The organism is Microbacterium sp. R1 (assembly GCF_015159725.1).
Taxonomy (GTDB): domain Bacteria; phylum Actinomycetota; class Actinomycetes; order Actinomycetales; family Microbacteriaceae; genus Microbacterium; species Microbacterium oxydans.
The window spans coordinates 1,512,343-1,741,247 of record NZ_JADDUD010000001.1; the positions used below are offsets into that span (position 1 = coordinate 1,512,343).

The window sequence follows — 228,905 nt, forward strand, 5'->3', positions numbered from 1 at the left end:
GCCGGGGGAGTGCGCGACGATCGGCCAGATCCTGCAGCAGAACGGCTACTCGACCTTCTGGGTGGGCAAGGACCACAACGTCCCGGAAGAGGACAACGCCCCCGGCGGGGACCGATCGATGTGGCCCCTGCAGCTCGGCTTCGACCGGTTCTACGGATTCCTGGGGGGAGAGACCAACAACTGGTACCCGGACCTGGTCGAGGACAACCACTTCATCGAGGCGCCGGCCACGCCGGAACAGGGCTACCACCTGTCGAAGGACCTCGCCGACCAGGCCCTGAAGATGATCCGCAATCAGCAGGCTTCGAATCCTTCCAAGCCCTGGTATCTCTGGTTCTGTCCTGGCGCGAACCACGCGCCGCACCATGCACCAGAGGAGTACATCGCCAAGTACAAGGGCCGGTTCGACGACGGCTACGACGCCTACCGGGAGTGGGTGCTCGATCGCATGATCGAGAAGGGAGTGCTGCCGGAGGGCACGGCGATGACACCGCTCAACCCGCTTCCCGACGACGTGGCGAACCCCGCGGATCGCGTGCGCCCCTGGGACGAGCTCAACGACGACGAGAAGAGGCTGTTCGCCCGCTTCGCAGAGGTGTTCGCCGGATTCTCCGAGTACACGGATACGCAGGTGGGTCGCATCATCGACTACCTGGAGGAGACGGATCAGCTCGACAACACGCTGGTCTTCTACTGCGCCGACAACGGAGCTTCGGGGGAGGGATCTCCGGACGGCTCGGTGAATGAGAACAAGTTCTTCAACGGGTATCCCGACGACCTCGCGGAGAACCTCGCGATGATCGACCGCCTCGGATCCGCAGACACCTACAACCACTATCCGACCGGGTGGGCTGCCGCGTTCTCGACGCCGTTCCAGATGTTCAAGCGTTACTCGCAGTATGCAGGGGGAACGTGCGACCCGATGGTCATCCACTGGCCGAAGGGGATCAGCGCGAAGGGGGAGCTGCGTCATCAATACCACCACTCGGTCGATGTCGTCGCCACCGTGCTCGACGTGATCGGGATCGAGATGCCGGAGACATTCCGAGGTGTGCAGCAGCATCCGCTCGACGGAGTGTCGATGAAGTACAGCTTCGACGCCGATCCGGACGCGCCCACGCAGAAGCGGACTCAGTACTACTCCATGCTCGGAACACGCGGCATCTGGAAGGACGGCTGGAAGGCGGCCGCCGTCCACGCGCCGCTCAGCGGCAAGGGGCACTTCGACGACGACGTGTGGGAGCTGTATCACGTCGATTCGGACCGTTCCGAGTCGAAGGACCTCGCCGCCGAGCACCCCGAGAAGCTTCAGGAGCTCATCGCCGTGTGGTTCGACGAGGCGAAGGCGAACTTCGCGCTTCCCTTGGACGACCGCTCCGCTCGCGAACTGCTCAACGTCGAGCGCCCGCAGGCGGAACCGGCTCGAGAACGCTACGTGTACTACCCGGGGACCGATGCGGTGCCGGAGAGCGTCGCGGTCAACCTGCGCGGGCGGTCGTACAAGATCGTCGCCGACGTCGTGCTGGAAGAGGGAGCGGAAGGAGTGATCTTCGCGCACGGGTCGAGATTCGGCGGTCACACCCTCTTCATCAAGGACAACCGTCTCTCGTATGTCTACAACTTCCTCGGCATCCCCCCAGAGCAGACGTTCACCTCCGCGGAGCTCACGCCCGGACCGCACACGCTGGGCGTGGACTTCACCCGCGAGAGCGCCGGCGAGCACGGTGAGTCGGTGGGGACAGCCACGCTCTACGTGGACGATGAGGCGGTCGCCTCCGGGCCGATGCGCGCGCAGGTCGGCAAGTTCACCCTGTGCGGGGACGGGCTCTGCGTGGGATGGGACAGTGCGGATCCGGTGAGTCGGCAGTACCGCAATCCGTTCCCGTTCACGGGCGGCAGGTTGATGGGTGTCGGCGTCGACGTCAGCACCGAGCAGTACCGCGATCTCGAGCTCGAGGCAGCGGCCATGCTGTCTCGTGAGTGATCAGGGAGCCGCGGGGAACACCGTCGCCCAGTCGTCTTTCACACTGACCACCGTGTAGCCCTTGTCGTCGGCGCTCGCGAGGGCCTTCTCCGCGCCGGCGTCATAGGGGGTGTCACCGCGTGACGGGTCGTCGTGGTGGATCAGGATCGCGAATCCGGGGCGGGGCCCACGCCGGGCGAAGTCCATCATCGCGGTGTCGCCGTTCGAGTTGCCGCCGACGAACAGCGGGCGCCTGCCGATGCGCGTCCAGATGCGGACGGGTTTCTCCGGACCGTCGTCGAAGAAGGCGAGGGAGGAGGAATACCGCACCGTCGCGTCCGCATCGTCCCATGTCAGGCCGAAGGCCGATCCGACCACGCGCTCCGGAGGGATACCGTAGTTCGCCTGCGTCATGGGACGCATGAAGTCGCGCTCGCCGCCGGAGACGATGTAGCAGGTGAAGCCGTGGTGCTCCAGGTATCGGAGCAGCTCGACCATGGGCTGATAGACCGTCTGGGAATAGGGGCGCTTCAATGTCGGGTGCTGAGCGGTGCGATAGAACTCGGCCACCGAACGCGCGTAGTCCTCGACGCTCATCCCGTGCGTGAGCCCGACGAGCGCCTGGATGATGATCGTCAGATCCGAGTCGTCGCCACCGTAGTGCTTGTCGATCGCCGTGCCCAGCCAGCCGTAATCGCCGCTCACGGCCGCGAGGTAGGGCTGGCGCTCGGCGAGCTCGGGTGTGCGCTCGGCGGCGGCTCGCCACTGCTCGACGACATAGTGCAGTTGGGTGATCATGGGCTTCTCGGGCCACAGCGTCCCGTCGTTGTCGAACACGGCGATCCGCTCCTCGACGGGGACTGCGTCCGGCCCCACGGTCACGGCGGCGACGAAATCCTCGATGTCCGTGCGGGTCGGAGTGTCGCGCCACGAAGGTAGGGAGGGGTGTCCGGTCATGTCAGATCCTCGCTTCTCGCCGAGTGTCGGCAGCGGGTCCAGGCTGTCATCCCGCCGCGTGACCGAGACGCTTCGATCACCCCCGGCGGGCGATGCGCGCGATCGGCGAGACGAGCGCGCCCGGTTGACGGGAATACCCCTGGAGGGTATAGGGTTGGCGTGAAGGAGTACCCCACCCGGGTATGCGAGAACGAAAGAGGAACCGTCATGAGCACGAGCGAGTACCAGGTGAGCGGGATGAGCTGCGGCCACTGCGAGGTCGCTATCCGCAGCGAGGTCGGCCGGGTTCCCGGAGTCGACTCGATCGACGTCAGCGCACAGACCGGCAGGCTCGTCGTGACGAGCGCACACCCGCTCGACGATGCGGTGATCCTCGCAGCCGTCGACGAGGCCGGATACCAGGCGGTGCCGGCCTGATGAACACCGCTGGCCGTCTCGGCCTCTACTGCGCGGGACTCGTGATGGTGTTCGGCATCGCATTCGCCGCGGCGGGCGCCATCGTCCCGGACAGTGCGGTCGCGTCCTGGATGGGACGCGCGGGCGCCGGTCATGACGGGCCGTCCCCGCAAGGCGCAGAGCAGAACACTCAGAACGCGATGGACGAGGAGATCGACGTGAGTGGAGTGACCATCGCCGCATCGGGATACGCCATGGGCGTAGTCGAAGCGCCGGACGAAAGCGGAGTCGCGGGGGAGCTGTCCTTCGTGATCCGGGACGCCGCCGGCACCCCCGTCACCTCGTATGAGACCGCGCACGGCAAGCAGCTGCACCTGATCGTGGTGCGCAGTGACGGCAGCGGGTACCGCCATGTCCATCCCGAACGGGACGAACACACGGGCACGTGGTCGCTGCCGTGGACCTGGGATGCGGCGGGAACCTACCGCGTCTACGCGGACTTCACCGCGACGGGCGGGACACCGGTGACACTTTCACGGACGGTGGACATCGCGGGCGTTTTCCAACCGCGTCCCCCGACCGGAACCGAGAGGCGCGCGGCCGTCGACGGCTTCGACGTGTCGATCACCGGCGCCCTCGTCGCCGGTGCTGCGAGCGAGCTGACCGTCGAGGTCAGCCGACACGGCGTGCCCGTCACGACGCTCGAGCCCTACCTGGGCGCCTTCGGCCACCTCGTCGCGCTGCGGGAGGGAGACCTCGCCTACCTGCACGTCCACGCGCACGGCGATGAGCCGGCTCCCGGCGACGTCGCCGGCCCCGAGGTGGTCTTCACCGCCCAGACGCCCACCGCGGGACGATACCTGCTTTACCTCGACTTCCAGGTGGACGGGACGGTGCACACCGCAGCGTTCGTGCTGGACGCGGAAGCTCCGGCCGACGGGTCGTCGACGGGCACGGGCGAAGACGAGCACGACGAGCACTGAAACCGTCCACAAGAAGTGCGCTTCCCGCCGTCGTACGGGCAGCGCGAGGATCGAGGAGATCACCATGACGGACACGCAGTCCGCAGCCGCACCGACCAGCGTCGAGCTGGAGATCGGCGGCATGACCTGCGCATCGTGCGCGATGCGGATCGAGAAGAAGCTCAACCGGATCGACGGCATCACCGCGACCGTGAACTACGCGACGGAGAAGGCCAAGGTGACCGCACCGGAGGGATTCGACCCGGCGCTGCTCATCGCGGAGGTGGAGAAGACCGGCTACACCGCCGTTCTCCCCATGCCGGAAGCGAAGACGCCCGCCGGCGAGGTGACCGACGCGTCGGACGCGGAGTTGACCAGCCTCAGGCACCGGCTCGTCGCCTCGATCATCCTGACCGTGCCCGTCATCGCGATGGCGATGATCCCGGCGCTGCAGTTCACCTCCTGGCAGTGGCTCTCGCTGGCTCTGGCCGGACCCGTCATCGTGTGGGCGGCATGGCCGTTCCACAAGGCGGCGTGGACGAACCTCCGGCACGGCGCTGCCACCATGGACACGCTGATCTCGATGGGAACGATCGCCGCACTGCTGTGGTCGCTGTACGCGTTGTTCTTCGGGACCGCGGGGGCACCCGGCATGACGCACCCGTTCGAACTGACCGTGGCACCCAGCGACGGTGCGGCGAACATCTATCTCGAGGTGGGCGCCGGGGTGACGATGTTCATCCTCGCCGGGCGCTACTTCGAGAAGAGGTCCAAGCGCCAGGCCGGGGCGGCACTGCGGGCGCTGCTCGAACTCGGCGCAAAAGACGTCGCCGTGATCCGCGACGGCATCGAGACGCGGATCCCCACCGCCGAACTGAAGCCGGGAGATGAGTTCGTCGCGCGCCCAGGAGAGAAGATCGCCACCGACGGCATCATCGTGTCGGGGACCTCAGCGGTGGACGCCTCGATGCTCACCGGTGAATCGGTGCCGGTGGAGGTGGGCGAGGGGGATGCCGTGACCGGCGCGACCGTCAACGCGGGCGGTCGTCTGATCATCCGTGCCACGCGCGTCGGATCCGACACGCAGCTGGCGCAGATGGCGAAGCTGGTCGAGGACGCGCAGACCGGGAAGGCCGAGGTGCAGCGGCTCGCCGACCGTGTGTCGGGGATCTTCGTGCCCATCGTCATCGCGATCGCCATCGCCACGCTCGGAGCCTGGCTCGGAGCCGGATTCCCGGCGTCGGCCGCCTTCACCGCCGCTGTCGCCGTCCTCATCATCGCGTGCCCGTGTGCACTCGGTCTCGCGACGCCGACCGCGCTGCTGGTGGGAACGGGACGTGGCGCGCAGATGGGCATCCTGATCAAGGGTCCTGAGGTGCTCGAGTCGACCCGCAAGGTCGACACGGTGGTGCTCGACAAGACCGGGACCGTCACCAGCGGCAGGATGACACTCACCGCGGTGCACACCGCGGCGGGGGTCGACAGGCGCGAGCTGCTCCGCCTTGCGGGTGCGGTGGAGGATGCCTCGGAGCACCCGATCGCGCAGGCGGTGGCGAAGGCCGCGACCCAGGAGATCGGAGCGCTCCCCGCGGCGGAGGACTTCGTCAACCTCGAAGGCAAGGGCGTCCAGGGCGTCGTCGACGGACATGCCGTGCTGGTGGGCCGTGAATCGCTGCTGGCGGAGTGGTCGCAGCATCTGCCCGCCGACCTCGCTTCGGCGAAGGCGGAGGCGGAGAGTCGGGGCAAGACGGCCATCGCCGTGGGATGGGACGGGGAAGCCCGTGGTGTGCTCGTGGTGGCCGACACCGTGAAGCCGACCAGCGCGCAGGCCATCTCGCAGCTGAAGAGTCTGGGGCTGACGCCCATCCTTCTCACCGGCGACAACAGAGCGGTGGCCGAGCAGATCGCGGCGGAGGTCGGGATCGCCGAGGTGATCGCGGAAGTGCTGCCGAAGGACAAGGTCGACGTGGTCACCCGGCTCCAGCGCGAGGGCAAGGTCGTCGCGATGGTCGGCGACGGCGTCAACGATGCGGCCGCGCTCGCCCAGGCCGACCTGGGGCTGGCCATGGGCACAGGCACCGACGTCGCGATCGAGGCGAGCGACATCACGCTCGTCCGCGGCGATCTGCGCAGCGCCGCGGACGCGATCCGCCTCTCGAGACGGACACTCGGCACGATCAAGGGCAACCTCTTCTGGGCCTTCGCCTACAACGTCGCGGCGATCCCGCTCGCGGCCCTCGGTCTGCTCAACCCCATGCTCGCCGGTGCGGCGATGGCGTTCTCCAGCGTCTTCGTCGTCGGCAACAGCCTCCGGCTGCGCTCCTTCCGGAGCCAGGCGGCGGATCCCTCTCCGGCACGGAGCGGTGCGGCGCAGGATCGCGCGGCATCGGTCTCCACGCCCGGAACCCGTTGATACCCCAGAGGAGAATGTCATGTCCGATTCCCCCGCAGCCTCCTGCTGCAGCGTGAACAGCACCACCGCCGTGTCCGCCGATGGACGCAAGGACCTGCTGGCGCCCGCAGCCGGGGACATGGCGGAGTGTCCGGTGATGGTCGGCAGTCCCGTCGTCATCGCGGATGCCGAGGCCGCCGGCCTGTTCCGCGACTACGAAGGCACGCGCTACTACTTCTGCTGCGCGGGGTGCGGGCCGGCGTTCGACGCCGACCCGGCGAAGTACGCCGCCGCTGCCTGAACGTTTCACCCGTGCGGGGGCGCACACCCGTGGCCCCGCACGGCATCGATCTTCCGAGGAGGAGAGGGTGATGAGCACTCCGCACCACGACCACACCGCGCATGAGGCGCACGGTACCGCCCAGAGCGAGCCGGGAAGCCCCGACCGTCCGCAGGGCGCAGCTGCGCATGCGGGCCACGACTCCCATGCGGGTCACGACTCCCATGCGGGTCACGGCGATCACGCGGGTCACGGCGGGCACGGCGATCACGTGGCCCAGTTCCGGCGACTGTTCTGGATCATGCTGGCCCTCGCCGTCCCCACCGTCGTGCTCTCCGGCATGTTCGCGATGATCCTCGGTTACACCCTGCCCGACGTGCCGGGCCTGGCCTGGGTCTCACCCGTGCTGGGAACCGTGATGTACGTGTGGGGAGGCAAGCCCTTCCTCACGGGTGCCGTCAGCGAGATCCGTTCGCGCAAGCCCGGCATGATGCTGCTCATCGGGCTCGCGATCACTGTCGCATTCCTCGCGTCGTGGGGAGCGAGCCTCGGCGTCCTGCACCACGAGCTCGACTTCTGGTGGGAGCTCGCGCTCCTCATCGTGATCATGCTGCTCGGACACTGGATCGAGATGCGATCGCTCGCGCAGACGACCTCTGCTCTCGACTCGCTCGCGGCACTCCTGCCGGACGAGGCGGAGCGTGTGGAGGACGGGCAGGTCGTCGTGGTCTCACCAGTCGACCTCCGGGTCGGCGACATCGTGATCGTGCGGCCCGGCGGAAGCGTGCCGGCCGATGGGCGGATCGTCGACGGACGTGCGTCCATGGACGAATCGATGGTGACAGGCGAATCCCGCACGGTCACTCGCGGCAGTGGCGACCAGGTCACCGCCGGCACGGTCGCCACCGATTCCGGGCTGCGGGTGGAGATCACGGCGACCGGCGACGACACCACGCTGGCCGGCATCCAAAGACTCGTGACCGAGGCGCAGAGCTCGTCCTCGCGCGCTCAGCGCCTCGCGGACACGGCAGCGGGATGGCTGTTCTGGTTCGCGCTCGGATCCGCGGCGATCACCGCGATCGTCTGGACACTCGTCGGCTTCCCCGACGCCGCCGTGATCCGCACGATCACGGTGCTGGTCATCGCCTGCCCGCACGCCCTGGGCCTGGCGATCCCGCTCGTGGTGTCGATCGCGACCGAGCGGGCGGCTCGCGGTGGCGTCCTGGTCAAGGACAGGCTCGCGCTGGAGAGCATGCGCACCGTCGATACGGTCCTGTTCGACAAGACCGGGACACTCACCAAGGGCGAACCGACCGTGTCGGAGGTCTCGGTCTCCGGCGGGCATGACGCCCACCGGGTGCTGGCGCTCGCCGCCGCCGCCGAGGCCGACAGCGAGCACCCTCTGGCGAAGGCGATCGTGCGCGCCGCGGCCGAGAAGAGACTGTCCGTGCCGGCGAGTCGCGACTTCACGTCGTCGCCGGCGGTCGGCGTGACGGCGACCGTCGACGGGACGACGGTGCGCGTCGGCGGCCCGCACCTGCTGACGGAGGAGCGGTCCGACGAGCTTCCCGTCGCCGAGCAGTGGCGCGAGGACGGTGCGATCATCCTGCACGTGGTGCAGGACGGGCAGGTGATCGGGGCGCTGAAGCTTGCCGACGAGATCCGTCCGGAGTCGCGCGAAGCCGTCGATGCGCTGCATGCCCTCGGGGTGCAGGTGGTCATGATCACCGGCGATGCGGAAGCCGTCGCGCACACGGTCGCGGCAGATCTGGGCATCGACCGGTTCTTCGCGGGCGTACGCCCCGAGGACAAGGCCGCGAAGGTGCAGGAGCTGCAGCACGAAGGTCGCAAGGTCGCGATGGTCGGCGACGGCGTCAACGACGCACCCGCACTCGCGCAGGCCGACGTGGGTCTGGCCATCGGTGCCGGAACGGATGTCGCGATCGCGTCGGCGGGGGTCATCCTCGCCAGCGACGATCCGCGTTCCGTGCTCTCGGTCATCGAGCTCTCGCGCGCGGCCTACCGCAAGATGAAGCAGAACCTGTGGTGGGCCGCGGGCTACAACCTGCTGTCCGTCCCGTTGGCTGCGGGTGTGCTCGCGCCTATCGGCTTCGTGCTGCCGATGTCGGTCGGGGCGATCCTGATGTCGCTGTCGACGATCGTGGTCGCGCTCAACGCCCAGCTGCTGCGGAGGCTCGATCTGCGGCCCGAGGTGACGACCCGCGCGATCCTCGATCGCTGAGGCCGGGCGGACGCGAAGAAGGGCCCCGCTCCAGGAGCGGGGCCCTTCTTCCTCGACAGTGCTGGCTTCCTCGACAGTGCTGGTCAGCTCGCGCCGCCGAGGTCGTGGATGAGCTCCTTCTCGTCCTCCGCCGAGAGGGAGGTCTGCACGACGGTGCCGTTGAACGGCGCGAGAGCGGCGGCGAACTTGTCCTCCGTGATCTTCGTCGCGTAGACGACGACGGCGGACTTGCCATCGGAGACCGCGTTCTTCACCCGGTCCCGGAATTCGGCGTCGATACCGGTCTTGTCCAGCCCGGCGAACAGCGCGCCGAAGAGGCCGCCGAACAGCAGCCCGGCGAACGGGACGAAGAAGAGCAGACCGATCAGCATGCCGAACAGCGCGCCTCCAGCGGCACCGACGCCGATGTTCCCCGCTGCACCCGGGTACTCGACCTTGGTCTTGCCCTTCTCGTCGACCTTCACGAGCGCCAGGCCCGCGAGCTCGACGACCAGATCGTTCTGCAGCGACAGGATCTCGTCGTAGGCACCTTCCGCCTGTGGCTCGCTGTCGAACGAGATGACGATGAGTTCAGCCATGGATGCTTCCCTTCTTCGGGCTGAGTCGACCGCCCTCAGCCGATGATCTCGGGAGTCCACTCCGCGGCGGAGCCCCGCTCCGCACATGCTAGGCACGTCACTTCCGCGATCGTCCGGCTCCGCCCCTAATTCACCCGGGGGAGCTTCGATGTGGTCGAAAGTGGGGTGGCGCGGCATCGTCGCTCTTGGGATAGTGGTCGGCACACGGCCAGCGATGAGGATCGAGCGTGTCGCTGGCGGTACGTCGACAGCGATGCGAAAGGTCACGGACATGAGCACTCCCTCCAGCGCCGACCAGCCGATCTTCACGAGGCCGGGGGAGGCGACGCTCACCTCGCGCCACGTCATCCCGCCAGGGGAGTCGCTTCCCGATACGGCGAAGCAGATCGTGGAGGACGAGACGATCCTCGACGGGAACGCGCGCTTGAACCTCGCCACGTTCGTGAGCACGTGGATGGACGACGACGCGAAGCAGGTCTATGCCGCGTCTTTCGACAAGAACATGATCGACAAGGACGAGTATCCGCAGACGGCGGCGATCGAGGACAACTGCTGGCACATGCTGGCCAACCTCTGGAACGCGCCCGATGCGGAGAAGAGCATCGGTACCTCGACCATCGGGTCGTCGGAGGCGTGCATGCTGGGCGGTCTCGCCTTCAAGCGGCGCTGGCAGCAGGCTCGGCGCGCGGCGGGCAAGGATGCCTCAAGTCCGAACATCGTGATGTCCTCGGCCGTGCAGGTGTGCTGGGAGAAGTTCTGCAACTACTTCGACGTCGAGCCGCGCTACGTGCCGATCAGCGAGGAGCACAAGACTCTCGACGGTCACGACCTGGCGAAGTATGTGGACGAGAACACGATCGGCGTCGTCGCGATCATGGGGGTCACGTACACGGGCATGTACGAGCCGGTGGCCGAGATCGCCGCCGCTCTCGACGAGATCCAGAAGAACACGGGCCTCGACATCCCCATCCACGTGGACGGGGCATCGGGGGCGATGATCGCGCCGTTCCTGCAGCCGGACCTGGTGTGGGACTTCCGCCTCGAGCGGGTGCATTCGATCAGCACGTCAGGGCACAAGTACGGGCTCGTGTATCCGGGGCTCGGCTGGGTGGTGTGGCGGGAGGCGCAGTGGCTCCCGGAGGACCTGGTGTTCAAGGTGAGCTACCTGGGCGGGGAGATGCCGACGTTCGCGCTGAACTTCTCGCGGCCGGGGGCTCAGGTGGTGCTGCAGTACTACCTGTTCCTCCGTCTCGGTTTCGAGGGGTACCGCGCTGTGCAGCAGGCCTCTCAGGACGTCGCGAAGTACCTCTCCGCGGGGATCGCCGAGCTCGACGCGTTCGAGCTCTGGAACGACGGCAGCGACATCCCGGTGTTCGCGTGGCGTCTGAAGGACGGACACACGAAGAACTGGACGCTCTACCATCTGCAGGATCGGCTGCGGATGAAGGGCTGGCTCGTGCCCGCGTATCCGATGCCTGCCGACCTGGAGCGGATCACGGTGCAGCGCATCGTGGTGCGCAACGGGCTGAGCATGGACCTCGCGGAGGAGCTTCTGCAGGCGATCGCGACCGAAGTCGCCTACCTCGACGCACTCGAGTCGCCGATGCCGACCGAGAAGCCCCAATCTGCCTTCCACCACTGAGCCCGCGATGTCCGCTTCGAACACGGGTGCCACCCCAGAATCGACTCCGGCAGCGGGGCCGACGCGCCCCACAGCCGCGCGCACGTCGGCAGCCACGCAGGTGTCGCGGCCGGCCGTCGCCATCCTCGGGGTCGGCCAGCTCGCCCTGCTCACCCTGGTCGTCGTCGCCAGTCTGCGCTCGCTTCCGGCGATGGCGACGTACGGCCTCGGCAGCATCATGCTGTATCTGATCCCCGCGATCGTGTTCCTGGTGCCGACGGCCCTGGTCGCCGCAGAGCTCGCCACCGGATGGAAGGGCGGCATCTACGTCTGGGTGCGGGAGGCGCTCGGGAACAGGTGGGGATTCACCGCGGTGTGGCTGCAGTGGATCCAGAACGTGGTGTGGTTCCCCACGCAGCTCGCTTTCATCGCGGGTGCCCTCGCGTTCGTGTTCATGGATCCGTCGTTGTCGAGTTCGGGCTTCTTCACGGCGGTCGTGATCATCGTGTTCTACTGGGGTTCGACTTTCGTCACCCTCCGCGGTGGCAACCTCTTCGCCAAGCTCGGCTCCTGGGGCGGCATCCTCGGCACGCTCCTGCCGGCCGCGCTGCTCATCGTGTTCGGTGCGATCTGGGTGTTCAGCGGCGAGAAGAGCCAGGTCCCGCTCGAAGCATCGGCGATCATCCCTCCCTTCACCGGCCTGGCGTCCATCGTCCTGATCGTGTCGAATGTGCTTGCGTACGCCGGGATGGAGGTCAACGCGGTCCACGTGAACCAGATGAAGGACCCGGGCAAGGGGTATCCCCGCTCGGTGTTCCTCGCCGCCGGTCTGATCCTGCTCGTGTTCATCCTTCCGACGTTGGCGATCTCGGTCGCCGTCCCGTCGAAGGAACTGGGGCTCACGAACGGCATCATGCTCGCCTTCGGTGTGTACTTCGATCACTGGGGGATGGGATGGGCGACGGCAGCCGTCTCGGCGCTGATCGCCGCCGGCGCGCTCGCCTCCGTGATCACCTGGGTCGCTGGGCCTTCGAAGGGCGTGCTCGCCGCCGCCGAGACGGGCCTGCTTCCACCGATGCTGCAGAAGCGCAACAAGGCGGGGGTCCAGTCCGGGATCCTGATGCTCCAGGGCACGATCGTGACGATCCTCGCTGCGATCTTCATCGTGGTCCCGAACGTGAGTGCCGCGTTCGTCGCACTGATCGACATGGCGGCCGCGCTGTACCTGATCATGTACATGCTCATGTTCGCGTCGGCGATCGTGCTGCGTCGCAAGGAGCCGACGGTGCACCGCGCGTACCGCGTCGCTGCGCTGCCGCTGGTCGCCGGCATCGGCTTCGTCGCGTGTCTCGCGGCATTCCTGCTCGCCTTCATCCCGCCCGAGGGATTCACCGCCTTCCCTCCCGCGGCTTATCCGTGGGTCGTCGGCGCTGTCATCGTGGTGCTGGGCGCACCACCCCTCGTGTTCTACGCGATCCGTCGCCCGTCCTGGGACCGTCGACCGCCGGATGGAAGCCTGTTGAGCGACGCCCATCCGGAGGCCACGGTCTCACCGGAAGGTCGGTGAGGGTCACTCGACCCGATGCGCCGCTCGGGCCAGCGCATTGCGCCGCGCCAGGATGATCCCGCCGAGGAGGGCTGCGACGAACGACCCGACCAGCACGCCGATCTTCACGTGCTCGTCCGCGACCGAGCTCGACCCGTACGCGAGCTCGCCGACCAGCAGCGACACGGTGAAGCCGATTCCCGCGAGGAACGCCATGCCGGTCAGGTCGGGCCAGCGGAGCGTCTCGTCGAGACGCAGAGCGGGGACCCGGCTCAGCAGGAAGGTCGTGACGAGGATGCCGACCGGCTTGCCCGCGACCAGTCCCACGACGATGCCGATCGTGATCGGGTCGGTGAACGCCGATGCGAGTCCGTCCCATCCGCCGACCGTGACGCCGGCGGCGAAGAACGCGAACACAGGCACCGCGAACAGCGTGGCCACGATGCCCCACCGGTCGGCGAGGTGTGCGGCCATGCCGTCGTACACCGGACGGCCGTCCGCGTCGGTGCCCGTGCGCACCCGGGCGCGCTCCGTCGCGGTGACGGGCACGACGAAGCCGAGCAGCACGCCGGCGACCGTCGCGTGGACGCCGGACGCGTGGATGCACACCCACACCGCGATGGCGAGGGGCAGGAGGAGCCACCATGCGCGCACGCCCTTCGCCACCAGGGCGGCGAATCCTGCCAGGGGCAGCAGCGCGAGGATCAGCCACGGGAAGCTGATGCTCTCGGTGTAGAAGGTCGCGATGATGGTGATCGCGATGAGGTCGTCGATGATGGCGAGGGTCAGCAGGAACACACGCAGCGCGGGCGGCAGGAACTTGCCGACGACAGCGATCACGGCCACCGCGAACGCGATGTCGGTCGCGGTGGGGATCGCCCAGCCACGCAGCGCATCCGCACCGCTCGCGGCGTTGATGAGCACGAAGATCAGCGCGGGCACCACCACTCCACCCACGGCCGCGGCGATGGGGAGGGCGGCGCGGCGAGGATCGCGCAGGCGTCCCGCGACGAACTCCTCCTTCAGCTCCAACCCGACGACGAAGAAGAAGATCGCCAGGAGTCCGTCCGACGCCCACGCGCCGATGCTGAGCTCGAGATGCAGCTCGGGGACGCCGAAGGTGAAGTCGCGCACGGACTCGTACCAGGGCGCGGCGGGACTGTTGGCGAGGATCAACGCGGCGAACGTGGCCGCGAGCAGAAGCGAACCCCCGAGCACGTCGCTGCGTGCGTTGGAACGGATGCCTTGCCACAGGGCGTGCGGGGCGAGGGAGAAGCGGGCAGGGGAAGGATTCGGGGACACGGAAAGACCTCACGCGAGAGAAGGGGTGAATGGCGCAGAAGACCGCCGCCCCGTTCGAGGCGTGGTCTAGTTCCGTGGCGGCGGGCAGCCGGCGATCTCGCCGTGCGAGAGAGTGCCCCAGACGCTGGTCCACCCGTTCGTGCCCGGGTGCATGATGATCCGCATCCACGCCCTCATGGGCGTCGCCGAACGCAGACGGTGCGGGGCACGCGTCGAACCGGCGATCGAGAGGAGGGGCACGGCAACAGCCTATCCGGAAGGCCTGGGAACCTGCGGGGCCTGCGCACCTTCGGCCGCCGCGGACGTTCGGCAGCCGCTGATCTCGGGCGGTTTCGCAGCTGAGCGCGAACCGCCAGTCGAGGCGAAACGCGAGAAGGCCGCTCCGAAGAGCGGCCTTCTGCTGATGTGTGCCCCCGACAGGAGTCGAACCTGCGACCTACGGTACCGGAAACCGGCGCTCTATCCACTGAGCTACGGAGGCGTACCGATCGACAATATCACTCGTCGGGGGTGGTCTCCGACCCACCGGCCTCCGTCATGGGCGCGGCGCGCAGCTCGTCGAGGGCGGCGGCCAGCTTCTCGGCCAGGTATCGGTGTCCATCCGTGGACGGATGCTTGCGGCCGACCTCCACGTCGATCACGTCGAGATAGTTCTGCGCGGTGATCCAGGCCTGGGCGATCGGGGAGATGTACCACCAGCCGCGCGCTGCGGCGAGCTCCGCGAGGTCGGTGTCGATGCGGGCCGTGGTCGCACCGACGGGAAGCTCGTGCGGGGCCGGGCCGAGCACCACGATCGTGGCCTTCGGGTAGAGGGCGGCCATCGCGTCCCACGCGGCTTTCACGGCCTCGCGGTATCCGGCGGCACCCTGGGCACGGTCGTTGATCGAGCCCTGCATGATCACGAGGTCGGGCGACAGCGACGGGTCGAGTGCGGCGATGCGCTCTCCGAACGTCGGTCCGTCGATACCGGGCTTGAGGTACCCACTCCCGCGGACGCCGTCCACGATGGTCCGGCCGCCGAGGAGATCGGCGAGGAGATAGGCGTAGCCCTGCGTGGGGAGGGTGGCCGCCGAGCCGTACGTCCAGGAGTCGCCGAACACCAGGACAGTGGGGTTCTCCGGGAGGACGAGCGGTGCCGGCGCGATGACCGCCGATGCGTCCGATTCGCCCGCTGCGGCCGCGCTGATCGGGGCGGCGAGAGGGGCGGGAACCCACGGGCGCCAGACGCCGATAGCCACGGCTGCGACCGCCACGATCAGGCCGGCGGTGATCGCGGCGACACCCCGGCGGCGGCGGGCGGCGGCTGGCTTCATGTGATGAGAGTAGATCACGGGAGAGCGAACGCGAATTCCTCCCGGTCCGTGCCGTCGGCCGGCGTCGTCCTGCCCCGTAAACTGAGGGGGCTATGAACCCCGAAACCCTCGCCGCAGCCCTCCTCGCCGTCCTCGCACCCATCGCGGAGGAACGACGCCCCGGCGAGCCCCTGGAGCTCTCCGCATCAGACATCGTGCTCGAGCGCCCCCGCAACCGCGACCACGGCGACTGGTCGTCGAACATCGCCATGCGCCTGGCCAAGCCGCTCGGCACGAACCCGCGTGAGCTGGCTCAGCAGATCGCCGACGGTCTCGCCGGCGTCGACGGCATCGCGAGCGCCGAGGTCGCGGGCCCCGGATTCATCAACATCCGCCTCGACGCTGCAGCCGCCGGTGCGCTGGCGAAGGTCATCGTCGACGCAGGGGACGCGTACGGGTCGAACGACTCGCAGGTGGGCCAGAGCATCAACATCGAGTTCGTGAGCGCGAACCCGACCGGACCCCTCCACATCGGACACACGCGCTGGGCCGCTCTCGGCGATGCGATCGCCCGGGTGCTCGCCGCGTCGGGTGCCACCGTCGCCAGGGAGTACTACATCAACGACGCGGGTGCGCAGATGGACCGCTTCGCGAGTTCCGTCCTCGCCGCGGCGAAGGGAGAGCCGACCCCGGAGGGCGGCTACGCGGGAAGCTACATCGGCGACCTCGCGGCGCGCGTGCTCGCTGCGCGTCCCGACCTGCTCGAACTGCCGGCCGACGAACAGGTCGACGTCGCCCGCGAGCTCGCCTACGCGTACCAGCTCGAAGAGCAGAAGCAGTCGCTGTCGAAGTTCAACGTCGACTTCGACGTCTGGTTCTCCGAGCGCACCCTGCACGCCAAGAACGATCAGGGTGTGAGTCTGGTCGACCAGGCCGTCGATCGCCTGCGCGAGCAGGGGCATGTCTTCGACCAGGAGGGCGCCGTCTGGGTGCGCACCACTGACTTCGGTGACGACAAGGACCGCGTGATCCGTCGCTCGAACGGCGAGTACACGTACTTCGCCGCCGATGCGGCCTACTACCTGAACAAGGGCGACCGCGGCTTCCAGGACAAGATCTACCTGCTCGGCGCCGACCACCACGGCTACGTGCACCGCCTCAAGGCGATCGCCGGCGCGGCGGGGGAGGACCCCGAGAAGAACGTCGAGGTGCTCATCGGGCAGCTCGTCTCGATCGGCGGTGCCCGTCTCAGCAAGCGCGCGGGCAACATCATCGAGATGGACGATCTGCGCGAGTGGCTCGGCACCGACGCGCTGCGCTACTCGCTGGAGCGCTCTCCTGCGGACTCGCCGCTCGCCCTCGATCCCGAGCTTCTCCAGAAGCGCACGAACGACAACCCCGTGTTCTACGTGCAGTACGCGCATGCCCGCACGCATAACGTGGCACGCAACGCGGTCGCGTCCGGCGTCGACCGCTCCGAGTTCGCGCCCGAGACTCTCACCCACGAGACCGAGAGCGCGCTGCTCGGAGCGCTGCAGGAGTTCCCGCGGATCGTGGCATTCGCCGCCGAGGTGCGCGAGCCGCATCGGGTCGCCCGCTACCTCGAGGAACTCGCCGGTCTGTACCACCGCTGGTACGACAACTGCCGCGTCATCCCGCTGAGCGACGACCCCATCGAGAGCGTGCATCGCACCCGTCTGTGGCTCAACGACGCCACCGGTCAGGTTCTGCGCAACGGACTCGACCTGCTCGGGGTCTCGGCGCCGGAGCGCATGTAGTGCAGGCAGGCGTGCGTCGCCGTGGGGCAGGATGGCAGGCATGAGCGACGACAACCACACCCGGCCCTACCCGGACGCGGCGACGGAGCACCCGACCCTCGTGATCCCGGGTTCGGCATCCGATGAGGGTGCAGACGCCCCGCAGCAGAAGCGGCGGCGGTGGCCGTGGGTGCTTCTCGTCGCGGTCGTCGTGCTCGCGCTCCTGGTCGTCGCGGCGGAGCTCATCGCACGCGCCGTGCTGCCTGGCGTCGTACGGTCGATCGTCGTCGAGAAGCTCGACCTCCCTGCCGACCAGCAGCTCGACGTCGAGACGCAGGGACTCCTGCTGCCCCAGCTGATCGGTGGCACCCTCGACACCCTGCATCTCTCGACCGATTCCGTGACGCTGGACGGGATCACGGGCGCCGCGGATGTCACGGCGACCGGTGTTCCGCTGCGCGGGGGCGACCTCGGCGGCGCTTCCGGCACGGTCCGCGTCGACCAGGAGCAGTTCACGACGCTCCTGGCCGGCACCGATCTGCCGGTCGACTCGGTGGAGTTCACGGCGCCGAATGCCACGGTGAGCGGTTCGATCAGCGTGCTCGGAGCCGCGGTGCCGCTCTCCCTCACCCTCACACCCGGCACCATCGACGGTGACCTCGAGCTCACGCCGGTCGGCGTCAGCATCGGCGGACTCGACGTCGACCTCGACCGGGTCGGTTCCACCCTCGGCGCCCTCGGGGAGGGACTCACGCAGCCCCAACGGGTGTGCATCGCCGATCAGCTGCCCTCAGGACTCACGCTCACAGGGATCGAGATCGTCGACGAGGCGGCCGTGATCGACGTCGACGTGAACGGCGCGATCGTCACCGACAAGGCTCTTCAGAGCAAGGGCAGCTGCCCGAGCTGACGGGCAGCGGTCTCGGTTCACGGGGAGTCGCTGGCGCTGAGCATCGCTTCGATGCGGCGGGCGAGCCAGGCGGGTCGTTGCAGGGGAATGCCGTGCCCGCAGCCATCGACGGCCTCGAGGGTGCTGTGCGGCAGTGAATCGTGCAGGAGCGCTGCCGAGCGCTTCATGAGCGACTTCTCCCCGGCGCCGACCAGGATCGACGCGGCTCCGGTGTAGGTCCGCCAGCTGGCAGGAGGCGTGAAACGGAGATTCTCCTCGACGGAGCGCAGGAGCGTCTCGCGCGAGATCGCGGCGGATGTGCGCACATAGTCGGCCAGGAGCTCGTCTGGGATGAACAGCTGCCGTGCCTGCAGCCGGGCGAACCACTCCTTCGACGCGAGACCGGCGGTCGCTCCGAGAAGCGCGAGAGTGGGGCGGGTCATCCGCATCGGCATGGCCTGGGCGCTGATGACGACGACGTTCCGCACCAGTTCGGGAAAGTCTGCGGCGAGTTGCACGGTGAGCTGTGCGCCGAGGGAGAATCCGACGACGGTCGCCGGTCGGCCGACCTTCTGCAGCACGCCGGCGAGCGCGGCGACCGTGATCGCGTGGGAGTCGTAGGTCGCATCCCTGCTGTGTCCGTGGCCGGGGAGGTCGGGGACGATCGCCCGCACGCCGCTGTCGATGTGGGTGCGGACGGGCTCCCACATCCACCCTGCGACGCCACCGCCGTGCAGGAGGAGCAGCGGACGGCCGGCCGGATCGCCGAAGGTTGCGACATGCATGATCAGTTCCTCTCGAAGGACTCGGCCATGCGGCCGATCGTGTCGATGGCGCGTTCGAGCAATGTCGGTTCGAACGGGCCGAGCAACCGGGATGCGGAGAGCAGTCCGATCGATGCACTGGAGAGTGCGAGGGCGAGGGCCTCGACATCCACGTCGTCCACGATCTCGCCTCGGCTCTGCAGCCCCCGCAGCCATTCGTTGACGCGCCTCTGCCGGTCACGGTATCGGCCGTCTGTGATATCCGCCACGTGCGCACCGAGGATGCCCCGGTCGTCGAGGAAGGCCGCCGTCATCAGCGCGTCCTCGCTCAGAGCGCGCGCGGACGCGCGGTACGCGGAGCTGAGGCGCGGCCGGTCGCCCAGCTCACGACGCACGCGGTCGTTCATCCGGGTCGTGCCGCGCTGCAGCAGCGCATCGAGGATCTCCTTCTTGCCGGCGAACTCCAGGTAGACCGCGCCCTTGCCGATGCCGGCGCGTTCGGCGATCGAGGCGACGCTCATGGCGTCGAAACCGTTGGCGAGCACGAGCTCCTCGGCAGCATCGAGGATCCGCTCGCGGCGATCAGGGACGCGGGGCCTGGGCATCGCGGTGTCCCTCCAGATGGTCGAGCATCGCCGGGACGACGAGGTCGGGGCGGTCGCGTTGCACCCAGTGCCCTGCTCCGGCGGCGACCGTCAGGGATCCGACGGGCAACACTTCCGCGGCGGCTTCGGCATGGGGGAGCGGCACCCCGGTGTCGCGATCGCCGTGCACGAGAAGCGTGGGGGTCGTGATGGACGGGAGTCGAGGCGTGTACACGGTGCGCAGTCGATTCCAGAGCACCTGATCGCGCTGCCACTCCGCGAAGCTCGTCAGGCCCGTGCCGGTGGACGCTTCGTCGAGCACCGCCTTCACGAGATCGGGAGTGCGCGCCTGAGGATTCCGCACGAGCGTGGCCAGGCCTCGTTCCATCGCGGGCGCGTTGCGCGCGTAGGACCGGGTGGCGGCCGCCAGCAGTCCTGTGCGCAGCAGCAGGAACGTGCCGAAGTGCGTCATCCGCCCGGAGAGTCCGTCGGCCAGGCGCGGCATCAATCCGTAGCACCCCAGCAGGATGGCGGACTTCGCCTGGCTCGGCCGATCGAGGAGGTGGCCGAGCGTCATGCCACCGCCGAGCGACAGGCCGGCGATGGCGTAGTCGACGAGGCCGAGTTCGTCGACGAGGTCGCCCACGTATCGCACGAGGTGTTCCTGGGTGAGGGGCCAGCCGGGACGGGGACTGCGGCCGAAACCGGGATGGTCGGGGGCGATCACGCGATGTCCGGCGCTGGCGAGCGCAGGGCCGACCTCTCCCCACGAGAGCTGCGCGTTGTCGGCGCCACCGCCATGCAGAAGCAGGACGGGAAGGCCGGCTTCGGATGAGGGGCGCCATTCCAGGACCGAGACCGTGGTGCCGGGGAGGGTGATGCTCGTGCGACGTGGCTCCATGAAGCCCCTTTCGTTGTGACCAGGTTACCCGATCGGGTCACAACGAGGGTGGGGTCAACCGACGCCGATCAGGACCCCGCGTCGGAGGCCGCAGCCTTCTGGGCCGCCCGCAGCTCGGCCGTCGCGATCTGCACTTCGGCCTCGGCTCGCTGGAGCCGCCGCTGGGGGAACGTGGTCGCGGCGAACCTCGCATGAACGCGATCGGACCTCTCCTCCTCGGCGGTCACGATGTAGGCGCAGGCGAACAGCATCACCTGGGTCGAGAAGTTCAGCCAGATCAGCAGCGCCAGGAGGGACGCGAACGAGGCGAGCAGCGGGTTGCTGGTCGCGCCGCCCACGAACAGACCGGACAGCTCCTGGAGTACCAGCAGACCGAGGGCGCCGATCAGGGCGCCGGGCCACAGGGAACCGGCGGCGGGACGCACGCCCGAGAGCACGCGGAACACACCGATGATGAGCACGGCGTCGAGAGCGAACACCACGAGCAGCGAGAGCAGCCGAACGGTCCAGGCGACCGCGGCGGAGTCGGCGGGTAGGCCGAGGAGGTCGGCGATCCACTCGACTCCGAGCTGACCGACGAAGGTGATCGCGGCGGAGGCGACGAAGGCGAGTCCGATCCCGAGCGCCAGGGCGAGGTTGCGCAGGATCACCCACACCCAGAGGATGTCGTCCTGGACGGTCCCGGCGATCACCCGCACGGCGGTGCGGAGAGAGCCGATCGCTCCCAGAGCGGCTCCGACGAGGGCGACGAGCGAGACGATGCCCGCGACGGAGAGCGATGCGGGGGCCTTCAGATCCTCGGGATTGATCGCGCCGTCTTTCCCGATCAGGCCGGGGACGGCGGACTGCACTGCCTGGATGATGGCGCGCCACGCGTCGGGGTTGCCGGCGAGCCAGAGCGCGGCGATCGAGAAGCCCAGCAGCACGCCCGCGAACACACTGAACAGGGCGCGGTACGTGACGCTGTCGGCCAGCATCGGACCCCGTCGCTCGGAGTAGAGCAGTGCGGCCCTGACCGGTCGCCGGGAGAGTGCCCACGCGATGGCCGGCGTCGTGATGCGCGCGATAAGTCCGGGTTTCGGCTTCGCGGAGGACTCCGTGTCGTGGTGTGCTGTCTCGCTGTTCGTCACGCCCCCACCTTAGGAGGCACCTGCGGAGTGCTGCAGGGGCTTGACGCGGCGAGTCACCGTGATCAAGGCGACGGGGTGGGTGCCCTAGAATCGGGTCAACCTCGATGTGCGTGCCCTGCCCGAGATCCTTCCCACGATTGGTGATCAGTGCTTCTCCCTGCCGATTCGCTCGCCCCGGAATGGCTCGCCGTCCCCGAGGACGCGAACGATCTCGCCGACGGCGTCTGGCCGGCCTCAGCAGTACGAGACGACGACGGCGTGCTCGACATCGCCGGCGTCAGCGCCACGGACCTGGCCCGCACCTACGGCACTCCGCTCCTCGTGCTCGATGAAGACGAGGTTCGCGGGCGTGCGCGCAGATTCCGCCTGGCGTTCGACAGGGCGGCGGCCGAGAACGGCACCACGGCGCAGGTGTACTACGCGGGCAAGGCGTTCTTGTGCACGACCGTGGCGCGCTGGGTCGTCGACGAGGGACTGCGCGTCGACGTGTGCACCGGGGGAGAGCTGGCCGTGGCCCTCGCCGCTGGGGTCGCTCCCGCTTCTATCGGCTTCCACGGCAACAACAAGTCGGTCGCCGAGCTGGAACGCGCGGTCGAGGTCGGGGTCGGCACGATCATCGTGGACAGTGCCATCGAGATCGAACGCCTCGCAGCGATCACGGCGCGTACCGGCGCGACGCAGCGCGTGCTCGTGCGTGTGATCAGCGGCGTCCACGCCGAGACCCACGACTTCCTCGCCACCGCCCACGAGGACCAGAAGTTCGGGTTCCCCCTGCCGGACGCGGAGCGGGCCGTGGCCCGGATCCGGGAGGTCCCCGGCCTGGTGTTCGCCGGACTGCACTGCCACATCGGCTCGCAGATCTTCGGCGTCGCCGGCTTCCGCGAATCCGCGTCGCGCGTGCTCGACCTGCATGCAGACCTGCTCGAGGACGGCCCCGTGCCCCAGCTCAACCTCGGCGGCGGCTTCGGCATCGCGTACACGCGTGTGGACGACCCGACACCCATCGAAGACCTTGCCGGTGCCATCATCACCGCGGTCGCCGACGACTGCGCCGCCCGGGGCATCCCCATTCCCGCCCTGTCCTTCGAACCCGGCCGCGCCATCGTCGGCACGGCCGGTGTCACGATCTACGAGGTCGGCACCACCAAGGACGTGACGATCGACACCGGAGCCGTCCGCCGCTACATCAGCGTCGACGGCGGGATGAGCGACAACGCACGTCCGGCGCTGTACGGCGCCCAGTACTCGGCGCGGATCGCCTCACGTGTCGGAGCGGGCGAGCCGCGCCTCAGCCGCGTGGTCGGCAAGCACTGCGAGTCGGGCGACATCGTCGTCGATCACGAGTACCTTCCGGACGACCTCGTGCCCGGGGACCTGCTCGCCGTGCCGGCGACCGGCGCCTACTGCGTCTCGCTCGCCAGCAACTACAACCACGTCCCGCGTCCGCCGGTCGTCGCCGTACGCGGTGGACGTTCCGCGGTCATCGTCCGCGGCGAGACCATCGATGACGTGCTGGCCCGCGACGCGGGCATCGACGGGGCGCACGCCCCCGAGGGAGACCAATGACCCACCTCCGAAGGAGCAACCATGACTGAATACCGACGACTTCGTGTGGCGCTGCTGGGTGCCGGAGCGGTCGGCTCTCAGGTCGCGGCCCTCCTGCTGCGCCACGGCGACGAACTCGCCGACCGCGCGGGCGCCGAACTGGAACTCGCCGGGATCGCGGTGCGCAACCTCGACGCGCCACGCGACGTCGACCTGCCCAAGGAGCTCTTCACGACCGACGCCGAGTCGCTCATCCTGGGCGCCGACATCGTGATCGAGCTCATCGGCGGCATCGAGCCGGCCCGCACGAACATCCTGCAGGCCATCGGCTCCGGGGCCGACGTGGTCACCGCGAACAAGGCTCTCCTGGCCACTCATGGGCCCGAGCTCTTCGAGGCCGCTGACCGGGTCGGCGCCTCCGTCTACTACGAGGCCGCCGCGGCGGGGGCGATCCCGATCATCCGTCCCCTGCGCGATTCGCTCGCCGGCGACCGCGTGGTGCGCATCATGGGCATCGTGAACGGCACGACGAACTACATCCTCGACCGGATGGAGACCGAGGGCGCCGACTTCGCCGACGTGCTCGCCGATGCGCAGCGGCTGGGCTATGCCGAGGCCGACCCGACGGCGGACGTCGAGGGTTACGATGCGGCGCAGAAGGCGGCGATCCTCGCGAGCCTGGCGTTCCACACGGCCGTGCCGCTCGAAGCCGTCTACCGCGAGGGCATCACCTCGATCACGGCATCGATGATCGAGGAGGCCAGAGCTGCAGGCTTCGTGATCAAACTGCTGGCCGTGTGCGAGCGGATCGAGGCCAACGGTGCCGAGTCGATCTCGGTGCGCGTGTACCCGGCCCTCGTCCCGGCATCGCACCCCCTCGCCTCCGTGCACGGTGCGAACAACGCGGTCTTCGTCGAGGCGGAGGCTGCGGGCTCCCTGATGTTCTACGGTGCCGGTGCCGGTGGCGTGCAGACCGCGTCGGCCGTGCTCGGCGACGTGGTCTCCGCGGCCCGTCGTCACATCGCAGGCGGGGTCGGGGTGGGAGAGTCCACTCGCGCCAACCTGCCCGTCGTGCCGATCGGTCACGTCACCACCCGGTACCAGATCACGCTCGAGGTCGCGGACGCGCCAGGTGTGCTCGCGACGGTCGCGAGCATCCTCAGCGACGGCGATGTGTCGGTCGCCACCGTCGTGCAGACCGTGGAAGGCGAGGACGAGCCCACTGCCCGTCTGATCATCGGAACGCACCGCGCGACGGAGCAGGCCCTGAGTGCCACCGTCGACGCTCTCGCGGACAGCGAGGTCGTCGCACGCGTGGTCTCGGTGCTCCGGGTGGAAGGCGAGTGACGATGACAGCGCCCGTCGTCCCCGCGGAGGGCGGAGCCGTCGAAGGACGCACCGTCGAGGTGCGGGTGCCGGCGACGAGCGCGAACCTCGGCCCCGGCTTCGACACACTGGGCCTCGCGCTCAGCATCTACGACACGCTTCTGGTCACGGCCCTGCCGGCCGGCGAGCTCGAGATCGAGGTCTCGGGATCCGGAGCGGCCGAGATCCCTCGTGATGAGTCGAACCTGATCGTCCGCACCATCGCCTATGTGTTCGCCGACGCGGGACGCCCTGTTCCCGGTCTGCGGATCATCGCGGAGAACGCCGTGCCGCACGGCAGGGGCCTCGGCTCATCCGGTGCCGCCGTGGCTGCGGGCGTGCTCGCCGCGAAGGGATTGCTCGAGGGTGATGTGGAGATCGATGACCCGGATCTCCTCCGGCTGGCGACCGAGCTCGAAGGCCACCCGGACAACGTGGCGCCGGCGCTCTTCGGTGGCCTGACGATCGCATGGATGTCGGAGCGGGGACCGCAGCACAAGAAGCTCCTCGTGCACAGGGGAGTCTCGCCTCTGGTGCTGGTCCCCACGTACACGATGTCGACCTCGCAGGCGCGGTCGCTCCAGCCGCCGCAGGTCTCCACTGCCGACGCCGTGTTCAACGTCTCCCGCTCCGCGCTGCTGATCGCCGCGTTGATGCAGAGCCCGGAGCTGCTCCTGGATGCGACTGCCGACCGCCTCCACCAGGACTACCGTGCCGGAGCGATGCCGGAGACGCAGCGTCTGGTGCAGGCGCTGCGCGCTGCCGGTTTCGCCGCGGTGGTCTCCGGCGCAGGCCCCAGTGTGCTGGTCCTCGCGGACGGCCCCGGAAGTCGTCAGGACGCGGTCGAGCTCGCCGAACGCGTCACCGACACCCCGTGGGAGGCTCTCCTGCTCGCAGTCGACGTGCGTGGTGGTACAGTGGGGTCTCGAGCGGAGGGCTCCACGTAACTGCGTGAATCTGGCCCCATTGCAACTCTTGCAAGACCCGCACGCAAACCCCTGTGGCAGAGTTCATTCCTGAGCCGCCTGCCGAGGCTGGCTGGCGCCGAGCGTCAGCCCGTGCGATCGCGCGCAGCACCCGTTGTGCGCGTTCAACGCTCATTCCCCATGACATATAAGGGAGTACTCGTGGAGAACCTCTCCGAGACCCAGAACGAACAGTCTGCGCCCGCTTCGGAAGCACCGGCGACATCCGCGGAGCCGACGGGCGAAGCAGCACCGGCGCGCAAGCGTGCGCCTCGCCGTGCCAGCACCGCGACCGCGGCTGCGAAGGCCGAGAAGGCGGAGAAGGCCGATGCCGCGAAGGCGGAGAAGGCCGCGAAGTCGGACGCCGCTCCGGAAGCGTCCGTGCCCGCGGAAGCGTCCGCCACCGCAGCAGCGTCCGCCACTGCAGAGACCACCGAGGCTGCACCGAAGGCGAAGCGTCCGAGTCGCAGCCGTGCGAAGAAGGCCGATGCCGAGGCTCCTGCCGCGGAGACGGCGCCCGCCGAGGCCTCCGACTCCGCTGGCGCCGAGGCTCCCGCCGAGGCCGCGCCCAAGAGCACGGGACGCGGACGCCGCGGTGCGCAGAAGTCCGCAGCCGACGCCGAGGCGCCCGCTGCGGAGCCGGCAGCGGAGTCCGCCGCCGAATCGGCACCCGCTGAGGCTCCGCAGAACGCCGACTCCGACTCCGGGGACAGCGGCGAGGAGCAGGGCGGTCGTGGACGCAACCGCAGCCGCAGCCGCAACCGCGGACGCGGTCAGAACGGCGCGGCCCAGGAGCAGCAGCAGACGCAGCCCGCCGCCGACGACGAGCAGTCCGGTGGCAACAACCGCAACCGTCAGCGCAACAAGCGCCGCAACGGTGCACCGGCCGACGAGTTCGAGACCGAGATCACCGAGGACGACGTCCTGATCCCGATCGCCGGCATCCTCGACGTGCTCGACAACTACGCTTTCGTGCGCACCACCGGCTACCTCGCCGGTCCCAGCGATGTCTACGTCTCGCTCGGCCAGGTGAAGAAGTACAACCTCCGCAAGGGCGACGCGGTCGTCGGCTCCATCAAGCAGCCGCGCGAGGGCGAGCAGCAGGGGCGCCAGAAGTACAACGCCCTGGTCAAGGTCGATTCGATCAACGGCCTGTCGGTCGACGACGCGGCCACCCGCGTGGAGTTCGGCAAGCTCACCCCGCTCTACCCGCAGGAGCGTCTGCGTCTGGAGACCGCTCCGGAGAAGCTGACGCAGCGCATCATCGACCTCGTGGCGCCGATCGGCAAGGGTCAGCGCGGCCTGATCGTCGCGCCGCCGAAGGCCGGCAAGACGATCGTCCTCCAGCAGATCGCCAACGCGATCGCGCAGAACAATCCCGAGGTCCACCTCATGGTCGTGCTCGTCGACGAGCGCCCCGAAGAGGTCACCGACATGGAGCGCACCGTGAAGGGCGAGGTCATCGCCTCGACCTTCGACCGCCCCGCCGAAGACCACACCACCGTCGCCGAGCTCGCGATCGAGCGGGCCAAGCGTCTCGTCGAGCTGGGCCGCGACGTGGTCGTGCTCCTCGACTCGATCACCCGCCTCGGACGCGCGTACAACCTGGCCGCCCCGGCGTCCGGCCGCGTCCTCACCGGCGGCGTCGACGCGTCCGCGCTCTACCCGCCGAAGCGCTTCTTCGGTGCAGCCCGCAACATCGAGAACGGCGGATCCCTGACGATCCTCGCCACCGCGCTCGTCGAGACCGGCTCCAAGATGGACGAGGTCATCTTCGAGGAGTTCAAGGGCACCGGCAACAGCGAACTGCGTCTGTCGCGTCAGCTCGCCGACAAGCGGATCTTCCCCGCCGTGGACGTGAACGCGTCCAGCACCCGCCGCGAGGAGATGCTGCTCTCGGCCGACGAGGTCAAGATCACGTGGAAGCTCCGTCGCGCCCTCGCCGGACTCGACCCGCAGCAGGCGCTCGAGGTCGTGCTCGGCAAGCTCAAGGAGACCAACTCGAACGTCGAGTTCCTCGTGCAGATGCAGAAGTCGATCCCGACGCTGCCCTCGGGCGCTCACGGACACGACAACAACATCCGCTGAGCGGCCGACCCGTGTTCGAGTCCGTCCAGACTCTGATCGACGAGCATCGCCGGGTGCAGGAGGAGCTCTCCGACCCGGCGGTGCACGCCGACGCGGCACGCGCGAAGCGCGTCAACCGTCGATACGCGGAACTCTCGCGCATCGTCTCTGCCTACGAGGCCTGGGTCGCGGCGACCGACGACCTGGCGACGGCGCGGGAGTTCGCCAAGGAGGACGAGTCCATCGCGGCGGAGATCCCTGCGATGGAAGAAGAGCTGCAGGGCGCTCAGGAGCGTCTGCGGCGTCTGCTGATCCCGCGTGACCCCGACGATGCCCGCGACGTGATCATGGAGATCAAGGCAGGGGAGGGCGGCGCGGAGTCCGCGCTGTTCGCCGCCGACCTCCTGCGCATGTACATCCAGTACGCCGCATCCAAGGGCTGGAAGACCGAGCTGCTCGAGCGCAACGAGTCAGACCTCGGTGGGTACAAGGACGTGCAGGTCGCGATCAAGGGTTCCTCCTCCGATCCGGCGCAGGGCGTCTGGGCGCACCTGAAGTACGAGGGAGGGGTGCACCGTGTGCAGCGGGTGCCGGCGACGGAGTCGCAGGGCCGCATCCACACCTCGACGACCGGTGTGCTGGTCTTCCCCGAGGTCGATGAGCCGGAGGAGATCCACATCGACCAGAACGACCTCAAGATCGATGTGTTCCGCTCCTCGGGGCCCGGCGGTCAGTCCGTCAACACCACGGACTCCGCGGTGCGGATCACACACGTGCCCACCGGCATCGTCGTGTCGATGCAGAACGAGAAGTCGCAGCTGCAGAACCGCGAGGCCGCGATGCGCGTGCTGCGCGCCCGAATGCTGGCCAAGCAGCAGGAGGAGCTCGACGCAGCCGCCTCCGACGCGCGCAAGTCGCAGATCCGGGGCATGGACCGTTCGGAGCGCATCCGCACCTACAACTTCCCGGAGAACCGGATCGCGGATCACCGGACCGGATTCAAGGCGTACAACCTCGATCAGGTCATGGACGGCGCGCTCGACCCGATCATCGAGAGCGCGATCGCCGCCGACGAGGAAGCACGCCTCGCAGCCGTCGGCTCCGATTCCTGAGCCGTCCATCCGCTGACGTCAGACGCGTGCGGCGTAGCGGTGTTCGGGGCGGCCCGTCGATCCGTAGTTCAGGCGCACGTCGACGACGGCTCTCGCCGCGAGAGCTGCGAGATGCCGTTGCGCGGTCGCGCGCGAGATTCCGACGCGTTCCCCGATCTCCGCTGCCGAACGCTCTCCGTCGCCGAGTGCGGCGAGCACGAGCTGCTCCGTCGCCGACCGCGAGACGGACACCGGTTCGCCCGCACCGTGCAGGATGGCGAGGGCGCGGTCGACGTCTTCCTGGCGGAGGGTGCGATCACCGTCGAGGAGGTTGCGGTATCGCACGTAGCGATCCAGGAGTCCTGACAGAGCCCGTCGCTCGAAGGGCTTCACGAGATAGCCGACAGCTCCCGACCGCAGTGCTCTGCGTACCGTCGGAGCGTCGTCGGCGGCGGAGATCAGGATCGCGTCGATGCCGGACTCGCGGACGAGCGCGATGCCGTCCCCGTCGGGAAGGAACACGTCGGCGATGAGCAGGTCCGGTCGGGAAGCACGCATGCTGTCGCGGGCTTCGGCGAGCGATCGCACGGTCTCGGCGACGCCGACTCCTGCGTGCTCCTCGACGATGCCCTGATGAAGCTGGGCGACGCGGAAGTCGTCGTCCAGGATGAGTACGCGCAGGGGGACGGTCATGTGTTCTCCTCGGGATCGGGGGAGCTGCGGTCGACTGCTCCGTTGATGCGCGCGGCGAAGACAGCGCCGCCTTCGACACCGCGGCTGTCGACACCGCCGGGGTCGATGACCCAGAGGTCGCCCCCGTTCCGACGGGCGATCTCCGTCGACAGCGGAAGTCCGATCCCATGCCCGTGCACGGTGTCGGTGGTCTTCTGGTCCCGCGTCCGCGGGGCGAGAGGATCGAAGTCTCCGAGTCCGGGGCCGGAGTCGGAGACGGTGAACACCAGTGCATCGTCGTCGTCCAGGACCGCCACCTCGACCCAGCGCGGAGTCCGCTCTCCCGAGACCGCGGCGGTCACGGCGTTGTCCACGAGGTTGCCGAGGACTGCGGCGACGTCTTCGGGAGCGATCACCGTGCCGATCAGGTGGGTGTCGTCCGCGATGCGCAGGGCGACGCCGCGTTCTCCGGCTTCGACGGCTTTGGCGCCCAGGAACGAGTGCAGAAAGGGGTCCCGCAGGAGGTCCAGCCCCACGACCGGGAACGCCACAGGACCCCGCTCCACGAGCTCGCCGAGGAACGCCCTGGCATCTGTGACCCGGCCGGCATCGATGAGTCCGGCGGCCACGTGCATGCGGTTGGCGAACTCGTGTCTCTGCACGCGCAACGCGGCGGTCATCGTCCTGACCGTCTCCAGGCGCTCGGCCAAGGCGACCAGGTCCGTGCGGTCGCGCACGATGAGCACGGTGCCGAGCTGCTGCCCCTCGCGCACCACGCTCCGCGAGTCGAGGTACAGCATCCGGTCTCCGACGAGGGCGCTCGTGCGGGCGCCGGTACCCGTGAGGGTGTCCAGGACGGCCGGGAGGAGACCGAGGTCGTCGACGGGACGTCCGACCGGGTCGTCGAGGTCGAGCAGCCGATCGGCGGCGGCGTTGCTGACCCGGACGATGCCGCGTGTGTCTATGGCGATGACGCCGTCGTCGACCCCGTCCAGCACGGCCGTCTGGTTCTGCACGAGCGCGACCAGCTCTTCCGGCTGCACGCCGAGGGTGAGACGCTCCCATCGTCTGCGGAGCAGGAGGGATGCGAGCACAGCCAGAGAGAGGGCGCCCGCAGCCGTACCCCCGATCACGGCGAGCAGGGGCGGCAGGTCGTCGAAGACACCCGCACGCTCGAACCCCACACTGACCTCGCCCACCGGGGTGCCGGTCTCGTCCCGGACGGGAACCTTCGCGCGTGCGGACTCGCCGAGTGTCCCGGTCTGCCAGTCGACGATCTCGGCGCCGGCGAGCACCTCTTCGTATGGCGTGCTGACCTCTTCGCCGATCCGTGCGGGGGTGGGATGCGCGAGACGGATCCCGTTGTCATCGGTGAGCACCACGAACAGTGCGCCAGTGCGCGCGGTGACATCGGATGCGATGCGCTGCAGGTCGCCTTCGCGCAATTCTGCCGCGTCGGGTGTGCCCTCCTGGAGGGAGATGCGAGCGACCTCTGCGCGCACCTGCGGATCCTCTGCGAGGGTGCGGGCGATTCCCAGCGCCGTCGACTCCGCCTCGGCACGCAGCTGCTGCACGGCGAGGAGGAGATACACCCCGGTGCACAGGGCGACGACGAGGGTCACCGTCGCAAGCTGCAGGAGCAGGGCGCGCGTGGCGAACCGCGGTCTGGTCGACGTCATCCTCGGCACCGTGATTCTCTCCATGCTGCGCTCGCGCAATATGCGCAGAACCCACGCTACGCGCACAACGACAGGGAATGCGACATACCGCTCCCTCGGCGCGCGGATTGCCTATTCTCGTCGGGATCCGTCGACGCAGACGGAGACACGACGAAGGAGTCAACGCATGCCAGACGCACTCACCGGTCTGTTCGCGGCCGCCGAAGAGGCGCCGACCTACGATGTGGCGTTCGTGCCGCCGGAGTGGGTGCTCGTGCTGCTGGGGTTCACGATGGTCCTCGCGTTCATGACGCTCATCATGACCAAGCGTCTCACTCCCATGGTGGCGCTGATCCTGGTTCCGACCGCGTTCGGGCTCTTCGCCGGCGCAGGTCTCGGCCTCGGCGACATGATCCTCGATTCGATCGGCAAGATGGCGCCGACCGCGGCGCTGCTGATGTTCGCGATCATGTTCTTCGGCATCATGATCGACGTGGGGCTGTTCGATCCACTCATCCGCCTCATCACGCGGCTGCTCGGAGACGACCCGGCGAAGGTGGTGCTCGGAACCGCGATCCTCGCCGGCGCGGTCTCCCTGGACGGCGACGGTTCAACGACCTTCATCATCACGACGTCGGCGATGCTCCCCATCTACCTCCGGCTCGGGATGAGCCCCGTGGTGCTGACGTGCGTCGCCGGCCTCATGAACGGCACGCTGAACATCGTTCCCTGGGGCGGGCCGACCGTGCGCGCCGCGACAGCGCTCGGAGTGCAGCCGACAGACATCTTCGTGCCGATGCTGCCCGCGCTCGGCGCCGGTATCGTCGTGACTCTCGGGTTCGCGTGGATCCTCGGACTGCAGGAGCGTCGCCGCCTCGGGCGCCTGGACTCGGAGGGCCTGCTCGTCGGTGCCGACGGCGGATCGCTGTCGACCGTGCCGAAGATCTTCCGCGGTGCGGAGCCGAAGCCCGGAGCGCGCGCGTCGCTGCGTACCGGCAACCTCGTGGTCGTCGCCGGCGGCCATGCTCCGGTCTCCGCTGCGAGCGTCGATCCCGCGGACACCGCCATGGCGGACACGATGCTGGACCCCGCCCGCCCCACGCTCCGACCGAAGCTCATCTGGTTCAACCTCGCCCTCACACTCGCGGTGATGGTGCTGCTGGTGCTCGATATCCTGCCGCTGCCGTACGTGTTCATGGTGGGGGCCGGGCTCGCCCTCGTCATCAACTTCCGGGGCATCAAGGAGCAGGCCTCCGAGATCGTCGCGCACGCACCGAGCATCGTGGGCGTCGTCTCCATGGTGATCGCGGCCGGTGTCCTGGTGGGCGTGCTCACCGGCACCGGAATGGTCGACGCGATGGCCGCGTGGATCACGAACGTGCTTCCTCCTGCTCTCGGCCCGTTCCTCGCACCGATCACCGGACTCCTGTCGATCCCGTTCACGTTCTTCATGTCGAACGACGCGTTCTACTTCGGCATCCTCCCGGTGCTCGCCCAGAGCGCTGCCAACTTCGGCATCGATCCCGTGGAGATGGCGAGGGCGTCGATCACCGGTCAGCCCGTGCACCTGCAGAGTCCGCTCGTGCCTGCGATCCTGCTGCTCGTGTCCCTCGCGAGCGTGAACCTGGGCGATCACCACCGCAAGGTCCTGTGGCGCGCGACCATCGTCTCGCTCGTGATGCTCGGCGTCGGCATCCTGAGCGGAGCGGTCCCGTTCTTCGTGGCCCAGTGACCGGACGGCGGGGAGTGCGGACAGCGCACTCCCCGCTCTCCTGGAGCCGGGGCGCTATGCTCAGCCCGTGATCACATTCCTCTTCCGCGGCCTGCTCTACCTGGTGTCCGCCGGCCTCGGCCTGATCGCCGCCGACCTGCTGCTCGACGGCTTCGAGATCGAGTGGGACAAGTGGTGGGGATTCGTCATCTGCATCCTGATCTTCGCGATCCTGCAGAGCGTGCTCTCGCCGTGGGTCATGAAGATCGCCAATCGCTACGCACCCGTGCTCATGGGCGGCATCGGCATCGTGTCGACGCTCATCTCGCTGATCATCGTCGTGCTGCTCCCGATCGGTGGTCTGCGCATCACCGACCTCACCGGATGGTTGCTGGGTTCGGTCATCGTGTGGTTGATCACGGCCCTCGGAAGTGTGCTGCTCCCGCTGATCTTCCTCCGCAAGAAGGTCGAGTCGGTCAAGGGAGAACGCCGCTAGCGCACGCGAGTCAGATCGCGTAGTGGTCCGGGGCGGTGAGGAGCGCTCTGGTGTCCTCACCGGCCGTGCGGTGACGCGGTTTCGCCGGAATGCCGACGAGGATGCTGTCCGCCGGGGCGTCTCGGGTCACGACCGCGTTCGCGCCGACCACTGACCCCGCGCCGATCGTGACGGGTCCGAGGATCTTGGCCCCCGCTCCGACGGCGACGCCGTTCTCGAGGGTGGGATGCCGCTTGCCCGAGGTGCGTGTGCGTCCTCCGAGCGTGACACCGTGATAGAGCATCACGTCATCGCCCACGACGGCGGTCTCGCCGATCACGACACCCATCCCGTGGTCGATGAAGAACCGGCGACCGATGCGTGCACCGGGATGGATCTCGATCCCGGTGAGCCAGCGTGAGACCTGTGACCCGGCTCGCGCGAGCAGACGCAGCCGGCGCCGCCAGAGCGCGTGGGATACGCGGTGCGCCCAGATCGCGTGCAGCCCGGGGTACAGCAGTGCGACCTCGACGGCGCTGCGCGCGGCCGGGTCCCGGAGGCGAGCTGCGGCGATGTCCTCGCGCATCCGCCCGATGATTCCCATCGACGGCCTCAGTCTTCGCGCAGATCCTCGAACAGTGCGGTGGACAGGTAACGCTCACCGGTGTCCGGGATCACGACCACGATCGTCTTGCCGGCGTTCTCGGGGCGGGCGGCCACCTTCAGCGCGGCGGCGACGGCTGCGCCGGAAGACATGCCGACGAGCAGACCTTCCTTCGCGGCGAGCTCGCGGGCGACGCGGATCGACTCGTCGAACTCCGCGGTGAGGATCTCGTCCAGCACCTCGCGGTCGAGCACGTCCGGGACGAAGTTCGGGCCGATGCCCTGGATCTTGTGCGGCCCGGGGTGTCCCTCGGTCAGCACGGGGGAGTCCTTGGGCTCGACGGCGATCACCTGGACGCCCGGCTTCGCGGCTTTGAGAGCCTGTCCGGTTCCGGTGACGGTCCCTCCGGTGCCGACGCCTGCCACCAGGATGTCGACGGCGCCGTCCGTGTCGCGGAGGATCTCCTGCGCCGTGGTCTCGCGGTGGATCTGCGGGTTGGCGGCGTTCTCGAACTGGCGGATCCAGATCGCGCCAGGGGTCTCCGCGACGATGCGCTTGGTCTCCTCGATCGCGCCGCTCATGCCCTTGGTGGGGTCGGTGAGCACGATCTGTGCCCCGAACGCCTTCAGCAGCACGCGGCGCTCCTTCGACATGGAGGCCGGCATCGTGAGGATGACACGGTACCCGCGCGCCGCGCCGACCATGGCGAGGGCGATACCGGTGTTGCCGCTCGTCGATTCCACGATCGTGCCGCCAGGCTGCAGCTCACCCGACGCCTCGGCGGCATTGATCATGGCGATGCCGATGCGATCCTTCACGCTCGAGGCGGGGTTGTAGTACTCGAGCTTGGCGAGGACGGTCGCACCGAGACCCTCGGTCACCCGGTTCAGCCGGACGAGCGGGGTGTTGCCGAAAGCGGTCGTGATGTCGGAGTGGATGCCGGGCATGGTGAGCCTTCCTGTGCGGGGGTCGCTGCGGGACCAGCCTAGGGGAGGGGGTCTATGGGTGAGGCTTTGTGACGGTCGCCCGCACCCTACGCTGGAAGTCATGTCCGACAACTCTCTTGCTGCGGTCGTCCGCGCGGCGGCCCAGCGTCTGACCGACGTCGGCGTCCCCGATCCTCTGGTCGATGCCGAGCTCCTCGCCGGGCACGTCCTCGGCAGGCGGCGCGGCGAGGTGCAGGCCGCCATCGTCCGCGGCGACCGTGTCGACGATGCCGATGCGGTGGCGCTGGACTCGGTCGTCGCCCGTCGAGCCGCACGCGAGCCCCTCCAGCACATCACCGGGACCGCTCCCTTCCGTCACCTCGAACTCGCCGTCGGCCCCGGCGTCTTCGTGCCGCGTCCGGAGACCGAGACCGTCGCGCAATACGCGATCGACGCGCTGGTGAACTCCGCGGAACCCGCCCCGATCGGCATCGACCTCGGCACCGGAAGCGGGGCCATCGCCCTCGCGATGGCCACGGAGGTCCCGCACGCCCGGATCTTCGCCGCCGAGCTGTCCGAAGACGCCCACGCGTGGGCGACTCGCAACGTGGAGGGAGTGGAGAACCTGACGCTGGTCCTCTCCGATCTGCGAGACGCGTTCCCCGAGCTCGACGGCACGGCGTCCGTGGTCATCTCGAACCCGCCGTACGTCCCTGACGCGGCCGTACCTCGCGACCCGGAGGTGCGACTCTTCGACCCGGACATGGCGCTGTACGGCGGAGAGGACGGTCTCGACATCGTTCGCGTGCTCAGCGGACGCGCGCTCGGTCTGCTGCGCCCCGGCGGGCTTCTCGTCATCGAGCACGGCGAGCTGCAGGGCGAATCGATCAGGGAGATCCTCACCGTCGACGGCTGGCGTGCGGCGGCGACGCATCGCGACCTGACGCTGCGGGATCGCGCCACGACCGCGCTCCGCCCCTGATCAGCAACCTCCGAGCGTGCTCATCGGCCGCGCCGCATAGAATCGAACCGTCATGTCAACCATCTTCGACTGCAGCGACGAGTCGCAGCTTCTCGCCGGCATGCGCAATGCGCGCCAGGCGATCGGCCGAGGCGACCTCATCGTCATCCCCACAGACACGGTGTACGGTGTCGCCGCCGATGCCTTCTCCCCGGCCGCGGTGCAGAGGCTCCTCGACGCGAAGGGGCGCGGCCGCGACCAGCCGCCGCCCGTTCTCATCGGCACCAAGGAGACCCTCGCCGCCCTCGCGGAGTCGGTTCCCGAGCCCGTGGAGCGTCTGGTCGAGGCGTTCTGGCCCGGGGGACTCACGATCGTGCTGCCGGCCCAGCCGTCGCTGGTGTGGGACCTGGGGGAGACCCTCGGCACGGTCGCGGTGCGCATGCCGGAGGGCCGCGTCGCCCTCGAACTGCTCGCGGAGACGGGACCACTGGCGGTCTCCAGCGCGAACCTCACAGGGGAGTCGGCTGCCATCTCCGCGTACGACGCTGAGAAGATGCTCGGCGACAGCGTCGCGGTGTACCTCGCGGACGGACTGAGCAAGGACGGCATCGCGTCCACCATCGTCGATGCGACGTCGCTGGTGCGTCGAGGCGCCGACTCCGACCAGGGCGTGGTGCGGATCCTCCGTGACGGCGCGGTCACGCGCGAGCAGCTGCATGAGGTGCTCGGCGATCTGCTCGAGCCCGAGGACGACGGGCAGGAGCACGCCGAGCACGCGCACACCGGGCACGACCACCCGCAGGAGCAGGACGGGGATTCGTGAAGCAGTATCTCTTCACGATCATCCTCACCGCCCTGATCACGTTCGCGCTGACCTGGGCGGTGTTGAAGGTGAGCCTCCGGTTCAAGCTCTACCCCGCCATCCGCGACCGTGACGTGCACACCACGCCCAAGCCCCGGCTGGGCGGCGTCGCGATCTTCCTCGCCATCGCCGCGGCCTTCGGCTTCTCTGCGATGAACCCCTTCTTCCAGAGCATCTGGATCCCCCCGCAGACGATGTGGTCGATCCTCGGCGCCTCGCTTCTGATCGCGATCATCGGCGTGGTCGACGACCTCTGGGACATCGACTGGATGATCAAGCTGGGCGCGCAGTTCCTCGCCGCCGGCGTCATCACGGTCGGCGGCGGACTGCAGATCCTCTCGCTGCCGTTCGGCGACCTCATCGTCGTGTCCAGCTGGCTGAGCATCACCATCACGATGTTCGCGATCGTCATCGTGATGAACGCGGTGAACTTCATCGACGGCCTCGACGGCCTCGTGGCCGGTGTGTGCCTGATCTCCAACGGCGTCTTCTTCGCCTACTCGTACATCTTCACGCGCGACTCCGGGGCCTCCAGCTACTTCAACCTCTCCACGTTCCTTGCGGCGGTCCTCATCGGTGCGTGCCTCGGGTTCCTGCCCTTGAACTGGAGCCCGGCCAAGATCTTCATGGGCGACTCGGGAGCACTGGTGATCGGCCTCCTCATGGCCACGTCCGCGATCGCGATCACCGGCCAGATGGACCCGTCGGCCCTCGACCCCGAGCGTCTCGGCCGGTCGCAGCTGGTCGGTGCGTTCCTGCCGATCCTGCTCCCGTTGCTCGTGGTGCTGCTGCCGCTGCTGGACTTCGGCCTCGCGGTGCTCCGGCGGATGAGCGCGGGACGCTCGCCCTTCTCGCCCGACCGCAAGCACCTGCATCACCGCATGCTCGATCTCGGCCACCGGGACCGCGACGCCGTGCTGATCTTCTACGCCTGGACGGCTGTCGTCTCCCTGGCGGTCCTGATGATGTACGTGGGCGCACGGGAGGACTGGCCAGGCCAGTACCTGCCCGGCGTCGGCTTCGGCGTCCTGGGCATCGCCGCCTGCCTCGTCGTCACCTTGAGCCCCACCCGCCGCAGTGCTGCGGATGCCGAACCCGATCCGACACCCGTGGAGTCCTGATGAGCCCGAGCCCCGTTTCCAGCACCCCGATCCTGCGTCGGACCCTGATCTGGTCGGCGATCGCCACCGTCGTGCTCGCGATCGTCGCAGGCGGCGTCGGTTTCCTCGTCGCCCAGGGCGAGGGTCTCATCAGCGGTCTGCTCGGCGTCGTGCTGGCGGCCGTGTTCCTCGGCATCACCGGCCTCAGCATCCTCATCGCGAATCGCTGGTTCGGAGACCCGCTCTACGTGCAGCTGTTCTTCGCGATCGTGCTCGGCGGCTGGCTGCTCAAGCTGGGCGTCTTCGTCGTGGTGATGATCCTGCTCGCCGGTCAGCCCTGGCTGCAGCCGATGGTGTTCTTCCTCTCGATCGTGGCCGGTGTGCTGATGTCGCTCGTCATCGACGTCGTGGTGCTCACGCAGATGCGTCTGCCGCACGTCAGCGACACCACGCTGCCGACCGAGGTTCCCGAAGATCGCGCCCCCGGCAACGCCAATCACATCGACGGCGGCCCCGTCGAGGACGGCCGGCGGTCTTAGGGGACCCTCAGATTCTGATAGTGTTGAGACGTGCCCGCCGCTCGCCCGCGAGCGCTTGCGCTGTGAAGCACACCGACCATCGTCGCCCCGGTTCTGACCGGTGCCCCGAAGCTGGAGCCCGCGCTGTTTAATATCGCTGCGACCCTGACCCCCCGACTTGCCACCGACGGCGAGTTCCACGGCCCTTCGATCGATGAGTTCTTTCCGGAGATCCTCTTCAACGTAGGCCCCATCCCGGTGAACCGGATCCACCTGATCCAGTTGCTCTCCGTGATCGCCGTGGTCCTCATCCTCTGGCTCGGCACCCGCCGCATGAAGGTCGTCCCCGGCCGGTTCCAGAGCCTGGTGGAGATGGGCATGGGCTTCGTGCGCGGCGGCATCGCCCACGACCTGCTCGGCCGCAAGGACGGCGATCGGTTCCTCCCGATCCTGATGACGATCTTCTTCATGACGCTGTTCATGAACATCACCGGCATCATCCCGTTCCTGAACATGCCGGGAACGGCCATCATCGCGGTGCCGCTCACGCTCGCCGTGGTCAGCTATGTCACGTTCATCTACGCCGGCATCAAGAAGAGCCCGAAGAACTTCTTCAAGAACTCGCTCTTCCCCGCCGGTGTCCCGTGGCCGGTGTACTTCATCGTCACCCCGATCGAGCTCATCTCGACCTTCATCATCCGCCCGGTGACGCTCACCCTGCGACTGCTGATGAACCTCGTGGTCGGCCACATGATCCTGGTCCTCTGCTTCGCAGCGACCCAGTTCTTCTTCTTCACCGCAGGCGGCGGCTGGGCCGCGCTCGGTGTCGGAACCCTCGCCTTCGGCGGCGCCTTCACTCTCTTCGAGATTCTGGTCGCCGTCCTCCAGGCGTACGTCTTCACCGTCCTCACCGCGGTCTACATCCAGCTCGCGGTCGCAGAAGAGCACTAAGCCCACTAGACACTGAGCGGGCAGGCATCAGCCTTCCCACCCAACGAAAGGAAAAACCCCGTGGACGCAACTACGGTTCTCGCTGAAATCAACGGCAACCTCGCGGTGATCGGCTACGGCCTCGCTGCCATCGGCCCGGCCATCGGCGTGGGTATCGTCGTCGGCAAGACCATCGAGGGCGTCGCTCGTCAGCCCGAGCTGGCCGGCCGTCTCCAGGTCCTCATGTGGATCGGTATCGCCTTCACCGAGGCGCTTGCATTCGTCGGCATCGCCGTCGGATTCATCCCCTTCCCGTAATCCGAACCGACTTCTGAAGGAGACAGGATGCTGAACGCTCTTGTCACGAACCTCGCGGCTGAGGGTGAGGCGGCGAACAACCCGCTGATCCCCGCGTGGTACGACATCATCTGGTCGGGTCTGTGGTTCCTCATCATCTTGATCGTCGTGTGGAAGGTCGCCCTTCCCAAGCTGACGAAGATGCTCGATGAGCGGTCCGCCGCGATCGAGGGCAACATCGCCAAGGCCGACGAGGCGCAGAAGCAGGCGGAGGCGGCACTCGAGGAGTACACGCGTCAGCTCGCTGAGGCGCGCACCGAGGCCGGCGAGATCCGCGAGGCCGCCCGTGAGGACGGCAAGAAGATCGTCGCCGAGGCGAAGGACGCCGCGACCACCGAGGCCGCACGCATCACCGCCACCGCGCACACGCAGATCGAGGCGGAGCGTCAGACCGCTCTCGTCTCGCTCCGCAGCGAGGTCGGATCGCTCGCCCTCGACCTCGCCGGTGGCGTGGTCGGCGAGACGCTCTCCGACGACGCACGCGCGACCGCTGTCGTCGATCGCTTCCTCGCCGAGCTCGAGGCATCCGAGAAGGCGGCTCAGTAATGGGCAGCGCGACCACTCAGGCACTCGCGGCATCCATCAAGACGCTTGCCGCAGCGAAGGACATCACTCTCGACACGGCGCGGGAGCTGTTCGCCGCCGCCCGGGCCGTGAGCGACTCGTCCCAGCTGAGCGGCGCGCTTGCTGATCCTTCCGCTCCCGCCGTGGCACGACAGAATGTCGTCGCCGCGGTGTTCGGCGGGTTCTCCGCAGGCGCCAAGGACGTTCTGTCGACCGTGGTCGCAGAACGCTGGTCCAACGCGGATGAGCTCGTCGACGGTATCGAGGAGCTCGCGATCCGCGCCGCAGCGGTCGCCGAGCCGGACACGGACATCGAGGGCGAGCTCTTCGGGTTCTCCCGGGTGATCGCAGCCAACCCCGAGCTGGAACTCGCTCTGGGAAGCCGCGTCGGGGGAGAAGACGCCAAGAGCACGCTCGTCGAGCGTCTCCTGGCCGAAGGCTCCACCAGCACCGCAGCGACTCTGGTCATCACGTCGCTGGTACGCCAGCCGCGTGAGCGCCGCGTTCGTCGTCTGCTGGACAGGGCGATGAACATCGTCTCGAACCAGCACGGCCGCGTCGTCGCCACCGTACACACCGCCACCGCCCTCAGTGACGCGCAGCGTGACCGTCTGAGCGAGTCGCTCTCGCGTCGTTACGACGGTCAGGTATCGCTCAACGTCGTCATCGACCCTGCCGTGGTCGGAGGTCTGCGTGTGCAGATCGCCGATGACGTCATCGACGGCAGCATCTCCGCACGACTCGCCGACCTTCGCCAGAAGCTCGCGGGCTAACACGACTTCGCGCGGGGAACCGCGCACCCAGATACAAAGGGAAGACAATGGCAGAACTATCGATCAGCCCCGACGTCATCCGTGACGCGCTGAAGGACTTCGCCGCCGCATACGAGCCCACCGCGGCCGGTGCGACCGAGGTCGGCACCGTCGTCGACGCTGCGGACGGCATCGCTCACGTCGAGGGACTGCCCGGCGTCATGGCGAACGAGCTCGTCGTCTTCGCCGACGGCACCAAGGGTCTCGCGCAGAGCCTGAACGAGCACGAGATCGGTGTCGTCGTCCTCGGCGAGTTCACCGGCATCGAGGCCGGCCAGGAGGTAACCCGCACGGGTGAGGTCCTCTCGGTCCCCGTCGGTGACGGTTACCTCGGCCGCGTGGTCGACCCGCTCGGCAACCCGATCGACGGACTCGGCGCGATCGAGACCGAGAGCGTCCGCGCTCTCGAGCTCCAGGCGCCCGGCGTCATGCAGCGCAAGTCGGTGCACGAGCCGATGCAGACCGGAATCAAGGCGATCGACGCGATGATCCCGGTCGGCCGTGGTCAGCGTCAGCTGATCATCGGTGACCGCCAGACCGGCAAGACCGCCATCGCGATCGACACGATCATCAACCAGAAGGCCAACTGGGAGTCCGGCGACGTCAACAAGCAGGTCCGTTGCATCTACGTCGCGATCGGCCAGAAGGGCTCGACCATCGCCTCGGTGAAGGGCGCGCTCGAAGAGGCCGGCGCTCTGGAGTACACCACGATCGTGGCCGCTCCCGCGTCCGACCCTGCCGGCTTCAAGTACCTGGCTCCGTACACCGGTTCAGCCATCGGCCAGCACTGGATGTACGGCGGCAAGCACGTCCTCATCATCTTCGACGACCTGTCGAAGCAGGCTGAGGCCTACCGTGCCGTGTCGCTCCTCCTGCGTCGTCCGCCGGGCCGCGAGGCATACCCCGGTGACGTCTTCTACCTGCACTCCCGTCTGCTGGAGCGTTGCGCGAAGCTGTCCGATGAGCTGGGCGCCGGTTCCATGACGGGACTCCCGATCATCGAGACCAAGGCGAACGACGTCTCCGCGTACATCCCGACCAACGTGATCTCGATCACCGACGGCCAGATCTTCCTGCAGTCCGACCTCTTCAACGCCAACCAGCGTCCGGCGGTCGACGTGGGTATCTCGGTGTCGCGAGTCGGTGGCGACGCGCAGGTGAAGTCGATCAAGAAGGTCTCAGGAACGTTGAAGCTGGAGCTCGCGCAGTACCGCTCCCTCGAGGCGTTCGCGATGTTCGCATCCGACCTCGACGCGGCTTCGCGTCGTCAGCTGTCCCGCGGTGCGCGTCTGACCGAGCTGCTCAAGCAGCCGCAGTACTCGCCGTACCCCGTCGAGGAGCAGGTCGTCTCGATCTGGGCCGGAACGAACGGCAAGCTCGACACGGTCGAGGTCGAGGACGTGCTCCGGTTCGAGCGCGAACTGCTCGACTACCTGCGTCGCAACACCAAGGTTCTCGACACGCTGCGTGAGACCAACGTCCTCGATGACGCCACGGTCGCAGAGCTCGAGAAGCAGACGGACGCCTTCGTCCTGGAGTTCCAGGGTGGCAAGGGCCACGCGATCGGCGCCCCCGGTCACGAGGAGCACGCCGCAGCCGAGGCTGAGGACGTCAACCAGGAGAAGATCGTCAAGGGTCGTCGCGCGTAATCGCGTGAGGTACTGAGATATGGGCGCTCAACTCCGGGTCTACAAGCAGAAGATCTCTTCTGCTCAGACGACCAAGAAGATCACGAAGGCGATGGAACTCATCGCGGCTTCGCGCATCCAGAAGGCGATGGCACGCGTCAAGGCGTCCACCCCCTTCGCGCGAGCCGTGACGAGGGCCGTGTCGGCCGTCGCGACGCACTCGAACGTGGATCACCCGCTGACCCGCGAGTCCGAGAACATCACCCGCTCCGCGGTCGTGATCTTCTCCTCGGACCGCGGTCTCGCCGGAGCCTTCAACTCGCAGATCCTCCGTGAGGGTCTCGAGGTGGCAGAGCTCATGCGCGAGCAGGGCAAGGAGCCGGTGTTCTACCTCATCGGCCGCAAGGCCGTCGGATACTTCCAGTTCCGACGGATCGCTGCGGCCGCGGAGTGGACCGGCGACACGGACACCCCGTCGTTCCACACCGCCGAGGAGATCTCGGCGACACTGCTCGAAGCGTTCTCCCGTGGAGGACAGGACGGCGGCGTCGATGAGATCCACCTCGTGTACAACCGTTTCGTCAGCATGATGACGCAGTCGCCGGAGTCCGTGCGTCTGCTCCCGCTGGAGATCACGGAAGCCGATGAGTCGGAAGCCGGTAACACCGTTTACCCGCTGTACGAGTTCGAGCCGGACGCCGAGACTGTTCTCGACGCGATCCTGCCGGTGTACATCCAGAGCCGCGTCTTCAACGCTCTCCTGCAGTCGTCCGCCGCCAAGCAGGCAGCGACGCAGAAGGCGATGAAGTCGGCCAGCGACAACGCCGACAAGCTCATCACCGACTACACCCGTCTGCGCAACAATGCGCGTCAGGCGGAGATCACGCAGCAGATCGCCGAGATCGTCGGCGGGGCCGACGCTCTCGCGAGCAAATAGACCATCAGGAAAGAGACGAAAATGACCCTCACCGCTCCGGCTGACCAGCCGGCGACCGCGGTCGTCGGGCGCGTCGCACGCGTCAACGGTCCGGTTGTCGACATCGAGTTCCCGCACGACTCGATCCCCGACATCTACAACGCGCTGAAGACCACCATCGCGATGGGCGAAGAGTCCACCGAGATCACTCTCGAGGTCGCTCAGCACCTGGGCGACGACCTCGTCCGCGCCATCGCGCTGAACCCCACCGACGGCATCGTCCGCGGCCAGGAAGTCAGCGACACCGGCGAGGCCATCTCGGTCCCCGTCGGCGACGTCACCAAGGGCAAGGTGTTCAACGTCATCGGCGAGGTGCTGAACCTCGAGCCCGGTGAGACGATCGAGGTCACCGAGCGCTGGCCCATCCACCGCAAGGCGCCGAACTTCGACCAGCTCGAGTCCAAGACTCAGATGTTCGAGACCGGCATCAAGTCGATCGACCTCCTGACCCCGTACGTGCTGGGTGGAAAGATCGGTCTGTTCGGTGGTGCCGGTGTCGGCAAGACCGTCCTGATCCAGGAGATGATCCAGCGCGTCGCGCAGGACCACGGTGGTGTGTCGGTGTTCGCCGGTGTCGGTGAGCGTACCCGTGAGGGCAACGACCTGATCCACGAGATGGAAGAAGCGGGTGTCTTCGACAAGACCGCCCTCGTCTTCGGCCAGATGGACGAGCCGCCGGGGACGCGTCTGCGCGTCGCCCTGTCGGCTCTGACGATGGCGGAGTACTTCCGTGACGTGCAGAAGCAGGACGTGCTGCTCTTCATCGACAACATCTTCCGCTTCACGCAGGCCGGTTCCGAGGTCTCCACGCTGCTGGGCCGCATGCCCTCCGCCGTGGGTTACCAGCCGAACCTCGCCGACGAGATGGGTGTGCTCCAGGAGCGCATCACCTCGACGCGCGGCCACTCGATCACCTCGCTGCAGGCGATCTACGTGCCCGCCGATGACTACACCGACCCGGCTCCGGCGACCACGTTCGCCCACCTCGACGCGACGACCGAGCTCTCTCGTGAGATCGCCTCGAAGGGTCTGTACCCGGCCATCGACCCGCTGACCTCGACGTCGCGCATCATGGACCCCCGCTACTTGGGCGAGGACCACTACCGCGTCGCGACGACCGTCAAGCAGATCCTCCAGAAGAACAAGGAGCTGCAGGAGATCATCGCCATCCTCGGTGTCGACGAGCTCTCCGAGGAAGACAAGATCGTCGTGTCGCGTGCGCGCCGCATCCAGCAGTTCCTCTCGCAGAACACCTACATGGCCAAGAAGTTCACGGGCGTCGAGGGTTCGACCGTCCCGCTGAAGGAGACCATCGAGTCGTTCGACGCGATCACCCGCGGTGACTTCGACCACGTGGCCGAGCAGGCCTTCTTCAACGTCGGTGGCATCTCCGACGTGGAAGAGCAGTGGGCGAAGATCCAGAAGGAGAACGGCTGACCATGGCGCTGCATGTCAGCCTCGTCTCCGCTGATGCGGAGGTCTGGACGGGAGAGGCGAGCCTCGTGGTCGCCAAGACCGTCGAGGGTGAGATCGGCTTCATGTCCGGCCACGAGCCGGTGCTGGCCATCCTCGCCGAGGGCCAGGTTCGCATCACCCAGTCGGATGGCACCAAGGTGCTGGCCAACGCTCAGGACGGGTTCCTCTCCATGGAGGGCGACACCCTGACGATCGTCGCCGGCAACGCGGCTCTCATCGCCTAGCAGCATCTGTTCCACGCGTCCGCCTCGGCACCCTCAAGGGTCCCGAGGCGGACGCGTCTGTATCCACCGAGGTTTCATGAAGATCCTGCTCCCGCCGTCCGAGACCAAGCGTGAGGGTGGCGACGGTTCGCCACTCGATCTCGAGTCGCTCGTGCTGCCGTCTCTGTCGGCGCATCGCACTGCCGTCATCGATGCGCTGATCGAGCTCGCCTCCGATGAGGAGACTGCGCGTCGGGTGCTCAAGTTGAGTGAGCGTCAGAGCGGCGACATCGCGCACAATCGGATGCTGCGCTCAGCGCCCACGATGCCGGCGATCGATCGCTATACGGGGGTGCTGTTCGATGCTCTCGATCCCCGATCCTTGTCATCAGCCTCCCGCAGATGGCTCGGCGAGCATGTCTTGATCCACAGTGCGCCCTTCGGTCCTGTCGGTGCTCTGGATCAGGTGCCCATGTACCGGCTCGCGGCGGGGACGTCGGTTCCCGGGCTTCCTGCCCTTCGACGCCACTGGGCCACCGCGACATCCGCTGCTGTGGCGGAATCCGCACCCACGTTCATCCTCGACCTGCGGAGCGAGGCCTATGCCGCGTTGGGCCCCGTGCCCGATTCGGTCGCTTCTGCGTACGTCCGTGTCGTGACGGAACAGGGGAGAGCCCTCAATCACTTCAACAAGAAGTCCAAGGGCTTGCTCGTGCGTGCGATCGCCGAGGAGCGACCGCGCGTCACGTCCGCTCGGGGCTTCCGTGCGTGGGCGGACAGTCGGGGGCTGGTCTTCCGGGACGGTGAGGGCGACGGTGTCTGGGAGCTGGTCGTCGAGGAGTGACCGGCTCACCGTGGGCGATCGCGTTCCGCGGGAGAGATTCCCCCGAACGCGCCCGACGGCGTAAGGGACATGCGCGGAAACCCCGGGAAGCGCTAGTGTGTTCAGCGCATGATGACCCATCATGAACTTCTGGAGGGAACCATGAACGACTACTACGGCTATGACGGCCTGTCAGGCGGCGCGGTCGTCGCGTTGATCCTGGTCTACACGATCCTGCCACTCGCCATCTACGCGCTCTACTCGTGGTTCTACATGAAGATCTTCGAGAAGGCAGGCGTGCAGGGCAAGTGGCGCGCCTGGGTGCCGGTCTACAGCACCATGATCTTCTACAAGCTCGGTGATCTGAGCCCCTGGCTCGTCCTGTACCTCATGGGCGCCGGCATCGTCGGGGCGATCATCCCGTTCCTCGGCTGGTTCCTGATCCTCCCGCTCGTCGGCATCGCCGGTCGCGTCATCGACCTGATCGCCGCATGGCGCGTCGGTCTGAAGTTGCAGAAGGACGCCGTCTGGGTCGTGCTCTACTTCTTCCTGCCGCCGGTGTGGCTCGGTATCAACGCCTTCGACAAGTCGCGGTGGAACCCGGCCATCCAGCCCGCGTCCTGGGCAGCGAACGGCCTGCTCGGAGACCGGACGGTCTGGGACGGCATCCCCGCTCAGGCATCGGCTGCAGCTCCCAACGCTGGTTACGGTTCGCCCCAGGGCTACGCTCAGCCCGGCCCGCAGGGCTACGCCCCGCCGGCGCAGCCCGGTTACGCGCCGCCTGCACAGCCCGGTTACGCGCCGCCTGCTGCACCGGCAACCGGCGCACCGGTCCCTCCGGCCACCCCGCCCGCGGCACCGACCCCTCCGCCCGCGGCACCGTCGGCTCCGCCCGCGGCACCGACCACGCCGCCTGCGCCCCCGACGGCTCCGCCCGCCGCACCGCCGGCTTCGCCCACCACTCCGCCCACGGATCCCACACAGCCGCCGGCGTGATCATCTGACGAGATGGCATCGTCTGGCACAGAGCCCTCGACTCCTGTCGGGGGCTCTGTGCTGTTCCGGCTGGTTCTCCACCCGCAGCGCCCGCTAACGTGGACGATATGCTTTCGTCCCCGTACCGCGCAGGCACCCCCGGTCACATCTTGCTTCTCGGCTCAGTTCTCGCGGGCTCGCTGCCTTCGTCGGCGGCTCCGGACGCACGAGCGTGATCGCGGTGTACGTGACTTCTACTACGATGTGTTGTGAGTATCCTGCGACCGTCCGACCCGCCGCAGGCCCATCGGAGGCAGCACGTGGCTGAGACGAAGACGCAACGGATCACGGTTGCGCAGCGCACGCTGCTGCTCTCCTGGTCCGGTATCACCGATCAGGGGCGCCGTCGCGAGACGAACCAGGACGCCTTCTTGGCCGACTATCCGCTGTTCATCGTCGCAGACGGCATGGGCGGCCATGCCGGTGGCGAGATCGCGAGTCAGAGCACGGTGTCGCGCCTCCAGGCCATCGTCTCGTCGGGGAAGGTCGATCGCCCGTCGATCGAGAGCGCACTCGAGCTGGCTGTCGGCGACATCGCCGACCACCCCGAGACCACCGACGAGGGCACGGGCACCACGCTCACGGGCGTCTACCTCGATACCGAGGGCGACGAGGCCCAGTGGATCGCCTTGAACATCGGCGATTCCCGCGTCTACCTCCTTCGGGACGACAAGCTGGTGCAGATCACGACGGATCACTCGGTCGTGCAGGAACTGATCACGGCAGGCAAGCTCAGCCCGGAGGAAGCCGAAGGGCACCCCTACAGCAACGTCATCACCCGCGCGGTGGGAGCGAGCGAACTCACGGCGCCGGACTACGTCTCCATCGACGTGCGACCCGGTGACCGGTTCGTCGTCTGCTCCGACGGGCTCACCAAGGAGCTCACCGACTACGGGATCCAGCACTTCCTCCGCGAGCACGACGACCCGGGGGCGGCCGTCGATGCGATGCTCGCGGCGGCCCTGGAGAACGGCGGTCGCGACAACGTGACGCTCATCATCGTCCAGGTAACGTCTGAGGACGACTCCTCCTCCCCGATCGAGGACACCGCTCAATAGTGTCCTGAGGCTGTGGAGACTGCTCGACCACGGCCTGCGATGCGATCGACTCGAGGGCATGGATTCCCTCCCGATCGCCTTGCCGTCCGCGCAGGCACCACATCACCGCGCTCCTGTGCCGTTCCTGGCCGCTATCGTGCCGATCGCCGCCGGCGTGGTGCTGTGGTCGATCTCGGGCTCGCTCCTGGCTCTGTGCTTCGCGGCACTGGGGCCCCTGATGATCGGGGCATCGCTGGTGGACGCGGCTCGCCTCCGGCGTCGGGAGCGGCGACGCGGAGAGCAGAAGATCGAGGAGGGGTGGGCCACGGCGGAGGCCGAGCTGGTCCGCCGCCACAGCGAGGAGCGCAGGGCGCTGTGGCAGCGCCGCCCTGACACCGCGACCTGCATCGTGCGATCCCCGCTTCGAGGAACGCAACCCGTCGATGAGGAGACCTGGGTCGTCGTCGGCTCGGGCCCGACAGCGAGCGAGGTCCGTTGCACCGGGGGCGAAGATGAGCGCGGACGAGCCTTCCGCGAACGATGCCGTGTCATCGACGCCTCGCCCGTCGTCGTGCCTTTGGGGGGAGGGATCTGTCTCAGAGGAGCGGGTCCGCTGACGGCCGCCGCCGCGCGAGCTCTGATCCTGCAGCTGTGTCTACGCTTCGGGTCCGCGCAGTTCTCGCTCGTTCCGACAGGTGGCGTCGACCTCCTCGAGGTCGATCTCGTCGGCTGGGGACTCGGCGGCCTGCCCCATGCGAGACGGACTCGTCGCAGGGCGTTCCGGCTGGGGGTCGGGCCCTGCGCCGGGGAGAGACCGGACGCGGACGCGCTGATCTGCACAGCCGCTCCCGGTGAGGAGGTGCCGGAGGGTGTCACGACGGTGATCGACATCGTGGAGCCGGGTCTCGCAACGCTGCGTACGGCGAGCGGGACGACAGCCGTCGCCGTCGAGTTCCTCTCGTCGAGGCAGGCCGAAGTGCTGTCCAGCGAGATCGCGCACCGGGGTGACGAGGCAAGCGCGCCTCCCGATTCGGTGGCGCTTCACGAACTCGAACAACCGCACGAGGTCGAAGGGCTGGCGGCAGCGATCGGCCGGGGCGAGCGGGGGAGCATCGTGGTCGACATCGTCGACGACGGTCCTCACGCGCTCGTGACCGGCATGACGGGGACGGGGAAGAGTGAACTGCTCGTGAGCTGGGTCACCGCGATGGCATCGGTACACGGGCCGGACCGGGTGACCTTCGTCCTGGCGGACTTCAAGGGCGGCACCGCGTTCGAGCCGCTGCGTGCACTTCGGCATGTCGTCGCCGTCATCACGGATCTCGATGACGAGGGGGCCCGACGTGGCGTCTCCAGCCTCACGGCGGAGCTCCGCCGACGGGAGGCACTGCTCGCGGCGGCGGGGGCTCGCGATGTGCGGGAGGTCTCGATACCGAGGCTGGTGATCGTCGTCGACGAGTTCGCAGCGCTGCTCGCGGAGCACGCCGACCTGGGCGCGGTCTTCACCGATATCGCCGCCCGTGGCCGCGCGCTCGGCATGCATCTGATCCTCGGCACGCAGCGAGCTTCCGGTGTGGTCAGAGATGCCCTGGCGGCGAACTGCCCCCTTCGCATCAGCCTCCGCGTGAGCGACGCTGCCGACAGCCGGCTGATGCTCGGCAGCGAGGCTGCAGCAGCGCTCCCCGGGGACCCGGGATCACGGGGGCTCGCCCTGGTGCGGAGACCGACGGACCAGGAGGCCGTCGCTCTGCGGGTCGCCCTGACGGAGGCATCCGACCTCCGAGAGGTGGCGACGCGATGGGCGGCAGGAGGTCAGCCGTCCAGTCCCTGGCTGCCGTCGTTGCCCTCGCTGCTCCCACTCGGCGAGCTCCTCGGCGAGGCCGGCGTGGGATCCGACACCGTGGTCATCGGACGCGCTGACGACCCCGACCGGCAGGCGCAACCACCGGTTCTCCTGCAATGCGGGCGCGACCGGGGGATCGCGGTTCTGGGCGGGCCCGGTTCCGGCCGAACCACACTGCTGAGGACTGTGGCAGCCCAGTGCGATGACACCTCATGGATGTCCGGCGATGCCGAGGAGGCGTGGGATCTGCTCTCCGCATGGGCGGACGGCAGCCGGCGACCTCCGACCGTGGTTCTCTGCGACGATGTCGATGTGCTGGTGGGGAGCCTGCCGCCGGAGTACGGCCATCAGCTCGTCCAGCGCTGGGAGCAGGTGCTTCGCACGGCCCACGGCACGACCTTCGTGGTGACCGCGGCCAGGGCGAGCGGCGCCTGGGGACGTATGCTCGATCTCCTGCCGCGTCGCGCGCTGCTGCGTATGTCGACGAAGCTGGAGCATCTGGCGGCAGGAGGCGAGCCGTCCGGATTCCTTCGTGATCGTGCTCCGGGGCGCGCGAGGATCGGCGATCAGGAGGTTCAGCTGGCGTGGGCCGACGAAACGGAGTCCCATCGGCCCGCGGACCAGACGGCAGCGGTGTGGCGGCCGACGTCCGCGCTCACAGCGATCGTCACCGCCGGGGCTCAGGAGGTCATCGCCCGTCTGCGTCGCGCGCATCCGGACTGCGAGGTGAGGGAACCGGGGGCGGAGCCGGCGGAGACGGATCGGCCGTGCGTCGTGGTGGGCGATGCGGAGGCTTGGCAGCGGAACTGGACACTCTGGCAACGGGTGCGATCCCTGGGCGAGGTCCTCATCCGCTGCGAGCGTCCGGCTGATCTCCGCCAGTTGATCGGCGCCCGCGAGTTGCCCCCGTACGCCCGTCCGCATGCGGGTCGAGCGTGGTCCGTGATCGGGGCTGAGCTGCCACGAAGAGTGCACGTGGCCGAGCTGTCGCCGTGAGGAGCTCTGGGAGGTCGGAGGTGGGGCTCCCGGTCAGATGCCCGCGCCAGGGCGGATGGCACCGACGTCGGCGCCGCCGCCGAGCACAGTGAGGGGGAGAGCCTCGCCGAGGGCGGCCACATCCGCATCGGTCAGACCGCCCGCGCGCGCCAGGAGGGTGGCGGCCACGATCGTCGAGGCACGAGTCGCGCCGTCGAGCATCTTCAGAGCCACCGTCGTCCCGTTCGGGGAGACCATGACCATGACGCCCTCGGCGCCGTGCTTCGTGAACACGCCCAGCTTCTCCGTCGCGATCGTGTCAGGGCGACCCGGGCCCTCGATCGTCCACGGGTTCTCCCGTACAGCGCGAACCAGGGAACCGGCGACGCGATGCAGGGCGAACGGCGAGCGGTCGGACGCCGTTCCGATCCGATGGATCGCGCGTGCGAGACCGGTCAGGGTCGTCGCATGTACGGGCGCGCCGCACCCGTCGATCGCGGTGTGCGCGATCTTCTCACCCGTGAGGCGCTCGACGACGTCCCTGATGTGCTGCTGCAACGGGTGGGCGGGGTCGAGGTAGCCGTCGGTGGGCCAGCCGGTCGCGACACAGGCGCGGAGCATCGCGGCGTGCTTGCCCGAGCAGTTCATGCGCACGCGCGTGGGCTCACCGTGCTCGCGCACGAGCTCATCGCGCGTCGAGGAGTCGCTCGGCCACGACGCGGGGCAACCCAGGTCGTCCTCTGTCAGCCCGCCCTCTGTGAGGATGTCGCGCACCACGGACGCATGCCGATCGGTGCCGACATGGCTCGCCGTCGAGAGCGCGAGCTGTTCGCCCTCGAGGACGGCGCCCGCCGTGACGCAGGCGATCGCCTGCAGCGGCTTGAGGCTCGAACGCGGCAGGATCAGGGCGTCGGCGTTGCCGTGTCGGGCGACGATGTCTCCGTCGGGGGAGAGGACGACGGCCGCGCCGGCGTGGCGGGATTCGACGAATCCGCTCCGCTCGACGACGGCGAGTTCCACGGAATCCTGAACGGTGAGAGTCTCCAGCACCCGTCAACTCTAGCTCGGCGTGCGAGGCTGCTCGCGTCGCGTCGGACGAGCCTGACAGACTGGTCGCATGGCAGAGACCAGTCCTCGCACTCTCGGCGAACACCGCTATGCGCTCACATCGACCTGGACCGGCAACACCGGTACCGGGACAACGGGATACCGCGACTACCGACGCGATGTGACGATCGAGATCGAGGGCAAGCCCGATCTCCTCGCCTCCGCGGACAAGCCCTTCCGCGGCGACGCGTCACGCTGGAATCCGGAGGACCTGCTGCTCGCGTCGCTCTCCGAGTGTCACCTGCTGTCTTACCTCCACGCGTGTGTCACGGCCGGCGTCGTGGTGGTGTCCTATCGCGACCGGGCGACAGGAATGATGCGCGAGGACGGAGCGGGCGGAGGATCGTTCGTCGAGGTGATGCTGCATCCTGAGGTCGTCGTCGCCGAGGAGTCGATGATCGAGGCTGCGGAACGCGCCCACACCCAGGCGAACGAATGGTGTTTCATCGCGAACTCGATGAACTTCCCCGTGCGTCACGAGGCGAGGGTCAGCGCTCTCTCCTGAGCCGCGCCGCGATCGCGACGACGGGACGGTCAGCGACGCTCGTGCGGGAGAGCCTGCTTGATCTTCTCGATGGTTCCCTGCGCGGGAGCCTCGTTGTACGCACCCGCGAGCTCCTGGCCGGAGAGGCCGTGGATCGCGGCCATGATCTGGTCGGTCGCGAGGCGCCGAGCGCGCCCGCTGGTGGCCGGGCCGTGCGGCGAGAGGTCGAGCGGCTCGCCGAAGCGCACCGTGATGCGCTCCTTGAGCGTCGGCATCTTCGCTCCGACCGGCATCACCTTGTCGGTGCCGATGAGTCCGACCGGGACCACCGGAGCGCCCGTCTGCAGCGCGAGGAACGCGACTCCGGTGCGGCCCTTGTACAGACGACCGTCGGTGGAGCGGGTGCCCTCGGGGTACAGGGCGACGGCCAGGCCCTCATCGAGGAGCTGGCGCTGGAGGTCGAGGGCATCGAGCGCGGCCTGTCCCGCTCCCCGGCGCACGGGGATCGCGCCGATCGACTCGAAGAAGGTCTTGCTCATCCAGCCCTTGAAGCCGGTGCCCTCGAAGTACGCCGACTTCGCCAGGAAGTGCACGGGGCGGGGCGCGGCCACCGGGATCGCTATCGAGTCGATGAACGAGAGGTGGTTGCTCGCGAAAATCACGGGGCCTTCGAGCGGCACGTTCTCTCGCCCCTCGATCCGCGGCCGATAGACCAGACGAGCGAGCGGGGTGATGAGGCTCCGCCCCAGGGTGTAGGCGAACCCGGCGTGGCGGGGCTTCGCAGTCGTCTCGGGTGAGGATTCCTCTTCTGACGAGGCTTCGGGCTCGACGGACTGCTCAGAGGTCATCAGAGCAGATTACTCCCGGATCCATGCCGGCGTGGGAATGAAGACTTGCGCCGCGCCTCCCAGCGCGGGCAAAGGGGTATGAGGCAGGATGGAGGTTCCCGCCCGCGATCCTGAGGTCTCACTGTGCGCAAGCGTCCGCTCCTCGTCCTGTCCACTGTCGCTGCGGCGACCCTCCTGCTGGCCGGCTGTGCCGGTGGCGGTGCGCCCGAGAGCTCGGGCACCCCTTCGCCGTCCGCGTCGAGCGGGTGTCTGCTGAACGCGCAGCCCGGAGAGACGTCGGATGCGGTGACGGTCGATGGCGAAGGTCTCGACGCGAAGATCACCGTCCCCGCCGATGCCGCCTTCGCTGACGTGGAACGGACCATCGTGGCCAAGGGCGACGGCGATGAGGTTCTCGCGAACGATCTCGTCGGCGTGAAGTTCCAGATCGTGGATGCCGCGACAGGCGAGGTCGTCGACTCCTCCGCCCGGAACGAAGGCGGCGAGGCCTCCGTCCTCCTCGACCAGAACAGTGCGTCGCTCTTCATCGCCGCGCTCGAGTGCCAGCCGCTCGGCACACAGGTGGTGCTCGCGCTGCCCGGCAAGGTCTTCGGTGACGGCGGCACGAACAAGGTCGTCTATGCGGAGGCGGTCGAGAAGCTGCCGGAGGTGGCCACGGGCACCCCGGTCGACCCGACGCCCGGCATGCCGACGGTGAAGCTCGACGACAAGGGCGCTCCGACCGTCACGATCCCGGACGGCGACGCGCCGACCGAGACGAAGGTCGCCGTCCTCAAGCAGGGCGATGGTGCGACCGTGGGCACGGGCGACCTCGTGGTCGTGCAGTACCTGGGCGTGAAGTGGTCCGACGGCAAGGAGTTCGACTCCAGCTGGAGCCGCGATGCCGCTCCGACGCAGTTCCAGACCACGGGCGTCGTCGCGGGCTTCCAGAAGGCGCTCGAGGGTCAGAAGGTCGGCTCGCAGGTCGTCGTCGTCATGCCGCCCTCCGACGGGTACGGCGCGAGCGAGGGACACGAACTGCAGAACGAGAGCCTCGTGTTCGTCGTCGACATCCTCGCGACGACACCGGTTCAGGCTCAGCAGTAGCCGCTGCGGAGCCGCGGGCGTGACCTAGGCTGGCGGTATGCGTCGCGTCATCGTCCTCGGCTCCACCGGCTCCATCGGCACCCAGGCACTGGATGTGATCCGTGCCAATCCTCGTCGCTTCGAGCTGGTCGGTCTCGCCGCTGGTTCCAACGCCGAGTTGCTGGAGGAGCAGGCCGCGCAGTTCCAGGTCGAATCCACCGCTCTCGGTGCTGTCGAGGCGGAGCAGCTCGTCCGTGACGTCGAAGCCGATGTGGTGCTCAACGCCATCACGGGCTCGATCGGACTCGGGCCGACGCTCGCCGCCTTGAAGGCGGGCCGCACTCTCGCCCTCGCGAACAAGGAATCCCTCATCGTCGGTGGCGACCTGGTGCTCGCCGCCGCTGCCCCCGGACAGATCGTCCCGGTGGACTCCGAGCACTCGGCCCTCGCGCAGGCTCTGCTCGCGGGCACTCATGCCGAAGTGCGCCGTCTCGTCGTCACCGCGTCCGGCGGCCCGTTCCGAGGACGCAGCCGTGGCGAGCTGACCCAGGTGACTCCGTCGGAGGCGCTCGCGCATCCGACATGGGACATGGGACGCATGGTCACGACGAACTCCGCGACCCTGGTGAACAAGGGACTCGAGGTGATCGAGGCGCATCTGCTCTTCGACATCGCCTACGACGACATCGAGGTCGTGGTCCACCCGCAGTCGATCGTGCACTCGATGGTGGAGTTCATCGACGGGTCCACCATCGCACAGGCCTCACCGCCCGACATGCGCCTGCCCATCTCGCTCGGTCTGGACTGGCCGCACCGCGTCGGAGGCGTAGGGCGACCGCTCGACTGGTCCGCTGCGACCTCATGGACGTTCGAACCGCTCGACGGCGAGGCCTTCCCGTCCGTCGCTCTCGCGAAGTCGGTCGGACGCGCCGGCGGCACGTTCCCCGCGGTCTACAACGCGGCGAACGAACAGGCTGTCGACGCCTTCCACGAGGGCCGGCTCTCGTTCCTCGGGATCGTCGACACCATCGCCCGCGTCGTCGACGCGCATGACGCGCCCGATGTGCTCACCGTCGAGACGCTCGCCGAGGCGGAGGCCTGGGCGCGCGCGACGGCGGACCGGATGATCGCTGCGGCCTGACCGCGGGGGGCATCCTCGTCGCATCGTCCTGCACGTCGGCACCGGAGCGCGGGTGCGCCCCGGTGATCCCGATCAGTCTTCGTCGGGGTAGGGGACGGGCCAGCGGGAGTCGGGAACGGGCCACCCGGCCGCGCGGAGCGCACGACGGGCGAGCTCGCGTGCGGAGTAGGGAGTGCGGACACCGCGGATGTCGCGGTAGTCCTGATGTCCCGGTCCCGCCCAGAGTATGGCGTCGCCGTCGCCGACCAGGCCGACGGCGGTGACGATGGCGTTCTCCGGCGGTGAGGCCTCATGGATCTCAGCGTCCGGTCGCGCGCGGCGTGCACCGTCGATGAGAGTGGCCCGGATGGATGCGGGGTCCTCGAAGCGGGGGTGGTGGTCGGTGACGACGAGGATGTCGCTGCCCTCCACGGCTGTGCGCGCCATGTCGAACCGCTTGCTCGCGTCCCGGTCGCCATCGGCGCCGAACAGCATCAGCACCTTGCCGGGAGTCACGCGGCGGACGGCGGCGAGTGTCTTCTCGAACGCGTCGGGGGAGTGGCCGAAGTCGACGAAGACCGCGGGGCCCGTGTCGCCGGAGACCAGTTGCGTGCGTCCTGGCAGATAGGCGCGGATGCCGCCGTCGCGGGTCAGGGCCTCGGTGATGCGATCCCAGGCATAGCCGCCCTCGAGGAGCATCACGATCGCCAGAGCCGCATTGGCGGCCATGTGCGGACCGATCACCGGGACCGTCGTCGTGAGGGAGCCGGCCGGACCGGTCATCGTGAACGTGGTTCCGGCCGCACGCTCGTCGTCGATGACGACGACCCAGTCCGCGGCGCGGGCGGCCTCGGGGTCGGCGGCGATCGACGGAGTGCCCACCGTGACGACGGCGATCTCGGAACGTTCGACGACGATCGCTCCCGACGGCGAGTCGAGGCAGATGACGCCCCGCTTGGCGCGGTCGGGACGGAAGAGCGGCAGCTTCGCCTCGAAGTACTCCTCCATGTCCGCGTAGTCGTCGAGATGGTCGTGGCTGAGGTTGGTGAATCCGGCGACATCGAACAGGATGCCGTCGACGCGGTGACGGGAGAGAGCCTGCGCGCTGACCTCGACGGCGACGGCCTCGACCGCTCGCTCCCGCATGAGAGCGAGCAGTGCATGCATCTCGGAGGCCTCGGGGGTGGTCAGGCGCGACACGATGACCTCGCCGGCGATGTGGCGCTCCGCAGTGGAGGAGAGTCCGGTGACGACGCCGATCTGGTCGAGGATGCCCTCGAGCAGGTGGGACACGCTGGTCTTCCCGTTGGTCCCGGTCGTCGCGAACAGCAGAGGAAGCGGATCGTCCGCGCCGGTGCCGTAGACCCAGGCGCTGAGGTCGCCGAGGACCGCGCGAGGATCGTCGACCACGAGGATCGGGAGGCCGGCGGACTCCGCGATGACCGCTCCGGCCTCGTCGGTGATGACGGCGACGGCGCCCTTCTCGGCGGCGGTCGCGGCGAAGTCCGCGCCGTGCCGGTTGACGCCCTGGATCGCGACGAACGCCTCGCCGGGGCGCAGGTCCGCGGTGGCGAGGGTGATGCCGGTGAGGGCCACGCCGTCGACATCGCCGCGGACGGTGCGGGCGAAGCGGGAGGCGAGTTCGGACAGCTCACGCCGGGGCGGGTTCGCGGGGCGGAGCACGGGAGGCAGGCTCGGTTGTTGTTCAATCGACATGGCGCATCAATGATCTCATGACCGGGGTGAGAACCCCTCGCGAGCGGCCTCTCGCGCGCCGGATCCCAGAGCACGAGAGGCCGCTCCCACGTCAGGCGCGACGGCGGTAGGCGACGATCGCGACGACCAGTCCGGCGAAGCCGGCAAGCAGCCCTCCGGCTCCGAGCGCCACGCCCAGGGGGTCGGACGCCGTGGCCGGGCTCGAGGCCTCCGCCGCGGCATCGGATCCGGCGTGCTCACCGTGTCCGTCCGCTGCGGCAGCGGTCACCGAGACGACCGGCGCCGGCGCATCGAGGCTGTGCGGATCTTCGCCGTTCTCGGCGAGCTGCGTCCACTCGGTGGCACCCTCGACGCACGTCTGCACGACGGGGAACGCCAGAGTGTCCGGTGTGTCCTCATCCAGTCCGACGCCCATGCTCACTGCGCCGCGGAGATCCGTGGGAACGGGCGCGACCGCGGTGTAGGTGACAGCGCTGACGAGACCGTCGTCGCCCCGTTCGACCTGGATGTCCCAGTCGGAGTCCATGGTCGGTGAGACGGACGCGAGACCCTCTGGCATCGTGATGCGCAGCGCGGTCGTCGGCGAGTTCTCACAGCCGTGCGAGAACGAGAACGTGAGGACGCCGTGGTCCCCGGCGGCGAGCTCGTCGGGGCTGACCCCGACGTGCGCTCCGGCCATGAGGGGTGCGGTGACGGCAAGGGCAAGGCCGCCGACGAGACCGGTGGTGGCGAGGCGCAGACGGTGGGTACGGGTGTTGCGGGTCATGAGATCTCCTGATCGATGTGCGGGCACGCCGATGGCGCGTCTCCGCGAAAGGGATGCCACGCGTGTCCGGGTGGCGTGTTCGAGTGCGACGGATCAGTCGCGCAGGAGAGCAGGGGGTCCGCGTCGCGGCAGAGCGGACGAGACCGCGGCGTCGAACGGCGAGAAGACCATCGAGCGCAGACGCGCCGGACGGCGGTGCAGCGCGGGCACCACTGCGGACGCACGTCGGAGGAGGGCATCGACCCAGCGCACGACCACCCGGACGATCGCCTCGCCGTGCCACACCAGCAGCGTGGTCAGCACAGCCGCGACGAGGTGCGCCGAGAGCATGAGCGCGCCGGGGGCCGCAGCAGGGGACGGCGATGCGAGGAGGGAGAGGTCGAGGTGATGGGCGTGTCCACCGCCGGCGATCGGCGCCGCCACGGTGGGCGAGCCCAGCACCTGGAACACGACGTGGAAGGCGGCCTGCCCGAGGAACACGGCGAGGGCCACCCTGGCGCGTGACTGTCGGACTCCGACCAGGAGAGCCGCGAGCGGGGTGATCAGGCTCGTGACCGCGACGATCAGCAGCACATGCGGAGCCGCACCGCCCCCGAGCGTGTGGGACAGCGCCGCGAGCAGTGTCGCCACGGAGGAGACGGCGGCAGCACGCACGAGTCGCAGCTGCCGGGCATTCACGCTGACAGCCTAGTCGTGCCGCAGCGCCGGGCGGATTCCTAGCTGGGGGCACTAACGTTGGCACGTGGAATTCCTGCTCTATCTGGCCGGCATCCTCTTCATGCTGATCGGCCTCGGGCTGTCGATCGGCCTGCATGAGGTCGGGCACCTCGTCCCCGCGAAGCTCTTCGGCGTGCGCGTCGGCCAGTACATGATCGGCTTCGGGCCGCGGCTGTGGTCCAAGCGCATCGGCGAGACCGAGTACGGTTTCAAGCTGCTGCCTCTGGGGGGCTTCATCTCGATGTCGGGCATGTATCCGGCATCGAAGAACTCCGGTCCGGCGTCGGGCGTCTTCCGCTCTTTGATCCAAGATGCTCGCAGTGCCAACGACGAGACCATCGCAGAAGGCGCCGAAGACCGCGTCTTCTACCGGCTGCCGGTGTGGAAGCGTGTCGTCGTCATGCTCGGCGGGCCCGCCATGAATCTCGTGCTCGCGACGGTGATCTTCACCGTGCTGCTGTCCGGCATCGGTGTGCAGCAGGGGACGACCACGATCGCTTCGGTGACCGAGTGCGTGGTCCCGGCGGGTTCCACAGCGACCGAGTGCACGCCGGATGATCCCGCGTCTCCGGCAGCGGAAGCCGGCATCAGACCGGGCGACGTGATCGTGTCGGTCGACGGGAAGCCGGTGTCGACCTTCGCCGAGGCCACCGCGATCGTGCAGGCGTCCCCGGGTGAGACGATCGACATGGTCGTGCGGCGCGACGGAGCCGAGAAGTCGCTGAATCTCACGCCGATCGCCGCGGAACGCACGATCACGGATGCGAGTGGCCAGCCGATCCTGGACGACGCAGGCAAGCCCGTGGTCAAGGAGGTCGGCTACGTCGGCATGGGCGCGCAGATGGGATACGTGCAGCAGCCGTTGACCGCGGGGCCGGAGATGGCTGCGGACAGCACGGCGCGCGTCGCATCGATGATCGTCACGCTCCCTGTGCGTCTCTGGGATGTCGGCGTGTCCCTCGTGACCGGCGGTGAACGCGATCCGAACGGCCCGCTGAGCGTGGTCGGCGTCGGTCGCCTCGCCGGCGAGGTCGCCGCGACCGATGCGCCGATCCTCAACCGCTTCGCGTTCCTGCTCGGGCTGCTGGGCTCGCTGAACATCGCGCTGTTCGTGTTCAACCTGATACCGCTGCTCCCGCTCGACGGCGGCCACATCGTGGTCGCGCTGTGGGACGGGATCAAGCGCGCATGGGCCAAGCTCTTCCGTCGACCCCCGCCGGCACCCGTCGACGCGACCAAGCTCGTACCGCTCACCGTGGTCGTCGCCGTGGCCCTGATCGCGATGGGTGCCCTGCTCCTGGTCGCCGACCTCTTCAACCCGGTGAACCTGCTCGGCTGATTCCTTCGGGGGTGTCTCTTCCCGGCGCGTTGGACCTCGGCCTTGCCGCGGCGGACATGCCGACAGTGCCGACACGCTGGCAGCGGACAGCCCGCGACCGTCAGCCTCAGGCGAGGGCGTGGGTCACGAGGCGTTCGAGCGTCCGGATGCCGTCTCGCGAGAGGATCGACTCGAGATGCCCCTGCACGGAGGCGAAACGGTCTCCTCGGAGCGCGTAGACATCGCCCGAATCCGCGTCTGCGGACACTTCGGCGTCGCCGACCGCGCTCGTGCCCGGGGCGACACGCGCGGTGAAGGTGTTGTAGAAGCCGATCGATGCGTCTTCGCCGAACACCGGGACCGACTTCTGCAGCCCCTGGTGCGGTGCGTCGAGAGGAGTCAGGGCGATGCCGAGGCGGTCGGCGAGGATCTGGTGGCTCAAGCACACGGCGAGCAGCGGCATGCCGGAGTCGAGGCGACGGGTGACGACGTCGCGCATCCTGGCGATGCGGGCGCTCTGCGCATCCCGCGGGTCACCGGGGCCGGGGCCCGCGACGACCAGGTCGGCGGCATCCAGGTCGGCATCCTGTGCGTCATTCCAGGGCACGATCTTCACGGCGAGTCCGAGATGACGGAGCTGGTGCGCGAGCATGGTGGTGAAGCGGTCCTCCGCGTCGACGACGACGGCGGAGCGTCCGGCGAACGGACCGGTGAATTCCTCGCCCTGCGGGTTGAGCCAGAACTCGGCCAGGCGCGCGTTTCGTGATTCCAACAGCTCGGCAACGGTCGGGTCGTCGGCGAGGGCGTGCGCGTCACCGGGAGCGTCCGCATCGCTGCGAGCCTCGGCCACATGATCGCGGTCGATCGCCCCGATGGCACCGAGCACACCCGCGGCCTTGCCGTGCGTCTCGGACACCTCGCCCATGGGGTCCGAGTGTCGGACCAGCGTGGCTCCGACAGGCACGCTGAGCGCGCCGTCCTGGAGATACACGGTGCGGATGAGGATGGGGGCGTCCAGGTCATGGCCGCCGTCCGCGTTCGGGGAGAACAGCGCCGCGACACCCGAGTAGTAGCCTCGCGGCTTCTGCTCGTGACGACGGATCACAGCGCAGGCGTTCTGCATGGGCGAGCCGGTGACCGTGGGAGCGAACATGGTCTCGCGCAGGATGTCGCGGGGGTCGAGCGTGCTGCGTCCGCGGAGCATGTACTCCGTGTGCGTGAGCCGCGACATCTCCTTGAGGTGCGGACCGGTGATCCGTCCTCCGTCGGAGCAGACGGCGCTCATCATCTTGAGCTCCTCGTCCACGACCATGAACAGCTCCTCGGTCTCCTTCGTGGAGGCGAGGAAGTCGACCAGCGTCTCCTTCGTCGCCCCACCCGCCGGGTGACGGAAGGTTCCGGAGATCGGGTTCATGGTGACGATGCCGCCCTGGGCGACCACATGCGCTTCGGGACTGGCGCCGACGGCGATGTGACCGGGGGTGAAGACCGCGAAGGTCCAGTACGCACCGCGCTCGTGTGTGAGCAGCGCACGGAACCAGGTCAGGGCCGCCGTCCGGTCATCGACGTCGACATTCGCGGTGAAGTCCCTGCGGATGACGAAGTTCGCGCCCTCTCCGCGGCCGATCTCGTCCGCGATGACGTTCTCGACGATCGCCGCATACTCTGCGTCGGCGATGTCGAAGCCCTCGTCGTGCAAGGCGACCGGCTCACTCGGCAGCGCGGAGAGGAGCTCGGCGGTCGGAAGGTGCAGGTGCTCGTCGACGACCACGCACCGCAGCGGTGCGGCGTCGTCCTGGGCGACGAAGCCGCGCTCGCGAACCTGGCGGTAGGGGACCATCGCGAACACCTCACGAGGCGTGCCGTCGACGGCGAGGGGGATGTCGGCGAGCAGGTCGACATCCCGCACGTCGCCGCTGAGCAGCTCGACGGTGTCGGCTCCATCGCGGGCGATGAGGACGAAGGACGCGGTCGGATCGGCGCGGAGCTCGGCGAGTCGCGAGAGGGTCATGAGTATCTCCTGTGCTGTGCTCCGGCTCGGCGCAACGAAAAGACCGCCCCGGGGGCGGTCTGAATTCGTGGGAACGCGAACACACCGCCTAGAAGGCGGGCCACCAGGTGAAGTTCGCGAGCATGGGGCCGAAACTACCACATCGGCCGCGATGACCCGCGCGGCATGACGTCACCAGATGCTGCCGCCCGGCTCCTTCGTCTCGGCATCGAGGGCGTGATCGACGACCAGGCGCACGGCGCGAGCCAGCTGCTCCTCGCTCAGATGAGGAGAGCCGGACGGCGCGGTCGCCGTCGACCAGGGAAGATGCACGAACCCGGCGACGGCGTCGGGGTGCACCGCCCCCAGCACGGTGTACAACACGTGATTGCAGACGTAGCTGCCGGCGGACAGCGAGGACCGGGCAGGGATGCCCGCCGCGTCGATGACCTGCACCAGATGCTTGACGGGAAGTGTCGAGAACCGCGCTTCGGGACCGCCCGCCTCGCTGGGAACGTCGATCGGCTGGGCGCCGTCGTTGTCGGGGATGCGCGCGTCCATCAGATTCACGCCGATGCGTTCCACCGCGACGTGGGCGCTTCCGCCGGCGAGCCCGGTGCAGATGACGACGTCCGGTGCGTGTCGGGCGATGAGGGCGCGAAGCCGCTGGGCGGATGACTCGAATGCGACAGGAAGAGTCGCGATGACGAGCTCGTGCGGTCCCTCGTAGTCGACCGCCACCGCGTTCACCGCATCCGCCGACGGATTGCGCTCGGCGCCGTCGAACGGTTCGAAGCCGGTGAGGAGGATGACTGCCATGGCTCCAGGGTAGGTGCGTCCGTCCAGCCCACATGCATTCTGGCGGCGTAGTCTTGAGGGGTGCCAGCAGTGAACCTCGGAATGCCGAAGATCCCCGAAGTCCTCGCCCCGCGCCGTAAGTCACGGCAGATCAAGGTGGGCAAGGTTCTCGTGGGCGGCGACGCTCCCGTCAGCGTGCAGTCGATGACCACCACGAAGACGACGGACATCAACGGGACGCTCCAGCAGATCGCCGAGCTCACCGCGTCGGGTTGCGAGATCGTGCGTGTCGCGGTACCGCACCAGGATGACGCCGATGCGCTGAAGATCATCGCGATGAAGAGCCAGATCCCGGTGATCGCTGACATCCACTTCCAGCCGCGCTACATCTACACGGCCATCGATGCCGGGTGCGGTGCGGTGCGAGTGAACCCCGGCAACATCCGCGAGTTCGACGGCAATGTCGGGAAGATCGCGGAGGCCGCCAAGGCCGCCGGTGTCTCCCTGCGAATCGGTGTTAACGCCGGCTCGCTGGACCGCAGGATCCTGGCGAAGTACGGCAAGGCCACCGCTGAGGCACTCGTGGAGAGTGCCGTCTGGGAGGCATCGCTGTTCGAGGAGCACGACTTCCACGACTTCAAGATCTCGGTCAAGCACAACGACCCCATCGTGATGGTGAAGGCGTACCGTCAGCTGGCGGAGCGGGGCGACTGGCCGCTGCACCTCGGAGTGACCGAGGCCGGACCCGCTTTCCAGGGAACGATCAAGAGCGCCACCGCCTTCGGCATCCTCCTCGGCGAGGGGATCGGCGACACGATCCGGGTATCTCTCTCCGCACCGCCGGCGGAAGAGGTCAAGGTCGGCCACCAGATCCTGCAGTCGCTCAACCTCCGCGAGCGCAAGCTCGAGATCGTCTCATGCCCCTCGTGCGGTCGCGCACAGGTCGACGTGTACACGCTCGCCGAGAACGTCACCGAAGGCCTCAAGGACATGACCGTTCCCCTGCGGGTCGCGGTGATGGGCTGCGTCGTCAACGGTCCAGGTGAGGCTCGCGAGGCCGATCTCGGCGTGGCTTCGGGCAACGGCAAGGGCCAGATCTTCGTGAAGGGCGAGGTCATCAAGACCGTGCCGGAGGCGGACATCGTCGCCACTCTCATCGAAGAGGCCAACCGGATCGCCGCCGAGATGGGCCCAGAGGCGCCGCTCGGCACCGCCCAGGTCGTCACGGTCTGAGCGGCGAGGAGCACGAGATGTCGGATTCCACCCTCCCTGTTCCCGTCAGGGCGATGATCGACGCGATCAACGCCGCGGACACGGATGCGTTCGTCGCCGTTTTCACGGCCGACGGGTTCGTCAGCGACTGGGGCACGGTCAAGGCCGGTTCCGACGGGGTCCGCGCATGGGCGGGCAGCGATGCGATCGGTGCCGGCGCGCGTATGACCGTGCTCTCGGCCACGACCGAGGGAGACACCACGCGCATCCGCTTCGGCTGGGCGAGTCGGGTCTTCAACGGCGAATCCGACGGCATCTTCGTGGTCGACGGCGACAAGCTCGCCAGCTTCACCATTCCGCCGTCCCACTGACCGATCTGGCCGAGGTCCGCGGGCGTCGAACGCGCCGCCATCTCGAGACCCCGACGTCGTATCCGAGGAGAACCATGTCGATGCCCACCATCGTGACCTTCCCGACAGGGACCGTGACCGGAGACGGGGTCATCGCCCGCGTGGAGCAGACGCCCGAGGGCACGATCGTCGTGGTCGACGAGACGCCCTTCCACCCGGTCGACCACACCTGGCCCGACCAGCCGGGTGACACAGGGAGTATCGCCGTCGGCGACGACACCGTCCGAGTGGTCGAAGCCGTCATGGCCGCGATCTCGGATGAGGGGGAGTTCGCGGTGGGAAGCGCGATCCCCGTCAAGCGCGGTGCTGAGGGCTGGACCTGGCTCGTCGGTCACCTGATCGAGGGGGCCGCCCCGGCATCCTTCACGGAGGGCGCTCGAGCCGACCTTACCGTCGACGCCGCTCGTCGTGCCGGACTCAGCCGCGGGCACACCGCATGCCATGTCGCCTCGCTGGCGCTCGATCTGGCCCTCGCCGATCTCTGGCGCAAGGAACCGGGGGAGGACGCTCTCGGCAACCCCGACTTCGAGGGTCGCGCCAACCAGTCCAGCCGCATCCACGAAGATGGCGCTGTCGACGAGTACCGGCTCGGGAAGAGCCTGCGCCGGGCCGGCTTCGATACCGAGACCTTCGCCACGACCCTGTCCGAGCGCGAGCGACGGATCAATGAGCAGCTCGCGGCATGGGTCGCCTCAGGTGCTGTGAGCAGCATCGTGACGGAAGGGCCCATGATCGTCGATCGGCGGCGCTGGCACTGCGATCTCCCGGAAGGAGAGGCCGTGATCCTCTGCGGGGGCACGCACGCGGAGTCGCTCTCGGAGTTCGCCTCCATCGTCGTGAGCCTGGACCTGAGCGATCCTCAGCTGCTGGTCATGACGACCGTGGCGGCTTCCGCGCGCTGACGTCAGCGGACGAACCCCGCCTGCACGCGGCCGCCCGCTCGCCTCAGTTCGTCTTCGACACGATCGGCGAAGGCAGTGAGATCACCGGCGAGCAGCGGAGCGCTCAACCTCTCGGCGCGACTGTCGCTCAGATCACGCAGCCGTCGGGGCAGCCATTTGCCGGTGGCAGTCCACCGACCGGCATCCAGGAGCATCAGCTCTGCGATCCGCTCGAAGAGCAGACCCGCCACGATCTGTCGCTCGAGTGCGTCTGTCGCGTCGCGCAGGTCGTCGAGCAGGTCGGTGATCATGTAACGACGAAAGCGAGACTCCGCGGCCTCGTCGCCGGGGTGCTCAGAGAGCGAACTCGACCTCTCCCGTGCCGATATCGGCACTGATGATGCGAAGCCGGACGACGTCGCCCGGTCGTGCCTCTGAGGGAATCGGCGCGGTCGCCGTGACCACCGGCTCGGTGAGTTGGACGGCAGCGCGCTCTCCGCGCAGCTCGATCACGGTGGCATCGACCGTCGAGCCGATCAGAGGCGTGAGGAGCGCGGCTTCCACGCTGTTGACGGTGGCCGCGTTCAGCCGCGACGCCCGTTGTCCCGACTCCTGCATCAGTGCGGGAAGCTGTGCGAGCGAGGAACGGACCCACCCGGGTATCGGCTCGCCGTTCGACACCGCGAGGCAGATCGCGAGGACCCAGCGATCGACCAGGCGGCGCAGGGGAGCGGTCGCGTGCGCGTAAGGGGCGCCGATCGCCGCCTGCACGGCATCGTCCGGCGCCTGGCCGTCGAACACCAGATACCCGGCGCCACGGAAGAGCGACGACGCGGCTTCCAGCACCGGGAGGGTCAACGGGTCGGTGCGGTCCAGGGCCCGGAGATAGTCCCCGTATGCGCCGGAGGTCCACGGGCGGCCGAGAGCTTCGGTCTGGTGTCGGAACGTGTCGAAGGCCGCTCCATCCGGTTCCGGCATCGTCCGCAGGATGCCCACTCCGGCGTCGAGCATCAGCGTGGCAGCGGCCATCCCCGTCATGAGCGAGAGCTGCGCGTTCCATTCCTCGACGGGAAGCGGGCTTCGACGTTCGATCGCGTACGTGCCGTCGTCTCCGCGCACCACCTCCTCGTCCGGCAGGTTCAGGCTCGCCCCGCCGCGCAGTCGCTCCTGCTCGAGCCGCAGAGCACCGATCTCGGGCAGCAGCGCGGCGGGCCCGTCCTCTCCGCGGTCGAGCGCATCCTGGGTGGTCCCGTAGTCGAGCTGCGCGCGCGAGCGGATCAGGGCGCGTTGCAGACGGAAGTCCGAGACGATGCCCGCGGAGTCGAGCTCGAAGGTCCAGACGAGCGCCGGACGGTCGACGTCGGGGAGCAGCGAGGCGCGATCCTCGCTCAACACGCGCGGGTGGAGCGGGATCGTGCCGTCGGCGGCGTACAGGGTCTGTCCTCGCCGGCGCGCCTCGACGTCCACGGCTCCACCGGGGACGACGAACCCCGGGACGTCGGCGATCGCATACCGGACGGTGTACCCCGTTCCGGCGCGCTCGAGGTGGAAGGCCTGGTCGAGGTCTCGGGAGCCCTCCGGATCGAGCGTGGCGAAGGGGATCTCGCGAAGATCGAGCTCCGGTACCACGGCGGTCGCGGCCTCCGCCTCGGCGATGACGTCGTCGGGGAAGTCGAGGGGCGCATCCATCGACTCGCGCAGAGCAGCGAGCGCCGATGCCAATTCGGTCTGCGCGGCGGACGGGGCGACGTGCGATCGGCGCTGAGGCATGGTTCCAGACTAGGCGCGGGTGCGGGCGAACCGGCCCTGCCGAAGCCATCCCGCGTTAGCGTGGAGTCATGATCACTGCAGCCAAAGCCCAGACCCTCGTCGGACTCTACGACGCACCGGAGATCCTCCGTGTCGTCAACGTGTGGGACGTCGTCTCCGCACGAGCGGTCGCCGCTCTTCCCGAGACGAAGGCGATCGCGACGGCCGGACACGGGATCGCCGCATCGTTCGGCTACGAGGACGGCTCGACGCCTCGCGACATCATGATCGACATGGTGGGTCGCATCGCGTCCGCCGTCCAGGCGCCCGTCACGGCAGACCTCGACGACGGGTACGGGGATGCGGGAGAGACCACCCGCCTCGCGATCGGAGTCGGCGTCGTCGGTGCGAACGTCGAGGATCGCCTCAAGCCGCTCGACGAGTCCGTCGCAGCGGTGGAGGCGATCGTGAAGGCCGCACAGTCGGAGGGCGTCTCCTTCGCTCTCAACGCCCGCACCGATGCGTTCGTCCGGGCCGGCGGTCGCCCCGTGCAGGAGAGCATCGCCGATGCGATCCAGCGTGGTCGCGCCTACCTCGATGCCGGCGCGACGGCGGTCTTCGTCCCCGGCATCCTCGACATGAACGTGACCCGCCAGCTCGTCGAGGGCATCGGCGAGCGCAAGGTGAGCGTCATCGGGATCCCCGGCGCCCTCGCCGCGTCCGAGTACGAGAAGCTCGGCGTCGCACGCATCTCGTACGGCCCGCTTCCGCAGCGTGTGGCTCTGACGGCCCTGCAGGAGCTGGCGGCCGACCTCTACGCGGGTGGCGTCGTCCCGGCGAACCTCCCCGCTCTCAACTGACGCGGTCGAAGACGGGTGACCACGGCTCACTAGACTTGCTCCGTGGTCACTCGTCTTTCGAACTTCTTCCTCCGCACGCTCCGTGAAGACCCTGCAGGCGCAGAGGTCGCCAGCCATCGGCTGCTGATCCGGGCGGGATACATCCGCCCGCAGGCCGCCGGCATCTTCGCGTGGCTGCCACTGGGGCTGCGCGTCAAGTCGAAGATCGAGACCGTCGTCCGGGAGGAGATGGCAGCCGCCGGCGCGCAGGAGGTGCATTTCCCCGCTCTCATGCCGCGTGAGGCCTACGAGGCCACCGGGCGCTGGGACGAGTACGGCGACCTGCTCTTCCGTCTGCAGGACCGCAAGGGCGGCGACTACCTGCTCGCGCCCACGCACGAGGAGGCGTTCACGCTGCTCGTGAAGGACCTCTACTCCTCGTACAAGGACCTGCCCCTCACGATCTTCCAGATCCAGGACAAGTACCGCGATGAGGCACGCCCGCGGGCGGGTCTGCTCCGCGGACGCGAGTTCACGATGAAGGACGCGTACTCGTTCGACTCGTCAGACGAGGGCCTGGACGTCAGCTACCAGGCGCAGCGCGACGCGTACGAGCGCATCTTCCAGCGCCTCGGACTCGAGTACGTCATCGTCCAGGCCGACGCCGGCGCGATGGGCGGCTCCCGGAGCGAGGAGTTCCTGCACCCCACGCCTGTCGGGGAGGACACGTTCGTGCGGAGCGCGGGCGGGTACGCGGCGAACGTCGAGGCCTTCACCACGGCGGTGCCAGAGGCCATCGCTTACGACGCCGAGGCGTCCCCGGTCATCTTCGACTCCCCGGACACGCCGACCATCGACACGCTGGTGGCTCACGCCAACCGCGAACTCGACGGCGAGTACGCCGCTGCGGACACGCTCAAGAACGTCGTCCTCGCCCTCACGCACCTCGATGGCACCCGCGAACTGGTCATCGTCGGCATCCCCGGTGACCGCGAGGTCGATGAGAAGCGCGCCGAGGTGGCCTTCGCGCCCGCCGAGGTCGAGACGGCCACCGCGGACGACTTCGAGAACAACCCGCTGCTGGTGAAGGGCTACATCGGTCCGTGGTCGCCGACGGGAGCAGTGCTCGGCGAGGAGTCGGCCACCGGCATCCGTTACCTCGTCGATCCGCGCGTGAGCGAGGGCACGAGCTGGATCACCGGCGCGAACATCGACGAGAAGCACGCGCACTCCGTGGTGGCCGGCCGCGACTTCGCCGCCGACGGCATCGTGGAGATCGCGAACGTGCGTGCAGGCGATCCCGCCCCCGACGGCTCCGGTCCGGTCGAGCTCGCTCGCGGCATGGAGATCGGGCACGTCTTCCAGCTCGGACGCAAGTACGCCGAGGCATTGGGCCTCAAGGTGCTGAACGAGAACGGCAAGCTCGTCACCGTCACGATGGGCTCGTACGGCATCGGCGTGACCCGTATCCTCGCGATCATCGCCGAGCTCAACAACGACGACAAGGGCCTCATCTGGCCGGCGTCCGTCGCGCCGTTCGACGTGCAGGTCGTCGCCGCGGGCCGCGACCAGGTCGCGTTCGAGGTCGCGGAGGGGATCTCCGCTCAGCTCGAAGCCGCGGGGCTCGACGTGCTCTACGACGACCGGCCGAAGGTCTCGCCCGGAGTGAAGTTCGGAGACGCCGAGCTCGTCGGTGTGCCGAAGATCGTCATCGTCGGCCGCGGGGCCGCGGAGGGCCAGGTCGAGCTGTGGGACCGCGCCACCGGGGAGCGCGAGGCCGTCTCCGTCGACGAGGTCGTGCCGCGACTCTCCGCCGCGCTCTGACCCCACAGTGAGCCTTCACGGCCGCATCGTCAGCAGACGATGCGGCCGTGGTTCATGGTGTCGTCGTCCGGGGTGTCCCGGGTCACGAGCGACTTCAGCGCACCCGCCGCGAGCGCGAGCCTGCCTTTCGACGGCTCCCAGAAGTCGGTGACCTTCGGCGTGACCTTGAGGAGGGCGATGCCCGGGGTGTCGAGGCCGTCCGCGAACCAGATCTCCAGCGACGCGGAGTAGAGCTCCTCCATCTTGGCGCGGTCGTGCACCACTTCTGCGGTGCCGGCGACCGACACGTATCGCATGCCCTTGGCATCGCAGTAGGCGAGGCCCACGTCGTGGTGCTCTCGGGCCTCGTGGACCTTCTCGGTGTCCTCAGCGGTGAAGAACCAGATGTCGCCCGCGTCGTCCATCTGCCTGGTCGACATCGGCCGGCTCACGAGGTTGCCGTCGTCGTCGGTCGTGGTGAGCATCGTGATGTCGATGTCCTCCACGAGTTCGGCGATGCGGGCGAGGGCTTCGGGTCCTGTGATCTCCGTCATCACGTCAGCGTGCCGTGCGGAGCGTGCGGGCACACGGGCATTGACAGGGAGCAGCCGCCGTGCTCGACATCGCCGAAGGCAGACGAGTGGACGGCGGGGCTCAGCCGCCGAAGTCGCAGTCGAGGGCAGTGCGGGCGTAGGAGAGGATGTTCGACCGGTACGTCTGCGCTCCCAGCTCGACGCCGATCAGCGGGTAGAGGTCGTAAGCGTCCTCGAGAGCGACGATGTTCCGTGCGATCACGGTGAGGTCGGCGGTGGGGCGGAAGGTGCCGAGCGCCGTGCCGATCTCGATCGTCGATCTGTAGAGCGCGACCTGCCGTTCGACGATGGAGCGGTGCAGGGGACGATACTGAGGCTGTTCCCGCAGCAGGGGGATGCTCTCGTACGCCATGCGCAGATGGTCGCTGATCTCGTCCGGGATCCCGGCCATGACGAGAGCGACCAGACGCTTCGCCGGGTCGGGCTCGTTCTCGGCGAGTGCGCGTCGCCTCTCGTACATCTCCTCCAGGACACCCTCGACGGTCGCGTACATGAGCTCGTCGAAGGTGGAGAAGTAGTACAGCACGCTCCCTGCGCTGACCGAGGCCTCCGCGGCGACCGCGCGCACGTTCGTGCCGAGGAGACCGCTGCGCCCGGCGACGCGCCTGGTCGCGGAGATGAGCTCCGCCCGTCGGGTGGCGTGCTTGCGCTGCTCGGCCACGTATCCTCCTCGCGCCTGGCGCTACTCGTCGTCGGGAACGAGCGTGGTGAGTTCAGCATAGTGGCGGGGACGACGTCGCTTCAGGACGATCCCGACGACGATGCCGGCCACGAACAGGGCGGGGGTGGGGGCGAGGAGCGCGAGGTTGACGGGCCCCTGGAGGCCGGTGACGAGATCGAAGTTGGTCGCGATGAGGACGAATCCGACGATCAGACCGAGCGCCCCGAGCGCCGGTGCGACCAGTACCCGCCAGATGCTGTGGCCTCGCCGCCCTCTCAGGAAGAAGCCGACCACGGCGATGGCGGCCACGGCCTGGGCGAAGACCAACCCGGCCACGCCGATCGAGTACACAGGGAGCGCGAAGCCGAGGAAGGGATCCGCTCCGCTGATGATCGTCACCGCGATGGCCACGAGCGACACGATCGAGATCACGAGGCTTGCGTGGTGAGGTGCCTGCGTCGTCGGCTGGGTCTGCGCGAGCCACGACGGCAGCAGACGCTCCCGTCCGAGCGAGAAGAGGTACCGGGAGCTGGCGTTGTGGAACGCGAGGAGGCAGGCGAAGAAGCTCGTGACGATCAGCACCCGCATCGTCACGGACGCCCAGGCGCCCAGGTACGCGTCGCCGGCGTGGAAGACCATGTCCTGGAAGTCGTCCTGCAGGGCGAGGCGCAGCACGCCCTCGATGCCGAAGGCGACCGTGAGGATCCAGAACGTGAAGGCGTAGAAGACGCCGAGGAACGCGATCGAGATGTATGTCGCGATCGGCACGGTGCGTGCCGGATCCCGCGCCTCCTCGGCGTAGATCGCCGTGCTCTCGAAGCCGAGGTAGGCACCGAACCCGAAGACGAAGAGCGCGCCGCTCCCGGCGGCGAAGAAGACGTTCTCGGGGGCGAAGGAGGCGAACGAGATCGGCTCGGGGCCGCCCGAGGCGAGCACGGCGATCGCGAGGACGAGCAGGATGGCGACCTCGGCCGTGAGCAGGACGCCCAGAACCTTGGCACCGACATCGATCTTGCGGTAGCCGAGCACCCCGACGATGACGAGCGCCAGCAGCGCGTAGACGGTCCAGGGCAGATCGATGCCGAAGAGTGCGGAGAACGTCATCTCCCCGAAGAACCCGACGAAGCCGTAGAAGCAGATGCACAGGGCGGTATAGGAGAAGATCGTCACGAACACGATGCCGATGCCGACGGGTTTGCCGAGTCCTCGAGCGCCGTAGACGTAGAAGGCGCCGGTGTTGCGCACATACCTCGACATGGCGGTGAAACCGAAGGCGAACAGCATCAGCACGACACCGCTGGCGAGCATCGCGCCCGGGCCGCCGATGCCCGCGAGACGGAAGTCCGTGGCTGCAGCGCTGGCGACGACCGTGAGGGGAGCTGCGGCGGAGACCACGAAGAAGACGATCGCCCAGACTCCGAGGCGCCGCTGGGCGAGCGTCGTGGTCGTGGGGACGGAGGGATTCGGCTGAGACATCTGCGGCTCCGGAATCTGCTGTCGGGAGGGTGCGTATCGGACGGTACGAGCTCTTGAACAGTGATTCAAAAGGCAAAGCCGGGTTAAGTCAAGCAAAACATGCGTTGGATGACATACTCTCTGAACACACGTTCAGGTCAGAGTGGAGTACATGGTGGTTTCCTCATCGGCGTCGGAGTCGTCACGCAGGCGTATCAGGGCAAGGGATCTGGGGGTCCCGTTCGCGGGACGCAGCGGCACCCACGGCGCGATCACCGACGTCCCCGGTGTGGCCGTCGGATATCGCACCATGGTCGCGGGGGAGGGAGCGCACGCCGTCCGCACCGGGGTCACCGCCGTCCTGCCCCGGGGCCGCGAGGGAGTGGGCGTGCCCTGTGCTGCGGCCGTCCACGCCTTCAACGGGAACGGCGAGCTCACCGGCCGCGCATGGATCGACGAGTCCGGATCGCTGTCCATGCCGATCGGGATCACCAGCTCGCATGCGGTCGGAGCCGTGCACAGCGGTATCGACTCCTGGGTGGCGCAGATCGCCCCGCACGTCGCCGCCCAGTGGATGCTGCCCGTCGTCGGGGAGACCTGGGACGGATACCTCAACGACATCAACGGCGGTCACGTCACGCCGGCGGACGCGTGGTCGGCCCTGGAGGCGGCCAGCACCGCCGCACCGGCGGAGGGGAACGTCGGCGGAGGGACGGGGATGAACTGCTACGGCTTCAAGGGAGGCACCGGCACGGCATCCAGAACGGTGGCGTACGGCGGTGCCGAGTACACCGTCGGAGTCCTCATCCAGGCGAACTTCGGTGCGCGCGACGAGCTTCGGCTCGGCAGCATCGACCTGGGCGCACGATCGTCGGCGCCGAACCCGATGGGCGACGACGACTGGTTCGCTCGGGAGCGGCGCCAACATGCCCCGGGAGGAGCCGGATCCGCGATCGTGGTCATCGCCACTGACGCCCCCTTCCTTCCCGGTCAGTGCGCGGCACTGGCTCGTCGGGGAGCCCTGGGTCTCGGCCGCAGCGGCACCGCGGGCAGTCACTTCTCGGGCGACATCGTCCTCGCGTTCTCCACCGCGAACGAGGGTGCGCTCACGTCGCAGTTCCCGGAGGGGAGCGACGAGGTCTACGAGACCATGCGCCTGATCCCGTGGGGGCGGATCGATCCCTTCCTGACGGCAGCGGTGCAGGCCGTCGACGAGGCCGTGTGGAACGCACTCGTCGCAGCGCAGGACATGACAGGACGCGACGGGCACAGGAGCCTCGCGCTCCCGCACGACGAGATCCGGGCGGCCGTCGACGAGTCCCGCGGAGTCTGAGCGACGGCGTGGCAGGAGGCCACGGTCGCCCCGGAGCATGACACCCTGGAGGCATGATCGACGAACCCCTCCCTGAAGCGCTCAGCGCCGAGATCAACGCCGTCCTCGACGATGCGGGAGTGCACACCGACCGCAGGCTCGTGATGCGGATGCTGCGCACCGCGATCCTTCTGGGGGAGGACGGCGCCGACCGCCTCGATCTGAAGATCGCCTCGGCAGCGCTCGCCGAGATGCGTGATGCGTTCCGTCTCTTCGCTCCGTTCCGCGGCGTCCCCAAGGTCACGGTCTTCGGCTCGGCGCGAACCAGGCAGGACGATCCGCTGTACCTGACGGCGCGCGACGTCGCCTCGGCCCTCGCGGGGGATGGGTGGATGGTCGTCACGGGGGCGGGGCCCGGCATCATGCAGGCGGCTTCCGAGGGAGCGGGTCCTGCCCTCTCGCTGGGCGTCTCGATCAGGCTCCCGTTCGAGGAGAAGCCCAACGGCTTCGTGGCCGGCCAGGACCACGTGGTCGCGATGAAGTACTTCTTCACCCGCAAGCTCATGCTCATCAAGGAATCGCTCGGGTTCATCTGCCTGCCGGGTGGGTTCGGCACCCTCGACGAGATGTTCGAGCTGCTCACCCTGCAGCAGACCGGCAAGGCGGAACCGACGCCGATCGTTCTCCTCGACGAGCCGGGTGGCACGTTCTGGCAGGGGCTTCGCAGCTTCATCGACGACCATCTCGCCCCGACCGGGGTCATCTCGGAGGGCGACTTCGATCGCGTCGTGATCACGGATTCGGTCGATGCGGCCAGGGCGGAGATCACGGGCTTCTGGCACAACTACGACTCATTGCGCTGGGTGGGCGATGCGCTGGTGCTGCGGCTCAAGGCGGAGCCGACGGACGAGGAGATCGATCGGCTCAACGAGGAGTTCGGCTCGATGCTGTCATCGGGGAGGATCGAGCGGACGGGCCCGCGTCAGCCGGAGGTCGCCGACGCCGACAACCTCGACCTCCCGCGCCTGATCCTGCACCTGGATCAGCGGCAGGTGGGCAATCTGTTCCGACTGATCGGCGCGATCAACGCCCTACCGTCTGCTCCCGCGCGGTGATGCGGGCGGCGAAGTCGGCGAGATCGACCGGGCGATCGAGGATGCGCTCCGCAGCGCGGCGGCCGGAGTAGAACGCCGCCCCGACCGTGGCCGGCTCATCGCCCCAGGTGGCTTCGCCGGCGAAGTGCAGCACCCCGTCGACGGGGCCCGCCAGAGCATCGTGATCGTGGTGCGTCGATCCCAGGGCGAGGTGGGAGTACGAGCCGTTCGAGAACTCGTCCTCGCCCCAACGCGTGACCCAGTGCGCGAGCGGTTCACCGACGGCGTCTCCGTAGAGGACGTGGAGAGCGCTGACCGCGTCGGCGACGATCTCGGCATCCGCGAGGTCCTGCATCCGACGACCGAAAGGGCCGGCGGCGAAGGTGAGGAGCGTGGGGATCCCGCTCACTGCAGATACGTCGTACCAGGAGTGCCAGTGCTCGCCGGCGTCGCCGAGTGCGCGGATCACGTACGTCTCCTCGTCCCAGAAGCGCTCGGGGAACTGGACGAACACCTTGTTGAACACGCCCATCCCGAGGCGGGAGATAGGGCCGGAGACCGCTTCGGGGAGCTCGGGATCGAACGAGATCGTTCCCGCCTTGAGGACCCCGAGCGGCACGGTGACGATGACGCGATCCGCGCGGTACTCGGTATCACCGGCGCGCACGACGACGCCCGCTGCGGAACGGCTCACGCGGGTCACGACCGTCTCCAGGCGCACATCGAGGCCGTCTGCGATGCGGCGGGGGAGCTCGTCGTAACCGCGGGGGAAGATGACCTCGTCGCCCTCGATCGCATCCTCATCGAGGCCATGGGCATCGAGATCGCCGATCCAGGCGCCGCACTGCTCCTCGACGCGATGGCGGAAGAACTCGCGGATGTCGTCGATGCGATCAGGGGAGAGCCCCGACCTGTCCAGAGCGCGCTCCGTGACGTCCAGGTACGTGTCGCCGGAGGAGGATGCGGCGATCTCTTCCACGAGCAGGCGGTCGGCCAGGTCGACGTCGCTGACCCACTGCGCGGTCGCGGCTTCGTCCAGACGGCGGCCCTCGCCGTCGTAGTTCTCGATCGGGCGACCTCCCACCTGGAAGCTGCCCACCGTGTACTCGATCGCCGGGATGCGCAGCGCATGCACGAGGTCCCACAGCGGGGAGTTCTCGATGCCGTGGATCCATGAGGCGCCCAGATCGACCGGGAATCCGGCGCTGCGGTCGGTGTGCATGCGGCCTCCGATGCGGTCGCGCCCCTCGAGGACCACGACGCGCTGACCGGCGTCGGCGAGCATCCGGGCGCTCGTGAGCCCCGACATGCCTGCGCCGATCACGACCGTGTCGAATGTGCTCACGTGCTCCTCCTCGAGCGGCTCCGGGATTCCGCCACCGCCGCCGCCGTGCGGGAGCCGGTGGGCACAGGGTATCGTGGTACGGATGTCGCGCGTGCGAACAGGCGCGACGAGAGCTGAATAGAGAGGCCGTCATGGACATCGAACTGAGTCTGCTGCGAGGGATCGAGAAGGAGAAGGCGATTCCCTTCGATGAGCTCGTCGCCATCATCGAGCAGGCGATCCTGACCGCGTACTCCAAGCACGTCGCAGCCGACGGCGTCACGCCCGAGGGTGTCCGCGTCGACCTCGACCGCAAGACCGGCCATGTCGCCGTCCTGCAGGTCGTCAAGGACGAAGAGGGCGCGATCATCGGCGAAGAGGACGCGACGCCGGATGACTTCGGCCGCATCGCCGCCTTCGCCGCCAAGCAGGTCATCAGCCAGCGTCTCCGTGACATCGCGGACGACGTCGTGCTCGGCGACTTCAAGGACAAGGAAGGCGACATCGTCGCCGGCGTGATCCAGCAGGGCCCGAATCCCCGCATGATCCACGTCGACCTCGGTTCCGTCGAGGCGATCCTTCCCCCTGAGGAGCAGGTGCCCGGCGAGGAGTACACGCACGGCTCGCGCCTGCGCGTCTACGTCACGAGTGTGGCCAAGGGGCTCAAGGGGCCGCAGATCACCGTCTCGCGTACGCACCCTGGGCTCGTCCGCAAGCTCTTCGCCCTGGAGGTGCCGGAGATCGCGGCCGGTCTGGTCGAGATCGTGGCGCTGGCCCGGGAGGCCGGACACCGCACGAAGATCGCGGTGAAGGCGAACGACCCCTCGATCAATGCCAAGGGCGCCTGCATCGGTGAGCTGGGTCGTCGTGTGCGCGCGGTGACCGAGGAGCTCGCCGGCGAGAAGATCGACATCGTCGACTACGACGCGGATCTCCCGACCTTCGTGGCGCACGCGCTTTCACCCGCCAAGGTCACGAGCTCTTTCGTGCTCGATGCCGGCACCAAGGCGGTCCGCGCGCTGGTGCCCGACTACCAGCTGTCGCTCGCGATCGGCAAGGAGGGCCAGAATGCCCGCCTGGCCGCCAAGCTCACGGGGGCGAAGATCGACATCCAGCCGGACAGCGTCCTCGACTGACCGGCTTCGGCCTTCCGCCGCGCCCGGGAACGGGCGAGGCGGGGTGAAACGCAGGTGTAAGATGGAACCCGTACGAACGTGCGTCGGTTGTCGCACGCGTGCTCCCCGCTCCGCCCTTCTCCGGGTGGTTGCCCAGAACGACACCCTCATCCCTGATGAGCGTGCTGTCCTGCCGGGGCGCGGCGCGTGGGTGCATCCGACACCCGAATGCATGGAGGCCGCTCTGCGGCGACGAGCCTTCGGACGAGCACTGCGTGTGAACACTCAGCTGGACACACGGACCTTCGAACAGCACCCACCAAGAAACAAAGGCTGAACAGCTATGGAAACAAAGTGAACGGCTCGAAATGAGACCCGTCCGCGACTAGTGGTCTGCCCTGTCTGGGTGGACCGACTCAGACAGGAGAATTGTGGCTGGTAAACCACGCGTACATGAGATCGCCGCCGAACTCGGCGTCGACAGCAAGATCGCACTTGCAAAGCTCAAGGAACTCGGCGAGTTCGTGAAGAGCCCCTCTTCGACCATCGAACCGCCGGTGGCGCGCAAGCTGCGCGCGGCGATCGAGGCCGACAGCTCGCTCAAGAGCGCAGCCCCTGCTGCTCCGGCCGCGAAGCCGGCAGCGTCTGCGGCGAAGCCCGGTGCGGGTTCCGGCGCCAAGCCGGGCCCGAAGCCCGGCCCCAAGCCCGGTCCCAAGCCCGCCCCGGAGGCTCCGGCCCCCGCTGCTCCGGCACCCGCGGACCCGACTCCTGCACCTGCAGCAGCGGCCCCCGCGCCTGCAGCTCCGGAGGCGGCCGCACCCGCCGAGAGCAGTGCACCGACTCCGGGCGCTCCGCGTCCGGGTAACAACCCCTTCTCGTCCGCGCAGGGCATGGGCCAGCGTCCCGCCGGTCCCCGTCCCGGCAACAACCCCTTCGCCTCGGCGCAGGGCATGGGCCAGCGTCCGACTCCGGGCAACATCCCGCGTCCTCAGGCGCCTCGTCCCGGTGCACCCCGTCCGGGTGCGCCCCGGCCCGGCTCGCCTCGTCCTGGTGCACCCCGCGGTGGCCAGGGTGGTCGTCCCGGTGCTCCGTTCCAGCAGCGTCCCGGAGGCCCCGGTCGTCCCGGCGGCGCCGGTGGACCCGGTGGAGCAGGCGGCCCCGGTGCACGTCCCGGCGGCGGTTTCGCCGGTCGTCCCGGTGGTGGCGGCGGTCGCGGCCGTGGACCCGGCGGTGGCACGGCAGGTGCCTTCGGTAAGGGCGGCGGCAAGAGCAAGCAGCGCAAGTCGCGGCGGGCGAAGCGGCAAGAGTTCGAGATGCGGAGTGCTCCGGTCGTCGGTGGCGTCAACGTCACCCGCGGCAACGGAGAGATCATCCGCATGCGTCGCGGCGCATCGATCGCGGACTTCGCCGACAAGATCGAGACGCTGACCGGCTACACGGTGCAGCCCGGAACCCTCGTGACGATCCTCTTCAACCTCGGCGAGATGGCCACGGCCACCGAGTCGCTGGACGAGGCGACGTTCGAGGTGCTGGGCGAGGAGCTCGGTTACAAGATCCAGATGGTCTCGCCCGAGGACGAGGACAAGGAGCTCCTCGAGGGCTTCGGTCTCGACCTCGAGGCCGAGCTGGAGGCGGAGAGCGAGGAAGACCTCGAGATCCGTCCTCCCGTCGTCACCGTCATGGGTCACGTCGACCACGGTAAGACGCGACTGCTCGACGCGATCCGTCAGACCAACGTCATCGAGGGAGAAGCCGGCGGCATCACCCAGCACATCGGTGCCTACCAGGTCTGGACCGAGCACGAGGGCATCGAGCGAGCCATCACGTTCATCGACACCCCGGGTCACGAGGCGTTCACCGCCATGCGTGCCCGTGGTGCGCAGGTCACCGACCTCGCGATCCTCGTGGTCGCAGCCGACGACGGCATCATGCCGCAGACGGTCGAGGCGCTGAACCACGCACAGGCGGCGAACGTGCCGATCGTGGTCGCGGTGAACAAGGTCGACAAGCCCGACGCCAACCCCTCGAAGGTGCGTCAGCAGCTGACCGAGTATGGTCTCGTCGCCGAGGAGTTCGGTGGCGACGTCATGTTCGTCGACGTCTCCGCTCGGGCGAACACGGGTATCCAGGATCTCCTGGATGCCGTGCTGCTCACGGCGGATGCCGGCCTCGACCTGACCGCGAACCCGAACAAGGCCGCTCGCGGTGTCGCCATCGAGGCGAAGCTCGACAAGGGTCGCGGTTCGGTCGCCACGGTGCTCATCCAGTCCGGAACGCTCCGGGTCGGCGACGCGATCGTCGCGGGTACGGCCTACGGCCGTGTGCGTGCGATGGCCGACGAGAACGGCGAGCAGGTCCTCGAGGCCTACCCGTCGCGTCCGGTCCAGGTGCAGGGTCTGAACTCCGTACCGCGCGCCGGCGACGTCTTCATCGTCACCGAGGAAGACCGCATGGCCCGTCAGATCGCTGAGAAGCGTGAAGCGGTCGAGCGCAACGCCCAGCTGGCCAAGGCCCGCAAGCGCATCTCGCTCGAGGACTTCACCCGTGCTCTCGAAGAGGGCAAGGTCGAATCTCTCAACCTCATCATCAAGGGTGACGTCTCCGGTGCCGTCGAGGCACTCGAGGAGTCGCTGCTCAAGATCGAGGTCGACGACTCGGTGCAGCTGCGCATCATCCACCGCGGTGTCGGCGCGATCACCGAGTCCGACGTGAACCTGGCGACGATCGACAACGCGATCATCGTGGGCTTCAACGTCCGCCCGGACACGAAGGCGCGCGAGCGCGCCGCTCGTGAAGGCGTGGACATCCGCTTCTACTCCGTCATCTACAACGCGATCGACGAGATCGAGAGCTCGCTCAAGGGCATGCTCAAGCCGGAGTACGAAGAGGTCCAGTCGGGTGTCGCCGAGATCCGCGAGGTGTTCCGCTCCTCGAAGTTCGGCAACATCGCCGGTGTCATCGTGCGATCGGGAACGATCACCCGCAACGCCAAGGCTCGCGTCATCCGCGACGGCGTCGTCATCGCCGATGGTCTCGCCATCGAGTCGCTGCGTCGCTTCAAGGACGATGTCACCGAGGTCCGTACGGACTACGAGGCCGGTATCGGACTCGGGAAGTACAACGACATCCAGATCGGTGACGAGATCGAGACGACCGAGCTCATCGAGAAGCCTCGCGGCTGATCTATTCGAAACACTCTCGGGCGTTCCCCGTCTCCCCGTTCCTTCCGGATCGTGGGAGACGGGGGACGCCCTGAGGGTTCCTGGACAGGGAGAGAACAATGGCAGGCGAACGACAGGCCCGACTTGCGGATCGAATCCGCGTGATCCTCGCGGAGAGGCTGGAGAAGGGGCTGCGCGATCCACGCCTCGGCTTCGTCACCATCACCGACGTCCGTGTGAGCGGAGACCTCCAGCACGCGTCCGTGTTCTACACGGTGCTCGGCACGGAGGAGGAGCGCATCTCCAGCGGAGCCGCGTTGACCTCCGCGACCGGCATGCTGCGCAGCGAGGTCGGACGACAGCTGAGCACACGACTCGTGCCGACGCTCGAGTTCATCCCGGACGCGCTGCCGGAGAACGCCGACCACATCGGTGCGTTGCTCCGCGAGGCGCAGCAGCGCGATGCGGACGTCGCGAAGCTGGCTTCTTCGGCTTCGCACGCCGGCGACGCCGACCCCTACCGCACGGAAGACGACTCGGAGTGAGAACCGTTTGATACGCTCGGCTCCGCGGGACCCGATCCCGCGAAGCTGAGGGGGATCGGCGCATCGAGGGTACGGACACGACTGGGGGGCCGTTCGTCGCGCCCGCCGCGGCCGGACTTCTCCTGGCGGATCTCCTCGAGCAGGATCTCGGATGCGCTCCGCACGTTCTCGCGCGTCTGTCCGACGCCGTCGATGGCGACGTGCCGACGATTCGCGAGGTGGTCCAGCGTCTGACACCGGCTCAACGTCACGGGCTGCAGTCGTTGCCGACGCCGCTCCCGCTGGTGCCGGCCATCGCGCTCCGGTTCGCCGACCTGGAACTCGACGAACGTGATCGTGAGCTGCTGCTCGCGCTCGCGGTGCGCCTGGACGACGCTCTCGGTCCCCTCCTCGCCTTCGACGGACGAACGGCGACCGAACTGGCCGATGCATCTGTCGCAGATCACGTGCTCGTGCACGCCGGTCGCGCACGGCTCGTCGATGCGAGACTGTCCGTCTGGGTGCAGGCGACGACCTGCGCGGCCAGGACTGCGGCGGTTCACCAGCGGTTGAGCGCACTCTTCCGTGCTCGGGGCGAACGCGCGAGTGCGGACTGGCACCAGGCGCGGGCTTCACTCGAGGGAGCCCCGTCCACCGCACCTGGACTCACGCGGCTCGCCCGGCGGCTCTCCGAGGCCGGACAACCCGACCGTGCGCTGCTGCTCGCGACCGAGGCGCATAGACACGCCGTGGGCGATGCCAAGGACGAGGCATGTCTCGTCGCCGGCGCCTCGGCCCTGAGCGCCGGACTCGCTGCGGAGGCCGCAGCATGGCTGGGAGGTCTCTATCCGCGCGGAAGCACGCATCATCGGATCGCCGGCCTCGGCGCGCTGATCGTCGCTCGGACGTTCGTGCAGGGCGCAGTACCCGCCGTCGATCCGACCACGCTGCGGTCGAGAACGCTCGATCAGGAGGACTGGTGCCGCTGGACCAGGGCTGCTGCTCTCGCGGCCGTCCTGTGCGCCGAGCGCGGCGACCGGATCGGGATGCGCACCTGGCTCGATGTCCTGCGAGACGGGGCCGCCCGCGCGGATGCAGGCGATGAGCTCCGCGATCCCGCCGTCGCGTTGTGCTGGCTCATCGTGGGCGATCGCGGCGGCGACGCCGTGAGTGGAGCCGGTCCGGCGAGCGGGGGCATGCTCCGCGCACTGCGCGCCGCGACGGACGGAGACATCGATCGTGCGCTCCGCCTGCTGTCGACCGATGGATCGGTCCTGTCCGTCGGCCCCGATCCTCTCGTCCCTGGGTACGAGAACAGCCCGGTCATCCAGGCCTATCGCGCGGTCATCGAGGTGCTGCTGCTGGTCTGGCGGGGCGACATCGGGCTTGCGCGCGACCGACTGATGCAATCGGCTCTCCGGCTTCCGATCTCGATGCCGTTCGCCGGCCTCGGCGTGGTCCTCGCCCGGCGCCTCGACGTGGCCGTGCTCGGTGAGCTCGGGCCTTTCGCCCGTTCGCTCACGGCGGCCCTCCCCGTGGGGGTGAAGGTCGATCTGCTCGTGGACCGCGGCATCCGCTCGTTCCTCGCCGGTTCGTTCGATGAGGCTGCCGCGACGTTCCGGCTCTGGTCCGATCGCGGCGCACCGCAGCCGACGTTGGTGGTGCCGGGGCTGGAGGAGATGGCGTTCGTGGGTCAGGAGAGCGTCAGGACCGCGGCGGTCGAGCCTCCCGAGATCGCCCTCGCGCAGGAGCTGCGGATACGCATCGCGACAGCGGGGGACGGGCGGTGGCCCTCGGAGAGCGAAGAGGTGAGCGAGATCGCGCGTACTCTCACTTCGCCGTTCGCGAGGGCGCGGGTGGAGATGATGCTCGGGACGCAGCAGGCGATCCGTGACGATCACGCGTCAGCGAGGATCCACCTCCAGTACGCGGAGCGGCTGTTCGAGATCTCCGGCGCAACCGCCTGGGCCAGAGCCATCCGGAACAGGCTGGATCGCCTCGATGCCAGGGAAGGAAGCATCCTCCCCGTGGCGGAGGCTCTCTCCGCGTGCCGTTCGGCCTGGGCGCTCCGGCTCACGGCGCGCGAACTGGAGGTCGCGATGCGCGCCGTCCGAGGAGCCGCGAACCGCGAGATCGCGGAGGCGCTGCGTGTCTCGGTACGCACCGTGGAGGTGCACCTCGGTCGGGTCTTCGTCAAGCTGGACGTGCGGAGCAGGGTCGAGCTGACGGTGCTCGCGCATCGCACGGATCACCACGTCTGAGCGTGCGGACCCGTCGAGGCGTCGGCTGCCGTGATCGCCTGCGGAAGACGTTCAGCGCGGCAGGAACAGCGCTGACCCGTCGGCTTCCGCGAGGCCGTCCGCGATGAGGGAGTCGATGGCGCGATCCCGCTGACCCGCGTCAGGCCAGTCCGGCAGCACGGCCGCCAGCGGAACAGGCTCCGGATCCAGGGTCCGCAGCAGCCGCAGCACCGCGCCGCGGGCCTGTCTATCCGACCCCTCGTAAGCCGCCTGGCGTCGCCGCTCATCCCCGGTGTCGGGTCTGCCGGCCGCCAGCCAGGCGCAACTGCCTGCCAACGGGCACAGCTCGCATCGTGGTGATCGTGACGTGCACACGGTGGCGCCGAGTTCCATCGCCGCGGCGTTGAACATCGCAGCGGCATCGATGTCATCGGGCAGCAGCGAGGCCATCAGATCGAGGTCTCGGCGTGACGGCGCGCCCGGCTGTGCGCGGCCCTCGACGGCACGAGCGAGCACCCTTCGGGTGTTCGTGTCGACGACCGGGTGGCGGTCGCCGTAGGCGAACACGGCCACAGCACGGGCGGTGTAGTCGCCGATACCCGACAGCGCCAGCAGGTCGTCCACCCCGCGCGGTACGACCCCGCCATGCCGGTCGGTGATCTCGACGGCCGCGCGATGCAGCCAGAGCGCACGCCGGGGATAGCCCAGGTTCGCCCACTGCTGCACGACATCCGCCGTCGATGCGCTGGCCATCCTCGCGGGCGTCGGCCATCTCTTCAACCAGGCATCGAGGTGCGGGATGACCCTCACGACCGGCGTCTGCTGCAGCATGAACTCGCTCACGAGCACACCCCAGGCCCCGAACTCGTCGTGAAACTCGGGGCGTCGCCATGGCAGGTCTCTGGCGGTGGAGCGGTACCATTCAGGCAGGGCCGACACCACGTCGGAAGGGACCTGCGCGTCGGGCATCCCTCCAGCCTACGTGAGCGGGCCGAGGGGCCCGAGACCGGAGTCAGGGGCTTCATGATCCGTGCACGCGCCGCCGCGCTCATCCTCCTCACCGCTCTCGCCACGAGCGGTCTCACCGGTTGCACCGGGGGTGCGGCGCCCGCGCCATCCGACAGCCGGGAAGTCAGTCCCAGCCAGACACCGTCCGATTCTCCGAGCCCGACGACGGAAGCCAGAGTCGAGGTTGCGACAGACCCGAGCACCTGGGTCATCGACGACGCCGGTGTCGGGCCGATCGAGATCGGTGGCGACTTCGCCTCGACGCTCGACGGTCTCGCACCGGGATGGACCAACGACGCGGTCGACTGCTCATGGTCGGCGTGGTGGACGGCGTCGGATTCCGCCTACGGCATGTCCTTCGTGCGGGGCACCGAGAGCCCGAACGCTCCCATCCGCGAGATCTCCGTCTCCTCAACGAGTGAGTCGCTCGAGGGGGTTCCAGGTCCCCAGACGATGACCGGGTTGGGCGTCGGCGCCACCAGGGACGATCTGCTCGCGGCATACCCCGCCGCGCAGCAGGGGACGTCGACGATCGGGAGCGACAGCTGGATCATGCTCCCGAGTGAGACCGACGCCCACGTGTTCTTCGCGTTCCGGGAGGGTGCGGATACCGCCTGGGACGTCACGGTGACGACCGGTGCGGAGCCCTCGTACGAGGTCTGCGGCTGAGCGCCGTGACCGCTCCGCCCCGTCACCGTCGGTAGGCTGGGAGGATGGTCTCGCCCGGCATCCTCCTCGTCGACAAACCCGCTGGGCTGACCAGTCACGACGTGGTCGCCCGCACGCGGCGGGCGTTCGGCACCCGCAGGGTGGGGCATGCCGGAACCCTCGACCCGATGGCGACGGGTCTGCTGGTGATCGGCATCGAGGGGGCGACCAGGCTCCTGACGTACATCGTGGGTGCCGACAAGACCTACACGGCGACGATCCGTCTCGGCCAGACCACCGGCACCGACGATGCGGAGGGGGAGATCCTCACGACGGCCTCCGCCGATGCCTGGGCCTCGGTCACCGACGACGCAGTGTCGGCCGGCATCGCCGAGCTCACGGGGGAGATCTCCCAGGTCCCCAGTGCCGTCTCGGCGATCAAGGTGGACGGTCGCCGTGCCTACGATCGGGTGCGCGCGGGAGAAGAGGTCGTACTCGCGGCACGGGACGTCGTGATCTCGCGGTTCGACCTGCTGGCCACTCGCCGCGGAGAGGGGCACGTCGATCTCGATGTCATCGTCGAGTGCTCGTCCGGGACCTACATCCGCTCCCTCGCCCGAGACCTCGGGGCGGGCCTCGGCGTCGGCGGTCATCTGACGGCACTGCGGCGCACGAGGGTCGGGCCGTTCGATGTGACCGAGGCCGTCGGGCTCGATGCACTCGAGGGCGCGCCGACCTTGACTCCGGGCGGAGCGGCGGCGCGGATCCTGCCCGTGCTCGAGATGTCCTCCGACGACGCGCGCGACCTCCGCCACGGCAAGCGATTGAGCGGACAGGCTGCACGTCTGCATGAGGCGATAGGCGCGGCGATCGACCAGGACGGTGCCCTGATCGGCATCGTCGAGAAGCGCGGCGCGGATCTCAAGAGCGCCATGAACATGCCGGAGGTCGCACCATGATCCTGTGGTTCACGATCGCGCAGATCGTCATCGCGGTCGCCGCCGGTGTGTTCTGCGTCGCCGCGGGGCTGCTCGGCAGAAGGCCGAGCGACTTCAGCGTCGGTGCCCTCGCCCTCGTCGAGGCGCTCCTCGTCGTCCAGGTGATCGTCGCGATCATCGCACCGCTGGCGGGCAACCCGCCGACCGGAGACCTCCTGGAGTACTGGGTGTACCTGGTCTCGGCTGCCCTGCTCCCGGTCGGAGCCGTGCTGTGGGCGCTCATGGAACGCAGCCGCTGGAGCACGGTGATCCTCGGGGTCGCGGCACTCGCGATCGCCATCATGCTGTGGCGCATGCAGGTCATCTGGGCGGTCCAGATCGCGTGACGCGAGTGGTCGCCGCGGGAGCCCGGCGGCCTCCCGCGGCTCTAGGATGGAATGCGCTATGAGCTCCACCGCCCCCTCCTCTCGGATGACCGGAATCGGTCGCGTCCTCGTCATCGTCTACGCCGTCATGGCGCTGGCGGCTACAGGTCGCAGCTTCGTGCAGATCGTTCGCCGGTTCGACGAGGCGCCGCTGGCGTACTCTCTCTCCGCACTCGCCGCCGTCGTCTACATCCTCGCCACGCTCGCCCTCGTCCTGGCCCGTCGCCGTGGCTGGTACACGGTCGCCTGGGTCGCGATCGTCTTCGAGCTGACCGGCGTGCTCGTCGTCGGGCTGTTGAGCATCCTTCTCCCCGATCTCTTCCAGCACGAGACCGTGTGGTCACTCTTCGGACGGGGCTACCTGTTCATCCCGCTGATCCTTCCCGTCTTCGGCATCTGGTGGCTGCGCACGCATCGGCCCGCCGATGTCGTGCGTCCGGTCGAGGTGGGCGCGTGATCGTCTTCCGCAGCCCGGAGGACGTGCCGAGCGACTTCGGTCCGAGCGCGGTCGCGATCGGCAAGTTCGACGGTGTGCACGCCGGCCACCGTGTGGTTATCGAACGCCTCGAGAAAGCCGCGGCCGCCACGGGAAGTCGGGCGGTCGCGGTCACCTTCGACCGCAACCCTCTCGCCGTCATCAGGCCCGACCGGTGCCCGGAGAACGTGGTCACGGTGGAGCGCAAGCTCGAGCTCCTGGGGGAGCTCGGACTCGACGCCACCCTGGTCCTCACGTTCGACGAGCAGCTCGCTGCCCGCAGTGCCGAGGACTTCGTCGTCGACATCCTCGTCGGAGCCCTTCAGGTCTCGACGGTTCTGGTCGGGCAGGACTTCCGCTTCGGCAACCGGGGAGCGGGCACTCCGGAGCTTCTACGGGAGATGGGCCCGCTGTACGGTTTCTCCGTCGAGGTCGTCGACGATGTGTACCTCCCCGGCTCCGAGCGACGCGTCTCGTCGAGCTGGATCCGCGAACTGCTGATGGAGGGCGATGTCGCCTCGGCGGCAACGGTGCTCGGTCGGTACCCCGACGTGCGCGGAGAGGTTGTGCACGGGCTCAAGCGCGGACGCGAGCTGGGTTTCCCGACCGCGAACCTGTCGACCATCGTCGACGCGTTCGTGCCGGCAGACGGGGTGTACGCGGGGTGGCTCGTCGACCACGACACCGGTATCCGGCACCCCTCCGCCATCTCCGTCGGCACGAACCCCACATTCGACGACGTGCTCGTCCGGCAGGTGGAGGCTCACGTGCTGGGCGAGACGGGCCTCGACCTGTACGGGCACGACGTCACGGTCGAGTTCGTCGACAGGCTGCGGGGGATGGTGGCCTTCGAAGGTATCGACAAGCTCATGGCACAGATGGGTGCCGACGTGACGGATGCCGCGCGTGCCCTGGGGCTCCCGGGCTAGCGGGCCCGCTGTCCGAGTTCCGGCGCGGCGCGGCGCGGGCAATCGCGTTCGGGCGAGCGTCATGACATAGAATGGATATCGGCTCCCGCCGGACTTCGCGAATCTCGCGTACCACGACGGGAAGAAGACCCACTGTTCGTACGGTCCTGGCTCGTGCCACACGCGGACAACGAGAACGGCCCATGGCTTCCTGGGGGAAGCCGGAGCTTTCACGCTCAGGAGGAGCATGCCGACCACGGCAACCGCCGCCACGCGGCGCAAGAAGACGTCCCGTCGCGACGACGAGGCACCCCTCATCCCGATCCTCGCGCGCAAGGTGCGCGAGATCGAGGCGAAGTCGCAGCGCGGCAAGCTCGGACCCACGAACCGGGTGAAGTTCCAGGTGATCGCCTTCCTGGTGCGCGAGGAGCGCGCGAGAGTGAAGGCCGACAGCGAGATCACCGATCCCGCACGCGTCGAGCTGCTCAAGCGGCTCGACGGAGTCGCGACGATCCTCGCCAAGACGGCAGCCCGCGACACGTCGCTCATCCAGCTGCTCGAGGCCGACCAGGCGACGTCGCCGGTGGCGAAGCGCATGCGTCGGGACTGGCTGCTCGAATCCGGAGCTGAACTGGCGCCGGAAGAGCTCATCATCGCCGACGCTGCCCCGGTGCAGATCTCGATGGTTCCCGCCGCGATCGCCGAGCGACAGGTGACCCCGCCCTCGGTCGAGGCGCGGCAACTGGCCAACCCGTTCCTGGCTCCCGACCTCACGCCGCGTCCGGCCGCCACCCCGCGCCGTCGTCTGGACGGCTGGGAGCTCATGGGTCCGCTCTACAAGGCGTTCGAGACAGGGGCCGGCGGCGCTGCGGCGTCGATGGAGCTGCCGCCTGCACCCGAGTTCGACCACATCTCGCCCAAGGGCCTCGAGGTCATGGTGCACCAGTCGCGGTTCCTCGAAGCCGTGAAGGCCGGGCACCGCAGCTTCCTGCTGGCGGACGAGCCGGGTCTCGGCAAGACCGCGCAGTCCGTGCTCGCAGCCTCCGTCGCCGGTGCATACCCGCTCCTGGTCGTGGTGCCCAACGTCGTGAAGATGAACTGGGCACGCGAGGTCGAGCGGTGGACGCCGCAGCGTCGTGCGACGGTCATCCAGGGAGACGGCGACGACATCGACGCCTTCGCCGACGTCTTCATCGTCAACTACGAGATCCTGGACCGGCACATGTCGTGGCTCGCGTCGATCGGCCTGCGAGGCATGGTCGTCGACGAGGCCCACTTCATCAAGAACCTCTCGTCGCAGCGGTCGCAGAACGTGCTGTCGCTGGCCGCTCAGGTGCGCGAGCGCACTCCGGGTCACAACCCTCTGATGCTCGCCCTCACCGGCACGCCGTTGATCAACGATGTCGAGGACTTCGATGCGATCTGGCGTTTCCTTGGGTGGACGACCGGTGAGAAGCCGGGCCCTGAGCTCATGGAGAAGCTCGACGCGACGGGCTTCACACCGGCAGACAAGGCCTTCTACCCGGAAGCGCGCGACGCCGTCATCTCGATGGGCATCGTCCGTCGCAAGAAGAAGGACGTGGCGGCGGACCTTCCGGACAAGCTCATCGCCGATCTGCCGGTCCAGCTCGACGACGAGTTCGGACGCAGCATCCGCCAGGCCGAACGCGAGCTGGGGGAGCGGCTCGCCGCTCGCTACCGTCGCATCATCGAGGCGCGAGGAGATCGCGGCCTCGCCCCCGGCGAGATCGACGACGACATCGTGCGGCTGGTCGCTCAGAACGAGCTCGAGGAGTCGAAGGCCGCTGGCACAGGCGGAGACAACGTCTTCACCATGGTGCGCCGTATCGGTCAGGCGAAGGCTCCGCTCGCAGCGGACTACGCCGCACAGCTCCAGCGCTCGGTGGGCAAGGTCGTCTTCTTCGCGAAGCACATCGACGTCATGGACCAGGCGGAGGCGCACTTCGCCGCCGCGGGCATCCGCTCGGTGTCGATCCGTGGAGACCAGACCACCGCGGTCCGGCAGCAGGCGATCGACGACTTCAACGGCGACCCCGAGGTCGGCATCGCCGTCTGCTCGCTCACCGCGGCGGGCGTCGGTCTCAACCTGCAGGCCGCGTCGAACGTGGTCCTCGCCGAGCTGTCCTGGACGGCTGCCGAGCAGACGCAGGCGATCGACCGCGTGCATCGGATCGGCCAAGATGAGCCGGTCACTGCATGGCGGATCATCGCCGCGCACACGATCGACACCAAGATCGCGGAGTTGATCGACCAGAAGCAGGGGCTCGCGGCTCGCGCGCTCGACGGGGAAGCGGTCGACGAGTCGGCGGCTGAACCGGTGCAGCTGGCGGCACTCATGCATCTGCTGCGTCAGGCGCTCGGCGAGATCTGAGCGTCAAGAACCACTGTTCTTAACGCGCTGCGGAGGGTCAGATCGCCGGCGATCGGGAAGTTCATCGATTTCGGAGAATCCAGCCGTCAAGATCGACGTTTTTCGTCGCTCCCGAATGGCGCCCGGACGTGCCGGGGCGCTAGGGTCGATCGAAGGCAGCGTCGCCTTTTCCCCCCATCTCCCGAACGTCTGAAGGCACCAGCATGAAGATCGGCATCCTGACGAGCGGCGGCGACTGCCCCGGCCTCAACGCGGTCATCCGCGGCATCGTGCTCAAGGGCACCACCACGTACGACCTGGAGTTCGTCGGCATCAGAGATGGATGGCGTGGCCTGGTCGACGGTGACTTCATGCCGTTGACCCGACACGAGGTGAAGGGCTTGTCGAAGGTCGGCGGCACCATCCTGGGCACCAGCCGCACCAACCCCTACGAGGGCGAGCGCGGGGGAGCCGAGAACATCGCCAAGACTCTCTACGGGCACAAGATCGACGGCATCATCGCGATCGGCGGCGAGGGCACACTCGCCGCGGCCGACCGTCTCGCGAAGGACGGGATCAAGGTCATCGGCGTCCCCAAGACGATCGACAACGACCTGCAGGCGACGGACTACTCGTTCGGCTTCGACACCGCGGTCAACATCGCCACGGACGCCATGGACCGCTTGCGCACGACCGGCGACTCGCACCAGCGCTGCATGGTCGCAGAGGTCATGGGCCGGCACGTCGGCTGGATCGCGCTGCATGCCGGCATGGCCGCAGGCGCTCACGTGATCTGCATCCCCGAGGTGCCGATGTCCATCGATGACATCACGGAGCTCGTGACCAGTGCACATGATCGCGGACGTGCACCACTGGTCGTCGTCTCGGAGGGCTTCAAGCTGCTCGGCATGGACGAGGCATACAGCGACAAGGGGCTCGACGCGTTCAATCGCCCGCGCCTCGGCGGTATCGGAGACCAGCTCGCCCCTGAGATCGAGCGCATCACGGGGATCGAGACGCGGGCGACGATCCTCGGACACATCCAGCGTGGTGGATCGCCCTCTGCTTTCGACCGCGTTCTCGCGACGCGGCTCGGACTGCACGCGGCTGACGCGATCGTCGACGGTGCATGGGGTCAGATGGTCGCGATGCAGGGCACCGACATCGTGCGTGTGCCGTTCGCCGACGCGCTCGGTGAGCTGAACACGGTTCCCCGCTACCGCTACGACGAGGCGGCTGCACTCTTCGGTTGAGCCCGGGGCCCGTCTGCAGCTCGCGCCGGTTCGGGTCACCTCGCGGAATCATCCTCGACCCGCATTCTCGGGACGACGCGGCGACGGGCCACCGCGCCGGAACAGGCCGCTTGAGTCGCAACCTGCCTGTTCCGGCGTGATCGCCTGTCCTCGCGCTCGCACTCACGCAGGCGTGTCCTCGCGTTCGTTCAGGCGCGAACGCGAGGACAGTCCGGTGTCACACCTCGGCGAGGCCGAGAGTGTCGAGGAGCCAGGCGAGCTCGAACGCCCGCTCCTTCCAGGAGTTGTAGCGTCCGCTCACGCCGCCGTGCCCCGCGACCATCTCGCACTTGAGCAGCACGTCGGTGGCCCCGGCCTCGCGCAGACGGGCAACCCACTTCGCCGGCTCCACGTAGAGCACCCGGGTGTCGTTCAGCGAGGTGACCGCGAGGATCCGCGGATACCGGACGCCGTCGCGGACGTTCTCGTACGGGCTGTACGACTTCATGTAGGCATAGACATCCTTGTCGTGAAGCGGGTCGCCCCACTCGTCCCACTCGATCACGGTCAGTGGCAGCGACGGATCGAGGATCGTCGTCAGGGCGTCCACGAAAGGCACGCCGGCGAGGATCCCGGCGAACAGCTCGGGCGCGAGATTCGTCACGGCGCCCATGAGCAGACCGCCGGCGCTGCCACCCTCTGCCACCATCCGGCTCGGAGTGGTCACACCCGTCTCGACCAGATGCTCGCCGCAGGAGACGAAGTCGGTGAAGGTGTTGCGCTTGTGGAGGAGCTTCCCGTCCTCGTACCACTGCCTGCCCATCTCGCCGCCTCCGCGCACATGGGCGACCGCGAAGATCACACCGCGGTCCAGCTCGGAAAGACGCGCGACCGAGAATCCGGGATCGATCGAGTGCTCGTACGATCCGTAGCCGTAGAGGTGCACAGGGCGCGGTTCCGCTCCCGGCTCCCCGAACGAGCGCTTCCAGACGAGTGAGATCGGCACGCGCACGCCGTCGGCCGCGGTGGCCCATTCGCGTCGCTGGCCGTAGTCCGTCGGGTCGTAGCCACCCAGCACGGGTACCTGCTTGCGCAGCACCAGCTCACGGGTGGCGAGTTCGAGGTCGTACACGGTTCCCGGCGTCACGAACGACGTGTACCCGAGGCGGAGGAACGGCGAGTGCCATTCCGGGTTTCCGCTCACGCCCGCCGAGTAGAGCGGCTCGTCGAAGGCGAGTTCCTCGACCGCATCCGTGACGTAGTCGAGCAGGCCCACACGCTCCAGACCTTCGCTGCGGTACTCCACGGTGGCGAAGTCGCGGAAGGCCTCGACCCCGAGCAGTCGCCGTCCCTGCTCGTGGGGGAGCACCACCCGTCGTCGGCCCTGCGGGTCGGAGGCGGAGACCGAGACGAGCTCGAAGTCGAGCGCCCCGTCGTTGTGGAGCACGAGCAGCCGGTCATCGCCGTCCACGACCGCGTGCTCGATCGAGTACTCGACCCCTTCTCGACGGGGCCAGACGAGACGCGGTTCAGCGGTGAGGTCGCCGTTCAGATCGACCAGATACTCCTCGCTCGTGATGCTCGATCCCACGGCGATCACCAGGTACCGGCGGCTGCGGGTGATCCCGGCGCCGAGCCAGAACTTCTCGTCGGGTTCGTGGAAGAGCTTCGTATCCTCGGACACCGGGGTGCCGAGTCGGTGCAGCCACAGGGTATCGGGGCGCCAGGCCTCGTCACGGGTCGTGTAGAGCACACCGGTGCCGTCCGGGGTGAAGAAGGCGCCGCCCGTGTTCGGGATCTCGTCGTCGAGGGTGGTGCCGGTGGCGAGGTCGCGCACGTGCACCGTGTAGAGCTCGTCGCCCTCGAAGTCCGTGGACCAGAGCAGCTTCGTCGCATCGTCGGAGGTGTCGAAGGCGCCGAGCGAGAAGAACTCGTGGCCCTCGGCCTCGTGGTTGCCGTCGAGGAGCACGACCTCGCCGGGGACGGGGACTCCCGGTTCGAGGCGCGGGGGAGTCCAGTCGCCGGGCTCGGCGGCCGCGCGGCAGTGGATGCCGTACTGCGCGCCCTCTTCGGTGCGGCTGTAGTACCACCAGTCACCACGGCGGGTGGGGACGGAGAGGTCCGTCTCCTGCACCCGTCCCTTGATCTCCTGGAACAGCGTCTCGCGGAGCGCGGAGAGATGTGCGGTCTCGGAATCGGTGTGGGCGTTCTCCGCTTCCAGATGGGCGATGACCTCCGCGGAATCCTTGGCGCGGAGCCATTCGTATGGATCATCGAAGGTATCGCCGTGGTGGGTGCGGAGCGTCGAACGGCGGTCGGTGGCGGGGGCATCAGTCACCGTCTCACGCTATCCCAGGTCGAGTTGACCGGCACGGGGGAGGGTGGGAGGATTTACCGGGGCCGGTTAACGGAAGTCAAACCCACGGTGAACTCTTCGTTCGTCACGTCGATCACGTCGACATCTCCTTCTTCCTCAACGACCGAAAGCGAACGGTGGAAACCGCAGCCCTCATCGTCGTGCTTGTCATCGCGCTGGCACTCTTCTTCGACTTCACCAACGGCTTTCACGACACGGCGAACGCCATGGCGACGCCGATCGCCACAGGTGCGCTGAAGCCCAAGACCGCCGTCCTCCTCGCCGCGGTCCTCAACCTCGTCGGCGCCTTCCTGTCGACGGAGGTCTCCAAGACGATCTCCGGCGGCATCATCCGCGAAGACGCGATCATAGACGCGGGGACCGACCTGTTCCTGTCGCTGATCTTCGCCGGACTGATCGGCGCCATCACCTGGAACATGCTGACCTGGCTGCTCGGTCTGCCGTCGAGCTCGTCCCACGCCCTCTTCGGCGGACTGATCGGCGCGACCATGGTCGGCGCGGGCATCAGCGGGATCGACTTCGGCATGGTGCTCTCGAAGATCGTGCTCCCGGCTCTGATCGCCCCTGTCACCGCCGGCCTCATCGCATTCGCGGCCACCAAGATCGCCTACTCGATCACCCGTCGCTACGACGGGAAGCCCGATGGGCGCGATGGCTTCCGGTGGGGGCAGATCTTCACTTCGTCCCTCGTCGCGCTCGCGCACGGGACGAACGACGCGCAGAAGACGATGGGTGTGATCACGCTGGCGATGATCACCATCGGATGGCAGTCGGGAGCGCACCACGAGCCCGAGCTGTGGGTCATCATCGCCTGTGCGTTCACGATCGCTCTCGGCACCTACCTCGGCGGCTGGCGCATCATCCGCACCCTCGGCAAAGGGCTCACCGACGTCAAGCCGGCGCAGGGTTTCGCTGCGGAGAGCTCGACCGCAGCCACCATCCTCGCCTCCAGCGCCCTCGGCTTCGCCCTCTCCACGACGCAGGTGGCCTCCGGCTCGGTCATCGGCTCCGGTCTCGGACGTCGTGGCTCCACCGTTCGCTGGCGGACCGCCGGCCGTATCGGTGTCGGCTGGCTGCTGACGCTCCCCGCGGCAGGAGGCGTCGGGGCTCTTGCAGCGCTGCTCGTCGTCTGGCTCGGCAACTGGGGTGTCGTGATCGATGCCGTCATCGCGCTCGCCATCATCCTCGGACTCTTCATGCGGTCACGCCGCAACGCCGTGACGCCGGCGAACGCCATGAGCGACGTCGCCGAGTCGGGCCGTGCGATCGAGCTGCCGGACACACCTCCGCCGACGAGGCGTCAGCAGCGCATCGAGCAGGCCAAGGCCGAGGCTCGGGCCCGGGCCGAGGCGCGTGACAAGGCGAAGGCCGAGGCCAAGGCCCAGGCGAAGAAGGACGCGGCGGCGAAGGCGAAGAAGAAGGCCGACGCCAAAGCGACCACCAAGGCATCGAAGACCGCGTCGACGACGCAGAAGCCCGACGCCGGCCGGAACGGAGAGTCCGAATGAGCGTCTCGATCGACTGGTTCGCGTTCCTCCAGGTGTTCGCGGCCGCCCTCATCGGCGCCGCCGCCATCGTGACGTTCTACGCACTGGGGCTCCGCCTCCTCGTCCGCAGCGGTCGTGCACCTGTCGTGAGCCCCGCCGAGTTCACCGACGCGATCACGGTGATCACGGAGAAGGAGCTGAGGCGCGCCGAGAAGCAGGCTGCCAAGGCCGCCCGCAAGAGCCCGCTGACCGAGGGGCAGAAGTCCCTCGCACTGGTCGGCGCCTATGCCTGTTTCGCGCTGTGCGGTGTCGCCGTCGTCAGCGGGATCCTGCTCCTGGTCCTCGGACACTGATCGACGGCGAACCGCACGGATCCCGCTCCTCGGTGAACGCTCGGCCATAGGCTGGGGCTCATGTCCGCAGGAACAGGCAGTCCCTACGTGTTCGGCAGGCACGAGCCCGCATCTCATGTGCTCGTCCACGTCAGCGACCCGCATTTCCTCGCCGGGGGGATCCGGCTGGGCGGACGCTACGACGTCGAGTCGAACTTCGCCCGCACGCTGGAGGCGATCCGGGCAGTGCATCCGCACCCGGCTGCGATCGTCGTGACGGGCGACCTCGCCGACCTGGGGGAGCCCGAGGCGTACCGGCGACTGCGGGCAGCCGTCGAGCCGGTGGCCGATCAACTGGACACGCCGGTCGTCTGGGTCGCCGGCAATCATGACGAACGCCCTGCACTGCGCGCCGAGCTGCTCGGTCTGGAGCCGACGGAAGACCCTGTCACGGGAATCTGGGACCTCGACGGCCTGAGGGTCATCGCGCTGGACACGAGTGTGCCGGGCTGGCATCACGGCGACCTCGATGAGGGCCAGCTCTCGTGGCTGGCCGACGTGCTCGCCGAACCCGCGCCGCTCGGGACGATCCTGGCCATGCACCACCCGCCGCTGCCGAGCCACCTGCCGCTGTTCGACATCCTCGAGCTGCGGCACCAGGACGAGCTCGCCGACGTCATCCGGGGAAGCGACGTCCGCGGAATCCTCGCCGGCCACCTGCACTACTCGTCCCACGGCACCTTCGCCGGTGTTCCGGTCAGCGTCGCATCCGCCACCTGCTACACGATGAACGTCGCGCGCCCCGCCGCCGAGGTGAACGGCATGGATGCCGCGCAGGCATTCCAGCTCGTCCACGTGTACGCCGACACCATCACGCACACCGTCGTCCCCGTGACCGGCGCCGAGACCGGCGACTACTTCTCCGCGGACTGGCTCGAACGCATGGCGGAGCTCAGCCCGGAAGGGCGACTCGAGGCCTTCTCCCGCAAACCAGGACGCTGAGCGGCGTAGACTGAGGGGCATCCCCCACCCTTCTCACCCGCCACGACCCACGAGGATGTGACATGGCTTCTGCCGCGCCTACCCTGACCCGTACCGAGACCGATTCGCTCGGGAGCATGGAGATTCCCGTCGACGCGTACTGGGGGATCCATACCGCCCGCGCCGACGCGAACTTCCCGATCACGAAGCGGCCGATCTCCGTGTACCCCGACCTCGTGGTCGGTCTCGCGATGGTCAAGCAGGCGAGCGCGCGTGCGAACCGGGAGATCGGCGTGCTCGATCCGGAGCGGGCTGATCTGATCGATCGCGCAGCGCAGCGCGTGATCGACGGCGAGTTCCATGAGCAGTTCACGGTCGGCGTCATCCAGGGTGGTGCCGGAACCTCGACGAACATGAACGCGAACGAGGTCATCACCAACATCGCGCTCGAGATGGCCGGTCACGAGAAGGGCGACTATGCCTTCCTCTCGCCGATCGACCACACGAACCGCAGCCAGTCCACGAACGACGTGTACCCGACCGCGGTGAAGATCGGCCTCTCGCTGACCCTGCGCTCACTGCTCGAGGAGCTCGACCTGCTGCGGCTGTCCTTCCTGGGCAAGTCGCGCGAATTCCACGATGTGCTGAAGGTCGGTCGCACCCAGCTCCAGGACGCCGTGCCCATGACGCTGGGGCAGGAGTTCAACGGTTTCGCCACGACCCTCGGGTACGACCACACGCGACTCACCGAGAACGCGTCCCTCATGTTCGAGATCAACATGGGCGCGACGGCGATCGGTACGGGGATCACGACCCACCCGGGGTACGCACCCGCCGTCCTCAAGCACCTGCGTGAGATCACCGGTCTCGACCTGCGCACGGCCGGCGACCTCGTCGAGGCCACCAGCGACACCGGGTCGTTCATGTCGTTCTCCTCGACGCTGAAGCGCAACGCGATGAAGCTCTCGAAGATCTGCAACGACCTCCGTCTGCTCTCGTCCGGACCGCAGGCGGGTCTCGGAGAGATCAACCTCCCGGCCATGCAGGCGGGCTCGAGCATCATGCCAGGCAAGGTCAACCCGGTCATCCCGGAGGTCGTGAACCAGGTGGCGTTCGCGGTCGCCGGCGCCGACATGACCGTGACGATGGCGGCAGAGGCAGGACAGTTGCAGCTGAACGCCTTCGAGCCGGTGATCGCGCACTCGATCTTCCAGTCGATCACCTGGATGCGTCAGGCGATGTGGACCCTGCGCGTGAACTGCGTCGACGGCATCACCGCCAACCGTGACCGCCTCGGCGCCATGGTGGGGGCATCCGTTGGCGTCATCACAGCCCTCACGCCCTTCATCGGCTACGCGGCGGCGGCCGCTCTGGCGAAGACGGCGCTGCTGACCAACCGCAGCGTTGCCGACCTCGTGGTCGAAGCCGGTCTGATGTCTCGCGAAGAGGTCGTCAAGCAGCTGTCGCCGGCACGTCTCTCCGGCCTCGAGACGATCACGGCGGCGATCCCGGTGGTGGCGTCGGAAGACCTGATCGAGATCTGACCGTATCGATACGACGAGGGGGACGGATGCGGCGCATCCGTCCCCCTCGTCGTATCGTCCGTGCTCAGTCGGTGATCCGGCAGTGCGTGGTCAACTCGCCGATGCCGTCGATGCCGACGGTCACGGTGGAGTGGTCGCGGAGGAAGATCTGCGGGTCGCGTGAGTATCCGGCACCGCCGGGGCTGCCGGTCGAGATCAGGGTGCCGGGGAGCAGCGTGAGCGACTGCGAGAGGTGGGCGATGAGCTTCGCGACCGACCGGACCATCTGGTCGGTGCTCGCGTCCTGCACGGTGTGGCCGTCCACGACGGTCCAGATGTGGAGGTCCTGCGGGTCTGCCACCTCGTCGGCGGTCACGGCGAAGGGCCCGGTCGGAGTGAATCCGTCGAACGACTTGCAGCGGGACCACTGCGCCTCGGAGAACTGGATGTTCCTGGCCGTGATGTCGTTCACCACCGTGTAGCCCCAGACGTGAGTCAGGGCATCGGCCTCGGCGACGTCCTTGGCGGGGGTGCCGATGAGCACGCCGAGCTCGGCTTCGTAGTCGACGGCTTCGCTCAGAGCGCGCGGCCACGACGTGGTCTGGTCGTGACCGGTGAGCGAGTTCGGCCACAGGGTGAAGACCGTCGGCGCGGCGTCCGTCTTCAACCCCAGCTCGCTCGAGTGGGCGGCGTAGTTGAGGCCGACGGCCAGCACTGCGGGGGGAGTGAGCACCGCGGAGTCGAAGGCCCACCCGTCGAGCGGGTGCCGCGGGGCTGAGCCGTTCTCCAGGGCCCCGCGCAGAGCGTCGAGAGCCGATTCTCCTCCCTCGATCAGCTGCTGCAGGGTGGCAGGAGGGTCTGTCAGGAGGTCAGAGACGAGAATGGCGTCCGATCCCTCGATCACGGCGAGAGCCGCGTGGGGGGAGTCAGGACGGCGCAGGTGAGCGAACCGCATGCTCCTACGCTACCGGGTGGGTGCAGGTCGCCGGGTGGAGGGCGTCGCCATATCCGGACCATCGACGTTGTGCCCATAAGCTTTGCCTATGAGTTCCGGAGGACCGACCCAGCCGCAGCAGCCCTCGCCGTATGCTCCTCCGCCCGCGTCGCAGCCGACGTCCGGACCGACACCGCCGCCTCCCTACTCACCCGCTTATCCCGTGGCCTCGACGCCGCCGACCGCTGCGAGGAGGTCTGTCGCGGGCTACGCCTCTCCCCTCGCGCAGCCGACTCCGTACACGCCGCCGGCTCCGGTCGCCCCATCGCCCGCGGAGTCGCTTCCCGCTCTGCCCGTGCCGACGAGGAAGGGCCGCACGATATCGCTCTGGCTCTTCGGCGTGCTCGGTTTCCTGCTGATCGCGCTCGTGGGCTACTTCGTGTGGGCGCTCGGATCCTTCGCCTCCGTGGTCGGTCTGGTCCTCGCGCTCATCCCGCTCACGATCGTGTTCCTCGGCGTCCGGCTGATCGATCGCTGGGAGCCCGAGCCCAAGCGGCTCGTCGCGTTCGCGATCGCCTGGGGTGCGGTGGCCGCGGTCGGGCTCACGCTGCTGGTCGACACGGCGCTCACGCTCCTGCTCGGCATCCGGTCTGAGGAGTTCGGTGCTGTCGTGCAGGCACCTGTCGTGGAGGAGCTCTGGAAGGGCCTCGGCGTCTTCCTCATCTTCCTGCTCGCCCGTCGGGCGTTCGACGGTCCTGTCGACGGCATCGTCTACGGAGCCCTGGTCGGTGCGGGCTTCGCCTTCACCGAGAACATCCAGTACTTCGGGGTGAGCTTGATCGAGGGCGGGGGAGAGCAGCTGACCGTGACCTTCGTCGTGCGCGGACTCCTCTCGCCCTTCGCTCACGCCATGTTCACCGCGATCACCGGTTTCGCGATCGGCATGGTCGCTCGTCGCCACGGCTCGGCGCGGGCTGCGGCCGGAGCCGGAGCACTGGGTCTGGTCGGAGCGATCCTGCTGCACGCGCTCTGGAACGGGTCAGCGACCTTCGCGGACTTCTTCGGGCTCTACTTCACTCTCCAGGTGCCGCTGTTCATCGGTTTCATCCTGGGCATCGTCGCGCTGCGACGGGAGGAGGCGCGACTCACGAGAGCCCGCCTGGAGGACTACGCCGCTGCGGGGTGGTTCACCCCGGAGGAAGTCACGATGCTGGCCACACCCGGCGGACGCAAGGTGGGTCTCGCGTGGGCATCCCAGCTGCGCGGCGACCGGCGTCCGCTGATGCGGGCGTTCATCAAGGACGCGACCGAGCTCGCCTCTGTCCGGCAGCGGGCTATCACGGGACGCGACCCGATGGCCGTCAACGACGAGCGTGCGCTGCTGATCCGCACCAGGGCCACGAGGGCGGCTCTCCTGGCCTACTGACGTGCGGCCGCGGCCGGCGTACTCTTCTGGCAAGGAAGGGCGGTGGCGGATGAGGACGTTCGTCGTGATCCACGGCGGTGGTGACGTCGGCTGGTCGTGGCATCTCGTGGCAGCCGAGCTGCGCAGGCGTGGTCACGCGGTGTTCGCCCCTGACCTGCCCGCCGACGACGACACCCTCACGCTCGAGGACTATGCCGAAGCGGTCGTGGACATCGTCGGTGCACGCCGGGAGGTGACGGTCGTCGGGCACTCCTTCGGGGCGTTCACCGCGCCCCTGGTCGCTGCACAGCTCGCCGCCGATGAGCTCGTCCTGTTCGCTGGCATGATCCCCACGCCGGACGAGTCCCCGAGTCAGTGGTGGGAGAACTCCGGGTACACGGTCGCTTCCGCGTCCCGATCCGCGCAGGACGGAGGGCTGACCGGCAATGCGGATCCGCTCGTCAGCTTCTACAACGGCGTCCCGCGCGCGCTTGCAGAGGAGGCATTGCGGCGCGAGCGCGCGCACCCGTCGCAGGAGGCGATGGAGCGGCCGTGGCCGCTTCGGGAGTGGCCCGACGTGTCGACGCGAGTGGTGGTGTTCTCGGACGACCGCTTCTTCCCCTCCGGGTTCCTGCGCGACCTGGCTGCGACCCGCCTCGGGCTGACCGCGGATGAACTCCCAGGTGGTCACTGCGCGATGCTGAGCCACCCCGTGGAGATCGCAGACCTGCTGTGCGCAGACGCCGGGTGACCGCGGAGCGCGGGCCTGTGGCAAGACTCAGCGCCCGGTGCTGCGGCGATGCCTGCGAGTCTCCCGGGCGCTGAGTTGATCTGTAAACAGGGTGCACCCGGCCCCGCGCGAGTGTCAAGAGCTTCTTCCCCCGGCGCCTCGATGAAGTTGCGAGGTGTTCGCTGTGAGCAGGTGCCGGTGCGTTGACCCGGTCCATCGCGCTCGGGTTTGATGGACGTATGACTGATCGCACAAAGCCTGAGTTCGACGCCCCCACCGGCCCTGCGCCCGCGGACCTCGTCATCCGCGACATCATCGAGGGTGACGGTGCCGAGGCGAAGCCCGGCGACACCGTCACCGTGCACTATGCGGGGGTCGAGTTCGACTCCGGCGAAGAGTTCGACTCCTCCTGGGGTCGTGGTGAGACCATCCAGTTCCCGCTGCGGGGTCTCATCCAGGGCTGGCAGGACGGCATCCCCGGCATGAAGGTGGGTGGCCGCCGCGAGCTGATCATCCCGCCGCACCTGGCCTACGGCCCCGTAGGCGGAGGTCACTTCCTCTCCGGCAAGACCCTGATCTTCATCATCGATCTCGTCGCCGTCGGCTGATCCGGGCTCGCTCAACGAGGCGCCCCGCTCCTTCGGGAGAGGGGCGCCTCGTGCTGTTCGGGAAAAGTTTCTTCATTCAGGGGAATACATGCTTCTGAATGTAAGTTGTCACAGTGGTCGCGGTGAACGCGGCCCCTGTCCCTTGCCGCAGCTGCGGCTGACGTCTCCAGAGGAGAAGCAATGACCAGCATCGACATCCCCGGCTACCGTCCCGGCACCTGGGTCCTGGACCCCTCGCACAGCGAGGTCACCTTCAGTGTCCGTCACATGATGATCTCGAAGGTGCGTGGCACCTTCGGCGTCAAGAGCGCCACCCTGATCGCTCCGGAGAACCCTCTCGAGGCCAAGGTCGAGGCATCCGTCGACGTCACGTCGGTCGACACCAAGGACGAGGGCCGCGACCAGCACCTCCGTTCCGCCGACTTCTTCGACACCGAGAACTTCCCGACCATGGAGTTCGTCTCGACCGGCGCACGCGCCGAGGGCGGCGACCTGTTCGTGGACGGCGACCTCACCATCCGCGGCATCACGAAGCCGGTGACCTTCGAGCTCGACTTCGGCGGATTCGGCAGCGACCCGTGGGGCAACTACAAGGCCGGCGCATCCGCCAAGACGGTCATCAACCGCGAGGACTTCGGCCTGACCTGGAACGCTGCGCTCGAGACCGGCGGCGTTCTCGTCGGCAAGGACGTGACCATCAGCCTCGACCTCCAGGGCGCGCTGCAGCAGGACTGACGCGTCGGATCGAGACCGGAACCCCGGGCCCGTCAGGGCTCGGGGTTCTCTGCGTCGTAGTCGTGGAAACGACGGCTGCGGCGGGCGAGCGTCGCCACCAGAGCGATCACCAGGAAGCCGCCGAGCATGGGCGGGAACCAGAGGCTCGTCAGTGTCGCGAGCGTCCCCGCGTACAGCGCCCCGACGCGGGGACCGCCGGCGACGACGACGACGAAGAGTCCCTGGAGGCGTCCGCGCATCGCGTCGGGCACGGCGGCCTGCATCATCGTGTTGCGGTAGATCGAGCTGACGTTGTCGGAGGCGCCGGAGAGCGCCAGTGCGATGCACGCGGCGATGATGAGGCCCACGTGTGGCTCGACCTCGCTCGCCGGTGCGGAGAGCGCGCCGATGAGCAGCACGGCGCCGAAGAGCAGGATCGATGCGCCGTAAGCCTCGACGGCTCTCGCGATCCCTCGACCGTGCCAGCGGTACTGCACGACGCGGCCGGAGAACAGACTCGAGGTGAAGGTCCCGACGGCGACCGCGGCCGTCAGGATGCCGGTGGTCAGTGCACCGCCGCCGAGGAGAACCGTGCCGAGCGCCGGGAACAGCACGAGCGGCTGTCCGAACGTCATCGCGATGATGTCGATGATGTACTGCATGCGGATGTTGCCGGCCTTGCGGAGGAACCGCCAGCCGTCGACCAGAGACTCCAGTCCGGGGCGGACGGCCTCGCCCTCCGGGCGCAACGCCGGCAGCGTCCACAGCCCGAGGAACATCGACAGCATCAGCACCACGTCGATCGTGTAGGTCCATCCGTAGCCGGTGAGGGCCACGAGGAGGCCCGCCAGCGCGGGACCTGCCATGACGGTGAGCCCGAAGGCGACGCCGTTGAGTGCCGATGCCGCGGCGAGTTTTTCCCGCGGGATGAGACGCGGGACGATCGCGGTGCGCGTCGCCATGCCCACGGAGTTGGCGGCCGAGTTGATCATGCTCAGGGCGTACAGCCACCAGATCGTCTCCGTGCCCGTCCAGGTGAGCGCGGCCAGGAGCGCTGTGGAGGCGAAGGTGACGGTGGCGGCGATGAGGGCTACCCGGCGCCTGTCGAACGCGTCGGCGAGCATCCCGCCGTACAGGCCGGCGAGGATCATGGGTACCAGTCCAGCGACGGCGATCATGGAGACGGCGAAGGTGTTCTGCGTGAGCTCGAACACGTGCAGCATGACCGTGACGATGGTGAGCTGGCCGCCGATGCCCGCCAGGGTCGAGCCGATCCACATCCGGGCGAATGCGGGGCTGGATGCGAGAGGGGAGAGGTCGATCAGATGACCGCGTCTGGGGGTCACGCTTCGGACTGCTTCTGCACGGTTCGAGACTAGTTGACCACCGCCGAGATCCCTTCGGTGCCCGTGTCACCCGAGCGCGCCGACGACTGGTAGACTCGTCAGGTTGCCGTTTGATCGGCCGCGGATAAAGAGAGCCCACGCATCAGGCGTCGGGCGCCGCGCAACAAGCTGAAAGGGGATCGAATCTATGGCACTGGAAGCAGACGTCAAGAAGGCGATCATCGAAGAGTACGCGACGCACCCCGGTGACACCGGATCCCCCGAGGTGCAGGTCGCGATGCTGACGCAGCGCATCAAGGACCTCACTGAGCACCTGAAGGAGCACAAGCACGACCACCACTCGCGTCGTGGTCTGTTCCTGCTCGTGGGTCAGCGCCGTCGTCTGCTCGGCTACCTCCAGGACATCGACATCGCGCGCTACCGCTCGCTGATCGAGCGTCTCGGACTTCGCCGCTAAGGCACCGCGACCCTGCGTTCAATCGCGCAGAACATTCTTGAGAAGGCCGTCCCACGGTGTGGGGCGGCCTTCGTCGTGCCCGCGTGCGTAGCGGTGCCGGTTGCCGCCCGCCTGACTTTCCGATAGGAAAGTCATAGAGCTTTCCACGTGGAAAGCGGGGGAGGTCGTCATGGAGCAGAAGCCGATCGAAGGTCAGGACGCTCTGGTGCCCCCGGACCCGGAGACCGCTCGGCGCTATCTCGAGACGGTGGAGGCGGTGGTGGACCGGCGTGACCGTGCCGTCGACCGACGCGCTCTCGCCCGACTGCAGATCGGCAACGCCGTGGTCATGGCGGCGTATTTCGTCGCCTTCGCGCTCGTCCTCCGGCAGGACGACGTGCTGGCGTCGCAGATCGTGCTGTTCACTCTCCTGGTCTGGGGGCAGCTGTCCGCCGGGATGGCGCAGCGCACGGGTATGCAGTGGCGGATGACGCGCTCGCGGTGGCCGCTGCTGCTCGGCGGCGCAGTGATCGTCATCGGTGCCTTCGTGGTGTTCGGGTTCGCTGCTCTGGATACGCGACTTCCCGTCGGGGTGGTGCTCATCCCGGCAGCCATCGTGCTCGTCGGAGTCGGAGGGCATGGCGTCGTGCAGCTCATACGGGCTGCGGGTGACCCGCGTCGTCCGCGTCCGGCTCCCCTGCCGCTGCCGCGTCGGCTTCGTTGGGGCACCGTGCTCGTCGGCGTCGCGTTCGCCGTGCTGACGATGCTCGCGGGATCGCCGGACGACGTGCTGAGGAGCGTCATCACCCTGCTCGTGATGCTGTGCCTCGTGGCGTGGATCGCCGCCTCCGCCTCCGAGCTCGGTCTCCCCGCAGTCGGCGCGTCCTGGCGCTGGCCGCACCTCACCGTCTTCTTCGTCGCCGCCTGCATACCCGTGGGCATCGTCGTGGGATCCGGATCCCTCGGCAACCCAGGAATCGCCGGCGTGTGTGCCGGTGCCGGCGTGATCGCGTCGTTCGTGGCTGTCTCCTTCGTCGCGGGGCACGGCGAACGTGCGTGAGTCCGCCTCCGTCCCGCACCCGCGCACGCGGCTGGACGACAACTTCGCCTCGCCGATCCGGTTCTCCCTCATGGCCGGACTGGGCGACGGGATGGAGCTCGACTTCTCAGCCCTGCGGGAGATGCTGCAGTGCGGCGACTCGCCCCTGAGCAAGGCGATCGCGCACCTGCAGGCCGCCGGGTATGTGGTCGCGCGCAAAGGCACGGTCGGGGGGCGCTCGCGCACCTGGGTGCGTCCGACGAAGGCGGGGCGTGATGCCTTCGCCGCGCACCTTCAGGCACTGCGCGAGATCGTCGCCCTCAGCGGTGGGGCGGAACTGTGACGTCCCTCAGGCGGTCGCGCCGACGAGGTCGGGGTGATGGATCGCCGCGACATCGGGGTGCGCACGAAGCCGAGACTTGAGCGCGTTCTCGCCGTAGGTCGCATGGATCGGATTGCCGGGATCCTCGGTGACTCCGGTCGCTTGCGCAGCGAGGTCAGCGGGGAGCTCGAGCAGTGGCAGCTGCTGATCGAGCGCGGGGTTGAAGAAGAACGGGATCGAGATGCGCTCCTCCGGTGCCCGCGGTGAGATCACACGGTGGTTCGTGGCCTTGAGGTATCCGCCGGTGGCGTACTCCAGCAGCTCGCCGATGTTGACGACGAAGGCGCCGGGCACCGGGGGAGCAGAGACCCACTCACCGTCACGCTCGACCTGGAGTCCGCCCTTGCCGGGCTCGACCCACAGCAGCGTCAGCACACCGGAATCCTTGTGCGCTCCGACGCCCTGCTGCGGTTCCGGCTCGTCCGTGCCCGGGTATCGCACGATCTTGATCAGAGTCGACGGATCGCGGAACGGCTCGTCGAAGTAGGTCTCGTCTGCGCCGAGAGTGACAGCCCAGGCGCGAAGAAGCTTGTGCGCGATCTCGGTCAGGGTGTCGTGCCACTCCGTGACGATCTCCTTCAGCTCCGGCTGGGCGGCGGGCCAGAGGTTGGGGCCGGTGAGCCGGTTGAAGGCGGGGCCGCCGTCGACGGGTTCGCGCTCGGGGCCGATGTCGATCTGCTCGCGCCAGTCGACCTTCCCCTGCGTCCGCTCGCCGCCCACTCGGGTGTACCCGCGGAAATGCGGACTGTTCACGTTCTCGATCGCGAGCTTGTCCTCTTCGGGCAGGGCGAAGAAGTCGAGCGCCGCCTGATGGAGCCGGGCCTCGAGCTCGGAGGAGATCCCGGTGCCGGTGAGGTAGAAGAAACCGACGTCGTGCGTCGCGGCCCGCAGTTCTTCACGGAATCGTGCGGCGGAGTCGGGGCCTTCGTCGAGCTGGGAGAGGTCGAGGACGGGGAGCGAGAGTTCAGCCATGGACCGAGGCTACGTCGCCTGGACGGGGAGGGTGCCCTGTGTTGCAATCCATTACTTCCCGCCGTCGGGGTTCGGAGCACGTCGATCGCGGTGCTAGAGTCATCCTTCGGTAAGGGCCGCCTTACCTCAGTCACCGCAGAGAGTGTTTTCCGTGCTCGCCACTTTTCTCATCGGGCTCCGCGAGGGTCTCGAAGCCGCGCTCGTCGTCGGTATCCTCGTCGCCTACCTCCGTCGTCTCGGCCGGAAGGATGCCCTCCCGAAGATGTGGGCAGGAGTCGGTCTCGCTATCGTCCTGGCGCTCGGCATCGGAGCTGTGCTCACGTTCGGTGCGTACGAACTGACGTTCCAGGCGCAGGAGCTGATCGGCGGAGGTCTCTCGCTGCTCGCCGTGGCCATGGTGACCTGGATGATCTTCTGGATGCAGCGCGCTGGTCGCAGCATGAAGGCCACGCTGGAGGGCGGTATAGATCGTGCGCTCACCGCCGGCGGGCTCTGGGCCCTGATCGCCATCGGCTTCGTGTCGGTCGCGCGCGAGGGTATCGAGACCACGCTGTTGCTGTGGTCGATGGTCCAGTCCTTCGGAGACGCCCCCTCGGCGCTGCTGGGCGCGCTGCTCGGACTGATCGCTGCCGTGATCATCGGCTGGCTGATCTCCCGCGGCGCGCTGCGACTCGATCTCCGCCGCTTCTTCGCCTGGACGGGGGGCTTCCTGGTGATCGTCGCCGCCGGTGTCCTCGCCTACGCGCTCATGGATCTCCAAGAGGCCGGAGCGCTCCCTGGCCCGTTCACCGCTCTGGCCCCGATCGATGCGGTGACCGGGGGCGTGGCCGTCGGATGGGCGGCCTTCCCCTTCGGCTGGGCATTCGACGTGTCGGTGACGATCGCCCCGGGCGGCCCTCTCGCCTCGATCCTGCAGGCGACCATCGGATTCATGCCGGCGATGACCTGGTTGCAGGTCGTCGCCTGGGTCCTCTACATCTCCGTCGTCGGATGGCTGTACATCCGCGGCCTCCGCTCGAGCCGCGCGGCGAAGCCGCAGAGCCCGACGGAGCCCTCATCGACATCTCCCTCCCTCTCACCTCAAGGAGCAGCATGACCACCTCGCACCGGATCCTGGGGGTGCTGGCCGCCACCGGCGCCGCGGCGCTCGTCCTCAGCGGCTGCGTCGCGAAGAGCGATGCACAGGCCACGGCGGCGTTCGACGTCTCGTCGACCGACAGCGACTGCGCCGTGTCGGCGTCGACAGCCGAGAGCGGGACTCTCACCTTCGACGTCAAGAACGACACCGGTCAGGTGACGGAGTTCTACCTTCTCGCCGAGGACGGGCTCCGCATCGTGGGTGAGGTCGAGAACATCGCACCGGCAGCATCGCGCACGTTGACCGTGGTCGCCCAGCCGGGCGACTACTTCACCCTCTGCAAGCCGGGCATGGTCGGCGACGGCGTCGGGAAGACGGCGTTTACCGTCACCGGGGACCGTGTCGCGGTCGACGGGCCCGATGCCGAGCAGAAGCAGAAGGCGGTCGATCTCTACGGTGCCTTCGTCAAGGATCAGGTCGGTCAGCTCGTCCCCGCCGTCGAGGACTTCGTCGCCGCCTACGAGTCCGGCGACGACGAGACCGCCCGCACCCTGTTCCCGCAGACTCGCGCCTTCTACGAGCGCATCGAGCCCGTCGCGGAGGCGCTGGGCGACCTCGACCCGCGCATCGACTACCGCGAGGTCGACGCCGTCGCCGAGAAGCTCGATTGGACGGGCTTCCACCGCATCGAGAAGGATCTGTGGGTGCCTGCGCAGGACGCGCTGAACGCGGACGGTGAGACCCCTGCGTGGCAGGACTGGGCGCCGTCGACACCGCAAGAGCGTGCCGATTACGGCGACCTGCTGCTCGCCGACGTGCAGGAGCTGTACGACTACGTGCACTCCGACGACTTCACCACCGCGCTCGACGACCAGGGCATCGGCGGCATCTCCAACGGAGCGATCGCGTTGCTCGATGAGGTCGCGACCGGCAAGATCTCCGGCGAGGAGGACTGGTGGTCCGGCACGGATCTGTACGACTTCGCGGCAAACGTTGAGGGCTCCAAGATGGCGTTCTCGCTCGTGCAGGAGTTCGCCGCCGCACAGGGCGATCAGGGCAAGGAACTGGTCGCCGAGATCGAGTCCGGTTACACCGCCCTCGAGGACTCGCTCGCGACCCACGGTTCGCTCGCAGCCGGATTCGTGGGCTACTCGGAGTTGACCGAGGCCGACAAGCGCGAGTTCACCGATCTGATCAACGCCCTGGCCGAGCCGCTGTCGCAGCTCACCAGCACGGTCCTCGACTGATCAGCGTCGAGTCGGCCCACCGGATACGATCACGGACGTGAACGAGTCAGAAGCGGGTGCCGCGCACGGCGAATCGGCGTCGGGCGGGGCATCCACCCCGACCGGACTGAGCAGGCGCGGCCTTCTCGGGCTGGCCATCGGTGGCAGTGTCGCGGGGCTCGCTGTCGGGACCGGCGCAGGCCTCACCGGTGGAGTCGCACTGGGGCGTGCCAGGGCTGCCGATGACGCGCATTCGGCCTACGACTTCTTCGGAGAGCATCAGGCGGGCATCACCACTCCGGTGCAGGACCATCTGCACTTCGCCAGCTTCGACATGATGCCGCGCACCGACCGCGATGACCTGATCTCCCTGCTGCAGGACTGGTCGTATGCGGCGTCGCGCATGGCGCAAGGACTCGAGGTCAGCGTGACCGGCGCGGTCGGCGGACCGGCCGAGGCGCCTCCGGACGACACGGGAGAGGCGCTGGGGCTGCCCGCTGCAGGACTCACGATCACGTTCGGCTTCGGACCCGGTCTCTTCGAGAACGAGGACGGTGACCGGTACGGCATTGCCGCGCAACGGCCGGCGGGGCTGGAGCGTCTGCCCGCCTTCCTCGGCGACGACCTCGATCCTCAGACCTCTCACGGTGACCTCTGTGTCCAGGCCTGTGCCGACGACCCCCAGGTGGCGGTGCACGCCATCCGCAATCTCAGTCGCATCGCGTTCGGCCGCGCGCGCCTGCGCTGGTCGCAGCTCGGCTTCGGTAAGACGTCGCGCACCACGGCGACGCAGGCGACCCCGCGCAACCTCTTCGGATTCAAGGACGGCACCGCGAACATCCTCGCCGACGACACCGAGGCGCTGAGGGATCACGTCTGGGTCGCCGCGAAGGACGAGCCGGCGTGGCTGGCCGGTGGTTCCTATCTTGTGGCCCGGAAGATCGCGATGCTCATCGAGACCTGGGACCGGGTGCGGCTCTCCGAGCAGGACACGATCATCGGCCGCGACAAGGGCGAGGGTGCACCGCTCTCCGGCGGCGATGAGTTCACCGCTCCGGACTTCCACGGCAAGGCGATCGACGCCGACAGTCACGTGAGCCTCGCGCACCCGGAACACAACGACGGCATCCGCATCCTCCGCCGCGGCTACAACTACGTCGACGGCAACAACGAGCTCGGTCGGCTCGACGCCGGGCTGTTCTTCCTCTCGTATCAGCGCGACCCCGCGCAGTTCATCGCGTTGCAGCGGCGGTTGTCGACCGACCTCATGAACGAGTACATCCGCCATGTCGGTTCGGGCGTCTGGGCGGTGCCGGCGGGCGCGAAGCCGGGGTCCTACGTGGGAGCCGCGCTGTTCGCCTGAGCTGTCACGGCTCGCGTGTGCTCGTGAGCGTCTCCACCGCGAACGCAGCGATGGCATCGGCGCCGAAGTGATCGTCGGCCGTGATGGTCACCACGGCGTCGTCGAGGAAGATGAGCAGTTGGCCGTAGGCGCCGTGAAGTCTCCACGCCGGCCCGGGGCCGCCCCATCCTGCAAGGGCGTAGCGATCGTAGTCCGCGCTCTCGCCGGCGACCCGCCATTGCGTGTGCATCGCGTCGGTCCATTCTGGGGCGATCAGCTGTCGGCCCTCCCACGCGCCGCGTTCCCTGATGAACAGGCCGAGGCGCGCCAGCTCATCGGTGCGCAGGGGCAGGCCCCCTCCCGCGGCGATGCGACCCTGAGGGCTGCGCTCCCATTCCACGTCATCGATGCCGAGCGGGCGGAACAGTCGGGCGTCGAGGTATTCGCCCACATCTCCGACGCGCGCGGCAAGCGCGGCCATGGCGGTGTACGTGCTCGCGTTCGAGTACTGGAAAGAGCGTCCGCCCGACGGGCGTCGCAGGAACTCGCGGGCCAGGTCCGGCCAGTCCGTCAGCAGCGTCTCGGACCACGGCAGATCGATCCCGCTGGTCATCGAGAGCAGATCCCGCAGCGTGACGTCCTCGACGCCATCTCCCAGCTCGAAGTCGGGGAGGTAGATGCCGACGGGCACGTCGAGCGACACCGCGCCCTCGTCGGCTGCCATTCCCGCAGCCAGAACGCAGACACCTTTCGCGATGGAGTGGACGTCCTCCCGCACGTCGTCGGTCCAGCGATGTTCAGCGGTCTCGGTGGCGACGCGGACGTGCAGCCCGTGAGCGCCGAAGTCCGTCTCCTCGATGCGTTCGACGATGCGGTCTCGGACGGTCTGTGCGCGGCTCACGCCTTCGAGGCTATCGCCCTGGCTGGCGGGGGCGTCGTGAGCCCGTCGGGTCGTTCCGGCGCCCCTCCTTGGAGGCGAGCGCCGGGTCGGCGAACAGCCACCCTGGCCGGGGTTCCACCAGGGGGCGGAAGACCCACCTGACCGGCTTCGTCGCCAGCGCGAGGGCGATCAGCACCGACGCCACGGTGACGAGGGGGAGCCAGATCCAGGTCGGCTCGAGGCTCTGCAGGACCCCGCTCTCGCGGAAGGGGTACAGCACGAACGAATGCAGCAGGAACACGTACATCGTGTACTGTCCGAATGTCGTCCACCAGTGGGCGCCCCGCGGGATGAGGGCGAAGAAGGCGGCGCTGAGCACGACGGCGAGCATCATCAGGAGTATCCGCACCCCGCCGGCCCACCACTGCTCCCCGCCCAGATCGGCATAGGAGTCCTCGTAGAAGAGCCAGTGCCGCAGATCGGCCGCCTGCCACAGCGGAAGCCAGTTCCAGGCGGCCCAACCGGTCAGTGCGAAGATCGCGACGGCGCCGCCGCGGATCCACCAGGGACGGAAGTCGAGGAGACGGAACCTGTCCACGATGTCGTGCTCGCGCAGCCACCAGCCCAGAGTGAAGAAGGGAAGGAGCCCCAGGGTGCGGGACAGCGAGAACGTGCTGTCGACGTTCGGCAGGTATCCCACGCCGACCGAGATCACCACTGTCCACAGCAGTGGCCACCGAAGCAGCGCGAGGTACGGGAGCACGAGCCGGAAGATCCCGAGTGCGAGGAGGAACCACAGCGTCCAGCTCGGCTTCGTGATGTTCGGATCGACCTGTCCCTCGACGAGCCACTTGGTGAGTGTCCACAGCGTCTCGAAGATGACGTAGGGGAGCAGGATGTCCGTGATCACCCTGGCCATCTGCGTCTTGGAGGGGGAGCCGGACTTCGAGAAGTAGCCGGAGATGATGGCGAACGCCGGCATGTGGAACGCGTACAGCGCCAGGTAGAACGCGAAGGCGATGTCGGAGTCGTACGTCAGGCGCTGGATCGCGTGACCGAGCACGACGAGCACGATGCAGACGTATCGTGCGTTGTCCCAGAACGGCACACGCCTCCGCCTGCGGGGGACCGATCCTGTGGTGGGCCCTGAGACGTCGGCGCCGGCACTGCTCATCGTTCGAGGCTACAGGCCGGGAATAAAGTTGATGTGAGCGCGTTGACACAGATACATTCAAATGAATAGAACGGGATGCGAGTCGTCCGGTTCGGAGACACGGAGCAATCATGAGCGAGCAGTCAGGCGCGCAGGCGATGCAGTTCGGCATCATGTCGGTCAGCGACATCACCCGCGATCCCACCACGGGAATCACCCCCAGCGAGCAGGAGCGCATCAAGGCGACGACGGCGATCGCCGTGCACGCCGAAGAGGTCGGACTCGACGTCTTCGCGATCGGCGAGCACCACAACCCGCCGTTCTGGTCCTCCAGCCCCACGACCTTCCTGGCGGCACTGGCCGCGCAGACCGAGCGCCTCATCGTCTCCACGTCGACGACGCTCATCACCACGAACGACCCTGTGCGCATCGCCGAGGAGTACGCGATGCTGCAGCACGTGTCCGACGGCCGCATGGACCTCATGCTCGGCCGCGGCAACACCGGCCCGGTGTACCCGTGGTTCGGGCAGGACATCCGTCAAGGTCTGCCGCTCGCGATCGAGAACTACGCCCTGCTGCACAAGCTGTGGCGTGAGGACGTCGTCGACTGGGAGGGCAAGTTCCGCACCCCGTTGCAGGGCTTCACCTCGACGCCCCGTCCGCTCGACGGCATCGCCCCGTTCGTGTGGCACGGCTCCATCCGCACCCCGGAGATCGCGGAGCAGGCCGCCTACTACGGAGACGGGTTCTTCGCGAACAACATCTTCTGGCCGAAGGAGCACTACCAGCGGCTCATCGAGCTGTACCGTCAGCGCTTCGAGCACTACGGCCACGGCACGCGCGAGCAGGCGATCGTGGGACTCGGCGGCCAGGTGTTCATGGCCGCGAAGTCGCAGGACGCGGTGAACCAGTTCCGCCCGTACTTCGACAACGCGCCGGTGTACGGTCACGGTCCGAGCATGGAGGACTTCACGGAGATGACCCCGCTGACGGTGGGCTCTCCGCAGCAGGTGATCGACCGCTACGCCGGCATGCGCGAGCACTATGGCGACTACCAGCGCCAGCTGTTCCTCATCGACCACGCTGGTCTGCCGTTGAAGACGGTCCTCGAGCAGCTCGACATCCTCGGTTCCGAGGTCGTCCCCGTGCTGCGCAAGGAGCTGGCGAAGGACCGCCCCGCATCCGTGCCGGACGCGCCGACCCATGCCGCGCGCGTCAAGGCCGAGTTCGGTGACGGGCCGACCCGTCAGGCGCGCCCCGGTGCGAACCGCGGAGACAACCTCACCGGGGACTCGCCCTACCAGGACACCCCGGCGCCCGCGGGTGCTGCCTTCGGACTCGGCCGGAAGGAGGCCTGACATGACCACGCGTCGTATCGCCGTCGTCTCGGCGGGATTGTCGAACCCGTCGTCCACCAGGATGCTCGCCGATCGCCTCGCGGCCGAGACCGTGAAAGCCCTCGCCGCACACGACATCGAGGCGAGCGTCGACGTGATCGAGCTGCGCGACTATGCGCACGACATCACGAACAACATGCTCACCGGCTTCGCGCCGCCGGCGCTCGAGACGGCAATCAACACCGTGGTCTCCGCCGATGCGCTGATCGCTGTGACGCCGATCTTCTCGACGAGCTACTCGGGCCTGTTCAAGTCGTTCATCGACGTGCTCGACCCGGACGCCCTCACCGGGAAGCCCGTGCTCATCGGGGCGAACGCGGGCACCGCCAGGCACTCGCTGGCGATCGACTACGCGATCCGCCCGCTGTTCGCGTACCTCCACGCCGAGGCCGTCTCGACCGGAGTGTTCGCGGCATCAAGCGATTGGGGCGGCGCGGGCGACGACGTCGCTCCGCTCGCCAAGCGTGTGGAGAAGGGGGCGAAGGAGCTCGCGGAGGCGATCGCACGTCGCGGAGCCTCCGAGACGGTCGATCCCTACGACCCTGCTACGTACCTGGGTGAAGGGCGCTCGTTCGGCCACATGCTCGGCGGTCTGGCGGGCGAGTGAGTCGCGCATGACGCCATCGACGATGTCCGAGGGATGTCGTACGGTGGCGTCATGCCAACGCACCCCGCCATCGTCGCGCTCCAGGACCGACTGACCGGAACCCTCGTCCTTCCCGCAGACACGGCGTACGCCGCGGCGCGTCGACCGTGGAACCTCGCGATCGAGCAGCATCCAGATGCGGTCGCGACGCCCGCCGACGTCGACGACCTCCGTGTGCTCCTGCGCGCAGCACGGGAAGCGGGGACGAGCCTCGCGATCCAGCCGAGCGGCCACGGCGCATCCGGCGACCTGAGTGGTGCCGTCCTCGTGCGCATGAGCGCATTCGACGAGCTGTCCCTCGACCTCGAGAGCGGGGTCGCGACCGTCGGCGCCGGCGTGCGCTGGGGCGCGGTCGTCGAGGCGCTGGAGGGAACCGGCTGGGTCGCGCCGGCCGGCACCAGCCCGGTCGTCAGCGTGGCCGGGTACACACTGGGCGGCGGGCACTCCTGGTTCAGCCGCACGGGCGGTCTCGGCTCCGACAACCTGCGCGCGGCATGGGTGCTCCGCACTGACGGCACGCATGAGCGCGTCGACGATGACACCGACAGTGACCTCATGTGGGCATTGCGCGGAGCCGGAGGCCTGGTGGGGATCGTGACCGCGCTCGAGATCGAGCTCGTGCCGGCACCGGACATCTGGGGCGCCAACCTCACCTTCGATGTCGTCGACGCTCCCGCGGTCGTCCGTGCGGTCCGCGACCTCGCCGCATCAGCAGCCGCGACGCTCAACGTGTTCGTCAACTCGATGCGCATGCCGGATGCGCCGGAGCTGCCGGAGCAGATCAGGGGACGCAGCTTCCTCACCGTCCAGGTGCTGTCGACCGATGGGCCGCAGGACGAACTGGTCGACACGGTGCGTAGAGCAGGGGAGGTGCGCAGGGAGATCACCGGTCCGACTTCGCCCGCTGCACTGGCCGCCGCCTCGAACGAGCCCACGGAGCCGACCCCTGGCCGGGGTGCTTCGATGGCTCTGAGCATCCTCGACGACGAGACGATCGATGCCCTCCTCGAGTTCAGGGAGCTCCCGGAGCACTGGCCGATCATGGGCATCGACCTCCGCATGCTCGGCGGTGCCTTGAACGCCCCGCGCCGCTCGGGCTTCGCATCGCTGCAGTCCGTCGGCTGGCTGTTGCACGCTCTCGTCCCGGTCATCCCCGGTGTGCCGACCGAGCCTGGCGACGCGAGTCTCGTGGCGTTCCGCGAGCTCCTGGCGCCGAACGAGGCCCCGCAGACCGTGGCGACCTTCCTCGGCCCTGATCAGTCGCTCGACCGATGCGGCACCGCCGACGATGTCGCCCGACTGCGCAGCGTGCGGTCGCGCGTCGACCCCGAGGGACTGCTCCACGAAGGACGACTGCCGCGCTGACCTAAGCGGGAGGCGGTCCGGGGCGTCTCCAGTCGTACTCGGTCTCCGGTCGTCCCCGTGTGCCGTAGCGTGCGCCCCGTGTCAGCACACCCTCGGCGACCAGATGCTCCAGGTAACGGCGCACCGCGACCCGAGACATGCCGAGTCGCTCGGCTGCCTCCCGCGCCGAGAGCGGTCCGCCGGCGCGCAGTTCCGCGGCGACCCTGTCCAAGGAGGTCGTCGAGAGTCCCTTGGGCAGCGCGATCGTTCCCGTGGAGCGGCCGAGCAGTGCATCGATCTCCGCTTGGGTGGCCTCGCCCTCGGTGGAGCGCGCCTGTTCCCTGTATGCGCGGTACTGTTCCATCCGCTCGCGGAACACGGTGAACGGGAACGGCTTGACGAGATACTGGAACACCCCGAGCGCAGCCATCTGCCGCACCGACTCGGCGTCGCGCACACTGGTGATCGCGATCACGTCCAGCGCTGCGGAGCGTGCTCGGAGCGCACGGAGCACGTCGATACCCGAGCCGTCCGGCATCGTGATGTCGAGCAGTACCAGATCGAATGCGCCGGGTCGATCGAGCACTGCCGTCATCGCGGCGCGGGCGCCCGTGCACTCGCCGGTCACCTCGAAGCCGTCGAGACGGGCAAGGTAGTCGCGGTGCAGTTCGAGCGTGAGTGCGTCGTCGTCGACGATGAGCGTGCGGATCATCGCCGCCGCCGCCCTTGCCGTTCGCCCGCGGCGGGGAGGACGACTCGGAAGGTCGTCGGGGCATCCGTCACCGTCACCGAGCCACCCGCCCCGCTCACCACCGAGCGCACGAGGGCCAGGCCGATGCCGCGCCCTTGCGCATCGGCAGGTTTCGTGGAGAATCCCTGGTCGAACATCCGCTCGCGCACGGCCGGCGCTATTCCGGGACCGCTGTCGGAGACCTCCAGCACGATTCCGTGGCCGTCGTGCGTGCGCAGCGAGACCCGCACCCACCGGTCGTCCGACTCGGCCGCGGCATCCATGGCGTTGTCCACCAGGTTGCCGAGCACGGACACGGCGTCCACGGTCGACAGGGGAGTGCGGGGAGTGTCCGGCTCGATGTGTACCCGCCAGTTGATGCCGCGTTCCTTGGCCTGCGAGGCCTTTCCGAGGAGGAGCGCTCCGACGGCCGGATCGCCGTGGCGTCGCGCGGTCACCTGGTCGACGAGGGATTGGCTCTGACGGGACGTCTCCGTGAGGATCTCGATCGCCTCGTCACGGCGTCCGAGTTCGAGCAGGGCCACCGCGGCGTGCATCCTGTTCCCGTGTTCGTGCGTCTGCGCCCGCAGCGCTTCCCCCAGGGTGCGGATCGATTCGTACGACGACACGGCGTCGCGCAGCTGGCCGGGCGGGAGATCGCCGGCGATTCGGCGGGTCACGCGGCGAGCGATGATCGCGCCACCGGCGCCGAGGGCGACGAGGGCGATCGTGATGCCGAGCGTGAGAGGCAGGCGGCGGATCAGCGTATCGCTGATGGACTCGGTCGTCACCCCTGCGGCGACCCAGCCGATCAGGTCGTCATCCGGCGCGGTGACCGGGACGATGGTCCGTACCGATGGTCCCAGGGTGCCGGTGAACTCCTCGGTGAGCGTGCGCGGCGACGCGGGGATCGTGCCCAGGTAGGTTCCGCCGATCTGGTCGGCGTCGGGGTGGGTGATCCGCGTGCCGTCGGGAGTCATCACCGTGATGAAGTCGAGTCCCGCACCGGCGACCACGGTCAGCGAGTAGGGCTCGAGCACCCGTGTGGCCGCTTCCCGGTCGTCCGAGCTCAGACCGTCGATCACGTCCGGGGAGGCAGCGAGCGAGACGGCAGTGGCGGCCGTGACCCGTTCCGCCTCGGCGCGGATCGATCGTTGCGCCTCCAGCACCAGGAAGCCCGCGACGAGGATGCCGATCACGACGGCGGCGACCAGCAGCACGGCGAACACACGGGAGGCGGTGCTGCGGGTGCGGGAGGGGCGCGCCATCGCTTCCTCCGATCGTCGTTGCTCAGGTGCCGTGACCAATACGACCACAACTCGCCCCGATGCGGGAAGTCGAGGACCGTGAACTCTGATCGGCGGCGAAGCAGCCGCCCACCGGACGATGACGTCGATGATCGAGGAGGACGCGATGGCGCTCACAACAGGATTCTCACTGCCGAAGTTCAACTGGCGGCGAGGGAAGCAATCGTGGGACCGGCACACCTGGCTGTATGTGTCGGTGCTCCTGGCGGTCGTGCTCGGTGCGGTCGTCGGTCTCGTCTGGCCCGAGGTGGGACAGGCTTTCGAGCCGCTGGGCAAGGGATTCGTGGCTCTGATCAAGATGATGATCGCCCCGATCATCTTCTGCACGATCGTGGTCGGAGTGGGGTCGATAGCCAAGGCGGCCACCGTCGGCAAGATCGGTGGACTCGCGCTGCTGTACTTCATGGTCATGTCGACCTTCGCCCTCGCGATCGGTCTCGTCGTGGGGAACATCATCCACCCGGGCTCCGGACTCGACATGGCCTCGTCGACGTACGATGCGGTCGAGGCGGAGGCCAAGACGACACAGGAGTTCATCCTCGGCATCATCCCGACCACGTTCTTCTCGGCGTTCACGGGTGAGAGCGTGCTGCAGGTGCTGTTCATCGCGCTCCTCGTCGGCTTCGCCCTGCAGGGGCTCGGCGACCGTGGTGCCCCGATCATGGACGCGGTCAAGCAGCTCCAGAAGCTCGTCTTCCGCATCCTCGGCATGATCCTGTGGCTGGCTCCGCTCGGGGCCTTCGGTGCGATCGCCGCCGTGGTCGGCAAGACCGGTGTCGCCGCGATCTGGAGCCTGGGCACGCTGATGGTCGCCTTCTACATCACCTGCATCCTGTTCATCGTCGTCATCCTCGGGGTGCTGCTGTGGACCGTCACACGGGTGAACATCTTCGCGCTCATGAAGTACCTCGCCAGGGAGTACCTGCTCATCGTCGGAACGTCTTCCTCGGAATCCGCGCTGCCCCGGCTGATCGCGAAGATGGAGTTCGTCGGCGTCTCCAAGCCGGTCGTGGGCATCACCGTTCCGACCGGGTACTCGTTCAACCTCGACGGCACGGCCATCTACCTGACGATGGCTTCGCTGTTCATCGCCACGGGCATGGGCCAGCCGATGACGATCGGCGAGCAGATCGGTCTGCTCGTGTTCATGATCATCGCGAGCAAGGGCGCCGCCGGAGTCACCGGCGCGGGCCTCGCCACCCTCGCCGGCGGCCTCCAGGCATACCGCCCCGACCTGGTGGACGGTGTCGGGGTGATCGTGGGCATCGATCGGTTCATGTCGGAGGGGCGAGCACTCACGAACTTCACCGGCAATGCGGTCGCGACCCTGTTGATCGGCACGTGGACGAAGCAGATCGACCGCGACCGCGTGCGACGCGTGCTCAGCGGGGAGCTGCCCTTCGACGAGTCCCTGCTCGACGGCGTCGATGCGCACGAGCCGGTGGGCAGCGCCCAGGCCGCTGACATGCAGGAGCTCCGCGAAGCGGCGGTCTCCGAGATGGCGGCGAAGGAGGAGCGGGCCCGGCTCCGCGCCGACCGCCGCTGAGACGGAAGTGGGGGATGCGGGAGCCCGGCCGAGCCGGCTCCCGCATCCGCGCGGTCAACCGCTCTTGCGTCGGAACTCGCGCCGCGTCTGCGGGGCGTTCGCACTGTGCACGGCGGAATCGCCGTCGAGGTGTGCCTCGCCCTGCCGGTGGTGCGCGTTCTTCTTCTCGAGCGCTTCCTTGAACTTGCGCTTCATCTCCTCAGAAGAGGAGGCGCCTTCTTCGGTGCTCATGACCCGAGCCTAGGGCACGTGCCCGGGTGGGTCACCCTCTGGAGCGGCGCACGCACAGGTCGATCAGCGCCCCGATCCCGATCGCGAGCACGATGGAGACGGGCACGGCCACGAGCGGACCTCCGGGGACGAGCGTCGCGACAGTTGCGCCCACCGCGGCCTGGTACAGCGCCCACCCGGTCGCAGCGAGACTGACGAGCGCGAGGTAGCGCGGCGGGTGGACACGCGATGCCCCGGCGACCAGATTGATCGCAAGCCGCGCGAACGGCACGAACCTCGCGGTGAACAGCACCGTGGCCATCCCGCCGTCCAAGCGGCGGCGAGCCCAATCCAGAGCCTGGAGCACTCGTGGTGCCCGCATCCACCGCCAGCGCTCGGTGCCCACCGACCACCCGATGAGGTAGCAGCAGGCGTCACCCAGAGCAGCGGCGACGGCGGCACACACGACCACAGCCCACAGGGGCGGGGAGCCCGTCGTGACCGCGATCGCACCGAGGGCGGTCACCGCGACCTCACCGGGCACCACGACGAAGAAGGCGTCCCCCACCACGAGCACGCTCATCAGGACCAGGCTCCAAGGGCCAGCGAGTGAGGCGGTCAGCAGATCCGTCGGCACGTCGCCCACTCTGCCCCCAGAGGGTGAACGGGAACCAAAGAACGGATAGCCGGTGACCCGTTCTCCAGCATCCGGTGAACATCCGGTGCAGAAGGGCGTCTGCGGGCGTCCCCGCTCGTACGGACCGTCATCCTGGGCCTGTGAGAGTAGCGATCGTCACGGAGTCCTTCCTTCCGCACATGAACGGTGTCACCGGCTCGGTGCTGCAGATCCTGCGACACCTCGAACGGCGAGGGCATGAAGCTCATGTCGTCGCGCCCGCGGCCGTCGGCGCACCGTCCGAGATCAGCGGTGCCCCCGTCGAACCGATACCGAGTCTCGCTCTTCCGGGGTACCGGCACGTGAGGGTGGGAACGTCGAGCGCTCACCGCATCGCCACCTCGCTCGCTCGCTTCCAGCCCGATGTCGTGCACCTCGCTTCCCCTTTCGCATTGGGGTGGCGTGGGGTGCTGGCCGCCGAGCGCCTGGAGCTGCCGGCCGTCGCCGCCTATCAGACCGACGTCGCCGCATACACCGAGCGCTATCGGGTCGCGGCGACCACGGGCATCGCCCAGGCTCACATCGCCCGCCTGCATCGACGCGCCACCATCACCCTCGCGCCCTCCGCCGACTCGGCCAGGCAGCTCACCGCGCTGGGTATCGACCGCGTGCGTCGCTGGGGGAGAGGCGTCGACGCCGAGCGGTTCCAGCCGTCGCGACGCGACGGCGCGCTCCGAGTCGGCTGGGGCGCCGACGTCGTCATCGGCTACGTCGGACGTCTCGCGCCGGAGAAGCAGGTCGAAGACCTCGTCGCACTCCGCGGTATCCCCGGCACACGCCTGGTGATCGTGGGGGACGGGCCCAGCAGAGCGAAGGTGCAGGGACTGCTACCCGATGCCCTCTTCCTCGGCCACCTCGACGGGGACGCGCTCGCCGCGGCGATGGCATCTTTCGACCTGTTCGTCCACCCCGGCGAGAGCGAGACGTTCGGTCAGACCCTGCAGGAAGCCCATGCGAGCGGTGTCCCCGTGATCGCGACGGGTCGCGGCGGTCCGCTGGGTCTCGTGCGCATGGGCATCGACGGATGGCTCTACCGGCCGGGGGACCTCGACGATCTGCGGGGTCGGGTGTCCGACCTCGCCGGCGATGCGCGCAAGAGGGGGGCTTTCGGCGAGGCCGGGCGCGAAGCCGTACAGGAGCGCAGCTGGGAGAAGGTATGCGACCAGCTCCTCGATCACTTCGACGAGGCGAGGACGCTGCATGCGGTGGACTCCCGCGCTCGCGCTCGTCGCCTCGTGCGCCCCGAGCCGCCCGCGACGATCGTCTCCCGTCGGTGGCGGCGGTACGTCGCGCTCGGTGACTCTCTCACGGAAGGGCTCTGCGATCCGGCCCCCGATGGTGCGCTGAGAGGATGGGCCGACCGTCTCGCGCTCCTGCTCGCCGCCGGAGGAGGTCTGCACTACGCGAACCTGGCCATCAGGTCCAAGCGCGTCCGAGACGTCGCCGGACTGCAACTGGCCAGGGCACTCGAGCTTCGGCCCGACCTCGTGTCGATCCTGATCGGTGCGAACGACCTCGTGAAGCCCCGCGTCGATGTCACCGCGCTCGCCGCGGAGCTCGAGGACGCCGTGCGCCGGCTGCGGGGAATCGGGGCGGACGTGCTCCTCGTCACGCCCTTTCTCCCTGGCCGTCGCGCTGCGTCGATCTATACGCGGAGGTTCTCCGCCTTCGCCACCGCGTTGAGCGGGATCGCCGCCCGCACCGGCGCGATCCTGATCGATACGGATCTGCACCCCTCGCTGGCCGAGCGCGCGAACTGGGGCGAGGATCTGGTCCACCTGAGCAGCCGGGGCCACCGTTTCCTCGCCTACCGTGGCGCCGAAGTGCTCGGTGTCCCCGATGCCGATGCGCTCGGGGTGCTCGACGCAGCGATGCACGACCATGAGACCATCGGCGCCGGTCTGTGGTGGCGACGGCATGCGCTTCCGTGGGTCTGGCGCCGCCTCAACGGTCGCGCGGCGGGTGACGGGAGGATCGCGAAGCACGATGGCTACGTGTACCTCGGTCGGCCGTCTGCGGCGTTCGCTGCGGTCGTGCCCTGAGACCCCGCTCGCTCAGCGCCGACCCATGCCGTGGTACTGCCAGCCGGCGGCGCGCCACGCGGTCGAGTCGAGGCAGTTGCGGCCGTCCACGATGACTCGGCCCCGTACGAGTGCCCCGGCGTGCTCCGGCGAGAGGTCCCGTCGATACTCATCCCACTCGGTGACGACCACGACGGCATCGGCCTCCCGCAGCGCCTCGTCGCGGTCACGGGCGTAGCCCAGCTGCGGATGCGCCTTGGCCGCGTTGTCGACGGCAGCGGGGTCGGTGACCACGACATCAGCGCCCAGACCGCGAAGACGCACGGCGACGTCGAGGGCCGGTGAGTCCCGGATGTCGTCGCTGAAGGGCTTGAACGCCGCTCCCAGCACGGCGATCCTGCGACCGAACACCAGACCGCCCAGTGCATCCACGACGAGCTGCACGGCTCGATCGCGACGCCGGAGATTGATCGTGTCGACTTCACGCAGGAAGCCGACCGCCTCGCCGCGGCCCAGCTCTTCCGCCCGCGCGGCGAACGCCCTGATGTCCTTGGGCAGACAACCGCCGCCGAATCCGATGCCCGCGCCGAGATAGCGCCGCCCGATCCGTGTGTCATGGCCGAGCGCATCGGCGAGCAGAGCGACATCTGCGCCGGACGCCTCCGCGATCTCCGCCATCGCGTTGATGAAGGAGATCTTCGTGGCGAGGAAGGCGTTCGCCGCTCCCTTGACCAGTTCCGCGGTCGCGAGATCCGTCACCAGGAACGGCACCCCGCTTTCGACGGCGGCACCGTACACGTCACGGAGGATCCAGACCGCGCGCTCGCCGGCGGCATCCGACTCGGCACCCACGACGAGACGGTCCGGTGTCAAGGTGTCGTGCACGGCCCAGCCCTCGCGGAGGAACTCCGGATTCCAGACGAGCGTCGCACCCGTGGGGGAGATGCGAGCGGCGAGCTCGCCTGCGGTGCCGACGGGAACGGTGGATTTGCCGGCCACCACGTCTCCTGGGCGCAGGTGGGGGAGCAGATCGTCGACAGCCGCGTCGACATAGCGGAGATCTGCGGAGTGCGCACCCGGGGCCTGTGGGGTGCCGACAGCGAGGAAGTGCACGTCTGCGCCCCCGGCATCGGCCATCCGCGCGCTGAAGCGGAGCCTTCCGGCCGACAGGCCTTCCGCGATGAGCTCGGCGAGTCGTGGTTCGAAGAACGGCGCAGCGCCCGACGCGAGCGCGGCGACCTTGTCCCGGTCGACGTCGATGCCCACGACGTCGTGTCCCAGGGAGGCCATGGCGGCGGCATGAACGGCTCCGAGATATCCGCAGCCGATGACGGAGAGGCGCATGAACCCACCACAGCGGATGCCCCCCTCGCTTCGGCATCCACGGGGTGAACGTGTCGTGGCCGGTCGATGTCGGATCCGCGTCGCGCGCCGACTCGCAGGATTCGAGGTCCGCGCTGATAGAGTGGATGAGGTTGATGTCTGTCAACCGCACAATTTCATATCGACTCATGGAGCGATCGGCGGAGAAGCTGGTCCCCTGTGGTGGGTTCCTCGGCAGATGTCGGGTGGCTTTCTACTGGTGGCCAGCGCAGGCGAGATTCGCGGGGATGCCCGCGCGCCCGAACCCTTCCGTTCCGCTCCTTTGAACATGCTCGCGCGTCACATGGATTCGCGAGTCTAAACAAAGAAGGAGAGACCTCTTGGAAGGTCCTGAAATCACCGCCACCGAGGCCGTTCTCGACAACGGCCGCTTCGGCACCCGCACCATCCGCTTCGAGACCGGCCGCCTCGCGCAGCAGGCTCAGGGCGCAGTCGCCGCGTACCTCGACGGCGAGACCATGCTCCTCTCGGCCACGAGCGCAGGCAAGCACCCGCGCGAGGGCTTCGACTTCTTCCCGCTGACGGTCGATGTCGAAGAGCGCTCCTACGCCGCCGGCAAGATCCCCGGCTCGTTCTTCCGTCGTGAGGGTCGTCCCTCCACCGAGGCGATCCTCGTCTGCCGTCTGATCGACCGTCCGCTGCGTCCGTCGTTCGTCGACGGCCTGCGTAACGAGGTCCAGGTCGTCATCACCGTGATGTCGATCGCTCCCGGCGAGTTCTACGACGCTCTCGCCATCAACGCCGCATCCGCGTCGACCCAGATCTCGGGTCTCCCGTTCTCGGGCCCCGTCGCCGGTGTGCGCCTCGCGTTCATCCCCGGCCAGGGCGAGCACGCCGACCAGTGGGTCGCGTTCCCGACCGCCGAGCAGGTCGCGGAGGCCGTGTTCGACCTGATCGTCGCCGGTCGTGTCGTCACCAAGGCCGATGGCACCGAAGACGTCGCGATCATGATGGTCGAGGCTGAGGCCACCGAGCACAGCTGGAACCTGATCAAGGCCGGCGCCACCAAGCCGAACGAAGAGATCGTCGCTCAGGGTCTCGAGGCCGCGAAGCCGTTCATCGCTCAGCTCGTGAAGGCTCAGGCCGAGCTCGCCGCCACGGCGTCGAAGGAGCCGGGCGTGTACCCGGTCTTCCCGGCGTACAGCGACGAGGTCTACAGCTTCGTGTCCGAGCGTGCGTTCGCCGAGCTCAGCGACGTCTACCAGATCGCCGACAAGGTCGAGCGTCAGACCGCCGACGACGCGATCAAGGACCGCGTGAAGGCGGAGCTCATCGAGGCCACCGAGGCGGGTTCGCTCCCGGCCGCAGCCCCGCTCGAGTTCTCGGCCGCGTACAAGTCGGTCACCAAGCGGATCGTCCGCGGTCGCATCCTCACCGAGGGCGCTCGTATCGACGGTCGTGGGCTGGCGGACATCCGTCCGCTCGACGCCGAGGTGCAGGTCATCCCGCGCGTGCACGGCTCTGCGATCTTCCAGCGCGGCGAGACCCAGATCCTGGGTGTCACCACGCTGAACATGCTCAAGATGGAGCAGCAGATCGACTCGCTGTCGCCTGTGACGAGCAAGCGTTACATGCACCACTACAACTTCCCGCCGTACTCGACCGGTGAGACCGGCCGTGTCGGTTCGCCGAAGCGTCGCGAGATCGGGCACGGCTTCCTGGCCGAGCGCGCCCTCGTGCCGGTGCTGCCGAGCCGCGAGGAGTTCCCGTACGCGATCCGTCAGGTGTCCGAGGCGCTCAGCTCCAACGGTTCCACCTCGATGGGCTCCGTCTGCGCGTCGACCCTGTCGCTGCTGAACGCGGGTGTGCCGCTGCGCGCTCCCGTCGCCGGTATCGCGATGGGTCTCGTGTCGGACGAGGTCAACGGTGAGACCCGCTACGCGGCTCTGACCGACATCCTGGGTGCGGAGGACGCACTCGGCGACATGGACTTCAAGGTCGCCGGAACCAGCGAGTTCGTCACGGCCATCCAGCTGGACACCAAGCTCGACGGCATCCCGACGCAGGTTCTCGCCGGTGCGCTCACCCAGGCTCGTGAGGCTCGTCTGACGATCCTCAACGTCCTGAACGCTGCGATCGACGCTCCCGACGAGATGGCGCCCACCGCGCCTCGCGTCATCAGCGTGCAGATCCCGGTCGACAAGATCGGCGAGCTGATCGGCCCGAAGGGCAAGACGATCAACGCGATCCAGGATGAGACCGGCGCGCAGATCTCCATCGAGGAGGACGGCACCGTCTACATCGGCGCCACCGACGGCCCGTCGGCTGAGGCCGCTCGTGCCCAGGTCAACGCGATCGCCAACCCCACCAACCCGGAGGTCGGGGAGCAGTTCCTCGGCACCGTCGTGAAGATCGCCACCTTCGGTGCGTTCGTCTCGCTGCTCCCGGGCAAGGACGGCCTCCTGCACGTCACCGAGGTGCGCAAGCTCGCCGGTGGCAAGCGGGTCGAGAACGTCGACGACGTGCTCTCGGTCGGCCAGAAGATCCTCGTGAAGATCACGAAGATCGACGACCGTGGCAAGCTCTCGCTCGAGCCCGTCCTCGACGACGCTCCTGCCGCTGAGGCTGCCCCTGCAGAGGACGCAGCCGCCGAGTAAGCGCGACGTTCGAACGGAACCCGGGCCTCTTCGCGAAGAGGGGGCCCGGGTTTCGTCGTCCAGTGGTGTGACCAAATCGTTATCCGGTGTTTCCGCGCCGTTCCCCGGATTGGTCGGGGCGTCCGGGGAATTCGCTTACTCTCGAAGTACGCACCGGGGGGTGCAGATCCAGCAGGTACGCAGGTCGGCACGCACCGATCGACGCGGGGGTGAGAGAGAATGCGGTTGTTCAGCGTAGGCGCAGGAGCGTCTGAGGAAGGCGCCAAGCAGGGCGTTGCCGAGCATCCGTCCGCGCCCATCCCGATCGTCGGACCGGGGATAGGGGAGTCCATCCGCGTCGCCCTGGGCGAAACGGGTTTCGAGACGTTCCCTCTGATGCTCGGCGCGGCGGAGTTCGGCTGGAACGTCGACCTCGAGACCAGTCACGGCATTCTCGACCGCTATGTGGAGTTCGGCGGAAACGCCATCCATACCGCTGACGGCTTCTCCGGCGGACGCAGCGAGCACATCATCGGGCAGTGGTTGCGGTCGCGCGGTCAGCGCGAGCGCAGTGTCCTGAGCGTCCGCATCGGCGCCCACGCCGACAACCCCGGCCTCGGTTCGGTCAACCTCGTGCGTGCCGTCGAGGGATCGCTGACCCGGCTCGGTGTCGACCGCATCGATGTGCTCTATCTCGATGCGACCCTCGACGCGACGACCAACCTCGAAGACACCTTGGCGACCGTCGAATGGATGACGGATGCCGGCAAGATCGGTTCGGTCGGTGCATTCGGCTTCGCCCCGGAGCGGCTCGTGGAAGCACGCATCCTGGCCGCGGCCGGTTACCCGCGCATCCAGGTGATCGACACTCCCTACAACCTGGTCCGCCGTCAGCCGTTCGAGGGTGATCTTCGCCTCGTGGCCGGTGCGCAGAACCTCGCCGTCACGCCGTCGCACGCGCTCGAGCACGGATTCCTGTCGGGTCGGCATCGCAGCAAAGCGCTCACGTCGCGCGGTGTGCGGGGCGAGCAACTGCGTGGTCATCTGAACCGCCGGGGGATCAAGATCCTGCGCGCTCTCGATCAGGTCGCCGAGGAAGTGAGTGCTCCTGTCGCGGCGGTCTCCATCGCCTGGTTGCTCGCTCAGCGCACGATCGCCGCGCCCATCGTCAACGCGTTCGCGAGCGATCACGTCGATGAGCTGATGCAGGGAGCGGGTGTCTCGCTCTCGCGCAGCCAGGTGTCCGATCTCACCCGGGCGGGTAACTGAGCTTCCAGCCGCCCGTGACATAGGGTGGAAGAGAGGTCCGGCGGATGCTGGCGATGAAGCGAGCGATTTGTGACGCACTACATTTATCTGGTCAGACACGGTGAACATCAGGATGCCGAGTACGGGCTCGCAGACGGACCCCTCTCGCCGAGGGGGCAACGTCAGGCGGAGCTGATCGCGGATCGGCTGTCCGGGCTCCCGCTCGACGCCGTCTGGCATTCCCCGCTGTTGCGCGCGAACGAGACGGCGCGGGCGATCGCGGCTCGTCTGCCGTCGGTGGATCCCGAGCCCACCGCGCTGCTGTTCGACTGCGTCCCGACCGGGATGACGGAGGAGACTCCTTCCGTGTTCGAGCCGTTCTTCGGTTCCGTCACCGAGGCCGAGATCGAGGCGGGGCGGGCGCAGATGTCCGATGCCGTCAATGAGTTCCTGGTGCGCAAGACCGGAGACGTGCACGAGGTGCTCATCACCCACAACTTCGTGATCTCCTGGTTCGTGCGGGAGGTGCTCGCCGCACCGGAGTGGCGGTGGATGACCCTGAACCAGTCCCATTGCGGGCTGACGGTGATCGCTCAGAAGCAGGGGCGGCCGTGGACGCTGCTCACGCACAACGACACCGGCCACCTTCCGGTGGAACTGCGCACCGGGATCCCCGATGCGCTGCTGGTCTGAGCGCCCTGCTCCGACGCGCCTCCGCGGTGTCGCGGAATCCGAGGTGTCTGCCCGCGCGCCCCTGACCGTGCGCTGTCGGCCGCGAAATAGACTGGATGCATGACCACGCAGGTAGCACTCGTCGGCGGAACCGGGAAGCTCGGCACGATCATCGGTGCGGTGATCGATGAGCTCGACGGGTTCGAGGTGAGCCGTGTGCTGACCTCTTCCAGCGATCTCGCGGAGATCGACGGTGCCGACCTGGTCGTCGATGCATCGACGCCGCAGGTGAGCATCGAGGTGGTGCGCGCAGCCGTCGAACATGGCATCAACGTGCTGGTCGCGACCTCGGGCTGGTCGGCGGAGCGGATCGCGCTCGTACGTCCTCTCGTCGAGGCGGCCGGCACCGGTGCCGTCTTCATCCCGAACTTCTCTCTCGGCTCGGTCCTCGGGTCAGCGCTGGCGGCGGCCGCTGCGCCCTTCTTCGGCTCGGCGGAGATCATCGAAGCGCACCGCGAGACCAAGATCGACTCGCCGAGTGGAACGGCCGTGCGGACCGCGGAACTGATCGCGACCGCGCGCGCGGAGCAGGGGCCCGTCAGCGCACCGCATGCGGACCAGCGTGCCAGGGGGCAGCAGGTCGGCAGTGTGCCCGTCCACTCTCTGCGGCGCCCCGGGGTCGTCGCCAAGCAGGAAGTCATCCTCTCCGGCCCGGGCGAGTCGCTCACCTTCACACACGACACAGTGGACTCGGCTCTCGCCTATGCCCCGGGGATTCGGCTCGCCGTGCCCTTCGCGCTGAAGGCCGACGGCGTGTTCGTGGGTCTTGAGCACATGATCGACATCGGCATCCGATCGTGATGTCGCGTATCGGCGTCGCGTTGATGGCCGCGGCGCTGCTCCTCTATCTCGCCGTCGCGATCTGGCTCGCGGTGATGTTCATCTCGGTCGGCACCGGCGTGTCCATCGGCATGGGGGTCACCCTGCTCGTGCTGGCACCGATCGGAGCATGGGCGCTGGTTCGGGAGATGATGTTCGGCTTCGGCGCCGATCGTCTGGGACGCCTCCTCGATGCGGAGGGCGGGATGCCTCCGGTCGAGACGGAACTGACGCCCAGCGGGAGGATCGCCCGCGCGGATGCCGATCCGCTGATCGCCCGGTACGCCGCAGAAGCGGATACGGCGGGTGACGATTGGCGGGCGCGCTATCGGCTGGGTGTGGTCCAGGACGCGGCGGGCCGCCGGAAAGACGCCAGGGCCAGCATTCGCGAGGCGATCCGGCTCTCGCGCCGCTGACCCTGGTGTCCTGAACGGATTCCGCGCCGCGATCAGGCGAGTGTCGCCTCCAGGGTGATATCGATCCCCGAGAGCGCTTGAGACACCGGGCAGCCCGCCTTGGCTCCGTTCGCGATCTCCTGGAACGCCTCGGGCGTGAGATTCGGGACCGTCGCATTGACGTTGAGGTGGCTGCCGGTGATGCCGACGCCCGGCTTGAACGTGACCGACGCCGTGGTGTTGACGCGCTCCGGCGGAGTGCCGTTCTCGGCGAGCGCGTGGGAGAGCGCCATGCTGAAGCACGATGCATGCGCGGCCGCGATGAGCTCCTCGGGCGTCGTGGTCGTGTCGCTGCCCTCGCTGCGCGCCTTCCAGTTGATCGGGAAGGTGCCGAGATGGGACGACGAGAACGCGACCGTACCCGACCCCTCCATGAGCGATCCGGTCCAGGTGCTGGCGGCTTCGCTGGTGACAGGCATGATTCCTCCGGTTCTCGCACTGCGGGCGCAGCGTCGGCTGGTCGCCAGCCTACCGAGCGGCGGAGGGGCGGGGAACAGCCTCAGGCGGCGGCAGGCCTGCCGATGAGCCCCGCTCGCTGCAGCACGAGGTAGAGCTGGCAGCCCAGGCAGAAGGCGAATGCCGCGTTGAGGAAGGCCGCTACGAAGGCGGCAGCGGTCGCGATCGGCAGAGCCCACGGAACGCCGAGGAGGTGCAGCACGAGACCGATGCCCACCACGAAGAGTCCGACACCCTGCGAGAACCTCGGAGGGCGGGGGTCTTCGAGCTCGGCGGGCGGAGCGAGACGCGGTCGCACCGCTGTGCGGAACAGCGCGCCCCAGGGAGCGGTCCGCGGTGACACCACACCCCACAGGAACAGCGCAGCGGCGACGGCGGTGAGGAGGAAACCGGGATCGAGAGCGCGCTGTGCGAGGGAAGCGGAGGAGATCGCCCACCCCGTCGGCGTGAAGGAGGCATCGGCGAGCGGCTGGTACGCGAACCAGCCGAACGTCGCGGCACCCGCCTGCGCTGTGGATATCCCCGTCAGTGCGAGGAACGTCGCCACCAGCAGCAGCACCGCGGTGATCGCTGCGGCGAATCGGGGGCCTCTGGGGTCGATGCCGGCGGGATTGCTCATGGATGCTCCGTTTCTTCGGCTCAGAGGGTTGCGAGGGCGTCGGTGAGGGCATGCCGGTGAGGGACACCGTGGAATCGCGCGCGCACGGCACCCGACGCGTCCACGACGAAGGTGGTCGGTGTTTGGAGCACCTTGTAGCGGGTCGAGAGGTCGGGACGGTGAGTCAGATCCACCTCCACATGGCGGAGACCCTCGTGTTCGGCGGCGTATGCGCCGAGCAGCCTGCGCACCTGCGGGCACCGCGCGCACATCTCGGTGCTGAACTGCACCAGGGTCGCCCGGGACCCGAGTTCGGCGGAGTCCGCATCCGTGGGGACGAAGTGAAGCGTGCCGCCGTCGCGTCGCCGACCGTCACGGCGTCGCAGCGCGACACCGATGAGCGTCGCGAGCACGAGCAGTGCAGCAGCGAAGCCGAGGGCCAGGGCGGGAGACATGGGTCGAGGATATGCGGCTCCAGGGCGCTCGGGGCCGATGTTTCCGACGATGACGGCGACGTCCCGGGGGCGCGCTCATCCGCCCGACAGGGTGAGGGTGGCGGTATCGTGGCTGTCATGAGCGCAGCCGTCCCGACTCCTTATGAAGATCTGCTCCGAGACGTCCTGGAGAGCGGCACGCACAAGTCCGATCGCACCGGCACCGGCACGACGAGCGTCTTCGGTCGACAGATCCGCTTCGATCTGTCGAAGGGGTTCCCGCTCATCACGACCAAGCGCGTGCACTTCAAGTCCATCGCCTACGAACTCCTCTGGTTCCTGCAGGGCGATTCGAACGTGGGGTGGCTTCGGGAGAACGGCGTCACGATCTGGGATGAGTGGGCGGACGAATCCGGCGACCTCGGTCCTGTCTACGGGGTGCAATGGCGTTCCTGGCCGACCCCCGACGGCGGCAGCATCGACCAGCTGTCCGAGGTGATCGAGCAGATCCGACGGTCGCCCGATTCGCGGCGGCTGATCGTCTCGGCATGGAACCCCGCCGACATCCCCGACATGGCGCTCGCGCCGTGCCACGCGCTGTTCCAGTTCTACGTCGCCGACGGCAAGCTCTCCTGCCAGCTGTACCAGCGCAGCGCGGACATGTTCCTCGGAGTGCCGTTCAACATCGCTTCCTACGCGCTCCTCACGCTGATGATCGCTCAGCAGGTGGGGCTCGAGCCCGGCGACTTCGTCTGGACCGGCGGCGACTGCCACGTGTACGACAACCACGTGGAGCAGGTGCGCGAGCAGCTGAGCCGTGAGCCCTACGCATACCCGACGCTGCGTTTCGCGCGGAAGCCCGAGTCGATTTTCGACTACCGCTACGAGGATTTCATCGTGGAGGACTACCAGCACCACGCGCCGATCAGGGCGGCGGTCGCGGTATGACGTGGGTGGGCTTGATCTGGGCCGAAGCGCACGGTGGCGTGATCGGCGCGGAGGGCGGCATGCCGTGGCATGTGCCAGAGGACCTGGCTCACTTCAAGGAAGTCACCCTCGGCGCTCCGGTCGTGATGGGGCGCAAGACCTGGGACTCTCTCCCTGAGCGCTTCCGTCCGCTCGCCGGCCGCGAGAACATCGTGGTGACCCGGCAGCAGGACTGGTCCGAAGAGGGCGCGCGTCGCGCGGCGACGGTCGCCGAGGCGGTCCGCGGACTCGACCGGGCATGGATCATCGGCGGTGCGGAGATCTTCCGACAGGTGATCGGCGACGCGGACCGTCTGGAGGTCACCGAGCTCGACCTGGACGTCGCCGGCGACGCGTACGCCCCGGACAAGAAGGGCTGGCGCCTGGTCGACGAGGGGGAGTGGCAGACCTCCCGCACCGGCGTCCGGTACCGCTTCCTGGGATACGAGCGCTGATGCCCACCGCGCTGATCACCGGAGCAAGCGCAGGGCTGGGCGCCGAGTTCGCCCGTCAACTGGCTCGGCGGCGGGCCGACCTCATCCTGGTGGCGCGCTCGGTGGGCGCCCTCGAGAAGCTGGCGGCGGAACTGCGGAGCGAGTACGGGGTCGCGGTCGAGATCGTGTCCGCCGATCTGGCGGAAGAGGCAGGAGTCGAGAAGGTCGCGGAAAGGCTGCGCGACACCACGGACCCTGTCGACCTTCTCGTGAACAACGCGGGGTTCGGATTGCCTCTGCAGTTCGCCGACAACGACATCGACGACGAGGTCCGTCACCTACGGCTGCATGTGGAGGCGTCGATGCGCCTCATGCATGCGGCGCTCCAGTCCATGCGCGGTCGCGGCGGGCGCATCATCAACGTCGCCTCGGTCGCGGGATTCATCTCGCGCTCGACCTACTCCGCATGCAAGGCATGGCTCATCGGCTTCAGCCGCTGGGCCAACGCCGAGTACGCGAGGGACGGAGTCTCCGTGACGGCGCTGTGCCCGGGATTCACCCACACGTCGTTCCACGAGCGGATGGGGCTGCCGGTAGGTCAGGAGGGTGTTCCCGCCATCATGTGGCTGAATGCGCGCGACGTCGTCAGGATCGGCCTTCGCGATGCGGCGCTCGGCAAGTCGGTGTCGGTGCCGTCGCTGCGATACAAGGCGATCGTCGCTCTGGCGCGCGTGTTGCCGAGTTCACTCACCTCCGGTGTGGCGCGTCGCGGCCGGGTCTGATCACAGACCTTTCCGGGGTCGATCCGCGAGGTTCAGCGGAACCTTCCGAGCCGGATCCCGGCTTTCGCGATGGCGGCGATCGTCTCGCCGTCCGTGATCGTGTCCTCGGCGATCATCGTAAGGACGTCCTCGAACGGTACCCAGGAGACGGCACGGATGCCTTCTTCCGCCTGCGTCTCGGCAGAGACGCCGCGTGATGCGTCTTCGCCCGTGATCGGATGGAGGTCGCGGGCGAGGAAGACGTGCTCCGGGGCCTCGGCGATGCCGTTCAGAGCCAGCATGCCGCCGAGAGGGGTCCAGTCGGCCGCCTCGTACCCCGTCTCCTCGCGGAGTTCGCGCTGAGCCGCGACGAGTGTGTCCTCCCCGTCGCTGCCACCGGCCGGGATCTCGACGCTCGTGCCGACGGTGTATCTGTCGATCGTGACGAGGCACACGCGCTCGTCCTCGTCCATCGCGACGACGAACACGGCCGGATGCTGCATGGAGACGACACCGTAGATACCCTCGTCGCCTGAGGGCCCCGTGATCCGGTCCTCTCGCACGCGGATCCATGCGTTCTCGTACTTCGTGTCGGTGCTTCGTGTGAGCCAGCCCATCCCACGAGCGTACGGCGGAGCGCCCCCGGTCCGTACGATCGGTGCATGGGTTTGTTCAGGAGAAAGCGCGATCCTCAGGGTGCCGATGAGATGCTTCGGGCGTACAACGCTGCGGAGGCCGCTCGCCTCGCGGACCTCACCGCGGGGATCTCCGCCGATACGGCCGCGCCCATGACTGTCGGCAGTGAGGCCGGAGCCGGAGAGGTCGCCGTCGAGGACGTGTTCAGGATCACCGGCCGCGGTCTCGTGGCCACGGGCAAAGTGAGCCGCGGTGTCGTCCGTGTCGGAGACGCCGTCTCGGTCATCCGTGACGGTGCCGCGCTGTCGACGACCGAGATCACCGGAATCGAGATGTTCCGTAGGCGCGCGAACGAGGCGAGGGCCGGTGACATGGTCGGGGTGCTCCTGGCAGGGAAGAACGACGTCGCCCGCGGGGACGTCATCCGCGTCTTCGCGTCCGCATGACCGGTGGTCGAACCGATACGCTGGGTCTATGACGCACTCGGGCAACCCCTTCGGACAGGTTCTCGTCGCGCTCGTCACTCCGATGACGGCCGACGGCGAAGTCGACTGGCCCGCCGTCGAGAAGCACATCGATGACGTGATCACCGCGGGAGCGGACGGCATCGTCGTGACGGGAACGACCGGCGAGACCTCGACTCTGACGGACCCCGAGAAGCTCAAGCTCGTCGAGGTCGGCAAGTCCGTCTCCGCAGGTCGGGCGAAGATCATCACGGGTGGCGGGTCGAACGAGACCGCGCACGCGATCGAGCTCTACAAGGCCAGCGAGAAGGCAGGCGCCGACGGCATCATGATCGTCACGCCTTACTACAACAAGCCCACGCAGGCGGGCATCCTCACACACTTCCGTCTGGTGGCCGACGCCACCGACCTCCCGGTGATCCTCTACGACATCCCGGGCCGGACCGGTGTGCCGATCAAGTACGAGACGATCCTGCGTCTGGCGAAGCACCCGAACATCCTCGCTGTGAAGGACGCCAAGGGCGACTTCTCCGAGGTGAGTCGGGTGCTGAACCAGACCGACCTCATGTACTTCTCGGGCGACGACGCGAACGTGCTGCCGCACCTCGCGATCGGGGCGACCGGTTTGATCGGCGTGACGGCCAACGTCGCCGCGGCGCCGTACCGCACGATCATCGACGCGGTGAACGCGGGAGACCTCGCCACGGCCACGGCGGAGCACAAGCGGCTCGAGCCGCTCGTCCGCGCCGTGATGACGCATGTGCCTGGGACCGTCGCGGCCAAGTACATCCTGCACGGACTCGGTCGCATCTCGAGTCCGCGCGTCCGACTTCCCCTGGTCGGTCCCGAGGAATGGGAGGCGGCGCTCATCGAGGATGAGCTCGACCTCGTCCAGGACGTCCCCGGTGCCGACTTCTCGAACTTCCGTCCCGACCGCAATGCGGCCGCGGGCGGTGCCCTGCCGAAGGTGCACGGCACGACGCGCTGAGTCGCGTCGCCATGAACGAACGGACGCGCGGAGTGTCCGACTGAGGAGACAGCATGTCCATTCCCCTGGTAGAACCGACCGCTCTCGATGAAGGGACGCTGCGGGTCATCCCGATCGGCGGGCTCGGAGAGATCGGTCGCAACATGACCATGTTCGAGTACGACGGGAAGATCCTGATCGTCGACTGCGGTGTGCTCTTCCCGGAGGAGCACCAGCCGGGAGTCGACCTGATCCTCCCGGACTTCGAGCCCATCCGTGATCGCCTCGACGACATCGTCGGTGTCGTGCTCACGCACGGCCACGAAGATCACATCGGCGCCGTGCCCTACCTCCTGCGCCTGAAGAGCGACATCCCTCTGATCGGCTCCGGGCTCACCCTCGCGCTGGTCGAGGCGAAGCTCAAGGAGCACCGCATCAAGGCCTTCACCCTCACCGTGAAGGAGGGGCAGGAGGAGCGGGTCGGTCCGTTCGACCTGGAGTTCGTCGCGGTCAACCACTCCATCCCCGACGCGCTGGCCGTGGCCATCCGCACCCCCGCCGGCATGGTCCTCGCGACCGGCGACTTCAAGATGGACCAGCTTCCCCTCGACGGCCGGATCACCGACCTGCGCGCGTTCGCCCGCCTCGGGGAAGAGGGCGTGGATCTGTTCCTCGTCGATTCGACCAACGCCGACGTGCCGGGCTTCACCCCGACGGAACGCTCCATCGGCCCCGTGCTCGATCAGGTGATCGCGAAGGCGCCGCGTCGCGTCATCGTCGCCAGCTTCTCCAGCCACGTCCACCGTGTGCAGCAGGTCATCGATGCCGCACACGCCAACGGGCGCCGCGTCGCGTTCCTCGGCCGCAGCATGGTCCGGAACATGACGATCGCCGAGCAGCTCGGCTACCTGAAGGTGCCGGACGGCGTCCTGATCGACTTCAAGAAGGCACGTGATCTGCCCGACGAGCAGATCGTCTACATGTCGACGGGCTCGCAGGGAGAGCCGATGGCCGTGCTCAGCCGGATGGCGAACATGGATCACGCGATCGAGATCAGCGAGGGCGACACCGTCATCCTCGCCTCCAGCCTCATCCCGGGCAACGAGAACGCGGTGTACCGCGTGATCGACGGCTTGACCAAGCTGGGCGCCAACGTCGTGCACAAGGCGAACGCGAAGGTGCACGTCTCCGGGCACGCCGCCGCGGGTGAGCTCATCTACTGCTACAACATCCTGAAGCCGAAGAATGTCCTCCCGGTCCATGGCGAGTACCGCCATCTCATCGCGAACGCCAAGCTGGCGCAGGACACCGGCGTGCCGGAGGACAACACGATCATCGCCTCGAACGGCACCGTGATCGACCTCAAGGGCGGGGTCGCGAAGGTCGCAGGTCAGCTCGATCTCGGGTTCGTGTACGTCGACGGCTCAACCGTCGGCGAGATCACGGACGCCGACCTCAAGGACCGCCGGATCCTCGGCGAGGAGGGCTTCATCTCGGTCATCGTCGTGGTGGACGCCACGACCGGGCGCATCATCTCGGGCCCGGAGATCCATGCGCGCGGCGTCGCCGAGGACGACTCCGTGTTCGACGACGTCACGCCCAAGATCGTCGCCGCGCTCAAGGAGGCGTCCGGCAATGGTGTCCGTGACACCCATGCGCTGTCGCAGGTCGTGCGACGCACGATCGGTCGCTGGGTGAATCAGCGGCTTCGTCGTCGCCCCATGATCGTGCCGCTCGTCATCGAGGCGTGACGCCGGCGCGGTCCTCTCGCACTCACGGGTAGTCGTCATGCCGACGTAACACCGTCGGCCTATGCTCGCGTCATGCACAGGGGCTTCTCGCTTCGCAGGGCGTCGCAGACGGATGCGATGTTCCTCGGCGACATGCTCGTCGAGGCGGCGAACTGGCGAGCCGGGGGAGTGCGGCCACGGCACGAGGTGCTGACCTCGACGGAGCATCGGCGCTACCTCGCGGGGTGGAAACGCATGTCAGACGACGGCCTCGTCGCGCTGGGTGACGATGACGTCGCGGTCGGTGCCGCCTGGTATCGGGTGCTTCCGCAGAACGAGCCGGGATTCGGTTTCATCGGCATCGCGGTCCCCGAGCTGATCATCGGCGTGCACCCGCTCTGGCGCGCTCGGGGTGTTGGTCGGTCCCTGCTGCGCGGCATCGTGCAGCTCGCCGGGTCCCAAGGCCATGCCAGGATCAGCTTGAGCGTGGAGCGGGACAACTTCGCGCGCAATCTGTATCGTGCGGAAGGGTTCGCCGTGGTGGGTCAGGGGTCGACGCGCGACACGATGGCTCGCGGTACGGGGTAGCGTACGCTCTCTGCGATCCGTGGAAAGCCGCGTCATTACGCGGCGATGTCGCCTGTTGGACGTAACGTGAGAGCATGGCCAGGAGTACCACGAAGACAGAGCGCGCGTCGACGAGCGCACCGTCGCGCCCCAAGCGGCAGACGGCTCCCAAGGCCACGCCCGCTCGCAAGGCCCAACCCGCTCCCAAGAAGTACATCGACGAGGCCGACAAGCCTCCCGTCGCCGTCCGTGCCTGGGTCGGGCTGGCGCACGGGGTCGGAGGACTCTTCCGCGCGTTCGGCCCTGAGACCCTCGAGAAGGACGACCGTCGCGACGGCTTCCCGTTCTTCCTCGTGCTCCTCGCCGTGCTCGGTGCGGTCAACGAGTGGTTCTTCATCGGCAACGAGGTCGCAGCGAACATCAGTGCCTACTCGGTGGGTCTCTTCGTCGGACGCGTGGCCTTCATCATGCCCGTGCTGCTCCTCCTGCTCGCCGGATGGCTGTTCCGGCACCCGTCCTCCGTCCACGACAACGGTCGTATCGGCATCGGCTTCGGCATGTTCGTCCTCGCCCTCGCGGGGATCTTCCATGTCGCAGGGCCTCGCCCGCATCCGAACCAGGGGATGCCTGCGCTCAGCGAGTCGGGCGGTCTGCTGGGCTGGCTGGTGGGGCAGCCGCTGACGTACCTCACCGACATCCCGGCGTACATCGTGCTGTCGCTGCTCGTGGCACTCAGCATCCTGATCCTCACCAAGACACCGCCGAATCGCATCGGTTCGCGCCTCGGGGACCTCTACGCCTGGATGTTCGACGCGGAGCGACCGGAGAAGCCGGCGAAGGACGCCGCAGCGATCGACGATGCGGACAAGACCGATGACCCCGACGTACTGCCGTGGTGGCGCCGGAACAAGACCGGCCGCGAAGAGGACCCGGATGAGGGCACACTCGATTCCGACGACATCACCGCGCTCCTGACCACCTCCGATCCCACGCCTGCGTACGACCAGGCAGTGGTCGTCGAGAATCCTTACGACGCGGCCACCGAGGTGCTGTCCGAGGTCAGGTCGGTCGCCGACTCGCTCGCCGAGCAGCAGACCACGGCCCTGCTTGATGACTCCTCCGAGACAGGAGAGGTGCCGGAACTACCCGGTCTCGACGGGTTCGGCACCGATGGTCCGGGCGACCGCGGCCCGCAGGCCCCCGTCACGCCATACATCCTCCCGTCTCCCGGACTCCTGGTCGAAGGCCCGCCGCCCGTCATGCGCTCAGAGGCGACCGACAAGGTGATCGAGCAGATCACCAGCGTGCTGTCGCAGTTCAAGGTCGATGCCAAGGTAACCGGCTTCTCCCGTGGACCGACGGTCACGCAGTACGAGGTCGAGGTGGGCCACGGCGTCAAGGTCGAGAAGATCCTGCAGCTGAGTAACAACTTCGCCTACGCCGTGGCCTCGAACGACGTGCGCATCCTCTCGCCGATCCCGGGCAAGAGCGCGATCGGCATCGAGATCCCGAACGCCGACAAGGAGATGGTGGCTCTCGGCGATGTGCTGCGCTCGCCCGCTGCGCAGAAGAGCACGCACCCGATGACCATCGGCGTTGGCAAAGACGTCGGCGGCAACATCGTCATCGCGAACCTCGCGAAGATGCCGCACCTCCTCGTGGCCGGCTCCACCGGTTCGGGTAAGTCGAGCTTCGTGAACTCCATGATCACGAGTCTGCTGATGCGTGCCCGCCCGTCCGACGTGCGCATGGTGCTGATCGACCCGAAGCGTGTCGAGCTGACCAGCTACGCCGGTGTCCCGCATCTGATCACGCCCATCATCACGAACCCGAAGAAGGCGGCGGAGGCGCTGCAGTGGGTCGTGAAGGAGATGGACATGCGGTACGACGATCTCGCGTCGTTCGGTTTCCGGCACATCGACGACTTCAACCGGGCTGTCCGCGCGGGCGAGGTCGAGCTCCCGGTGGGCAGCGAGCGTGTCCTGAAGCCGTACCCGTACCTTCTGGTGGTCGTCGATGAGCTCGCCGACCTCATGATGGTCGCCCCTCGCGACGTCGAGGACTCGATCGTCCGCATCACGCAGCTCGCACGTGCCTCCGGCATCCATCTCGTGCTAGCGACTCAGCGCCCGAGCGTCGACGTCGTGACGGGCCTGATCAAGGCCAACGTCCCGTCACGACTCGCCTTCGCCGTGACGAGCGTCACGGACAGCCGGGTCATCCTCGACAGCCCCGGTGCCGACAAGCTCATCGGTCAAGGTGACGCCCTGTTCTCGCCGATGGGCTCATCGAAGCCGTTCCGCCTCCAGGGCGCGTGGGTCGATGAGAAGGAGATCGACGCGGTCGTCAAGCACGTCACCCGTCAGGCACGTCCGGACTACCGTCCGGATGTGCAGGAGGCGATGGAGCCGACGAAGAAGAAGGAAGTCGACGAGGACATCGGGGATGACCTGGAGCTGCTGCTCGCAGCCGCCGAGCTCATCGTCTCCTCGCAGTTCGGATCGACGTCGATGCTCCAGCGCAAGCTCCGCGTCGGGTTCGCGAAGGCAGGTCGTCTCATGGATCTGCTCGAGTCGCGCGAGATCGTCGGCCCCTCCGAGGGGTCGAAGGCGCGAGACGTGCTGGCGACCGCCGAGCAGCTCCCGCAGGTGATGGCCAAGTTGCGCGGAGACGACGTTCCGGCACCGACATCGGCATCGGCTGCGCCTGCGGTTCCGCCCGTCCCGCCGCTCCCGCAGACGCATGACCCGATCGCGGCTCAGTACGAGGGTCTTCCCGAGGTGGAAGCTGAGGGCGACGAAGATGCCTGGGGCTTGACGGGACGCGACTGATGGCGATCCCACGGCAGCTCCCCAACGCCATCACGGTCGCGCGCATCCCGCTGGCCGTCGTCTTCTTCGTCCTGCTCCTGCTGGGTGGCACCTATGGGTTCTCGGACCCGGGTCTCCGCTGGGCGGCCGGAGTCATCTTCATCGTCGGGATCTCGACGGACTGGGTCGACGGGTACCTCGCCCGCAAGTACGACATCGTCAGTGATTTCGGCAAGCTCTGGGATCCGATCGCCGACAAGATGCTCACCGGTGCCGGCTTCATCGGGCTCGCGATTCTGGGCGAGGTCAACTGGTGGATCGTCGCGATCATCCTCGTGCGCGAATGGGGCATCACGATCCATCGGCTCATGGTGGCCAGCGAACACGTCGTGGCCGCGGCCTGGATGGGCAAGATCAAGACCGCGTTCCAAGGGGTGGCGCTCGGGTGGGCACTCCTCCCGCTGCACTACGTCATCGGTCTCGACGCCTGGACATTGATCACCTTCATCCTCATGCTCATCGTCCTGGTCCTCACGGTGGCGAGCGGCATCGACTACGTCGTGGCGCAGGTACGCGGGTCGCGCCGGAAGTCATGAGTCAGGCGGCAGCCGAGGTCCTCGCTGCGCTGGGCCGACGAGGATGGAAGCTCGGCGTGGCCGAATCCCTGACCGGGGGCGCCCTGTGCGCCGATCTCGTCGCGGTTCCCGGAGCGTCAGCCGTGCTGCTCGGAGGCGTCGTGGCATATGCCACGCCGGTCAAGTCGTCCGTGCTGGGCGTGGATGAGGGCCTGCTGTCGAGATACGGGCCGGTGCATCCGCAGGTCGCACTGGAGATGGCAGACGGCGTCAGACGCGTCGTCGGCGTCGACGGCGAGGCTGCCGATGTGGGGGTGTCCACGACCGGGATCGCCGGACCGGTGTCTCCGGACGGGCAGCCCGTCGGCACGGTGCACATCGGCGTCGTCACCCCCGCGGCATCGCGGACCAGGGCGTTTCTCTTCGTCGGCGACCGGGAATCGATCCGGGCGCAGACGGTGGACGCGGCACTCCAGGAGATGCTCGCCCTGCTCTCGGAATAGCAGAGCCCTGCGGCTGGTTGTCTCTGATGTGCTCACACGTAAACCACAGAGTGCAGGAGTAGATTCTGTGCACGCCAGGGGTACTAGACTGGCTGTCTCATCGGGGGAGACCTCGAGCGAACACATGGGGAGGAGGTTCCGATGATTCTTGTACGACAGGAAATCGGCGATGTGCTGAGGGACTTCCGCCTGCAGAAGGGGCGTACGCTCCGGCAGGTCGCCAGCAAGGCATCGGTCGCACTCGGCTACCTCAGCGAGGTGGAGCGCGGTCAGAAAGAGGCTTCGAGCGAGATCCTCGCCTCGGTCGCAGACGCTCTCGACGTCCCCATCTCGACGATCATGCGCGAAGTCGGTGACCGCATTTCGGTGCTCGAGGGCATTCAGGTCTTCCCTGACGTCGTTCCCGACGACCTCGTGGCGTCGGTCGAGCCTCAGCTCTCGCTGCACTGACCCCCGAATGGGGTGGTGATGCGTCGTAGCGAGTTCCTTCGCGCCGTCGAGACCGAGTTCGGGCTGAGGGCTTCCTCTCTGGTCAACGACCTCGGCCTGAGTGCCGTAGGTGGGCGTACCGCTCTCGAAGCTCTCGCCGACGGCACGCCGCCGCGAGACATCTGGCTGGCGCTGTGCGCGGAGATGGACGTTCCCGAGGACAGGCGCCACGGAGTCGGACGGCAGGAGCCGCGGCGGCGCTGACCGACGCCGTCCGCCCGCTACGGAACACGACACTCCATTTGCGGCGTGTCGTCGAAGATCCGTTCGAAGCGGGCGTAGTCTTCTGCACAAGTGGTCCAGAGCGTTTGTTCTGCACTGTATGTGAGATCGTCGCACCGATGTCGGTGGTCCCTCCTACGGTGGAAACAAGCCGAAGAGCCATTACGCCTTGTCGGAGAGTTTCTCCCAACCGGAAGAGCCGCGACAGCCTACAGGCGGCATCACGCGCGCAGAAGGAGCACATCATGCCATCACCCGCCGACCGCGAGAAGTCCCTCGAGACCGCCCTCGCTCAGATCGACCGCCAGTTCGGAAAGGGCTCGGTCATGCGGCTGGGCAGCGATGAGCGTGCCCCTGTGGCCGTCATCCCGACCGGCTCCATCGCCCTCGACGTCGCCCTCGGCGTGGGAGGACTGCCGCGTGGCCGAATCGTAGAGATCTACGGACCGGAGTCCTCGGGTAAGACGACTCTCACGCTGCACGCGATCGCCAACGCTCAGCGCGCCGGGGGAATCGCGGCGTTCATCGATGCCGAGCACGCGCTCGACCCCGACTATGCCGCGAAGCTGGGCGTCGACATCGATGCTCTCCTGGTGTCGCAGCCCGACACCGGTGAGCAGGCGCTCGAGATCGCCGACATGCTGGTGCGCTCCGGAGCTATCGACCTCATCGTCATCGACTCCGTCGCGGCGCTCGTGCCTCGTGCCGAGATCGAGGGCGAGATGGGCGACTCGCACGTGGGTCTGCAGGCGCGACTCATGTCGCAGGCCCTTCGTAAGCTCACCGGTGGTCTGAACCAGACCAACACCACCATGATCTTCATCAACCAGCTGCGTGAGAAGATCGGCGTCTTCTTCGGTTCCCCCGAGACCACCGCCGGCGGTAAGGCGCTGAAGTTCTACGCCTCGGTCCGCATGGACATCCGTCGTATCGAGACGCTGAAGGACGGAACCGATGCCGTCGGAAACCGCACCAGGGTCAAGGTCGTGAAGAACAAGATGGCGCCGCCGTTCAAGCAGGCGGAGTTCGACATCCTCTACGGCGTCGGCATCTCCCGCGAAGGCAGCCTGATCGACTTCGGCGTCGAACACGCCATCGTGAAGAAGTCGGGTTCCTGGTACACCTATGACGGTGATCAGCTGGGTCAGGGCAAGGAGAACGCACGCACGTTCCTGCTCAATAACCCCGACATCGCTCTGGCTATCGAGACGCAGATCAAGCAGAAGCTCGGTATCGGCGGGCCGTCCGCTGCCCCGGCCGCTGCCGATGAGCTCGCAGAGCGTCGTCCGGCCTGATGAACGACTCGCGTGGGGGCGATCCAGACCGGATCGCCCCCATCATCCCCCTCTTCGGCGGAACAGCGAAGAAACCAGGAGCGACGCCTTCCACGCCGGTCACGCAGTACGGCGAATCAGCGACACTGCCATCATCGCGAGGCGACGGGGATGCGGTCTGGCGTACGACCTGGGACTCTCCTCCAGGCGACCCTGCTTCCATCGACACAGCCGACGATGCAGCTCACACGGGAACCCCGAGTGAGCGCCATCCGGCGCGCGGGCGCAGGGATCCCTCCGGCGCCAGGAGCTCTCATCCCTCGCGGTCGGCTCCCAGGCTCCGCGCGCTCGACGCGACGGAAGGAGACGGCGCGACTCAGCAAGAGGCGTCACACGATGAGATCCGGGTCGCGGCCGAGGAGTCGCTCCTGCGAAAGCTGCGAGCCCGGTCGTTGTCGATCTCTGAAGCCCGGCAGGTGCTGCGTGGTGCGGGCCTCGATGGCAGTGCGATCAGCGATGTGATCGAGGACTTCTGCCGTCGTGGTTACCTCGATGATGCGGCCCTGGCCGGCGTCCTCGTGAGGTCGGGAGTGGATCGAAAGGGGCAGGGGAGAGTCGCTCTGTCTCGCGCGCTCGCTCAGCGGGGGATTCCGCGTGAGGTCATCGATAGCGCGCTCGAAGAGCTTCCGGACGACGACGACGAACGCGCGCTGGAGTTCGCCCGCACCAAGGCGCGGTCGATGACTCGACTCGACCCCGACGCGGCGCTCCGTCGTCTGGTGGGACAGCTTTCTCGTCGTGGCTACAACGGAGCGGTCGCCATGAAGGCGGCGAAGGTCGCGCTGCGCGAGGCTTCGTTCGGCGGAGCGACCTCAGGGGTGCGGTTCGTCGATTCCGACTGAGCAGTGAGCGCCGCTTCCGCACGGAAACGGCTCGTACAATGGGGTGATCATGACTATCCCGCGCAGCGAACCGACGATCATCGGCGCGTCGTCGGCAGCCGTCGACGTCGACGGCCGACAGCGATCGTATGAAGTACGCACCTTCGGGTGCCAGATGAACGTGCACGACTCGGAGCGCCTCTCGGGCTCGTTGGAGAGCGCAGGTTACGTCAGGGCAGTCGACGGTGCGGAAGCCGATGTGGTGATCATCAACACCTGCGCGGTCCGCGACAACGCCGCAGGCAAGCTCTACGGCACACTCGGCCATCTCGCGTCGGTCAAGCGCCGCAAAGACGGGATGCAGATCGCCGTCGGCGGCTGCCTCGCACAGATGGACAAGCAGGCTGTGCTCGACAAGGCGCCGTGGGTCGATGTCGTCTTCGGCACCCACAACATGGGTTCCCTTCCGGGGCTGCTCGAGCGCGCCCGCCACAACGGGGATGCCGAACTCGAGATCCTCGAGTCGCTCGAAGTGTTCCCCTCAACCTTGCCTACGAAGCGAGACTCGGCGCACAGCGGCTGGGTGTCGATCTCGGTCGGGTGCAACAACACCTGCACGTTCTGCATCGTGCCCAGCCTGCGCGGCAAGGAGAAGGACCGTCGTCCCGGCGACATCCTGAACGAGATCCGGCTTCTGGTCGAAGACGGTGCGATCGAGGTCACGCTTCTCGGGCAGAACGTGAATTCCTACGGCGTCGAATTCGGCGATCGACAGGCGTTCGGCAAGCTCCTGCGCGCGGCCGGTGAGATCGAAGGCCTCGAGCGCGTCCGATTCACCAGCCCGCACCCCGCAGCCTTCACGGATGACGTGATCGATGCCATGGCGGAGACTCCGAACGTCATGCCGCAGCTTCACATGCCGTTGCAGTCGGGGAGCGATCGCATCCTCAAAGCGATGCGACGTTCCTACCGCAGTGAGCGCTTCCTCGGGATCCTCGACCGCGTCCGCGCGCGCATCCCGAACGCCGCCATCACGACCGACATCATCGTCGGGTTCCCGTGGGAGACCGAGGAGGACTTCGAAGACACCATGCGTGTCGTCGAGCAGGCTCGTTTCTCCAGCGCCTTCACCTTCCAGTACTCGATCCGCGAAGGCACGCCTGCGGCGACCATGGAGGACCAGGTTCCGAAGGACATAGTCCAGGCGCGCTACAACCGCCTGATCGCCCTTCAGGAGCGCATCTCGCTGGAAGAGAACCAGAAGCAGGTGGGTCGGCAGATCGAGGTTCTCGTCTCCACGGGTGAGGGCAAGAAGGACACCGAGACCCACCGGCTCACCGGTCGCGCGGAGGACAACAGACTCGTGCACTTCGAGGTGACACCGGGGTCGGACCTTCCTCGTCCAGGAGACGTCGTCACCGTGACGGTGACCCATGGAGCTCCGTTCCACCTGCTCGCAGACGACCCGACGGGAGCGCCTCTCAAGATCCGTCGCACTCGAGGCGGAGACGCCTGGGACCGTTCGCAGTCGGAGTCGTGCGCCGTACCCGCTCCGAGCGGCAGCGGCGAGAAGAAGGCTGTGTCACTCGGGCTTCCGACACTGCGCGTCGGGGTGTGACCGAACCTCGCCTCTGGGCGATCGTCGGGGCGACCGGTACCGGGAAGAGCGACCTCGCGATAGAGCTGGCCGAGGCGCTGCGAGCCCGAGGGAACCCGGCTGAGATCGTGAACGCCGATGCCATGCAGCTCTACCGCGGCATGGACATCGGCACAGCGAAGGTGTCGTCGGCGGAGAGGCGGGGGATCCCGCATCATCTCTTCGACGAGCTCGATGTCGATGAGGACGCGGCTGTCGCGTGGTATCAGCCCCGAGCGCGCGCCGCCGTGGAGGACATCCACCGCCGCGGGGGTGATGCGATCCTCGTCGGTGGCTCGGGCCTGTACGTGTCGAGCGTCGTCTACGACTTCCGTTTCCCGCCGCGGGACACGGCGCTGCGCGAGCGCCTCGAGCAGGAGTTCGAGTTGCTCGGAGCCGCGATCATGATCGAGCGGCTGCGCGGGCTGGATCCCGAAGCGGCCGACCGTGTCGATCCGCGCAACCCCCGCCGCGTCATCCGCGCTCTCGAGGTGCTGGAACAGGGGAGCGCGACCCATGGTGCGGCGCTGCCCGACACGCCAGTGCTGTGGCACCCGCACACAAGACTGATCGGACTCCGCGTCGATCGCCCCGCACTGGTGGAGCGCCTCGACGCCAGGGTCGAGCGCATGTGGGCCGAAGGTCTGCCGGACGAGGTCGCCGGGCTGCGCTCCCGCGGGCTCGAGCGCGGAGGAACAGCGCCGCGCGCCATCGGCTACGCGCAGGCGTTGGACCAGCTCGACGGTCGTCTCACGCAGGACGAGGCCATCGCGCAGACCCAGGCCCTCACGCGGCGATACGCCCGTCGACAGGTGTCGTGGTTCAAGCGGTATCCCGACCTCGAGTGGTGGGACGCCCCCGCGGAGGTTGCTGCGCTCCTCTCGTCCTGATCTGCGCTGTCGGTGGCCTGCGATGTCGGTAGTCCCTGACAGTCTCGATGGATGACGACTCACTTCTACACCGCATCCAGCCTCGACGGATTCATCGCCACCGACGAGCATTCGCTGGACTGGTTGCTCACGCAGGACATCGACCAGGACGGACCGATGGCCTACACGGGGTTCGAGCGGAACATCGGCGCCCTGGCGATGGGGGCCTCGACGTATGAATGGGTGATGCGCCACGAAGAGGGGCGTTGGGGATACTCGCAACCCACGTGGGTGTTCACTCACCGCGAGCTCGATCTGCCCACGGGCGCAGACGTGCGGCTGACCCAGGCCGACGTCCGGACGGTGCATTCTCAGATGGAGGAGGCCGCCGGAGGAAAAGACCTCTGGGTCGTCGGTGGGGGAGACCTGGCAGGCCAGTTCGCCGATGCCGGACTGCTCGACGAGGTCTGGGTGCAGTACGCCCCCGTGACGCTCGGTTCTGGCGCCCCGCTGCTTCCGCGCAGGCTCGACCTCGAACTGCTGGAGGTGGCACGCAATCGCAACTTCCTCTGCGGGCGCTATCGGGTTGCTCGCGACGGGCGTTCGTGACGGGAGCTGCTCTTCACGATCCCTAGACTGGAGCCATGGTCGCATTCACCAAGGGTCACGGCACGGGCAACGATTTCATCATCATCGCCGACCCCGACGCCGAGCTCGACCTCACCGTCGAGCAGGTCGCGGTGCTGTGCAATCGTCATTTCGGCATCGGTGCCGACGGGATTCTCCGTGTCGTGAGGTCCTCGGCCATCCCCGAGGGGGTGGCGACTCTGGAGGAGGAGCCACAGGCGGAGTGGTTCATGGACTACCGCAATGCGGACGGATCGATCGCCGAGATGTGCGGGAACGGTGTCCGCGTGTTCGCCCACTACCTCGTGCGCTCAGGTCTGGCGACGATCGAACCCGGCTCCACACTGCCGATCGGGACGAGGGCGGGCGTGCGCGATGTCACGCGAAGCGCTACCGGATACCAGGTCGATCTCGGGCGCTGGAAGCTCTCCGGCGATGACCCGCTGGTTCGTGTCGATGGCCTGTCCGTGACACGACCGGGACTCGGTATCGACGTCGGCAACCCGCACGTCGTGGTCGCCCTCGCCTCGGAGGCCGAGCTCGCGTCACTCGAGTTGCACAGGGCGCCCGATCTCGAACCTCCGCTCCCCGAGGGCGCGAACATCGAGTTCGTGGTTCCGGGTGAGCCGCTCGTGCGCGATGGAATCGGTCACGTGAGCATGCGGGTGTTCGAGCGTGGTGTGGGGGAGACCCTCAGCTGTGGCACGGGTGTCGCCGCGACGGCACTCGCGGTCAGGCACTGGGCGGGAGCGAACGCTCCGAGCAACTGGCAGGTCGAGGTGCCTGGAGGTACGCTCGGCGTTCGCATGTTCCCCGCAGAAGACGGCGAGCACGTCGCCCTGTCGGGGCCGGCGCAACTCGTCTTCCAGGGCGAGGTCGACCTCGTCTGACGGCTCCGTCCGGCCATCGCGCGGATCGACTCGGCCTCGGTCTGCTCAGCTGAGGAGAATCGGCTCCGTCGGCGGGTTTCCGTGCTTTCGCACCTTGAGGATGCGGTATCCCTTGCCCGTGGCGGTTCGGAACACGCTGTAGCCGGGGTGGAACGTCGATCCGATCCAGCGCTGGAGAGAATCGGCTCCGAGGTTGCGCTGCACGACCAGCCAGGCGTCGCTGCGCTCATCGAGGCGCGGGATCCACCGTTCGAGAAGCCCGTGGAGCTCGTTCTTGCCGACGCGGATCGGCGGATTGGAGCGGATCGTGCGGAATGACACGTGTTCGGGAACATCGTCGGGCAGTGAAGCGTTGACATTGGTGAGCCCAAGAGCTGCCGCGTTGCGACGCACGAGATCGAGGGCACGCTCATTGACGTCGACGGCCCAGACCGTCGCGTGGGGAGCAGCCAGAGCCATCGACAGCGTCACCGGCCCCCAGCCGCTGCCGAGGTCGAGAAGATCGCCGCCCGGCGGAACCGGGGGCATGTTGGCGAGGAGCACTGCAGTGCCGGCGTCGAGACGGTCTGGGCTGAAGACGCCACCGGCGGTGGTGACTTCCAGCTCTCGACCCGCGAGAGTCACACGGATCTTGCGCAGATTCTCGGGGCTTGCCGGGGCCGCAGTGAAGTAGTGATCTGACCCCATACGGTGAGCGTACCGGACACCGCGGGCTAAGGTTAAGGCTCGCAACAAAACCCAGAGACAAGGAACGGATGACGGAGACCACAACCCCCTCCACCGACGATCAGACGGTCGATCGTGTGCTCGCGAACGCGGAGAAGCGCTCGGACGTCCGAGTGTTCGGCGCCGCTCAGGCGCTGCAGGACGAATCGACCGCATCACACGGGAGCGCAGACGGCGCGCAGTGGGATCTGGAGGACCGTCATGCGCTTCGACGCGTCGGAGGTCTGTCGACGGAGCTCGAGGACGTCACCGAGGTCGAGTACCGGCAGCTGCGGCTGGAGAACGTCGTCCTCGTGGGCGTCTACCCCCAGGGAGCCCAGGAAGACGCGGAGAACTCGCTCCGAGAGCTCGCCGCCCTCGCCGAGACGGCCGGCGCCGTGGTGCTCGACGGTGTGCTGCAGCGTCGCCCGCACCCTGATGCCGCAACCTATCTCGGTCGGGGCAAGGCGCAGGAGCTCAAGGACATCGTCGCCGCGGTCGGAGCCGACACGGTCATCGCCGATACCGAACTCGCGCCCAGCCAGCGGCGTGCGCTCGAAGACGTCGTGAAGGTCAAGGTGATCGACCGCACGACGGTGATCCTCGACATCTTCAGTCAGCACGCGAAGAGCCGTGAGGGCAAGGCTCAGGTCGAGCTCGCTCAGCTCGAGTACCTGCTCCCACGCCTGCGTGGGTGGGGCGACTCGATGAGCCGTCAGGCCGGTGGCCAGGTGGGCGCGGGTGGTGCAGGTATGGGCTCGCGCGGTCCTGGTGAGACGAAGATCGAGCTGGATCGTCGACGCATCCGCACCAAGATGGCGCTGCTCAGACGACAGATCCGCGACTTCGGTCCCGCCAGGGATGCCAAGCGCGCCGAGCGCAAGCGCAATACCATTCCGTCCGTCGCCATCGCCGGATACACGAACGCCGGCAAGTCCAGTCTGCTCAACGCCCTCACGAGCGCGGGTGTCCTGGTCGAGAACGCGCTGTTCGCGACGCTGGACGCCACCGTCCGCCGGACGGAGACGGAAGACGGCCGCGTCTACACGCTGACCGATACGGTCGGGTTCGTCCGCAATCTCCCCCATCAGCTCGTCGAAGCGTTCCGCTCGACTCTGGAAGAGGTGGGTGAGGCCGACGTCGTGCTCCACGTGGTCGACGGGTCGCACCCCGATCCTGCGGGGCAGCTGCAGACGGTGCGTGACGTCCTCGGCGACGTGGGCGTCAGAGACCTGCCGGAGATCGTCGTCTTCAACAAGGCCGACCTGATCACGGAGGATGAGCGTCTCGTCCTCCGTGGCCTGCAACCTCACGCTCACTTCGTGTCGTCGAGGTCGGGCGAGGGGATCGCAGCGTTGCGGGCAGCGGTCGAAGCGGCGTTGCCGAAGCCCGCGGTCGAGGTGGAAGCGGTGATTCCGTACGATCGTGGCGACCTCGTCGCATCGATCCACGAGTCGGGCATGCTGCTCTCCGTGGAGCACCGCGAGGACGGCACGGCTGTGCATGCGCGCGTCTCGGAGCGCTTGGCTGCGGAGCTCGCGCCCTTCGTCGCACAGATCTGATCGGTCAGCGGGCGAGGAATCTGGCCTCGACGGTGGCGGAGATCACGATCTCCTCCGGCTCATACTCCATGGCGGGTGCAGAGTCGGCGGCGAATGCCGCGGCTCCTCGGGCCTTGAGCATCGGGGCGCCGGGCGCGGGCTGCCCCCTGGAGATGAGACCGACGTCAGCGATCTCCAGCGGGGTGACCTCATCCAGACCGAGCGCCCCGGCGTAGGCCTCGGCGCGGGTGACAGCCACGCCGACTGCCGATGCGGCGACGTCACGTTCCACCTGCGTGCGCGTCTCCGGGGTCAGGTGCCAGTCCACCCAGCCGATCTCGACGCCGTCCCAGGCTGACACGTCGGAGACCCAGAGGGAGAGCTCCGAGGCCTCGGCGAACGTCGCCGTGAAGTCGATGCTCGCGTAGTACACGGGATCGAGTCTTGTGCCCTCGCTGCTCCAGGGGCGTTCGGCCCGAACGGAGATGCGCTTGCTCGACCAGTCGACCACGGTGCCGGCATCCGATCGATCGCTGATGCTGCGGCGCACCGGGTCTGCGAGCCGTAGTGCGCTCTCGACGACGTCGGTTCGTTCGGAGCCGTCGGTGCGAACGCTCACGTTGACGGTGGCGCGCTCGGGCGCCACTCGCGCCTCGTGCTCGCCGCGGACGGTGACGGTGACTTCGCTGCTCATGGGGCGACTCTACGCCAGCCCTCAGTGCGACAGGGGAATGGTGCAGCGGCGGAGAACGTTGTAGTCTGAGATGCTCGGGCGGTCGCCGCCCGAGATGGTAATTCCACAGTGTGACAGCGGCTCCTTCGAGAGAAGGACCACGGGGCTGATCGGTTTCGACAGCGCCTGTGAATCCACGAGAAGCGGGCCGAGGATGCAGAGTTATCTCGTAAACGCTCTCTGCAAAAAAATAGTTGCCGAAACCAAGCGCAACGACTTCGCCCTCGCTGCATAAGCGAGCCCGATAGTCCGTCAGGCCGTATGTGATTCCGATACGGATCCTGGCGTCATCTAGGAATCTTGCTGCGTGATGGCGTCTGGACGTCACGTGGGACTCTTCCCAGGCTGGGCTCGTCGACTTAGGTGTCTGTGACAAAGGTCGGAGCCGAGCAGAACGTCTTCACAGACTGCGCCCGGAGAAGGCGTGGAGACTCAGCGTTGGACGGGGGTTCGATTCCCCCCAGCTCCACAAGGTCGCTGTCACAGGAATGAGGCCCGCCTCCCCTTGGAAACAAGGGGAGGCGGGCCTCTTCGCGTCTATATTGAGGTCTGTGGACACCACTGCTTCTGCGCGCCCGGCCGGCCTTTCCGAAACCGAGGTCGCGGAGCGGGTGGCTGCGGGCAAGACGAACGCGTTCGTCGCGGACACCAGTCGCAGCGCGTGGAGCATCGTGCGCGCGAACGTCTTCACCCTCTTCAACGGCATCGTGTTCGCCTGCTTCTTCGTGCTGTTCCTGGTCGGAAGGTGGCAGGACGCTCTCTTCGGTCTCGCGGCCTTCGCGAACGCGATCATCGGATGCATCCAGGAGTTCCGCGCGAAGTCGGCTCTGGATCGGCTCGCCCTGATGAACGCTCCGCGCGCACTGGTGCTGCGCGACGGCGACGAGCGGGAGATCGCACCGGGAGAGGTGGTGCTCGACGACGTGCTCGTACTCAGAGCGGGCGAGCAGGTCCCGGCTGACGCGCGGGTCCTCACCTCGCGCGGCCTGCAGATCGACGAGTCGATGCTCACCGGCGAATCGGACCCCGTGGAGAAGCAGCCCGGCGATGATGCGCTGTCCGGCGCCGTGGTCGTCGCCGGGGAGGGGACGGCCATCGCCACGCGGGTGGGCGCTGACTCGTATGCGAATCACTTCGCCGGAGAGGCCAAGAGATTCTCCCTGGTCTCCAGCGAGCTTCGCACGTCGGTCAACCGGGTCTTGAAATGGGTGAGTTGGATCATCGGCCCTGTCGGCCTGCTGGTACTGAACGCCCAGATCCTCGTCCTCGGTGGGTATTCAAGGGTGTTCTCGACCGATGCCTGGGTGCAGGCCGTCGTCAACACGATCGCCTCCCTGACGGCGATGATCCCGCTCGGCCTCGTGCTCATGACGAGCATCGCCTTCGCTGTCGGCGCGTCGAGACTGGCTCGCAGGCAGGTGCTCGTGAACGAGCTGCCGGCGGTGGAGGGTCTCGCGCGCGTCGATGTCGTCTGCCTCGACAAGACGGGCACGCTCACCGTGGGGGAGATCGGCTTCGATGCGGTGCATTCTCTCGACGATGCCGCGACAGAGCTGACCGACGACGCGGCGGCTGCCTTGGCCTGGTATGCGGCCTCTCCCGACGCCAACGCGACAGCGCGGTCGATGCGAGCGGCCTATCCGGTCGCGTCACCGCTCTCGGTCTCGGGATACATCCCGTTCTCGTCCGCGCGGAAGTGGAGCGCCGTGTCGTTCGACGGCGTCTCCGGCACATGGGTGATGGGTGCGCCGGAGATGGTGTTCGGCGACGAGGCCACGTCACCGCGCACGGAGCTCGGGCGCACGGTGACCGGCCTCGCGGAGACAGGGCGGCGCACGCTGGTGCTCGGGCATGCGGACTCTGGGCTCTCGTCGGCCGACATCGACTCCGAGCAGCTCCCCGGCGGACTCCGGCCCGCCATGGTGCTCACCTTCCGGGAACAGGTTCGCCCCGACGCCGCGCAGACCCTCGAGTACTTCGGACGCCAACAGGTCGGCATCCGCATCATCTCGGGCGACAATCCCCGCACCGTCGCCGCCATCGCCCGCGAAGTCGGTCTCGACGTGGCCGACGGGTTCGACGCCAGGGAGCTGCCCGACGACGACGCGGAGCTCGCCGATGTGCTCGACCGGCATACGGTCTTCGGCCGCGTCACACCGGAACAGAAGAAGCGGATGGTCGTCGCGCTGCAGAGCCATGGACACACCGTTGCGATGACCGGCGACGGCGTCAACGACGCTCTCGCGATCAAAGCCGCCGACATCGGAATCGCGATGAACTCGGGGTCAGCTGCCACGAAGGCCGTGGCGAGACTGGTGCTGCTCGACGGGCAGTTCTCGCACCTGCCGGATGTCGTCGCCGAAGGACGTCAGGTCATCGCGAACATCGAGCGCGTGTCGATGCTTTTCCTGAACAAGACCGTCTACGCGACGCTGCTCGCGATCATCTTCGGAGTGTTCGTCCTCGAGTTCCCATTCCTGCCGCGCCAGCTCTCCATCACCGATGGCCTCACGATCGGCATTCCCGCGTTCTTCCTCGCGCTCATGCCGAACGCTGCCCGCTACCAGCCGGGCTTCCTCCGTCGTTCGCTGAGCTTCGCGATACCCTCAGGCGTCGTCGTCGCGCTGGGACTGACCTGGTACACGTTCGTCGCCCGCGGGCTCGGGGCGCACGAGGAGCAGTTGCGCACCGGAGCCACTGTGATCCTGGCCGTCGTCGGCATCTGGGTGCTGGCCGTTCTCTCCCGTCCGCTCAACCGCTTCAAGGTGGCTGTCGTGGGTGCGATGTTCGTCCTGCTCGTCGCGGTCTTCACGATCCCGCTCGCCCGCCAGTTCTTCGTGCTCGTCGATCCCGGCGCGGAGCTCGCGGTCGCGCTCACCGGGATCACGATCGCGATGGTGTTGGCGATCGAGGTGGTCCGGTTGCTGCATCGTCGTCTCGTGCTGTCCCCGGCGTCGAACCCCACCCACGGTGCGGCGACGCATGCACCCACGCCGTCCGATCCCGTTCCTTCCGGCGTCGCGACCGTGATCACGACGGTGGTCGCCGTCCTCGCCTACGGCTCCGGGTTACTGGCGACGGCCCTCGGCATCCTCGTGTTCCTGGGGCGCTACGACCCGGATGCGAGCACCTCCGCCTTCTCGCTCACCGGAGCCGCGATTGCGCTGTTCGGCTTGCTCATCCTGGCCGTCGCCGCCGGCGTCCGCCGAGGAAGCGGACTCTCCCGCCTCATGCTCACGATCTTCCTCGGCCTCGCCGTCGCACTCAGCACCGTGGTGCTCGTGTGGGGAGACCGCTGGGACTGGGGCGCCGCGCTCACTGCAGTGGTCGCTACCGGCATCATCGTGCTCCTGTGGACGCCGCCCGTCTCGCGGACGTTCGGCCGTGTTCTCGAGAGCTCGATGGGGTCGCCGGGTCGCTGAAGCGTCTTCAGCGCGGCCATTCGATGAGGATGAGTCCCTGCCGAGTGTCGGCGAGCCGAACCCAGCCGTCCCCGAACAGGTACGTCATCCCGTAGCCGTCTTCGTCGGTGCCCATCGCGTATTGCGCATCCTCTGTGAAGTAGACGCCGTCAGGGCCGTCTTCTCGCTTCCACCCCTCGGCGAGCAGAGCGGCCTGCGCCGTCGCGGCGTCCGCACCGTCGATCGCGGACCAGCCGTAGAGCTGTCCGTGATCCGAACCGACGGAGTAGTCGGCCCAGAAGCAGAGCAGTCCTTCGGTCAGCTCGACGCCGCCGGCGACGAACTCCTTCGTCTCGGCGGTCCAACCGGCATCAGCGAGCGCGGTGACGGTGCCATCGGAGATCATCGACTCGCACGTGAGTTCTTCCTCGGCGGCAGGCGTTGTCGGCGAGGAGGGCGGGGCTGGGGACTGTGACGGGCGCGTGTCGCCGGCGTCGGGCGTCGAGGAGGGGCCTGGCTCGGGGGCCGCGCACGCGGAGAGCGCTGCGACGAGCAGCAGGACGCCCGCGGCGGCGGACATGATGCGGGGATTCATCGCGAGGCCTCGTCGTTCCGGTCGGGGCTGCAGCAGGCCGATCAGCTCTGCGTCAAGCTCAGGAACTCCTCGTGCAGAGTCCCGTTGGTTGCGAGTGTCGAGCGCGCGCTGATCGTCTCCGCGCCGTCGATCGCCGTCATCCGGCCGCCGGCCTCTCGGACGATGGGGACGGCAGCAGCGATGTCGTACTCTTTGACGCCGAACTCGGCCACCATGTCGATGCGGCCCTCCGCAAGGAGCATGTACGAGTACACGTCACCGTACGCTCTGTCCCTCCAGACCCGTGCGGCGACCGCGAGGAGCGTGTCGAGGCGCCCGGCATCCGACCACTGCGCGATGCTCTGGAAGCTCACGCTCGCGTCGTCGAGGGAGGAGACCGAGGACGCCTGGATCCGGAGCGGTCCGTTCTCGCCGTCCGTCCAGGCGCCACCACCGGTCGACGCCCACCAGCGTCGACCGAGCGCCGGCATGCTGACCACACCGACCTGGGGCACGCCGTCCACCGCGAGGGCGATCATCGTCCCCCACAGCGGGACCCCGCGGAGGAAGTTGGCGGTTCCGTCGATCGGGTCGATGATCCACTGGCGCTGAGTGCTGCCCTGGGCGCCGAACTCCTCGCCGAAGATGCCGTCCTCGGGCCGCTCCTGCTCGAGGATGCTGCGGATCGCGCGCTCCGTGGCGAGGTCGGCATCCGTCACATGCGAGTTGTCGGCCTTGGTCGAGATCTCGAGATCCGATGCGTCGAAACGCGGGAGGGACTGGGCGTCCGCGGCGTCAGCCAGGCGGAGCGCGAGTTCGAGGTCGTGACGCAGGGCATCGGCGTGGGGAGAGGTGTTCACGGTCTAAGAATAGTCGTCGACTCCGCGGCGCCCGAGGGCCGAAAGACCATGTCTGCGGTCTCTCATCGTCGCGGCGCGCCCGGGTGCCGACGCCGATTTCACATGGACCCGGTCGGCTGGTAATGTAATTCCTCGGTCGGGGTTATCCCGGGCCACGCACCTCTAGCTCAATCGGCAGAGCAACTGACTCTTAATCAGTGGGTTCTGGGTTCAAGTCCCAGGGGGTGCACGGAACAGCCTCAGTAGATCTCGCCATCTACCGAGGCTTTTCTGCTTCCTGAGCACCTTCCCACGCCTCGTCGAGCACGACTCCGATCGCCTCCTGCTCAGAAGAGTTCGAGAATCGCGTAATAGATCGCGCACCCCGTCGTCTCTCATATGGGGACACATGCCTTGCGCCTCCGTACTGCCGTTCCACAGCGTCAGCACCGAGCCGCGGGCTTCATCAAGAACTGGGGAAGATCTTGTACGAAAGAAATGGCGGCGCCGTCGTGCGCCGAAAGACAACCGCGATGATCGCTGCGGCCGCCGCGGCGCTCACCGCCGTGATCACTCTCGCCGGCGCCGGGAGCGCTTCGGCAGCGGAGTACGACTATCCCGCGGCCATCGATCCTGCGTCGATCACCGTGACGACCGTCAACGGCGGTGGAGGCGTCTCGCAGTGGGATCAGGTGCGTGTCGATGCCGACTGGGCGGTGCCGGACGGAGCGACAGGAGGCCAGACGTTCGGGTTCACACTCCCGAAGGAGTTCGCCCGCGCGGGCACCTCCTTCTCCGTGCCATCGGCTGAGGACCCGAGCGTGGCGATCGCCCAGTGCACGGTGAGCACGGATGCGGCTCCCGTCGTGACGTGCACCCTCACCGACTACGTGAACGGCCGAACCGGCGTCACGGGTTCGCTGTGGTTCGTCGCCTCTGCGGATGAGCAGACGACGCAGTCGACCGTCGAGTTCACCGTCGACGGCACGATCACACCGGTCGAGCTCCCCGGCGGGGGGATCGGACCCTCCGCACCGCTGCCCACCGAACCGCAGAAGTGGTCCTGGCAGACGGACGACGGCAGGATCGCGTGGGAACTGGCCCTCCCGGGAGCGAGCTTCGCCGGAGCGGAGTCGATCGTGATCGATGACACCCTCGTCGGCGCCGGTGACGGGCTCGCCGAGCACCACAACGAGGACGGCCAGCTCGCTGTGCGCAGCGCCACCATGCAGGATCAGGACTCGCAGACGATCACGGACTGGACGGGGTCGTGGAACGCTGAGGGCACGGCATTCCACCTCGAGATCCCCGGTCCGATCGACCCGACCCGGATCTACTTCGTCAAGTACTTCACCGTGCCGAGCACCCATGTGGACGGGGCGACCTTCGCCAACACCGCCGACGTGAACGGGATCAAGCTCGAGGACAAGGAAGTGTGGAACGTCACGGGCGGGGGAACCGGCGACGGCGACGCCACCGGGGCATTCACCGTGACCAAGGCGATGTCCGGATCCGGCGCGCCGACTGTGCCCGCCGACTCCGTGTACACGGTGCGGTACAGCTACGGCGATCCGGTCGTCGAGCGGACGGTCGCCATCACCGCCGGCGCCACCTCGCCGCTGATCACGCTGCCCGCCGGCACCGTGGTCACCCTCGTCGAGCTCACCCCGCCCGCGATCGAAGGCATCGACTGGGGAACACCCGCGTTCTCGGGCACAGGTGTGCAGGTGCGTCCCGACGGTGGGGCGCAGATCACGGTCGGCGCCGGTGCGACTCTCTCGGTGACCCTCACCAACTCCGCGACCGCGACGCCGCCGGTCATTCCGCCGACGACACCGCCGACGACACCGCCGACGACACCGCCGCCCGTGGTCTCTCCGCCGAAGGAGCTGCCCCTCACGGGCGGATCGTCGCTGGCGACCACGGGCGCCGATGCCCCCGGTGGGCTGCTGTGGGCCGGAGGATCGGCGCTCCTGCTCGGAATCGCCCTCACCCTGCTCGGAGCCGTTCGTGCTCGGAAGCGGGCAGCACACAGCTGATCGTCGAGAGAGCCGGGTCGTGGAGCATGCGCTTCGCGACCCGGCTCTCAGGGTGAATCGCAGCGTGCCCGGATGCGGGCCCGGCCCCTGCGTGAGGTGAGGGGGCGGAACTCACGCGACGGAGATCACGCGATAGAGATCATGCGACGGAGATCACTGTTCCCCGGGTCAGGGCGGTGAGCTGGTCGAAGGTCAAGGGCATGACCGTGTGGGGATGGCCTGCCGCCGCCCACAGCTCGTCGTGGGCCCGCAACGCCTCATCGATATAGGTGCGAAGCGGTGTCGGGTGACCGATGGGTGCGACGCCGCCGATGACCTGGCCGGTCGCCGAGCGGACCAGGGCGGGCGGAGCCATCGTCACCTCCTCCGCGTCGATGCTCGCCTTCAGCGCGTCGAGGTCCACCCGGTGCCCGCCGCTGGTCATGACCAGCACCGGCACATCGTCCGCGACGAAGACCAGGCTGTTGGCGATCGCCGCGATCTCACAGCCGATCGCGGCGGCTGCTTCGGCTGCGGTTCGTGCAGACTCGGGGAGCACCCGGATCCGGACATCGACGCCTGCCTCCAGGAGCTGCCGGTGCACCTGCCTGCTGCGTTCGGGGAGTGCGGGGGTCTCGGTCATCGATCCACGATATCCAACGCTCGTGCCCTGGCGTCGGAGCGGTCTTCGGTGACCACTCCGACGCCAGGAGTCCGGATCAGCCGGCGTCTCCCACCAGGATGGCCGCCGCATCCTCCGTCACCGTGTCGTCGGGCTCGTCGTCGATGTGGGCGAGTACCCGCCGACCCAGGAAGACGGTGAGCGCGGCCAGCAGGACGGAGGCCGCGGCGAACAGATAGGGAACCGTTGCGTTGAACGCGTGCCACAGGAGGGCGGCGATCGGGGGAGCCATGGCGCCTCCGAGGAACCGGACGGCGGAGTACGCCGACGAAGCGACGGAGCGCGGCAGATCGGTAGCCTCCATCACCGCTTCGGTGAGCACGGTGTTCATCACGCCGAGCAGAAGCCCGCCCACCACGATGCAGGCGACCAGCGCCGCGGCATTCTCCACCACGAGCCCGGCAGCGATCAGATCGACCGCCAACAGGGGGAGGACGACCAGGATGATGCGCGTCCTGGGCATGCGGCGCATGAGGAGAGGTGCGACCCAGACGCTGGTGACCGCGAGTGCGACTCCCCAGCCGAAGAAGGTGAAGCCGATGCCCATCGCGCCGAAGCCCAGCGGGAACGGGGAGAAGGCCAGGAGGACGAAGAAGCCGATGTTGTAGAACAGGGCCGTGACCGCGAGCACCGCGAGTGCCGGGCGGCGCAAGGCGCTGAACGGTGCGGAGAATTTGACGGGCTGGCGCTTCTCGCCCGGGCCGCGCAGCAGGACCAGCACGGCGACGAAGGCGATCGCCATCAGCGCGACCACTCCGAAGAACGGTCCACGCCAGCTCTGCTCGCCGAGGAGGCCACCGAGGAGCGGACCGACGGCGATGCCCAGGCCGAGGGCGGCCTCATAGAGGACGATGGCCGCGCTGCTGCCGCCTGACGCGGCACCGACGATCGTGGCGAGGGCCGTCGAGATGAAGAGCGCGTTACCCAGGCCCCACCCAGCACGGAAGCCGATGACGGCGTCGACGCTGCCGCTCAGTGCGCAGAGCAGTGCGAACACCACGATCAGCGCGAGTCCGATGAGCAGCGTCGCCTTGGCCCCGATGCGGCTGGAGATCCAGCTGGTCACGAGCATCGCGAGACCGGTCACGAGGAGATAGCTGGTGAAGAGCAGCTCGGTCTCGACGGGAGAGGCCTGCAGCGATTCGGCGATCGCGGGCAGGATCGGGTCGACGAGTCCGATGCCCATGAAGGCGACGACGCACGCGAATGCGACGGCCCAGACCTGGGCCGGTTGTTTCCACACCGAGGGGGTGGCGGCGGTGTTCACCGAGGTTCTCCTGTTCGATCAGTGGCGGTATGCGCGGCGAGGATCTCCGCCGCACGTGTGAGGGCGGCCCACTCCTCGTCGTCCAGAGCGGCGAAGCGTGGAGCGAGAGTGTCGCGGAACTCGGCTCGCCAGGCGGCAAGCGCCGAGGTCCCCTGCGCGGTGATGTCGACGACGGTCGCGCGGGAATCGTCCGGGTCGGGGGAGCGGAGGATGAGTCCTTCTCGCTCCAGGCCGCCGAGGAGACGCGTCATTCCGGGTTGGGTCGTCCGTGCGGCGGCAGCCAGTTCGCCGACGCGCCGGGAGCCTGCCTGCTCGAGCAGGCTCAGCACACGCCACTGCGCCGCTGGCGCGTCGTTTCCGGCGTCCTGCGCGGCGATACGGCCGAGCGCGTACGCCGAGAGCACCAGGGAGGGGATGACGTCCGTGCGATTAATACCAGCAAGTATATACCCACTGGTATGAATAACGGTCAGCGTCGGGCGGTGGCGATGCGCGCGGAGAGTTGATGTGCGTGTGCCAGGAGGGTGCGGCCGAGCTCGGCCATCCGGTCAGGGCCGAAGCGGAACTCCACACCGGTGAGGCTCAATGCCCATTCGGGGCGCCCCGAGCGATCGAACACGGCGGCGCCGAGTCCCCAGCTGCCTTCGACGATCAATCCGGGGTTCACCGCGTATCCCCGTTCCTTGGTCTCCGCGAGGCGCGCGCGAAGGGGGCGCATGCCGTGGGCACGTCCCCACGCGCTCTCGAGGTCCGGGTGACGCTCGAGGTAGCCATCCACATCGTGGTCCGGAAGGAAGGCGAGAATGGCGAGGCCCGCGCTCGCGACGCCCAAAGGGAAGCGGACGCCCTCGCTCAGCACGAAGGAACGGATGGGGAACGAGCCTTCCTCGCGGAGGAGGCAGACCGTCTCGTCCGCTCGACGTACGGAGAGGAACGCGCTCTCCTCGGTCTTGACGGCGAGTGAGCGGACCACGTCGCGGGCGAGAGCAGTCACGTCGTACCGAGCGGCCGCGACGGATCCCATCAGGAAGAGCTCAGGACCGGGCATCCACCGGGTGCTCTCGCCATCACGGTCGACCAGGCCCTCGGCGCGGAGAGCACTCAGCAGGCGGTGCGCTGTGGAGCGCGAGAGGTCTGCGCCGCGCGCCAGCTCCTGCAGCGAGGCGCCCTCGGCGCCGGCGGCCGTCACCAGACGCAGCAGGCGGGCGGCTCTGGCGATGGCCTGAGCGCCGGGCACGGCTGCAAGAGGTTCCATGATGTGGACGCTACCTCTAGGTTCTGCCACATCACAAGATCCTGCTTCTCCGGGCGGGTGCTCTGGACGGATGCTGGGGAGAGCACGGGATCGAAGGAGCCGACGTGATCGACAAGCACTGGGAGTCTGCCGAGGCAGCTGTCGCCGACATCAGGGATGGGGCGTCGCTGGCGGTCGGCGGCTTCGGTCTCTCCGGTAACCCGATCGCACTCATCGAGGCGCTCCTCGCACAGGGCACCACGGGCCTGAGCGTCGTGAGCAACAACTGCGGGGTCGACGACTGGGGTCTGGGTGTGCTGTTGGGCGCGCGGCGGATCCGCAAGATGACCTCGTCTTATGTGGGCGAGAACAAGGAGTTCGAGCGTCAGTTCTTGAGCGGGGAACTGGAGCTCGAACTCACACCGCAGGGAACCCTCGCCGAGAAGCTCCGCGCAGGCGGGTCGGGGATCGCCGCCTTCTACACCCAGACCGGGGTCGGCACACAGGTGGCAGAGGGGGGACTGCCGCGCAGATACAACCCCGACGGCACGATCGCCGTCGCCTCGGCCCCCAAAGACGTGCGCACCTTCGAGGTCGACGGGGCCCCGCGTGAGTTCGTCCTCGAGGAGGCGATCACCACCGACTTCGCGCTCGTGCACGCCGCCCGCGGCGACCGACACGGCAACCTCGTGTTCAACAAGGCTGCGCGCAACTTCAACCCGCTCGCAGCCATGGCGGGACGGGTCTGCATCGCTCAGGTCGAACAGCTGGTGGAACCGGGGGAGCTCGACCCCGATGGCATCCACCTTCCCGGCGTCTTCGTGCACCGCGTCGTCGAGGTCGGCACCGACATCCCCAAGCGCATCGAACGGCGCACCGTCGCCGTGGAAGGAGCCTGACATGGCACTGACCCGCGAGCAGATGGCCGCCCGCGCTGCGGCCGAGCTGCAGGACGGCGCCTACGTGAACCTCGGCATCGGTCTCCCCACTCTGGTGCCCAATCACGTGCCGCCCGGTGTCACCGTGGTCCTGCAGTCGGAGAACGGCATCCTCGGCGTCGGCCCCTATCCGCGGGAGGACGCGGTCGATCCCGACCTGATCAATGCGGGAAAGGAGACGGTGACCGCTCTCCCCGGGGCGGCTTTCTTCGACTCGGCGACCAGTTTCGGCATGATCCGAGGCGGCAAGATCGATGCCGCGATCCTCGGGGCGATGCAGGTCTCGTCAGCGGGAGACCTCGCGAACTGGATGATCCCTGGCAAGATGGTCAAGGGCCCTGGCGGTGCCATGGATCTGGTCCACGGCGCCGGCCGGGTCATCGTGCTCATGGAGCATGTCGCGAAAGACGGCTCCGCGAAGATCGTCGAGGAGTGCTCCCTGCCGTTGACGGGTCGAGGCGTCGTCGACCGGATCATCACCGACCTCGCCGTGATCGACGTGACATCGGAGGGACTCGTGCTCGTCGAGACCGCGCCGGACGTCACGGTCGATGACGTCGTCGCCGCGACGGAGCCACCCCTCATCGTCTCCCGCGCACTGCACAACGGAAGGACCACGCACCATGACTGAGAACGACGTCGTCATCGTCGCCGCTGCTCGCACCCCACAGGGACGTCTCAAGGGGCAGCTCTCCGCGTTCACAGCGCCTCAGCTCGGATCACTGGCGATCCGCGGCGCGCTCGAACAGGCCACGATCGATCCCGACGATGTCGATGCCGTCGTCGTCGGTCAGGTGCTCGCGGCCGGGTCGGGACAGAACGCGGCGCGGCAGGCGGCGATCGGCGCGGGCATCGGATGGGACGTGCCGGCGCACTCGGTGAACAAGGTCTGTCTGTCGGGGCTGACGGCGATCATCGACGCCGCACGCATGATCCGCACGGGTGATGCCGAAGTGGTCGTCGCCGCGGGCATGGAATCCATGACGCGCGCCCCGCACCTGCTGATGGGTTCCCGCGACGGCTGGACATACGGAAGCGTCGAGGTGCTCGACCACATGGCATACGACGGGCTCACCGACGCGTACGACCAGGAGAGCATGGGAGCATCGACGGAACGGCACAACGCGCGTTTCGGACTCACCAGGGCGGCGCAGGACCAGGTCGCGGCTCTCTCCCACCAGCGCGCGACGGCAGCGCAGGAGTCGGGAGTGTTCGACGCGGAGATCGTCGCCGTGGACGTTCCTCAACGACGGGGTGAGCCCGTGCGCGTGACGAAGGACGAGGGCGTACGACCCGACACGACCGTGCAGACGCTTTCGGGACTCAGAGCGGCGTTCGCGGAAGGCGGCTCGATCACCGCCGGTAACTCATCGCCGATCTCCGACGGTGCCTCCGCGGTCGTGCTGACGACCCGCGGCGTCGCGACGGTGAAGGGCTGGCCCGTGCTGGCGACCGTCGGTGCGAGCGGGCAGACGGCAGGACCGGACAACTCGCTGCAGGCGCAACCGGCGCGGGCGATCGAGCGTGCGTGCGCCAAACAGGGCATCTCGCCGTCCGATCTCGATCTGGTCGAGATCAACGAGGCCTTCGGCGCCGTCGTCGCACGTTCTCAGGACGAGCTGGGCATCGACGAGAGCATCGTGAACATCCATGGTGGCGGCATCGCGATCGGTCACCCCATCGGAGCCTCAGGCAACAGGCTCGTCGTGCACCTCGCGCACGAGCTGGCACGTCGGGGCGCGGGGACCGCGGCGGTCGGACTGTGCGGCGGCGGCGGTCAGGGAGAGGCGCTCATCCTCACCCGATGACGACGGTCCCGGCCAGCGGCCGATCAGGGACGTGAGTCTTTAGCGTGGTCCTGCGTGTCGGCGAGGGCCTTCTGCGAGCGGAACTGCAGTCGCTGGGCCTTCTTCGCCTTCTTGACCGACTGCGGGGAGTCGGCGTCCACCAGCACACCGCGACGTTCGCGGTTCATGTCGATCACGGCGCCGACGGCGAGGGCCATCGTGATGCCCCAGCTCACCCAGGACAGCACGGCACGCCAGGTGACGGGCTGCTCGCGGGTGCCGCGCAGCAGGGAGACTCCGGCGGAGATCGCAGCGACAAGTCCGGTGCTGAAGAGGTAGCGCATTCCCCCACGCTACCTTCCCGCACCCTTGGTCGCATGGAGCCTTGACAAGCCCCCGGTGGATCCGGCAGGGAACGAGCTGACGGACGGCACTCGGGCGCACCCGCTATCATGGCCTGGTCGCGGCTCGCCCGCGGCCGCACAACCGTGTATCTACCGGCCGTCGGCATTCCGGCGGACAGCGGCGGCACCCGACATCGCGTCTTCGACGCGCGAGAGCCATGACACGCGCAACAGCATCGCAGCAAATCGCCGAGCCGACCCTTCTCCGTCTCGCCGGCCTTCCCTACTTCCTCATCGCCTTCATCGCCCGGCTGCCGTTCGCGATGATGGTCGTCGGCGTGCTGACGGTCGTCGTCTCCGCGCGGGGCTCCCTCTCGCTCGGAGGTCTCACCTCTGCGGCCGTGGGTCTCGGCACCGCATGCTTCGGGCCTCTGCTCGGGGCAGCAGCCGATCGCTTCGGGCAGCGGGTCGTGCTGATGGTGCTCGCTGTCGCGAACGCGGCCATGCTTCTGCTGTTCACCGTGGTCGTCTACGGAACGGCGCCGGACGGATTCGTGCTGCTCGCCGCCGTCGGCATCGGGGCGAGCGCCCCGCAGGTCGCTCCGCTCTCACGGTCGCGGCTCGTCACGATCATCAGCGAACGAATGGCGGAGTCCCGCCGTGCGAAGACGGTGTCGGGCACGATGGCCTACGAGTCGGCGGCGGACGAGACGGTGTTCGTGTTCGGGCCGTTCCTGGTCGGGATCCTGGCGTCGGCGATCGCGCCGTGGGCTCCGCTGGTCGGTGCGGCCGTCCTCACCGTGGTCTTCGTGGGTGCCTTCGCGCTGCATCCCAGCGGTCGACACGTCTCGCAGGATCGCGACGCCGACGGGAAGGCGCCTTCGGCCGTCTCCGAGCTGTTCCGGCCCCAGCTGCTGATCGTGGTGGTCGGCATCCTCGGCGTCGGCATCTTCTTCGGCGCGATGCTCACCTCGCTGACGTCGTTCATGGCCGACCGCGGGGCGCCGGAGCAGGCCGGCCTCCTCTACGGTGTCATGGGCGTGGGGTCCGCCATCCTCGCACTCGGTGTCGCATGGCTTCCCCCGCGATTCTCGATGCGCGCGCGGTGGCTCGTGTTCTCCGGGATCCTGCTGGCGGGCACGCTGCTGCTCGGATTCGTCGACACCCCCGGCACCATGATGCTGGCGCTCGCGATCATGGGCATCGGCATCGGTCCCACTCTCGTCACGCAGTACAGTTTCGGTGCGGCCCGCAGTCCCCGGGGACGCTCCGCCACCGTCATGACGATGCTCGGCTCCGGCGTCGTCGTCGGGCAGTCCATCGGAGCCGCCTTCGCGGGTGAGATCGCCGAGAACGTCGGCACGCCCGCTGCGCTGTTGCTGCCGATGATCGCGGCACTGATCGCCTTCATCGCGGGTGTGGCGAACTGGTTCCTCAGCGGTAGAGGGGACGCGAGGCCCGCGTCAACCCCTGACGCGCGATCCGCGGAGATCGACGTTCCTCGATAGCCTGGGGGAAACCCCGGGAGGAGCCCTCGTGGCCGCAGCAGATTTCGTCGTCGTCGCCAACCGCCTGCCCGTCGATCGGGTGGTGGGTCCCGGAGGTGAGGAGACCTGGCGCACGTCTCCCGGTGGTCTCGTCGCCGCGCTCGAGCCGATGATGCGCAGTGTGCACGGGGCCTGGGTGGGCTGGCCCGGCCAGGCCGACGTCGAGCTGGAGCCGTTCGCGGCCGACGGCATCGACCTGATACCGGTGACGCTCAGCGCTCAGGAGGTCGCCGAGTACTACGAAGGCTTCGCGAACGACACCATCTGGCCGCTCTATCACGATGTGATCGCGCCGCCGCAGTACCACCGGGAATGGTGGGAGGCATACGTGACGGTGAACCGCCGCTTCGCCGAGGCTGCTGCCGCCGCGGTCGCGAAGGACGGCACCGTGTGGGTGCACGACTACCAGCTCCAGCTCGTGCCGCAGATGGTGCGGGAACTGCGGCCCGACGTCACCATCGGCTACTTCCACCACATCCCGTTCCCCGCTCACGGTCTGTACGCGCAGCTGCCCTGGCGCGACCAGGTGCTGCGCGGACTCCTCGGCGCCGACGTCATCGGCTTCCAGCGCGCGCAGGACGCCACCTACTTCCTGACCGCCGTACGCCGCCGCTTGCGCTACGAGGTCAAGGGCTCGCACGTCGCGGTGCCGGAGGGCGAGCAGACCAGGACGGCGGTGGCGAGAGCCTTCCCGATCTCCATCGACACCGAGCCCTACCTCGAGCTCGCGGCCAGGGAGGACATCCAGGCCAGAGCCGCCGAGATCAGAGCCAGCCTCGGCAACCCCAAGCGCATCCTGCTCGGCGTCGACAGACTCGACTACACGAAGGGCATCCGGCACCGCATCAAGGCCTATGGCGAACTGCTCGAGGACGGGCGACTGAACGTCGAGGACGTGACACTGGTGCAGGTCGCGAGTCCCAGCCGCGAGCGGGTCGATGCCTACGTGCACCTGCGGGACGAGATCGAGCTCGCCGTGAGCCGCATCAACGGCGACAACGACACCATGGGGCACTCCGCCATCCGGTACCTGCACCAGGGGTATCCGCGCGAGGAGATGGTCGCGCTCTACCTGGCGGCGGATGTCATGCTCGTGACCGCGCTCCGCGACGGTATGAACCTCGTGGCCAAGGAGTACGTCGCCACCAGGGCCGACAATCGCGGCGTGCTCGTGCTGAGCGAGTTCACGGGAGCGGCGGACGAGCTGCGCCAGGCCGTGCGCGTCAACCCGCACGACATCGAAGGTCTCAAGGACGCGATCATGACCGCCGTGGACATGCCGGCGGGCGAGCAGTCGCGTCGCATGCGCTCGCTCCGGCGCCGGGTGCTCGACAACGACGTGACCGCGTGGTCGTCGTCGTTCCTCGCCGCGTTGGCGGAGGTGCGCGGTCGCTGAGCCCGCGCACGGCCCGCGATACTGGGAGAGCCCCCTTCGATTGGAGAATCCGTGACGCGCCCTTGGACCCCTGGAACAGCCGATGACGACCTGAGCGCTCTGGCCGGCACTGCACGGCTTGTGGTCGCGCTCGACTTCGACGGCACGGCATCGCCGCTGGTCCCGGATCCGATGGCCGCCAGAGCCCTTCCCGAAGTCGCCGTCCAGGTCGACCGCCTCGCCGCTCTTCCGGACACTGTCGTCGCCTACGTCTCCGGACGCAGCATGCATGACCTCCGTGTCATCACGGAGCACACCGACGACTCCGCGATCGCCTTGGCCGGATCGCACGGCGCCCAGTACTGGTTCCCGGGGGAGGGCGACGCTGATGCTCCCGGCGAGCCGACGGACGATGGTGCTCGTGAGGAGCTGTGGGCGGCGGCGAAGCCGATCATCGACCGATATGAAGGCGCCGAGTTCGAGCCCAAGACCTTCGGCATGGGCGTGCACACCCGTCGTGCCGACCGCGAGACCGAGGAGCGCGTCTTCGCCGAGATCGATGCCCTCGTCGCGGAGCGGTTCCCGCACTGGAGACGGCGTTCGGGCCACAGGGTGCTCGAGTTCTCGTCGCGAACGGAGGGCAAGGACGCGGCGATGGCCGCTCTCCGCGAGAGGTTCGACGCCACCGGGATCCTCTTCGCCGGCGACGATGTGACGGACGAGGATGCGATGCGTGTGCTGCAGCCCGGCGACCTCGGCGTCCGGGTCGGGCCGGGGGAGAGCGCCGCGACCCTTCGTGTGGACTCTCCACAACAGATCGCCGAGCTTCTGGAGGCGTTGGCGGACGAACGTGCCTCTCGGCGGCAATAGACTTCCGTCATGTCCTCGCATGATCCCTCCAGCAGCGCGCCCATCGACATCAAGCCCCGCAGCCGCGTCGTCACCGACGGCATCGAGGCCACGACCTCCCGCGGTATGCTCCGTGCCGTCGGCATGGGCGACGCCGACTGGGACAAGCCGCAGATCGGCATCGCGTCCAGCTGGAACGAGATCACTCCCTGCAACCTGAGCCTCGACCGTCTTGCTCAGGGGGCGAAGGAGGGCGTGCACTCCGGCGGCGGGTACCCGCTGCAGTTCGGAACCATCTCCGTCTCGGACGGCATCTCGATGGGCCACGAGGGGATGCACTTCTCACTCGTCTCCCGCGAGGTCATCGCCGACTCGGTCGAGACCGTGATGATGGCCGAGCGCCTGGACGGCTCCGTCCTGCTCGCCGGCTGCGACAAGTCGATCCCCGGCATGCTCATGGCCAGCGCCCGCCTCGACCTGTCGAGTGTCTTCCTCTACGCCGGGTCGATCGCGCCGGGCTGGGTCAAGCTCTCCGACGGCACCGAGAAGGACGTCACGATCATCGACTCGTTCGAGGCGGTCGGCGCCTGCCGTGCCGGCCTGATGAGCGAGGAAGACCTCAAGCGCATCGAGTGCGCCATCGCTCCCGGTGAGGGGGCATGCGGCGGCATGTACACCGCCAACACCATGGCCTCCGTCGCCGAGGCACTCGGGCTCAGCCTGCCGGGCTCCGCCGCGCCGCCCGCTGCCGACCGCCGTCGCGACTACTTCGCGCATCGGTCGGGCGAGGCCGTCGTCAACCTGCTCCGTCAGGGCATCACGACGCGCGACATCCTCACCAAGGAGGCGTTCGAGAACGCGATCGCCCTCGCGATGGCCCTCGGCGGCTCGACCAACGTCGTCCTCCACCTCCTCGCCATCGCGCGAGAGGCCGAGGTCGAGCTGAGTCTTCACGACTTCAACCGCATCGGCGACAAGGTCCCGCACGTGGCCGACATGAAGCCGTTCGGCAAGTACGTCATGAACGACGTGGACCGCCACGGCGGCATCCCCGTGATCATGAAGGCCATGCTCGACGAGGGCCTCCTGCACGGCGACGCGCTCACGGTCACCGGCAAGACGCTCGCCGAGAACCTCGCGGACCTCGACCCGCAGCCGATCGACGGCGAGGTCATCCACACGTTCGACAACCCGATCCACGCCACGGGCGGGCTCACGATCCTGCACGGCTCGCTCGCCCCGGAGGGTGCCGTCGTCAAGACGGCGGGTTTCGACGCGGCGGTGTTCGAGGGACCGGCCCGCGTGTTCGAGCGCGAGCGCGCGGCCATGGATGCCGTGGCCGAGGGCGAGATCGAACCCGGCACGGTGATCGTGATCCGCTACGAGGGACCCAAGGGTGGACCGGGCATGCGGGAGATGCTCGCGATCACCGCGGCCATCAAGGGCGCTGGACTCGGAAAAGATGTACTACTCTTGACGGACGGACGATTCTCAGGCGGCACAACCGGCCTGTGCATCGGCCACATAGCACCCGAAGCGGTGGACGCAGGTCCTATCGCCTTCGTGCGCGATGGTGATCTGATACGGGTCGATATCGCAGCTCGCTCTCTCGATCTACTCGTCGACGAGGCAGAGCTCGCCTCCCGCCGCTCTGGCTGGGAGCCGCTTCCCCCGCGCTACACCCGAGGCGTTCTTGCCAAGTACTCGCGCCTCGTGCGGTCCGCCGCCGAGGGAGCGACCACCGGCTGATCCATCGACAGGCTCAGGAACCCAGCCGATCGGACATCCGGCGTCCTCCACAGATCATCAGAAGGAAAGTCATGACTGCTGATTCCGCCCCGGCCGTGCCGAGGCCGCCCGCCCGTCAACCTGCCGCACCGGAGATCACGGGCGCTGAGGCCGTGGTCCGCTCGCTCGAGCTGCTCGGTGTCACCGACGTGTTCGGGCTTCCTGGCGGGGCTATCCTCCCCGTCTACGACCCGCTGATGGACGCTTCCGAGCTCCGTCACATCCTGGTTCGTCACGAGCAGGGAGCCGGGCACGCGGCCGAGGGGTACGCGTCCGCATCCGGCAAGGTGGGCGTGTGCATCGCGACCTCCGGTCCCGGCGCGACCAACCTCGTGACCGCGATCGCCGACGCCTACATGGATTCGGTGCCGATGCTCGCGATCACCGGTCAGGTGTTCTCGACCCTCATGGGGACGGATGCGTTCCAGGAGGCCGACATCGTGGGCATCACGATGCCGATCACCAAGCACTCCTTCCTCGTGAAGGACGCGGCGGAGATCCCGGGCGCGATCGCTGCGGCGTACGAGATCGCCGGCACCGGGCGCCCCGGTCCGGTGCTGGTCGACATCACCAAGGACGCGCAGCAGGCGACCGCGCCCTTCGTGTGGCCGCCCAAGATCGACCTGCCCGGCTACCGTCCTGTGACCAAGGCGCACGGGAAGCAGATCCAGGCCGCGGCGGCCCTTCTCGCCGAAGCCAAGAAGCCGGTGCTGTACGTGGGCGGCGGCGTGATCCGCGGCAAGGCGTCTGCAGAACTCCTCGAACTCGCCGAGTCCACCGGCGCCCCGGTCGTCACGACGCTGATGGCCCGTGGTGCTTTCCCGGACTCGCACCCGCAGCACCTCGGCATGCCCGGCATGCACGGCACGGTTCCCGCTGTGCTCGCTCTGCAGGAGGCCGATCTCCTCGTCTCGCTCGGTGCGCGGTTCGACGACCGTGTCACGGGTAAGGCGGCGCTGTTCGCACCCAACGCGAAGGTCGTCCACGTCGACATCGACCCGGCGGAGATCTCCAAGATCCGCACGGCCGACGTGCCGATCGTCGGCGATGTGCGCGACGTGCTCACCGACCTCGACGCGGCGTTCCGTGGCGCGACGGCCGACACGAAGCCCGACATCGAGGAGTGGTGGTCGTACCTCGACGGTCTGCGTACCGAGTTCCCGCTGGGATTCGCGCCGACGACCGACGGTCTGCTCGCTCCTCAGCACGTGATCCAGCGCATCGGCGAGCTCACCGGGCCGGAGGGCATCTTCGCCTCCGGAGTCGGCCAGCACCAGATGTGGGCTGCGCAGTTCATCAAGTACGAGCGTCCGAACGCCTGGCTGAACTCCGGCGGTGCCGGAACGATGGGCTACTCGGTGCCGGCGGCCATGGGTGCCAAGGTCGCCGAGCCCGATCGTCCGGTCTGGGCGATCGACGGCGACGGCTGCTTCCAGATGACCAATCAGGAGCTCGCGACCTGCACGATCAACAACATCCCGATCAAGGTCGCGATCATCAACAATTCCTCGCTGGGCATGGTGCGCCAGTGGCAGACGCTGTTCTACGACGGACGTCACTCGAACACCGATCTCAACACCGGTCACGGAACGATCCGCATCCCCGACTTCGTGAAGCTCGCCGAAGCCTACGGCTGCCTCGCGATCCGTGTGGAGAAGGAGGAAGAGGTCGACGCCGCCATCAAGCTCGCACTCGAGACGAACGATCGGCCTGTGGTGATCGACTTCGTGGTGAGTGCCGATTCCATGGTGTGGCCGATGGTGCCGCAGGGAGTCAGCAACAGCTACGTCCAGTACGCCCGCGAGCACGCGCCCGCATTCGACGAGGAGGACTGATCCATGTCGACCCATGTGCTGAGCCTGCTGGTGGAGAACACCCCCGGCCTTCTGACCCGTGTGGCCGGCCTCTTCGCCCGCCGCGGCTTTAACATCGATTCCCTCGCCGTCGGCGTGACGGAGGTGCCTGGCATCTCCCGGATCACCGTCGTCGTCGATGTCGATGAGCTCCCGCTCGAGCAGGTCACCAAGCAGCTCAACAAGCTGATCAACGTGATCAAGATCGTCGAGCTCGACTTCGCCACGTCGGTGCAGCGCGAGCACATGCTCGTGAAGGTTCGCACCGACAACGCCACCCGCTCGAACGTGATCGAGGTCGTCAACCTCTTCCGCGCTTCCGTGGTCGACTACGCCTCCGACGCGCTCGTGATCGAGGTCACCGGCGACAAGGGCAAGGTCGATGCCATGCTCCGCGCGCTCGAGCCCTTCGGCATCAAGGAGATCGCGCAGTCCGGTCTTCTCGCCATCGGCCGCGGTGGCAAGAGCATCACGGAACGCGTGCTGCGCGGTTGATGCGCCCCCCTCTACCTACACGAACCACAATCAAGGAGAAACACAAAGTGAGCACCGAGATCTTCTACGACGCCGATGCAGACCTGTCCCTGATCCAGGGCAAGAAGGTCGCCATCGTCGGTTACGGCTCGCAGGGCCACGCCCATGCGCAGAACCTTCGCGACTCGGGTGTCGAGGTCGCGATCGCCCTCAAGGAGGGCTCGAAGTCGGCAGCCAAGGCCGAGGAGGCAGGCTTCCCGGTCAAGACCGTCGCCGAGGCCACCGAGTGGGCCGACGTCATCATGATCCTCGCGCCGGACCAGCACCAGCGCACGATCTACAGCGAGTCCATCGCGCCGAACCTCACGGCCGGCAAGACGCTCGCGTTCGCCCACGGCTTCAACATCCGCTTCGGCTACATCGACGCTCCCGAGGGCGTCGACGTGATCCTGGTCGCCCCGAAGGCTCCGGGCCACACCGTGCGTCGTGAGTTCGTCGCGGGCCGCGGCATCCCCGACATCATCGCCGTCGAGCGCGACGCATCGGGCAAGGCCTGGGACCTGGCGCTCTCCTACGCGAAGGCCATCGGCGGCACCAGGGCCGGCGTCATCAAGACGACGTTCACCGAAGAGACCGAGACCGACCTGTTCGGCGAGCAGGCCGTGCTCTGCGGTGGTGTGAGCCACCTCGTGCAGGCGGGCTTCGAGACCCTCACCGAAGCGGGCTACCAGCCGCAGATCGCGTACTTCGAGGTGCTGCACGAGCTCAAGCTCATCGTCGACCTGATGTGGGAGGGCGGCATCGCCAAGCAGCGTTGGTCGATCTCCGACACCGCCGAGTTCGGCGACTACGTCTCGGGCCCGCGCGTCATCGACGAGCGCGTCAAGGAGAGCATGAAGGGCGTGCTGGCCGACATCCAGTCCGGCGCCTTCGCCAAGCGCTTCATCGACGACCAGGACAACGGGGCCGAGGAGTTCCTGGCGCTGCGTGCCAAGGAGGAGCAGCACCCGATCGAGGTCACCGGCAAGGAGCTGCGCTCGCTCTTCGCCTGGAAGCAGCAGGACGAGGACTACATCGACGGCAGCGCCGCGCGCTGATTCGATCTTCGAACGAACGGGCGTCCCTTCGGGGGCGCCCGTTCTGCGTCGAGCAGGTCCATCCACTCTCTAAACATCGGATGTCTGTGCCAGGATGGGAGGTATGCGACAGGAATGGTTTGACCGGGCTCGGTTCGGCATGTTCGTCCACTTCGGCCTCTACAGCACCGCCGCACGGCACGAGTGGGTGCAGAACTACGAGCGGCTCACGGACGAGGACTACCGTCAGTACTTCGAGCACTTCCATCCGGATCTCTTCGATGCCGCAGCACTCGCGCGCACGGCGAAAGCGACGGGCATGGGGTATGTCGTGCTCACCACGAAGCACCACGACGGTTTCTGCCTCTGGGATTCGAAGCTGACCGACTTCACCTCGGTCGCGAACACCGGACGTGACCTGGTGCGCGAGTACGTCGACGCGCTGCGGGCGGAAGGCCTGAAAGTCGGCCTGTACCACTCGGTCATCGACTGGCATCACCCCGACTTCACGATCGACTGGAACCACCCGCGTCGCGACGATGAGAACGCTCATGAGCTGAACGCCGGCCGCGACATGGCCGCATACCGCGCCTACCTCCACGGTCAGGTGCGCGAGCTCCTCACGGAGTATGGCGACATCGACTACCTCTTCTTCGATTTCACCTACCCGGAGGAGAAGGACGGGTGGGCAGGCAAGGGCCCCGGGGACTGGGATGCGGAGGCACTGCTCGCTCTGTGCCGGGAGCTGCAGCCGAACATGCTGGTCAACGATCGTCTGGGTATCCCCGCGGACTTCGTCACGCCAGAGCAGTATCAGCCCACCGCGCCGATCGTGCGAGACGGCGTTCCCCTCACATGGGAGGCGTGCCAGACGCTGAACGGATCGTGGGGTTACCACCGCGACAACATGGACCAGAAGTCGTCGACGTTGCTCGTGCAGATGCTCGTCGACTCTGTCTCGATGGACGGCAACATGCTGCTGAACATCGGCCCGGACGGGCGTGGGGCGATCGCTCCGCGGGATGCGAGCACGTTGGCGGAGATCGGGGAGTGGATGCGCCTGCACCGGAACGCGGTGGTCGGCGCGGGGTACGCGGCCTTCACCCCACCGCGTGAGGGCGTCTACACGCGCAGGGGGAACCGGCTCTACCTGAGCCTCTTCAGCTGGCCCATGGGTTTCGTCCACCTCCCGGAGCTCGCGGGCAAGGTGTCGTACGTCCGGCTGCTCAACGACGGATCCTGGCTCCAGACGAGCGTGTCCGACCCCGATCGCGAGGCGGATCTCATGACACCCGCAGGCGAGGCCGAGGGGACTCTGACCGTCCACCTCCCGGTGCGTCGACCCGATGTGCTGGTCCCCGTGATCGAGCTGACCCTGATCGAGGACTGATCTGCACCGTGGCGGTGGCTCAGGCGGCCGCCACGGGGATGTCCATGCCCTCGAGCGCGAGTCGGGCCGCGCCGTGCAGGATGGCGTCGGCGCCCGTCGCCGCGGACTCGATGCGCAGTCGCTGGGTGGCGAGCGGGTGGCAGGCCTCGTAGACGCGGCTGCGGACGGCCGCGATGAACGGTTCGGATGCGCTCATGCTGCCGGTGAGGAACACGGCGTGCGGATTGAAGAAGTTCACGACCCCGGAGAGTGCCTGACCCAGGTGGGTGCCGGCGGTTCGGACCAGAGTCGTGGCGAGGGGATCGGCGTCGCGCGCCAGGCTCAGCACGTCGGTCGTCGTGCGCACGGCGTCGTTCCCGCGCTCGCGCATCTGTCGGACCAGACTCGCCCCGCTCGCCACGGTTTCCAGGCATCCGGTGTTTCCGCAGGAGCAGGGGATGTCGCCGCTGCCGTCGATGCGCGTGTGGGTGATGTCGCCCGCGGCCGACGTGGCGCCGCGGTGCACGTGCCCGTCCACGATGATGCCGCTGCCGATGGCGGTTCCCGCCTTCACCGTGATGCTGTGACCGGTGTGGCCGAAACGCTCACGGTGCTCGCCGAGCGCGGCGAGGTTCGCGTCGTTGTCGACGGCGACAGGGACCCCGTAGCGCGCGGAGAGGTGCTCGCCGACGCGGAACCCCGGCCATCCGGGCATCCGCGAGGGTTGGTCGACGGATCCCGTGGAGATGTCGACCGGACCGGGGAGGCTGATCCCGATCGCATGGATCCTCCCCGAGGACAGGAGACGGTCGAACACGACCGCCAGGCGATCCAGGGTGGCCTGCGGTCCCTCGGTGACATCGACGGCGATGGATTCACTGTCCAGGAGGGCACCGCTGAGGGAGTGCCTGCCTATGCGGGCGTGTCCGCCGCCGAGGTCAGCGGACAGGACGAAGCCGTCCGCCGCGATCTGAAGGACACGTGGGCGCCGCCCTCCGCGTGACGTGCCGTCTCCGGCTTCTCTGAGCACGCCGGCATCCAGCAGGGACTGCACGCGGAGACCGACCGTCGATGCGGCCACGCCGAGCGAGGCGGCGAGCTCGGAACGCGATCGCGCCTCACCGCGGGCGACGAGGTCGAGGATGCGTCGCGTGTGCGGATCGTCGACGGCGGTGTCAGCGGAGTTCGTCATGAGAGCACTTTCCTGTCGGAGCATCGTCAGCGTAGCGGGGGTTCGTCGTGTTTCCCGGGAGTTACGAATTATCAAGCTCCGATAAACATCGGATGTTCGGCTTGCGGCCACTTGCGAAGTATGAAACGGTAACTTCATACGAAATCCTACTAGGTTACTTCGACCCGCGAATTAACCGGTTCCCTTTCCAGGAGGCATTCAATGAAGAAGTTGCGTGTAGGGGCTGTGGTCGCCGTCGCCGGCGTCGCGGTCGCGATGACCGGCTGCGCGAGCGGCAGCGGCACGGGTGGTTCGGCAGACGGCGACACCATCGTGGTGGACATGTGGGCCGGGAGCGAGTCGGACGTGGACGCCCTCGAGGCGCAGGTCGCGTTCGCGCAGGAGCAGAACCCCGACATCAAGATCAAGCTGCAGACGTCGCCGTGGAGCGACTTCTTCACGAAGCTGACCACCAACATGGCCAGCGGCAACATGGCGTGCGTCACGGGCATGAGCGGCGCGCAGCTGGGAGGCTACACCGGCGGCTTCCGCGAGCTGAGCGATGCCGACCTGAAGACGGCGGGAATCGACTGGGCCGACTTCAATCCGAGCGCCGACGGGATCCTCAGCTTCGAGGGCAAGACCTACGGCGTGCCGTTCGACGTCGCCACCATGCTCGTCTACTACAACCAGGACATGCTGACCGCCGCCGGCGCCGCAACCCCTGAGATCGGGTGGACGTTCGACGACTTCGACAAGATCGCCGCCGACGCCACCAAGGACGGTAAGTACGGCTTCGGCATGGGTATGGGCGGCTACCAGTGGATGTCGATGCCGATCGCCTACTCCGCCACGCAGCCGGCCTCCGAGGACGGCACGTTGCACATCGATGAGAACGCCTTCGTCGACGCGTCGACCTGGTACGCCGAGCTCGTGACCGAGAAGAAGGTCGCCGCACCCGTGGCCTCCGCTTCCGACACGGGGTGGGGAGAGAACCAGTACACCGGCGCCAACGCGGCCATGGCCGTCGACGGCACCTGGAACGCGGTGAGCTACCTCGACAACGAGTCGGGCTTCGCCGCCGGCATGGTCCCGCTGCCCGCCGGAGTCGACGGCAACCCCGGTCCGATCCTCGGCTCGGGCTACGGCATCTCGGCCAACTGCAAGAATCCCGAGGCCGCGCTCAAGGTCATGGGCTCGCTGCTCGGCGAGGACGCGCAGGACTACATCGCGTCGTCCGGCCGCTCCTACCCGGCACGCACGTCGTCGCAGCCGCTGTACTTCGAGTCGATCGACGAGAAGTACCGCGACCAGGTGAAGTCCGTCTTCGAGGCTGCGTTCGGTGACACCGTCCCCCTCTACATGACGAAGAACTGGCAGAAGCTCGACAGCTACATCCAGCCCAACCTCGTCAGCGTCTACAACGGCCAGATGACGATGGAAGAGCTGCTGTCGAACGCGCAGGCGCAGTTCGGCGAGTGATCGGGCCTCGGCCACCACAGCAGCAATGCAGTAACAGAGGAAGAAACTGAGATGACGATCACGACGAGACGTCGACGATCGCTCGCCAAGGTGGAGGCCGGTCAGGCGCTGGGATTCGCAAGCCCAGCCCTGATCGGGCTCGCCCTGTTCACGATCGTGCCCGTCGGGCTGTCGATCGTGATGAGCGTCTTCGACTGGCCGACCTTCGGCGAGCGGACCTTCAACGGCGTGGACAACTACGTCAAGCTGTTCACCAGCAGCCCCGACTTCTGGCCGGCGCTGCGCAACTCGGCGGTGTACACCCTGCTGTACGTGCCGTTGAGCGTCGCTCTCTCGCTCGTGCTCGCTCTCGGTCTGAACTCCCGGATCCGCGGTCGCGGCGCACTGAGGGTGCTGTTCTTCATCCCCGTCGTCACGCCGATGGTCGCCAACGTGCTGGTCTGGAAGATGATGCTCCAGCCGCAGGGACTCTTCAACGGCCTCTCGCAGACCTGGTTCGGCATCGAGCTGCCCAACTTCCTCGCCGATCCGTCGTGGGCCATGATCATGGTCGTCGTCATGAGCGTCTGGCAGGGACTCGGCTACAACATGCTGATCTTCTCGGCCGCCCTCGAGCAGCTCCCCGAGAGCGTGCTGGAGGCGGCGAGCATCGACGGCGCACAGGGGATCCGGCGGGTGTGGAGCATCATCGTCCCGATGATCTCGCCATCGATCTTCTTCGCCACCATCATGACGATGATCACGTCGCTGCAGGTGTTCGTGCAGCCGCAGATGCTCACCGGCGGCGGTCCGGGCAATGCCACGAAGCCGCTCGTCATGTACATCTGGGAGCAGGGATTCACCTTCGGCGATCTCGGCCTCGCCGCTGCAGCCGCGTGGATCCTGTTCGCGATCATCATCGCGATCACCGGGCTCCAGTTCGCCGCACAGAAGAAGTGGGTGCACTATGAGCACTGAGACCCTCGTCCGGCCCGCCGGACGCACCGGCCGCGCCGGCCGCGCCGACCGCGAACGCGAGCGCGCACGCGGTGCGGCGACGACCCCCGGCGCCCGCGCCCGTCTGATCCTCGCGCACGTCGCGATCTACGTGGCTGCGCTGATCTTCATCTCGCCGTTGATCTACGCGTTCTTCTCGGCTCTCAAGCCGAACGCGGAGATGTTCTCGATGCCGCCGACCCTGGTGGGCTCCGAACTGCGGTGGAGCAACTTCGTCGACGTGTTCGCCTACGGGCCGTTCCTGACGTACATCATGAACTCCTTCATCGTCGCGATCGGCGGAACGCTCGTCGTGCTGATCGTCTCGACCACAGCCGGATACGCCTTCGGGCGCCTGCGGTGGAAGGGCCGGGACGCGGTGTTCGTGCTGTTCCTGGCCACCCTGATGGTTCCCGCCGAGGTGCTCGTCATCCCCATGTTCCAGGTCATGCAGTGGTTCAACTGGGTCGACACATACCAGGCGCTCATCCTTCCCTTCGCGTTCGGCGCCTTCGGCACGTTCCTGATGCGGCAGTTCTTCCGCGGCATCCCCTACGAGCTGGAGGAGGCGGCCCGTGTCGACGGCGCAGGCCCCGTGCGATCGTTCCTGCAGATCATCCTTCCGCTGTCGAAGTCGGCGGTGGCGGTGCTCGCGGTGTTCACGTTCCTCTCGTTCTGGAACAGCTACCTGTGGCCGCTGATCGTGACGGTCGACTACAACGCGCACGGCACGCTTCCGGTCGGCCTCGCGAGCTTCGCCGGTCTCACCGGCACGCGGTGGGACCTGCAGATGGCAGCCGCGATCATCTCGATGGTGCCGACCACGATCCTCGTGATCGTGCTGCAGAAGCACCTCGTCAAGGGGATCGCGATGGCCGGGCTGGGTGGTCGCTGAGCATGATCGGTCAGGAACAGGGGACCAGCACGCTCATCGGTGGCGCAGCCGGACCCGGTGCGGCTCTCGTCGGGATCGACATCGGCGGCACCAAGATCGCCGCCCTTCTGGTGGACGGTGACGGTGCCGTGCTCGGCCGGGGCAGCGTCGGCGCACCGGCCGCGCTCGGCGGTGCAGCGATGGCGGATGCGGCAGCGACCCTCGCCATGTCGCTGGCAGCGGAGGCGGGAGTATCGCTGGCCGCAGCCGGAGTGGGGGCGGCCGGAGTCATCGACCACGAGACGGGGACGATCCGTGCGGCGTCGGCGACCTTCGTCGGCTGGACGGGGTTCGCCCTCGGGCATGAACTGGCGTCACGCCTCGGCGTCCCCGTGCGGGTAGAGAACGACGTGAACGCCTTCCTGCTCGGTGAGGCCGCGGCGGAAGGGCGCACGGATCGGGACGTGCTCGGCGTCATGCTCGGCACGGGGGTGGGCGGCGCCGTCCTCATCGACGGCGAACTTCACCACGGACCGCACGGTGCCGCCGGTGAGATCGGACACACACCCGGGTACAGCGACCTCGTCTGCACCTGCGGCCAGATCGGGCATCTCGAGACGCTGGCCTCCGGCACTTCCATCGCGCTGCGCTACCAGGAGAGCACGGGCGCCCCGGTGCGCGACGCTCGCGAGGTCGCCGACCGTGCGCGCCGCGGCGACACGGAGGCGATTGCGGCGTTCGACGCTGCGGGTCGGGCGCTCGCCCTCGCTTGCGCGACCGCGGCCACGATCCTCGACCTGCCCTGCGCGATCGTCGGGGGCGGGGTCACGGCCGCATGGGACCTCCTCGAGCCGGCCATCGCGCGTACGCTCGCCACCGACTCGCCGGTGTCGGGTATCCCGCTGCGCATCATTCCGGCCGTCCTCGGTTCCGACGCGGTCGCTCTCGGCGCGATCGAGACGGCCCGCCGTGCGCTCGTGCCGGCAGGCGCACGCTGAGAGACGACCGACCCCACGCACGACCCTCGCACCACAAGGAGCACCTCACGTGACCGCACGTCCTGAAGCCCACGAGATCTGGATGGGCCCGCTTCCCACCGTCGCCGACGGCGGTCTCGCCCTGCCACGCATCGGCATCGCCGGGATCTCCATCGAGTCGAGCACCTTCTCGCCTCACATCTCCGGTGACGAGGCGTTCACGGTTCGTACCGGCCCGACGTTGCGGGGGTACTACCCGTTCCTGGACGATGGACGCGAACTCGCCTCCGCCGCGGACTGGGTGCCGCTGACCCACGGACGCTCTCTTCCTGGCGGAGCCGTCGCGCCGGAGACCTATCGCCGGATGAAGGATGCGATCGTCGCCGGCATCCGGGAGCACGGTCCCTTCGACGGGTTCTTCTTCGACATCCACGGCGCCATGAGCGTGGTCGGCATGGACGACGCCGAGGGCGATCTCGCGCTCGCGGTGCGCGCCGCCCTCGGTCCCCACACGCTGGTCTCGACCTCGATGGATCTGCACGGCAACGTCTCGGAGGTGCTGCGTGACGCGGTAGACCTGCTGACGTGTTACCGCATGGCTCCGCACGAGGATTGGATGAACACCAAGGAGCGTGCGGTGTGGAACCTGCTCGCCCGGCTGAGGGGACCGCACGGCTCCGACCCACTGCGGCGGCGCCCCTTCTCCGCCTGGGTACCCGTGCCCGTGCTGCTGCCGGGGGAGAAGACCAGCACGCGGCTGGAGCCGGCGCGCAGCATCTACGCCCAGCTGCCCGAGATCGAAGCCCTCCCCGGGGTGGTCGACGCCTCCGTCTGGATCGGCTACGCCTGGGCGGACGAGCCGCGGTGCCAGGCCTACGTGGTCGTCACCGGGGACGACGAGCAGGTGATCGCACGGGAAGCCGAGCGTGTCGCGCGGATGTTCTGGGACGCGCGCGAGGACTTCGTCTTCGTGGCCGAGACCGGCTCGCTCGACGACGCCCTCGACAAGGCCCTCGCTCCGGGAGCACCGCGGCCCTACCTGATCTCGGACTCGGGGGACAACCCGACGGCCGGTGGCGCCGGCGACGTGACCTGGACGCTCGCGCACCTGCTGGAACGCGCCGAGCTCACCGATTCCAGCCGCACCACACTCGTGGCCTCGATCTTCGACCGCGAAGCCGTCGCACGGGCTGTCGCGGCCGGCGTCGGAGCCACGGTGTCGCTCGATGCCGGAGCCCGGGTGGATTCCGGTCCACACGGACCTGTCACGATCACCGGGACCGTGTTCTCCATCAGCGATGGCGACCCGGATGCGGGTACGCAGGTCGTCATCGCCGTGGGTGGTCTGCACGCGATCATCACCGAGCGCCGCAAGCCTTTCCACCACCTCTCTGACTTCCGGATGCTGGGCCTCGAGCCCACCACCGCGGACATCGTCGTCGTGAAGATCGGCTATCTCGAACCCGAGCTCTACGAACTCGCCGCGGGGTGGACTCTCGCGCTGACCCCTGGTGGCGTCGACCAGGACCTGCTGCGGCTGGGCCACCACCGTCTGCAGCCGGGTGTCTACCCGTTCGACGCCGACGGCGATCCGGACCTGACCGCCACCGTCGACCGCCGCGGAACCGCAGAGGAGCAGAACGCATGATGAACTTCGAGAAGCGGACAGGCCCCGACTTCGGCGTTGACGCCCCGGTGTACCCGACTCAGGGTGTGCCCGACTGGTATCGGGACGCGAAGCTCGGGTTCTTCGTCCACTGGGGGCTGTACTCGGTGCCGGCGTGGGCGGTGCAGCACGGCGACGGCGTGAACATCCCGACCGAGGATGCGTACGCCTGGCATCAGTACGCCGAGTGGTACGGCAACACGGTGCGGATCGCGGGCAGCCCCACCTGGGAGCGCCACCAGCAGTTGTTCGGCCCCGGCACCTCGTACGAGGACCTGGCCGATCGGTGGGACGCCTCGGCGTTCGACGCGGATGCCTTCGTGGGCGAGTTGGTCGGTGCCGGGGCCAAGTACATCGTCCCCACGACCAAGCACCACGAGGGTTTCTGCCTCTGGGACACGGCGACCACCGGTTTCAACGCGGTCGCTCGTGGTCCGCGCCGCGACCTGATCTCCGAGTTCCACGACGCCACCCGTCGCGCGGGGGCGAAGTTCGGGGTGTACTACTCCGGTGCGCTCGACTGGCACGTGAGCGACTTCCCGCCGATCGAGTCCGACACCGATCTGTTCCGCTTCCGTCGCAACGATGCGCACTTCGCCCGCTACTCGGCTGCCCAGCTCGAAGAGCTCGTGTCCCGCTTCTCGCCGGACGTGCTGTGGAACGACATCGAGTGGCCCGACGGTGGCAAGGGGCACGACGAGTATGCGGTCGCCGCCCTCCTGCAGCGGTACTTCGACGCGGTGCCCGACGGTGTCGTCAACGACCGTTGGGGCGTCCCGTACCACGGCTTCCTCACACGCGAATACACGGACATCCCCGAGATCATCCCGGATCCGTGGGAGTCGACGCGTGGACTCGGCTACTCCTTCGGCTTCAATCAGGCAGAGGACGAACGCCACTCGCTGTCCGGCGCGGCGCTGATCCGTCTGCTCGTCGACGTCGTGGCGAAGAACGGCAACCTGCTGATCAACGTCGGCCCCGCAGCGGACGGCTCCATCCCCGAGCTCCAGCGTCGCGCGATGCGCGAGCTGGGTGCATGGCTGCAGACGAACGGCGACGCGGTCTACGGCACGCGCCCGTGGATCCGGATGGGGGAGCGCAGCGGTGCCCCGCGTCGCTACACCACCACCGGGTCGACCGTGCATGTGCATGCTCTCGACCCGAGCATCGGGACGCTCGACCTTCCGGACGAGCTTGTGCAGTCCAACCTGCGGTGGACCGACGGCAGTGCGGTCGAGAAGGCCGACGGTGATCGTGCGGTCGTGGTGATCCCCGCGCGTCTGCGTGGAGAGGCCGTCGCGGTGCTGTCCGCAGGCTGAGACGGACGGTTCGCGACGAGACGAGGGCCCCTCCGATGGTGTCGGAAGGGCCCTCGGTGTCTTCGCGCGGAGTCAGCCCCGCGTGAGCTCCTCGAGCACCTCGATCACGTGACGGTACGGCCGGCCGGTGGCGCGGGACATTCCGATCTCGCAGGTGCGGTTCGCCGAGACGAAGGCGTCGAAGCCGCCCTGGGCGCGCTCGGCCGCTGCGATCTCCGCAGACTCCTGTGCCGTCGCGCTGGCGGTGAGCTCCGGATGCAGCATGCCGCGGTCGCCCGCGAATGCGCAGCAGCCCCACCCCTCGGGAACGAACACGTCATCCGCGACGGCGGCGGCGATCGCGGTCAACGCTCCCGTCGCTCCGAGCGCCGTCGTGGAGCATGTCGGATGCACGGCGACGGTGGGCAGCTTCGCGGGCACGGTCAGCTTCGGCAGTACTTCGCGTGCCACGAAGGTGGTCGCATCCTCGATCCGCAGCCCGGCGTATCGAGGGCTCTTCGCGACGGCCTGTGCGAGCATGACGTCCAGGCCCTCGGTGCAGGAGGCCGCGTCGCACACCACGGGAAGCTCGCCCGCGCGACTGGCCTCCCACAGCGAATCGAGCACCCGGTCCGACATCAGGGCATAGCCGTCGAGATGACCCTTCGACTTCCAGGGTGTCCCGCAGCAGAGGCCGCCGTTCTCCTCCGGGATCACGACGGGGATACCCGCGCGGTCCAGGAGCGCTCGCAGCGCATTCCGTGACCCCTCGCCGTCGCCCTCCGCGCCGAACATGGTGCCGATGCACGCGCCGAAGAAGACGGCCTGCGCATCGGTCGGCGCCTCCGGACGCGGTGGCTTCGAGCCGCCGTGGGGGAGTCCTCCGTCGTACAGCGGTACGGTGTCGGCCCCCAGCACCGCGCGGCCGAGGTGCGTGACCCCGCGCACCAGAGGGGCGGGGAGGGCGTCCGCGACGGTGAGCGCGACGCCGCCGGCGCGGGTGACCGTACCCCAGTGCTTGGCCGCCGTGCCCCACACGGCCCCCTCGATCGCGTTCGACTGCTCCGCGCGAAGTCGACGCACCAGGTCGCCCGTGTTGATGTCGACCGGGCAGGCCACACCGCACATGCCGTCGACCGCGCAGGTCTGCACGCCGTCGTAGTCGTAGTCCTTCTGCAGATCGCGCAGCAGCTCGGTGTCGCCTTGTTCCTCGGCCCACACCATATCGCGACGGATCACGATGCGCTGTCGAGGCGTGAGCGTGATGCTCTTGCTGGGACAGGTCGGCTCGCAGTACCCGCACTCGACGCAGCGGTCGACTTCCTTCTCCACCGTCGGCACCCGTTTGAGGTCGTGCAGGTAGGAGTCGGGGTCGTCGGAGAGCACAACGCCCGGGTTCAGGATGCCGTGCGGATCGAGGAGGTTCTTGATCTCCCACATCATGTCGGTGAGCTGGTCGCCGTACTGTCGGCGGACGAACGGCGCCATGATCCGACCGGTGCCGTGCTCCGCCTTCAGCGACCCCTGCTGCGAGAGCACGAGCTCGACGAGGTCGTCGGTGAAGCGCCGATAGCGCGCGACGCTTTCCGCATCGTCGAACCGCTCGTTGAGGAGGAAGTGGATGTTGCCGTCCTTGGCGTGTCCGAAGATGACCGAGCCCTCGTAGCCGTGCTCGGAGAAGAGCTCGATGAGGCGCTCGCAGGTGTGGAGGAGACGCGGCACCGGGACCACGATGTCCTCCAGCAGGGCGGTCGTTCCGGACGGTCGGGCGCCCGCGACCGCCGTGTAGAGCCCCTTGCGCACGTGCCACAGCGCGGCGCGTTCGGCCGCATCCGTGGTGAGGCGCGGGGCGACGGCGAGCGGGAGGGCTTCGAAGTGCGTCTGGGCGGCGGAGCTCGACGCGGCGAGGGTGTCTGCGTCCGGAGCATGGACTTCGACCAGCAGAGCGGCGTGTCCCTGCACCTCGATCTCGGCGATGGCGTCCGGCACGTCGCTCAACCCCTGCGCGACTCGCAGCGAGGCGGCGTCCATCAGCTCGATCGTGGCGAGACCGAGTCGCGTGAGATCAGGCAGAGCCGTCATCGCGGCGGACAGCGTGTCGAAGACCAGGAGGCCGGTCGCGATCGAGGGGAGCACCTCGATCGTGCGGAAGCGGGCTTCCGCCACGAAGGCGAGCGTGCCCTCGGATCCGATGACGAGATGCTCCAGGATGCGCACCGGATCATCGAAGTCGAGCAGTGCATTGAGCCCGTAGCCCATCGTGTTCTTCATCGAGAACTGCTGACGGAGGAAGGCGACGTGCTCGGGGGATGCCAGCAGACGCTCCCGCAGGGAGAGCAGGCCCTCGGCGATGGCGGGTTCCGCCGCGCGGAGCATCTCGTTCGCATCCGGGTGGCCGGTGTCGAGGATCGTGCCGCTGGGAAGCACGATCGTCATCGACTCGATCGCCCGGTACGAGTTCTCGGTGATACCGCACGCCATGCCGCTGGAGTTGTTGGCGACGACGCCGCCGATCGTGCACGCGATCTCACTCGCCGGATCGGGGCCGAGCTTGCGGCGGTACCTCGCGAGCCTGGTGTTCACTTGGCGCACCGTCGCACCCGGACCCACCCGGACCGCAGCGCCGTCGTCCTCGACACGGATGTCGCGGAAGCCGCTGCGCGTGTCCACCAGGATGTCTCCGCTGACGCCCTGACCGGACAGGCTGGTGCCTCCGGAGCGGAACGTCATCGTGCGACCGGCAGCTCTGACCGCTCCGAAGGCACGAGCGACACCCTCCGCGTCAGCGGGGGAGAGGACGGCATCGGGGATCAGCAGGTAGTGGGACGCGTCGTGCGCGCGGGCGAAACGGTCGATCGAGCGTGCGTGCACCTGCGTCGTCGGCCCCAGCAGGGCAGGATCCAGCGGCTCGGCGAGGGTGGTCTTCACGGTGCTCCTCTGCTCCGTCATGAGATTGTCAGACAAGTGTACCGACTGCGCGGCTCTTCGATAGGCTGACCGGATGAGCACCACCTCGGAAGCGCCGCTCGGAGTCGTCGGCGTCGTCGATGCCGTGACAGCGCAGCTGCGCGGTCGCATCCTGAGCGGTGCGATCCGCTCCGGCTCCCCGATCACCGAGGCCGCGGTGTCGCAGAGCTTCGGAGTCGCACGTCCGAGCGCGAAGGCGGCGATCGAGCAGCTCGTCGCCAGCGGCCTGCTCGTGCGCACCGCGCACCGGAGCGCGCGCGTCGTCGACATCGACTCCGTGACCGTGCGCGACGTGTATCGCACCAGAACCCGCCTGGAGAGTGCGGCGCTTCGCGAACTCGCCGCGTCGAAGAACGTTCCTGCCGCGGCCCTCGCGGCGAACGCGGAGATCATGGCGATGCCCGGGGGCCCCGACCCTGCGACCGTCGCTCCCGACCTGCGCTTCCACACGGCCCTCATCGACGCGCTCGACAGCGAGCGTACGGGCCGCATGTACCGCAGCGTCCTCGACGAGGTGCGGCTGTGCATGGCGCAGGTGCAGGGCCGCCGTCTTCTCGATGCCGCGGACATCGCCGCGCAGCACGCCGACATCCTCGATGCCGTGGCGTCAGGGGACGGGGAGCGGGCGGCCGCCCTCCTCGAAGCCCATCTGTCGTCAGCGGAGGATCGGCTCGTGGAAGCGCTCGACGCGGACTAGCGTCGATCGGGCGTCACGGCGCCGATGCCTCCTCGACCACGATGGGTGCCTCTGCGGGGTCGGCCCACACCGGTGCGGGGAGGACCATGTCGACCTGGCCCGCCTGGATCGCGCGCAGAGCCTCGGTGATCTCCTCATCGTTCTCCGGCACCGGGAGACCGCAGGCTCGCAGCTCGGAGCCGAACTGCAGGGTGAGGCGGATCTTCCCGGCCTCGACGGCCTGTGCGGTCGTACCGGTGCGGATCTCGCTCCCCGTCTGGATCGCGGGCACCTCGTCGCAGACGTGGTAGACCTTGCCACCGTCGACCCAGACGACCTCGTCCTTTCCGAGGAGCTGGATCACGGCCGACTGGTCGGCCGTGTACTGCTCGACGGACGGCGGGTTGAAGTCGGCGCCGATGAACACCGCGAGGGCGGCGAGCACGACGCCGACGATCCCGGCTGTGGCCTTCTGGCCCTTGTCCATGTCCTTGTTGAGGAAGATCAGGATGACGAGCGGGAGGAAGGCGACCACGGCGATGATGGCCCCGAGCTGGTTCTGCACGAAAAACCGTGTCTTGTCCGCTCTGCGGGCCGGGTCGAGGCGGTTGGCCTTCTTCCAGAGCACGGAACCGGTGATGGACAGAGCAGCGATGACCACGAGCAGCACGAGGAGTGTGATGAACGCCCACTGCGGGAAGGTCGCCGTGACGCCTTGCTCCTCCAGCAGTCCGGTGTCGGGGTCGCGCACCAGGGTGCCGTCCTCGCCGACGAAGACCCGCTGACGCAGGAGCCAGAAGATGCCGACGCCTTCGCCGATGATCGCGACCGCCCAGAGGATGCCGGCGATCCAACGGAACCGCGTGGCCTTCGCCTTGGCTTCCGGAGTCGGGACCCAGCCGGCGGGCGGCTCGGGAGTCGAGGTGGTGGATCGAGAGGTGGCGGGTGCAGAGCCTGCGGGTGTCGATCCGCTGCTGGCTTCCGTCTTGTCGTTGTCGGCCACGATGCTCCCCCATAACGTCCGATGCCCGCCGTTCCGGCTCGAGGCAACCCCGATCCTAGTGGACCGCGTGTCCTACGCTGGGGACATGACTTCCGATTCCGACGACGCCCTCAGCTGGGACGGCGACGAGGCCTCGAACCCCAAGGAGCGCGCCCTACCGCGCGGCTGGAAGGCCGTCGGACGGGGGAGCGACGAGGTGGGGACGATCGAGGAAGGCGGCACCGCCGAACAGGCGCCAGCGGTCGAGCAGGTGCCGGCAGAGGAACAGGCGGCTGTCGAGGAGCAGGCGGCTGTCGAGGAGCAGGCGGGCCTGAGCACGCCGATGCTGCTGCTCGTCGGCATCGTCGGGGGCATCTATCTCCTCTACACGATCGGCTGGATCGTCGGCGGACTGCGGCTGCAGCCCCTCGCGTCGTTCCTGGTCTCCGATGTGATGTTCCTCCCGTGGTTCTTCCTCGCGATCGCCGCCCCGGCCCTCTGGTTCCTCGCGAGCTGGGTGCTCACGCGGGGGAAGGCAGGCTGGATCCGCGTCGCCGTGCTGCTCGCCGGCGTCGTCCTGCTCGTTCCCTGGCCGTTCGTCACCGTGGGGGTGATCGGATCATGATGGCTTCCGCGGTCGGAACATCGACGTCGGCGGGTTCTCCCCGCTGGCTCATCGGGCTCGTCACCGGACTGGCCGGACTCTTCTACGCCTACGCTGTGTGGAACGCCGTGGCGCACCTGATCGCGATGGCTCAGACGGGGCTGACCGGGGGAGGTTGGGCGACCCTGCTGTTCGGAGTCGTCTTCCCCGCGATCGTGTTCGCCTTCGCGTATGCCATCGGACGGCGTCGCACGGTGGGCGAGCTGGCCCTCGTCTTCCTCGCCGGACTCGGTGTCGTCGCCGTGTTCTGGATGAGTCTGATCGCGCTGAGCCTCACGATGCCGAGCGCCTGAGCCGCCCGTCGAGACGCGTCACACGGCACGGAGCGCTGTCGGCGCTCCGGTAGAGTTGTGGCGATCGCGCCCCCATGGTGTGCGGCGCATCGGCCCCTGCCGCGCTGCCCCGAAGGATCCACTGTGCCGAAGCCTGTCGTGCTCATCGCCGAAGTACTCTCTCCCGCCACGATCGACGCTCTCGGTCCCGACTTCGACGTCCGCGACGTCGACGGCACCGACCGCGAGGCGCTGTTCGCCGCACTCGCCGACGCCGACGCCGTGCTGGTCCGCTCGGCCACGCGCATCGACGAGGAGGCGCTGAGCCACGCGCCGAAGCTCAAGGTTGTCGCCCGCGCCGGCGTGGGCCTCGACAACGTCGACATCAAGGCGGCCACGGCTGCCGGGGTCATGGTCGTCAACGCCCCGACCTCGAACATCGTCTCGGCCGCCGAGCTCACGGTCGGCCACATCCTGAGCCTCGCCCGCCGCATCCCTGCCGCGCATGCCTCTCTCTCCGCCGGAGCGTGGAAGCGCAGCTCCTTCACCGGAGCCGAGCTCTTCGAGAAGACCGTCGGCATCGTCGGCCTCGGTCGCATCGGTGCTCTCGTCGCCGCGCGCCTCGCGGCCTTCGACATGCATGTCGTCGCCTATGACCCCTACGTCACCTCTGCACGCGCCCAGCAGCTCGGCGTGCAGCTGCTCTCCCTCGACGAACTCGTCGCCGAGTCGGACTTCCTGACCATCCACATGCCCAAGACCCCGGAGACGACGGGCATGATCGGCGCCGAGCAGTTCGCGGCGATGAAGCCGACCGCGTTCGTGGTGAACGTGGCCCGTGGCGGCCTCATCGACGAGGAGGCCCTGCACGCGGCGCTCGTCGCCGGGGAGATCGCGGGAGCCGGTCTCGACGTCTTCACCTCGGAGCCGCCCGCTGAGGGCGGCACGGCTCGTCCGCTGCTCGACCTCCCGAACGTGGTCGTCACGCCCCACCTCGGCGCGAGCACCGAGGAGGCGCAGGAGAAGGCAGGCGTCTCGGTCGCTCGTTCTGTGCGCCTCGCCCTCGGCGGTGACCTCGTCCCGGACGCCGTGAACGTGGCCGGCGGCGTCATCGACCCCTACGTGCGTCCCGGCATCTCGCTCGTCGAGAAGCTCGGCCAGATCTTCGCCGCGCTCGCGACGTCGCCTCTCACCAGCCTCGACGTCGAGGTGCACGGCGAGCTGAACGACTACGACGTGAGCGTGCTCAAGCTCGCCGCGCTCAAGGGCGTGTTCACCAACATCGTCAGTGAGACGGTGTCCTACGTCAACGCTCCGCTCCTCGCCGACCAGCGCGGGATCGCGGTGCGGCTGCTCAAGGACGATGTGAGCGACGAGTACCGCAACGTCATCACTCTCAGCGGTGCGTTGTCCGACGGCACTCAGCTCTCGGTGTCCGGCACGCTCACCGGTCCGAAGCAGACGGAGAAGCTCGTCGGCATCAACGACCACCGGCTCGAGCTGCCGATCGAGAAGCACCACGTCGTGATGCTCTACACCGACCGCCCCGGCATCGTCGCCGTGTACGGCCAGAAGTTCGGCGAGGCCGGCATCAACATCGCCGGAATGCAGATCGCCCGTCAGGCGGCAGGCGCCCAGGCGCTCAGTGTGCTGACGCTCGACTCGCCCGTCTCGGACGAGCTGCTCGATGACGTGCGCGGTGCCATCGACGCCGACCTGTTCCGTCAGATCGAGATCACCGAGATCTGATCGGCAGACGCAGCAGAGAGGGCGGGAGCGTGAAGCTTCCGCCCTCTCTCGTGTCTGCGGTGATCCTCAGGCGGTCGCCTTCAGAACCAGGGTGATCAGCTCCGCGAGTTCATCGCTGCGGGGCACGAGTCGCTCGGGGCCGTGCACGTCGAGCGAGTTGTTGAAGTAGAGACCGTCGCTCACCAGCATCACCAGATCGAGGCTCGCGTTGTCGCGCACGTGCGGGCGGATCGTCTCCGCCCAGCGGCGCCTCGTGTCGCGGAGCATGTCCGCTGCGGGGATCGACCCGCCCTGGGCGAGGCGCGTCGTCGCGATCAGCACGCGATCGAGTGCGTCGTCCTCCATCACGGAGGTGCGCACGTAGTAGGCGACGGGACCTTCCTCCGCGGCGGCCATCCGTTCGAGGTCCATGGTCGTGAGGCGATCGAGCCGTTCCACGAGGCCGGCCTCGAGCTCGTCCTTGGAGCCGAAGTGATAGAGCAGGCCGCCCTTCGACACACCGGCCGCTTTCGCCGTGGCGTCGAGCGTCGCGGCTCGTTCGCCGTCTTCGATGAGGATCGCTTCGAAGGCGTCGAGCACCTTCTCGCGGGCGAGCGGAGGTCGGGGCATCGTGGATCCTCTGCGGTTTCGGGGGCGGGACTTCTGTTACTATACCATCTGGACGGTTCACTAACCGTGCGATCAAGATCCTGAGAGGTGTTCCATGACCCGTACTGCGTCGATCCCGACGACAGAGACGGATGCTCCCCGCGTCGGAGCCCGCGGCTGGGCGGCGCTCGTCGTCCTCATGCTGCCGGTGCTGCTGGTGTCGGTGGACAACACGGTGCTGAGCTTCGCGCTCCCCGAGATCTCCATCGCGCTCGCGCCCACAGGGGCCGAGCAGCTGTGGATCATCGACGTGTACCCCCTGGTGCTCGCGGGCCTGCTCGTCACCATGGGTACCTTGGGCGACCGATTCGGGCGTCGGAAGATGCTGCTGATCGGAGCCACCGGTTTCGCGGCGGTCTCCGCCCTCGCAGCCTTCGCGCCCACGGCCGGCCTGCTGATCGCCGCTCGTGCTCTGCTCGGCTTCTTCGGGGCGATGCTCATGCCGTCGACCCTGTCCCTGCTGCGCTCGATCTTCCAGAACCGCGACCAGCGCCGCATGGCGATCGCGGTGTGGGCCTCGGCCTTCTCCGCAGGATCGGCGCTGGGACCGATCGTCGGCGGTTTCCTCCTCGAGCACTTCTCCTGGGGGTCCGTCTTCCTCATCGCGGTGCCGGTGCTGATCCCTCTGCTCGTCGCTGCGCCGTTGCTGGTGCCGGAGAGCCGCGACCCCCACCCCGGTCGCATCGACTTGATCAGCATCGTCCTGTCGATGGCCACGATGATCCCGGTGGTCTACGCGATCAAGTCGCTGGCCGTGGATGGTCCGAGTCTGAAGGCCGGTGCGTGGGCACTTCTCGGCCTCGCGATGGGTTTCCTGTTCGTGCGGCGCCAGCTGCGTGCCAAGACGCCGATGCTCGACATGGCGCTGTTCAAGCGGGGGTCGTTCTCCGGGGCGATCCTGGTCAACCTGCTCAGTGTCGTGGCTCTGGTCGGCTTCCTCTACTTCGTGTCGCAGCATCTGCAGCTCGTCCTCGGGCTGTCGCCGATGACGGCAGGTCTCGCGCTGGTGCCGGGAATGGTGGCGATGATCGTGGCCGGGCTGTCGGTCGTGCCGATCTCGCGCCGGATCCCGCCGCACATCGTGATCCCCGCCGGGCTCGCGTTCTCCGTCGCCGGCTACCTGATCGTCGCTCTCACGACGCACGAGCACGGCGTCCTGCCGCTGGTGATCGCGTTCGTGGTGCTGGGCATCGGGATCGGCGCGGCCGAGACGATCTCCAACGAGCTCATCCTGTCGAGCGCTCCTGCGGCCAAGGCAGGAGCGGCCAGCGCGGTGTCCGAGACGGCGTACGAGCTCGGAGCGGTGCTCGGAACGGCTGTGCTCGGCGGCATCATCACGGCCTTCTACCGCGGAGCGCTCGTTCTTCCTGCGGGTCTTCCCGCCGACGTGGCGCATGCAGCGGAGGAGACTCTGGCTGGCGCCTACACCGCTGCGCAGGCTCTGCCGACGCAGCTCGGCGATGCGCTGTGGCAGGCCGCGTCGGACGCGTTCGGCTCCGGCGTCACCGTCACCTCGCTCATCGGTGCCGGCCTCGTGGTCGCGGCCGGAGTGATCGCGGCCGTCACACTGCGCAAGGCACCCACGCACTGACCAGTACGCTGGGGGGATCGGCTCTCCTGCTCTCGGGCGGGAACGAGTCGGTCCACCCCCGTGCAGTGCGCAAGGAGTCTCATGTCGCGTGTCGTGAAGCTGGCCGTCATCCCGGGTGACGGCATCGGTCCCGAGGTCATCGCCGAGGCGGAGAAGGTGCTCGACGCCGTCACCGCCGACAGCGACGTGACGTTCGACAAGACCCGCTTCTCGCTCGGTGCCGGCCGGTACCTCGAGACCGGCGACACGCTCACGGATGACGACCTCGCCGCGATCTCCGCACACGACGCGATCCTTCTGGGTGCCGTCGGCGGCACGCCGGGCGACCCGCGGCTGAAGGACGCGAACATCGAGCGCGGACTGCTGCTCAAGCTGCGGTTCACTCTCGACCACTACGTGAACCTGCGCCCCTCGAAGCTCTTCGCCGGCGCATCCGGTCCGCTGTCGAACCCGGGGGAGATCGACTTCGTCGTCGTCCGCGAGGGCACGGAGGGTCCCTACGTCGGCAACGGCGGGGCGATCCGGAAGGGGACGCCGCAGGAGGTGGCGAACGAGACCTCCGTGAACACGGCCTTCGGTGTCGAGCGGGTCGTGCGCTACGCGTTCGCCCTCGCGGAGCGTCGTCGCAAGAAGCTGACCCTCGTGCACAAGACCAACGTGCTCGTGCATGCGGGCGCCATCTGGCAGCGCATCGTGAACGAGGTCGCCTCCGAACACCCCGACGTCGCCGTCGACTATCTGCACGTCGACGCCGCCACCATCTTCCTGGTCACCGATCCCTCGCGCTTCGACGTGATCGTGACCGACAATCTCTTCGGTGACATCCTCACCGACCTCGCCGGCGCCGTCACGGGCGGCATCGGCCTCGCCGCATCGGGGAACATCAACCCCGATGGCGCCTTCCCGTCGATGTTCGAGCCCGTGCACGGCTCGGCTCCGGACATCGCGGGTCAGCAGAAGGCCGACCCGACCGCCGCGATCCTCTCCATCGCGCTGCTGCTCGACCACCTCGGCCTCACGGTCGAGTCGGCGCGGGTGAGCGCCGCGGTCGAGGCGGACATCGCCGCCCGGAGCGGTGCCCGCACCACCGCGGAGATCGGCTCCGCGATCGCTGCCCGTCTCTGAACAGCGGGCGTAGGCTGACAGGGCGCGAGGATGCGCCCGCCCCACGAGGATTGGATGATGACATGACGACGATCGACGCCGAGACGAGCGTGGCTCCTCTGGAGTTCGCCGTGACGAAGAACCTGAACGCGGCCTCGCCGGCACGCGTCGCCGAAGTGCTGGAGAACCCCGGGTTCGGGGTCGTCTTCACCGACCACATGGTCGACATCTGCTGGTCCGCCAAGGGTGGATGGCACCGTCCGCGCGTGCAGCCCTACGGTCCGATCCCGCTCGACCCCGCCGCCTCCGTGCTGCACTACGCACAGGAGATCTTCGAGGGCATCAAGGCCTACCGGCACGCCGACGGCACGATCCACACCTTCCGTCCCGACCGGAACGCCGCGCGTCTGCAGGCCAGCGCCCGCCGCCTCGCGCTGCCGGAGCTGCCGACCGAGTACTTCATCCAGTCGCTGCGGGAGCTCATCGCCGTCGACGGTCGGTGGGTGCCCTCCGGTGCCGACCAGAGCCTGTACCTGCGACCGTTCATGTTCGCCAAGGAGGCCTTCCTCGGAGTGCGGGCGGCGCAGAAGGTCGCCTACTACGTGATCGCGAGCCCCGCCGGTGCCTACTTCACCGGGGGCGTGAAGCCTGTGCGCATCTGGCTCTCCGAGGACTACGCCCGCGCGGGTCGCGGTGGCACCGGCAAAGCGAAGACAGGCGGCAACTACGCCTCCAGCCTCCTTCCCCAGGCCGAGGCCAGTGCGAAGGGCTGCGACCAGGTCGTGTTCCTCAACGAGAACCGCGACGTGGAGGAGCTCGGCGGCATGAACGTCGTGTTCGTCTTCAAGGACGGCCGGGTCGTCACGCCGGAGTCGGACAGCATCCTCGAGGGCATCACCCGCGACTCGCTGCTGCAGCTGGCCGAGGACCGCGGCTACACGGTCGAGAAGCGTCCGATCTCGATCGACGAGTGGCGCGAGGGCGTGGCCTCCGGCGACATCGTCGAGGTGTTCGCCTGTGGCACGGCCGCGGTCGTGACCCCGATCGGCGCGCTCGTGGGCGAAGACTTCGACGAGCCCCAGCCGCTGGGCGAGCTGGCGCTGTCCCTCCGCGAAGAACTCACCGACATCCAGTACGGGCGCCGCGAGGACAAGCACGGCTGGCTCCTCCGCCTCGACGCCTGAGGTTCCTGCTGCCGAGACCCACGTCCCCCGCCGACACCCATGCTGTCGTCCGCCCGGGGCCGTGGGTCTCGTCGCGAGCAGGGGGTCTCGGAGGTTGCTGGGGCTCCAGGCCTGGCGAGGCGCTCGATAGGCTGATCCCATGAAGATCGCCCGGTTCAGCCACGACGAAGCCATCATGTACGGGATCATCGACGAGCGTGAGCTCGTGGTGCTCGCCGGAGACCCGATGTTCACGGGGTACGAGACCACCGGTGCCCGCGTGCCGCTCGCGGATGCCGCTCTGCTCGCTCCGGTGATCCCGCGGTCCAAGGTCGTCTGCGTCGGCAAGAACTACCACGATCACGCGGCGGAGATGGGGGGAGAGGCCCCAGAGGAGCCGCTGCTGTTCCTCAAGCCGAACACCTCGGTGATCGGGCCCGGAGACACGATCGTGCGTCCGGCGATCTCCGAGCGCACCGAGTACGAGGGTGAGCTCGTGGTGGTGATCGGCAAGATCGCGAAGAACGTGAAGGCAGAGAACGCACTCGACTACGTGCTCGGATACACGATCGGCAACGACGTCACCGCGCGTGACCTCCAGCGCAAGGACGGTCAGTGGTCGCGGGCCAAAGGCTTCGACACCTTCTGCCCGCTCGGTCCCGTGATCGAGACGGACTTCGATCCGGCGCAGGCCACGATCGAGACACGGGTGAACGGCGAGGTGCGGCAGCAGGCGCCACTCACCGACATGATCCACTCGGTGCCGGCGATCATCGAGTACGCGTCGGCGGTGTTCACGCTGCTTCCGGGCGACGTCATCATGACGGGGACTCCGGCGGGCGTGGGCACGTTCGTGGCGGGAGACGTCGTCGAGGTCGAGATCTCCGGACTCGGCATCCTTCGCAACACCGTGCGCGACGCCGTTCCCGCGTCATGACCGATGTCGCCCTGACGGCGACGCAGCAGCAGGCGGTTCAGCGACGTACCGTCCTGGTCCTGTCGCTGGGGCAGGTGCTCGGCGGGATCGCCTTCGGTGCCACCGTCTCCCTCGGCGCCCTCCTCGCGGCGGACATCTCGGGCAACGATGCCCTCTCCGGTCTCGCGACAGCTTCCGTCACACTGGGAGCGGCCGCGTGCGCCATCCCGCTCGCACGTCTCGCCGCCCGTGTCGGGCGTCGTCGTGCGCTCACTCTCGGCAACCTGTTCGCCCTGGTGGGCATCGCGGTGGTCATCCTCGCCGCGTCTCTGCGGATCTTCCCGATGCTGCTCGTCGGCATCCTGATGATCGGGGCCGGCAACGCGGGAAACCTGCAGTCGCGGTTCGCGGCGACCGATCTCGCCGCGCCGCAGCACCGCGGACGAGACCTGTCCATCGTCGTCTGGTCGACCACGATCGGCGGGGTCGCCGGTCCGCTGCTTCTCGGGCCGGGGGAGATCGTCGGCCAGGCGGTGGGGATGCCGCCGCAGACGGGTTCGTACCTCTTCTCCTTCGTCGCGCAGTGCGCTGCGCTCGTGCTGTACGTCGTCGCTCTGCGTCCGGATCCGCTGCTCGCGGCGCAGCGTCTCGCGAAGGCCTCGGCTTCGACGGACGGGGCGGTGGCCGTGGATCGGCCGCGCGTCGCCCGGTACGCGATCTTCGCGATCGCCGGATCCCACGTGGTCATGGCCTCGGTCATGGCCATGACTCCGGTGCATCTCTCGCACATGGCGCACGGCGCCGGGGGCATGGCAGCGACCCCCGCCGATGTGTCAGCGCTCGTGGGGATCACGATCGCGTTGCACGTGGGCGGCATGTACGCCCTCTCGCCCGTCTTCGGCGTGCTGGCCGACCGCTGGGGCAGGCTCCAGGTGGTGCTGCTCGGACAGGTGCTGCTCGCCGGTGCTCTGGCGTTCGCGGTGTTCACGGGGACGGAGGCCTGGGGTGTGATGGTCGCGCTCATCCTGCTCGGACTGGGATGGAGCGCGGCGACGGTGGCCGGTGCCGCCCTTCTCACGGAGTCGTCCGCACCCGAGCTCCGCACACGGAGGCAAGGGCGCAGCGATTCCCTGATGAGCTTGTCCGCGGCGGCGGGATCGGTGCTGGCGGGCGTGGTGCTGGCGAACTTCCAGTACGCGGGACTCGGCGTGGCGGCCTTCGTCCTGGTCATCGCGATCGTGGCGCTGTCCCCGCTCGCCCGCTCCGGCTCCCGATGAAGGACTGGGCCGGCGTCGGCGCGGCGTATTCCGCATCGTACGCCGCGCTCTGCGCAGGGACCTTCCCGGCGATGCAGCTCGCCCTCGGCGCACCGCGAGGGCGCAGTCTGCTCGACGTCGGCGCGGGTGACGGCAGGCTCGCTGCAGCCTGGGCCGACGCGGGATGGCGCGTGCAGGCGTGCGAGCCGGAGGCGTCCATGCGCGCGGTGTCGCGCCGCGACCGTCCGCAGATCGTCACGATCGATGCGGGGCTGCCGGATCTGCCGTTCGCCGACGGCGCGGTCGATGTGGTCGTCGCGAACTTCGTCTTGAACCATGTCGGCTCCCCACGCAGGTCGGCGGCCGAGCTGCGGCGCGTGAGTCGTGGCCCCGTGGTCGGGACGATCTGGACGCTGTCGCCCTCATGGTTCTGGGCGGAGGTCGCTGAACGCGCGGGAGTGGCGCCGTTCGCCGGTGCGAAGCTCCCTGCCGACGAGGAATTCGAGCGGAGCGCCGCCGGCTTCGCGCAGATGCTGCGGGACGCGGGCCTGGAGCGCGTGACCGCCGCCGAGCACGGCTGGACCTGGCACGCGGACCCGAATGCACTCTGGCGTTCGGTCGAAGGGGGCGTGGCCGGTGCCGGTGCTCTCTACGCCCGGCTCGGACACGATGATCGTCGGCGATTCCGTGCAGCGTTCGAGCTCGTCGTGGACGAGCGCAGCGTCGAAGGCCACCTGCCCCTGGAGCATCGTGCGGCGGTCGCCGTGAGCATGTCGCCCTGAGCATGTCGCCCTGGGTTCCGGCGGATGCGTTGCGCACTGCGCTACGGTCAGAGCCATGTCCTCTCTCGCCGGACGGATCGCCGCAGGTGCCGTGCTCGCCGCCACCGTCGGTGTTCTCGCCGGGTGCGCGCCGAGCATCGGGACCCTGATGAGGGACAGCCTCGCCGACTCCGTGGAAGATGCGCAGGACATGCTGTGGGAGTACCGCGACCAGATGATCGAGGATCCGGAAGCGACCGTCGCCGGATTCGACTTCATCGTTGATGCGCGAGGCGGGGCGGACACCGGCAGCCACCTCTACACCCTGCTGGCCGTCGAGGAGGCCGGGGACGGCGTGGCCCTGACGCTCGCGGTGGAAGCCGGGGCGGAGACCGGCGGAGGGCTCTGGTACCAGCAGTCGACCGCCGTCACGTGCGTCGACTTCGTCTTCCCTGAGGCTGCCGCCGAGATCCGGACGGAGGGCGCTGCCTGCGGTGACGCCGTTGATGCGGCCAGCTACGACGAGGTCGTCCCGTTCTCAGACCTTCAGGTGCGGGAGACGGTGACGGCGGCGGATCACCCGCCTCCGATCTGCCAGTGTCACAGCGGTGGCGAATGCGACTGCCCAGGAGGCTGAGCCCTCGCGCCCGCCGACGGGCGAACGCGCGGTCCCCGTAGAATCGAAGGGCTATGGCTACCCCTCACCCCCTCACCACGACCGTCAGTGGTGCCGACGTCCGCGTCCGCTTCTGCCCCTCGCCGACCGGTCTGCCGCATGTCGGCATGGTCCGCACGGCTCTCTACAACTGGGCGTACGCCCGTCACAACGGCGGGAAGATGGTGTTCCGCATCGAGGACACCGATGCCGCCCGTGACAGCGAGGAGAGCTTCCGCCAGCTGGTGGACGCGCTCACCTGGCTCAAGATCGATTGGGATGAGGGTGTCGAGGTCGGTGGACCCCACGCTCCGTACCGGCAGTCGGAGCGCCACGACATCTACCGCGAGGTGATCGACAAGCTCATCGCCACGGGAGCCCTCTACGAGAGCTACTCCACTGCCGACGAGATCGACGCGCGCAACGAGGCCGCCGGGCGCGCCAAGCAGCTCGGTTACGACAACTTCGACCGCGACCTCACCGACGAGCAGAAGGCGGCGTTCCGTGCGGAGGGTCGTCAGCCGGCGCTGCGCCTTCGGGTGCCGGACGAAGACGTCACGTATGTGGACCTCATCCGCGGCGAGGTGACCTTCCCCGCAGGATCGTTCCCCGACTTCGTGGTCGTGCGCCCGAACGGTGTGCCGCTGTACACGTTCGTGAATCCGGTCGACGACGCGCTCATGGGCATCACGCACGTGCTGCGTGGTGAAGACCTGATGCCGTCCACCGCCCGGCAGCTCTCGCTGTATGCGGCTCTCATCGATGCGGGTGTGACGACGTTCGTCCCGCGGTTCGCGCATATGCCGTTGGTGCTGGGGGAGACCGGCAACAAGAAGCTCTCCAAGCGCGACCCGCAGGCGGATCTGTTCCTGCACCGCGACCGCGGCTTCATCCCCGAGGGACTGCTGAACTACCTCGCCCTGCTCGGCTGGTCGATCGGACATGACCGCGACGTGTTCTCGCTCGACGAGTTCACCGCCGCGTTCGACATCGTCGACGTGAACCCGAACCCGGCGCGCTTCGACCAGAAGAAGGCCGAGTCGATCAACGGCGACCACATCCGGATGCTCGGCGAGAAGGACTTCGCCGAGCGGACGATCCCGTACCTCGCCGCAGCCGGACTCTTCGACGAGCCGACGCACGAACAGCTGGTGACGGCATTCCGCGTCGCGCCTCTCGTGCAGGAGCGGGTGCAGCTGCTCGGCGAGGTGCCCGGCATGGTGGGCTTCCTGTTCACCGATGAGGTCTCGTACGCGGAGGACGCCCTCAAGGGCCTTCCGGCAAATGCTGCCGAGGTGCTCGACGCGTGCGTCGTGGCTCTCGAGCCCCTCGACGACTTCACCCCGGAGAAGATCCAGGAGGCCCTCGCCGCGGAGCTCGTCGAGAGGCTCGAGCTCAAGCCGCGCATCGCCTACGGTCCGCCCCGTGTCGCCATCACCGGCCGCCGGGTCTCGCCGCCGCTGTTCGAATCGATGGAGCTGCTGGGCAAGGAGGAGTCGCTGCGTCGGCTCCGCTCGCTCTCGGTGTTCCTGGCCGGCTGAGTCGCGACGCGCCCGGGCGGCGGTCCTCGGTCCACCGGTTTTGGTGTTCCGCCGCCGCTCGGGTAGGCTTGACTCTCGGTGCGAGGCCCTGGTTTCGCCCTTGGGGTATGGTGTAATTGGCAACACGACGGTTTCTGGTTCCGTTATTCTTGGTTCGAGTCCAGGTACCCCAGCAAGATGAAAACCCCCGCTCAGGCGGGGGTTTCTTCGTTTCCGAGACCATCGCGTCGCGTCGAGGTACGACGAGGGCGCCGACTATTCTGGAAGGTGTGACAGGCACTCGAGTGGAAGCGGCATTCTCCCGCGCCGTCACCGCCTTCAGTGCTCCGACTCTCGACCTGCTGCACGGCCGTTTCGCCCCCTTCGTCGTGGCGTCGCTGTCTCTTCTGTTCACGGCGGACCGGGTCTCCATCCCGATCGCCGACGCCCAGGCCGAGCTCGCGGAGATCCTCGATGAACTCAGGGATGCGGGCGACGATGACGACGATCGCCGGGTCCCTTCGGGGACCGGCCGCGATGTCGCGAGGAACTGGGTCCGCCTGGGCTGGTTGGTGCAGCAGATCGACGAGGACGTCGAGGTGTATCGACTCTCCGCGCACGCTGTCGAGGCTCTGGAGATCGCGGGGCGCACGGGCGGCGGGCGCACGCGCGTATCCAACTCCCGAGTGCGCACGCTCCTCGAGGCCGTGGAGCATCTGGCCGACAGCGCCGAGGCAGACCCCGTTCGTCGACTCGCCCGCCTCCGGGAGGAGCGCGCCGCACTCGATGCCGAGATCGATCGGATCGAGGAGTCGGGCAGAGCCGATCCACTCGATGATGAAGAGCTCTTCGAGGAAGCGGAGAACGTGCTGCATCTGGCGCGCGAGCTTCCCGCCGACTTCACCCGGGTCGCCGAATCCCTCAAACTCATGCAGCGCGACGTCGTCGCCCATCTGCGCCGTGATGAGCGGCCGACGGGTGAGGTGCTGCGCGAGTACCTGCAGCGTGCGCAGGATGTCATGAACTCGACGCCGGAAGGACGCGCCTTCGCCGGCGCTCTCAAGCTGATCGGCGATCCGGAGCGCATCGATGCCCTCACCGACCAACTGCACGGTCTGCTCCGACAGCCGTTCGCCCGGATGCTCGACAGCACGCAGCGGGCCGAGCTCGACGCGATCGGACGCCGCGTGGAGCTCGGGGTCGAGGAGGTGCTGGCTGCGCAACGTCGAGCCTCGCACGTCATCACCGGCCAGGTGAAGACACACGATCCGCTGCGGGACCGTCAGATCGACGACCTGCTGCGTGACGTCATCGCCGCGCTGCACGTGTGGGACGGGACGGGGGCGAGTGACGCACCGGTGCGCAGTCTTCCGCTCGCCGACCTGGGGCACCTCAGGCAGACCGTGAGCAGCATCCGTCCACCCGCGGTCCCCGCCCCTCTGGCCGACGCCGGGGACGTCGAGTTCGCCGACGTCGACTCCCGCGCGTGGGGTGGTCCGAGGTATGCGGAGCTCGAGCAGTACGTCGCGGGGCTCGGACCCGAGTTCGATCTCGCCGCCGCATTCGCCGAGAGCGACGACGACACCCGGCGCCCTGTCGACCTCGTCGGACTGCTCGAGATCGCCCACCGCAACGGCATGACCGAGAGCGAGACGGTGTCGGTGGTCGAAGCTCTGCGCCCCGACGGCTCGACGCGACGCTTCGCGTTCGGTGCCGTCACGGCGCGCAACACGAAGGAAGACGCACATGCCTGAAGAGAGCCCCGCGCCGGAAGCAGCGGTCGATGACCCGTTCATCGCTCCCGTCCCCATGGAAGAAGACATCGAGGAGCATTTCGCCGGCGACCGCGGCACCCTCGATCCGGAGATCCGCCGTCTGCTCGCCCACATCCTTCAGCGGCGCTTCATCGCCGCGGAGCGCAACCGCAAGGAGTGGACGCTGCTGCTCGATCATCAGCACGTGATCGAGTCGCGTCTGAACGACCTGTACCTCCGACTTGTCGTCGACCACGGTCGCGGTTTCGCCTACAAGCAGCAGCTGCGCTCCGATGAGATCGACATGCCTGTGTTGCTGAAGGACTCCCCGTACACACGTGCGGAGACGCTCGTGCTCGTGCATCTGCGCACCGTCTACCAGCGGGAGTCCGCGGCCGGAGAGTCGTCGGTGCGCATCGACATCGAGGATCTCGAGCAGACCGTGCTGAGCTACTTCACCGATGTCGATGGCGGAACGGCACGGCAGCAGAAGGCGATCAGGAACGCGATGGACAGACTGGATCGCGAGGGGATCGTGCAGGAGGAGACCAGCGGGCGCTATCGGATCACGGCGCTCGTCGAGGTCGTCCTCAGCGCCGAGACCCTGAAGGAACTCCGCGACTGGCTGCGGTCGCAGGAAGCGGTGCAACGATGACGATGGTCGACACGCTCTTCGGGCTCATCCCCGCCGGCTCGCGGGGACAGCAGTGGATCGCGGACGAGCTGCAGCTGATCAACTGGGGTGGATACGACGGGGGCCCGCACCGGGTGCGCTTCTCGCCGAACGCCACGCTGCTGTGCGGCGGCTCCGGCTCCGGCAAGTCGACGCTGATGGACGCGTACATCGCGCTGATGATGCCTCACACGACGCCGTTCAACGGTGCGTCGAACGGCGGAGTGACCGGCCGACCGCGCGGCGAGGAGCAGCGGAACATCCTCTCGTACGGGCGAGGGAAGATCGACGAATCCCGCACGGAGGACGGCACCAAGCTGCGAGTCCTCCGCGGCGACGGCGAAGACACGTGGAGTGCCATCGCGACGACCTGGCTCGACCACGACGGGTCGCGGTTCACCGCTGTGCGGGCCTGGTACATCCCGGCGGATGCCCGCGTGCTGGAGGACACGACCCGGGTTCGGGCGACCGTGAACGGGGCGTTCGACCTGGCACAGCTGGAGAAGGCCGCGACGCAGCGGCTCTCCGATGCGTCGGTGCGGGCAGCGGGACTGGAGACGCTGGCGACGGACCGGGAGTTCTCTGCCCGGCTGCAGGCGGTGCTCGGGATCGGGGCGGCCGGGTCCGGGGCGAAGGCGATCAGCCTGCTGGCCAGGATCCAAGCGGGGCAGCAGATCACCACGGTCGACGATCTGTACAAGAAGCTCGTGCTGGAAGAGCCGGAGACGATGGCCACAGCGGATGCCGTCGTGGCGCACTTCGATGAGTTGGAGAGCACGCGCACCCGGATGCTGACGGCGAAGCAGCAGGTCAGCGCACTCGAACCCATCCGCGGAATCAAGGAGCGCATCGCGGCTTCAGCCGAACGGGTGCGGATCATCGACGAAGTCGGAGTCTTCACCGATCCGTCGTCCCTCGCCGCGCTCTGGAACGCTCAGCGCCGCCTGGATCTGCTGCGCGAGGTCGAGGTCGAGCTGGGGGACCGCTCCCGCGCCCTCAGCCTCGCCGTGCGGGAGAAGCGCGCCCTCGTCGACGCCGCCGATGCCGAGCGGGAGGGTCTGCTCGATGTCCTGCGGCAGTCCGGCGGTGACCGCCTCGAGACAGCGCAACGGGAGCTCCGCGTCGCCGAACGTCGCCTGGACGACGTGCGGCGGGAACGCGCGAAGTTCGACGCCATCGTGCGGGATCTCGGTGCGGAAGTGGAGAACGCCGCCCAGTTCGAGGCCCTCGTGGCCGACAGTCGGGGGTCATCGCCGAGATCGGGGATCCGGGACGCGCGCGCGGCCTTCGCCGACGCCGAGACCGCCCGCAGGACGACCGAGCTCGAGATCTCACGACTGCGTCAGGAGCGCGAGCGCACCGGTCTGGTGCGCGGCAGCATTCCCTCCCACCTCGACGAGTCCCGCGCCATGCTCGCGGAGGCGGCTGGTCTCGACCCTTCGGAGCTTCCCTTCGTGGGAGAGCTCATCGAGGTGCGGACGGAGTTCGAGCCGTGGCGCGAGGCCTTCAACCTCGCCCTCGGCGGCTTCGCCAGGACGCTCCTCGTCGACGCGGAGAAGCTGTCGTCCTTCCGGGCGGCGATCAACTCCACGCGCACCCCGGAGCGCCTGAACTACGAGGGCGTCCCCACCGGACTCCTCGAGGTGCGCAACGCCGATCCGCAGACCCTCCCCGGGAGGCTCGACTACCTGCCGACCCCCTTCACCGGGTGGCTCCAGCAGCGGCTGCAGGACCGGTTCGGATACGTGTGCGTCGACTCATCGTCCCAGTTGGACGCCCATCAGAAGGCGCTCACCATCAACGGCCAGGTGTCGCAGGGCAGCAGGGGAGCCCACGGCGGTCAGGGACGCGCCAACGTGCTCGGCTTCACCAACGACCGTCGGCTTCGCGAGATCGATGACCAGCTGCGGCTGCTGACCGTGCGTCACGACGGCTACGCATCGACGGCGCAGGACGCCGAAGCCGCCCTCGACCGCATCGAGGCACGATCGACCGCATTCGCGAAGATCGAGGACCTCACGTGGGAGCAGATCGATGTCGATGCGGTCGAGGCCGAACGGGAACGTTGGCTCGCCGTCGAAGCGGAGGTCACGACAGCCAGCCCCGAGATCGCGCAGCTCAAGCGTCAGGCGGAGGATCTGCGGTCCCGCGCGCGCACGCTCCGGGACGAGGAGGCGCGCCTCAGCAACGAACTCGCCCAGACCCAGGAGCACTGGGGACAGGTCACCGACGACGTCGACGCCTGTCAGAGAGTGATCGATTCCGCGGCAGCCACGGACCTCTCGCTCGGCGAGACACATGCGTCGTTCCTGGACGGCCGGTTCCTGCACGCCGAGAGCGGGGCGAGCGTAACCGCGTCGGAGCGGCTCACACACCTGGACACCGCGCTCAGGACCGCCGCTCAGCGCCTGCACGAGGACCGTCGTGAGGCCGCGGAGGCCCACGAGCAGCAGCGCGAGAGCATGCGGCGACTGATGACGGGGTTCCTCGAGCGCTGGGACAACCTCACGATCCTGCCGGACCCCGACGAGTCCGTCGGCGAGTTCGAGAGCATTCTGGAGGCGTTGCAGACCAACGGGCTCCACGAGCTGGAGACCGAGTGGCGTGACAGTCTGCTCAAGCTCTCGGGGAACGACCTGACGAGCCTCGACTCGACTCTCAGCCGGTCGCTCCGCGAGATCAAGGATCGCATCGACCCGATCAACCGCATCATGGAGGAGCTGCCGTTCTACGACGACGACCATCGTCTGCAGATCACCCCGCGCGAGAATCAGAGCGAGGCACGCAAGCGGTTCCGCCGCGAGCTCCGCGAGGTGCGGGGACTGATCGACGCTGCCGAGACCGACGCCGAGCGCGAGGCCGTGTACCGCAAGATGAGCCGTCTGATCGGACGGATGCGCCGTACGGCCCCCGACTTCGCCGAGCTCATCGACGTGCGCAACCACGTGCGCGTGAGTGCCGAGCGGGTCACAGCGACGACGCGGGAGCATGTCGCGCTCTACGACCACATCGGCGAGAAGTCCGGAGGGGAGTCGCAGGAGCTCGTCGCGTTCATCGTGGGAGCAGCGCTGCGTTACCAGCTCGGAGATGCGGGCGCTGCCCGGCCGCGCTACGCCCCCGTCTTCATGGACGAAGCGCTCATCAAGGCGGATGCCCACTTCACGAAGCGCGCGATCGGCGCATGGCGTGGACTCGGCTTCCAGCTCGTGATCGGCGCGCCGAACGACAAGTACAGTGCGATCGAGCCGCACGTCGACGTCGAGTACGACATCCTCAAGGACACCCGCGGGCGCTCCTGGGCGAAGGCGAAGGTGGGTCTGCCGGACGCGGCGATCTGAGCGCGGCGGTGCGGGGCAGGAGGGTCCGCCTGCCTACTCGCACTCGCCGAGGAAGCCGAGGTAGCACACGGCTTCGTGGGTGACAGCCGCCTCGTAGTCGTTGTTGGACACCTGCCGCGTCGCGATCTCCGGGGTGCGCGTGAGGTGCCCGAAGTCGCCGAGCGAGGCCACGACCGATCCCTCCGAGTCCTCGGCGCGCATACGGTCGATCTCGGCACGATGCTTTCCGCAGAGGGTAGCCGCGGCGGGGACCAGCTCGACCCCGGCGCAGGCTCCGGCGTACTGGGCCTCCATCGCGTTGATGCAGTCGGTCCAGTCCTGATCGACGGCGCACGGGCTCACACCGTCGTCGGCCACGAGGTAGAGGCCGGTCTCGTACTCCTCGCTGTGGAAGGTCTCGGGCTTCTCCGGCGAATCCACCTTCGTCCAGTGCCGGGCGGTGGTGAGGGCGACGACCACGACGATGAGGGCGATGAGCAGGAGTGCGCCGATCACCGACAGCGTCACCCAGAGCCCGACCCGGCTCTTCTTCTCCGGCCCGACGCCTGGCGTGACATGCGGTCCCGCGGCAGGCGGAGTGCCGCCATAGGCCGGGGGAGCGGCAGCGAAGGCGGCGGCGTGCACCAAGTCGTGGGTGCCGAGCGGCGCGGCCTGCGCTGTCACGGCCAGCCAGTACTCGTACCAGCTCAGGGTCGCCTGCGCGTCGGCCGCCACCTGCTGCGCCTCCGCATCCGTGAGGGGGAGGCCAAGGCCCGGCCGGGCACCGGGGTCCTGCAGCGAGGTGCGGAATTCGTCGAGAGACAGCGCCATGCTGGCGATGATGGCAGAAACCACGCTCGGCGGACAATCCGCTCGTGGATCGCGATGTCCCCGGCATCCGGAAGAATGTCGAGGTGATCGGTATGAGGAGCTTCTGGAATGCCCTGCCAACGGAGGGGCGCTGGCTGCTGTCGACGGTCGCGATCCAGACACTCGGACGCGGCATGACGCTCCCGTTCACGATCATCTACTTCCACGAGGTCCGTGGGTTCGACCTCGGGGTCTCCGGCGCTCTCATGAGCCTCATCGCGATCACCGGACTCGTGGTGACGGGCCCGGGAGGAACACTGATCGATCGGTTCGGTGCACGCCGGGTGCTGATCGTCGGGCTGCTGTCGATGATCGTGGGGTGCGCGCTTCTGGCATTCGCCACGCACCCTGTCGTCGCCGCGATCGCCGTCATGCTGATCGGCGTGAACTTCGGTGTGTCGTGGCCGGGCTTCAACGCGCTGATCGCGTCGGTGGTGGAGGGCGAGGTGCGCCAGCAGTACTTCGGCGTCAACTTCGCTCTCGTCAACCTCGGCATCGGGGCCGGCGGAGTGATCGGAGGCTTCTTCGTCGACGTCAGCGACCCCGCGACGTTCACCACGATCTTCCTCGTCGACGCCGCAAGCAGCCTCGTTCCCCTCGCCCTGCTCCTGGGCCCGCTCCGACGTGTGCGCACTCAGCATGAGGCCGAAGAAGACGCACCGCCTGCCGGTGGATATCGCGAGATCCTGCGTCGCCCCGCCGTGCTCTGGCTGACGCTGCTCACGTTCCTCTCGGTGTTCATCGGCTACGGGCAGATGGAGGCGGGCTTCCCTGCCTTCGCCCGACAGGTGTCGGAGGTCTCGACGCAGGTGGTCGGCATCTCGTTCGCCGTCAACACCGCGGTGATCGTGCTGCTGCAGTTCGCCGTCCTCAGACTCATCTCCGGCAAGCGTCGTACGCGGGTGATGCAGGTGATGGCACTCATCTGGGCGCTGTCATGGGTGCTCCTCGGGGCGACCGGATTCCTGCCTGGCACCCTCGCCTCGGCGATCGGCGTGATCGCCTACATGGGTGTCTTCGCCTTCGGCGAGACGATGCTCCAGCCGGCGGTTCCCGCGATCTACAACGATCTGGCTACCGATCGCACGCGCGGTCGGTACAACGCCATCAACTCGGCCGCGTTCCAGGGAGGGGCGATCCTCGGGCCGCTCGTCGCGGGTGTGATGCTCGGAGGAGGACTCGATGCCGGATTCATCGGCGTCATGATCGCGGGCAGTCTCGCCGTCGGAGTGCTGGCGATCGTCCTCGAGCGTGTCGTCTCCCCGACCGCCAACGGCGTCACCGGCATCCATCGAACGGACGAGGCGGACCGGCTCCCGACCCAATAGGCTCCGAGCATGGCTCTGGAGTCCCTCTTCCTCCGACTGGATCGGATCGCCGGTGGGCGGCAGGCCGGCATCGCCATCAGCGAGACCGACCGCACGCATCCCAAGACGGTGCGTGCGTTCACCTGGATCATCTGGCTCCTCATCGTCGAGCTCGTCATCGGCGTCGGGGCCGTCGTCGTCGCGCTGGTGCTCGCGGTCGACGGCGAGTCGGTCTCGTTCGCCGTCTGGATGCGCACGCTCGTGGTGCTCGCGATGACGGCGACGCTGTTCTACTTCGCCTGGCGTGCACAGCGTGGCTGGCGGTGGGCGTATCAGCGCCTTCGTCTGTTCGCGCAGATCTTCCCCGTCATCACGCTCGTCATGGCGGCGATCCCCGGGCTCTACCCGCTCTGGATGGTGTCGGAGCAGATCGTCTTCAGCCTGATCATGATCGGCATCGCCGACTTCCTCACCAGCGACCACATGCGCAGCGCCTTCGCGGCGCCGCGCGCGGAAGCCGGGAGCGAATAGCACGGGGGCAGGGTACGGCGCCACTCCCTTCCACGGATCCGTGCCACGGGGCATCCTCGAGCGCAGGCAGTCGAGGAAGGGCTCACGATGGCGAAACTCATCCGGGTTGTCCCGGGGCAGGATCCGGGGTTCCGGCGCGTGCGATCGGGATCGGGGTTCCGATACGTCGATCCGGCAGGGAACACGGCGCCCGAGGCCGATCGCGAGCGGATCAACGACCTCGTCATCCCACCCGCATGGCGGGATGTGTGGATCGCCGCGGACCCGCTCGCTCACATTCAGGCGGTGGGCGTGGACGGCGCCGACCGCAAGCAGTACCTGTACCACCCCCTGTGGCGGGTGAGCCGAGATCGCAAGAAGTTCGTGCGCGCCCTCGATCTGGCCGCCGCGCTGCCGCGCGCGAGAGCGCAGGTGACCCGGGCGTTGGCCCAGGAGGGGCAGACGAAGGAGCGCGCCCTCGCCATCGCCTTCCGCCTTCTCGACGACGCAGCCCTCCGTATCGGGTCGGAGCGTTACCTGGTGCGACACGGCAGCCGCGGTCTCACGACACTGCGACGACGAGATGTGCGTGTGGCGGGGAGTGATGTCGCATTGTCGTTCCCCGCCAAGAGCGGCCGCACGGCGTCGATCGAGATCACGGATGAATCCCTGGCCGATGCCCTGACCGACTTCGCCGCGGGCAAGTCGGGCGCTTTCCTGCTCGCGTACCGCCGAGGCCGGCGTCGCGTGCGTCTCACGCCCGCAGAGGTCAACGCCTATCTCCGGGAGGTCACGGGGGAGTCCTTCACGGCGAAGGACTTCCGCACGCTGCACGGCACGATCATCGCCGCGGACGCCCTCGCCCGGATCGGCGAGCTCGACAGCCGGAACCACCGGAGTCAGGCAGAGCGCCTTGCCGTGCAGGCGGCGGCGACGGCGCTCGGCAACACGACCGCGGTGGCACGAGCGAGCTACATCGATCCTCGGGTCTTCAGCCAATACGGACGCGGACGGACGCTCGACCTCTCCGTGACGCCTGAGACCGCCATCAGGAGACTCCTCGGTGGTCCGGAGATCTCGAGGAAGGTCACCCGGCGATCCGGAGCCAGACGACGGCGATGAGCATCGGCACGAGGGGCGTGGCCACGGCTGCGATCACGGGCCACCGCCGGGTACGCGTGTCGACGTGGCGTGCGCGACCGGCGAGCGTGTCGCCGTCACGCCGGTAGGTCCCCGGATCGAGAGGCGTCGCGGCCTCGTCGCGGTACAGCAGGGTTCGTCGCCCGACGCGATCGTGAAGCGCCGCGATCACGGTGAGGAAGCGCCGCAGTTCCTCCCCATCGGTCAGATCGACGGCGGGGAAGTAGACATGCAACGTGCTGTCCACGATCTCCAGGTCGAGGTCGGCGCTCTCGTCGACGAGGATCGCCATGAGGTCGGGGGTGAGCACATAGAGCGCGTCCGTCTCGTATCCCGGCGGCACTGATACGTCGAACACGTCGCTGAAGTCCCCCTCGAGCCGGATGCGGGTTCGGCCGGTCGGACGCCGAGGGAGCACGCTGAGCGCCCCGCCACCGCGCCGCGACCGGAGCATGATCCTCGGAGCCTCGGACGGCAGCGGGATGCGGACAGCGCGCACGGTGTGCATCGTCGCGCCCTCTCCATCGCCGACCACGAAGGTGCGTTCGACGCTGTCGAAGGGGACGGCGCTGTGTCGGGCGTCCAGGTGGTCCTGCGCGGTGCGGTCGCCGCGATCGACCTGCTCGTCGATGGAGCCGCCCCACGGGTGGTCGCCGATGTCAGCGCGATACCGCCAGCCCAAAGCCGCGGCGATCTCGGCGAGGGCGGTGCGCCGTCGACGATGCCGACTGATGGACATCGTCGACCACGCGACGAGTGCGGCGCCGAGCAGCATCGTCGCGACCTGGGCGTACACGAGCGTCGTCCCGGACAGCGCGAATCCGACCGGCAGGAGATAGAAGGCCAGGGCTCCGGCGATGACGAGCGTGGCGACCGACGACGCGACCAGTGTCAGGCTGCCCCATCCGCGAGCCGTCGCGAGTGGGGCGGCCCGACCGGCCGAGAAGGGTGCCACGTCAGGGCTTGTACACGATGGCGATGTTCAGCTGTCCGCCCTCGCGCGCCCAGGCGAGCCACCGGGGCTCGCCCGGACCGGTGAGCCGCTGGATCGGCACGACGTGGATGCCCTGATCGAGGCGGCTGAGCTCGCGGAACTCGGGCTTCTTGGAGATCCAGATGGTGCCGCCGCCGTCCCACGGCTCCAGGCAGGTGTACACGTATCCGTGTGCACGCAGATTGACGCGGTCGACGAGCGCCTCGGCCTGCTGCTTCAGCTCGTCGAGGACCTCGGTCGGGATGGCCCCTTCGAGCGTGAAGGCGGCGACGTCGTAGACGTTCCCCTCGCCGAAGTCCCTTGTGGCGAGCAGCGCCAGCTCGGTGACGCCCTTGTCGGCGGTGCGGGTCCACAGGGCATGCGAGTTCTTGGCGCGCTTGTTCATCAGGAACCCGCCGAAATTCAGCTTCTGGTACGAGAAGTCGTCGAGCTTGGCCGCGATCTCTGCACGTGTCGTCATGGGGATTCTCTCCTCTTCCGGGAGGTCGGGTGGCCTCTCCGTCGAGAGAGCCTAGGTGTGCGCTGGGCGGGCCCGTCGGAGTCCGAACGAGCCCGAACGCACGGCGCCGAACCCGCCGACCGCGTGTCCTAGGCTCGACTCATGCCCGTGCCCCGCACCCTCGACGAGCTCTGCCTGGGCCTCGGGCGGATGCGTGTGGACGCGGGCTCGCCGTCGTATGCCGAGATCGCCCGTCGGATCGGCGGGGTGCGTCACGGTGCCGAACCGCCGAAGGTGACCGTCTACGACTGCTTCCGTCCGGGACGGCGACGCGTGGACCATCGTCTGGTGGGCGATATCGTCCGCGTGCTCGGGGGCGACGACGAGGAGGCTGCGCAGTGGCGGGAGACCGCGCGGCTTCTCAACGGTGCGCGATCGGGGGTGCACGTCGAGGTGGCACTCGGAATCCGGGATCCCGCGGGCGCGGAGATCGGACGCGAAGAGCTGCTGACCGCTCTTCCCGATGCCGACGTGCTGGTTCTCACCGGTCTGCCGGGGGCGGGGAAGACCACTCTCGCCTCGGCGCTGGCCGGCCGTTCGCCGGTGCTCACCGTGCACTTGCGCGAATCCGACACCGAACGCCCTCCGGCGGATCCGATCGACGTCCTGCGGCGGATGCTGGGGGCTCTCGGAGTCCGCTCCCTTCCCTACGAGCTGCCGCGTCTTCGTGAGCAGCTGCGGATCAGCGCGCGCGAGTTGACGGTCGTCATCGAGGACGCGGGTGACCCGGTGCGGTTGGCTGCGCTGCTGGTTCCCGGTGTGCGGTTCATCGTGACGGCGCGCGTCGACCTCGGGGGCCTCGAGGAGCGTCTGTCCCCGACGGCTCTGCGCGTGGAGAGGGTCGTCGTCCCGCCGATGTCGCACGCAGAAGCCGAGCGCCTGCTCGATCACCTCCTCTCCCTCGACGGGGCTTCCTCGACCGTGATCAGAGGGAGCAATGAGCGTGCGGCGGCGTTGCGGCGCATCGTCACCGTGGCGGGTGGCCTGCCGCTCGATCTGGTGATGCTCGCCGGGATCATCCGTGAACACGAGGGGTGGTCGTTCGCGGACCTGGCATCGCGGTTCGAGCATGAGCCACGCGACGTGCGCATCCGACCTGTTCTGGAGGCGGCGACACGATCCCTGCCGACGGGCGAAGCCGATCTCCTCGTGAACGCCGCGCTGCTCGACCGAGAGGTGGAGGAAGGTGTGCTCATCGCAGCCGGAGGCCCCGCCGCCGCACGCGATCTGCACCGTCTGCATGCCCGGCACCTCGTGGAGCTGCGCCAGGGACGGGTGCGGATGCACGACACGGTGTTCTCCTTCGCCGCAGAGCGGTCGCGCTCCCTCCGCCCGTCATCCGTCCGCAGGGACTTCGTCCACGACTCCGCGTCCGCCGTGCTGGTCCGGATGGAAGAGGATCCCGACTTCGCCGCGCGTGAGGTGGGGACGGTGCTCGCGGTGGCGTCGGCGGCTCGCGAGCACGGTCTCGATTCCGAAGTGGAACGGCTGGCGATCACATCGCACCCGGTGCTGTCCCGCTGGTCGCTCTGGAGCGAATCGCTGCAGCTGCACGATCTGGCAGCCCGCGGAGACGGCCTCGACCTGGTGCCCGACATCGCTCTCGGCGTGGCGCACTGCGCGGAGAAGCTCGGGCGGCTGGACGAAGCGCTCATCATCCTGCACCGCGTGCGTCGTATCGCTTCGGGCGCGGCTCTCGCCCGCACCTGGAACCAGATCGGCAACGTGCAGCGCTGGATGAGTCACCTCGAGCAGGCGCTGGTCTCCTATGAACGGGCGATCGCACACGCGCGCGACGCGGGGGACAGGGTCGTCGAAGGGCGGGCAACCGGCAACCATGCGGACACCCTTCGCATCCTCGCCCGCTACCCGGAGGCGCTGCAGGGCTACACCGCTGCGCTGAGCATGGCGAAGGCGGAGAGGGACGAGCTGAACGTGGCTGTCGTGCGCGGCAATCGCCCGCTGCTGTTCCTCGCGATCGGACACCTCGATGCTGCGGACGAGGAACTGCAGGAGCTGATAGACGAATCGAACGGTGAACCGCTGCCGTTCGTCCGCCGGACGCGTGCGCTCATCGCGGAAGCACGGGGTGACGACCTGCGGGCCCGTGCACTGTGCGCCGACGCGATGGGCGCCCTGCAGTCCGCAGGAGAGTTCGCGACATCGGCCGATCTCGAACTCCTCGGCGCCCGGATCGACGGGCGGAACGGCCAGTCCGATCGCGCGCGGACGACGGCGCAGCGGATCCTCCGGGAGGCGGAGCGCGCGGGGTCGCCCTTGATCGCCACCGAGGCTGCGAATTCGCTCGCCGAGATCCTGGTCCTCGCTGCGGCGAGCGACTCCGCGTCCCCGCATCTCCTCGCCGAGGCCGAGCGGCACGCAGAAGAGGCGCGGAGCGTCGCGGAGGCGACCGGAGACCGCGCCGAAGTCGCACGCAGCGACGCGATCCTGTCGCGCATCGCGTTCGCACGTCACGACGACGACGCAGCAGCGGCCCGGTCGCACGCGTCCGCACAGGTGTACTCGGCGATCGGACACCGGCTCCGACCGACGTGAGCGTGAGGACGATCCGTCGGGCATCCGGGTGACAGGATGGATGCATGGACACAGCCAACCTCACCCGCGAGGAGACGGCCGCGCGATCCGCCGCCGTCACCGTGCATCGCATCCGCGTCGAGCTCGACCTGACCGGTGCGCCGGAGCGCGCCCGTACCGGGTTCCCGACGGTGACGACCCTCGAGTTCGATGCGACGGGGGAGAGCACTTGGCTCGACTTCATCGGCGAAGAGGTCCGGAGTGTCTCGGTGAACGGCGTCGATCAGGAGGTCGTCTACGACGGCGCGCGCATCTCGCTCTCCGGTCTCGCGGCCGCCAACGTCGTGCGGGTCGAGGCGGTCGCGGCGTACAGCCGATCCGGTGAGGGACTGCACCGTTTCCATGACCCTGTGGACGACGAGACCTATCTCTACACGCAGTACGAGCCGGCGGACGCGCGCAGGGTGATGGCATGCTTCGAGCAGCCGGACATGAAGGCCGAGTACACGTTCGTCGTGGACGCCCCCACCGGGTGGCAGGTGCTCTCGAATCAGTCGCCTGCGCACACCGACCTGGGTGTCGGCGTGCAGCGTGTGGAGTTCGCCCCGACTCTGCCGATCTCGAGCTACATCACAGCGGTCGCTGCCGGTCCGTACTCGCGCGTCGACGGCGAGTGGCGGCGCGATGAGCAGCACATCGCCCTCGGCGTGCTCGTCCGGCGTTCGCTCGCCTCGCACCTCGACGCGGACGAGGTCCTCGAGGTCACCCGGCAAGGGCTGGACTTCTTCACGGAGGCGTTCGCCTACCCGTACCCGTGGGGTAAGTACGACCAGATCTTCGTGCCGGAGTACAACCTGGGCGCGATGGAGAATCCGGGTCTCGTGACCTTCACGGAGGCGTATCTCTCCCGCGGGGCGGCCACGGATGCACAGCGCGCTGCGCGGGCGAACACGATCCTGCACGAGATGGCGCACATGTGGTTCGGAGACCTGGTCACCATGACCTGGTGGGACGACCTCTGGCTGAAGGAGTCGTTCGCCGACTACATGGGCGCGCACGCGTCGGCGGTCGCGACGCGCTACCAGGACGCCTGGGTGACGTTCGCCGCGCGACGGAAGGCGTGGGCCTATCAGCAGGATCAGCTGCCCACGACCCACCCGATCGTCGCGGACATCCCCGATCTCGAGGCGGCGAAGCTGAACTTCGACGGGATCACCTACGCCAAGGGTGCGGCTGTTCTGAAGCAGCTCGTGGCATTCGTCGGCGATGACGCGTTCTTCGAGGGCGCCCGCCGGTACTTCGCCGCCAACGCGTTCGGCAACACGACGCTGAACGACTTCCTGGTGCAGCTGAGCGCGGTCTCGGGCCGCGACATGAGCGACTGGTCGGCGGCATGGCTGCAGACCTCCGGAGTGTCGACGCTGTCGACGGAGACGGACGAGGAGGGACGCTCCGTCCTGGTGCAGACCGACCCGAGGCCCCACCGGCTCCGCATCGGCATGTACGAACGTCTCGACGGTCGTGTGCTCCGTCGCGAGCAGCAGGAGCTCGACGTGATCGGTGAGCGCACCGCGATCGAGCTGCCCGACGCCGATCTGGTGCTGCTCAACGACGACGACCTCACTTATGTGAAGGCGCGTCTGGACGCACGCTCCCTCCGCACGGTCGAGGAGTCCCTGTCCGCGATCGAGGATCCGCTGGCACGTGCCCTCGTGTGGTCCTCGCTGTGGAACGCGACCCGCGACGGCGAGCTCGACGCGCTGCGCTACCTCCGAATCGTGCGCAGCCATGCGGCGGACGAGTCCAACATCGGGCTGTTGACGGGCGTGCTGCCGAACGCGATCTACACGATCCGTCACTTCGTGCCGGACGCGAGTCGCGACGAGGAGCAGCGCCGCTGGACCGACACGGTGTGGAGCGCACTGGAGGCCGCCGATGCCGGCAGCGACGCGCAGCTCTCCTGGGCCCGAGCGTTCGCGACCGCGTCCGCTTTCGACGATCGTCGTCACGAAGAGGTGCGCGCGCTGCTGGAGGGGAATGTCCCGGAGGGGCTCGTGATCGACCCCGACCTGCGCTGGCAGCTCCTCACCGCGCTCGTGACCGTGGGGCAGGCTGATGACGAAGACGTGACGGCGGAGCAGGAGCGGGACGACACCGGCGACGGACGCACGGCTGCACGGCGCGCCCGTGCCTCTCGGCCCGACGCGGATGTGCGGCGCGACGCATGGGACTCCGCGTGGAACGACCTCTCGCTCAGCAATGATCATCTCGATGCGGTGATCGGCGGCTTCCGTGCAGGGGGACGCCGTGATCTCATCTCCGAGTTCGACGACGAGTATTTCGTGCGGATCGGCCGAGCCTGGTCAGAGCGCAGCATCGAGATCGCGCGGCGCCTGGTCATCGGGCTCTTCCCCGCGTCGGAGTCGGTGGAGCCGGTGGATGCGTGGCTGGCCGCGAATCCGGCAGCGCCTGCCGCCCTTCGGCGGCTTGTGATGGAGCAGCGGGACCATCTCGCGCGCGATCTCCGTGTGCGTGCAGCTTCGGTCAGCTGATCAGTTCGGCGGCCGTCTGCTGACCGAGCGCGCGCAGATCCGCGCGATCATCGCTCGAGTGGCAGAGGATCGCGGCCATGGCCGCAGCCCAGGCTCGTGCCCTGACCCAGGTCGCGTCGTCGTACCTTCCGCCGATGGCTCGGCGGAAGACATGTCGACCTTCGGCGTCGAAGGCGAGCCACCCTGCTGCGAGGTCGTAGGCGGGGTCGCCGGAGGTCACGTCGCCGAAGTCGATCACGGCGGACAGCCTGTCGCCGTCGATCAGGATGTTTCCGGGATGCAGGTCGCCGTGGATCCAGACGGTCTCCGTGGCGGGCTCGGCCTCGAGTCCCGCTGACCAGAGTTCCCCGAGAGGCGTGGCGATCGCTGCGGTCAGTTCGGCGAGTCGATCTCTGATGCTCTGGTCGCGTGCCACCAGCGGGACGCCGCGCACAGGGTTCACGGGTGCGTCGGCGGGCGCTTCGCGGTGGAGCAGGAGGAGGGCTGTCGCGAGTTGGGAGGCCCACGAGGTGTTGTCGCGGCGGGGGAGCCCGAGCGCCTGCCTCCCCGGCAGCCACGGCACGATCGACCAGGGCCAGGGGAACTCCGGCGTCGGGGCGCCTGCGAACACCGGTAGAGGCGTGTGGATGTTCACCGCTGCGAGATGCATCGCGAAGAGGGGGAGTGCGTGCTGCTCGTGACGGATGAGCGGCGCTGCCCTGAGCCGGCGGGGCATGCGCACGGCGAGGTCCGATCCGAGACGCCAGGTGACGTTGTCCCAGCCCTCCGCGAAGCGCGTCAGCGGGAGGTCGCCGAGCTCGGGAGCCACCGTCCGAACGAGCCGTCTCACGCCGTGCTCGTCCAGGGTGAGCTTCGCGGCGGGGGAGTCGACCATGTTTCAGAGGTTGAGGGAGTCGCCGGGTTCCAGCACGAAGAACTCGCCGCCGCCCTGTTCGGTCGCCCACTGCAGCCGCTGACGATGCATGTTCTTGCCGATCACGGAAAGCGTCATGTCGTGGGTTCCGAACGCCCGGCGCGGCGCGACAGCCAGCACATAGTCCATGGCCTCGCCGATCTTCAGCCAGGGTGCGCCGAGGGGAGCGGCGAGGGTGCCGACGGAGACGCCCTCAGGGACCGCGTACGAGTCGCCGGGGTAGTAGAGCTCGTCGTTGATCAGCACGCCGACGTTCTCGACCGTCGGAAGCGAGGAGTGGATGACCTCGTGGGTGCCGCCGAAGAATCGCAGTGTGAAGCTGCCGACCTCCACCGAGTCCCCGGGGTTGACGACCGTGATGTCGTAGCCCTCGGCGGCGCGGGCGACACCGGCCGGCGCGAAGATCGGCGTCCCCGGTGCGTCGCGCAGGAGGCGGTCGAAGTGCTCGGATGTCCAGTGGTCCGGGTGCTCGTGGGTGATCACGATGGCCACCAGATCGGTGAGGTCGTTCAGCGGAGCGGTGAACGACCCGGGATCGACCAGGAGGGTCTCATCGTTCGCATCGATACGGAGGGCGGCATGTTCGAACTTGGTGACGCGCATGGGAAGAGTCAACTCCTTCGGAACGCGCACGGCAAACGGATCCGGTGCGCCACGCCCGGGATTCGTGACGGGGAGGCGTCGATTTGGCGCAGTGAGAATCGCCGTGGCATACTTGAACGGTTGTCGCGGAACGGAAACATTCCGCCAGACGGCCCCATCGTATAGCGGCCTAGTACGCTGCCCTCTCACGGCGGTAACGCGGGTTCGAATCCCGCTGGGGTCACACAACAGAGAAAGCCTCCGGTTCGCCGGAGGCTTTCTCGTTTCCCAGGGTGGTCGTCGCTCATACAGCGGGCCTCAACGACAGCGACCGGAATGCACGGTTGCTCAGGGGCAGGATCATCAGCGCCATCATGGCTCCTCCGAAGAGTGCGAACGGCACCCAGAGCGCCGTCGACGACGCGAGAGCACCGAATCCGGCCATCGCCAGCGGCATCAGACAGTCGTCGCCGAGGCGCGTGAGCGAACTCATCCGGCCGAGGTAGGCGGTGTCGACGGTGGCCGAGAACGTCGCGCTCAACAGCACCGATGCGTAACCAGCCGTCGCGCCGATGACGAAGGCCGCCACGGCGACGCTCCACGCCGGCCCGATTCCGAGCGCGATGATCCCGGCGCCCTGAAGCACCAGCGCCCGGAACCCGCCGCGGGCCTCGTGGCTCGGACGCCACTTCGCGACGGAGATCGCGCCGAGCGCTGCACCGAGCCCGAGCAGCGCTTCGAAGAGTCCGACGGCCTGCGCGCCCCACCCCTCCGCATGGGCGCGGAGGGCGAGTCCGATTCCGATCGCCGGGCCGACCGCCAGATTGAGCCCGGAGAGGGCGATCACGAGCGTGCGGGTCGTGGGATTCTCGGCGAGGTGCGCGAACCCGCGTGCGATCCCGCGCAGTGCCGACTCCTTCTCCGCCCTGGCGAGGCGGAAGCGCGGGCGGAGCCAGATCGCGATGAAGGCGACGACCAGTGTGAAGGTCAGGGCGTTCACGGACGCGCTTCCCGCAAGGCCGGCATGGGCCACGATGAATCCGCCTATCGCCGCCCCTCCCATGGTCCCCAGCCGCGAGGCCGTCTGAGCTGCTGCGCCGTAGGAGGGAAGGTCGGCGGCTCGCACGAGCTGACGGGCGATCGTCCCGGCGGACGGCTCGTAGAACGCGTCGCACACGCCGAACGCGATCGCCGCGAACAGCAGAACCGAGACGGTGGGCGGGGTGGCGAGCACCCACAGCGCCACGGCGACGAGCACGCCCACGCGCAGCACGTTGAACGCGAGCATGATGCGGCGCGGGTCCGCGCGGTCGGCGATCACTCCTCCGAACAGCAGGATCACGGCACGCGGCACGGTACCGGCAGCGACGATCAGACCGGCGACAGCGGGGGAGGCCACCTGGACGGCCGTCCAGGCGAGCGCGATGGTCCACAGCGCATCGCCGGCATCCGACAGCGCCTTCACTCCGATCCAGGCGTGCACGAGACGATCGCGACGGAAAGGGGGAGGGGCGACGATCTCCTCCGGGTCGCTGACGGCGGACATCAGGGCTCCGTCGGGAACGCGTGCGCGAACACGAAGACCGGAGCACGGCGTCGGCCGTCGTCGAGATCGATGCCGTCCTGCCACTCCCTGATCGTCTCGAGGAGCCGCGCGGAGAGATCCCGTAGCTCGTCGGGTGAGGCCCACGCCGTGGTCTCCGTGTTGGATCCGTCGTACTCGGCATATGCGGGGTCATGGCGATGGCGATGCCAGCGCTGGAGCCGGTCGATCTGCATACGGATACCCTGACGCTGCGCCTCACGGGCGAGGAGGGCATCGGCGGGCGAGTCCGCGTAATCGTCTGTCGACCAGGTGAGACCCCGACGTGCCACTCTCCACCAGCTCGTGCGCTTGTCTCCGTCGGGATCAGGGGCGCGTTCGACGACGCCGGCGCGCTCCAGCATGCGAAGGTGATGGCTGATGCTGCCGACCTGACTGTCGAGCGCGCTGGCGATCGCCGTGACCTGTGCCGTTCCGTACAGGAGCAGATAGTCGTAGATGCGGCGGCGCAGCGGATGGTGCACAGCGGTGATAACGGAGATGTCTTCCACGGAAGACGACGCTAGGCTCACGGCGTCAAACGCACAAGGGTTCTTGTATACCGCGGAAAATCAAGGAACAGGCCGGTTCCTCACGTCAGAAGACCGGCCCATTCCACGTCGGGCGATCAGTTGCCTTCGGCGGCCTCGGGATGGGACGGGACCTGCTGGTCGCGACGACGCCGGCGCCGCCGGGCGCGGCGGATGAGCCAGACGAGCAGCACGACGGCGCCCGCGATCGCGAGCCAGGGGAGGAGGAAGCCGACCGCGATCACCAGAGCATTCAGCGACACGACGAGTCCGTTCCATCCCGCCATCAGACCGTCCCCGAAGCCCGCAGGGTCGGCAGTCGTCGGTGCGGTCGCCTTCGTCAGCTGCACCTGCAGCGACGACATGGCGACCTGGTCGTCGAGCGCGGCGAGTTGCTGTTCGTACGATTCGAGCTGCGCCTGACGGTCGGTGAGCGCCACCTCGGCCTCGATCAGCTCGGAGACGCTGCCCGACTGCGCCATCAGCTGCGTGAGCCGCTCGACGGATGCCTTGGTGGAGTCGACCCTGGCCTGCAGGTCGATCGCGACGGAGGTCACATCCTGCTTCGAGGTGGAAGAGGAGAGTACTTCGCCGGTGTCGTCGAGTGCGGCGATCGTCTTCGGGAGGTCGGCGGATGGCACTCGGATGCTGATCCAGCCGTATGCCGAGTCTGCGGGATCTGGAACGGGCTCGGACGAGCCGTCGACGGCGACCGACTTCCCGATCTCGGTGCTCTCGACGTAGCCGCCGTGCTCCTCGGCGAGAGCGGCGATCTCAGCTGCTGCTTCGGAGATGTCCTTCACCTGAACGGTCGCCTGCGCCGTGGCGATGATCTCGCGGCCGCTGTCGTTCGCCGCAACGCCGGGAAGCGCACCCGCGCTCGCGTCCGGGCTCAGAGCGCCGTCCGGTGCCGACTCGGCGGTCAGACCCGTGATCCGCTCGGGACCCGACGGTGCGGCATCCGTGGCGGAGTCTTCGGACATGCTGACGCCGTCGGCGGTGACGGAGCTCGCCCCGCCGACCGCGCTGAGGATGGGCGGGGTCACGAGAACTCCGACAGCGAAGGCTGCAGCGATACCGCCTGCCGTGAGCCAGCCGCGTCGCCGCGACCGCGTCTCTTTCGCGGTGCGCGGTGCCCGCGCCCGCTCTGCGGCGATCTCTGTGAACACGGCATCTTCGATGCGGGCGATGGTCTCGTCCGAGAGCTCTGGCAGGTCGCCGCTGGTGGTCTGGTCGTTCATGCGTCCCTCGCTTCGGTCACGGCGCCTCGCAGCTGCGTGCGCACTCGTGAGAGACGGTTCCGGACGACGGCGTGCGTCACCCCGAGCTCATCCGCAGCGACCTGGTAGGCGTATCCCTCCGTGGCGCACAGACGGAAGACCTCACGATCCAACTCGCTGAGCGTGCCCACCTCGCGGGTGATCCGCGCCGCGAGCTCCGCGGTGATGACCTGTTCCTCGACGCTCACCGTGTCCGCCAGCAGTGTCTCGTCGACGGCCTCGGCGGTGTGCGCCTGGTCTCGCCGACGCTGCCGGAGCCGATTCGCCGCCTGGAACCGGCAGATCGTGGCGAGCCACGGAAGGATCGACTCGCCCCGGAGTTCGAGGTCGGGCAGCTTCCGCCAGGCGACGACGAACGTCTCCTGTGTCACGTCCTCGGCATCCGCCGACGAGGCGAGGATTCCCTGAGCGATCCAGTACACGGGTCGCACGTGAGCGCGGTACAGCTCGCGGAAGGCGCTCTCGTCGCCGCCCGCGGCCTGCGCCGCCCATCTCTGATCATCTGTGTGCAGGGGCATCCTGGTTCCGTTCGGTGTCTCTCACGAGGAGAGTGTCGATCGCCGCCCCATCGTCTCAGATCGGTGGTCCATGCCGAGCGGGCGGATGAGATTCGAATGCAATCCGTTCCCGCTCGCCCCGTGCCTCGGGTAGCATTGCCCGGGCGAGAGGGAGTATCCCGCAAACGCGCGTCCGTCATCACGAGCACCGTCATCGTTGCTCCGGGCGCGCGACGCACATCCGTGTGGGGGAGAGACTTTCGACTTCTTCCCGACCCCTCCGCGAAAGGTCCAGTGCGCCCTTGGAAATCCCCGTCTGGTTCGAGATCACCTCGATGGTCGTCCTCACGATCATCCTGATCGGTGACCTGCTGCTCATCCGGCTGCGGCCGCACATCCCGTCGACGAAGGAGTCCACCCTCTGGGTCGTGTTCTACGTCGGCCTCGCGCTGCTGTTCGCGGTGCTCCTCGGCAACGTCGGCGGCTGGCAGAACGCGGGCGATTTCATCACCGGGTGGGCACTGGAGTACAGCCTCTCGATCGACAATCTGTTCGTGTTCGTGCTGATCATGGCGCAGTTCGCCGTACCGCGGCGCCTGCAGCAGCAGGTGCTCATGATCGGCATCATCATCGCGCTGGTGCTGCGCGGGCTCTTCATCCTGGCCGGTGTCGCGATCGTCGAGAACTTCTCGCCGATCTTCTACATCTTCGGCGCGTTCCTCATCTGGACCGCGATCCGTCAGGCGATGCCGGAGGGTGACCACGAGGGAGAGGTGCAGCGCGAGAACTTCATCGTCCGTCTGCTGCGTCGTCGAGTCGACATCAGCGAGACCTATGACGGCTCGAAGATCCGCACGACGGTCGACGGCAAGCGGATGTGGACGCCCATGGTGATCGTCTTCATCACGATCGGTGTGACCGACCTGATCTTCGCGATCGACTCGATCCCCGCGATCTTCGAGATCACGACGAACGGCTTCCTCGTCTTCTCGGCGAACATCTTCGCGCTCATGGGTCTGCGTCAGCTGTACTTCCTGCTCGGCGATCTGCTCGATCGCCTGCGCTACCTCCACTACGGCATCGCCGTCATCCTCGGCTTCATCGGCGTGAAGCTGATCCTGCACGCCCTGCATGTCAACGAGCTGCCGTTCATCAACGGCGGGGAGCACGTGGAATGGGTCCCCGACATCAGCAACATGGTCTCGCTCGGCGTGATCCTGGCGTCGATGACCATCGCCACGGTCGCGAGCCTCATCGCCTCCGCGCGTGAGAAGCGGGCGGCGCGGACCACGACCCCCGTCGAATGACGCGGCACGGTATCGCGCGACATATAGCGAGCAGACGTAGGGTGAGCAGATGCACACGCCGCGCCCCATCGTCCCCGCCGCTGGGCAGGAATCCGTCTGGGACTACCCGAGGCCACCGCGTGTCGACGCAGTCGTGGAGCGCATCACCATCCGGCTCGGCGGCCAGCTGATCGCCGACACGGTGGACGCCGTCCGCGTGCTGGAGACGAGTCATCCTCCGGTCTACTATCTTCCGATCGCGGACTTCGTCCCCGGTGCTCTCGTCGACGCCGCCGGCTCGTCGTTCTGCGAGTTCAAGGGCTCCGCACGATACTTCGATGTGCGCGCCGGCGACACAGTGCGCCCAGGAGCCGCCTGGACCTACCCGCAGCCGGCTCGCGGGTTCGAGATCCTGTCCGATCGGGTCGCCGTGTACGCGGGGCAGATGGATGAGTGCACCGTCGGCGACGAGGTCGCTTCTCCGCAGCCGGGCGGGTTCTACGGCGGCTGGGTCACCTCGTGGGTCGTCGGCCCCTTCAAGGGCGTTCCCGGCTCGCGGGGTTGGTGAGGCTCGGTCGGAATCGGTCAGAACTGGTGGAGGTTCGCCTGCAGGCCGCCCTCCGCGTACTCGCGCCGGAGGATGCCGCGTCGACGCAGGACGGGGACGAGCTCGTCGAGCGTGCGGTGGAGGGTCACCGGATGGAAGTCGCCCCAGAGCAGCACGCCGTCGTTGCCCCATTCGCCGAGCTCCTCGATCAGATCGGCGAACTCGTGCGCGGTCCCGACGAACCCCGTACGGTCCGTGATCCTGCCGGTGCGGGCGAGGGCTGTGAGGTGAGCGCGCAACGGGGCATCCTGGTCGCGATCGCCGACCAGACGCTGGATGCTCCCACGGGAGACGTGCGCTCCGAAGATGGAGATGTCGAGTGGCTCGTCGAGGTCGAGGGAGGTCAGATCGGTCTCGAGGTCGCTCGACTGCTTGCGCGCGATCTGGACGAGGGCGGAATCGTCGGGCTGCGCCGACGCCGCGACGATCCGATCGGCCTCCTCGCTCGACGACGTGATCACGGGCTGGATGGCGAAGAGGATCTTGATGTCCTCAGGTCGCCTTCCCTTCGCGAGCGCGGCATCGTGCACCTTGGCGCGATACTCTCGCACGGATTTCTCGTGCAACGGAGCGAGCGCGAGCTGCACATCGGAGTTGGCGCCTGCGAAGCCGAGCCCGCGGCCGGAACCGCCGGGTGAGACGATCGCGGGATCCCCGTCGGTGAAGGGCACGGCGTTCAGCGGCCCGTCGAAGGCGAAGTACTCGCCGCGATGCTCGGTGGCCCGCAGCCGGCTGCCGTCCGCGAAGACACCGGTCTCACGGTCGGCGATCAAGGCGCCGTCATCCCAGCTGCGCCACAGGGCGCGGATACCGGAGAGCCATTCCTCTGCCCGGTCGTATGCCTCGTCGTGACCGAGCTGCGCCGCGTCGGAGAAGTGCCGTGCGCTGCCCGTGTCGGTGACGACGTTGAGACCCAGCCGGTGTCCGCTCAGGTGCTGCAGCGTCGCGAACTGCCGCGCCGCGGTGTACGGGAGGTAGGCCGCCGGGTTGACGGTGGGCACCACGCCGAGGTGCCTGGTGGCCTGGAAGAGGTAGGGCGCGAGGAGAAGAGGGTCGTGTTTGGGGCCGCCGAACGCATGCCGCACGCGCAGGTCGATCGTCGAGGGCGATCCCAGCGACGGCGCATCCTCGATGATGACGAGATCGAACCCCGCCTGTTCGAGCGTGCGTGCGGCGTGCTGATAGACGTCGGGGCGCGTCCAGTCGTAGTCCCAATCGAGCGCGGGGTAGCCCCACCCCTGCGGCCCGAAGCCGCGCGCGAGGAACCAGCCGAAGTGCTGTGGGCGGCTCATGCCACCGTCTCCCGCACGTGCTGCAGCACGTGGGACAGGTCGGAGATGAGATCGTCCACGTCCTCGATGCCGATCGAGAGTCGCAGAGTTCCCGGACGGACGCCGAGGACCTCGCGCTCCTCTTCGGTCCGCTGGGCATGACTCGTCGTTCCTGGGTGCAGCACCAGAGAGCGCACGTCGCCGATGTGGGTCATGTGCGTGAAGACCTGCACGTGCTCGACGAATCTTCGAGCCGCCGGAAGCCCTCCTCGCAACGTGAACGTGAAGATCGAGCCGGAGCCACCATCGAGATACCGTCGCCCGAGTTCGTGATCCGGGTGGGAGGGGAGCCCGACGTAGTCCACGCTCTCGACTTCGGCGTGCTGCTCCAGCCACTGCGCGATCTGCAGTGCATTCCGTGACTGCCTCTCCACACGCAGCCCCAGGGTCTCCACGCCCTGCCCGATCAGGAAGGCGTTGAGAGGCGAGGGGGAAGCGCCGAATCGCGGGGCCACGGACTCTCGCGCGTACCCGATCCGTGCGCGTCCGCCGTGGCGGGCGAAGACGCTGGGCGTGTCACCACGACCGGGAAGGACCAGGTGGGGTGCATTGTGGCCGGCGAGGTCTGCGTCGAAACGGCCGTCGTCGACGATCACACCGCCGAGGACGGATCCGTGCCCGGCGAGGAACTTCGAAGCGGAGTGCACCACGATGGCCGCACCATGCTCGATCGGACGCAGCAGCGCCGGCGTCGCCAGCGTGTTGTCGACGATCAGCGGGATCGCGTGCTCGTCGCCGATGTCGCTGACGCCGCGCACATCGAGAACGTCGTTGCGGGCGTTCGCGAGCGACTCCGCGAACAGTGCCCGCGTGTTCGGGCGGATCGCGGCACGCCAGGCCTCCGGGTCGGAGATGTCGTCGATGAACGTGGTCTCGATGTCGAGTCGGGCCAGGTTGTCGAGGAAGAGACCCCTCGTGCCTTCGTAGATGTGCGTGGAGGAGACGATGTGATCGCCGGCACCCGCGACGGTGAGCAGAGCCGTCGCCACGGCGGCCTGCCCGCTCGCGACCAGAACCGCGTCCGCCCCCGACTCGAGAGCGGCGAGCTGGCGCTCCACCGCGCGCACCGTGGGGTTCCCCGTTCGGGTGTACCCGAATCCGGTACCGGTGCTGAAATGATCCGCCGCGTGGTCGAAGTCGTCGAACTCGAAGCCCGCAGTGAGGTAGATCGGCGTGGCCCGAGAGGCGGCCGTCTCTCTGCTTCTCGCCGCATGGACCGCGCGGGTGGCGAAGCGGGCGGTGTCGACGGTCATGCGGTGCCTCTCGGTCGGTCGATGCGCAGCTGGTGCGGGTGTCCTCAGAGTGTCATGACGGGTCGGGGCATGTCGGAGCGGTGGTAATCTGACGTCATGCGGACCGTGCTCCTTCTTCTTAGGCGCCGCGACGAGACCTCGTTCTGAGCCCCTCCTCGTCGCGGAGTCCATCGTGGGCCGAACCGCCAGCCACAGGAGACACGCCATGACCACCACCGCCGGTGCGGATTCCGCACGCCCCAGGACACTCGCCGAGAAGGTCTGGGACGACCACCTCGTCGTGAAGGGCGAGGACGGGGAGCCCGACCTCATCTACATCGACCTCCACCTCGTGCACGAGGTCACCAGCCCGCAGGCGTTCGACGGCCTGCGCAGCGAGGGGCGTCCACTGCGGCGCCTCGACCTGACGATCGCGACCGAGGACCACAACACCCCGACGTGGGAGATCGACAAGCCGATCGCCGACCTGACCAGCCGGACGCAGATCGAGACGCTCCGACGCAACGCTGCCGAGTTCGGTGTGCGTCTGCACTCGCTCGGCGATGCGGAGCAGGGGATCGTGCACGTCGTCGGTCCTCAGCTCGGATTGACGATGCCCGGGATCACCGTGGTCTGCGGTGACTCGCACACGTCCACCCACGGCGCGTTCGGTGCGATGGCGTTCGGCATCGGCACCAGCGAGGTCGAGCACGTCATGGCGACCCAGACGCTTCCGCTCAAGCCCTTCAAGACGATGGCCATCAACGTCGAGGGCACTCTGCGTGCCGGCGTCACGGCGAAGGACATCATCCTGGCCGTGATCGCGAAGATCGGGACCGGAGGCGGTCAGGGCTACGTCCTGGAGTACCGCGGCAGTGCGATCCGAGCGCTCTCCATGGAGGGTCGCATGACGATCTGCAACATGTCGATCGAGGCCGGTGCCCGCGCCGGGATGGTGGCGCCGGACGAGACGACCTTCGCCTACCTCGAGGGCCGCCCGCACGCCCCGAAGGGCCAGGACTGGGACGATGCCGTCGCTTACTGGCGCACGCTCCCGACCGACGACGGGGCGACGTTCGACGCGGAGGTCTTCATCGACGCCGACGAGCTGGAGCCCTTCGTGACGTGGGGTACCAACCCCGGACAGGGCAGCTCGCTCTCCGCCGCGGTTCCGAATCCTGCCGAGATCGCCGACCCGAACGAGCGCGCGGCCGCCGAGCGTGCCCTGGAGTACATGGATCTGACTCCGGGTACGCCTCTCAAGGAGGTGCCGGTCGACGCGGTCTTCATGGGCTCGTGCACCAACAGTCGCATCGAGGATCTGCGCGCGTTCGCATCGATCATCCAGGGCAAGAAGAAGGCCGATGGCGTGCGCGTCATGGTGGTGCCCGGATCCGCCAGAGTGCGCCTGGAGGCCGAGGCCGAGGGCCTGGACAAGGTGATCAAGGACTTCGGTGCGGAGTGGCGCTTCGCCGGCTGTTCGATGTGCCTGGGCATGAACCCCGATCAGCTGGCCCCGGGGGAGCGCTGCGCATCGACATCGAACCGCAACTTCGAGGGTCGTCAGGGCAAGGGAGGGCGCACTCACCTCGTGTCGCCCCTCGTCGCCGCTGCGACGGCGATCCGCGGCACCCTGTCCAGCCCGAGCGACCTGACGGAAGGGTTCTGACCCATGGAGAAGTTCACCACCCACACCGGCATCGCCGCTCCGCTGAAGCGTTCGAACGTCGACACCGACCAGATCATCCCTGCGGTGTTCCTGAAGCGCGTCACGAAGACCGGCTTCGAAGACGCACTGTTCCACGGCTGGCGGCAGGACCCCGAGTTCGTGCTCAACCAGCCCTCTTTCCAGGGTGCCTCCGTGCTCGTCGCCGGTCCCGATTTCGGCACCGGTTCCAGCCGTGAGCACGCCGTGTGGGCGTTGCGCGACTTCGGCTTCAAGGTCGTGCTCAGCCCGCGTTTCGCCGACATCTTCCGCGGCAATGCGGGCAAGCAGGGCCTGCTCGCCGCGACGATCTCGGAAGAGGATCTCGAGCGGTTCTGGGCCGAGATGGACCGGAATCCCGGTGCGCAGATGACCGTCGACCTCGAGGCGCGCACCGCGTCGATCGGTGACGTCCAGGCCGAGGTCGGGATCGACGATTACACTAGATGGCGGCTCCTCGAAGGGCTCGATGACATCGGGCTCACGCTGCGCAACGAAGACAAGATCGCGCAGTTCGAGGCCCGTCGCGAGTCGTGGCGGCCCCGAACCCTTCCCGTTCAGTAGACGGTGGGGGCGGGGGAGCCAGGGGCAACCCGCCCCCGAAATCCGTAGATGAAGTGAGGCTCCGAATGACGACACCTGTGCGCGACGCTCTTCCGGACGGAGTCCCTGCACTCACCGGAGACGTCCTCGCCATTCGCGGCGGACGCCCGCTCCGGGGACGCGTCGACGTCAAGGGCGCGAAGAACCTGGCCACCAAGGCCATGGTCGCCTCGCTCCTCGGCGAGACCGTGAGCACCCTGCGCGATGTGCCGGCGATCAGCGATGTGGCCGTCGTCCGGTCGTTGCTCGAAGTGCACGGCGTCCGCGTCTCAGAGGGCGATGAGCCCGGTTCGCTCGTGTTCGACCCGAGCGATGTCGAGTCCGCGCACTTCGAGGAGATCGACGCGCACGCGGGGGCATCGCGCATCCCGATCCTGTTCTGCGGCCCGCTGCTGCACCGGCTCGGCCAGGCGTTCATCCCCGACCTCGGCGGCTGCCGCATCGGCGACCGTCCGATCGACTTCCACCTGGACGCACTGCGCAAGTTCGGCGCCATCGTCGAGAAGCTCCCCAGCGGCATCCGCCTCTCGACCGGGGGAACCCGCCTGCACGGCGCGAACATCCACCTCCCGTACCCGAGCGTCGGCGCGACCGAGCAGGTGCTGCTGACCGCAGTCCGCGCCGAAGGCGTCACCGAGCTGCGCAACGCGGCCATCGAGCCCGAGATCATGGACCTGATCGCGGTGCTGCAGAAGATGGGCGCGATCATCTCCTACGAGCCGAACCGGGTCATCGTGATCGAAGGTGTGGAGAAGCTCCGCGGCTACGACCACCGCTCGATCTTCGACCGCAACGAAGCCGCATCGTGGGCCTCCGCAGCGCTGGCCACCGACGGCGAGATCTTCGTCGGCGGCGCCAAGCAGCAGGAGATGCTGACCTTCCTCAACGTCTTCCGCAAGGCTGGCGGCTGGTTCGACATCCAGGAAGATGGCATCCTCTTCCGTCGCGACGGCGACATCAAGCCGGTCGTGATCGAGAC

Annotated in this window: 209 protein-coding genes, 4 tRNA genes and 1 other RNA gene (2 of these 214 only partly in view); 147 read left to right on the forward strand and 67 right to left on the reverse strand. The window is 68.1% G+C overall.

What is annotated here, in order from left to right:
- Positions 1-1,984, forward strand: partial view of an arylsulfatase gene (locus ILP86_RS07485; RefSeq protein WP_193761702.1) — the 3' portion only. It extends 350 nt beyond the left edge of the window; only the last 1,984 of its 2,334 coding nucleotides appear in the window; its start codon lies beyond the left edge, outside the window; the stop codon is at positions 1,982-1,984.
- On the opposite strand, the gene ILP86_RS07490 is transcribed toward ILP86_RS07485, so the two are convergent.
- Complete coding sequence (locus tag ILP86_RS07490) at positions 1,985-2,920, reverse strand: HAD family phosphatase (RefSeq protein WP_127012328.1); 936 nt, start codon at positions 2,918-2,920, stop codon at positions 1,985-1,987.
- A gap of 207 nt (positions 2,921-3,127) precedes the next feature.
- Here ILP86_RS07490 and ILP86_RS07495 point away from each other — a divergent pair, with 207 nt between their 5' ends.
- The 5 genes from ILP86_RS07495 (at position 3,128) to ILP86_RS07515 (ending at position 9,192) form a co-directional block, all read left to right on the forward strand.
- Positions 3,128-3,337: a heavy-metal-associated domain-containing protein gene (locus ILP86_RS07495; RefSeq protein ID WP_193761703.1), complete on the forward strand. Its 210-nt coding sequence runs from the start codon at positions 3,128-3,130 to the stop codon at positions 3,335-3,337.
- A complete protein-coding gene (locus ILP86_RS07500) occupies positions 3,337-4,299 on the forward strand; it encodes a heavy-metal-associated domain-containing protein (protein WP_193761704.1) in 963 nt (320 codons plus the stop codon). The genes ILP86_RS07495 and ILP86_RS07500 overlap by 1 nt, the downstream gene beginning before the upstream one ends.
- A 64-nt stretch (positions 4,300-4,363) precedes the next feature.
- The gene (locus ILP86_RS07505; RefSeq protein ID WP_193761705.1) at positions 4,364-6,691 is read left to right on the forward strand and encodes a cation-translocating P-type ATPase; all 2,328 of its coding nucleotides are present in this window, start codon (positions 4,364-4,366) and stop codon (positions 6,689-6,691) included.
- A 19-nt stretch (positions 6,692-6,710) separates the two neighbouring features.
- Complete coding sequence (locus ILP86_RS07510; protein ID WP_046746401.1) at positions 6,711-6,971, forward strand: YHS domain-containing protein; 261 nt, start codon at positions 6,711-6,713, stop codon at positions 6,969-6,971.
- 70 nt (positions 6,972-7,041) lie between these two features.
- Positions 7,042-9,192, forward strand: a complete 2,151-nt coding sequence (locus ILP86_RS07515) for a heavy metal translocating P-type ATPase (RefSeq protein ID WP_227750930.1) — start codon at positions 7,042-7,044, stop codon at positions 9,190-9,192.
- 83 nt (positions 9,193-9,275) lie between these two features.
- Here ILP86_RS07515 and ILP86_RS07520 read toward each other — a convergent pair whose 3' ends face one another.
- On the reverse strand, positions 9,276-9,770 hold the full coding sequence (locus tag ILP86_RS07520) for a DUF1269 domain-containing protein (RefSeq protein ID WP_193761706.1): 495 nt from the start codon (positions 9,768-9,770) through the stop codon (positions 9,276-9,278).
- Positions 9,771-10,041: 271 nt separating this feature from the next.
- Between ILP86_RS07520 and ILP86_RS07525 the strand changes: the two genes are divergently transcribed.
- Entirely contained in the window at positions 10,042-11,412 is a 1,371-nt protein-coding gene (locus ILP86_RS07525; RefSeq protein WP_227750931.1) for a glutamate decarboxylase, read from the forward strand.
- 7 nt (positions 11,413-11,419) lie between these two features.
- On the forward strand, positions 11,420-12,958 hold the full coding sequence (locus ILP86_RS07530; RefSeq protein ID WP_193761707.1) for an amino acid permease: 1,539 nt from the start codon (positions 11,420-11,422) through the stop codon (positions 12,956-12,958).
- Positions 12,959-12,961: 3 nt separating this feature from the next.
- On the opposite strand, the gene nhaA is transcribed toward ILP86_RS07530, so the two are convergent.
- From nhaA to ILP86_RS07550, 4 genes are all read right to left on the reverse strand, one after another.
- Positions 12,962-14,239: a Na+/H+ antiporter NhaA gene (gene nhaA, locus ILP86_RS07535; RefSeq protein WP_058631307.1), complete on the reverse strand. Its 1,278-nt coding sequence runs from the start codon at positions 14,237-14,239 to the stop codon at positions 12,962-12,964.
- A gap of 66 nt (positions 14,240-14,305) precedes the next feature.
- Positions 14,306-14,479 carry a hypothetical protein gene (locus ILP86_RS07540; RefSeq protein ID WP_179515940.1) on the reverse strand — a complete coding sequence of 58 codons (174 nt, stop codon included), beginning with the start codon at positions 14,477-14,479 and terminating at the stop codon, positions 14,306-14,308.
- Between the two features lie 168 nt (positions 14,480-14,647).
- Positions 14,648-14,720: transfer RNA gene (locus ILP86_RS07545), tRNA-Arg, on the reverse strand.
- Positions 14,721-14,736: 16 nt separating this feature from the next.
- On the reverse strand, positions 14,737-15,552 hold the full coding sequence (locus tag ILP86_RS07550; protein ID WP_193761708.1) for an SGNH/GDSL hydrolase family protein: 816 nt from the start codon (positions 15,550-15,552) through the stop codon (positions 14,737-14,739).
- Between the two features lie 92 nt (positions 15,553-15,644).
- Between ILP86_RS07550 and argS the strand changes: the two genes are divergently transcribed.
- The gene (gene argS / locus ILP86_RS07555; RefSeq protein ID WP_046748220.1) at positions 15,645-17,309 is read left to right on the forward strand and encodes an arginine--tRNA ligase; all 1,665 of its coding nucleotides are present in this window, start codon (positions 15,645-15,647) and stop codon (positions 17,307-17,309) included.
- A 40-nt stretch (positions 17,310-17,349) separates the two neighbouring features.
- A complete protein-coding gene (locus tag ILP86_RS07560; RefSeq protein WP_141370002.1) occupies positions 17,350-18,198 on the forward strand; it encodes a DUF2993 domain-containing protein in 849 nt (282 codons plus the stop codon).
- 17 nt (positions 18,199-18,215) lie between these two features.
- On the opposite strand, the gene ILP86_RS07565 is transcribed toward ILP86_RS07560, so the two are convergent.
- The 4 genes from ILP86_RS07565 to ILP86_RS07580 form a co-directional block, all read right to left on the reverse strand.
- The gene (locus ILP86_RS07565) at positions 18,216-18,962 is read right to left on the reverse strand and encodes an alpha/beta fold hydrolase (RefSeq protein WP_193761709.1); all 747 of its coding nucleotides are present in this window, start codon (positions 18,960-18,962) and stop codon (positions 18,216-18,218) included.
- Between the two features lie 2 nt (positions 18,963-18,964).
- Positions 18,965-19,546, reverse strand: a complete 582-nt coding sequence (locus tag ILP86_RS07570; RefSeq protein WP_113681996.1) for a TetR/AcrR family transcriptional regulator — start codon at positions 19,544-19,546, stop codon at positions 18,965-18,967.
- The gene (locus tag ILP86_RS07575; protein WP_113681995.1) at positions 19,524-20,426 is read right to left on the reverse strand and encodes an alpha/beta fold hydrolase; all 903 of its coding nucleotides are present in this window, start codon (positions 20,424-20,426) and stop codon (positions 19,524-19,526) included. The genes ILP86_RS07570 and ILP86_RS07575 overlap by 23 nt, the downstream gene beginning before the upstream one ends.
- Positions 20,427-20,494: 68 nt before the next feature.
- Positions 20,495-21,556, reverse strand: a complete 1,062-nt coding sequence (locus tag ILP86_RS07580) for a YihY/virulence factor BrkB family protein (protein ID WP_193761710.1) — start codon at positions 21,554-21,556, stop codon at positions 20,495-20,497.
- 147 nt (positions 21,557-21,703) lie between these two features.
- On the opposite strand from ILP86_RS07580, the gene lysA reads away from it, so the two are divergent.
- The 5 genes from lysA to prfA all read left to right on the forward strand — a co-directional run bounded on the left by lysA (position 21,704) and on the right by prfA (position 28,610).
- Positions 21,704-23,122, forward strand: coding sequence for a diaminopimelate decarboxylase (gene lysA / locus ILP86_RS07585; RefSeq protein ID WP_193761711.1), 1,419 nt, complete (start codon positions 21,704-21,706; stop codon positions 23,120-23,122).
- A 21-nt stretch (positions 23,123-23,143) separates the two neighbouring features.
- Entirely contained in the window at positions 23,144-24,448 is a 1,305-nt protein-coding gene (locus tag ILP86_RS07590; protein WP_046748226.1) for a homoserine dehydrogenase, read from the forward strand.
- 2 nt (positions 24,449-24,450) lie between these two features.
- Complete coding sequence (gene thrB / locus ILP86_RS07595) at positions 24,451-25,413, forward strand: homoserine kinase (protein WP_193761712.1); 963 nt, start codon at positions 24,451-24,453, stop codon at positions 25,411-25,413.
- 180 nt (positions 25,414-25,593) lie between these two features.
- The gene (gene rho / locus ILP86_RS07600) at positions 25,594-27,519 is read left to right on the forward strand and encodes a transcription termination factor Rho (protein WP_349884603.1); all 1,926 of its coding nucleotides are present in this window, start codon (positions 25,594-25,596) and stop codon (positions 27,517-27,519) included.
- An 11-nt stretch (positions 27,520-27,530) separates the two neighbouring features.
- A complete protein-coding gene (prfA, locus tag ILP86_RS07605) occupies positions 27,531-28,610 on the forward strand; it encodes a peptide chain release factor 1 (protein ID WP_193761714.1) in 1,080 nt (359 codons plus the stop codon).
- Positions 28,611-28,628: 18 nt separating this feature from the next.
- Here prfA and ILP86_RS07610 read toward each other — a convergent pair whose 3' ends face one another.
- Positions 28,629-29,282, reverse strand: coding sequence for a response regulator (locus ILP86_RS07610; protein ID WP_046748230.1), 654 nt, complete (start codon positions 29,280-29,282; stop codon positions 28,629-28,631).
- Entirely contained in the window at positions 29,279-30,940 is a 1,662-nt protein-coding gene (locus ILP86_RS07615) for a sensor histidine kinase (protein WP_227750932.1), read from the reverse strand. The genes ILP86_RS07610 and ILP86_RS07615 overlap by 4 nt, the downstream gene beginning before the upstream one ends.
- Before the next feature lie 166 nt (positions 30,941-31,106).
- Between ILP86_RS07615 and ILP86_RS07620 the strand changes: the two genes are divergently transcribed.
- The gene (locus tag ILP86_RS07620; protein ID WP_061015178.1) at positions 31,107-32,651 is read left to right on the forward strand and encodes a CitMHS family transporter; all 1,545 of its coding nucleotides are present in this window, start codon (positions 31,107-31,109) and stop codon (positions 32,649-32,651) included.
- Between the two features lie 67 nt (positions 32,652-32,718).
- Complete coding sequence (locus ILP86_RS07625; protein ID WP_046748232.1) at positions 32,719-33,126, forward strand: phage holin family protein; 408 nt, start codon at positions 32,719-32,721, stop codon at positions 33,124-33,126.
- Between the two features lie 10 nt (positions 33,127-33,136).
- Here ILP86_RS07625 and epsC read toward each other — a convergent pair whose 3' ends face one another.
- Complete coding sequence (gene epsC / locus ILP86_RS07630; RefSeq protein WP_193761715.1) at positions 33,137-33,709, reverse strand: serine O-acetyltransferase EpsC; 573 nt, start codon at positions 33,707-33,709, stop codon at positions 33,137-33,139.
- Between the two features lie 8 nt (positions 33,710-33,717).
- Complete coding sequence (cysK, locus tag ILP86_RS07635) at positions 33,718-34,656, reverse strand: cysteine synthase A (protein WP_058631297.1); 939 nt, start codon at positions 34,654-34,656, stop codon at positions 33,718-33,720.
- A gap of 100 nt (positions 34,657-34,756) precedes the next feature.
- On the opposite strand from cysK, the gene prmC reads away from it, so the two are divergent.
- From prmC to ILP86_RS07715, 16 genes are all read left to right on the forward strand, one after another.
- Positions 34,757-35,617, forward strand: a complete 861-nt coding sequence (gene prmC, locus ILP86_RS07640; RefSeq protein WP_193761716.1) for a peptide chain release factor N(5)-glutamine methyltransferase — start codon at positions 34,757-34,759, stop codon at positions 35,615-35,617.
- A gap of 52 nt (positions 35,618-35,669) precedes the next feature.
- Positions 35,670-36,419 carry an L-threonylcarbamoyladenylate synthase gene (locus tag ILP86_RS07645; protein WP_058631295.1) on the forward strand — a complete coding sequence of 250 codons (750 nt, stop codon included), beginning with the start codon at positions 35,670-35,672 and terminating at the stop codon, positions 36,417-36,419.
- A complete protein-coding gene (locus ILP86_RS07650) occupies positions 36,416-37,579 on the forward strand; it encodes an MraY family glycosyltransferase (RefSeq protein WP_046748237.1) in 1,164 nt (387 codons plus the stop codon). The genes ILP86_RS07645 and ILP86_RS07650 overlap by 4 nt, the downstream gene beginning before the upstream one ends.
- On the forward strand, positions 37,579-38,097 hold the full coding sequence (locus ILP86_RS07655; protein WP_193761717.1) for a hypothetical protein: 519 nt from the start codon (positions 37,579-37,581) through the stop codon (positions 38,095-38,097). The genes ILP86_RS07650 and ILP86_RS07655 overlap by 1 nt, the downstream gene beginning before the upstream one ends.
- Before the next feature lie 132 nt (positions 38,098-38,229).
- A complete protein-coding gene (atpB, locus tag ILP86_RS07660) occupies positions 38,230-39,027 on the forward strand; it encodes a F0F1 ATP synthase subunit A (protein WP_371861862.1) in 798 nt (265 codons plus the stop codon).
- Between the two features lie 60 nt (positions 39,028-39,087).
- A complete protein-coding gene (atpE, locus tag ILP86_RS07665) occupies positions 39,088-39,324 on the forward strand; it encodes an ATP synthase F0 subunit C (protein WP_028502887.1) in 237 nt (78 codons plus the stop codon).
- A gap of 27 nt (positions 39,325-39,351) precedes the next feature.
- Positions 39,352-39,909 (forward strand): F0F1 ATP synthase subunit B, encoded by a 558-nt coding sequence (locus ILP86_RS07670; RefSeq protein ID WP_058631293.1) that lies wholly within the window; start codon positions 39,352-39,354, stop codon positions 39,907-39,909.
- Positions 39,909-40,700 (forward strand): F0F1 ATP synthase subunit delta, encoded by a 792-nt coding sequence (locus ILP86_RS07675; protein ID WP_193761718.1) that lies wholly within the window; start codon positions 39,909-39,911, stop codon positions 40,698-40,700. The genes ILP86_RS07670 and ILP86_RS07675 overlap by 1 nt, the downstream gene beginning before the upstream one ends.
- Before the next feature lie 47 nt (positions 40,701-40,747).
- On the forward strand, positions 40,748-42,388 hold the full coding sequence (atpA, locus tag ILP86_RS07680) for a F0F1 ATP synthase subunit alpha (RefSeq protein ID WP_046748242.1): 1,641 nt from the start codon (positions 40,748-40,750) through the stop codon (positions 42,386-42,388).
- 19 nt (positions 42,389-42,407) lie between these two features.
- Complete coding sequence (locus ILP86_RS07685) at positions 42,408-43,304, forward strand: F0F1 ATP synthase subunit gamma (protein ID WP_046748243.1); 897 nt, start codon at positions 42,408-42,410, stop codon at positions 43,302-43,304.
- Between the two features lie 21 nt (positions 43,305-43,325).
- Positions 43,326-44,780 carry a F0F1 ATP synthase subunit beta gene (gene atpD / locus ILP86_RS07690; protein WP_058631290.1) on the forward strand — a complete coding sequence of 485 codons (1,455 nt, stop codon included), beginning with the start codon at positions 43,326-43,328 and terminating at the stop codon, positions 44,778-44,780.
- A 2-nt stretch (positions 44,781-44,782) separates the two neighbouring features.
- On the forward strand, positions 44,783-45,043 hold the full coding sequence (locus ILP86_RS07695; protein WP_046748245.1) for a F0F1 ATP synthase subunit epsilon: 261 nt from the start codon (positions 44,783-44,785) through the stop codon (positions 45,041-45,043).
- 76 nt (positions 45,044-45,119) lie between these two features.
- Positions 45,120-45,866 carry a YaaA family protein gene (locus tag ILP86_RS07700; protein WP_193761719.1) on the forward strand — a complete coding sequence of 249 codons (747 nt, stop codon included), beginning with the start codon at positions 45,120-45,122 and terminating at the stop codon, positions 45,864-45,866.
- Positions 45,867-46,007: 141 nt separating this feature from the next.
- Complete coding sequence (locus ILP86_RS07705) at positions 46,008-46,841, forward strand: DUF5684 domain-containing protein (RefSeq protein WP_179515943.1); 834 nt, start codon at positions 46,008-46,010, stop codon at positions 46,839-46,841.
- A 299-nt stretch (positions 46,842-47,140) separates the two neighbouring features.
- On the forward strand, positions 47,141-47,938 hold the full coding sequence (locus ILP86_RS07710) for a PP2C family serine/threonine-protein phosphatase (protein ID WP_046748247.1): 798 nt from the start codon (positions 47,141-47,143) through the stop codon (positions 47,936-47,938).
- Positions 47,939-47,996: 58 nt separating this feature from the next.
- On the forward strand, positions 47,997-50,756 hold the full coding sequence (locus ILP86_RS07715) for an FtsK/SpoIIIE domain-containing protein (protein ID WP_193761720.1): 2,760 nt from the start codon (positions 47,997-47,999) through the stop codon (positions 50,754-50,756).
- Between the two features lie 33 nt (positions 50,757-50,789).
- Here ILP86_RS07715 and ILP86_RS07720 read toward each other — a convergent pair whose 3' ends face one another.
- A complete protein-coding gene (locus ILP86_RS07720; RefSeq protein WP_061016581.1) occupies positions 50,790-51,785 on the reverse strand; it encodes an asparaginase in 996 nt (331 codons plus the stop codon).
- Positions 51,786-51,852: 67 nt separating this feature from the next.
- Here ILP86_RS07720 and ILP86_RS07725 point away from each other — a divergent pair, with 67 nt between their 5' ends.
- Entirely contained in the window at positions 51,853-52,347 is a 495-nt protein-coding gene (locus ILP86_RS07725; RefSeq protein ID WP_058631286.1) for an OsmC family protein, read from the forward strand.
- Positions 52,348-52,376: 29 nt separating this feature from the next.
- Here ILP86_RS07725 and ILP86_RS07730 read toward each other — a convergent pair whose 3' ends face one another.
- Positions 52,377-53,174 (reverse strand): 1-acyl-sn-glycerol-3-phosphate acyltransferase, encoded by a 798-nt coding sequence (locus ILP86_RS07730; RefSeq protein WP_046748251.1) that lies wholly within the window; start codon positions 53,172-53,174, stop codon positions 52,377-52,379.
- Positions 53,175-53,297: 123 nt separating this feature from the next.
- On the opposite strand from ILP86_RS07730, the gene ILP86_RS07735 reads away from it, so the two are divergent.
- Together ILP86_RS07735 and dxr are read left to right on the forward strand one after the other, a co-directional pair.
- Positions 53,298-54,260 carry an FKBP-type peptidyl-prolyl cis-trans isomerase gene (locus tag ILP86_RS07735; RefSeq protein WP_193761721.1) on the forward strand — a complete coding sequence of 321 codons (963 nt, stop codon included), beginning with the start codon at positions 53,298-53,300 and terminating at the stop codon, positions 54,258-54,260.
- 37 nt (positions 54,261-54,297) lie between these two features.
- Positions 54,298-55,380, forward strand: a complete 1,083-nt coding sequence (gene dxr / locus ILP86_RS07740; RefSeq protein WP_113680852.1) for a 1-deoxy-D-xylulose-5-phosphate reductoisomerase — start codon at positions 54,298-54,300, stop codon at positions 55,378-55,380.
- A 72-nt stretch (positions 55,381-55,452) separates the two neighbouring features.
- On the opposite strand, the gene ILP86_RS07745 is transcribed toward dxr, so the two are convergent.
- From ILP86_RS07745 to ILP86_RS07755, 3 genes are all read right to left on the reverse strand, one after another.
- Positions 55,453-57,075, reverse strand: a complete 1,623-nt coding sequence (locus ILP86_RS07745) for a Mur ligase family protein (protein WP_193761722.1) — start codon at positions 57,073-57,075, stop codon at positions 55,453-55,455.
- 91 nt (positions 57,076-57,166) lie between these two features.
- Positions 57,167-57,841 (reverse strand): YcnI family protein, encoded by a 675-nt coding sequence (locus tag ILP86_RS07750; protein ID WP_058631282.1) that lies wholly within the window; start codon positions 57,839-57,841, stop codon positions 57,167-57,169.
- 93 nt (positions 57,842-57,934) lie between these two features.
- Entirely contained in the window at positions 57,935-58,519 is a 585-nt protein-coding gene (locus tag ILP86_RS07755) for a hypothetical protein (protein WP_113681551.1), read from the reverse strand.
- Positions 58,520-58,583: 64 nt separating this feature from the next.
- On the opposite strand from ILP86_RS07755, the gene ILP86_RS07760 reads away from it, so the two are divergent.
- Positions 58,584-59,897, forward strand: coding sequence for an RIP metalloprotease (locus tag ILP86_RS07760; protein WP_113681552.1), 1,314 nt, complete (start codon positions 58,584-58,586; stop codon positions 59,895-59,897).
- A 106-nt stretch (positions 59,898-60,003) separates the two neighbouring features.
- Here the strand turns inward: ILP86_RS07760 and ILP86_RS07765 are convergent, their stop codons facing one another.
- The gene (locus ILP86_RS07765) at positions 60,004-61,887 is read right to left on the reverse strand and encodes a chorismate-binding protein (protein ID WP_113681553.1); all 1,884 of its coding nucleotides are present in this window, start codon (positions 61,885-61,887) and stop codon (positions 60,004-60,006) included.
- A gap of 171 nt (positions 61,888-62,058) precedes the next feature.
- The gene (locus ILP86_RS07770; protein ID WP_193761723.1) at positions 62,059-62,685 is read right to left on the reverse strand and encodes a pyroglutamyl-peptidase I; all 627 of its coding nucleotides are present in this window, start codon (positions 62,683-62,685) and stop codon (positions 62,059-62,061) included.
- Between the two features lie 81 nt (positions 62,686-62,766).
- Here ILP86_RS07770 and ispG point away from each other — a divergent pair, with 81 nt between their 5' ends.
- The 3 genes from ispG (at position 62,767) to ILP86_RS07785 (ending at position 65,188) form a co-directional block, all read left to right on the forward strand.
- A complete protein-coding gene (gene ispG / locus ILP86_RS07775) occupies positions 62,767-63,897 on the forward strand; it encodes a flavodoxin-dependent (E)-4-hydroxy-3-methylbut-2-enyl-diphosphate synthase (protein ID WP_045265366.1) in 1,131 nt (376 codons plus the stop codon).
- A 17-nt stretch (positions 63,898-63,914) separates the two neighbouring features.
- Complete coding sequence (locus tag ILP86_RS07780; protein ID WP_193761724.1) at positions 63,915-64,247, forward strand: nuclear transport factor 2 family protein; 333 nt, start codon at positions 63,915-63,917, stop codon at positions 64,245-64,247.
- Positions 64,248-64,321: 74 nt separating this feature from the next.
- On the forward strand, positions 64,322-65,188 hold the full coding sequence (locus tag ILP86_RS07785; RefSeq protein WP_193761725.1) for a hypothetical protein: 867 nt from the start codon (positions 64,322-64,324) through the stop codon (positions 65,186-65,188).
- 2 nt (positions 65,189-65,190) lie between these two features.
- On the opposite strand, the gene ILP86_RS07790 is transcribed toward ILP86_RS07785, so the two are convergent.
- Both ILP86_RS07790 and ILP86_RS07795 read right to left on the reverse strand, forming a co-directional pair.
- Positions 65,191-65,478 (reverse strand): hypothetical protein, encoded by a 288-nt coding sequence (locus tag ILP86_RS07790; protein ID WP_061016568.1) that lies wholly within the window; start codon positions 65,476-65,478, stop codon positions 65,191-65,193.
- Between the two features lie 43 nt (positions 65,479-65,521).
- On the reverse strand, positions 65,522-66,937 hold the full coding sequence (locus ILP86_RS07795) for an RNB domain-containing ribonuclease (RefSeq protein ID WP_193761726.1): 1,416 nt from the start codon (positions 66,935-66,937) through the stop codon (positions 65,522-65,524).
- Positions 66,938-67,005: 68 nt separating this feature from the next.
- Here ILP86_RS07795 and ILP86_RS07800 point away from each other — a divergent pair, with 68 nt between their 5' ends.
- Both ILP86_RS07800 and ILP86_RS07805 read left to right on the forward strand, forming a co-directional pair.
- On the forward strand, positions 67,006-67,776 hold the full coding sequence (locus ILP86_RS07800) for an isocitrate lyase/phosphoenolpyruvate mutase family protein (protein ID WP_193761727.1): 771 nt from the start codon (positions 67,006-67,008) through the stop codon (positions 67,774-67,776).
- A gap of 42 nt (positions 67,777-67,818) precedes the next feature.
- Complete coding sequence (locus ILP86_RS07805; RefSeq protein WP_193761728.1) at positions 67,819-69,579, forward strand: proline--tRNA ligase; 1,761 nt, start codon at positions 67,819-67,821, stop codon at positions 69,577-69,579.
- 29 nt (positions 69,580-69,608) lie between these two features.
- Here the strand turns inward: ILP86_RS07805 and ILP86_RS07810 are convergent, their stop codons facing one another.
- The 3 genes from ILP86_RS07810 to ILP86_RS07820 all read right to left on the reverse strand — a co-directional run bounded on the left by ILP86_RS07810 (position 69,609) and on the right by ILP86_RS07820 (position 72,288).
- Positions 69,609-70,112: a pyridoxamine 5'-phosphate oxidase family protein gene (locus tag ILP86_RS07810; RefSeq protein ID WP_193761729.1), complete on the reverse strand. Its 504-nt coding sequence runs from the start codon at positions 70,110-70,112 to the stop codon at positions 69,609-69,611.
- 100 nt (positions 70,113-70,212) lie between these two features.
- The gene (locus ILP86_RS07815; protein ID WP_058631273.1) at positions 70,213-70,812 is read right to left on the reverse strand and encodes a TetR family transcriptional regulator; all 600 of its coding nucleotides are present in this window, start codon (positions 70,810-70,812) and stop codon (positions 70,213-70,215) included.
- A 21-nt stretch (positions 70,813-70,833) separates the two neighbouring features.
- Entirely contained in the window at positions 70,834-72,288 is a 1,455-nt protein-coding gene (locus ILP86_RS07820) for an APC family permease (RefSeq protein ID WP_193761730.1), read from the reverse strand.
- A 151-nt stretch (positions 72,289-72,439) separates the two neighbouring features.
- Here ILP86_RS07820 and ILP86_RS07825 point away from each other — a divergent pair, with 151 nt between their 5' ends.
- A complete protein-coding gene (locus ILP86_RS07825; RefSeq protein ID WP_179515946.1) occupies positions 72,440-73,600 on the forward strand; it encodes a P1 family peptidase in 1,161 nt (386 codons plus the stop codon).
- Between the two features lie 53 nt (positions 73,601-73,653).
- Positions 73,654-74,694 (forward strand): TIGR00730 family Rossman fold protein, encoded by a 1,041-nt coding sequence (locus ILP86_RS07830; RefSeq protein WP_046748266.1) that lies wholly within the window; start codon positions 73,654-73,656, stop codon positions 74,692-74,694.
- Here the strand turns inward: ILP86_RS07830 and ILP86_RS07835 are convergent.
- Positions 74,663-76,018: an FAD-dependent oxidoreductase gene (locus ILP86_RS07835; RefSeq protein ID WP_193761731.1), complete on the reverse strand. Its 1,356-nt coding sequence runs from the start codon at positions 76,016-76,018 to the stop codon at positions 74,663-74,665. The two genes, ILP86_RS07830 and ILP86_RS07835, sit on opposite strands and share 32 nt — an antisense overlap.
- Before the next feature lie 131 nt (positions 76,019-76,149).
- Between ILP86_RS07835 and nusA the strand changes: the two genes are divergently transcribed.
- From nusA to ILP86_RS19910, 5 genes are all read left to right on the forward strand, one after another.
- Positions 76,150-77,133, forward strand: coding sequence for a transcription termination factor NusA (gene nusA / locus ILP86_RS07840; protein WP_046748267.1), 984 nt, complete (start codon positions 76,150-76,152; stop codon positions 77,131-77,133).
- Positions 77,134-77,194: 61 nt separating this feature from the next.
- Positions 77,195-77,449 carry a YlxR family protein gene (locus tag ILP86_RS07845; protein WP_082108654.1) on the forward strand — a complete coding sequence of 85 codons (255 nt, stop codon included), beginning with the start codon at positions 77,195-77,197 and terminating at the stop codon, positions 77,447-77,449.
- Between the two features lie 94 nt (positions 77,450-77,543).
- Positions 77,544-80,294, forward strand: coding sequence for a translation initiation factor IF-2 (gene infB / locus ILP86_RS07850; protein WP_061016557.1), 2,751 nt, complete (start codon positions 77,544-77,546; stop codon positions 80,292-80,294).
- A 98-nt stretch (positions 80,295-80,392) separates the two neighbouring features.
- Positions 80,393-80,818: a 30S ribosome-binding factor RbfA gene (gene rbfA / locus ILP86_RS07855; RefSeq protein ID WP_046748269.1), complete on the forward strand. Its 426-nt coding sequence runs from the start codon at positions 80,393-80,395 to the stop codon at positions 80,816-80,818.
- 200 nt (positions 80,819-81,018) lie between these two features.
- Positions 81,019-83,058, forward strand: coding sequence for a response regulator transcription factor (locus ILP86_RS19910; protein ID WP_193761732.1), 2,040 nt, complete (start codon positions 81,019-81,021; stop codon positions 83,056-83,058).
- A 51-nt stretch (positions 83,059-83,109) separates the two neighbouring features.
- Here the strand turns inward: ILP86_RS19910 and ILP86_RS07865 are convergent, their stop codons facing one another.
- Positions 83,110-84,006 carry an A/G-specific adenine glycosylase gene (locus ILP86_RS07865; protein ID WP_046748272.1) on the reverse strand — a complete coding sequence of 299 codons (897 nt, stop codon included), beginning with the start codon at positions 84,004-84,006 and terminating at the stop codon, positions 83,110-83,112.
- Between the two features lie 54 nt (positions 84,007-84,060).
- Here ILP86_RS07865 and ILP86_RS07870 point away from each other — a divergent pair, with 54 nt between their 5' ends.
- The 7 genes from ILP86_RS07870 to ILP86_RS07900 all read left to right on the forward strand — a co-directional run bounded on the left by ILP86_RS07870 (position 84,061) and on the right by ILP86_RS07900 (position 91,063).
- Complete coding sequence (locus ILP86_RS07870; protein ID WP_193761733.1) at positions 84,061-84,714, forward strand: hypothetical protein; 654 nt, start codon at positions 84,061-84,063, stop codon at positions 84,712-84,714.
- 44 nt (positions 84,715-84,758) lie between these two features.
- Positions 84,759-85,652, forward strand: a complete 894-nt coding sequence (gene truB / locus ILP86_RS07875) for a tRNA pseudouridine(55) synthase TruB (protein WP_193761734.1) — start codon at positions 84,759-84,761, stop codon at positions 85,650-85,652.
- Positions 85,649-86,017, forward strand: a complete 369-nt coding sequence (locus ILP86_RS07880) for a hypothetical protein (protein WP_046748275.1) — start codon at positions 85,649-85,651, stop codon at positions 86,015-86,017. The genes truB and ILP86_RS07880 overlap by 4 nt, the downstream gene beginning before the upstream one ends.
- Before the next feature lie 85 nt (positions 86,018-86,102).
- Positions 86,103-86,513, forward strand: coding sequence for a hypothetical protein (locus ILP86_RS07885; RefSeq protein WP_171010960.1), 411 nt, complete (start codon positions 86,103-86,105; stop codon positions 86,511-86,513).
- Positions 86,510-87,460 carry a bifunctional riboflavin kinase/FAD synthetase gene (locus tag ILP86_RS07890; protein WP_046748277.1) on the forward strand — a complete coding sequence of 317 codons (951 nt, stop codon included), beginning with the start codon at positions 86,510-86,512 and terminating at the stop codon, positions 87,458-87,460. Before ILP86_RS07885 ends, ILP86_RS07890 begins: the two co-directional genes overlap by 4 nt.
- A gap of 226 nt (positions 87,461-87,686) precedes the next feature.
- A complete protein-coding gene (locus ILP86_RS07895; protein ID WP_058632305.1) occupies positions 87,687-89,831 on the forward strand; it encodes a DEAD/DEAH box helicase in 2,145 nt (714 codons plus the stop codon).
- A gap of 203 nt (positions 89,832-90,034) precedes the next feature.
- Positions 90,035-91,063 carry a 6-phosphofructokinase gene (locus ILP86_RS07900; protein ID WP_046748279.1) on the forward strand — a complete coding sequence of 343 codons (1,029 nt, stop codon included), beginning with the start codon at positions 90,035-90,037 and terminating at the stop codon, positions 91,061-91,063.
- Between the two features lie 217 nt (positions 91,064-91,280).
- On the opposite strand, the gene ILP86_RS07905 is transcribed toward ILP86_RS07900, so the two are convergent.
- Positions 91,281-93,380: a S9 family peptidase gene (locus ILP86_RS07905; protein WP_193761735.1), complete on the reverse strand. Its 2,100-nt coding sequence runs from the start codon at positions 93,378-93,380 to the stop codon at positions 91,281-91,283.
- A gap of 155 nt (positions 93,381-93,535) precedes the next feature.
- Here ILP86_RS07905 and ILP86_RS07910 point away from each other — a divergent pair, with 155 nt between their 5' ends.
- The 4 genes from ILP86_RS07910 to ILP86_RS07925 all read left to right on the forward strand — a co-directional run bounded on the left by ILP86_RS07910 (position 93,536) and on the right by ILP86_RS07925 (position 97,763).
- A complete protein-coding gene (locus ILP86_RS07910) occupies positions 93,536-94,927 on the forward strand; it encodes an inorganic phosphate transporter (RefSeq protein WP_046748281.1) in 1,392 nt (463 codons plus the stop codon).
- Positions 94,924-95,259: a hypothetical protein gene (locus ILP86_RS07915; RefSeq protein WP_061015993.1), complete on the forward strand. Its 336-nt coding sequence runs from the start codon at positions 94,924-94,926 to the stop codon at positions 95,257-95,259. The genes ILP86_RS07910 and ILP86_RS07915 overlap by 4 nt, the downstream gene beginning before the upstream one ends.
- 60 nt (positions 95,260-95,319) lie before the next feature.
- Complete coding sequence (locus tag ILP86_RS07920; protein WP_058632302.1) at positions 95,320-96,240, forward strand: phosphodiesterase; 921 nt, start codon at positions 95,320-95,322, stop codon at positions 96,238-96,240.
- Between the two features lie 62 nt (positions 96,241-96,302).
- Positions 96,303-97,763 (forward strand): aspartate ammonia-lyase, encoded by a 1,461-nt coding sequence (locus tag ILP86_RS07925; protein WP_046748284.1) that lies wholly within the window; start codon positions 96,303-96,305, stop codon positions 97,761-97,763.
- A gap of 64 nt (positions 97,764-97,827) precedes the next feature.
- Here the strand turns inward: ILP86_RS07925 and ILP86_RS07930 are convergent, their stop codons facing one another.
- Positions 97,828-98,697, reverse strand: a complete 870-nt coding sequence (locus ILP86_RS07930) for a fumarylacetoacetate hydrolase family protein (protein WP_193761736.1) — start codon at positions 98,695-98,697, stop codon at positions 97,828-97,830.
- 202 nt (positions 98,698-98,899) lie between these two features.
- Here ILP86_RS07930 and ILP86_RS07935 point away from each other — a divergent pair, with 202 nt between their 5' ends.
- From ILP86_RS07935 to ILP86_RS07950, 4 genes are all read left to right on the forward strand, one after another.
- A complete protein-coding gene (locus ILP86_RS07935) occupies positions 98,900-100,102 on the forward strand; it encodes a PrsW family intramembrane metalloprotease (RefSeq protein ID WP_046748291.1) in 1,203 nt (400 codons plus the stop codon).
- A 49-nt stretch (positions 100,103-100,151) separates the two neighbouring features.
- Entirely contained in the window at positions 100,152-100,832 is a 681-nt protein-coding gene (locus ILP86_RS07940; protein WP_193761737.1) for an alpha/beta fold hydrolase, read from the forward strand.
- A gap of 218 nt (positions 100,833-101,050) precedes the next feature.
- Entirely contained in the window at positions 101,051-101,419 is a 369-nt protein-coding gene (locus tag ILP86_RS07945) for an FKBP-type peptidyl-prolyl cis-trans isomerase (protein ID WP_046748293.1), read from the forward strand.
- A gap of 180 nt (positions 101,420-101,599) precedes the next feature.
- Positions 101,600-102,154: a YceI family protein gene (locus ILP86_RS07950; protein WP_045265072.1), complete on the forward strand. Its 555-nt coding sequence runs from the start codon at positions 101,600-101,602 to the stop codon at positions 102,152-102,154.
- A gap of 32 nt (positions 102,155-102,186) precedes the next feature.
- Here ILP86_RS07950 and ILP86_RS07955 read toward each other — a convergent pair whose 3' ends face one another.
- The gene (locus ILP86_RS07955) at positions 102,187-103,479 is read right to left on the reverse strand and encodes an MFS transporter (protein ID WP_193761738.1); all 1,293 of its coding nucleotides are present in this window, start codon (positions 103,477-103,479) and stop codon (positions 102,187-102,189) included.
- Positions 103,480-103,666: 187 nt separating this feature from the next.
- Here ILP86_RS07955 and rpsO point away from each other — a divergent pair, with 187 nt between their 5' ends.
- From rpsO to ILP86_RS07970, 3 genes are all read left to right on the forward strand, one after another.
- Positions 103,667-103,936, forward strand: a complete 270-nt coding sequence (rpsO, locus tag ILP86_RS07960) for a 30S ribosomal protein S15 (RefSeq protein ID WP_017830938.1) — start codon at positions 103,667-103,669, stop codon at positions 103,934-103,936.
- 169 nt (positions 103,937-104,105) lie between these two features.
- Positions 104,106-104,975: a hypothetical protein gene (locus tag ILP86_RS07965; RefSeq protein ID WP_193761739.1), complete on the forward strand. Its 870-nt coding sequence runs from the start codon at positions 104,106-104,108 to the stop codon at positions 104,973-104,975.
- Entirely contained in the window at positions 104,968-105,297 is a 330-nt protein-coding gene (locus ILP86_RS07970; protein ID WP_058630511.1) for a transcriptional regulator, read from the forward strand. The genes ILP86_RS07965 and ILP86_RS07970 overlap by 8 nt, the downstream gene beginning before the upstream one ends.
- Positions 105,298-105,303: 6 nt before the next feature.
- Here the strand turns inward: ILP86_RS07970 and ILP86_RS07975 are convergent, their stop codons facing one another.
- Positions 105,304-106,308, reverse strand: coding sequence for an isopenicillin N synthase family oxygenase (locus ILP86_RS07975; protein ID WP_193761740.1), 1,005 nt, complete (start codon positions 106,306-106,308; stop codon positions 105,304-105,306).
- 151 nt (positions 106,309-106,459) lie between these two features.
- Between ILP86_RS07975 and efeU the strand changes: the two genes are divergently transcribed.
- Genes efeU through efeB form a run of 3 tightly spaced genes read left to right on the forward strand, consistent with a single transcriptional unit; the run spans position 106,460 to position 109,975 of the window.
- Positions 106,460-107,404: an iron uptake transporter permease EfeU gene (efeU, locus tag ILP86_RS07980; RefSeq protein WP_193761741.1), complete on the forward strand. Its 945-nt coding sequence runs from the start codon at positions 106,460-106,462 to the stop codon at positions 107,402-107,404.
- Positions 107,401-108,633, forward strand: coding sequence for an iron uptake system protein EfeO (gene efeO, locus ILP86_RS07985; RefSeq protein ID WP_193761742.1), 1,233 nt, complete (start codon positions 107,401-107,403; stop codon positions 108,631-108,633). Before efeU ends, efeO begins: the two co-directional genes overlap by 4 nt.
- 37 nt (positions 108,634-108,670) lie before the next feature.
- Positions 108,671-109,975: an iron uptake transporter deferrochelatase/peroxidase subunit gene (gene efeB, locus ILP86_RS07990; protein WP_193761743.1), complete on the forward strand. Its 1,305-nt coding sequence runs from the start codon at positions 108,671-108,673 to the stop codon at positions 109,973-109,975.
- Between the two features lie 4 nt (positions 109,976-109,979).
- Here efeB and ILP86_RS07995 read toward each other — a convergent pair whose 3' ends face one another.
- Together ILP86_RS07995 and ILP86_RS08000 are read right to left on the reverse strand one after the other, a co-directional pair.
- Complete coding sequence (locus ILP86_RS07995) at positions 109,980-110,855, reverse strand: serine hydrolase (RefSeq protein ID WP_193761744.1); 876 nt, start codon at positions 110,853-110,855, stop codon at positions 109,980-109,982.
- 10 nt (positions 110,856-110,865) lie between these two features.
- A complete protein-coding gene (locus tag ILP86_RS08000; protein ID WP_193761745.1) occupies positions 110,866-112,008 on the reverse strand; it encodes an acyltransferase family protein in 1,143 nt (380 codons plus the stop codon).
- Between the two features lie 110 nt (positions 112,009-112,118).
- Between ILP86_RS08000 and ILP86_RS08005 the strand changes: the two genes are divergently transcribed.
- Genes ILP86_RS08005 through ILP86_RS08015 form a run of 3 tightly spaced genes read left to right on the forward strand, consistent with a single transcriptional unit; the run spans position 112,119 to position 115,395 of the window.
- Complete coding sequence (locus ILP86_RS08005) at positions 112,119-113,345, forward strand: LLM class flavin-dependent oxidoreductase (protein ID WP_046748303.1); 1,227 nt, start codon at positions 112,119-112,121, stop codon at positions 113,343-113,345.
- Between the two features lies 1 nt (position 113,346).
- A complete protein-coding gene (locus ILP86_RS08010) occupies positions 113,347-113,991 on the forward strand; it encodes an FMN reductase (RefSeq protein ID WP_046748304.1) in 645 nt (214 codons plus the stop codon).
- Positions 113,992-114,042: 51 nt separating this feature from the next.
- On the forward strand, positions 114,043-115,395 hold the full coding sequence (locus ILP86_RS08015; RefSeq protein WP_193752142.1) for an FAD-binding oxidoreductase: 1,353 nt from the start codon (positions 114,043-114,045) through the stop codon (positions 115,393-115,395).
- A 1-nt stretch (position 115,396) separates the two neighbouring features.
- Here ILP86_RS08015 and ILP86_RS08020 read toward each other — a convergent pair whose 3' ends face one another.
- Together ILP86_RS08020 and ILP86_RS08025 are read right to left on the reverse strand one after the other, a co-directional pair.
- A complete protein-coding gene (locus tag ILP86_RS08020; RefSeq protein ID WP_058630518.1) occupies positions 115,397-116,086 on the reverse strand; it encodes a response regulator in 690 nt (229 codons plus the stop codon).
- Positions 116,083-117,372 (reverse strand): ATP-binding protein, encoded by a 1,290-nt coding sequence (locus ILP86_RS08025; protein WP_193761746.1) that lies wholly within the window; start codon positions 117,370-117,372, stop codon positions 116,083-116,085. Before ILP86_RS08025 ends, ILP86_RS08020 begins: the two co-directional genes overlap by 4 nt.
- A 145-nt stretch (positions 117,373-117,517) precedes the next feature.
- On the opposite strand from ILP86_RS08025, the gene ILP86_RS08030 reads away from it, so the two are divergent.
- Entirely contained in the window at positions 117,518-118,957 is a 1,440-nt protein-coding gene (locus ILP86_RS08030; protein WP_058630664.1) for a cation:dicarboxylate symporter family transporter, read from the forward strand.
- A 54-nt stretch (positions 118,958-119,011) separates the two neighbouring features.
- On the opposite strand, the gene ILP86_RS08035 is transcribed toward ILP86_RS08030, so the two are convergent.
- A complete protein-coding gene (locus tag ILP86_RS08035; protein WP_017830923.1) occupies positions 119,012-119,188 on the reverse strand; it encodes a DUF5302 domain-containing protein in 177 nt (58 codons plus the stop codon).
- A 31-nt stretch (positions 119,189-119,219) separates the two neighbouring features.
- Positions 119,220-119,804: a DedA family protein gene (locus tag ILP86_RS08040; RefSeq protein WP_127012277.1), complete on the reverse strand. Its 585-nt coding sequence runs from the start codon at positions 119,802-119,804 to the stop codon at positions 119,220-119,222.
- 140 nt (positions 119,805-119,944) lie between these two features.
- Between ILP86_RS08040 and ILP86_RS08045 the strand changes: the two genes are divergently transcribed.
- Positions 119,945-121,885 (forward strand): GDSL-type esterase/lipase family protein, encoded by a 1,941-nt coding sequence (locus ILP86_RS08045; protein WP_193761747.1) that lies wholly within the window; start codon positions 119,945-119,947, stop codon positions 121,883-121,885.
- Between the two features lie 12 nt (positions 121,886-121,897).
- Here ILP86_RS08045 and ILP86_RS08050 read toward each other — a convergent pair whose 3' ends face one another.
- Positions 121,898-123,208: a UDP-glucose/GDP-mannose dehydrogenase family protein gene (locus ILP86_RS08050; protein ID WP_193761748.1), complete on the reverse strand. Its 1,311-nt coding sequence runs from the start codon at positions 123,206-123,208 to the stop codon at positions 121,898-121,900.
- Between the two features lie 359 nt (positions 123,209-123,567).
- On the opposite strand from ILP86_RS08050, the gene ILP86_RS08055 reads away from it, so the two are divergent.
- From ILP86_RS08055 to ILP86_RS08075, 5 genes are all read left to right on the forward strand, one after another.
- Entirely contained in the window at positions 123,568-125,844 is a 2,277-nt protein-coding gene (locus ILP86_RS08055) for a polyribonucleotide nucleotidyltransferase (RefSeq protein WP_046748310.1), read from the forward strand.
- A 219-nt stretch (positions 125,845-126,063) separates the two neighbouring features.
- Complete coding sequence (locus ILP86_RS08060; protein WP_218867343.1) at positions 126,064-127,092, forward strand: aldo/keto reductase; 1,029 nt, start codon at positions 126,064-126,066, stop codon at positions 127,090-127,092.
- Positions 127,093-127,161: 69 nt separating this feature from the next.
- Entirely contained in the window at positions 127,162-127,764 is a 603-nt protein-coding gene (locus tag ILP86_RS08065; RefSeq protein WP_046748311.1) for a histidine phosphatase family protein, read from the forward strand.
- 99 nt (positions 127,765-127,863) lie between these two features.
- Positions 127,864-128,604, forward strand: a complete 741-nt coding sequence (gene dapB, locus ILP86_RS08070; RefSeq protein WP_193761749.1) for a 4-hydroxy-tetrahydrodipicolinate reductase — start codon at positions 127,864-127,866, stop codon at positions 128,602-128,604.
- The gene (locus ILP86_RS08075; RefSeq protein WP_058630524.1) at positions 128,604-129,038 is read left to right on the forward strand and encodes a hypothetical protein; all 435 of its coding nucleotides are present in this window, start codon (positions 128,604-128,606) and stop codon (positions 129,036-129,038) included. Before dapB ends, ILP86_RS08075 begins: the two co-directional genes overlap by 1 nt.
- Before the next feature lie 32 nt (positions 129,039-129,070).
- On the opposite strand, the gene ILP86_RS08080 is transcribed toward ILP86_RS08075, so the two are convergent.
- The 3 genes from ILP86_RS08080 to ILP86_RS08090 form a co-directional block, all read right to left on the reverse strand.
- The gene (locus ILP86_RS08080) at positions 129,071-129,496 is read right to left on the reverse strand and encodes an OsmC family peroxiredoxin (protein WP_061015456.1); all 426 of its coding nucleotides are present in this window, start codon (positions 129,494-129,496) and stop codon (positions 129,071-129,073) included.
- An 80-nt stretch (positions 129,497-129,576) separates the two neighbouring features.
- The gene (locus ILP86_RS08085; protein WP_058630525.1) at positions 129,577-130,152 is read right to left on the reverse strand and encodes a DUF4395 domain-containing protein; all 576 of its coding nucleotides are present in this window, start codon (positions 130,150-130,152) and stop codon (positions 129,577-129,579) included.
- 20 nt (positions 130,153-130,172) lie between these two features.
- Complete coding sequence (locus ILP86_RS08090; protein WP_193761750.1) at positions 130,173-130,586, reverse strand: thioredoxin family protein; 414 nt, start codon at positions 130,584-130,586, stop codon at positions 130,173-130,175.
- Between the two features lie 117 nt (positions 130,587-130,703).
- Between ILP86_RS08090 and ILP86_RS08095 the strand changes: the two genes are divergently transcribed.
- The 3 genes from ILP86_RS08095 to ILP86_RS08105 are packed head-to-tail and all read left to right on the forward strand — an operon-like array spanning position 130,704 to position 132,747.
- The gene (locus ILP86_RS08095; RefSeq protein ID WP_046748316.1) at positions 130,704-131,513 is read left to right on the forward strand and encodes a thymidylate synthase; all 810 of its coding nucleotides are present in this window, start codon (positions 130,704-130,706) and stop codon (positions 131,511-131,513) included.
- The gene (locus ILP86_RS08100; RefSeq protein ID WP_058630527.1) at positions 131,510-131,986 is read left to right on the forward strand and encodes a dihydrofolate reductase; all 477 of its coding nucleotides are present in this window, start codon (positions 131,510-131,512) and stop codon (positions 131,984-131,986) included. Before ILP86_RS08095 ends, ILP86_RS08100 begins: the two co-directional genes overlap by 4 nt.
- Positions 131,986-132,747, forward strand: coding sequence for an SDR family oxidoreductase (locus tag ILP86_RS08105; protein WP_193761751.1), 762 nt, complete (start codon positions 131,986-131,988; stop codon positions 132,745-132,747). The genes ILP86_RS08100 and ILP86_RS08105 overlap by 1 nt, the downstream gene beginning before the upstream one ends.
- 32 nt (positions 132,748-132,779) lie before the next feature.
- Here the strand turns inward: ILP86_RS08105 and ILP86_RS08110 are convergent, their stop codons facing one another.
- The gene (locus ILP86_RS08110; protein ID WP_113680789.1) at positions 132,780-133,343 is read right to left on the reverse strand and encodes an NUDIX domain-containing protein; all 564 of its coding nucleotides are present in this window, start codon (positions 133,341-133,343) and stop codon (positions 132,780-132,782) included.
- 45 nt (positions 133,344-133,388) lie between these two features.
- On the opposite strand from ILP86_RS08110, the gene ILP86_RS08115 reads away from it, so the two are divergent.
- From ILP86_RS08115 to dapF, 15 genes are all read left to right on the forward strand, one after another.
- The gene (locus tag ILP86_RS08115) at positions 133,389-133,808 is read left to right on the forward strand and encodes an EF-Tu/IF-2/RF-3 family GTPase (protein WP_193761752.1); all 420 of its coding nucleotides are present in this window, start codon (positions 133,389-133,391) and stop codon (positions 133,806-133,808) included.
- A 28-nt stretch (positions 133,809-133,836) separates the two neighbouring features.
- Positions 133,837-134,814, forward strand: a complete 978-nt coding sequence (gene dapA, locus ILP86_RS08120) for a 4-hydroxy-tetrahydrodipicolinate synthase (RefSeq protein ID WP_046748321.1) — start codon at positions 133,837-133,839, stop codon at positions 134,812-134,814.
- Between the two features lie 53 nt (positions 134,815-134,867).
- Positions 134,868-136,544, forward strand: coding sequence for a ribonuclease J (locus tag ILP86_RS08125; RefSeq protein WP_058630532.1), 1,677 nt, complete (start codon positions 134,868-134,870; stop codon positions 136,542-136,544).
- Between the two features lie 72 nt (positions 136,545-136,616).
- Positions 136,617-137,111: a GNAT family N-acetyltransferase gene (locus ILP86_RS08130; RefSeq protein WP_058630533.1), complete on the forward strand. Its 495-nt coding sequence runs from the start codon at positions 136,617-136,619 to the stop codon at positions 137,109-137,111.
- 74 nt (positions 137,112-137,185) lie between these two features.
- Positions 137,186-139,921: a DNA translocase FtsK gene (locus tag ILP86_RS08135; protein ID WP_113680786.1), complete on the forward strand. Its 2,736-nt coding sequence runs from the start codon at positions 137,186-137,188 to the stop codon at positions 139,919-139,921.
- Positions 139,921-140,496 carry a CDP-diacylglycerol--glycerol-3-phosphate 3-phosphatidyltransferase gene (pgsA, locus tag ILP86_RS08140; protein ID WP_058630535.1) on the forward strand — a complete coding sequence of 192 codons (576 nt, stop codon included), beginning with the start codon at positions 139,921-139,923 and terminating at the stop codon, positions 140,494-140,496. The genes ILP86_RS08135 and pgsA overlap by 1 nt, the downstream gene beginning before the upstream one ends.
- Positions 140,493-140,978 carry a CinA family protein gene (locus ILP86_RS08145; RefSeq protein ID WP_046748326.1) on the forward strand — a complete coding sequence of 162 codons (486 nt, stop codon included), beginning with the start codon at positions 140,493-140,495 and terminating at the stop codon, positions 140,976-140,978. Before pgsA ends, ILP86_RS08145 begins: the two co-directional genes overlap by 4 nt.
- A 141-nt stretch (positions 140,979-141,119) precedes the next feature.
- Positions 141,120-141,428, forward strand: coding sequence for a helix-turn-helix domain-containing protein (locus ILP86_RS08150; RefSeq protein WP_026049981.1), 309 nt, complete (start codon positions 141,120-141,122; stop codon positions 141,426-141,428).
- 18 nt (positions 141,429-141,446) lie between these two features.
- A complete protein-coding gene (locus ILP86_RS08155; protein WP_113680796.1) occupies positions 141,447-141,671 on the forward strand; it encodes a DUF3046 domain-containing protein in 225 nt (74 codons plus the stop codon).
- A gap of 263 nt (positions 141,672-141,934) precedes the next feature.
- Complete coding sequence (gene recA / locus ILP86_RS08160; RefSeq protein ID WP_061017554.1) at positions 141,935-142,984, forward strand: recombinase RecA; 1,050 nt, start codon at positions 141,935-141,937, stop codon at positions 142,982-142,984.
- Between the two features lie 431 nt (positions 142,985-143,415).
- Entirely contained in the window at positions 143,416-143,865 is a 450-nt protein-coding gene (locus ILP86_RS19595) for a regulatory protein RecX (protein WP_227750933.1), read from the forward strand.
- A 49-nt stretch (positions 143,866-143,914) separates the two neighbouring features.
- Entirely contained in the window at positions 143,915-145,462 is a 1,548-nt protein-coding gene (miaB, locus tag ILP86_RS08170) for a tRNA (N6-isopentenyl adenosine(37)-C2)-methylthiotransferase MiaB (RefSeq protein WP_193761754.1), read from the forward strand.
- Positions 145,459-146,370, forward strand: coding sequence for a tRNA (adenosine(37)-N6)-dimethylallyltransferase MiaA (miaA, locus tag ILP86_RS08175; RefSeq protein ID WP_058630539.1), 912 nt, complete (start codon positions 145,459-145,461; stop codon positions 146,368-146,370). The genes miaB and miaA overlap by 4 nt, the downstream gene beginning before the upstream one ends.
- 51 nt (positions 146,371-146,421) lie before the next feature.
- Positions 146,422-146,958: a dihydrofolate reductase family protein gene (locus ILP86_RS08180; RefSeq protein ID WP_058630540.1), complete on the forward strand. Its 537-nt coding sequence runs from the start codon at positions 146,422-146,424 to the stop codon at positions 146,956-146,958.
- Positions 146,959-146,993: 35 nt separating this feature from the next.
- The gene (dapF, locus tag ILP86_RS08185) at positions 146,994-147,866 is read left to right on the forward strand and encodes a diaminopimelate epimerase (protein WP_193761755.1); all 873 of its coding nucleotides are present in this window, start codon (positions 146,994-146,996) and stop codon (positions 147,864-147,866) included.
- 45 nt (positions 147,867-147,911) lie between these two features.
- Here the strand turns inward: dapF and ILP86_RS08190 are convergent, their stop codons facing one another.
- Positions 147,912-148,553 carry a class I SAM-dependent methyltransferase gene (locus ILP86_RS08190; RefSeq protein ID WP_058630542.1) on the reverse strand — a complete coding sequence of 214 codons (642 nt, stop codon included), beginning with the start codon at positions 148,551-148,553 and terminating at the stop codon, positions 147,912-147,914.
- 68 nt (positions 148,554-148,621) lie between these two features.
- Here ILP86_RS08190 and hflX point away from each other — a divergent pair, with 68 nt between their 5' ends.
- Positions 148,622-150,133: a GTPase HflX gene (hflX, locus tag ILP86_RS08195; RefSeq protein ID WP_058630543.1), complete on the forward strand. Its 1,512-nt coding sequence runs from the start codon at positions 148,622-148,624 to the stop codon at positions 150,131-150,133.
- Positions 150,134-150,137: 4 nt separating this feature from the next.
- On the opposite strand, the gene ILP86_RS08200 is transcribed toward hflX, so the two are convergent.
- Positions 150,138-150,806 (reverse strand): SIMPL domain-containing protein, encoded by a 669-nt coding sequence (locus ILP86_RS08200; RefSeq protein WP_058630544.1) that lies wholly within the window; start codon positions 150,804-150,806, stop codon positions 150,138-150,140.
- Positions 150,807-150,947: 141 nt separating this feature from the next.
- On the opposite strand from ILP86_RS08200, the gene ssrA reads away from it, so the two are divergent.
- Together ssrA and ILP86_RS08210 are read left to right on the forward strand one after the other, a co-directional pair.
- Positions 150,948-151,317, forward strand: a transfer-messenger RNA (tmRNA) gene (gene ssrA, locus ILP86_RS08205).
- 79 nt (positions 151,318-151,396) lie between these two features.
- Positions 151,397-154,267, forward strand: coding sequence for an HAD-IC family P-type ATPase (locus ILP86_RS08210; RefSeq protein WP_308431896.1), 2,871 nt, complete (start codon positions 151,397-151,399; stop codon positions 154,265-154,267).
- A gap of 7 nt (positions 154,268-154,274) precedes the next feature.
- Here ILP86_RS08210 and ILP86_RS08215 read toward each other — a convergent pair whose 3' ends face one another.
- A complete protein-coding gene (locus ILP86_RS08215) occupies positions 154,275-154,841 on the reverse strand; it encodes a hypothetical protein (RefSeq protein WP_061017568.1) in 567 nt (188 codons plus the stop codon).
- 41 nt (positions 154,842-154,882) lie between these two features.
- Entirely contained in the window at positions 154,883-155,680 is a 798-nt protein-coding gene (locus tag ILP86_RS08220) for an inositol monophosphatase family protein (protein WP_193761757.1), read from the reverse strand.
- A gap of 156 nt (positions 155,681-155,836) precedes the next feature.
- Between ILP86_RS08220 and ILP86_RS08225 the strand changes: the two genes are divergently transcribed.
- Positions 155,837-155,909 (forward strand) — tRNA-Lys (locus ILP86_RS08225).
- A 283-nt stretch (positions 155,910-156,192) separates the two neighbouring features.
- Positions 156,193-157,698, forward strand: coding sequence for an Ig-like domain-containing protein (locus ILP86_RS08230; RefSeq protein ID WP_141369897.1), 1,506 nt, complete (start codon positions 156,193-156,195; stop codon positions 157,696-157,698).
- A gap of 139 nt (positions 157,699-157,837) precedes the next feature.
- Here ILP86_RS08230 and ILP86_RS08235 read toward each other — a convergent pair whose 3' ends face one another.
- The 4 genes from ILP86_RS08235 to ILP86_RS08250 form a co-directional block, all read right to left on the reverse strand.
- Positions 157,838-158,320, reverse strand: a complete 483-nt coding sequence (locus ILP86_RS08235; RefSeq protein WP_141369895.1) for a YbaK/EbsC family protein — start codon at positions 158,318-158,320, stop codon at positions 157,838-157,840.
- Between the two features lie 76 nt (positions 158,321-158,396).
- On the reverse strand, positions 158,397-159,626 hold the full coding sequence (locus tag ILP86_RS08240; protein WP_193761758.1) for an MFS transporter: 1,230 nt from the start codon (positions 159,624-159,626) through the stop codon (positions 158,397-158,399).
- Positions 159,623-160,030, reverse strand: coding sequence for a MarR family transcriptional regulator (locus ILP86_RS08245; RefSeq protein WP_308431897.1), 408 nt, complete (start codon positions 160,028-160,030; stop codon positions 159,623-159,625). The genes ILP86_RS08240 and ILP86_RS08245 overlap by 4 nt, the downstream gene beginning before the upstream one ends.
- A gap of 65 nt (positions 160,031-160,095) precedes the next feature.
- On the reverse strand, positions 160,096-160,881 hold the full coding sequence (locus ILP86_RS08250; RefSeq protein ID WP_061017575.1) for an IclR family transcriptional regulator: 786 nt from the start codon (positions 160,879-160,881) through the stop codon (positions 160,096-160,098).
- 104 nt (positions 160,882-160,985) lie between these two features.
- Here ILP86_RS08250 and ILP86_RS08255 point away from each other — a divergent pair, with 104 nt between their 5' ends.
- From ILP86_RS08255 to ILP86_RS08265, 3 genes are read left to right on the forward strand one after another with little or no spacing between them, the layout of a single operon-like run.
- Complete coding sequence (locus ILP86_RS08255) at positions 160,986-161,759, forward strand: CoA transferase subunit A (RefSeq protein ID WP_046748392.1); 774 nt, start codon at positions 160,986-160,988, stop codon at positions 161,757-161,759.
- A 1-nt stretch (position 161,760) separates the two neighbouring features.
- Positions 161,761-162,429: a CoA transferase subunit B gene (locus ILP86_RS08260; protein ID WP_174799781.1), complete on the forward strand. Its 669-nt coding sequence runs from the start codon at positions 161,761-161,763 to the stop codon at positions 162,427-162,429.
- Entirely contained in the window at positions 162,422-163,606 is a 1,185-nt protein-coding gene (locus ILP86_RS08265) for an acetyl-CoA C-acyltransferase (RefSeq protein ID WP_141369890.1), read from the forward strand. Before ILP86_RS08260 ends, ILP86_RS08265 begins: the two co-directional genes overlap by 8 nt.
- A 23-nt stretch (positions 163,607-163,629) precedes the next feature.
- Here the strand turns inward: ILP86_RS08265 and ILP86_RS08270 are convergent, their stop codons facing one another.
- Positions 163,630-163,929 (reverse strand): hypothetical protein, encoded by a 300-nt coding sequence (locus tag ILP86_RS08270; RefSeq protein ID WP_046748394.1) that lies wholly within the window; start codon positions 163,927-163,929, stop codon positions 163,630-163,632.
- A gap of 218 nt (positions 163,930-164,147) precedes the next feature.
- On the opposite strand from ILP86_RS08270, the gene ILP86_RS08275 reads away from it, so the two are divergent.
- The 8 genes from ILP86_RS08275 (at position 164,148) to ILP86_RS08310 (ending at position 174,281) form a co-directional block, all read left to right on the forward strand.
- Positions 164,148-165,437 carry an MFS transporter gene (locus ILP86_RS08275; protein ID WP_193761759.1) on the forward strand — a complete coding sequence of 430 codons (1,290 nt, stop codon included), beginning with the start codon at positions 164,148-164,150 and terminating at the stop codon, positions 165,435-165,437.
- A gap of 28 nt (positions 165,438-165,465) precedes the next feature.
- Positions 165,466-166,872: a trehalose-6-phosphate synthase gene (locus tag ILP86_RS08280; protein ID WP_058630553.1), complete on the forward strand. Its 1,407-nt coding sequence runs from the start codon at positions 165,466-165,468 to the stop codon at positions 166,870-166,872.
- A 51-nt stretch (positions 166,873-166,923) separates the two neighbouring features.
- Positions 166,924-167,721, forward strand: a complete 798-nt coding sequence (otsB, locus tag ILP86_RS08285; protein ID WP_046748397.1) for a trehalose-phosphatase — start codon at positions 166,924-166,926, stop codon at positions 167,719-167,721.
- Between the two features lie 9 nt (positions 167,722-167,730).
- Entirely contained in the window at positions 167,731-169,449 is a 1,719-nt protein-coding gene (gene ilvD / locus ILP86_RS08290; RefSeq protein ID WP_046748398.1) for a dihydroxy-acid dehydratase, read from the forward strand.
- A 71-nt stretch (positions 169,450-169,520) separates the two neighbouring features.
- Positions 169,521-171,323: an acetolactate synthase large subunit gene (locus tag ILP86_RS08295; protein ID WP_113680777.1), complete on the forward strand. Its 1,803-nt coding sequence runs from the start codon at positions 169,521-169,523 to the stop codon at positions 171,321-171,323.
- A 3-nt stretch (positions 171,324-171,326) separates the two neighbouring features.
- On the forward strand, positions 171,327-171,836 hold the full coding sequence (gene ilvN, locus ILP86_RS08300) for an acetolactate synthase small subunit (protein WP_017830816.1): 510 nt from the start codon (positions 171,327-171,329) through the stop codon (positions 171,834-171,836).
- Positions 171,836-172,912, forward strand: a complete 1,077-nt coding sequence (ilvC, locus tag ILP86_RS08305; protein WP_113680776.1) for a ketol-acid reductoisomerase — start codon at positions 171,836-171,838, stop codon at positions 172,910-172,912. Before ilvN ends, ilvC begins: the two co-directional genes overlap by 1 nt.
- Before the next feature lie 94 nt (positions 172,913-173,006).
- Entirely contained in the window at positions 173,007-174,281 is a 1,275-nt protein-coding gene (locus ILP86_RS08310) for an alpha-L-fucosidase (RefSeq protein ID WP_374168939.1), read from the forward strand.
- Between the two features lie 19 nt (positions 174,282-174,300).
- On the opposite strand, the gene ILP86_RS08315 is transcribed toward ILP86_RS08310, so the two are convergent.
- Positions 174,301-175,452: an ROK family transcriptional regulator gene (locus tag ILP86_RS08315; protein WP_058630557.1), complete on the reverse strand. Its 1,152-nt coding sequence runs from the start codon at positions 175,450-175,452 to the stop codon at positions 174,301-174,303.
- 201 nt (positions 175,453-175,653) lie between these two features.
- Here ILP86_RS08315 and ILP86_RS08320 point away from each other — a divergent pair, with 201 nt between their 5' ends.
- From ILP86_RS08320 to ILP86_RS08345, 6 genes are all read left to right on the forward strand, one after another.
- A complete protein-coding gene (locus ILP86_RS08320; protein ID WP_227750934.1) occupies positions 175,654-176,913 on the forward strand; it encodes an ABC transporter substrate-binding protein in 1,260 nt (419 codons plus the stop codon).
- A gap of 51 nt (positions 176,914-176,964) precedes the next feature.
- Positions 176,965-177,870, forward strand: coding sequence for a carbohydrate ABC transporter permease (locus ILP86_RS08325; RefSeq protein WP_045265140.1), 906 nt, complete (start codon positions 176,965-176,967; stop codon positions 177,868-177,870).
- Complete coding sequence (locus ILP86_RS08330) at positions 177,860-178,783, forward strand: carbohydrate ABC transporter permease (RefSeq protein WP_193761760.1); 924 nt, start codon at positions 177,860-177,862, stop codon at positions 178,781-178,783. The genes ILP86_RS08325 and ILP86_RS08330 overlap by 11 nt, the downstream gene beginning before the upstream one ends.
- A 2-nt stretch (positions 178,784-178,785) precedes the next feature.
- Positions 178,786-179,760 (forward strand): ROK family protein, encoded by a 975-nt coding sequence (locus ILP86_RS08335; RefSeq protein ID WP_082738537.1) that lies wholly within the window; start codon positions 178,786-178,788, stop codon positions 179,758-179,760.
- 82 nt (positions 179,761-179,842) lie between these two features.
- Positions 179,843-181,387 carry a M81 family metallopeptidase gene (locus ILP86_RS08340; protein ID WP_227751135.1) on the forward strand — a complete coding sequence of 515 codons (1,545 nt, stop codon included), beginning with the start codon at positions 179,843-179,845 and terminating at the stop codon, positions 181,385-181,387.
- Positions 181,384-182,724: an alpha-L-fucosidase gene (locus ILP86_RS08345; RefSeq protein ID WP_193761762.1), complete on the forward strand. Its 1,341-nt coding sequence runs from the start codon at positions 181,384-181,386 to the stop codon at positions 182,722-182,724. Before ILP86_RS08340 ends, ILP86_RS08345 begins: the two co-directional genes overlap by 4 nt.
- Positions 182,725-182,796: 72 nt before the next feature.
- Here the strand turns inward: ILP86_RS08345 and ILP86_RS08350 are convergent, their stop codons facing one another.
- Complete coding sequence (locus tag ILP86_RS08350; RefSeq protein ID WP_227750935.1) at positions 182,797-185,652, reverse strand: FAD-binding and (Fe-S)-binding domain-containing protein; 2,856 nt, start codon at positions 185,650-185,652, stop codon at positions 182,797-182,799.
- Positions 185,653-185,704: 52 nt separating this feature from the next.
- Between ILP86_RS08350 and ILP86_RS08355 the strand changes: the two genes are divergently transcribed.
- Complete coding sequence (locus ILP86_RS08355) at positions 185,705-186,367, forward strand: GntR family transcriptional regulator (protein WP_058630561.1); 663 nt, start codon at positions 185,705-185,707, stop codon at positions 186,365-186,367.
- A 13-nt stretch (positions 186,368-186,380) separates the two neighbouring features.
- Here ILP86_RS08355 and ILP86_RS08360 read toward each other — a convergent pair whose 3' ends face one another.
- Positions 186,381-187,349: a hypothetical protein gene (locus ILP86_RS08360; RefSeq protein ID WP_227750936.1), complete on the reverse strand. Its 969-nt coding sequence runs from the start codon at positions 187,347-187,349 to the stop codon at positions 186,381-186,383.
- Positions 187,350-187,434: 85 nt separating this feature from the next.
- Between ILP86_RS08360 and ILP86_RS08365 the strand changes: the two genes are divergently transcribed.
- From ILP86_RS08365 to serA, 3 genes are all read left to right on the forward strand, one after another.
- Entirely contained in the window at positions 187,435-187,953 is a 519-nt protein-coding gene (locus ILP86_RS08365; protein WP_113681975.1) for a hypothetical protein, read from the forward strand.
- Positions 187,953-188,285 (forward strand): hypothetical protein, encoded by a 333-nt coding sequence (locus ILP86_RS08370; protein ID WP_227750937.1) that lies wholly within the window; start codon positions 187,953-187,955, stop codon positions 188,283-188,285. Before ILP86_RS08365 ends, ILP86_RS08370 begins: the two co-directional genes overlap by 1 nt.
- 123 nt (positions 188,286-188,408) lie before the next feature.
- Positions 188,409-190,013, forward strand: coding sequence for a phosphoglycerate dehydrogenase (gene serA / locus ILP86_RS08375; RefSeq protein ID WP_193761764.1), 1,605 nt, complete (start codon positions 188,409-188,411; stop codon positions 190,011-190,013).
- A 66-nt stretch (positions 190,014-190,079) separates the two neighbouring features.
- Here the strand turns inward: serA and ILP86_RS08380 are convergent, their stop codons facing one another.
- Positions 190,080-190,622: a TetR/AcrR family transcriptional regulator gene (locus tag ILP86_RS08380; protein ID WP_046748412.1), complete on the reverse strand. Its 543-nt coding sequence runs from the start codon at positions 190,620-190,622 to the stop codon at positions 190,080-190,082.
- A 94-nt stretch (positions 190,623-190,716) separates the two neighbouring features.
- Here ILP86_RS08380 and ILP86_RS08385 point away from each other — a divergent pair, with 94 nt between their 5' ends.
- From ILP86_RS08385 to ILP86_RS08440, 12 genes are all read left to right on the forward strand, one after another.
- Positions 190,717-192,252: an MFS transporter gene (locus ILP86_RS08385; RefSeq protein WP_046748413.1), complete on the forward strand. Its 1,536-nt coding sequence runs from the start codon at positions 190,717-190,719 to the stop codon at positions 192,250-192,252.
- Positions 192,253-192,333: 81 nt separating this feature from the next.
- Positions 192,334-193,377: a 3-isopropylmalate dehydrogenase gene (locus ILP86_RS08390; protein WP_058630565.1), complete on the forward strand. Its 1,044-nt coding sequence runs from the start codon at positions 192,334-192,336 to the stop codon at positions 193,375-193,377.
- 62 nt (positions 193,378-193,439) lie between these two features.
- Positions 193,440-194,540: a branched-chain amino acid aminotransferase gene (locus ILP86_RS08395; RefSeq protein WP_061017597.1), complete on the forward strand. Its 1,101-nt coding sequence runs from the start codon at positions 193,440-193,442 to the stop codon at positions 194,538-194,540.
- A 139-nt stretch (positions 194,541-194,679) separates the two neighbouring features.
- Positions 194,680-195,456, forward strand: coding sequence for a fumarylacetoacetate hydrolase family protein (locus ILP86_RS08400; RefSeq protein ID WP_058630567.1), 777 nt, complete (start codon positions 194,680-194,682; stop codon positions 195,454-195,456).
- A complete protein-coding gene (locus ILP86_RS08405) occupies positions 195,453-196,712 on the forward strand; it encodes an MFS transporter (RefSeq protein ID WP_058630568.1) in 1,260 nt (419 codons plus the stop codon). The genes ILP86_RS08400 and ILP86_RS08405 overlap by 4 nt, the downstream gene beginning before the upstream one ends.
- Positions 196,709-197,473: a class I SAM-dependent methyltransferase gene (locus tag ILP86_RS08410; protein ID WP_193761765.1), complete on the forward strand. Its 765-nt coding sequence runs from the start codon at positions 196,709-196,711 to the stop codon at positions 197,471-197,473. Before ILP86_RS08405 ends, ILP86_RS08410 begins: the two co-directional genes overlap by 4 nt.
- Before the next feature lie 55 nt (positions 197,474-197,528).
- The gene (locus tag ILP86_RS08415) at positions 197,529-198,089 is read left to right on the forward strand and encodes a hypothetical protein (RefSeq protein WP_193761766.1); all 561 of its coding nucleotides are present in this window, start codon (positions 197,529-197,531) and stop codon (positions 198,087-198,089) included.
- Positions 198,090-198,142: 53 nt separating this feature from the next.
- Positions 198,143-199,648, forward strand: a complete 1,506-nt coding sequence (gltX, locus tag ILP86_RS08420) for a glutamate--tRNA ligase (RefSeq protein ID WP_113681889.1) — start codon at positions 198,143-198,145, stop codon at positions 199,646-199,648.
- 101 nt (positions 199,649-199,749) lie between these two features.
- Positions 199,750-199,821 (forward strand) — tRNA-Gln (locus tag ILP86_RS08425).
- A gap of 96 nt (positions 199,822-199,917) precedes the next feature.
- Complete coding sequence (locus tag ILP86_RS08430) at positions 199,918-201,381, forward strand: DUF3375 domain-containing protein (protein WP_193761767.1); 1,464 nt, start codon at positions 199,918-199,920, stop codon at positions 201,379-201,381.
- On the forward strand, positions 201,374-202,036 hold the full coding sequence (locus ILP86_RS08435; protein WP_046748422.1) for a DUF4194 domain-containing protein: 663 nt from the start codon (positions 201,374-201,376) through the stop codon (positions 202,034-202,036). The genes ILP86_RS08430 and ILP86_RS08435 overlap by 8 nt, the downstream gene beginning before the upstream one ends.
- Positions 202,033-205,392, forward strand: coding sequence for an ATP-binding protein (locus ILP86_RS08440; RefSeq protein WP_193761768.1), 3,360 nt, complete (start codon positions 202,033-202,035; stop codon positions 205,390-205,392). Before ILP86_RS08435 ends, ILP86_RS08440 begins: the two co-directional genes overlap by 4 nt.
- Before the next feature lie 33 nt (positions 205,393-205,425).
- On the opposite strand, the gene ILP86_RS08445 is transcribed toward ILP86_RS08440, so the two are convergent.
- Entirely contained in the window at positions 205,426-206,202 is a 777-nt protein-coding gene (locus ILP86_RS08445; RefSeq protein WP_193761769.1) for a hypothetical protein, read from the reverse strand.
- Between the two features lie 44 nt (positions 206,203-206,246).
- Here ILP86_RS08445 and ILP86_RS08450 point away from each other — a divergent pair, with 44 nt between their 5' ends.
- The 3 genes from ILP86_RS08450 (at position 206,247) to ILP86_RS08460 (ending at position 209,180) form a co-directional block, all read left to right on the forward strand.
- Complete coding sequence (locus tag ILP86_RS08450; protein ID WP_308431898.1) at positions 206,247-207,569, forward strand: MFS transporter; 1,323 nt, start codon at positions 206,247-206,249, stop codon at positions 207,567-207,569.
- Positions 207,570-207,578: 9 nt separating this feature from the next.
- A complete protein-coding gene (locus tag ILP86_RS08455) occupies positions 207,579-208,079 on the forward strand; it encodes a hypothetical protein (RefSeq protein WP_061017614.1) in 501 nt (166 codons plus the stop codon).
- An 87-nt stretch (positions 208,080-208,166) separates the two neighbouring features.
- The gene (locus ILP86_RS08460) at positions 208,167-209,180 is read left to right on the forward strand and encodes a DNA topoisomerase IB (RefSeq protein WP_061017615.1); all 1,014 of its coding nucleotides are present in this window, start codon (positions 208,167-208,169) and stop codon (positions 209,178-209,180) included.
- On the opposite strand, the gene ILP86_RS08465 is transcribed toward ILP86_RS08460, so the two are convergent.
- Complete coding sequence (locus tag ILP86_RS08465; RefSeq protein WP_308431899.1) at positions 209,146-210,153, reverse strand: hypothetical protein; 1,008 nt, start codon at positions 210,151-210,153, stop codon at positions 209,146-209,148. The two genes, ILP86_RS08460 and ILP86_RS08465, sit on opposite strands and share 35 nt — an antisense overlap.
- 1 nt (position 210,154) lies before the next feature.
- Positions 210,155-210,652 carry a hypothetical protein gene (locus tag ILP86_RS08470; RefSeq protein WP_058630576.1) on the reverse strand — a complete coding sequence of 166 codons (498 nt, stop codon included), beginning with the start codon at positions 210,650-210,652 and terminating at the stop codon, positions 210,155-210,157.
- 141 nt (positions 210,653-210,793) lie between these two features.
- Here ILP86_RS08470 and ILP86_RS08475 point away from each other — a divergent pair, with 141 nt between their 5' ends.
- Positions 210,794-213,247 carry a hypothetical protein gene (locus ILP86_RS08475; RefSeq protein WP_193761770.1) on the forward strand — a complete coding sequence of 818 codons (2,454 nt, stop codon included), beginning with the start codon at positions 210,794-210,796 and terminating at the stop codon, positions 213,245-213,247.
- A gap of 44 nt (positions 213,248-213,291) precedes the next feature.
- Positions 213,292-215,778, forward strand: a complete 2,487-nt coding sequence (gene pepN / locus ILP86_RS08480) for an aminopeptidase N (RefSeq protein WP_193761771.1) — start codon at positions 213,292-213,294, stop codon at positions 215,776-215,778.
- Here the strand turns inward: pepN and ILP86_RS08485 are convergent.
- Complete coding sequence (locus tag ILP86_RS08485; protein ID WP_193761772.1) at positions 215,771-216,652, reverse strand: aminoglycoside phosphotransferase family protein; 882 nt, start codon at positions 216,650-216,652, stop codon at positions 215,771-215,773. The genes pepN and ILP86_RS08485 overlap by 8 nt on opposite strands.
- A gap of 3 nt (positions 216,653-216,655) precedes the next feature.
- The gene (locus ILP86_RS08490) at positions 216,656-217,294 is read right to left on the reverse strand and encodes an MBL fold metallo-hydrolase (protein WP_193761773.1); all 639 of its coding nucleotides are present in this window, start codon (positions 217,292-217,294) and stop codon (positions 216,656-216,658) included.
- A 150-nt stretch (positions 217,295-217,444) separates the two neighbouring features.
- On the opposite strand from ILP86_RS08490, the gene ILP86_RS08495 reads away from it, so the two are divergent.
- Positions 217,445-217,517, forward strand: a tRNA-Glu gene (locus ILP86_RS08495).
- A 60-nt stretch (positions 217,518-217,577) separates the two neighbouring features.
- On the opposite strand, the gene ILP86_RS08500 is transcribed toward ILP86_RS08495, so the two are convergent.
- The 4 genes from ILP86_RS08500 to ILP86_RS08515 form a co-directional block, all read right to left on the reverse strand.
- Positions 217,578-218,819: an MFS transporter gene (locus ILP86_RS08500; RefSeq protein WP_193761774.1), complete on the reverse strand. Its 1,242-nt coding sequence runs from the start codon at positions 218,817-218,819 to the stop codon at positions 217,578-217,580.
- Positions 218,819-219,367, reverse strand: a complete 549-nt coding sequence (locus tag ILP86_RS08505) for a helix-turn-helix transcriptional regulator (RefSeq protein ID WP_193761775.1) — start codon at positions 219,365-219,367, stop codon at positions 218,819-218,821. The genes ILP86_RS08500 and ILP86_RS08505 overlap by 1 nt, the downstream gene beginning before the upstream one ends.
- A gap of 116 nt (positions 219,368-219,483) precedes the next feature.
- Positions 219,484-220,626 (reverse strand): DUF4349 domain-containing protein, encoded by a 1,143-nt coding sequence (locus ILP86_RS08510; protein ID WP_193761776.1) that lies wholly within the window; start codon positions 220,624-220,626, stop codon positions 219,484-219,486.
- Positions 220,623-221,183: an RNA polymerase sigma factor gene (locus ILP86_RS08515; protein WP_058630584.1), complete on the reverse strand. Its 561-nt coding sequence runs from the start codon at positions 221,181-221,183 to the stop codon at positions 220,623-220,625. Before ILP86_RS08515 ends, ILP86_RS08510 begins: the two co-directional genes overlap by 4 nt.
- A gap of 281 nt (positions 221,184-221,464) precedes the next feature.
- Between ILP86_RS08515 and ILP86_RS08520 the strand changes: the two genes are divergently transcribed.
- Positions 221,465-222,469 carry a TerC/Alx family metal homeostasis membrane protein gene (locus ILP86_RS08520; RefSeq protein ID WP_046748436.1) on the forward strand — a complete coding sequence of 335 codons (1,005 nt, stop codon included), beginning with the start codon at positions 221,465-221,467 and terminating at the stop codon, positions 222,467-222,469.
- Between the two features lie 49 nt (positions 222,470-222,518).
- The gene (locus ILP86_RS08525; RefSeq protein ID WP_193761777.1) at positions 222,519-223,016 is read left to right on the forward strand and encodes a DUF427 domain-containing protein; all 498 of its coding nucleotides are present in this window, start codon (positions 222,519-222,521) and stop codon (positions 223,014-223,016) included.
- A 17-nt stretch (positions 223,017-223,033) separates the two neighbouring features.
- On the opposite strand, the gene ILP86_RS08530 is transcribed toward ILP86_RS08525, so the two are convergent.
- Positions 223,034-224,347: an LLM class flavin-dependent oxidoreductase gene (locus tag ILP86_RS08530; RefSeq protein WP_061017627.1), complete on the reverse strand. Its 1,314-nt coding sequence runs from the start codon at positions 224,345-224,347 to the stop codon at positions 223,034-223,036.
- Positions 224,344-225,639, reverse strand: a complete 1,296-nt coding sequence (locus ILP86_RS08535) for an O-acetylhomoserine aminocarboxypropyltransferase/cysteine synthase family protein (RefSeq protein ID WP_058630586.1) — start codon at positions 225,637-225,639, stop codon at positions 224,344-224,346. The genes ILP86_RS08530 and ILP86_RS08535 overlap by 4 nt, the downstream gene beginning before the upstream one ends.
- 205 nt (positions 225,640-225,844) lie before the next feature.
- On the opposite strand from ILP86_RS08535, the gene leuC reads away from it, so the two are divergent.
- The 3 genes from leuC to murA form a co-directional block, all read left to right on the forward strand.
- A complete protein-coding gene (gene leuC, locus ILP86_RS08540) occupies positions 225,845-227,287 on the forward strand; it encodes a 3-isopropylmalate dehydratase large subunit (RefSeq protein WP_061017628.1) in 1,443 nt (480 codons plus the stop codon).
- A gap of 3 nt (positions 227,288-227,290) precedes the next feature.
- Complete coding sequence (gene leuD / locus ILP86_RS08545) at positions 227,291-227,887, forward strand: 3-isopropylmalate dehydratase small subunit (RefSeq protein WP_193761778.1); 597 nt, start codon at positions 227,291-227,293, stop codon at positions 227,885-227,887.
- Positions 227,888-227,952: 65 nt separating this feature from the next.
- Positions 227,953-228,905, forward strand: the 5' portion of a protein-coding gene (gene murA, locus ILP86_RS08550) for a UDP-N-acetylglucosamine 1-carboxyvinyltransferase (RefSeq protein WP_046748442.1). Its footprint extends 415 nt past the window's final position; only the first 953 of its 1,368 coding nucleotides appear in the window; its start codon is at positions 227,953-227,955; its stop codon lies off the right edge, out of view.

Excerpts from the sequence above, each read along its gene's own strand:
- ILP86_RS07490 (WP_127012328.1), bottom strand. The coding sequence starts at position 2,920 with ATGACCGGACACCCCTCCCTACCTTCGTGGCGCGACACTCCGACCCGC.
- ILP86_RS07495 (WP_193761703.1), top strand. The coding sequence starts at position 3,128 with ATGAGCACGAGCGAGTACCAGGTGAGCGGGATGAGCTGCGGCCACTGC.
- ILP86_RS07500 (WP_193761704.1), top strand. The coding sequence starts at position 3,337 with ATGAACACCGCTGGCCGTCTCGGCCTCTACTGCGCGGGACTCGTGATG.
- ILP86_RS07505 (WP_193761705.1), top strand. The coding sequence starts at position 4,364 with ATGACGGACACGCAGTCCGCAGCCGCACCGACCAGCGTCGAGCTGGAG.
- ILP86_RS07510 (WP_046746401.1), top strand. The coding sequence starts at position 6,711 with ATGTCCGATTCCCCCGCAGCCTCCTGCTGCAGCGTGAACAGCACCACC.
- ILP86_RS07515 (WP_227750930.1), top strand. The coding sequence starts at position 7,042 with ATGAGCACTCCGCACCACGACCACACCGCGCATGAGGCGCACGGTACC.
- ILP86_RS07520 (WP_193761706.1), bottom strand. The coding sequence starts at position 9,770 with ATGGCTGAACTCATCGTCATCTCGTTCGACAGCGAGCCACAGGCGGAA.
- ILP86_RS07525 (WP_227750931.1), top strand. The coding sequence starts at position 10,042 with ATGAGCACTCCCTCCAGCGCCGACCAGCCGATCTTCACGAGGCCGGGG.
- ILP86_RS07530 (WP_193761707.1), top strand. The coding sequence starts at position 11,420 with ATGTCCGCTTCGAACACGGGTGCCACCCCAGAATCGACTCCGGCAGCG.
- ILP86_RS07550 (WP_193761708.1), bottom strand. The coding sequence starts at position 15,552 with ATGAAGCCAGCCGCCGCCCGCCGCCGCCGGGGTGTCGCCGCGATCACC.
- argS (WP_046748220.1), top strand. The coding sequence starts at position 15,645 with ATGAACCCCGAAACCCTCGCCGCAGCCCTCCTCGCCGTCCTCGCACCC.
- ILP86_RS07560 (WP_141370002.1), top strand. The coding sequence starts at position 17,350 with ATGAGCGACGACAACCACACCCGGCCCTACCCGGACGCGGCGACGGAG.
- ILP86_RS07565 (WP_193761709.1), bottom strand. The coding sequence starts at position 18,962 with ATGCATGTCGCAACCTTCGGCGATCCGGCCGGCCGTCCGCTGCTCCTC.
- ILP86_RS07570 (WP_113681996.1), bottom strand. The coding sequence starts at position 19,546 with ATGCCCAGGCCCCGCGTCCCTGATCGCCGCGAGCGGATCCTCGATGCT.
- ILP86_RS07575 (WP_113681995.1), bottom strand. The coding sequence starts at position 20,426 with ATGGAGCCACGTCGCACGAGCATCACCCTCCCCGGCACCACGGTCTCG.
- ILP86_RS07590 (WP_046748226.1), top strand. The coding sequence starts at position 23,144 with ATGACTGAATACCGACGACTTCGTGTGGCGCTGCTGGGTGCCGGAGCG.
- thrB (WP_193761712.1), top strand. The coding sequence starts at position 24,451 with ATGACAGCGCCCGTCGTCCCCGCGGAGGGCGGAGCCGTCGAAGGACGC.
- ILP86_RS07610 (WP_046748230.1), bottom strand. The coding sequence starts at position 29,282 with ATGACCGTCCCCCTGCGCGTACTCATCCTGGACGACGACTTCCGCGTC.
- ILP86_RS07615 (WP_227750932.1), bottom strand. The coding sequence starts at position 30,940 with ATGACGTCGACCAGACCGCGGTTCGCCACGCGCGCCCTGCTCCTGCAG.
- ILP86_RS07620 (WP_061015178.1), top strand. The coding sequence starts at position 31,107 with ATGCCAGACGCACTCACCGGTCTGTTCGCGGCCGCCGAAGAGGCGCCG.
- epsC (WP_193761715.1), bottom strand. The coding sequence starts at position 33,709 with ATGGGAATCATCGGGCGGATGCGCGAGGACATCGCCGCAGCTCGCCTC.
- cysK (WP_058631297.1), bottom strand. The coding sequence starts at position 34,656 with ATGCCCGGCATCCACTCCGACATCACGACCGCTTTCGGCAACACCCCG.
- prmC (WP_193761716.1), top strand. The coding sequence starts at position 34,757 with ATGTCCGACAACTCTCTTGCTGCGGTCGTCCGCGCGGCGGCCCAGCGT.
- ILP86_RS07645 (WP_058631295.1), top strand. The coding sequence starts at position 35,670 with ATGTCAACCATCTTCGACTGCAGCGACGAGTCGCAGCTTCTCGCCGGC.
- ILP86_RS07655 (WP_193761717.1), top strand. The coding sequence starts at position 37,579 with ATGAGCCCGAGCCCCGTTTCCAGCACCCCGATCCTGCGTCGGACCCTG.
- ILP86_RS07670 (WP_058631293.1), top strand. The coding sequence starts at position 39,352 with ATGCTGAACGCTCTTGTCACGAACCTCGCGGCTGAGGGTGAGGCGGCG.
- ILP86_RS07675 (WP_193761718.1), top strand. The coding sequence starts at position 39,909 with ATGGGCAGCGCGACCACTCAGGCACTCGCGGCATCCATCAAGACGCTT.
- atpA (WP_046748242.1), top strand. The coding sequence starts at position 40,748 with ATGGCAGAACTATCGATCAGCCCCGACGTCATCCGTGACGCGCTGAAG.
- ILP86_RS07685 (WP_046748243.1), top strand. The coding sequence starts at position 42,408 with ATGGGCGCTCAACTCCGGGTCTACAAGCAGAAGATCTCTTCTGCTCAG.
- atpD (WP_058631290.1), top strand. The coding sequence starts at position 43,326 with ATGACCCTCACCGCTCCGGCTGACCAGCCGGCGACCGCGGTCGTCGGG.
- ILP86_RS07695 (WP_046748245.1), top strand. The coding sequence starts at position 44,783 with ATGGCGCTGCATGTCAGCCTCGTCTCCGCTGATGCGGAGGTCTGGACG.
- ILP86_RS07700 (WP_193761719.1), top strand. The coding sequence starts at position 45,120 with ATGAAGATCCTGCTCCCGCCGTCCGAGACCAAGCGTGAGGGTGGCGAC.
- ILP86_RS07705 (WP_179515943.1), top strand. The coding sequence starts at position 46,008 with ATGAACGACTACTACGGCTATGACGGCCTGTCAGGCGGCGCGGTCGTC.
- ILP86_RS07715 (WP_193761720.1), top strand. The coding sequence starts at position 47,997 with ATGGATTCCCTCCCGATCGCCTTGCCGTCCGCGCAGGCACCACATCAC.
- ILP86_RS07725 (WP_058631286.1), top strand. The coding sequence starts at position 51,853 with ATGGCAGAGACCAGTCCTCGCACTCTCGGCGAACACCGCTATGCGCTC.
- ILP86_RS07730 (WP_046748251.1), bottom strand. The coding sequence starts at position 53,174 with ATGACCTCTGAGCAGTCCGTCGAGCCCGAAGCCTCGTCAGAAGAGGAA.
- dxr (WP_113680852.1), top strand. The coding sequence starts at position 54,298 with ATGCGTCGCGTCATCGTCCTCGGCTCCACCGGCTCCATCGGCACCCAG.
- ILP86_RS07745 (WP_193761722.1), bottom strand. The coding sequence starts at position 57,075 with ATGTCGATTGAACAACAACCGAGCCTGCCTCCCGTGCTCCGCCCCGCG.
- ILP86_RS07750 (WP_058631282.1), bottom strand. The coding sequence starts at position 57,841 with ATGACCCGCAACACCCGTACCCACCGTCTGCGCCTCGCCACCACCGGT.
- ILP86_RS07765 (WP_113681553.1), bottom strand. The coding sequence starts at position 61,887 with ATGACCCTCTCGCGACTCGCCGAGCTCCGCGCCGATCCGACCGCGTCC.
- ILP86_RS07770 (WP_193761723.1), bottom strand. The coding sequence starts at position 62,685 with ATGGCAGTCATCCTCCTCACCGGCTTCGAACCGTTCGACGGCGCCGAG.
- ispG (WP_045265366.1), top strand. The coding sequence starts at position 62,767 with ATGCCGAAGATCCCCGAAGTCCTCGCCCCGCGCCGTAAGTCACGGCAG.
- ILP86_RS07780 (WP_193761724.1), top strand. The coding sequence starts at position 63,915 with ATGTCGGATTCCACCCTCCCTGTTCCCGTCAGGGCGATGATCGACGCG.
- ILP86_RS07785 (WP_193761725.1), top strand. The coding sequence starts at position 64,322 with ATGTCGATGCCCACCATCGTGACCTTCCCGACAGGGACCGTGACCGGA.
- ILP86_RS07790 (WP_061016568.1), bottom strand. The coding sequence starts at position 65,478 with ATGATCACCGACCTGCTCGACGACCTGCGCGACGCGACAGACGCACTC.
- ILP86_RS07795 (WP_193761726.1), bottom strand. The coding sequence starts at position 66,937 with ATGCCTCAGCGCCGATCGCACGTCGCCCCGTCCGCCGCGCAGACCGAA.
- ILP86_RS07800 (WP_193761727.1), top strand. The coding sequence starts at position 67,006 with ATGATCACTGCAGCCAAAGCCCAGACCCTCGTCGGACTCTACGACGCA.
- ILP86_RS07810 (WP_193761729.1), bottom strand. The coding sequence starts at position 70,112 with ATGACGGAGATCACAGGACCCGAAGCCCTCGCCCGCATCGCCGAACTC.
- ILP86_RS07820 (WP_193761730.1), bottom strand. The coding sequence starts at position 72,288 with ATGTCTCAGCCGAATCCCTCCGTCCCCACGACCACGACGCTCGCCCAG.
- ILP86_RS07825 (WP_179515946.1), top strand. The coding sequence starts at position 72,440 with ATGGTGGTTTCCTCATCGGCGTCGGAGTCGTCACGCAGGCGTATCAGG.
- ILP86_RS07830 (WP_046748266.1), top strand. The coding sequence starts at position 73,654 with ATGATCGACGAACCCCTCCCTGAAGCGCTCAGCGCCGAGATCAACGCC.
- nusA (WP_046748267.1), top strand. The coding sequence starts at position 76,150 with ATGGACATCGAACTGAGTCTGCTGCGAGGGATCGAGAAGGAGAAGGCG.
- ILP86_RS07845 (WP_082108654.1), top strand. The coding sequence starts at position 77,195 with ATGGAACCCGTACGAACGTGCGTCGGTTGTCGCACGCGTGCTCCCCGC.
- rbfA (WP_046748269.1), top strand. The coding sequence starts at position 80,393 with ATGGCAGGCGAACGACAGGCCCGACTTGCGGATCGAATCCGCGTGATC.
- ILP86_RS07865 (WP_046748272.1), bottom strand. The coding sequence starts at position 84,006 with ATGCCCGACGCGCAGGTCCCTTCCGACGTGGTGTCGGCCCTGCCTGAA.
- ILP86_RS07870 (WP_193761733.1), top strand. The coding sequence starts at position 84,061 with ATGATCCGTGCACGCGCCGCCGCGCTCATCCTCCTCACCGCTCTCGCC.
- truB (WP_193761734.1), top strand. The coding sequence starts at position 84,759 with ATGGTCTCGCCCGGCATCCTCCTCGTCGACAAACCCGCTGGGCTGACC.
- ILP86_RS07880 (WP_046748275.1), top strand. The coding sequence starts at position 85,649 with ATGATCCTGTGGTTCACGATCGCGCAGATCGTCATCGCGGTCGCCGCC.
- ILP86_RS07885 (WP_171010960.1), top strand. The coding sequence starts at position 86,103 with ATGACCGGAATCGGTCGCGTCCTCGTCATCGTCTACGCCGTCATGGCG.
- ILP86_RS07895 (WP_058632305.1), top strand. The coding sequence starts at position 87,687 with ATGCCGACCACGGCAACCGCCGCCACGCGGCGCAAGAAGACGTCCCGT.
- ILP86_RS07900 (WP_046748279.1), top strand. The coding sequence starts at position 90,035 with ATGAAGATCGGCATCCTGACGAGCGGCGGCGACTGCCCCGGCCTCAAC.
- ILP86_RS07915 (WP_061015993.1), top strand. The coding sequence starts at position 94,924 with ATGAGCGTCTCGATCGACTGGTTCGCGTTCCTCCAGGTGTTCGCGGCC.
- ILP86_RS07920 (WP_058632302.1), top strand. The coding sequence starts at position 95,320 with ATGTCCGCAGGAACAGGCAGTCCCTACGTGTTCGGCAGGCACGAGCCC.
- ILP86_RS07925 (WP_046748284.1), top strand. The coding sequence starts at position 96,303 with ATGGCTTCTGCCGCGCCTACCCTGACCCGTACCGAGACCGATTCGCTC.
- ILP86_RS07930 (WP_193761736.1), bottom strand. The coding sequence starts at position 98,697 with ATGCGGTTCGCTCACCTGCGCCGTCCTGACTCCCCCCACGCGGCTCTC.
- ILP86_RS07940 (WP_193761737.1), top strand. The coding sequence starts at position 100,152 with ATGAGGACGTTCGTCGTGATCCACGGCGGTGGTGACGTCGGCTGGTCG.
- ILP86_RS07945 (WP_046748293.1), top strand. The coding sequence starts at position 101,051 with ATGACTGATCGCACAAAGCCTGAGTTCGACGCCCCCACCGGCCCTGCG.
- ILP86_RS07950 (WP_045265072.1), top strand. The coding sequence starts at position 101,600 with ATGACCAGCATCGACATCCCCGGCTACCGTCCCGGCACCTGGGTCCTG.
- rpsO (WP_017830938.1), top strand. The coding sequence starts at position 103,667 with ATGGCACTGGAAGCAGACGTCAAGAAGGCGATCATCGAAGAGTACGCG.
- ILP86_RS07965 (WP_193761739.1), top strand. The coding sequence starts at position 104,106 with ATGGAGCAGAAGCCGATCGAAGGTCAGGACGCTCTGGTGCCCCCGGAC.
- ILP86_RS07975 (WP_193761740.1), bottom strand. The coding sequence starts at position 106,308 with ATGGCTGAACTCTCGCTCCCCGTCCTCGACCTCTCCCAGCTCGACGAA.
- efeO (WP_193761742.1), top strand. The coding sequence starts at position 107,401 with ATGACCACCTCGCACCGGATCCTGGGGGTGCTGGCCGCCACCGGCGCC.
- ILP86_RS08000 (WP_193761745.1), bottom strand. The coding sequence starts at position 112,008 with ATGAGCAGTGCCGGCGCCGACGTCTCAGGGCCCACCACAGGATCGGTC.
- ILP86_RS08005 (WP_046748303.1), top strand. The coding sequence starts at position 112,119 with ATGAGCGAGCAGTCAGGCGCGCAGGCGATGCAGTTCGGCATCATGTCG.
- ILP86_RS08010 (WP_046748304.1), top strand. The coding sequence starts at position 113,347 with ATGACCACGCGTCGTATCGCCGTCGTCTCGGCGGGATTGTCGAACCCG.
- ILP86_RS08015 (WP_193752142.1), top strand. The coding sequence starts at position 114,043 with ATGCCAACGCACCCCGCCATCGTCGCGCTCCAGGACCGACTGACCGGA.
- ILP86_RS08020 (WP_058630518.1), bottom strand. The coding sequence starts at position 116,086 with ATGATCCGCACGCTCATCGTCGACGACGACGCACTCACGCTCGAACTG.
- ILP86_RS08025 (WP_193761746.1), bottom strand. The coding sequence starts at position 117,372 with ATGGCGCGCCCCTCCCGCACCCGCAGCACCGCCTCCCGTGTGTTCGCC.
- ILP86_RS08030 (WP_058630664.1), top strand. The coding sequence starts at position 117,518 with ATGGCGCTCACAACAGGATTCTCACTGCCGAAGTTCAACTGGCGGCGA.
- ILP86_RS08035 (WP_017830923.1), bottom strand. The coding sequence starts at position 119,188 with ATGAGCACCGAAGAAGGCGCCTCCTCTTCTGAGGAGATGAAGCGCAAG.
- ILP86_RS08050 (WP_193761748.1), bottom strand. The coding sequence starts at position 123,208 with ATGCGCCTCTCCGTCATCGGCTGCGGATATCTCGGAGCCGTTCATGCC.
- ILP86_RS08060 (WP_218867343.1), top strand. The coding sequence starts at position 126,064 with ATGCGGTTGTTCAGCGTAGGCGCAGGAGCGTCTGAGGAAGGCGCCAAG.
- dapB (WP_193761749.1), top strand. The coding sequence starts at position 127,864 with ATGACCACGCAGGTAGCACTCGTCGGCGGAACCGGGAAGCTCGGCACG.
- ILP86_RS08075 (WP_058630524.1), top strand. The coding sequence starts at position 128,604 with ATGTCGCGTATCGGCGTCGCGTTGATGGCCGCGGCGCTGCTCCTCTAT.
- ILP86_RS08080 (WP_061015456.1), bottom strand. The coding sequence starts at position 129,496 with ATGCCTGTCACCAGCGAAGCCGCCAGCACCTGGACCGGATCGCTCATG.
- ILP86_RS08085 (WP_058630525.1), bottom strand. The coding sequence starts at position 130,152 with ATGAGCAATCCCGCCGGCATCGACCCCAGAGGCCCCCGATTCGCCGCA.
- ILP86_RS08090 (WP_193761750.1), bottom strand. The coding sequence starts at position 130,586 with ATGTCTCCCGCCCTGGCCCTCGGCTTCGCTGCTGCACTGCTCGTGCTC.
- ILP86_RS08095 (WP_046748316.1), top strand. The coding sequence starts at position 130,704 with ATGAGCGCAGCCGTCCCGACTCCTTATGAAGATCTGCTCCGAGACGTC.
- ILP86_RS08100 (WP_058630527.1), top strand. The coding sequence starts at position 131,510 with ATGACGTGGGTGGGCTTGATCTGGGCCGAAGCGCACGGTGGCGTGATC.
- ILP86_RS08105 (WP_193761751.1), top strand. The coding sequence starts at position 131,986 with ATGCCCACCGCGCTGATCACCGGAGCAAGCGCAGGGCTGGGCGCCGAG.
- ILP86_RS08110 (WP_113680789.1), bottom strand. The coding sequence starts at position 133,343 with ATGGGCTGGCTCACACGAAGCACCGACACGAAGTACGAGAACGCATGG.
- ILP86_RS08115 (WP_193761752.1), top strand. The coding sequence starts at position 133,389 with ATGGGTTTGTTCAGGAGAAAGCGCGATCCTCAGGGTGCCGATGAGATG.
- dapA (WP_046748321.1), top strand. The coding sequence starts at position 133,837 with ATGACGCACTCGGGCAACCCCTTCGGACAGGTTCTCGTCGCGCTCGTC.
- ILP86_RS08125 (WP_058630532.1), top strand. The coding sequence starts at position 134,868 with ATGTCCATTCCCCTGGTAGAACCGACCGCTCTCGATGAAGGGACGCTG.
- ILP86_RS08130 (WP_058630533.1), top strand. The coding sequence starts at position 136,617 with ATGCACAGGGGCTTCTCGCTTCGCAGGGCGTCGCAGACGGATGCGATG.
- ILP86_RS08135 (WP_113680786.1), top strand. The coding sequence starts at position 137,186 with ATGGCCAGGAGTACCACGAAGACAGAGCGCGCGTCGACGAGCGCACCG.
- pgsA (WP_058630535.1), top strand. The coding sequence starts at position 139,921 with ATGGCGATCCCACGGCAGCTCCCCAACGCCATCACGGTCGCGCGCATC.
- ILP86_RS08145 (WP_046748326.1), top strand. The coding sequence starts at position 140,493 with ATGAGTCAGGCGGCAGCCGAGGTCCTCGCTGCGCTGGGCCGACGAGGA.
- ILP86_RS08150 (WP_026049981.1), top strand. The coding sequence starts at position 141,120 with ATGATTCTTGTACGACAGGAAATCGGCGATGTGCTGAGGGACTTCCGC.
- ILP86_RS08155 (WP_113680796.1), top strand. The coding sequence starts at position 141,447 with ATGCGTCGTAGCGAGTTCCTTCGCGCCGTCGAGACCGAGTTCGGGCTG.
- recA (WP_061017554.1), top strand. The coding sequence starts at position 141,935 with ATGCCATCACCCGCCGACCGCGAGAAGTCCCTCGAGACCGCCCTCGCT.
- miaB (WP_193761754.1), top strand. The coding sequence starts at position 143,915 with ATGACTATCCCGCGCAGCGAACCGACGATCATCGGCGCGTCGTCGGCA.
- ILP86_RS08180 (WP_058630540.1), top strand. The coding sequence starts at position 146,422 with ATGACGACTCACTTCTACACCGCATCCAGCCTCGACGGATTCATCGCC.
- dapF (WP_193761755.1), top strand. The coding sequence starts at position 146,994 with ATGGTCGCATTCACCAAGGGTCACGGCACGGGCAACGATTTCATCATC.
- ILP86_RS08190 (WP_058630542.1), bottom strand. The coding sequence starts at position 148,553 with ATGGGGTCAGATCACTACTTCACTGCGGCCCCGGCAAGCCCCGAGAAT.
- hflX (WP_058630543.1), top strand. The coding sequence starts at position 148,622 with ATGACGGAGACCACAACCCCCTCCACCGACGATCAGACGGTCGATCGT.
- ILP86_RS08200 (WP_058630544.1), bottom strand. The coding sequence starts at position 150,806 with ATGAGCAGCGAAGTCACCGTCACCGTCCGCGGCGAGCACGAGGCGCGA.
- ILP86_RS08215 (WP_061017568.1), bottom strand. The coding sequence starts at position 154,841 with ATGAATCCCCGCATCATGTCCGCCGCCGCGGGCGTCCTGCTGCTCGTC.
- ILP86_RS08230 (WP_141369897.1), top strand. The coding sequence starts at position 156,193 with ATGATCGCTGCGGCCGCCGCGGCGCTCACCGCCGTGATCACTCTCGCC.
- ILP86_RS08235 (WP_141369895.1), bottom strand. The coding sequence starts at position 158,320 with ATGACCGAGACCCCCGCACTCCCCGAACGCAGCAGGCAGGTGCACCGG.
- ILP86_RS08250 (WP_061017575.1), bottom strand. The coding sequence starts at position 160,881 with ATGGAACCTCTTGCAGCCGTGCCCGGCGCTCAGGCCATCGCCAGAGCC.
- ILP86_RS08260 (WP_174799781.1), top strand. The coding sequence starts at position 161,761 with ATGGCACTGACCCGCGAGCAGATGGCCGCCCGCGCTGCGGCCGAGCTG.
- ILP86_RS08265 (WP_141369890.1), top strand. The coding sequence starts at position 162,422 with ATGACTGAGAACGACGTCGTCATCGTCGCCGCTGCTCGCACCCCACAG.
- ILP86_RS08270 (WP_046748394.1), bottom strand. The coding sequence starts at position 163,929 with ATGCGCTACCTCTTCAGCACCGGACTTGTCGCTGCGATCTCCGCCGGA.
- ILP86_RS08275 (WP_193761759.1), top strand. The coding sequence starts at position 164,148 with ATGACACGCGCAACAGCATCGCAGCAAATCGCCGAGCCGACCCTTCTC.
- ilvD (WP_046748398.1), top strand. The coding sequence starts at position 167,731 with ATGTCCTCGCATGATCCCTCCAGCAGCGCGCCCATCGACATCAAGCCC.
- ILP86_RS08295 (WP_113680777.1), top strand. The coding sequence starts at position 169,521 with ATGACTGCTGATTCCGCCCCGGCCGTGCCGAGGCCGCCCGCCCGTCAA.
- ilvN (WP_017830816.1), top strand. The coding sequence starts at position 171,327 with ATGTCGACCCATGTGCTGAGCCTGCTGGTGGAGAACACCCCCGGCCTT.
- ilvC (WP_113680776.1), top strand. The coding sequence starts at position 171,836 with ATGCGCCCCCCTCTACCTACACGAACCACAATCAAGGAGAAACACAAA.
- ILP86_RS08310 (WP_374168939.1), top strand. The coding sequence starts at position 173,007 with ATGGGAGGTATGCGACAGGAATGGTTTGACCGGGCTCGGTTCGGCATG.
- ILP86_RS08315 (WP_058630557.1), bottom strand. The coding sequence starts at position 175,452 with ATGACGAACTCCGCTGACACCGCCGTCGACGATCCGCACACGCGACGC.
- ILP86_RS08320 (WP_227750934.1), top strand. The coding sequence starts at position 175,654 with ATGAAGAAGTTGCGTGTAGGGGCTGTGGTCGCCGTCGCCGGCGTCGCG.
- ILP86_RS08325 (WP_045265140.1), top strand. The coding sequence starts at position 176,965 with ATGACGATCACGACGAGACGTCGACGATCGCTCGCCAAGGTGGAGGCC.
- ILP86_RS08330 (WP_193761760.1), top strand. The coding sequence starts at position 177,860 with ATGAGCACTGAGACCCTCGTCCGGCCCGCCGGACGCACCGGCCGCGCC.
- ILP86_RS08335 (WP_082738537.1), top strand. The coding sequence starts at position 178,786 with ATGATCGGTCAGGAACAGGGGACCAGCACGCTCATCGGTGGCGCAGCC.
- ILP86_RS08340 (WP_227751135.1), top strand. The coding sequence starts at position 179,843 with ATGGGCCCGCTTCCCACCGTCGCCGACGGCGGTCTCGCCCTGCCACGC.
- ILP86_RS08345 (WP_193761762.1), top strand. The coding sequence starts at position 181,384 with ATGATGAACTTCGAGAAGCGGACAGGCCCCGACTTCGGCGTTGACGCC.
- ILP86_RS08350 (WP_227750935.1), bottom strand. The coding sequence starts at position 185,652 with ATGACGGAGCAGAGGAGCACCGTGAAGACCACCCTCGCCGAGCCGCTG.
- ILP86_RS08355 (WP_058630561.1), top strand. The coding sequence starts at position 185,705 with ATGAGCACCACCTCGGAAGCGCCGCTCGGAGTCGTCGGCGTCGTCGAT.
- ILP86_RS08365 (WP_113681975.1), top strand. The coding sequence starts at position 187,435 with ATGACTTCCGATTCCGACGACGCCCTCAGCTGGGACGGCGACGAGGCC.
- ILP86_RS08370 (WP_227750937.1), top strand. The coding sequence starts at position 187,953 with ATGGCTTCCGCGGTCGGAACATCGACGTCGGCGGGTTCTCCCCGCTGG.
- ILP86_RS08380 (WP_046748412.1), bottom strand. The coding sequence starts at position 190,622 with ATGCCCCGACCTCCGCTCGCCCGCGAGAAGGTGCTCGACGCCTTCGAA.
- ILP86_RS08385 (WP_046748413.1), top strand. The coding sequence starts at position 190,717 with ATGACCCGTACTGCGTCGATCCCGACGACAGAGACGGATGCTCCCCGC.
- ILP86_RS08390 (WP_058630565.1), top strand. The coding sequence starts at position 192,334 with ATGTCGCGTGTCGTGAAGCTGGCCGTCATCCCGGGTGACGGCATCGGT.
- ILP86_RS08395 (WP_061017597.1), top strand. The coding sequence starts at position 193,440 with ATGACGACGATCGACGCCGAGACGAGCGTGGCTCCTCTGGAGTTCGCC.
- ILP86_RS08400 (WP_058630567.1), top strand. The coding sequence starts at position 194,680 with ATGAAGATCGCCCGGTTCAGCCACGACGAAGCCATCATGTACGGGATC.
- ILP86_RS08405 (WP_058630568.1), top strand. The coding sequence starts at position 195,453 with ATGACCGATGTCGCCCTGACGGCGACGCAGCAGCAGGCGGTTCAGCGA.
- ILP86_RS08410 (WP_193761765.1), top strand. The coding sequence starts at position 196,709 with ATGAAGGACTGGGCCGGCGTCGGCGCGGCGTATTCCGCATCGTACGCC.
- ILP86_RS08415 (WP_193761766.1), top strand. The coding sequence starts at position 197,529 with ATGTCCTCTCTCGCCGGACGGATCGCCGCAGGTGCCGTGCTCGCCGCC.
- gltX (WP_113681889.1), top strand. The coding sequence starts at position 198,143 with ATGGCTACCCCTCACCCCCTCACCACGACCGTCAGTGGTGCCGACGTC.
- ILP86_RS08435 (WP_046748422.1), top strand. The coding sequence starts at position 201,374 with ATGCCTGAAGAGAGCCCCGCGCCGGAAGCAGCGGTCGATGACCCGTTC.
- ILP86_RS08440 (WP_193761768.1), top strand. The coding sequence starts at position 202,033 with ATGACGATGGTCGACACGCTCTTCGGGCTCATCCCCGCCGGCTCGCGG.
- ILP86_RS08445 (WP_193761769.1), bottom strand. The coding sequence starts at position 206,202 with ATGGCGCTGTCTCTCGACGAATTCCGCACCTCGCTGCAGGACCCCGGT.
- ILP86_RS08455 (WP_061017614.1), top strand. The coding sequence starts at position 207,579 with ATGGCTCTGGAGTCCCTCTTCCTCCGACTGGATCGGATCGCCGGTGGG.
- ILP86_RS08460 (WP_061017615.1), top strand. The coding sequence starts at position 208,167 with ATGGCGAAACTCATCCGGGTTGTCCCGGGGCAGGATCCGGGGTTCCGG.
- ILP86_RS08470 (WP_058630576.1), bottom strand. The coding sequence starts at position 210,652 with ATGACGACACGTGCAGAGATCGCGGCCAAGCTCGACGACTTCTCGTAC.
- ILP86_RS08475 (WP_193761770.1), top strand. The coding sequence starts at position 210,794 with ATGCCCGTGCCCCGCACCCTCGACGAGCTCTGCCTGGGCCTCGGGCGG.
- pepN (WP_193761771.1), top strand. The coding sequence starts at position 213,292 with ATGGACACAGCCAACCTCACCCGCGAGGAGACGGCCGCGCGATCCGCC.
- ILP86_RS08485 (WP_193761772.1), bottom strand. The coding sequence starts at position 216,652 with ATGGTCGACTCCCCCGCCGCGAAGCTCACCCTGGACGAGCACGGCGTG.
- ILP86_RS08490 (WP_193761773.1), bottom strand. The coding sequence starts at position 217,294 with ATGCGCGTCACCAAGTTCGAACATGCCGCCCTCCGTATCGATGCGAAC.
- ILP86_RS08500 (WP_193761774.1), bottom strand. The coding sequence starts at position 218,819 with ATGTCCGCCGTCAGCGACCCGGAGGAGATCGTCGCCCCTCCCCCTTTC.
- ILP86_RS08510 (WP_193761776.1), bottom strand. The coding sequence starts at position 220,626 with ATGAACGACCAGACCACCAGCGGCGACCTGCCAGAGCTCTCGGACGAG.
- ILP86_RS08515 (WP_058630584.1), bottom strand. The coding sequence starts at position 221,183 with ATGCCCCTGCACACAGATGATCAGAGATGGGCGGCGCAGGCCGCGGGC.
- ILP86_RS08525 (WP_193761777.1), top strand. The coding sequence starts at position 222,519 with ATGCACACGCCGCGCCCCATCGTCCCCGCCGCTGGGCAGGAATCCGTC.
- ILP86_RS08530 (WP_061017627.1), bottom strand. The coding sequence starts at position 224,347 with ATGAGCCGCCCACAGCACTTCGGCTGGTTCCTCGCGCGCGGCTTCGGG.
- ILP86_RS08535 (WP_058630586.1), bottom strand. The coding sequence starts at position 225,639 with ATGACCGTCGACACCGCCCGCTTCGCCACCCGCGCGGTCCATGCGGCG.
- leuC (WP_061017628.1), top strand. The coding sequence starts at position 225,845 with ATGACCACCACCGCCGGTGCGGATTCCGCACGCCCCAGGACACTCGCC.
- leuD (WP_193761778.1), top strand. The coding sequence starts at position 227,291 with ATGGAGAAGTTCACCACCCACACCGGCATCGCCGCTCCGCTGAAGCGT.